The sequence below is a fragment of the Kitasatospora sp. NPDC033851 genome, from assembly GCF_055576085.1.
On the sequence record NZ_JBVIRL010000008.1, the window covers coordinates 134,620 to 356,000 of the forward strand.

At 72.2% G+C, this 221,381-nt stretch carries 193 protein-coding genes, 1 tRNA gene, 1 other RNA gene and 3 pseudogenes; 94 read left to right on the forward strand and 104 right to left on the reverse strand.

Features of this window, described 5'->3' with window-relative positions:
- Positions 1-198: 198 nt before the first annotated feature.
- From ACZ51D_RS17815 to ACZ51D_RS17830, 4 genes are all read right to left on the reverse strand, one after another.
- A complete protein-coding gene (locus ACZ51D_RS17815) occupies positions 199-447 on the reverse strand; it encodes an acyl carrier protein (protein WP_360493006.1) in 249 nt (82 codons plus the stop codon).
- Positions 448-526: 79 nt separating this feature from the next.
- Complete coding sequence (locus ACZ51D_RS17820) at positions 527-1,558, reverse strand: beta-ketoacyl-ACP synthase III (RefSeq protein WP_360493003.1); 1,032 nt, start codon at positions 1,556-1,558, stop codon at positions 527-529.
- Positions 1,555-2,505 (reverse strand): ACP S-malonyltransferase, encoded by a 951-nt coding sequence (locus ACZ51D_RS17825; protein WP_465620234.1) that lies wholly within the window; start codon positions 2,503-2,505, stop codon positions 1,555-1,557. Before ACZ51D_RS17825 ends, ACZ51D_RS17820 begins: the two co-directional genes overlap by 4 nt.
- 91 nt (positions 2,506-2,596) lie before the next feature.
- The gene (locus tag ACZ51D_RS17830; protein WP_360493031.1) at positions 2,597-3,793 is read right to left on the reverse strand and encodes a PucR family transcriptional regulator; all 1,197 of its coding nucleotides are present in this window, start codon (positions 3,791-3,793) and stop codon (positions 2,597-2,599) included.
- 206 nt (positions 3,794-3,999) lie between these two features.
- Between ACZ51D_RS17830 and ACZ51D_RS17835 the strand changes: the two genes are divergently transcribed.
- Positions 4,000-4,776: a pirin family protein gene (locus tag ACZ51D_RS17835; protein WP_465662746.1), complete on the forward strand. Its 777-nt coding sequence runs from the start codon at positions 4,000-4,002 to the stop codon at positions 4,774-4,776.
- Positions 4,777-4,811: 35 nt separating this feature from the next.
- On the opposite strand, the gene ACZ51D_RS17840 is transcribed toward ACZ51D_RS17835, so the two are convergent.
- Positions 4,812-5,642: a serine hydrolase domain-containing protein gene (locus tag ACZ51D_RS17840; protein ID WP_465620237.1), complete on the reverse strand. Its 831-nt coding sequence runs from the start codon at positions 5,640-5,642 to the stop codon at positions 4,812-4,814.
- Positions 5,643-5,800: 158 nt separating this feature from the next.
- Between ACZ51D_RS17840 and ACZ51D_RS17845 the strand changes: the two genes are divergently transcribed.
- Positions 5,801-6,304, forward strand: a complete 504-nt coding sequence (locus ACZ51D_RS17845; RefSeq protein ID WP_465620238.1) for a MerR family transcriptional regulator — start codon at positions 5,801-5,803, stop codon at positions 6,302-6,304.
- Positions 6,301-7,314, forward strand: a complete 1,014-nt coding sequence (locus ACZ51D_RS17850; RefSeq protein WP_465620240.1) for an aldo/keto reductase — start codon at positions 6,301-6,303, stop codon at positions 7,312-7,314. The genes ACZ51D_RS17845 and ACZ51D_RS17850 overlap by 4 nt, the downstream gene beginning before the upstream one ends.
- A gap of 94 nt (positions 7,315-7,408) precedes the next feature.
- On the opposite strand, the gene ACZ51D_RS17855 is transcribed toward ACZ51D_RS17850, so the two are convergent.
- On the reverse strand, positions 7,409-7,987 hold the full coding sequence (locus ACZ51D_RS17855) for a TIGR03086 family metal-binding protein (RefSeq protein ID WP_465620242.1): 579 nt from the start codon (positions 7,985-7,987) through the stop codon (positions 7,409-7,411).
- Positions 7,988-8,088: 101 nt separating this feature from the next.
- On the opposite strand from ACZ51D_RS17855, the gene ACZ51D_RS17860 reads away from it, so the two are divergent.
- Complete coding sequence (locus ACZ51D_RS17860) at positions 8,089-9,078, forward strand: helix-turn-helix transcriptional regulator (RefSeq protein ID WP_465662748.1); 990 nt, start codon at positions 8,089-8,091, stop codon at positions 9,076-9,078.
- An 82-nt stretch (positions 9,079-9,160) separates the two neighbouring features.
- Here the strand turns inward: ACZ51D_RS17860 and ACZ51D_RS17865 are convergent, their stop codons facing one another.
- From ACZ51D_RS17865 to ACZ51D_RS17905, 9 genes are all read right to left on the reverse strand, one after another.
- Positions 9,161-10,375 carry an alpha/beta hydrolase gene (locus tag ACZ51D_RS17865; protein ID WP_465620246.1) on the reverse strand — a complete coding sequence of 405 codons (1,215 nt, stop codon included), beginning with the start codon at positions 10,373-10,375 and terminating at the stop codon, positions 9,161-9,163.
- Between the two features lie 199 nt (positions 10,376-10,574).
- Positions 10,575-10,910: an MmcQ/YjbR family DNA-binding protein gene (locus tag ACZ51D_RS17870; protein WP_465620247.1), complete on the reverse strand. Its 336-nt coding sequence runs from the start codon at positions 10,908-10,910 to the stop codon at positions 10,575-10,577.
- Between the two features lie 101 nt (positions 10,911-11,011).
- Positions 11,012-13,402, reverse strand: coding sequence for a Dyp-type peroxidase (locus tag ACZ51D_RS17875; protein ID WP_465620248.1), 2,391 nt, complete (start codon positions 13,400-13,402; stop codon positions 11,012-11,014).
- 31 nt (positions 13,403-13,433) lie between these two features.
- Positions 13,434-15,371, reverse strand: coding sequence for a galactose oxidase-like domain-containing protein (locus ACZ51D_RS17880; RefSeq protein WP_465662750.1), 1,938 nt, complete (start codon positions 15,369-15,371; stop codon positions 13,434-13,436).
- 163 nt (positions 15,372-15,534) lie between these two features.
- Positions 15,535-16,764: an acyltransferase family protein gene (locus ACZ51D_RS17885; RefSeq protein WP_465662752.1), complete on the reverse strand. Its 1,230-nt coding sequence runs from the start codon at positions 16,762-16,764 to the stop codon at positions 15,535-15,537.
- 26 nt (positions 16,765-16,790) lie between these two features.
- Positions 16,791-17,915, reverse strand: a complete 1,125-nt coding sequence (locus ACZ51D_RS17890; RefSeq protein WP_465662754.1) for an alpha/beta hydrolase — start codon at positions 17,913-17,915, stop codon at positions 16,791-16,793.
- Between the two features lie 167 nt (positions 17,916-18,082).
- Positions 18,083-18,757, reverse strand: a complete 675-nt coding sequence (locus ACZ51D_RS17895) for a response regulator transcription factor (RefSeq protein ID WP_360492963.1) — start codon at positions 18,755-18,757, stop codon at positions 18,083-18,085.
- Positions 18,754-20,067, reverse strand: coding sequence for a histidine kinase (locus tag ACZ51D_RS17900; RefSeq protein WP_465662756.1), 1,314 nt, complete (start codon positions 20,065-20,067; stop codon positions 18,754-18,756). Before ACZ51D_RS17900 ends, ACZ51D_RS17895 begins: the two co-directional genes overlap by 4 nt.
- Before the next feature lie 117 nt (positions 20,068-20,184).
- Positions 20,185-20,883 (reverse strand): TetR/AcrR family transcriptional regulator, encoded by a 699-nt coding sequence (locus ACZ51D_RS17905; protein WP_465620258.1) that lies wholly within the window; start codon positions 20,881-20,883, stop codon positions 20,185-20,187.
- Positions 20,884-21,099: 216 nt separating this feature from the next.
- Between ACZ51D_RS17905 and ACZ51D_RS17910 the strand changes: the two genes are divergently transcribed.
- The gene (locus ACZ51D_RS17910) at positions 21,100-22,698 is read left to right on the forward strand and encodes an MFS transporter (protein ID WP_465662758.1); all 1,599 of its coding nucleotides are present in this window, start codon (positions 21,100-21,102) and stop codon (positions 22,696-22,698) included.
- Positions 22,699-22,869: 171 nt separating this feature from the next.
- On the opposite strand, the gene aceE is transcribed toward ACZ51D_RS17910, so the two are convergent.
- The gene (gene aceE, locus ACZ51D_RS17915; RefSeq protein ID WP_465620262.1) at positions 22,870-25,620 is read right to left on the reverse strand and encodes a pyruvate dehydrogenase (acetyl-transferring), homodimeric type; all 2,751 of its coding nucleotides are present in this window, start codon (positions 25,618-25,620) and stop codon (positions 22,870-22,872) included.
- A gap of 518 nt (positions 25,621-26,138) precedes the next feature.
- Here aceE and ACZ51D_RS17920 point away from each other — a divergent pair.
- The 5 genes from ACZ51D_RS17920 to ACZ51D_RS17940 all read left to right on the forward strand — a co-directional run bounded on the left by ACZ51D_RS17920 (position 26,139) and on the right by ACZ51D_RS17940 (position 30,286).
- Complete coding sequence (locus ACZ51D_RS17920) at positions 26,139-26,579, forward strand: DUF3052 domain-containing protein (RefSeq protein ID WP_360492949.1); 441 nt, start codon at positions 26,139-26,141, stop codon at positions 26,577-26,579.
- Positions 26,580-26,872: 293 nt separating this feature from the next.
- Positions 26,873-27,331, forward strand: a complete 459-nt coding sequence (locus tag ACZ51D_RS17925; RefSeq protein WP_465620264.1) for a peroxiredoxin — start codon at positions 26,873-26,875, stop codon at positions 27,329-27,331.
- A 218-nt stretch (positions 27,332-27,549) separates the two neighbouring features.
- Entirely contained in the window at positions 27,550-28,125 is a 576-nt protein-coding gene (locus tag ACZ51D_RS17930) for a TerD family protein (protein ID WP_465620266.1), read from the forward strand.
- A gap of 341 nt (positions 28,126-28,466) precedes the next feature.
- Entirely contained in the window at positions 28,467-29,045 is a 579-nt protein-coding gene (locus ACZ51D_RS17935) for a TerD family protein (RefSeq protein ID WP_360492940.1), read from the forward strand.
- A 146-nt stretch (positions 29,046-29,191) separates the two neighbouring features.
- Positions 29,192-30,286: a DUF475 domain-containing protein gene (locus tag ACZ51D_RS17940; RefSeq protein WP_360492937.1), complete on the forward strand. Its 1,095-nt coding sequence runs from the start codon at positions 29,192-29,194 to the stop codon at positions 30,284-30,286.
- Between the two features lie 149 nt (positions 30,287-30,435).
- On the opposite strand, the gene ACZ51D_RS17945 is transcribed toward ACZ51D_RS17940, so the two are convergent.
- Positions 30,436-31,662, reverse strand: coding sequence for a DUF2637 domain-containing protein (locus tag ACZ51D_RS17945; protein ID WP_465620268.1), 1,227 nt, complete (start codon positions 31,660-31,662; stop codon positions 30,436-30,438).
- Positions 31,663-32,023: 361 nt separating this feature from the next.
- On the opposite strand from ACZ51D_RS17945, the gene ACZ51D_RS17950 reads away from it, so the two are divergent.
- Positions 32,024-32,773 carry a Tellurium resistance gene (locus ACZ51D_RS17950; protein ID WP_360492932.1) on the forward strand — a complete coding sequence of 250 codons (750 nt, stop codon included), beginning with the start codon at positions 32,024-32,026 and terminating at the stop codon, positions 32,771-32,773.
- A 61-nt stretch (positions 32,774-32,834) separates the two neighbouring features.
- Here the strand turns inward: ACZ51D_RS17950 and ACZ51D_RS17955 are convergent, their stop codons facing one another.
- On the reverse strand, positions 32,835-34,055 hold the full coding sequence (locus ACZ51D_RS17955; RefSeq protein ID WP_465620271.1) for a TerD family protein: 1,221 nt from the start codon (positions 34,053-34,055) through the stop codon (positions 32,835-32,837).
- Between the two features lie 396 nt (positions 34,056-34,451).
- On the opposite strand from ACZ51D_RS17955, the gene ACZ51D_RS17960 reads away from it, so the two are divergent.
- From ACZ51D_RS17960 to ACZ51D_RS17970, 3 genes are all read left to right on the forward strand, one after another.
- Positions 34,452-35,660 (forward strand): HpcH/HpaI aldolase/citrate lyase family protein, encoded by a 1,209-nt coding sequence (locus tag ACZ51D_RS17960; protein ID WP_465620273.1) that lies wholly within the window; start codon positions 34,452-34,454, stop codon positions 35,658-35,660.
- Between the two features lie 172 nt (positions 35,661-35,832).
- Positions 35,833-38,559 (forward strand): phosphoribosyltransferase, encoded by a 2,727-nt coding sequence (locus tag ACZ51D_RS17965; RefSeq protein ID WP_465662760.1) that lies wholly within the window; start codon positions 35,833-35,835, stop codon positions 38,557-38,559.
- Positions 38,559-39,380, forward strand: a complete 822-nt coding sequence (locus ACZ51D_RS17970; protein ID WP_465620277.1) for an HAD family hydrolase — start codon at positions 38,559-38,561, stop codon at positions 39,378-39,380. The genes ACZ51D_RS17965 and ACZ51D_RS17970 overlap by 1 nt, the downstream gene beginning before the upstream one ends.
- A gap of 83 nt (positions 39,381-39,463) precedes the next feature.
- On the opposite strand, the gene ACZ51D_RS17975 is transcribed toward ACZ51D_RS17970, so the two are convergent.
- A complete protein-coding gene (locus ACZ51D_RS17975; protein WP_465620279.1) occupies positions 39,464-39,688 on the reverse strand; it encodes an FmdB family zinc ribbon protein in 225 nt (74 codons plus the stop codon).
- A gap of 47 nt (positions 39,689-39,735) precedes the next feature.
- Positions 39,736-41,145 (reverse strand): coiled-coil domain-containing protein, encoded by a 1,410-nt coding sequence (locus ACZ51D_RS17980; RefSeq protein WP_465662762.1) that lies wholly within the window; start codon positions 41,143-41,145, stop codon positions 39,736-39,738.
- 228 nt (positions 41,146-41,373) lie between these two features.
- Between ACZ51D_RS17980 and ACZ51D_RS17985 the strand changes: the two genes are divergently transcribed.
- Positions 41,374-41,445 (forward strand) — tRNA-Val (locus ACZ51D_RS17985).
- A gap of 388 nt (positions 41,446-41,833) precedes the next feature.
- Here ACZ51D_RS17985 and ACZ51D_RS17990 read toward each other — a convergent pair.
- From ACZ51D_RS17990 to ACZ51D_RS18000, 3 genes are all read right to left on the reverse strand, one after another.
- Complete coding sequence (locus ACZ51D_RS17990) at positions 41,834-42,673, reverse strand: SLATT domain-containing protein (RefSeq protein ID WP_465662764.1); 840 nt, start codon at positions 42,671-42,673, stop codon at positions 41,834-41,836.
- A gap of 245 nt (positions 42,674-42,918) precedes the next feature.
- Positions 42,919-44,154, reverse strand: a complete 1,236-nt coding sequence (locus ACZ51D_RS17995) for a hypothetical protein (protein ID WP_465662765.1) — start codon at positions 44,152-44,154, stop codon at positions 42,919-42,921.
- A complete protein-coding gene (locus tag ACZ51D_RS18000) occupies positions 44,151-45,059 on the reverse strand; it encodes a hypothetical protein (RefSeq protein WP_465662767.1) in 909 nt (302 codons plus the stop codon). The genes ACZ51D_RS17995 and ACZ51D_RS18000 overlap by 4 nt, the downstream gene beginning before the upstream one ends.
- Positions 45,060-45,870: 811 nt before the next feature.
- On the opposite strand from ACZ51D_RS18000, the gene ACZ51D_RS18005 reads away from it, so the two are divergent.
- The 8 genes from ACZ51D_RS18005 (at position 45,871) to ACZ51D_RS18040 (ending at position 55,977) form a co-directional block, all read left to right on the forward strand.
- Positions 45,871-46,509 carry an HAD family hydrolase gene (locus ACZ51D_RS18005; protein ID WP_465620283.1) on the forward strand — a complete coding sequence of 213 codons (639 nt, stop codon included), beginning with the start codon at positions 45,871-45,873 and terminating at the stop codon, positions 46,507-46,509.
- An 87-nt stretch (positions 46,510-46,596) separates the two neighbouring features.
- Complete coding sequence (locus ACZ51D_RS18010; RefSeq protein WP_465620285.1) at positions 46,597-47,301, forward strand: VIT1/CCC1 transporter family protein; 705 nt, start codon at positions 46,597-46,599, stop codon at positions 47,299-47,301.
- 148 nt (positions 47,302-47,449) lie between these two features.
- Positions 47,450-49,984 (forward strand): ATP-dependent Clp protease ATP-binding subunit, encoded by a 2,535-nt coding sequence (locus ACZ51D_RS18015; protein ID WP_465662881.1) that lies wholly within the window; start codon positions 47,450-47,452, stop codon positions 49,982-49,984.
- A gap of 161 nt (positions 49,985-50,145) precedes the next feature.
- Positions 50,146-51,402: a sensor histidine kinase gene (locus tag ACZ51D_RS18020; RefSeq protein ID WP_465623718.1), complete on the forward strand. Its 1,257-nt coding sequence runs from the start codon at positions 50,146-50,148 to the stop codon at positions 51,400-51,402.
- Positions 51,399-52,076, forward strand: coding sequence for a response regulator transcription factor (locus ACZ51D_RS18025; protein WP_360492898.1), 678 nt, complete (start codon positions 51,399-51,401; stop codon positions 52,074-52,076). Before ACZ51D_RS18020 ends, ACZ51D_RS18025 begins: the two co-directional genes overlap by 4 nt.
- Before the next feature lie 279 nt (positions 52,077-52,355).
- Entirely contained in the window at positions 52,356-52,643 is a 288-nt protein-coding gene (locus tag ACZ51D_RS18030) for an SHOCT domain-containing protein (RefSeq protein WP_360492895.1), read from the forward strand.
- On the forward strand, positions 52,640-53,395 hold the full coding sequence (locus tag ACZ51D_RS18035; protein ID WP_465623716.1) for an ABC transporter ATP-binding protein: 756 nt from the start codon (positions 52,640-52,642) through the stop codon (positions 53,393-53,395). Before ACZ51D_RS18030 ends, ACZ51D_RS18035 begins: the two co-directional genes overlap by 4 nt.
- Positions 53,396-53,403: 8 nt before the next feature.
- Positions 53,404-55,977, forward strand: coding sequence for an FtsX-like permease family protein (locus ACZ51D_RS18040; protein WP_465662769.1), 2,574 nt, complete (start codon positions 53,404-53,406; stop codon positions 55,975-55,977).
- A 94-nt stretch (positions 55,978-56,071) separates the two neighbouring features.
- On the opposite strand, the gene ACZ51D_RS18045 is transcribed toward ACZ51D_RS18040, so the two are convergent.
- The 3 genes from ACZ51D_RS18045 to ACZ51D_RS18055 form a co-directional block, all read right to left on the reverse strand.
- Positions 56,072-56,956: a metallophosphoesterase family protein gene (locus ACZ51D_RS18045; protein ID WP_465662771.1), complete on the reverse strand. Its 885-nt coding sequence runs from the start codon at positions 56,954-56,956 to the stop codon at positions 56,072-56,074.
- A gap of 172 nt (positions 56,957-57,128) precedes the next feature.
- Positions 57,129-57,407 (reverse strand): DUF4190 domain-containing protein, encoded by a 279-nt coding sequence (locus ACZ51D_RS18050; RefSeq protein WP_465662772.1) that lies wholly within the window; start codon positions 57,405-57,407, stop codon positions 57,129-57,131.
- Positions 57,408-57,487: 80 nt separating this feature from the next.
- Complete coding sequence (locus tag ACZ51D_RS18055) at positions 57,488-57,643, reverse strand: hypothetical protein (protein ID WP_189918519.1); 156 nt, start codon at positions 57,641-57,643, stop codon at positions 57,488-57,490.
- A gap of 119 nt (positions 57,644-57,762) precedes the next feature.
- On the opposite strand from ACZ51D_RS18055, the gene ACZ51D_RS18060 reads away from it, so the two are divergent.
- The 6 genes from ACZ51D_RS18060 to ACZ51D_RS18085 all read left to right on the forward strand — a co-directional run bounded on the left by ACZ51D_RS18060 (position 57,763) and on the right by ACZ51D_RS18085 (position 64,597).
- Entirely contained in the window at positions 57,763-58,392 is a 630-nt protein-coding gene (locus tag ACZ51D_RS18060) for a TetR family transcriptional regulator (RefSeq protein ID WP_465623710.1), read from the forward strand.
- A 166-nt stretch (positions 58,393-58,558) separates the two neighbouring features.
- Positions 58,559-59,383, forward strand: a complete 825-nt coding sequence (locus ACZ51D_RS18065; protein ID WP_465623708.1) for a S1 family peptidase — start codon at positions 58,559-58,561, stop codon at positions 59,381-59,383.
- 239 nt (positions 59,384-59,622) lie between these two features.
- The gene (locus tag ACZ51D_RS18070; RefSeq protein WP_465623705.1) at positions 59,623-61,116 is read left to right on the forward strand and encodes a S28 family serine protease; all 1,494 of its coding nucleotides are present in this window, start codon (positions 59,623-59,625) and stop codon (positions 61,114-61,116) included.
- Between the two features lie 199 nt (positions 61,117-61,315).
- The gene (locus ACZ51D_RS18075) at positions 61,316-62,071 is read left to right on the forward strand and encodes a TetR/AcrR family transcriptional regulator (RefSeq protein ID WP_465662774.1); all 756 of its coding nucleotides are present in this window, start codon (positions 61,316-61,318) and stop codon (positions 62,069-62,071) included.
- Positions 62,055-63,689, forward strand: a complete 1,635-nt coding sequence (locus tag ACZ51D_RS18080) for an acyl-CoA dehydrogenase family protein (RefSeq protein ID WP_465662776.1) — start codon at positions 62,055-62,057, stop codon at positions 63,687-63,689. Before ACZ51D_RS18075 ends, ACZ51D_RS18080 begins: the two co-directional genes overlap by 17 nt.
- Positions 63,690-63,700: 11 nt before the next feature.
- Positions 63,701-64,597, forward strand: coding sequence for an amidohydrolase family protein (locus tag ACZ51D_RS18085; protein ID WP_465662778.1), 897 nt, complete (start codon positions 63,701-63,703; stop codon positions 64,595-64,597).
- 59 nt (positions 64,598-64,656) lie between these two features.
- On the opposite strand, the gene ACZ51D_RS18090 is transcribed toward ACZ51D_RS18085, so the two are convergent.
- A complete protein-coding gene (locus ACZ51D_RS18090; RefSeq protein WP_465662780.1) occupies positions 64,657-65,460 on the reverse strand; it encodes an inositol monophosphatase family protein in 804 nt (267 codons plus the stop codon).
- 116 nt (positions 65,461-65,576) lie between these two features.
- Here ACZ51D_RS18090 and ACZ51D_RS18095 point away from each other — a divergent pair, with 116 nt between their 5' ends.
- Together ACZ51D_RS18095 and ACZ51D_RS18100 are read left to right on the forward strand one after the other, a co-directional pair.
- Entirely contained in the window at positions 65,577-66,569 is a 993-nt protein-coding gene (locus tag ACZ51D_RS18095) for an Lrp/AsnC family transcriptional regulator (RefSeq protein ID WP_465623697.1), read from the forward strand.
- Between the two features lie 192 nt (positions 66,570-66,761).
- Positions 66,762-67,265 carry a hypothetical protein gene (locus ACZ51D_RS18100; protein ID WP_465662782.1) on the forward strand — a complete coding sequence of 168 codons (504 nt, stop codon included), beginning with the start codon at positions 66,762-66,764 and terminating at the stop codon, positions 67,263-67,265.
- Here ACZ51D_RS18100 and ACZ51D_RS18105 read toward each other — a convergent pair.
- From ACZ51D_RS18105 to ACZ51D_RS18115, 3 genes are all read right to left on the reverse strand, one after another.
- Entirely contained in the window at positions 67,256-68,086 is an 831-nt protein-coding gene (locus tag ACZ51D_RS18105; RefSeq protein WP_465662784.1) for a helix-turn-helix domain-containing protein, read from the reverse strand. The two genes, ACZ51D_RS18100 and ACZ51D_RS18105, sit on opposite strands and share 10 nt — an antisense overlap.
- A 152-nt stretch (positions 68,087-68,238) precedes the next feature.
- Positions 68,239-68,724 (reverse strand): hypothetical protein, encoded by a 486-nt coding sequence (locus ACZ51D_RS18110; RefSeq protein ID WP_465662786.1) that lies wholly within the window; start codon positions 68,722-68,724, stop codon positions 68,239-68,241.
- 139 nt (positions 68,725-68,863) lie between these two features.
- On the reverse strand, positions 68,864-69,571 hold the full coding sequence (locus tag ACZ51D_RS18115; RefSeq protein WP_360492854.1) for a 4'-phosphopantetheinyl transferase family protein: 708 nt from the start codon (positions 69,569-69,571) through the stop codon (positions 68,864-68,866).
- A 252-nt stretch (positions 69,572-69,823) separates the two neighbouring features.
- On the opposite strand from ACZ51D_RS18115, the gene ACZ51D_RS18120 reads away from it, so the two are divergent.
- On the forward strand, positions 69,824-71,260 hold the full coding sequence (locus ACZ51D_RS18120; protein WP_465662788.1) for a choice-of-anchor A family protein: 1,437 nt from the start codon (positions 69,824-69,826) through the stop codon (positions 71,258-71,260).
- A gap of 199 nt (positions 71,261-71,459) precedes the next feature.
- Here ACZ51D_RS18120 and ACZ51D_RS18125 read toward each other — a convergent pair whose 3' ends face one another.
- Positions 71,460-72,089, reverse strand: coding sequence for a TetR family transcriptional regulator (locus tag ACZ51D_RS18125; RefSeq protein ID WP_465623692.1), 630 nt, complete (start codon positions 72,087-72,089; stop codon positions 71,460-71,462).
- Between the two features lie 76 nt (positions 72,090-72,165).
- On the opposite strand from ACZ51D_RS18125, the gene ACZ51D_RS18130 reads away from it, so the two are divergent.
- Complete coding sequence (locus ACZ51D_RS18130) at positions 72,166-73,110, forward strand: hypothetical protein (protein WP_465662790.1); 945 nt, start codon at positions 72,166-72,168, stop codon at positions 73,108-73,110.
- Positions 73,111-73,115: 5 nt separating this feature from the next.
- Here ACZ51D_RS18130 and ACZ51D_RS18135 read toward each other — a convergent pair whose 3' ends face one another.
- The 3 genes from ACZ51D_RS18135 to ACZ51D_RS18145 form a co-directional block, all read right to left on the reverse strand.
- Positions 73,116-73,601, reverse strand: coding sequence for a F0F1 ATP synthase subunit B family protein (locus tag ACZ51D_RS18135; protein ID WP_465623689.1), 486 nt, complete (start codon positions 73,599-73,601; stop codon positions 73,116-73,118).
- A 179-nt stretch (positions 73,602-73,780) separates the two neighbouring features.
- Positions 73,781-75,007 (reverse strand): kynureninase, encoded by a 1,227-nt coding sequence (kynU, locus tag ACZ51D_RS18140; RefSeq protein WP_360492845.1) that lies wholly within the window; start codon positions 75,005-75,007, stop codon positions 73,781-73,783.
- Between the two features lie 98 nt (positions 75,008-75,105).
- Complete coding sequence (locus ACZ51D_RS18145) at positions 75,106-75,936, reverse strand: tryptophan 2,3-dioxygenase (RefSeq protein WP_465623688.1); 831 nt, start codon at positions 75,934-75,936, stop codon at positions 75,106-75,108.
- A gap of 230 nt (positions 75,937-76,166) precedes the next feature.
- On the opposite strand from ACZ51D_RS18145, the gene ACZ51D_RS18150 reads away from it, so the two are divergent.
- Together ACZ51D_RS18150 and ACZ51D_RS18155 are read left to right on the forward strand one after the other, a co-directional pair.
- Entirely contained in the window at positions 76,167-76,601 is a 435-nt protein-coding gene (locus tag ACZ51D_RS18150; protein ID WP_360492841.1) for an Lrp/AsnC family transcriptional regulator, read from the forward strand.
- Between the two features lie 113 nt (positions 76,602-76,714).
- Positions 76,715-77,254, forward strand: coding sequence for an NADPH-dependent FMN reductase (locus ACZ51D_RS18155; RefSeq protein WP_465623687.1), 540 nt, complete (start codon positions 76,715-76,717; stop codon positions 77,252-77,254).
- Positions 77,255-77,284: 30 nt separating this feature from the next.
- On the opposite strand, the gene ACZ51D_RS18160 is transcribed toward ACZ51D_RS18155, so the two are convergent.
- Positions 77,285-77,917, reverse strand: a complete 633-nt coding sequence (locus tag ACZ51D_RS18160) for a MarC family protein (protein ID WP_360492835.1) — start codon at positions 77,915-77,917, stop codon at positions 77,285-77,287.
- Positions 77,918-78,175: 258 nt separating this feature from the next.
- Between ACZ51D_RS18160 and ACZ51D_RS18165 the strand changes: the two genes are divergently transcribed.
- The 3 genes from ACZ51D_RS18165 (at position 78,176) to ACZ51D_RS18175 (ending at position 81,717) form a co-directional block, all read left to right on the forward strand.
- Positions 78,176-78,736: a DoxX family protein gene (locus ACZ51D_RS18165; RefSeq protein WP_465623686.1), complete on the forward strand. Its 561-nt coding sequence runs from the start codon at positions 78,176-78,178 to the stop codon at positions 78,734-78,736.
- Between the two features lie 194 nt (positions 78,737-78,930).
- Positions 78,931-79,587: a hypothetical protein gene (locus ACZ51D_RS18170; protein WP_465623685.1), complete on the forward strand. Its 657-nt coding sequence runs from the start codon at positions 78,931-78,933 to the stop codon at positions 79,585-79,587.
- Positions 79,588-79,917: 330 nt separating this feature from the next.
- On the forward strand, positions 79,918-81,717 hold the full coding sequence (locus ACZ51D_RS18175; RefSeq protein ID WP_465662792.1) for a glycosyl hydrolase family 18 protein: 1,800 nt from the start codon (positions 79,918-79,920) through the stop codon (positions 81,715-81,717).
- 317 nt (positions 81,718-82,034) lie between these two features.
- Here the strand turns inward: ACZ51D_RS18175 and ACZ51D_RS18180 are convergent, their stop codons facing one another.
- Positions 82,035-82,616: a MarR family winged helix-turn-helix transcriptional regulator gene (locus tag ACZ51D_RS18180; RefSeq protein ID WP_360492825.1), complete on the reverse strand. Its 582-nt coding sequence runs from the start codon at positions 82,614-82,616 to the stop codon at positions 82,035-82,037.
- 156 nt (positions 82,617-82,772) lie between these two features.
- Here ACZ51D_RS18180 and ACZ51D_RS18185 point away from each other — a divergent pair, with 156 nt between their 5' ends.
- The 4 genes from ACZ51D_RS18185 (at position 82,773) to ACZ51D_RS18200 (ending at position 87,526) form a co-directional block, all read left to right on the forward strand.
- The gene (locus tag ACZ51D_RS18185; RefSeq protein WP_360492822.1) at positions 82,773-84,065 is read left to right on the forward strand and encodes an MFS transporter; all 1,293 of its coding nucleotides are present in this window, start codon (positions 82,773-82,775) and stop codon (positions 84,063-84,065) included.
- Between the two features lie 170 nt (positions 84,066-84,235).
- Positions 84,236-85,849 (forward strand): dolichyl-phosphate-mannose--protein mannosyltransferase, encoded by a 1,614-nt coding sequence (locus tag ACZ51D_RS18190; protein WP_465623682.1) that lies wholly within the window; start codon positions 84,236-84,238, stop codon positions 85,847-85,849.
- Positions 85,849-86,661 (forward strand): ABC transporter permease, encoded by an 813-nt coding sequence (locus ACZ51D_RS18195; protein ID WP_465623680.1) that lies wholly within the window; start codon positions 85,849-85,851, stop codon positions 86,659-86,661. The genes ACZ51D_RS18190 and ACZ51D_RS18195 overlap by 1 nt, the downstream gene beginning before the upstream one ends.
- 280 nt (positions 86,662-86,941) lie before the next feature.
- Positions 86,942-87,526 carry a TMEM165/GDT1 family protein gene (locus ACZ51D_RS18200; protein ID WP_465623678.1) on the forward strand — a complete coding sequence of 195 codons (585 nt, stop codon included), beginning with the start codon at positions 86,942-86,944 and terminating at the stop codon, positions 87,524-87,526.
- Positions 87,527-87,636: 110 nt separating this feature from the next.
- Here ACZ51D_RS18200 and ACZ51D_RS18205 read toward each other — a convergent pair whose 3' ends face one another.
- Positions 87,637-88,866 (reverse strand): peptidoglycan-binding domain-containing protein, encoded by a 1,230-nt coding sequence (locus ACZ51D_RS18205; RefSeq protein WP_465623677.1) that lies wholly within the window; start codon positions 88,864-88,866, stop codon positions 87,637-87,639.
- A 335-nt stretch (positions 88,867-89,201) separates the two neighbouring features.
- On the opposite strand from ACZ51D_RS18205, the gene ACZ51D_RS18210 reads away from it, so the two are divergent.
- Both ACZ51D_RS18210 and ACZ51D_RS18215 read left to right on the forward strand, forming a co-directional pair.
- Positions 89,202-91,274, forward strand: a complete 2,073-nt coding sequence (locus ACZ51D_RS18210) for an MDR family MFS transporter (RefSeq protein WP_465623675.1) — start codon at positions 89,202-89,204, stop codon at positions 91,272-91,274.
- A 234-nt stretch (positions 91,275-91,508) separates the two neighbouring features.
- The gene (locus ACZ51D_RS18215) at positions 91,509-91,985 is read left to right on the forward strand and encodes a CYTH domain-containing protein (RefSeq protein ID WP_360492805.1); all 477 of its coding nucleotides are present in this window, start codon (positions 91,509-91,511) and stop codon (positions 91,983-91,985) included.
- 21 nt (positions 91,986-92,006) lie between these two features.
- Here the strand turns inward: ACZ51D_RS18215 and ACZ51D_RS18220 are convergent.
- Positions 92,007-92,132 (reverse strand): annotated as a pseudogene (locus ACZ51D_RS18220) (helix-turn-helix transcriptional regulator); the annotation flags it as partial.
- 58 nt (positions 92,133-92,190) lie between these two features.
- Complete coding sequence (locus tag ACZ51D_RS18225; RefSeq protein ID WP_465623674.1) at positions 92,191-92,667, reverse strand: MarR family winged helix-turn-helix transcriptional regulator; 477 nt, start codon at positions 92,665-92,667, stop codon at positions 92,191-92,193.
- Positions 92,668-92,696: 29 nt separating this feature from the next.
- Between ACZ51D_RS18225 and ACZ51D_RS18230 the strand changes: the two genes are divergently transcribed.
- The gene (locus tag ACZ51D_RS18230) at positions 92,697-93,140 is read left to right on the forward strand and encodes a cupin domain-containing protein (RefSeq protein WP_465623672.1); all 444 of its coding nucleotides are present in this window, start codon (positions 92,697-92,699) and stop codon (positions 93,138-93,140) included.
- Between the two features lie 102 nt (positions 93,141-93,242).
- Positions 93,243-93,566, forward strand: coding sequence for an antibiotic biosynthesis monooxygenase family protein (locus ACZ51D_RS18235; protein WP_360492796.1), 324 nt, complete (start codon positions 93,243-93,245; stop codon positions 93,564-93,566).
- Between the two features lie 98 nt (positions 93,567-93,664).
- On the opposite strand, the gene ACZ51D_RS18240 is transcribed toward ACZ51D_RS18235, so the two are convergent.
- A complete protein-coding gene (locus ACZ51D_RS18240) occupies positions 93,665-94,543 on the reverse strand; it encodes a LysR family transcriptional regulator (protein ID WP_396287793.1) in 879 nt (292 codons plus the stop codon).
- Positions 94,544-94,734: 191 nt separating this feature from the next.
- On the opposite strand from ACZ51D_RS18240, the gene ACZ51D_RS18245 reads away from it, so the two are divergent.
- Entirely contained in the window at positions 94,735-96,132 is a 1,398-nt protein-coding gene (locus tag ACZ51D_RS18245) for an MFS transporter (protein ID WP_465623669.1), read from the forward strand.
- A gap of 26 nt (positions 96,133-96,158) precedes the next feature.
- Here ACZ51D_RS18245 and ACZ51D_RS18250 read toward each other — a convergent pair whose 3' ends face one another.
- Together ACZ51D_RS18250 and ACZ51D_RS18255 are read right to left on the reverse strand one after the other, a co-directional pair.
- A complete protein-coding gene (locus ACZ51D_RS18250) occupies positions 96,159-96,554 on the reverse strand; it encodes a VOC family protein (protein ID WP_465623667.1) in 396 nt (131 codons plus the stop codon).
- A 91-nt stretch (positions 96,555-96,645) separates the two neighbouring features.
- Positions 96,646-97,197, reverse strand: coding sequence for a hypothetical protein (locus ACZ51D_RS18255; protein ID WP_465662795.1), 552 nt, complete (start codon positions 97,195-97,197; stop codon positions 96,646-96,648).
- Between the two features lie 296 nt (positions 97,198-97,493).
- Between ACZ51D_RS18255 and ACZ51D_RS18260 the strand changes: the two genes are divergently transcribed.
- Positions 97,494-98,342: a helix-turn-helix domain-containing protein gene (locus ACZ51D_RS18260; protein ID WP_465662797.1), complete on the forward strand. Its 849-nt coding sequence runs from the start codon at positions 97,494-97,496 to the stop codon at positions 98,340-98,342.
- On the opposite strand, the gene ACZ51D_RS18265 is transcribed toward ACZ51D_RS18260, so the two are convergent.
- From ACZ51D_RS18265 to ACZ51D_RS18300, 8 genes are all read right to left on the reverse strand, one after another.
- A complete protein-coding gene (locus ACZ51D_RS18265; protein WP_465662799.1) occupies positions 98,283-98,873 on the reverse strand; it encodes a hypothetical protein in 591 nt (196 codons plus the stop codon). The two genes, ACZ51D_RS18260 and ACZ51D_RS18265, sit on opposite strands and share 60 nt — an antisense overlap.
- Before the next feature lie 44 nt (positions 98,874-98,917).
- Positions 98,918-99,904, reverse strand: coding sequence for an RICIN domain-containing protein (locus ACZ51D_RS18270; RefSeq protein ID WP_465623660.1), 987 nt, complete (start codon positions 99,902-99,904; stop codon positions 98,918-98,920).
- Positions 99,905-99,968: 64 nt separating this feature from the next.
- On the reverse strand, positions 99,969-100,802 hold the full coding sequence (locus ACZ51D_RS18275; RefSeq protein ID WP_465662801.1) for an ECF transporter S component: 834 nt from the start codon (positions 100,800-100,802) through the stop codon (positions 99,969-99,971).
- Positions 100,799-102,415, reverse strand: coding sequence for an ABC transporter ATP-binding protein (locus tag ACZ51D_RS18280; RefSeq protein ID WP_465662803.1), 1,617 nt, complete (start codon positions 102,413-102,415; stop codon positions 100,799-100,801). The genes ACZ51D_RS18275 and ACZ51D_RS18280 overlap by 4 nt, the downstream gene beginning before the upstream one ends.
- Positions 102,412-103,518 carry an energy-coupling factor transporter transmembrane component T gene (locus ACZ51D_RS18285; protein WP_465662805.1) on the reverse strand — a complete coding sequence of 369 codons (1,107 nt, stop codon included), beginning with the start codon at positions 103,516-103,518 and terminating at the stop codon, positions 102,412-102,414. The genes ACZ51D_RS18280 and ACZ51D_RS18285 overlap by 4 nt, the downstream gene beginning before the upstream one ends.
- Positions 103,519-103,564: 46 nt before the next feature.
- Entirely contained in the window at positions 103,565-104,329 is a 765-nt protein-coding gene (locus ACZ51D_RS18290; protein WP_465662807.1) for an SCO2322 family protein, read from the reverse strand.
- A complete protein-coding gene (locus ACZ51D_RS18295; RefSeq protein ID WP_465623651.1) occupies positions 104,329-105,582 on the reverse strand; it encodes a prenyltransferase/squalene oxidase repeat-containing protein in 1,254 nt (417 codons plus the stop codon). Before ACZ51D_RS18295 ends, ACZ51D_RS18290 begins: the two co-directional genes overlap by 1 nt.
- A 347-nt stretch (positions 105,583-105,929) precedes the next feature.
- A complete protein-coding gene (locus ACZ51D_RS18300; protein WP_465623650.1) occupies positions 105,930-106,556 on the reverse strand; it encodes a TetR family transcriptional regulator in 627 nt (208 codons plus the stop codon).
- A 290-nt stretch (positions 106,557-106,846) separates the two neighbouring features.
- Between ACZ51D_RS18300 and ACZ51D_RS18305 the strand changes: the two genes are divergently transcribed.
- From ACZ51D_RS18305 to ACZ51D_RS18315, 3 genes are all read left to right on the forward strand, one after another.
- Positions 106,847-108,157 carry a glycosyltransferase family 4 protein gene (locus ACZ51D_RS18305; protein ID WP_465623648.1) on the forward strand — a complete coding sequence of 437 codons (1,311 nt, stop codon included), beginning with the start codon at positions 106,847-106,849 and terminating at the stop codon, positions 108,155-108,157.
- A 154-nt stretch (positions 108,158-108,311) separates the two neighbouring features.
- Positions 108,312-109,055, forward strand: coding sequence for a class I SAM-dependent methyltransferase (locus ACZ51D_RS18310; protein WP_465662809.1), 744 nt, complete (start codon positions 108,312-108,314; stop codon positions 109,053-109,055).
- The gene (locus ACZ51D_RS18315) at positions 109,052-110,113 is read left to right on the forward strand and encodes a prenyltransferase/squalene oxidase repeat-containing protein (protein WP_360492749.1); all 1,062 of its coding nucleotides are present in this window, start codon (positions 109,052-109,054) and stop codon (positions 110,111-110,113) included. Before ACZ51D_RS18310 ends, ACZ51D_RS18315 begins: the two co-directional genes overlap by 4 nt.
- Before the next feature lie 98 nt (positions 110,114-110,211).
- On the opposite strand, the gene ACZ51D_RS18320 is transcribed toward ACZ51D_RS18315, so the two are convergent.
- The 4 genes from ACZ51D_RS18320 to ACZ51D_RS18335 form a co-directional block, all read right to left on the reverse strand.
- Positions 110,212-111,114 (reverse strand): hypothetical protein, encoded by a 903-nt coding sequence (locus ACZ51D_RS18320; RefSeq protein ID WP_465623645.1) that lies wholly within the window; start codon positions 111,112-111,114, stop codon positions 110,212-110,214.
- Between the two features lie 215 nt (positions 111,115-111,329).
- Positions 111,330-112,358: an N-acetylmuramoyl-L-alanine amidase gene (locus ACZ51D_RS18325; protein ID WP_465623644.1), complete on the reverse strand. Its 1,029-nt coding sequence runs from the start codon at positions 112,356-112,358 to the stop codon at positions 111,330-111,332.
- A 7-nt stretch (positions 112,359-112,365) separates the two neighbouring features.
- Complete coding sequence (locus tag ACZ51D_RS18330; protein WP_465662811.1) at positions 112,366-113,658, reverse strand: hypothetical protein; 1,293 nt, start codon at positions 113,656-113,658, stop codon at positions 112,366-112,368.
- Positions 113,659-113,837: 179 nt separating this feature from the next.
- The gene (locus ACZ51D_RS18335; RefSeq protein ID WP_465623640.1) at positions 113,838-114,491 is read right to left on the reverse strand and encodes a class I SAM-dependent methyltransferase; all 654 of its coding nucleotides are present in this window, start codon (positions 114,489-114,491) and stop codon (positions 113,838-113,840) included.
- Positions 114,492-114,778: 287 nt separating this feature from the next.
- Between ACZ51D_RS18335 and ACZ51D_RS18340 the strand changes: the two genes are divergently transcribed.
- Positions 114,779-115,861, forward strand: coding sequence for an alcohol dehydrogenase catalytic domain-containing protein (locus tag ACZ51D_RS18340; protein ID WP_465623639.1), 1,083 nt, complete (start codon positions 114,779-114,781; stop codon positions 115,859-115,861).
- 177 nt (positions 115,862-116,038) lie between these two features.
- Here the strand turns inward: ACZ51D_RS18340 and ACZ51D_RS18345 are convergent, their stop codons facing one another.
- From ACZ51D_RS18345 to lanL, 5 genes are all read right to left on the reverse strand, one after another.
- On the reverse strand, positions 116,039-116,209 hold the full coding sequence (locus ACZ51D_RS18345) for a hypothetical protein (RefSeq protein WP_360492731.1): 171 nt from the start codon (positions 116,207-116,209) through the stop codon (positions 116,039-116,041).
- Positions 116,210-116,959: 750 nt separating this feature from the next.
- Complete coding sequence (locus tag ACZ51D_RS18350; RefSeq protein WP_465662813.1) at positions 116,960-118,060, reverse strand: ATP-binding cassette domain-containing protein; 1,101 nt, start codon at positions 118,058-118,060, stop codon at positions 116,960-116,962.
- Positions 118,061-118,209: 149 nt separating this feature from the next.
- Positions 118,210-118,353 (reverse strand): VenA family class IV lanthipeptide, encoded by a 144-nt coding sequence (locus tag ACZ51D_RS18355; protein WP_465623635.1) that lies wholly within the window; start codon positions 118,351-118,353, stop codon positions 118,210-118,212.
- Between the two features lie 140 nt (positions 118,354-118,493).
- Complete coding sequence (locus ACZ51D_RS18360) at positions 118,494-120,482, reverse strand: alpha/beta hydrolase family protein (protein WP_465623634.1); 1,989 nt, start codon at positions 120,480-120,482, stop codon at positions 118,494-118,496.
- Positions 120,479-123,466, reverse strand: a complete 2,988-nt coding sequence (gene lanL, locus ACZ51D_RS18365) for a class IV lanthionine synthetase LanL (RefSeq protein WP_465662815.1) — start codon at positions 123,464-123,466, stop codon at positions 120,479-120,481. Before lanL ends, ACZ51D_RS18360 begins: the two co-directional genes overlap by 4 nt.
- A 435-nt stretch (positions 123,467-123,901) precedes the next feature.
- Between lanL and ACZ51D_RS18370 the strand changes: the two genes are divergently transcribed.
- From ACZ51D_RS18370 to ACZ51D_RS18380, 3 genes are read left to right on the forward strand one after another with little or no spacing between them, the layout of a single operon-like run.
- Positions 123,902-124,738 (forward strand): Nif3-like dinuclear metal center hexameric protein, encoded by an 837-nt coding sequence (locus tag ACZ51D_RS18370; protein WP_465623630.1) that lies wholly within the window; start codon positions 123,902-123,904, stop codon positions 124,736-124,738.
- 23 nt (positions 124,739-124,761) lie between these two features.
- Positions 124,762-125,505, forward strand: a complete 744-nt coding sequence (locus tag ACZ51D_RS18375) for a zinc ribbon domain-containing protein (RefSeq protein ID WP_360492719.1) — start codon at positions 124,762-124,764, stop codon at positions 125,503-125,505.
- A gap of 4 nt (positions 125,506-125,509) precedes the next feature.
- Positions 125,510-126,646, forward strand: a complete 1,137-nt coding sequence (locus ACZ51D_RS18380) for a bifunctional RNase H/acid phosphatase (protein WP_465623628.1) — start codon at positions 125,510-125,512, stop codon at positions 126,644-126,646.
- An 87-nt stretch (positions 126,647-126,733) separates the two neighbouring features.
- Here the strand turns inward: ACZ51D_RS18380 and yaaA are convergent, their stop codons facing one another.
- Entirely contained in the window at positions 126,734-127,519 is a 786-nt protein-coding gene (gene yaaA, locus ACZ51D_RS18385) for a peroxide stress protein YaaA (protein ID WP_465662817.1), read from the reverse strand.
- A 10-nt stretch (positions 127,520-127,529) separates the two neighbouring features.
- A complete protein-coding gene (locus tag ACZ51D_RS18390; RefSeq protein WP_465623625.1) occupies positions 127,530-127,982 on the reverse strand; it encodes a DUF3995 domain-containing protein in 453 nt (150 codons plus the stop codon).
- Positions 127,983-128,148: 166 nt separating this feature from the next.
- Here ACZ51D_RS18390 and ACZ51D_RS18395 point away from each other — a divergent pair, with 166 nt between their 5' ends.
- From ACZ51D_RS18395 to rnpB, 5 genes are all read left to right on the forward strand, one after another.
- Positions 128,149-128,487, forward strand: coding sequence for a hypothetical protein (locus ACZ51D_RS18395; RefSeq protein WP_360492707.1), 339 nt, complete (start codon positions 128,149-128,151; stop codon positions 128,485-128,487).
- Complete coding sequence (locus tag ACZ51D_RS18400; RefSeq protein WP_465662819.1) at positions 128,484-128,864, forward strand: type II toxin-antitoxin system death-on-curing family toxin; 381 nt, start codon at positions 128,484-128,486, stop codon at positions 128,862-128,864. Before ACZ51D_RS18395 ends, ACZ51D_RS18400 begins: the two co-directional genes overlap by 4 nt.
- Before the next feature lie 41 nt (positions 128,865-128,905).
- Positions 128,906-130,402 carry an RNB domain-containing ribonuclease gene (locus tag ACZ51D_RS18405; RefSeq protein WP_465662821.1) on the forward strand — a complete coding sequence of 499 codons (1,497 nt, stop codon included), beginning with the start codon at positions 128,906-128,908 and terminating at the stop codon, positions 130,400-130,402.
- A gap of 73 nt (positions 130,403-130,475) precedes the next feature.
- Complete coding sequence (locus ACZ51D_RS18410; RefSeq protein WP_360492699.1) at positions 130,476-131,981, forward strand: MFS transporter; 1,506 nt, start codon at positions 130,476-130,478, stop codon at positions 131,979-131,981.
- Between the two features lie 13 nt (positions 131,982-131,994).
- Positions 131,995-132,392, forward strand: an RNA gene (gene rnpB / locus ACZ51D_RS18415) — RNase P RNA component class A.
- Positions 132,393-132,587: 195 nt separating this feature from the next.
- Here rnpB and ACZ51D_RS18420 read toward each other — a convergent pair.
- Positions 132,588-133,850: a transcriptional regulator gene (locus tag ACZ51D_RS18420; protein WP_465662825.1), complete on the reverse strand. Its 1,263-nt coding sequence runs from the start codon at positions 133,848-133,850 to the stop codon at positions 132,588-132,590.
- A gap of 203 nt (positions 133,851-134,053) precedes the next feature.
- Here ACZ51D_RS18420 and ACZ51D_RS18425 point away from each other — a divergent pair, with 203 nt between their 5' ends.
- The 4 genes from ACZ51D_RS18425 to ACZ51D_RS18440 all read left to right on the forward strand — a co-directional run bounded on the left by ACZ51D_RS18425 (position 134,054) and on the right by ACZ51D_RS18440 (position 136,856).
- Entirely contained in the window at positions 134,054-134,518 is a 465-nt protein-coding gene (locus ACZ51D_RS18425) for an ATP-binding protein (RefSeq protein ID WP_465662826.1), read from the forward strand.
- Positions 134,519-134,596: 78 nt separating this feature from the next.
- Positions 134,597-135,715, forward strand: coding sequence for a radical SAM protein (locus ACZ51D_RS18430; RefSeq protein ID WP_465662828.1), 1,119 nt, complete (start codon positions 134,597-134,599; stop codon positions 135,713-135,715).
- 1 nt (position 135,716) lies between these two features.
- The gene (locus tag ACZ51D_RS18435; protein ID WP_465623616.1) at positions 135,717-135,914 is read left to right on the forward strand and encodes a hypothetical protein; all 198 of its coding nucleotides are present in this window, start codon (positions 135,717-135,719) and stop codon (positions 135,912-135,914) included.
- 96 nt (positions 135,915-136,010) lie between these two features.
- Positions 136,011-136,856 (forward strand): GNAT family N-acetyltransferase, encoded by an 846-nt coding sequence (locus tag ACZ51D_RS18440; protein ID WP_465662830.1) that lies wholly within the window; start codon positions 136,011-136,013, stop codon positions 136,854-136,856.
- Positions 136,857-137,219: 363 nt separating this feature from the next.
- Here ACZ51D_RS18440 and ACZ51D_RS18445 read toward each other — a convergent pair whose 3' ends face one another.
- Entirely contained in the window at positions 137,220-137,477 is a 258-nt protein-coding gene (locus tag ACZ51D_RS18445; protein ID WP_360492696.1) for a Prokaryotic metallothionein, read from the reverse strand.
- Positions 137,478-137,601: 124 nt separating this feature from the next.
- The gene (locus ACZ51D_RS18450; RefSeq protein WP_360492694.1) at positions 137,602-137,994 is read right to left on the reverse strand and encodes an ACT domain-containing protein; all 393 of its coding nucleotides are present in this window, start codon (positions 137,992-137,994) and stop codon (positions 137,602-137,604) included.
- A gap of 202 nt (positions 137,995-138,196) precedes the next feature.
- Between ACZ51D_RS18450 and ACZ51D_RS18455 the strand changes: the two genes are divergently transcribed.
- Positions 138,197-138,874, forward strand: a complete 678-nt coding sequence (locus ACZ51D_RS18455) for a PadR family transcriptional regulator (RefSeq protein ID WP_396287791.1) — start codon at positions 138,197-138,199, stop codon at positions 138,872-138,874.
- 67 nt (positions 138,875-138,941) lie between these two features.
- On the opposite strand, the gene ACZ51D_RS18460 is transcribed toward ACZ51D_RS18455, so the two are convergent.
- Both ACZ51D_RS18460 and ACZ51D_RS18465 read right to left on the reverse strand, forming a co-directional pair.
- A complete protein-coding gene (locus tag ACZ51D_RS18460; RefSeq protein ID WP_465621649.1) occupies positions 138,942-139,142 on the reverse strand; it encodes a hypothetical protein in 201 nt (66 codons plus the stop codon).
- A 55-nt stretch (positions 139,143-139,197) separates the two neighbouring features.
- Entirely contained in the window at positions 139,198-139,428 is a 231-nt protein-coding gene (locus tag ACZ51D_RS18465) for a hypothetical protein (protein WP_465621648.1), read from the reverse strand.
- Between the two features lie 473 nt (positions 139,429-139,901).
- On the opposite strand from ACZ51D_RS18465, the gene ACZ51D_RS18470 reads away from it, so the two are divergent.
- The gene (locus ACZ51D_RS18470; RefSeq protein ID WP_360492683.1) at positions 139,902-140,603 is read left to right on the forward strand and encodes a bifunctional DNA primase/polymerase; all 702 of its coding nucleotides are present in this window, start codon (positions 139,902-139,904) and stop codon (positions 140,601-140,603) included.
- A 323-nt stretch (positions 140,604-140,926) separates the two neighbouring features.
- On the opposite strand, the gene map is transcribed toward ACZ51D_RS18470, so the two are convergent.
- Entirely contained in the window at positions 140,927-141,772 is an 846-nt protein-coding gene (map, locus tag ACZ51D_RS18475) for a type I methionyl aminopeptidase (protein WP_360492680.1), read from the reverse strand.
- 119 nt (positions 141,773-141,891) lie between these two features.
- On the opposite strand from map, the gene ACZ51D_RS18480 reads away from it, so the two are divergent.
- Positions 141,892-142,119 carry a hypothetical protein gene (locus ACZ51D_RS18480; protein WP_360492677.1) on the forward strand — a complete coding sequence of 76 codons (228 nt, stop codon included), beginning with the start codon at positions 141,892-141,894 and terminating at the stop codon, positions 142,117-142,119.
- Positions 142,120-142,164: 45 nt separating this feature from the next.
- Here ACZ51D_RS18480 and ACZ51D_RS18485 read toward each other — a convergent pair whose 3' ends face one another.
- Both ACZ51D_RS18485 and ACZ51D_RS18490 read right to left on the reverse strand, forming a co-directional pair.
- A complete protein-coding gene (locus tag ACZ51D_RS18485; protein ID WP_360492674.1) occupies positions 142,165-142,923 on the reverse strand; it encodes a hypothetical protein in 759 nt (252 codons plus the stop codon).
- Between the two features lie 91 nt (positions 142,924-143,014).
- Positions 143,015-143,620, reverse strand: a complete 606-nt coding sequence (locus ACZ51D_RS18490) for a hypothetical protein (RefSeq protein WP_465662833.1) — start codon at positions 143,618-143,620, stop codon at positions 143,015-143,017.
- 47 nt (positions 143,621-143,667) lie between these two features.
- Between ACZ51D_RS18490 and npdG the strand changes: the two genes are divergently transcribed.
- On the forward strand, positions 143,668-144,360 hold the full coding sequence (npdG, locus tag ACZ51D_RS18495; RefSeq protein ID WP_465662835.1) for an NADPH-dependent F420 reductase: 693 nt from the start codon (positions 143,668-143,670) through the stop codon (positions 144,358-144,360).
- A 131-nt stretch (positions 144,361-144,491) separates the two neighbouring features.
- The gene (locus ACZ51D_RS18500) at positions 144,492-144,686 is read left to right on the forward strand and encodes a hypothetical protein (protein WP_360492665.1); all 195 of its coding nucleotides are present in this window, start codon (positions 144,492-144,494) and stop codon (positions 144,684-144,686) included.
- 38 nt (positions 144,687-144,724) lie between these two features.
- Here ACZ51D_RS18500 and ACZ51D_RS18505 read toward each other — a convergent pair whose 3' ends face one another.
- The gene (locus tag ACZ51D_RS18505; protein ID WP_465621640.1) at positions 144,725-145,540 is read right to left on the reverse strand and encodes a site-2 protease family protein; all 816 of its coding nucleotides are present in this window, start codon (positions 145,538-145,540) and stop codon (positions 144,725-144,727) included.
- A 229-nt stretch (positions 145,541-145,769) separates the two neighbouring features.
- Here ACZ51D_RS18505 and ACZ51D_RS18510 point away from each other — a divergent pair, with 229 nt between their 5' ends.
- Positions 145,770-149,156, forward strand: coding sequence for an AfsR/SARP family transcriptional regulator (locus ACZ51D_RS18510; RefSeq protein ID WP_465662837.1), 3,387 nt, complete (start codon positions 145,770-145,772; stop codon positions 149,154-149,156).
- Positions 149,157-149,329: 173 nt separating this feature from the next.
- Here the strand turns inward: ACZ51D_RS18510 and ACZ51D_RS18515 are convergent, their stop codons facing one another.
- The 3 genes from ACZ51D_RS18515 to panB all read right to left on the reverse strand — a co-directional run bounded on the left by ACZ51D_RS18515 (position 149,330) and on the right by panB (position 152,212).
- Entirely contained in the window at positions 149,330-150,142 is an 813-nt protein-coding gene (locus ACZ51D_RS18515; protein ID WP_465621637.1) for an ABC transporter permease, read from the reverse strand.
- The gene (locus ACZ51D_RS18520; protein WP_465662839.1) at positions 150,139-151,158 is read right to left on the reverse strand and encodes an ATP-binding cassette domain-containing protein; all 1,020 of its coding nucleotides are present in this window, start codon (positions 151,156-151,158) and stop codon (positions 150,139-150,141) included. Before ACZ51D_RS18520 ends, ACZ51D_RS18515 begins: the two co-directional genes overlap by 4 nt.
- A 184-nt stretch (positions 151,159-151,342) precedes the next feature.
- Positions 151,343-152,212, reverse strand: coding sequence for a 3-methyl-2-oxobutanoate hydroxymethyltransferase (gene panB, locus ACZ51D_RS18525; protein ID WP_465621633.1), 870 nt, complete (start codon positions 152,210-152,212; stop codon positions 151,343-151,345).
- Between the two features lie 288 nt (positions 152,213-152,500).
- On the opposite strand from panB, the gene ACZ51D_RS18530 reads away from it, so the two are divergent.
- The 3 genes from ACZ51D_RS18530 to ACZ51D_RS18540 all read left to right on the forward strand — a co-directional run bounded on the left by ACZ51D_RS18530 (position 152,501) and on the right by ACZ51D_RS18540 (position 156,311).
- Positions 152,501-154,117, forward strand: coding sequence for an MFS transporter (locus tag ACZ51D_RS18530; RefSeq protein WP_465621631.1), 1,617 nt, complete (start codon positions 152,501-152,503; stop codon positions 154,115-154,117).
- A 215-nt stretch (positions 154,118-154,332) separates the two neighbouring features.
- On the forward strand, positions 154,333-154,998 hold the full coding sequence (locus ACZ51D_RS18535) for a TetR/AcrR family transcriptional regulator (protein ID WP_465621629.1): 666 nt from the start codon (positions 154,333-154,335) through the stop codon (positions 154,996-154,998).
- A gap of 260 nt (positions 154,999-155,258) precedes the next feature.
- Positions 155,259-156,311 (forward strand): endonuclease/exonuclease/phosphatase family protein, encoded by a 1,053-nt coding sequence (locus ACZ51D_RS18540; protein ID WP_465621627.1) that lies wholly within the window; start codon positions 155,259-155,261, stop codon positions 156,309-156,311.
- An 8-nt stretch (positions 156,312-156,319) separates the two neighbouring features.
- Here ACZ51D_RS18540 and ACZ51D_RS18545 read toward each other — a convergent pair whose 3' ends face one another.
- Positions 156,320-158,074: an NAD+ synthase gene (locus ACZ51D_RS18545; protein WP_465621625.1), complete on the reverse strand. Its 1,755-nt coding sequence runs from the start codon at positions 158,072-158,074 to the stop codon at positions 156,320-156,322.
- Between the two features lie 253 nt (positions 158,075-158,327).
- Between ACZ51D_RS18545 and glnA the strand changes: the two genes are divergently transcribed.
- Both glnA and ACZ51D_RS18555 read left to right on the forward strand, forming a co-directional pair.
- On the forward strand, positions 158,328-159,689 hold the full coding sequence (glnA, locus tag ACZ51D_RS18550) for a type I glutamate--ammonia ligase (RefSeq protein WP_465621622.1): 1,362 nt from the start codon (positions 158,328-158,330) through the stop codon (positions 159,687-159,689).
- 268 nt (positions 159,690-159,957) lie between these two features.
- On the forward strand, positions 159,958-161,058 hold the full coding sequence (locus ACZ51D_RS18555; protein WP_465621620.1) for a hypothetical protein: 1,101 nt from the start codon (positions 159,958-159,960) through the stop codon (positions 161,056-161,058).
- A 188-nt stretch (positions 161,059-161,246) separates the two neighbouring features.
- Here the strand turns inward: ACZ51D_RS18555 and ACZ51D_RS18560 are convergent, their stop codons facing one another.
- Positions 161,247-161,993, reverse strand: coding sequence for a class E sortase (locus ACZ51D_RS18560; protein WP_465621618.1), 747 nt, complete (start codon positions 161,991-161,993; stop codon positions 161,247-161,249).
- A 262-nt stretch (positions 161,994-162,255) separates the two neighbouring features.
- Here ACZ51D_RS18560 and ACZ51D_RS18565 point away from each other — a divergent pair, with 262 nt between their 5' ends.
- Complete coding sequence (locus tag ACZ51D_RS18565; protein ID WP_465621663.1) at positions 162,256-165,279, forward strand: bifunctional [glutamine synthetase] adenylyltransferase/[glutamine synthetase]-adenylyl-L-tyrosine phosphorylase; 3,024 nt, start codon at positions 162,256-162,258, stop codon at positions 165,277-165,279.
- Positions 165,280-165,412: 133 nt separating this feature from the next.
- Here the strand turns inward: ACZ51D_RS18565 and ACZ51D_RS18570 are convergent, their stop codons facing one another.
- Positions 165,413-166,381 carry a phosphatase PAP2 family protein gene (locus ACZ51D_RS18570; RefSeq protein ID WP_465621616.1) on the reverse strand — a complete coding sequence of 323 codons (969 nt, stop codon included), beginning with the start codon at positions 166,379-166,381 and terminating at the stop codon, positions 165,413-165,415.
- A 317-nt stretch (positions 166,382-166,698) separates the two neighbouring features.
- Here ACZ51D_RS18570 and pulA point away from each other — a divergent pair, with 317 nt between their 5' ends.
- From pulA to ACZ51D_RS18590, 4 genes are all read left to right on the forward strand, one after another.
- Positions 166,699-172,221 carry a pullulanase-type alpha-1,6-glucosidase gene (gene pulA, locus ACZ51D_RS18575; RefSeq protein WP_465662841.1) on the forward strand — a complete coding sequence of 1,841 codons (5,523 nt, stop codon included), beginning with the start codon at positions 166,699-166,701 and terminating at the stop codon, positions 172,219-172,221.
- 635 nt (positions 172,222-172,856) lie between these two features.
- Positions 172,857-175,190 carry a M4 family metallopeptidase gene (locus ACZ51D_RS18580; RefSeq protein WP_465621612.1) on the forward strand — a complete coding sequence of 778 codons (2,334 nt, stop codon included), beginning with the start codon at positions 172,857-172,859 and terminating at the stop codon, positions 175,188-175,190.
- A 302-nt stretch (positions 175,191-175,492) separates the two neighbouring features.
- A complete protein-coding gene (locus ACZ51D_RS18585; RefSeq protein ID WP_465662843.1) occupies positions 175,493-177,229 on the forward strand; it encodes a carbohydrate-binding module family 20 domain-containing protein in 1,737 nt (578 codons plus the stop codon).
- Between the two features lie 113 nt (positions 177,230-177,342).
- A complete protein-coding gene (locus ACZ51D_RS18590) occupies positions 177,343-177,564 on the forward strand; it encodes a hypothetical protein (RefSeq protein ID WP_465662845.1) in 222 nt (73 codons plus the stop codon).
- Positions 177,565-177,619: 55 nt separating this feature from the next.
- Here ACZ51D_RS18590 and ACZ51D_RS18595 read toward each other — a convergent pair whose 3' ends face one another.
- Positions 177,620-178,363, reverse strand: coding sequence for an SDR family oxidoreductase (locus ACZ51D_RS18595; RefSeq protein WP_465621606.1), 744 nt, complete (start codon positions 178,361-178,363; stop codon positions 177,620-177,622).
- Positions 178,364-178,797: 434 nt separating this feature from the next.
- Between ACZ51D_RS18595 and ACZ51D_RS18600 the strand changes: the two genes are divergently transcribed.
- Complete coding sequence (locus ACZ51D_RS18600) at positions 178,798-179,841, forward strand: alpha/beta hydrolase (protein WP_360492610.1); 1,044 nt, start codon at positions 178,798-178,800, stop codon at positions 179,839-179,841.
- Between the two features lie 64 nt (positions 179,842-179,905).
- On the opposite strand, the gene ACZ51D_RS18605 is transcribed toward ACZ51D_RS18600, so the two are convergent.
- Positions 179,906-180,916: a hypothetical protein gene (locus ACZ51D_RS18605; RefSeq protein ID WP_465662847.1), complete on the reverse strand. Its 1,011-nt coding sequence runs from the start codon at positions 180,914-180,916 to the stop codon at positions 179,906-179,908.
- Positions 180,917-181,042: 126 nt separating this feature from the next.
- Positions 181,043-181,564, reverse strand: a complete 522-nt coding sequence (locus ACZ51D_RS18610) for a SigE family RNA polymerase sigma factor (protein WP_465621602.1) — start codon at positions 181,562-181,564, stop codon at positions 181,043-181,045.
- A gap of 222 nt (positions 181,565-181,786) precedes the next feature.
- On the opposite strand from ACZ51D_RS18610, the gene ACZ51D_RS18615 reads away from it, so the two are divergent.
- The 3 genes from ACZ51D_RS18615 (at position 181,787) to ACZ51D_RS18625 (ending at position 184,317) form a co-directional block, all read left to right on the forward strand.
- Entirely contained in the window at positions 181,787-182,578 is a 792-nt protein-coding gene (locus ACZ51D_RS18615; protein WP_465621600.1) for a hemerythrin domain-containing protein, read from the forward strand.
- A gap of 224 nt (positions 182,579-182,802) precedes the next feature.
- Positions 182,803-183,204 carry a hypothetical protein gene (locus tag ACZ51D_RS18620; protein ID WP_360492599.1) on the forward strand — a complete coding sequence of 134 codons (402 nt, stop codon included), beginning with the start codon at positions 182,803-182,805 and terminating at the stop codon, positions 183,202-183,204.
- 150 nt (positions 183,205-183,354) lie between these two features.
- On the forward strand, positions 183,355-184,317 hold the full coding sequence (locus ACZ51D_RS18625; protein ID WP_360492596.1) for a DUF1152 domain-containing protein: 963 nt from the start codon (positions 183,355-183,357) through the stop codon (positions 184,315-184,317).
- A 140-nt stretch (positions 184,318-184,457) separates the two neighbouring features.
- Here ACZ51D_RS18625 and ACZ51D_RS18630 read toward each other — a convergent pair whose 3' ends face one another.
- Both ACZ51D_RS18630 and ACZ51D_RS18635 read right to left on the reverse strand, forming a co-directional pair.
- Positions 184,458-185,003, reverse strand: coding sequence for a DUF1707 and FHA domain-containing protein (locus ACZ51D_RS18630; RefSeq protein WP_360492593.1), 546 nt, complete (start codon positions 185,001-185,003; stop codon positions 184,458-184,460).
- A gap of 136 nt (positions 185,004-185,139) precedes the next feature.
- Positions 185,140-185,712, reverse strand: coding sequence for a DUF1697 domain-containing protein (locus ACZ51D_RS18635; protein WP_465621595.1), 573 nt, complete (start codon positions 185,710-185,712; stop codon positions 185,140-185,142).
- Positions 185,713-185,852: 140 nt separating this feature from the next.
- Here ACZ51D_RS18635 and ACZ51D_RS18640 point away from each other — a divergent pair, with 140 nt between their 5' ends.
- The gene (locus tag ACZ51D_RS18640) at positions 185,853-186,323 is read left to right on the forward strand and encodes a pyridoxamine 5'-phosphate oxidase family protein (RefSeq protein ID WP_465621593.1); all 471 of its coding nucleotides are present in this window, start codon (positions 185,853-185,855) and stop codon (positions 186,321-186,323) included.
- 29 nt (positions 186,324-186,352) lie between these two features.
- Here the strand turns inward: ACZ51D_RS18640 and ACZ51D_RS18645 are convergent, their stop codons facing one another.
- Positions 186,353-186,709 (reverse strand): arsenate reductase family protein, encoded by a 357-nt coding sequence (locus tag ACZ51D_RS18645; protein WP_465621591.1) that lies wholly within the window; start codon positions 186,707-186,709, stop codon positions 186,353-186,355.
- A gap of 197 nt (positions 186,710-186,906) precedes the next feature.
- On the opposite strand from ACZ51D_RS18645, the gene ACZ51D_RS18650 reads away from it, so the two are divergent.
- Entirely contained in the window at positions 186,907-187,998 is a 1,092-nt protein-coding gene (locus ACZ51D_RS18650; RefSeq protein ID WP_465621589.1) for a PP2C family protein-serine/threonine phosphatase, read from the forward strand.
- A 42-nt stretch (positions 187,999-188,040) separates the two neighbouring features.
- Here ACZ51D_RS18650 and ACZ51D_RS18655 read toward each other — a convergent pair whose 3' ends face one another.
- The 9 genes from ACZ51D_RS18655 to ACZ51D_RS18695 all read right to left on the reverse strand — a co-directional run bounded on the left by ACZ51D_RS18655 (position 188,041) and on the right by ACZ51D_RS18695 (position 196,111).
- Positions 188,041-188,811, reverse strand: a complete 771-nt coding sequence (locus ACZ51D_RS18655; protein ID WP_465662849.1) for an FAD-binding oxidoreductase — start codon at positions 188,809-188,811, stop codon at positions 188,041-188,043.
- A gap of 37 nt (positions 188,812-188,848) precedes the next feature.
- Positions 188,849-190,090 (reverse strand): MFS transporter, encoded by a 1,242-nt coding sequence (locus ACZ51D_RS18660; RefSeq protein ID WP_465621587.1) that lies wholly within the window; start codon positions 190,088-190,090, stop codon positions 188,849-188,851.
- A gap of 100 nt (positions 190,091-190,190) precedes the next feature.
- A complete protein-coding gene (locus tag ACZ51D_RS18665) occupies positions 190,191-191,441 on the reverse strand; it encodes a hypothetical protein (RefSeq protein WP_465621585.1) in 1,251 nt (416 codons plus the stop codon).
- Entirely contained in the window at positions 191,438-192,604 is a 1,167-nt protein-coding gene (locus ACZ51D_RS18670) for an ATP-grasp domain-containing protein (protein WP_465621583.1), read from the reverse strand. The genes ACZ51D_RS18665 and ACZ51D_RS18670 overlap by 4 nt, the downstream gene beginning before the upstream one ends.
- Entirely contained in the window at positions 192,601-193,857 is a 1,257-nt protein-coding gene (locus ACZ51D_RS18675; RefSeq protein ID WP_465621581.1) for an ATP-grasp domain-containing protein, read from the reverse strand. Before ACZ51D_RS18675 ends, ACZ51D_RS18670 begins: the two co-directional genes overlap by 4 nt.
- An 88-nt stretch (positions 193,858-193,945) precedes the next feature.
- The gene (locus ACZ51D_RS18680) at positions 193,946-194,701 is read right to left on the reverse strand and encodes an iron-containing redox enzyme family protein (RefSeq protein WP_465621579.1); all 756 of its coding nucleotides are present in this window, start codon (positions 194,699-194,701) and stop codon (positions 193,946-193,948) included.
- A 30-nt stretch (positions 194,702-194,731) separates the two neighbouring features.
- A complete protein-coding gene (locus tag ACZ51D_RS18685) occupies positions 194,732-195,004 on the reverse strand; it encodes a 2Fe-2S iron-sulfur cluster-binding protein (protein ID WP_465621577.1) in 273 nt (90 codons plus the stop codon).
- A gap of 13 nt (positions 195,005-195,017) precedes the next feature.
- Positions 195,018-195,956, reverse strand: a complete 939-nt coding sequence (locus ACZ51D_RS18690; protein WP_465662851.1) for a 2-dehydropantoate 2-reductase — start codon at positions 195,954-195,956, stop codon at positions 195,018-195,020.
- Positions 195,957-195,973: 17 nt separating this feature from the next.
- Positions 195,974-196,111 (reverse strand): hypothetical protein, encoded by a 138-nt coding sequence (locus tag ACZ51D_RS18695; RefSeq protein ID WP_465621573.1) that lies wholly within the window; start codon positions 196,109-196,111, stop codon positions 195,974-195,976.
- Positions 196,112-196,472: 361 nt separating this feature from the next.
- Between ACZ51D_RS18695 and ACZ51D_RS18700 the strand changes: the two genes are divergently transcribed.
- The gene (locus ACZ51D_RS18700; RefSeq protein WP_465621571.1) at positions 196,473-197,354 is read left to right on the forward strand and encodes a LuxR C-terminal-related transcriptional regulator; all 882 of its coding nucleotides are present in this window, start codon (positions 196,473-196,475) and stop codon (positions 197,352-197,354) included.
- A 15-nt stretch (positions 197,355-197,369) separates the two neighbouring features.
- On the opposite strand, the gene ACZ51D_RS18705 is transcribed toward ACZ51D_RS18700, so the two are convergent.
- The 3 genes from ACZ51D_RS18705 to ACZ51D_RS18715 all read right to left on the reverse strand — a co-directional run bounded on the left by ACZ51D_RS18705 (position 197,370) and on the right by ACZ51D_RS18715 (position 199,382).
- Positions 197,370-197,978, reverse strand: coding sequence for a TetR/AcrR family transcriptional regulator (locus ACZ51D_RS18705; RefSeq protein ID WP_465662853.1), 609 nt, complete (start codon positions 197,976-197,978; stop codon positions 197,370-197,372).
- A gap of 142 nt (positions 197,979-198,120) precedes the next feature.
- Positions 198,121-198,960 carry an NmrA family NAD(P)-binding protein gene (locus ACZ51D_RS18710; RefSeq protein WP_465662855.1) on the reverse strand — a complete coding sequence of 280 codons (840 nt, stop codon included), beginning with the start codon at positions 198,958-198,960 and terminating at the stop codon, positions 198,121-198,123.
- The gene (locus ACZ51D_RS18715; protein WP_465662857.1) at positions 198,957-199,382 is read right to left on the reverse strand and encodes a nuclear transport factor 2 family protein; all 426 of its coding nucleotides are present in this window, start codon (positions 199,380-199,382) and stop codon (positions 198,957-198,959) included. The genes ACZ51D_RS18710 and ACZ51D_RS18715 overlap by 4 nt, the downstream gene beginning before the upstream one ends.
- Before the next feature lie 240 nt (positions 199,383-199,622).
- Here ACZ51D_RS18715 and ACZ51D_RS18720 point away from each other — a divergent pair, with 240 nt between their 5' ends.
- Positions 199,623-200,204: a TetR/AcrR family transcriptional regulator gene (locus tag ACZ51D_RS18720; RefSeq protein WP_360492567.1), complete on the forward strand. Its 582-nt coding sequence runs from the start codon at positions 199,623-199,625 to the stop codon at positions 200,202-200,204.
- On the forward strand, positions 200,201-200,728 hold the full coding sequence (locus tag ACZ51D_RS18725) for a dihydrofolate reductase family protein (RefSeq protein WP_465662859.1): 528 nt from the start codon (positions 200,201-200,203) through the stop codon (positions 200,726-200,728). Before ACZ51D_RS18720 ends, ACZ51D_RS18725 begins: the two co-directional genes overlap by 4 nt.
- 525 nt (positions 200,729-201,253) lie before the next feature.
- Here ACZ51D_RS18725 and ACZ51D_RS18730 read toward each other — a convergent pair.
- The 6 genes from ACZ51D_RS18730 to ACZ51D_RS18755 all read right to left on the reverse strand — a co-directional run bounded on the left by ACZ51D_RS18730 (position 201,254) and on the right by ACZ51D_RS18755 (position 207,401).
- Positions 201,254-201,562: a hypothetical protein gene (locus ACZ51D_RS18730; protein WP_465662861.1), complete on the reverse strand. Its 309-nt coding sequence runs from the start codon at positions 201,560-201,562 to the stop codon at positions 201,254-201,256.
- Positions 201,517-202,467, reverse strand: a complete 951-nt coding sequence (locus ACZ51D_RS18735; protein ID WP_465662863.1) for a hypothetical protein — start codon at positions 202,465-202,467, stop codon at positions 201,517-201,519. Before ACZ51D_RS18735 ends, ACZ51D_RS18730 begins: the two co-directional genes overlap by 46 nt.
- Before the next feature lie 487 nt (positions 202,468-202,954).
- Positions 202,955-203,494, reverse strand: coding sequence for a hypothetical protein (locus ACZ51D_RS18740; RefSeq protein WP_401052345.1), 540 nt, complete (start codon positions 203,492-203,494; stop codon positions 202,955-202,957).
- A 20-nt stretch (positions 203,495-203,514) separates the two neighbouring features.
- Positions 203,515-205,497 (reverse strand): hypothetical protein, encoded by a 1,983-nt coding sequence (locus tag ACZ51D_RS18745; RefSeq protein ID WP_465662864.1) that lies wholly within the window; start codon positions 205,495-205,497, stop codon positions 203,515-203,517.
- Positions 205,494-206,657, reverse strand: coding sequence for a 5'-methylthioadenosine/S-adenosylhomocysteine nucleosidase family protein (locus tag ACZ51D_RS18750; RefSeq protein WP_465662865.1), 1,164 nt, complete (start codon positions 206,655-206,657; stop codon positions 205,494-205,496). The genes ACZ51D_RS18745 and ACZ51D_RS18750 overlap by 4 nt, the downstream gene beginning before the upstream one ends.
- The gene (locus ACZ51D_RS18755; RefSeq protein WP_465662866.1) at positions 206,658-207,401 is read right to left on the reverse strand and encodes an NUDIX hydrolase; all 744 of its coding nucleotides are present in this window, start codon (positions 207,399-207,401) and stop codon (positions 206,658-206,660) included. It abuts the gene before it with no gap.
- A 196-nt stretch (positions 207,402-207,597) separates the two neighbouring features.
- Between ACZ51D_RS18755 and ACZ51D_RS18760 the strand changes: the two are divergent.
- The 3 genes and pseudogenes from ACZ51D_RS18760 to ACZ51D_RS18770 form a co-directional block, all read left to right on the forward strand.
- Positions 207,598-207,744: pseudogene (locus ACZ51D_RS18760) on the forward strand (DUF255 domain-containing protein); the annotation flags it as partial.
- 543 nt (positions 207,745-208,287) lie between these two features.
- On the forward strand, positions 208,288-209,052 hold the full coding sequence (locus tag ACZ51D_RS18765) for a DUF3800 domain-containing protein (protein WP_465662868.1): 765 nt from the start codon (positions 208,288-208,290) through the stop codon (positions 209,050-209,052).
- A gap of 586 nt (positions 209,053-209,638) precedes the next feature.
- On the forward strand, positions 209,639-212,989 hold the full coding sequence (locus tag ACZ51D_RS18770; protein WP_465662869.1) for an AAA domain-containing protein: 3,351 nt from the start codon (positions 209,639-209,641) through the stop codon (positions 212,987-212,989).
- Between the two features lie 113 nt (positions 212,990-213,102).
- Here ACZ51D_RS18770 and ACZ51D_RS18775 read toward each other — a convergent pair whose 3' ends face one another.
- The 3 genes from ACZ51D_RS18775 to ACZ51D_RS18785 all read right to left on the reverse strand — a co-directional run bounded on the left by ACZ51D_RS18775 (position 213,103) and on the right by ACZ51D_RS18785 (position 217,049).
- Positions 213,103-213,963, reverse strand: a complete 861-nt coding sequence (locus ACZ51D_RS18775; protein WP_465662871.1) for a hypothetical protein — start codon at positions 213,961-213,963, stop codon at positions 213,103-213,105.
- Between the two features lie 63 nt (positions 213,964-214,026).
- Positions 214,027-214,917, reverse strand: a complete 891-nt coding sequence (locus ACZ51D_RS18780; RefSeq protein WP_465662873.1) for a UvrD-helicase domain-containing protein — start codon at positions 214,915-214,917, stop codon at positions 214,027-214,029.
- Entirely contained in the window at positions 214,914-217,049 is a 2,136-nt protein-coding gene (locus ACZ51D_RS18785) for an ATP-dependent nuclease (RefSeq protein ID WP_465662875.1), read from the reverse strand. Before ACZ51D_RS18785 ends, ACZ51D_RS18780 begins: the two co-directional genes overlap by 4 nt.
- A gap of 306 nt (positions 217,050-217,355) precedes the next feature.
- Between ACZ51D_RS18785 and ACZ51D_RS18790 the strand changes: the two are divergent.
- A pseudogene (locus ACZ51D_RS18790) lies at positions 217,356-217,523 on the forward strand (DUF255 domain-containing protein); the annotation flags it as partial.
- 1,094 nt (positions 217,524-218,617) lie between these two features.
- Here the strand turns inward: ACZ51D_RS18790 and ACZ51D_RS18795 are convergent.
- Complete coding sequence (locus ACZ51D_RS18795; RefSeq protein ID WP_465662877.1) at positions 218,618-220,030, reverse strand: hypothetical protein; 1,413 nt, start codon at positions 220,028-220,030, stop codon at positions 218,618-218,620.
- Positions 220,031-220,221: 191 nt separating this feature from the next.
- Here ACZ51D_RS18795 and ACZ51D_RS18800 point away from each other — a divergent pair, with 191 nt between their 5' ends.
- Positions 220,222-221,175 (forward strand): hypothetical protein, encoded by a 954-nt coding sequence (locus ACZ51D_RS18800; protein WP_465662879.1) that lies wholly within the window; start codon positions 220,222-220,224, stop codon positions 221,173-221,175.
- Positions 221,176-221,381: the final 206 nt, after the last annotated feature.

Genomic DNA, 221,381 nt, shown 5'->3' on the forward strand with positions numbered 1-221,381 from the left:
TTTCCCGGGCCCGGGGTTTTTTACTGCCCCCCGGGGGGGGGGGGGGGGGGGGCCGCCGGGGCGGGCCCCGGGGGGCCCCCCGGGGGGGGGGCCCGGGCGGGGGGGGGGGGCGGGCGGGGCGCCCCGCCCCGACGGGTCAGCCGTCCGAGGTGCTCAGGGCACCTCGGACGGGCTGGCCGAAGCGAACGAGTCGATCGCTCAGGCGCTGGCGTTGGCCAGGATGTAGTCCACGGCGTCGCCGACGGTCTTCAGGTTCTTGACCTCGTCGTCCGGGATCTTGACGTCGAAGCGCTCCTCGGCGGCCACGACGACCTCGACCATGGACAGCGAGTCGACGTCCAGGTCGTCGGTGAACGACTTGTCGACCTCAACGTCCTCGACCGGGATGCCGGCGATCTCGTTGACGATGTCGGCGAGACCGGACAGGACCTCGTCCTTGGTAGCCATACTGGCTGCTCCTCTACGGTGTTGAACGTGTCCGGCCGGCGGCCGGACACAGGCTTGTGGATGAGTGGGCGAAACGCGCCTAGGGGAGCGTAACGACTGCCGCGGCGTACACGAGACCCGCCCCGAAGCCGATGATCAGCGCCAGGTCGCCGCTGTGGGCCTCGCCGGTCTCCAGCATGCGCTCCATCGCGAGCGGAATGGAGGCCGCGGAGGTGTTGCCGGTCTCCGCGATGTCACGGGCAACCGGCACCGACTCCGGCAGCTTGAGCGCCTTGATCATGGCGTCGGTGATCCGCATGTTGGCCTGGTGCGGGATGAACGCGCCGAGCTGGTCGGCGGTCACCCCGGCGGCGTCCAGCGCCTGCTGGGCGACCTTGGCCATCTCCCAGACCGCCCAGCGGAAGACCGGCTGGCCGTCCATCCGCAGGAACGGCCACTTGGTGTCCTCGCCCGGCCCGTTGATCGCGTCGGGCTTGGCGAAGGCGGTGTCCCAGGCCTCGGTCTGGGTGATCACGTCGGCCTGCGAGCCGTCCGAACCCCAGATCAGCTTGCCGATGCCCGGAGTGTCGGACGGGCCGACGATCGCGGCGCCGGCGCCGTCGCCGAAGATGAAGGCGGTCGAGCGGTCCGACTTGTCGGTCAGGTCACTGAGCCGCTCGACGCCGATCACCAGCACGTACTCGGCGTTGCCGCCGCGGATCATGCCGTCGGCCAGGCCCAGGCCGTAGCCGAAGCCGGCGCAGGCGGCCGAAATGTCGAAGGCCGGGGCGGTGCCGCAGCCGAGCCGCTCGGCGATCTCGGTGGCGATCGCCGGGGTCTGCTTGAAGTGCGAGACGGTCGCGACGATCACGCCGCCGATCTGCTCCGGGGAGATCCCGGCCTGGGCGATGGCCTTGCCGGCGGCCTGCACCGACATCTCGGAGACGGTCTCCTCCGGGCCCGCCCAGCGGCGCTCGGTGATCCCGCTGCGGGTGCGGATCCACTCGTCCGAGGAGTCGATCCACTCCAGGACCTCGGCGTTGGGAATCACCCGGACCGGGCGGTAGCCGCCGACGCCGTGGATGCGCGAGTACTGCGCACCGCCGGCGGGGCGGATCTGGGGCTTGGTCATGCGGTGGTCTCCTGCTCCTGACCGCCGTGCTCCGCGATGAGCTCGCGGGCCTTGTCCAGATCGGCGGGGGTCTTGAGGGCGAGCGTGGCCACACCCTTGAGGTTGCGCTTGAGCAGCCCCGTGAGGGTGCCCGCGGGGGACAGCTCGATCACGGCCGTCGCACCCAGCTGCCCGAGGGTCTCCATGCACAGGTCCCAGCGGACCGGGTTGGAGACCTGCGACACCAGGCGCGCGAGCACCTCGGCGCCGGAGTCCACGACCCCGCCGTCCCGGTTGGAGACGTAGCGGACCTGCGGGTCGGCCGCGGTCAGGGTCGGGGCCAGCCCGGCCAGCCGCTCGACGCCGGGCGCCATGTGCTCGGTGTGGAACGCGCCGGCCACCTTCAGGGCGATCAGCTTGGCGCCGGCCGGCGGGTCCGCCTTCAGCGCCTCCAGCTGGGCCAGCGTGCCGGCGGCGACGATCTGGCCGCCGCCGTTGTTGTTGGCCGCGGTCAGGCCGTGCTTGTCCAGCGCCGCCGCGACGACCTCGGGGTCGCCGCCGAGCACGGCGGTCATGCCGGTCTCGGTGACAGTGGCGGCCGCGGCCATGGCCCGGCCGCGCTCGCGGACAAAAGTCAGGGCGTCATGGGCGCTGAGCACCCCGGCGCCGGCGGCGGCGGTGATCTCGCCGACGCTGTGGCCGGCGACGGCGCCGACCAGCTTGCGGGCGGCGTCCTCGTCCGGGAACAGCTCCCGGGCGGTCACCAGACCGGCCGCGACCAGCAGCGGCTGGGCGACGGCGGTGTCCTTGATCTCCTCGGCGGACGCCTCGGTGCCGGCGTGCACCAGGTCGAGCCCGGCGACGTCCGACCAGCCGCGCAGGCGGTCGGCGACACCGTCCAGCTCCAGCCAGGGGCTGAGGAAACCGGGGGACTGGGCACCCTGTCCAGGGGCGACGATTACGAGCACGGTTCAACCCTCTCTCGCCAGGCGCCCGGGGGCGGGTAGGCGACGGTAACGAAGAAAACCATCCGGGATTGTATGGTCCCTACACTCCGGCTCAGCTGGGCTCGCCCACGGCGGTCAGCCGGCCGAGGGCCAGTGCGATCCGCAGAGTGAACGCCGAACGTACGTCGGAGGGGGCGTACCCCGTGACGTCGGTCACACGTCGTAGCCGGTAGCGCACCGTGTTGGGGTGGACGAAGAGCATCCGGGCCGCGCCCTCCAGGGAGGAGGCCTGCTCCAGGTAGACACTGAGCGTCTCCAGCAGTGCCGAGCCCGCCTCATCCAGGGGTGTGTAGATCTCCTCCACCAACTGGTGGCGCGCAGCCTGGTCGCCGGCCAGCGCCCGCTCGGGCAGCAGGTCGTCCGCCAGCACCGGGCGGGGAGCGTCCGGCCAGGCGGCGCAGGCGCGCAGCCCGGCCGCGGCGGCGTGCGCCGAGCGGGTCGCGGACAGCAGGTCCGGCACGGTCGGGCCGACCACCACCGGGCCCGGCGCGAACTGGCCGATCAGCGCCTTGGCCGCCTGCACCGGCTCCTTGTTGCCGCCGACCACCACCACCAGGCGCCTGCCCAGCACCCCGGTCAGCACGTGCAGCTTGGCGTACCGGGCGGCCCGGCGGATCGCCTCCACCACCAGCTCGCTGTCGCCGTCCGGCGCGCTGCCCATCACCACCCGGATCTGGCTGGGCTGGCCCCAGCCGAGCGCGGCGGCGCGGGAGAGCACGCCCTCGTCGGCGTCGCCGGACATCAGGGAGTTGACCACCAGCGCCTCCAGCCGGGCGTCCCAGGCGCCGCGCGCCTCGGCCGCCTGGGCGTACACCTGGGCGGTCGCGAAGGCGATCTCCCGGGCGTAGACCAGCACCGACTCGCGCATGTCCGCCTCGTCGCCGGGGGCGGCCACCTCCTCGATGGCCTCCTCCATCACCTCGATCGTGGTGCGGATCAGCTCGACGGTCTGGCGCAGGGTGATCGCCCTGGTCAGCTCGCGCGGGGCGGTGCCGAAGACGTCGGTGGAGATCGCCTTCGCGGCCTCGGGATGGCGGTACCACTCGGTGAAGGCGGCGATACCGGCCTGGGCGACCAGGCCGATCCACGACCGGTGCTCCGGCGGCATCCGCCGGTACCAGCCGAGCTGGTCGTCCATCCGCGAGATCGCGGCGGTGGCCAGCTTGCCCGAGGACTTCTCCAGCCGCTTGAGCGTCGCCGCCCGGCGCTCGGCGCGCTCGGCGGCGTTTCTGCGCTCCTGCGCCGTCAGGCGGGGCGCGGCACGGCCGGGACGGTCGCGCCCGGACCGGGGAGCCGGGCTCTTCCCGGTCGGTTCGGGTACGGGACTGGGTTCGCTCTTGGAGTTCGCGGAAGCGGCTGGCACAAGGACAAGACTGCCTCACGTGAGTGACTGCTCGTGCACACCCCCCGGCACAGCGGCGCCGTGGCCAGGGGCACAACCATTACGGTGGGCGCGTGACCGACGCCGCTGACCGCCCCCGCGCCGACCTGCGCCGCACCGCCGAGCGCTACCGCTCCGCTCCTGCCGAGGGCATCGAGACCCGCCACGCGTTCTCCTTCTCCGGCCACTACGACCCGAAGAACACGCACTTCGGCGCGCTGCTCGCCTGCAACGAGGAACTCCTCGCCCCCGGCGCCGGGTTCGAGGAGCACAAGCACCGGGACACCGAGATCCTCACCTGGGTGCTGGAGGGCGCGCTCGCCCACCGGGACTCCCACGGCCACGGCGGGGTGGTCCGCCCCGGAATGGTCCAGCACCTCAGCGTAGGCTCCGGCGTCACCCACACCGAACGCAACATCGGCGGCGCCACCGGCCCGGTCCGCTTCGTCCAGATGTGGCTCCAGCCGGACGAGTTCGACGCGGCCCCGGCGTACGGGCTGCGCAAGGTGGAACCGGCGGACGGCGGGTTGACACTGCTCGCCTCCGGCCTGGAGCGCGACGCCGGAACGGAGGCCCTGCGGCTGCGCCGCAGCGACGCCGCGCTCTGGCTGGCGACCGCCGGGCCGTGGCAGCCGCTGCCGGAGCTGCCCGCCGCCCCCTGGCGGTACGTCCACCTGACGGCGGGCTCGCTGGGCTACCGGACGATCCCGGGGCCCAAGGGCGGCGGCCGCTCGATGGCCCCGGGCGACAGCGTGCGGATCACCGGCGAGGCCTTCGCCGACCCGGCCGCGGGCGAGACCGGCGCGGAACTCCTGCTGTGGGAGATGCACTCGCCGGTCTCGTACGGCTGAGACCTTCTCGGAAAGGCCTCGGTGGAGCTCGGCCCTCAGCGGAGCTCGGCGAGGACCGCGTCCGAGAAGGCCGGCCAGGCCTCGACCGCCCACGGGCCGAAGTCCCGGTCGGTGAGCGCGACGCAGGCCACGCCCGCCTGCGGGTCGACCCACAGGAAGGTGCCGGACTGGCCGAAGTGGCCGAAGGTGGCCGGGGAGTTGGCCGTGCCGGTCCAGTGCGGGCTCTTGCCGTCGCGGATCTCGAAGCCGAGGCCCCAGTCGTTCGGGCGGCGGTGGCCGTAGCCGGGCAGCACGCCGCTGGTGCCGGGGAAGGCGACCTCGCGGGTGGCCCGCAGGACGGTGGACGGGTCCAGCAGCTTGGGCGACTGCAGCTCGGCGGCGAACCGGGCGAGGTCGGCGACGGTGGACAGGCCGCCGGCGCCGGCCGGGGACTTGTGCGCGGTGTGGATCAGGGTGTCGGCCATGCCGAGCGGCTCGAACACCGCCTCGGCGAGGTAGCGGGAGAACTCGATCCCGGCGGCCCCGGACAGCGCCGACGCCAGCGCGTCGAAGCCCGCGTTGGAGTAGAGCCGGCGGTTGCCGGGCTCGGCGAACACCCGGTCCTCGTCGAAGCCCAGGCCGGAGGTGTGGGCGAGCAGGTGGCGGACGGTCGCACCGGGCGGCCCGGCCGGGTCGTCCAGCTCGAACACGCCCTCCTCGACCGCGATCAGCGCCGCGTACGAGGTGAGCAGCTTGGTCACCGAGGCCAGCGGGAACAGGTGTTGCTGCGGCCCGTGCGCCCCCAGCACCGCGCCGTCCGCCCCCCGGACCACCGCCGCCGCGGCGTGGGGCACCGGCCAGTTCTCGATCACACGCAAGCTCTCCATGGATCCCGACTGTAGCCGGGGCGGGCGAGGGGCGGCGGGGCACCCTGCGGTCAGCCGGGTGGCGGGGGCACCCGGCTGTCGGGCCGGTCGGGCTTGCTTGGAGTGCACTCCAACTCGGTAGCGTCGTTCCCGTCGCACAGGACAGGGGGAAACGTTCGATGGCCACACCCGCACGAATCGAGATCGACCTGCGCAGCTGCTCCGAGGTGTTCGGCCGCCCGGTCGGCGATCCGGACCGGACCCCGCGGCACACCATCAGCGAGGTCGCCGCGGCGAGCGGGCTCACCGCCCACACCCTGCGCTGGTACGAGCGGATCGGCCTGCTGGACCCCGTCGACCGCGCGGCCGGCGGCCAGCGCCGCTACTGCGACGCCGACCTGCACCGGTTGGCCTTCCTGGGCCGGCTGCGACTGACCGGCATGTCCGTGGCGGACATGCTCAAGTACGTGGACATGGCCCGACAGGGCGAGCAGACCTACGAGGGGCGGCGCCTGCTGCTGGAGGCCCAGCGCGAGGAGGTCCGGCAGAGGATCGTCGACCTCCAGGCCACCCTCGTCGTCCTCGACTACAAGATCGATCTCTATGCCGGGAAGATCGCCGACGCCGCCGGCACCCCGGCCCAATGCCAGTACTACCGCGTAGAGGAAGAGCAGAGCGCATGACTCACCCCGTCCTTCCCACCGCCGAACTCGGCACCGACGGCCCGCTGGTGGGCGTCCAGGGCCTCGGCTGCATGGGCATGAGCGAGTTCTACGGCCCGGCCGACGCCGGCGAGTCGCTCGCTACCCTGGACGCCGCGCTGGAGGCCGGTGTCACCTTCTTCGACACCGCTGACGCCTACGGCTACGGCCGCAACGAGGAGTTCATCGGCCCGTTCGTCCGGGCCAACCGGGACAAGGTGGTGCTCGCCACCAAGTTCGCCCTCGTCCGCAAGGAGGAGGACCCGGGCTACCGCGGCATCAGCAACGACCCCGCGTACATCCGGGCCGCCGTGGACGCCTCGCTGCGCCGCCTCGGCGTGGACGAGATCGACCTCTACTACATGCACCGCCGCGACCCGGCCGTGCCGCTGGCCGACTCGGTCGGCACCATGGCCGAGCTGGTCAAGGCCGGCAAGGTGCGCCACCTCGGCCTGTCCGAGGTGACCGGGGCCGAGCTGCGCGAGGCGCACGCGATCCACCCGATCGCGGCGCTGCAGTCCGAGTGGTCGGTGTTCGCCCGCGACGTCGAGCGCTCGGCGGTGCCGGTCGCGGCCGAGCTGGGCGTCGCCTTCGTGCCGTACTCGCCGCTCGGGCGGGGCTTCCTGACCGGTTCCTTCCAGGCCGCCGAGCAGCTCGCGGCGGACGACGTGCGGCGCACCCAGCCGCGCTTCACCGGTGCCAACGCGGCGGCCAACGCCGAACTGCTGGCGCCGATCCGGGAGATCGCGACGGCCCGCGGGGTGACCCTCGCGCAGATCGCGCTGGCCTGGGTGCACCAGCGGGCCGAGGTGCACGGGCTGACCGTCGTGCCGATCCCGGGCACCCGCAAGCGCAGCCGCCTCGCCGAGAACGCCGCTGCGGCGACGCTGCGGCTCACCGCGGCGGAGCTGGCGCTGCTGGAGCCGGTGGCCGGCCAGGTGGCGGGGGAGCGCTACGCGGACATGAAGTTCACCTCGGTCGGCCGGGAGTAGCCGGCAACAGCCGGCCGGGCCCGGGAAGTCGCCGACTTCCCGGGCCCGACCGGCTGCCGTGCTCATCCGGCCGGCTTCAGCCGTGCGGCCCGGCTCAGGCTGTGCGGCCCAGCCAGGCGGCCAGCTTCGCGTGCACGTCGGCGTCCTCGGCGACCGGCTGGACCGCGGCGAACGGGACGCCCTCGACGCGGCTCTCGGGCGGCAGGACGGTCTCGGCGATGCCCAACGCGGTCCGCGCCAGCGCGTCGTCCAGCGCGAAGCCGTTGCCGAGGCTGGTGGCGATGTCCCCGGTGTGGGTGACCGCCTCCATCAGGTAGCCGCCGACCGCGGCCCCGCCGGGGACCTCGCCCCAGGGTGCGAAGGTCGGGCGGCCGAGCTTGGCGTCGTCCGCCCAGGCGGCGGTCACCCGGGCGCGGGCCCGGCCCAGCGCGGCCGGCCAGCCCTCGTCCGACGGGTCCTCGATGGCGGGCACGATGTCCTCGAAGCGGCCGCCCTCCCCGAGGTACGCGAGGCGGTGGATGCCGCCGACCACGTGGTTCAGCAGCCGGCGCAGCGTGAACTCGGTGCAGGGGGTGGGCCGGTCGAGGTCAGCCGGGGTGATCGTGGCGAACAGCTTCTCCAGCTGGTCGAGGGCGAGCAGGTACTGCGGGCGGGCGTCCTGGACGGCGTTCATGTGCGGTCAACTCCCCGTGGTCGGGCGGGCTTTCGGGCTCGGAACGCAATCTCCCAGTAAAACCTGACAGGTTCCGTCAGGATTACTGGGATTCTTGGCCCATGAAGGCCGACCGCCTGCTCTCCGTCCTCCTGCTGCTGCAGACCCGCGGCCGGGTGTCCGCCACCGAACTCGCCGCGCGGCTGGAGGTGTCCGTGCGCACCATCTACCGCGACGTGGAGTCGCTCTCCGCCGCCGGGGTGCCGGTGTTCACCGAGCGCGGGCGGCACGGCGGCATCGGCCTGCTGCCCGGCTACCGCACCGACGTCACCGGCCTGACCGCGGACGAGGCCAGGGCGCTGTTCGTCCTCTCCGCCCAGGGCGCGCACAGCGACCTCGGGCTGGACGGCGCGCTCGGCTCGGCGCTGCGCAAGGTGATGGCGGCGCTGCCGGCCCCGCACCGGCCGGCCGCCGAGCGGATCAGCGAGCGGATCCTGGTCGACCCGGCCCGCTGGATGCAGGGCGGCCCGCCCGCGGCCGCGCCGGGCCCGGACCTGGGCGAGCTGCAGTACGCGGTCTTCGCCGACCGGCGGCTGCGGCTGCGCTACCGGCACAGCGGCACGCCCGCGCCGGTGGAGTACACCGTCGACCCGTACGGGCTGGTGAGCAAGGCCGCGGTCTGGTACCTGGTGGCCGATCTGCACGGCGAGCCGCGGCTGTTCCGGGCCGACCGGGTGTTGGCCGCCGAGACCACCGAGGAGACGGTGCGCCGCCGAGCCGGGGTGGGGCTCGGTGACGTGTGGGCGGCGCTGCGCGAGCAGGTGGAGCGGCTGCCGAAGGAGCTGCCGGTGCGGGTGCGGATCCGGCGCGGGCGGCTGGACCAGTTCCTGCGCATCCACGGCGGCCGGGTCACCGCGCCGCCGCCGGAGGCGGGCATCGGGCCGGCCGAGGACTGGGTCGAGGTGGCGATGGCCTTCCCGGCTCCGGCGGCGGTCCGGTCGCTGCTGGCCTTCGGCGCGGAGGTCGAGGTGCTGGCCCCGCCGGCCGCCCGGCGCGAGCTGGCCCGGGCGGCGGCGGACGCCCTACGGCTGTACCAGGACCAGCCGTCGTAGCCGCACCGGCGTGGCCCGGTCGGGAGTCGGGCCGGTCGGGTGTTGCCCCGGTCGGGAGTCCGGCCGGGCGGGAGTCGGGCCGTCAGGAATTGGGCTCGGTCCGGACCACGTCCCGGTAGTGGCCGAGCGAGATCGCCGCGAAGTTGTGCAGGCTGTCGGTGCCGTCGGTGAGGTAGCCGGTGTGGCCGACCGCGCGGGCCGAGGAGATCTGCTCGGCGCCGAAGCCGCCACCGGTCGGGTCGGCGCCGTGGCCGAGCTTGCCGACCTCCAGGAACGGGACGTTGCCGATCCAGTCACCGGGGTTGCGGGCGGCCCAGACGTGCACGCCACCGCCCAGCTCGGCGGCGTTCTGCACGCCCATGCCGGGGGAGCCGAACACCACCATGTCGGTGATGCCCGAGGTGTCGGACGGCGAGGCGGCCGCGCGGAGGATCTTCGGGGCGGCGGTGCCGCAGACCACCGAGCCGTACGAGTGGCAGAGCAGCGACGGGGGCGCGTCCGGCCGGGTCGTCTCCTTGAGGCCGGCGAGCAGTCGCTCCAGCCGGGGCGCGGCGACGTCGGCGAGCCGGGAGGTGGCCGCGTCCGGGCCGAGGCCGGAGGGGGTGACGTAGCCGGTCCAGGAGACCACGGCGGTCCGGGTGCCCGGGGCCTGGCGCTGCTCCTCGGCGTAGAGGGCGCGGGCCATGCCGGCCGGGGAGCGCAGCGGCTCGGCGGTCTGGTCGAAGTGGCCGAGGTCGGCGTCCGAGCCCGGGACGAGGACGGAGATCCGCTCGGCGTCGGCGAGGTCGCCCCACACCTCGGTGACCAGGCCGCGGCCGCGCGGGTCGAAGGCCAGGATCTGTCGGCCGGGGGCGAGCAGGTGCTCGACGTCGTTGGCGCGGGAGACGGCCAGCGCGCGGGTGTCGGAGTCGAGCCTGTGGTCCTCGGCGCGGGCCCGGGCCGTGTCGCGTTCGACGGCCAGGGCGATCCGGTTGGCGCGGTAGCGCAGGTCCAGCGGGGCGCCGTCGTAGTTGCCGACGACCAGCGGGTAGTCCCGGATCAGTCGGTCCAGCTCGGTGGGCGCGAGCGAGGCGAAGAACTCGGCGGCGGCGGCCGGGGAGGTGGTGGCCGGGTCGGGCAGGGTGCGGCCGAAGGAGTGGTCCTGGATCCAGGCGGCGCTGCCGGCCGGGGGCGTGGAGATCGCCAGCTGCTCGGAGGAGACCGCGGCCGCGGCCGCCGAGGCGCCGGCGTCGGCGAGCACGGCGCAACCCGCGAACGCCCCGATCAGTACACGCTTCCAGCGTCGACGGTTGCGCACCGCACCAACTCCCTTGGGGCCCGTCACCGTTTCGCGGGCGGTGCCCGGAGGGTGCATTAGAACTGCTGATTCCCTGCGCAAGCCTAGGGGGCCCGACGGGGTGGCGGGCGTGCCTAAACTGTGGGATGGATCACATGGACCGGGGGTGTCCTGCCGACGTCTCCCCGTGGTGCGGGCCGTGACCCGCAGGGCCGTTCGCTCAGGCGTCGAACTCCCGGACCAGCCGCTTCGGCGCCGTCCGCCGCCAGGCCTCGGTGACCAGGTCGCGCAGTTCGTCCGGGTCCACCAGGTCCAGCCGGACGCTCACCCAGCCGTGCCGCCCGACGTAGGGGGCGGAGGAGAACACCTCGGGCTCGGCGGCGAGCAGCTCGGCCTGGTCCTCGGGGGAGGCCTTGACGGTGACCCGGTCGCCGTCGGGCGAGCCCATCGTGAAGATCCGGCCGCGGACCCGCAGCGTCTCGATGTCCCAGGTCGGCTCCTGGGCGGTCTCCGGCAGGGCCAGCGCCATCGCGCGGAACTCATCGAACGTCACCATGGCGGCAGGTTAGAGCAGGGCGCTGACAACGCGCCCCCGGCGCGCGCGATGGCGCAGCGGGGGCGCGTGGGTGCCAGGTCTGCCCGGTCAGGCGGGCCCGGTCAGGAGAGCGAGGACCAGCCGTCGCAGGAGCGGTCGGCGGAGACCAGCCGGTCCGGGTGGCCGCTGCCGTCGGAGATCGAGATCCTGCGGTACTTCTGGCCGCTGAACACCCAGTACTCGCTGTTCCCGCCGACCCGCTGCTGGTCCGGGACGGGCAGGAAGCAGTCCACCCGGTCCAGGCCGCTCAGCGAGCCCCACTGGGAGAGTTCGCGGTCGGTGCGCTCGCGCACGTCGGTGTGCGAGGAGCCGTCGGCGATCGAGATCAGCCGGTACTGCTGGCGCCCGGCGGTGGTGTGGAAACACCAGTACCAGCTCTTGCCGCCGACCCGCTGCTGGTCCGGGACGGGCAGCCAGCAGTCCACCTGGCCGACGCCGCTGAGCGAGCCCCATAGGGTGAGGTCGCGGTCGGAGCGTTCGAGCGCCGTGGTGTACCGGCCTCCGCCGCAGGTGATGGAGACCAGCCGGTACTGCTGGCGCCCGGCGGTGCTGTGGAAGACCCAGTACCAGCTCTTGCCGGCCGGGTCCTGCTGGTCCGGTACGGGCAGGACGCAGTCGACCCGGCCGACGCCCTGCAGACAGGACCAGGTGGTCAGCCAGGTGTCGTCCTCGACCTTGCGGTCGGTGTGGGCGGATCCGTCGGCCACCGAGATCAGCCGGCAGCGGTCGCCGTGGAACGCCCAGTACTGGCTCTGCCCGCCTCGGCGGAACTGGTCCGGGACGCCGATGAACTCGTCGCACGGGTACGCCTTCACCGGCTGCGGCTTGGGCTGCGGCTGTCCGCCGGTGCCGGGCTGCGTGGTGGTGCCCTGGCCGTTGCCGCCCGGCTGCGTGGTGGTGCCCTGGCCGCCGACCGGGGTGAGCCGGCCCTCGCAGAGCCCGCGCAGGATGCTCAGGGAGGGCATGAAGGCGTACACCGAGCCGGTGGTCTGGACGAACTGCCGGAAGCTCACCGGGGTGTGCGTGATCAGGCCGCTCGCGTCCCGGCTCTCGAAGTCGACGTCGGGGGCCTCCTGGGTGACCGGGTCCTTGCCGGGTACCGGCCTGGGGTTGGCGTGCCCGGGCGGGACGCTCCCGCCGCTGTCCCGGTTCGGCGGGAAGTTCGGCTGGTCCATCCAGTCGGCCTGGATGAACTCGAACTGCCGCTGGATGTCCGCCTGGTAGCAGATGAACAGCAGGCCGCGCGGGTCGTCGGGGCCGCCCGGGCCTTCCGAGGCCGGGTCGAACGGGGCGCCGTACGGGGTGCCGCGGCGCATGATCCGTCGGCCGTTGAGGTCCTTGGCGGGGAACGGGTCCTTGTCCGGGCTCTCCTGCAGGCCGGCCCGCGGCTCGGTCTTGCGCAGGTGCGACCAGAGCGGGGTGACCAGGCCCTCCGGGTCGTCCCGGAAGTCGAAGTCGTTGTCCGAGGCGGCGCTCGGGTTGTTCGGGACGTCGTTGAGCTGGTGCTTGCAGACCGGGGCGCCGGAGCGCCACCGGCCGACCATCCGGGCGGCCAGCCACTCGGTGGTGGCGGTGTCCGGGACGGCCTTGGCCTGCTTGAGCTCCCTCAGCTTCACCGCGACCTGTGACCACCAGCCGGGGACGTCCTGGGCGAGCCGGCGGACCACCTGGAAGGAGCCGTTGCGCGCCCACACGGGGTACTGGTCCTTGGGGAAGCTGAACTGGTCGTTCTCCAGGCCGCAGACGAACTCGCCGGCCGGGATGAGCCGGGTGCCCGGGTGGCCGTCGACCTCGTCCGGCCTGGCCGGGTTCGGCCGGTCGAAGCCCTTGATGCCGGGCTCGCTGATGCCGTCCTTGAAGCCGAAGTGCTCCTTGCCGCGGCGGCTGCCCAGCAGGGTCTGGGCGTTCTGCTGGTAGGCGATCAGGACCCGGCACTCGGCGGCGGCGATCCGCTGCGCCTCGACGGCCGCCTGGAGATCCCGCTCGGTGTCCGCGGAGATCTTCAGCACGGCGTGGACCGACTGGGTCCGGCCGTTGCCGAAGAGCCAGTTCTCCGGGGAGTTGTCGCCGGTGTCGCCGAGCGCGCCGGCCCGTTTGGCCGAGCCCTCCTTGAAGGCCTCCAGGCCGCTGCCGACCGGCGGGGCGGTCGCGAACGGGTCGGTGGCGGAGAGCATACGCAGGCCCTCGTAGGTGAAGCTGATGCCGAGCCAGGTGGCGGTCAGCGACTTGGGGTCGTCGCCGCCGGAGGCCTGTCTGGCGTCGCTGAACGCCTCGTTGAACTGGGCGACCTGGCGGGTGGTGGAGATCTGCGGGGTCAGCTTGCGGAGCCAGTCGCGGGCCCGGGCGGCGTCCTCGAACTTGAGGAACAGGAGGCTGACGTTGTCCTTCTTGAATCCGGCGAGGATGTCGCCCTGGATCTCGTCGCTGTCGCGCAGGCTCAGATCCGTTGCCATGGGAGGTCCTTTTCTGGGGTGGGGTGGGGGATCAGGCCGAGGAACTGAGCTGGACCCACTGAGCGACGCTGGGCACGCCCTTGTCGCTGAGCAGGAAGAGCATGTACCAGCCGGGCGGGGCGGCCTTGGCGTCCGGCGGGGCCTGGAACTCCAGCCGGTTGCCGGCCCGGCCGGTGAGCCGCAGGTCGATGTGGCGCTGGCTGGTGTTGACCGAGTGGGTGGAGGTGGTCGGCGCCAGCAGGACGGCCTTGGCGGCGAGGCCCGGGGTGGTGCTGGTGACGGTGAACCTCTTGTCGTAACCGACCGGTGTGGTGGGCGGGTTGGCCAGCGCGGGCCGGTCACCCTGGTGCAGGTAGGACGGCTCGTAGATCTCGATGGTGCCGTTCATGGTGACCGGCCCGGAAGTGCCCGGGATGCCGCTGACCGTGCCGTTGATGTCCGTGTTGTTGGCCATCTGCTGGAGCTCGTCGCCGGTCACCAGGACGCGTCCGTCCGGCAGCACGACGGCGTTGGAGTGGTAGCCGCGCGGCAGTCGCTGGACCGGGCCGAGCTGCCAGTTGCCCTGGTCGTCGCGCAGCTCGATCTGGCGGTACTTGAGGTCGGCGTTGGGGTTGTACGGGCCGTTGCCGTAGTCGCGGATGTCGTAGGCGCCGTTGACGGTCAGTAGCCGGCCGGTGGGCAGCAGGACGGTGTCGTCCTGGGTGCGGCCGAAGGCGCGGGACTTCTCGGCGGTCCAACTGCCGTTGGAGAAGCGCATCGTGCTCGGGTTGTCCCGGTCGCCGCCGAGGACCAGCGCGGAGTCCGGGCCGTTGACGCCGTTGGGGAGCATGACGGCGGAGCCGTAGTTGCGCCTGCGGCCGTCCGGGCGGGCCGCCAGGTCGGTGCGGGTCTCGGCGGCCGGGTCGAACTTCCACTGCTCGCCGGGCTGGCGGCCGAAGCCGTAGACGCTGCCGTCGTTGAGCGAGAACAGGTGCGGGTAGTCGGTGCTGAACGGGGCGTCCACCTTGAACCGCTCCACCGGGGTGTCCTTGGGGACGTCGGTCTTCTTCACCGGCACCGGGAAGGACTTGGCGGGGAAGCGCTCGACCACCAGGGTGGGGGTGCCGTAGCCGAGTTCGGACTGGCCGGACATGATCAGCTGGCGGCCGTCGGCGCCGGTCACCACCGAGGGGTACCAGCGGCCGACCGACATGTCGGGGTTGCGGGTCCAGGTCTCGGTCCACGGGTCGAAGACCAGCGAGAGCTTGGCGCCCGTCCCGCCGTTGCCGCCCAGGTTGCCGCCGAAGACGCCGAGCATCCCGTTGGGCAGGAACGAGTGGCCGGAGCAGAAGAACGGGACCGGGCGGGGCTCGCCCAGGCCGTCCGGCATGTCCGAGACCGGCGGGTTGACCTGCTTGAAGGCGTTTGGGCCGGTGCCCCTGGCCGGGTCCCAGAGGAAGGCGCGGCCGGCGTTCTCCTTGCCGATGGTCTGGGTGGGGGCGGGCTCCTTCTCCGGGTTGGTCTCGATCCGCTCGAAGGAGAACAGCAGCACCTTGCCGGTCGGCAGCAGCGCGACGTGGTCGCCGAAGTCGGGGGAGGGGAAGTACTGGTTGAACGCGCCGAAAGTTGCCGGGTCGAAGGCCTTGTTGTGATCGGCCTGGGAGGCCGTCAGCGCGTTGTACCGGTTGGTGCGGGTGGTCTGCGGGTAGTCGCCGATGCCGCGGACGGCGGCGCGCATCCGGGCGTGCTCCTCGGCGTGCTCCTGGCCGAGCGCCGCGACCTCGTCCTCCCGCAGCTCGGCCATCACCCGGGGCGAGTCGACGTGCGGGGTGAGGCCGTCCGCCCCGGGGGCGGCCGGTCCGCCGTGGGCGACGGCCGGGGCGACGGCGCCCAGCAGGGTGCCGGCGGTCACCGCGAGGACCACGGCGGTGCCCGGCAGCCGTCGGCGGGCCCGTCGCCGCGGCTGGGGACGGGGTGGGGACAGGGACATGGCACTCCTCGGGAGCGTGGGGTGGTGGGGAGGAGCGGCGAATGCGGACGGACGGGCCGTGGGCGGGCGCGGTCCTGCGATGGTCGCCGACCGTCACAGGACATCACGGCGCGTGGTGGTTCGCATGCGGGTGCATCCCCTCGGGCGCAGCCTCCCGGGAGGGTCACACCACGCCCAGCGCGTACGCCGCGAACAGCGCCGCCGCGGCGCCGGCCGCCGCCTTCCCGGCCCGGGAGAAGGACGTCCACGGCCCGTCGAACCGTCGGGTGAACCACCCGATCGCCACCAGGACGGCTCCGAACAGCGGAAGCAGCGCCAGCCGGGCGGCCACCCAGCCGAGCGAGTCCGGCGCGGTGGTCAGGCCCGGCACGGCGCCCAGGCCGGCCGCGCCGGGCACCGCCACCGCGAGCATCGCGCTCTGGTGCCAGCAGAAGATCGTCATCGCCGACAGGTTGACCGCCACCACCGGCAGCCACAGCAGCGGACGGCGCGTCAGCAGCCGGCCCAGCCGCTCCCGCAGCAGCACCGCGGCGCCGCACTGGAACGCCGCCAGGGCGAGCACCAGCAGGGACGGCGGGTGGGAGTTGGTGCGCTCGGCCCCGGGCACGCCGACCATGCTGGCCGGGTAGTGGAACACCAGCAGCAGGACGGCGAACAGCGCCCCGCCGCCGAGCAGCAGCACCCGGGCCGCCGGGCGGCCCAGCCGGCCCTGCGCCCAGAGCACGCCCAGCTGGTAGCCGAACAGCCAGCCCGGCAGGATGTTCAGCAGCGCGACCCAGGACGGCACCGCCTGCGCCCACGGCCCGTACCGCAGCAGGTCCACCGTGGCGACCGAGGCCACCAGCAGGCCCGCCGACCAGCCGCCCAGTCGGCGCCCGGCGGCCACGCAGAGCGGGGTCAGCGCGGTCAGCCCCAGGTAGACCCCGATGTACCAGAGCGGCTGCACCACCAGTGTCGCGCCGGTGCGGACGGTGTCGGCGGGGACGCCGAGCGCGGGCAGCAGCGGGAGCAGCAGGGCCCACACGGCCGTGACCCCGAGCACCGGGCGCAGCAGCCGGACCGTACGGGCGCGCAGCCAGCCGCCGTACGACTCGCCCCGGGCGCGGGCCCGGTCCAGCGAACGGACCGAGGAGTGGCCGCCGACCAGGAAGAACACCCCGAGCATCTGGAGCCCCCAGCTGATCGGGGCGAAGAAGCCGAGCGAGGAGAGCGGGCTGGCGTTGTGCAGCACGCCGTCGGGGGAGCGGGTGAAGCCGCCGAGCATCCAGTGCCCGACCGGCACGGCGAGCAGGGCGAGGGCGCGCAGCCCGTCCAGGGCGCGGTCGCGGGTGGCGGGGGTCTTGGCGTCGACCCGGCGGGCGGCGTGGCGCAGGGCGGTGAGGGGGTGGGCCATGGTGGTGCTCCTTCCGGTGCGGGCGGTCAGGCGCGGCCGAGGGCGACGGCGGCGTAGGCGGCGAGCGAGGCGGTGCCGGGGGCGAAGTAGCCGGTGTGGCCGTGGGATCCGGTGGCGGGCAGCGGGCGGGCGCCGAAGCCGGACGCGGTCGGGTCGGCGCCGTGGCCGAGGCCGAGCAGCCGGACGTTGGGCACGTCGCCGATCCAGTCGGAGCCGTTGCGGGTGGTGGCCCAGAGCGGGACGCGCCGGTCGAGGTCGGCGGCCGAGTCGACGCCCATGCCGGGGGAGCCGAGCACCACCACACCGGAGGCCTGGGCGGGGGTGGGGCGGGCCAGGCCGCAGACCACCGAGCCGTAGCTGTGGCAGAACACGGTGGCGGGGGCCTGCGGGCTGGTGCTGACGGCGAGTCCGTCGAGCAGTCGGGTGAGGCGGGTGGCGCCGACCCGGGCGAGGTCCTCGGTGGCGGCGTCCAGGCCGAGGCCGACCGGGGTGGTGTAGCCGGCCCAGGCGATCACGGCGGTCTGCCGGTCGGTGGCCTGGTGCAGCGCGCGGGCCATGCCGGCGGGGGTGCCGTACGGGTCGGAGGCACGGTCGAAGCCGGACAGGTCGATGTCCGAGCCGGGGACGATCACGGCGGTGCGGCGGGCGCCGGCGAGGTCGCCGTACACCTCGGCGACCTGCCCGCGGCCGCGCGGGTCGAAGGCGAGGATCTGCCGGCCGCCGTCCAGCAGGGTGCGGTAGCGCTCGGCGCGGGTGCGGGCGGCCTCGTGGTCCTGCGGGGCGAGGGCGGGGTCGGCGGCCCGGGCGAGTTCGCGGGTGCGTTCGGCGGCCAGGGCCAGGGCGTTGGCGCGGTACCGGAGGGCGACCGGGGCGCCGTCCAGGTTGCCGACCACCAGGGGGTGCCGGACGGCCAGCGCGTCCTGCGTGCTCGGCGCCAACCCGGCGAAGAAGGCGGCGACTTGGGCCGGGGCGGCGGTGGCCGGGTCGGGCAGCCGCAGGCCGAGCGAGGTGTCGGCCGTCCAGGCGGCACTGCCGGGCGGCGGGCCGGTGACGGGGGTCTGGGTGTCGGCGGCCCAGCCGCCGGCGCCGAGCACCGCTGCCAGTGCCACCGCGGCGGCGGCGAGCGCCCGTCCGGCCCGAAACTTGCGCATGTCCCTGATCTCCCTCGTCCGTTCGGCTTGCGACAGAGAGGAAGGTAGGAACGCGACGGCCCCGCGGACGTCACACCGCGGGGCCAACTCCCGGGTGCTACCGGGGTATCAGGCCCGCTCCGAGCGGAGGCGAGCGGACGCGTAGCGAGCGGGGGAGTAACAGCCCGCTACTGACCGGGGGTCACCAGGCCCGACTCGTAGGCCAGCACCACCGCCTGGGCGCGGTCGCGCAGGTCGAGCTTGGCGAGGATGCGCCCGATGTGGGTCTTCACGGTCTGTTCGGCGAGCACCAGCTTCGCGGCTATCTCCTGGTTGGACAGGCCGCGGGCGATCAGCTCCAGCACCTCGGTCTCGCGCGGGGTCAGGCCGTTGAGCCGCACCTTGGGGTCGTGGCGCTTGGCCGGACGGGTGCGGGCGAAGTCCTCGATCAGCCGGCGGGTCACCGAGGGGGCGAGCAGTGCCTCGCCGGCCGCGACCACGCGGACCGCGGCGATCAGGTCGGCCGGCGGGGCGTCCTTGAGCAGGAAGCCGCTGGCCCCGGCGCGCAGCGCCTCGTACACGTAGTCGTCCACGTCGAAGGTGGTCAGCATCAGCACCTTGGGTGTGTGCGCGCCCGGCACGGCGGGGTCGAGCAGCCGCCGGGCGGCTTCCAGGCCGTCCATCACGGGCATCCGGACGTCCATCAGCACCACGTCCGGGTGGGTGCGGCCGACGACCTCCAGGGCCTGGGCGCCGTCCGCCGCGTCCCCCACCACGTCGATGTCGCTCTGGACGCCCAGCAGGGCGGCGAAGCCCGCGCGGACCATGGCCTGGTCGTCGACGATGATCACGCGGATGGTCATGCGGTGGTCTCCCGAGGGGTGCTGAAGGTGCCGAGGGGCAGGACGGCGGCCACCTTGAAGCCGCCGTCCGGCAGCGGGCCGGTGTCCAGCTTGCCATCGACCAGCCGGACGCGTTCGCGCATTCCGACCAGGCCGTGCCCGGTGCCCTCGACCGAGGCCTCCAGCGACTCGGTGCGCTCCGGCGGGGGCGCGTTGACCACGGTCACCAGCAGTGCCGGGCCGTCCGAGGAGAGCGACACCCAGGTCTGCGCGCCGGGGGCGTGCCGCACCACGTTGGCGAGCGCCTCCTGGACGATCCGGTACGCGGAGAGGCCGACGGCCTGCGGCACCGTCTCCACCAGCCCGTGGTCCACCGCCAGCTCGGCCGGGACCCCGGCCCGCCCCACCGTCTGGACCAGCTGGGCGAGTTGGCCGACCCCGGGCTGCGGGGCCTTCTCCCCGCCGGACTCCTCGCTGCGCAGCACGCCCAGCAGCCGGCGCATCTCGGTGAGCGACTCGCGCGCGGTGCCGGCGATCGCGGTGAACTCCTCGGCGGCCGCGGCCGGCATCTCGGGGATCCGGTACGGCGCGCTGGCGGCCTGCACCGCGATCACCGACATGTGGTGGGCCACCACGTCGTGCAACTCCCGTGCGATCCGGGCGCGTTCCTCCAGCAGGGTGCGCCGTTCGCGTTCGACCTCGCTGATGTGCTCCTGCTCGGTGAGCAGCCGGCGCGCCTCGGCGCGGTCCCGGACGGCCCAGCCGAGCAGCAGCACGGCGCCGCTGAGCGCGATCAGCAGCACGGTGGTGCCGTCGCCGGAGCGGGGCAGGCCGAGCGCGGTGGTGAGCACGGTGAGCAGGACGGTGGCGAGCCAGACCGCGACCAGGGTGGGCCGGCTCTCCCGCAGTGCGAGGGCGATCAGCAGGAAGAGGTACGCGAGGATCATCGGCGCGGTCCACGGCCAGGTACCGCCGTGCAGGTCGTAGTGCGCGGAGATGGTGGCGGTGGCGACGAGGGTGGCGGCGCTGATCCACCAGGCGGCCAGCGGCCGGGTGATGGCGAGCAGCAGCGGCGCGGTCTGGGCGACGGTGAGCGCGCCGGCCACCGGCAGTACCAGGCCGTAGGAGTCGACCAGCACGGCGATCCCGGAGGGGATCAGCGAGGACAGCAGGATCAGGGCGACGGCGTACGGCAGCCGTCGCAGCCAGGACCTGGGCGACTCCCCGAGCAGCGGGGTGTGGCCGCCGGTCGGGGTGATGAGGTGGTGGTGAAGGGAGCGCAGCAGGCGGCCGGCGTACCTGCGGAGGTCGGCGGGGGTGAGGTTCTTCATCGTGGGCCAGCCTAGGAGGCCGGGGCCCGCCGGGGCGTCGCACCGGAGCGCGAACTTCCGGGTGCTGCCGGGGTGTCGGGTGCTACCCCGGTATGACCCGGGGGTGCTACCCGGGCGTTACTCGGGGCGCTGTGCGGGGGTGCGCCAGTGGCCGGCCAGGGCCGGGCCGAGCTGGTCGAAGTGGCTCTCGATCAGGGCGATCATGCCCTCCGGGCCGTCGGGTTCGCGGTCGGCCGTCCAGGACAGGTGGGCGGCGCGCAGCACGCTGCCGAAGACGGCGGCGAGCACGGTGGGGCGCAGGTCCTCGCGCGGGTCCAGCCCCTCGCGTTCGGCGAGCACCCGGACGACGATCCGCTCCTGCTCGGTGACCCGGCGCAGGTGGGCGGCGAGCAGGGTGGGCGCGTCCTCGATCATCCGCATGAGTTCGAGGGCGCTGGTGATCGAGCCGGGGCCGGAGGCCTTGGCGTTCCCGAGGTCGCGCCAGGCCTTGACGATCGAGGCGCGCAGGGCCTGCAGCGGGGTCTCCTCGGCGGGGCGGTGGCGCAGGCACTCGATGAAGTAGTCCTCGGCTTCGGCCATGACGGCGAGCGCGACCTCGTCCTTGTTGGCGAAGTAGCGGAAGAAGGTGCGCTGGGAGACGTCGACGGCGGAGGCGATCTCGTCGACGGTGGTGCGGGCGAAGCCCTGGCTGAGGAAGAGCATGTGGGCGGCCTGGACCAGGGCGTACCGGGTCTGCTGCTTCTTTCGCTCACGCAGCCCGGGCGTCCGCCCGAGGTCCTCCGGGGTGTCGGCGGGGCGGGGGGTGTGAGCGGCCATGGCGGGGGCCTTCCGGGGCTCTGGTGTGGCGGGTGGGAGCACAACCTTAGCGTTCTGACAAATGTCAGTAATGGCCAGAAGTCACTGTTTGCCGAATGTCAGCGACTGACATAATCTGCGGCGAGTGGCGCCCGTCGGGCCGGGGCACCTGTGGGGACGGGTGGGCCGGGGCGCCACGACCACGTTCCGAACGAGCCACGTCCCCGGAGGGCCCAGATGAGCCAGTCCGTCGTCAAGAACTCCGAGGCGGACGCCCCGCCGCTGCCACCGCCCGGGGGCGGCCTCAAGGGGCACCCCTGGCTGACCCTGCTGACCGTCGCGGTCGGCGTCATGATGGTCGCGCTGGACGGCACGATCGTCGCCATCGCCAACCCGGTGATCCAGGAGAAGCTGCACGCGGCGCCCTCCGAGATCCAGTGGGTCACCAGCGGCTACCTGCTCGCCCTGGCGGTCTTCCTGATCACCGCCGGCAAGATCGGCGACCGTTTCGGCCACAAGTCCACCTTCCTGGTCGGCGCCGTCGGCTTCGCCGCCACCTCGGCCGCGATCGGCTTCGCGGGCAACATCCAGACCGTGATCGCCTTCCGGGTGCTCCAGGGCCTGTTCGGCGCGCTGCTCCAGCCGGCCGCGCTCGGCCTGCTGCGCGGGGCCTTCCCGGCCGAGAAGCTCAACATGGCGATCGGCATCTGGGGCGGCGTGATCGGCGCCTCCACCGCGGCCGGCCCGATCGTCGGCGGCCTGCTGGTCGAGCACGTCAGCTGGGAGTCGGTGTTCTTCATCAACATCCCGGTCGGTCTGATCGCGCTGGCGCTCGGCCTGTGGGTCCTCAAGGACGTGCGGGCCGAGAACGCCGCCAAGTCCTTCGACGTGCCCGGCATCGTGCTGCTGTCGGTGGGGATGTTCGCGCTGGTCTTCGGCATCATCAAGGCCCCCGAGTGGGGCTGGGGCGACACGAGGACGCTGCTGTTCCTGGGCGGCGCGGTGGCGCTGATGGCGCTCTTCGCGTTCTGGCAGGGCAAGGCGCGCGAGCCGCTGATCCCGCTCAGCCTGTTCCGCTCGGTGCCGCTGTCGGCGGGCGTCCTGCTGATGGCGCTGATGGCCTTCGCGTTCTTCGGCGCGATCTTCTTCGTGACCTTCTACTTGCAGAACGTGCACGGGATGAAGCCGGTCGAGGCCGGCGTCCACCTGCTGCCGATGACCGGCATGATGATCGTCGGCTCGCCGGTGGCCGGCATCGCGATCGGCAAGCTCGGCCCGCGGATCCCGATCGTGGCCGGCATGCTGATCACCACCACCGCGATGTTCGGGATGTCCACCCTGGACACCGGCTCCGGCACCGGCGTGATGTCGCTCTGGTTCGTCCTGATGGGCCTCGGCATCAGCCCGGTCATGGTCGGCGCCACCGAGGTGATCGTCGGCAACGCCCCGCTGGAGCTGTCCGGCGTGGCCGGCGGCCTCCAGCAGTCCGCGATGCAGGTCGGCGGCAGCCTCGGCACCGCGGTACTGGGCGCGCTGATGGCCGCCAAGGTCGGCGACGTACTGCCCGGCAACTGGGCCAAGGCCGGCCTGCCGCCGGTCGAGGGCCCGCAGGCCGACGGCCTCAAGCAGGCCGCCCAGCTCGGCATCGCCCCGCCGGCCCCGCCCGGCACCCCGCAGCAGGCGGTGGACGCGATGGCCGGGGCCGTCCACGAATCCTTCGTCAGCGGAATGTCGCTCGCCTTCGCGGTCGCCTCCGTGGTGGCCTTCACCGCCGCCGTGCTCGGCCTGCTCACCCGCCGCGGCACCACCGACGCGGGCCCCGCCGTGCACATCTGACGCGCGCCCGTACGCGACGGCCCCGGACTCGGCGGAGTCCGGGGCCGTCGTGGTGTCCGGCGGCGCACGTCGTGGGCGCTCCTCACGCGTGGGTGAGGGCGACCAGCGGCGAACCGGACGACGAAGGGCCGGACTCCGGGGGAGTCCGGCCCTTCAGTGCCCAGCGGGTGATCAGGCGTCGCCGCCGGCGGCGCCCGGGTCGGCCGCGGTGACGTCCAGCAGCTGGTAGCGGTCGATCGCGTCCTTCAGCGCCGAGCGGTCGATCTTGCCCTGCTTGGCGAGCTCGGTGAGCACCCCCAGGACGACCGACTGCGCGTCGATGTGGAAGAAGCGACGGGCCGCGCCACGGGTGTCGGCGAAGCCGAAGCCGTCGGCGCCCAGCGACTGGTACTGGCCGGGCACCCAGCGGGAGATCTGGTCCGGCACCGCGCGCATCCAGTCGGACACCGCGACGACGGGGCCCTCGGCGCCCTGGAGCTTCTGGGTGACGTACGGCACGCGCTGCTGCTCCTCGGGGTGCAGCAGGTTGAACTCCTCGGCCTCCACCGCGTCGCGACGCAGCTCGTTCCAGGAGGTCGCGGACCAGACGTCGGCCTTGACGTTCCACTCCTCGGCGAGGATGCGCTGGGCCTCCAGGGCCCACGGCACGGCCACGCCGGAGGCGAGGATCTGGGCCGGGATCTGGCCGGCGGTGCCCGGAGCGTACTTGTGCAGACCCTTGAGGATGCCCTCGACGTCCACGTTCTCGGGCTCGGCCGGCATCTTGATCGGCTCGTTGTACACGGTGAGGTAGTAGAAGACGTCCTCGCCGTTCGGGTGCTCGGCGCTGGAGCCGTACATCCGGCGCAGACCGTCCTGGACGATGTGCGCGATCTCGAAGCCGTACGCCGGGTCGTACGCGACGACGCCCGGGTTGGTCGAGGCCAGCAGGTGCGAGTGGCCGTCGGCGTGCTGCAGGCCCTCACCGGTCAGGGTGGTGCGGCCGGCGGTGGCGCCGATCACGAAGCCGCGGGCCAGCTGGTCGGCCATCTGCCAGAACTGGTCGCCGGTGCGCTGGAACCCGAACATCGAGTAGAAGACGTACACCGGGATCAGCGGCTCGCCGTGGGTGGCGTAGGAGGAGCCGGCGGCGATCAGCGAGGCGGTGCAGCCCGCCTCGGAGATGCCGTCGTGCAGCATCTGGCCGGTCGGCGACTCCTTGTAGGCGAGGAGCAGGTCCCGGTCGACCGACTCGTAGGTCTGGCCGAGCGGGTTGTAGATCTTCGCCGACGGGAAGAGCGAGTCCATGCCGAAGGTGCGGTACTCGTCCGGCGCGATCGGCACGAAGCGGTTGCCGATGCCCTTGTCCCGCATGAGGTCCTTGAGCACCCGGACGAACGCCATGGTGGTGGCGATGGTCTGGTTGCCGGACCCCTTCTTGACCGCCTTGTACGCGTCGTCGCCGGGCAGCTCCAGCTTGCGCGGGCGCACCTTGCGGGTCGGCACGTAGCCGCCGAGCTCCTGCCGGCGGTCGTGCATGTACTGGATCTCTTCCGAGTCGCGGCCCGGGTGGTAGTAGGGCGGGTAGCCCTCGTCGAGCTGCTTGTCGGTGATCGGCAGGTGCAGCCGGTCGCGGAAGCGCTTCAGGTCCTCGACCGTCAGCTTCTTCATCTGGTGGGTGGCGTTGCGGCCCTCGAAGTTGGGGCCCAGCGTCCAGCCCTTGACCGTCTGGGCCAGGATGACCGTCGGCTGGCCCTTGTGCTCGCGGGCCGCCTTGAACGCCGCGTAGATCTTCTTGTGGTCGTGGCCGCCGCGACCCAGGTGCTGGATCTGCTGGTCGGTCATGCTCTCGACCATCTTGCGTAGACGCAGGTCGGAGCCGAAGAAGTGCTCGCGGATGTACTCGCCGGTCTCGGTGGCGTAGGTCTGGAACTGGCCGTCCACCGTGGTGTTCAGCTTGTTGACCAGCACGCCGTCGCGGTCCTGCGCGAGCAGCGGGTCCCAGCTGCGGTCCCAGACCAGCTTGATCACGTTCCAGCCGGCGCCCCGGAACTGGGACTCCAGCTCCTGGATGATCTTGCCGTTGCCACGGACCGGGCCGTCGAGGCGCTGCAGGTTGCAGTTCACCACGAAGGTGAGGTTGTCCAGGCTCTCGCGGGCCGCCAGGGACAGCTGGCCGAGCGACTCGGGCTCGTCCATCTCGCCGTCGCCGAGGAAGGCGTAGACCTGCGAGTCGGAGGTGTCCTTGATGCCGCGGTGCTCCAGGTACCGGTTCATCCGGGCCTGGTAGATCGCGCCGAGCGGACCGAGGCCCATCGAGACGGTCGGGAACTCCCAGAAGTCCGGCATCAGCCGCGGGTGCGGGTAGCTGGACAGGCCGTACGGGGCCTTCGACTTCTCCTGGCGGAACGCGTCGAGCTGCTGCTCGGTCAGTCGGTCCAGGAGGAAGGCGCGGGCGTAGATGCCGGGGGAGGCGTGACCCTGGAAGAAGATCTGGTCGCCGGACTCGCCCTCGGCGTCCTTGCCGCGGAAGAAGTAGTTGAAGCCGACGTCGTAGAGCGACGCGGAGGAGGCGAAGGTGGCGATGTGCCCACCGACGCCGATGCCCGGGCGCTGCGCCCGGGAGACCATGACGGCCGCGTTCCATCGCGTCGCGTTGAGGATCTTGCGCTCGATCTCCTCGTTGCCGGGGAAGAACGGCTCGTCCTTGGTGGCGATGGTGTTGACGTAGTCCGTGCTGCGCATCTCGGGCACGGCGACACGCTTCTCGCGGGCGCGCTCGATCAGCCGCAGCATCAGGTAACGGGCACGCTCACGCCCCCGCTCGTCGATGGCCGCATCGAGCGACTCCAGCCATTCCGCGGTCTCCTCGGGATCGAAGTCCGGGACCTGACTCGGAAGGCCGCCAATGATGATCGGGTTGCGATCGGATCCGGAAGCCACGCTGTTCCTTCACTGTCGGTCGAAACTGAGGTGTGTCGCGCCGCCTCCATCGTGCTACCGCGCTCGGAGATCCGTCATCTCTACCGATCGGTAACCGTTCCGCCTGGTGGGCGGGCCGGTCTGGTGGTGCGTGGCGCGGGCGTGTCCGTCCGCTCCGTACACCCCCGGGTGTTACGAAAAGAGGTGGTCCGACCTGGTGTCCCGTCCGCCCGATGGCGGGCGGCCGGGGTGAGGGCCAACAGGAGACTCTACGCCCGCGCACGCGCGGACCCCGAATGCCGTTCGCATCTCGGGCACACGTACGGCCTGTGGGCCGGGACCACCCGAAGCATCGTTGTCCTATGCAGAGAAGGGCAAATCGGTGTGATTCCCGACACGTCGGAACGGCGTGTTCCGGTGTGGCGCGTCAACCTTTGGAGGGGATCGGGGGTCGGGTACTTGCGCGAACCGCCGCGCCCGTGTGGACTACGGCCACAGCCTTGGCATGGATGCCGAGCCGAATACTGGAGGTTATTCCCGTGAGCGCGACCGCGGACCCCGCGGACAAGTCCAACCCGGCGACCCGTCTCGGCTTCGAAGAGGGCCAGATCATCCAGGAGCTGGGGTACGACGACGACACTGACCAGGAGCTCCGCGAAGGCATTGAGGAGCTCACCGGGACGGATCTCGTCGACGAGGACTACGACGACGTCGCCGACGCCGTCCTGCTCTGGCACCGCGACGAGGACGGGGATCTCACCGATGCCCTCGTCGACGCCCTGGAGTACCTGGCCGAGGGCGGCATCATCTGGCTGATGACGCCCAAGACCGGGCGGGACGGCCACGTCGAGGCCTCCGAGATCAATGACGCGGCCAAGACCGCCGGCCTCTCCCAGACCAGCTCGATCAACATCGCCAAGGACTGGGCGGCCACCCGGCTCGCGACCAAGTCCACGGCGAAGCCGGGCGGCAAGCGCTGAACGGGTTCTGAAGCCCCGCGCCGGGCCCCCTCGGAGTCACGCTCCGACGGGGCCCGGCGCCTTTTCGTGCTCTTCGGCGTCCGGAGGCGGCCTGGGGGCGGCGGCCCGGGGGGCCCGGAGGGGACTCTCCGGAACCCGGCCGAGGGGTGGTGGCGCGTTCGCCCAGGGCGAAAGGAGACGGGCGCCGGGCGGCCCCGCGTCATCCGTTCGGCCGAACGTGCGTCGACGAATGGCAGGATGTGGCCTGCCGCGCCCGCCGCGCGGCGCGGTCGCGCGTCAGAAAGGTCCTGTCCATGGCCATCGAGGTCGGCACCCGGGCTCCGGACTTCGAGCTCAACAACCAGCACGGGGAGACGGTCCGGCTCGCCGAATTCCGCGGCGAGAAGAACGTCGTGCTGGTCTTCTACCCGTTCGCCTTCACCGGCGTCTGCACCGGCGAGCTGGGCGCGATCCAGCGCGAACTCGCCGGGCTGCAGAACGACGACGTCCAGGTGCTCGGCCTCTCCTGCGACTCGCAGTTCTCCCAGCGCGTCCTCGCCGACCGCGAGGGCCTGGAGTTCCCGCTGCTCGCCGACTTCTGGCCGCACGGCGAGGTCACCCGGGCGTACGGCGTCCTCGACGAGGAGCGCGGCTGCCCCCTGCGCGGCACCTTCGTGATCGACAAGGCCGGCACGGTGCGCTGGAGCGTCGTCAACGGCCTCCCGGACGCCCGGGACGAGCAGGAGTACCTGAAGGCCCTCGCCGCGCTCTGAGCCGCCCCCGCCGCGCTCTGAGCCCCCGCCCCCGCCGCTCGGGTGCCCGACGGCCGTGTCCGACGGTCGTGTCCGAGCGGAACCGCGCTGCCGACGGGAACCGCGTACTACGCTCGGGCCGTTGGCGGAGTGGGGTGCGGGAGCAGGTGCGCTCCCGGAGCCCCGGACCGCACCACCGGGGGCACCACAGGGCGTGCCTCCCGATTCTTGGAGGACACGTGGGAGTCAGCCTCAGCAAGGGCGGCAACGTCTCGCTCACCAAGGAGGCCCCCGGGCTCACGGCCGTGGTCGTCGGCCTGGGCTGGGACGTCCGGACCACCACCGGGACGGACTTCGACCTGGACGCCAGCGCACTGCTCTGCAACGCCCAGGGCAAGGTCGCCTCGGACGGCAACTTCGTGTTCTTCAACAACCTGAAGAGCGCGGACGGCTCGGTCGAGCACACCGGCGACAACCGCACCGGTGAGGGCGAGGGCGACGACGAGGCGATCAAGGTCAACCTGGCCGGCGTCCCGGCGGACGTGGAGAAGATCGTCTTCCCGGTGTCGATCTACGACGCCGAGAACCGCGGCCAGAGCTTCGGCCAGGTGCGCAACGCCTTCATCCGCGTGGTGAACCAGGCCGACAGCACGGAGCTGGCCCGCTACGACCTCTCCGAGGACGCCTCCACCGAGACCGCGATGGTCTTCGGCGAGCTGTACCGCAACGGCGCCGAGTGGAAGTTCCGCGCCATCGGCCAGGGCTACGCCTCCGGCCTGCGCGGCATCGCCCAGGACTTCGGCGTCAACGTCTGAGTCCTCGTCGGCGCCCGGCGGCGCGCTTCACCCGGGGCGGCCCGGACCCGCGGAGGTCCGGGCCGCCCCGTTTCGTGCCGGCCGTTCGCGTGGCTTCCCGTGCGGCCTCTCGTACGGCCGTTCGCGCGGCGGTTCGTGTGGTGGTTCGCGCGGCGGTTCGGGGCGCCGTTCGCGCGGGCGGGCGCGGGCCGGTCGGGAGTTCGTCCGACCCGGTGCCGCGGTGGCCCGCCACGCTGCGAGGATGTGAGTTCAGGAAGTTCAGCCGACCAAAGCCGGTCGGCCGGGGCCGCGGGGGATACACCTGGAAGGCGCCCCGGGAGAAACAAGGGAGGAACAACGTCATGGTGGTCACGCTCGCCAAGGGCGGCAACGTCTCGCTCACCAAGGCCGCGCCGAACCTGACGCAGGTCCAGATCGGCCTCGGCTGGTCCGCCCGTTCGACCACGGGCGCCCCGTTCGACCTCGACGCGAGTGCCCTGCTCTGCGGTGGCGGACGCGTGCTCGGTGACGAGTACTTCGTCTTCTACAACAACCTCAAGAGCCCCGAGGGCTCGGTGGAGCACCAGGGAGACAACCTCACCGGCGGCGACGACACGGGTGACGACGAGGTGGTCCTGGTCAACCTGGACCTCGTCCCGGCGCAGGCGGAGAAGGTGGTCTTCGCGGTCTCGATCTACGAGGCCGAGGCGCGCCTGCAGAACTTCGGGCAGGTCCGCAACGCCTACATCCGGGTCGTCAACTCGGTCGACGGCCAGGAGATCGCCCGCTACGACCTGTCCGAGGACGCGTCCAACGAGACCGCGATGATCTTCGGCGAGCTGTACCGCTACGCGGGCGAGTGGAAGTTCCGCGCGGTGGGCCAGGGGTACGCCTCCGGCCTGCGCGGCATCGCACTCGACTTCGGCGTGAACGTACAGTAGGGGCGGAAATCGGACCATCGCACCCGACCCGATCATGAGAACTGAGGGCAGTGCGGGGGTGACCTGACCGGGCCCGGCCCGGTCAGGGCGTCTCGGGGACGAGGCCGCCCCCGGCACGGCCAGAACCCGAAAGGTAGCCAACTCCCGTGTTCCTCCGCACATTCGGCTGGTCGTTCGCGATCACCGCCATCGGCCTGGCTGCGGCCGGACTGCTCTGGGGAGCCCAAGGCTTCGGCATCGTGCTGATCCTCTCCATCCTGGAGATCTCCCTGTCGTTCGACAACGCGGTGGTCAATGCCACGGTGTTGAAGCGGATGAACCCGTACTGGCAGAAGATCTTCCTGACCGTCGGCGTGCTGATCGCCGTCTTCGGCATGCGCCTGGTCTTTCCGCTGCTGGTCGTCGGACTCACCGCGAAGCTCAACCCAGCGACGGTCATCGACCTCGCGCTGCACTCCGACAAGACCTACGACGGCCTGACCTACGGCCAGTACCTGGAGGCGGCCAACCCGGCGATCGCCGCCTTCGGTGGCGTCTTCCTGCTCATGATCTTCCTGGACTTCGTGTTCGAGGAGAAGGACTACAACTGGCTGTCCTGGATCGAGCGCCCGCTGGAGAAGGTCGGCAAGCTGGAGGCCTTCTCCACCGTCGTCGCCCTGGTCGCCCTGCTGCTGGCCTCCAACTTCTTCGCCGGGGAGCACGCCGAAACCGTTCTGCTCGCCGGTGTCCTCGGCCTGGTCACCTACCTCGTCGTCGGCGGCCTGTCCTCGATCTTCGAGTCCGGCCTGGAAGAGGAGTCCGAGCGCGAGGAGGAGGCGGAGAAGTCCGGCAAATCGGTCGTCCAGGTCGCCGGCAAGGCCGCGTTCTTCCTGTTCCTCTACCTGGAGGTCCTGGACGCGTCGTTCTCCTTCGACGGCGTGGTCGGCGCGTTCGCCATCTCCAGCGACATCTTCCAGATCACCCTGGGCCTCGGCATCGGCGCGATGTACATCCGCTCGCTGACCGTCTTCCTGGTCCGCAAGGGCACCCTGGACGACTACGTCTACCTGGAGCACGGCGCGCACTACGCGATCGGCGCGCTGTCCGTGATCCTGCTGGTCGGCATCAAGTACCACATCCCGGAGATCGTCACCGGCCTGATCGGCGTCGCCTTCATCGGCCTCGCGCTCGGCTCGTCGATCCTGCGCAACCGGCGCCAGGGCGCGGACGAGGAACCGGAGCTGGTCGGCTCCGACACGTAGCCGCCGCCGGCAGGACATGCGAAACGGCCGCCTCCGGGAAATCCCGGGGGCGGCCGTTTCGCGTTGTGCGTCGTGTGTTGTGCGTCGTGTGGTGCGCGTTTTGAGTTGTGCGTTCCGAGTTGTGCGTCGCGCGTCGTGCGGGGGTGGGGTCAGCCGAGCTGCTGCTCGATCGCGCGCAGCTTGCGCTCCAGCGAGTCCAGCTTCGGCATCGACAGGGTGTCGTCGTCGGCCGACAGGTCGATGGACGAGCCGCGACGGGACGAACCGAAGGTGTCGGCCGAGGAGCTCGAGGAGCTCGAGGAGGACGAATAGGCCGAGGACGACGAGTAGTCCGAGGACGACGAGTAGCCCGAGGAGGACGAGGCGGACGAGTACGTCGAGGGGGACGAGTACGAGGAGTACGAGGAGCCCACGGCGGCGCGGGGGCGGCGGCCGCTGTCCAGGGCGGCGGGCTCCGCCGAAGCGGTGGAGGTGTGCGAGGTCGAGGAGGTGGCGTCAGTCTCCGCGGCTAGGGCAGGCTCCGTAGCGCTCGGGCCGTCTCCGGCAGCCGTGAGGGCGGGCACCTGGCGGCCACCGCGGGCCCGGGCCAGCATGCCGCCGCCCTGGCGGGAGATGGCCTTCAGCTCGGCGCGCTCGCGGCGGTCGGCGGTGCGGGCGCGGACCTTGGCGTCCAGCTTCGCCTGGCGCTCCTCGCGCACCTCCTCGACCGCCTCGTCCAGGCTGCGGACGTTCTCCAGCAGCATCAGCGACCAGGCCGCGTAGGTCTCACGCGGGGCGCGCAGCCAGCGGACGATGCGGATCTGCGGCAGCGGGCGGGGCACCAGGCCCTGCTCGCGCAGCGCGGCCTTGCGGGTCTGCTTCAGCGCGCGGTCGAACAGGATTGCCGCCGAGATCGACATGCCGGAGAAGAACTGCGGGGCGCCGGCGTGGCCGAAGCCGCGCGGGGCGTGCACCCAGTTGAACCAGGCCGAGGCGATCGCGAACACCCAGACCAGCAGCCGGGAACCGAGCGCGGCGTCACCGTGGCTGGCCTCGCGGACGGCGAGCACCGAGCAGAACATCGCGGCGCCGTCCAGGCCGAACGGGACGAGGTACTCCCAGCCGCCGGCCAGGCCCAGGTTCTCCTTGCCGAAGCCGACCAGGCCGTGGAAGGACAGCGCGGCGGCGACACCGGCACAGCAGAACAGCAGCGTGTACGAGGAGATGCCGTAGATCATCTCCTTGCGGCGGCGACGCTCCTCGCTGCGCTCCCAGGAGTCGCCGGCCTCGTCCTTCTTCGTGTTCTTGAAACGCAGCGTCGCCATCAGGACGGAGACGAACAGCAGGGCTGCGCCGCCGACGACGGTCCAGACCAGCTGTATGGAGGTCAGGTTCATTGCGGGTCGGGCCTCGGGTTTCCGCAGGGGACAGGTTCACAGTGCGACACAGGCGGTCAGGTTCCGCCGCGCGGGCACTGCCTGACGGTTTGTTCGTCACCGCACGGCTGCCCCACCGCGCCCGCGCAGGGGCGGGCGGGACACCTGTGCGGCTAGACGATATCGCGTCCGAAGGGGCGGCATGTTACGGGAGGGCGGCTTGCTCCGGCCAATCGACCCGCCGGTTCGGCTGTGGTTCGCCCGTGGTTCGCCTGGCGGGGTAGGGGAGGGCGTGGACGGGGTATCCGTCGGCCGGGCCGATGCCCGATCATTGGTCGGCGGAACGTCAGATCGCCTGGCGGGAGCAGGGGGAGAGGACGGGATGGTCTCGATCTGGGAGTACCTGCGCGGGGACCGGAGCTACACCTTCGACAACCCGGGCGGTCAGCACAAGGTCATACTCACCAAGTCGGCCCCGCAGCACGCGATCACCGGGTCGGCCGCCACCACCGGCTACCTCTACGTCAACCTGCACTGGTCGATGCGCGCCGGCACCGGCCGTTCGAGCACCCGGGACACGGTCAAGCGGTTCTTCAGCCCGCGGATCCTCAGCCCGCGGGAGCCGGACTCCCCGCAGGGCAACGAGCCGATGAACGTCGACCTCGACCTGGCCTGCATGTACGAACTCTCCGACGGCTCCACGGGCGTGGTGCAGCCGCTCGGCGGCCTCTTCGGCGACCTCCAGAACGCGCCCTACGTCAAGCTCAGCGGCGACGACCAGTACGGGGCGCCGTCGGGCGAGACGATGTACGTCAACCTGGAGAAGAAGGACAAGTTCAAGCGGCTGCTGATCTTCGTCTACATCTACGACGGCACGCCGGCCTTCGAGCAGTCGCAGGCGGTGGTGACGATCGTGCCGCAGACCGGTCCTCGGATCGAGATCAAGCTGGAGGAGCGGGCCCGGGCGGCGCGCTCCTGCGCCGTGGTGCTGATCGAGAACGCCGGGGACAACCAGCTGACGGTGCGCCGCGAGGTGCGGTACGTCAACGGGTTCCAGTCGGACATCGACCGGCTGTACGGGTTCGGGATGCAGTGGCAGCGCGGCTACAAGAACCAGCCGGGCGGCGACTGACGGACGCCGCGCGTTCGGGGCGGGGCCGCCGGTGTCGGGCGGCCGCCGCCCCGGACGGGTGTCAGCGGGGCTGGAACTGCGGGCCCTGCGGGGGCAGCGCGAACTCCTCGCCGGTGGGTGCCGGGGACTGGCCGGCGGGAGGCTGGCCCGTCGGAGGCTGGGGCGGGACGGGCGGCTGCTGGCCGGTGCCGGGCGGCGGGTAGCCGTAGCCGCCCGGGTGCGGCTGCGGCGGGACGGGCTGGTTCGGCGGGGGGTAGCCGTAACCGGCGGCCGGCTGCTGCTGGTACGGCTGGGTGGGCTGCGGGTATCCGTAACCGGTCCCGGGCTGCGGGTAGCCGTACCCCGTGCCGGGCTGCGGCGGGGGGTAGCCGTAGCCGGTGCCGGGCTGGTGGCCCGGTGGCGGGGTGGGCGGCGCCGGCGGGACGGCCGGGGGCGCGGTGGGCGGGGCCGCCGGCGGGGGCGTCATGGTCGGTGGGGTCGAGGGCGGCGGCGGTGCGGTGAGCGGTGCGCCCGTCGGTGCGCCCGTCGGTGCGCCCGTGGTGGCGCCGACCGGGGTCGGGGAGGCCTGCGGCTGCGGCTGGGGGACGGCCGGGGCCAGGGTGAAGGTGCCCGGCTCGGGGGCGGCCGAGCGCCGGTCCGGCAGCGGGGTGCTGCGCGGGTCCACCGCGCCGGTGGGCGAGCCGGTGGAGACCGGCGCCGGGGTCGGCGCCGGACCGGGTGCGGCGCCCGCCGCCTCGTCCTCGACGGTGATGCCGAAGTCGGTGGCCAGGCCGATCAGCCCCGAGGTGTAGCCCTGGCCGATCGCCCGGAACTTCCACGACCCGGACCGCCGGTACAGCTCGCCCGCGACCAGCGCGGTGACGCTCTCGGCGTCGCTGATCCCGAACTCGGCCAGCGCGGGCGCGCCCTCCCCGGCCGTGGCGTCGAACAGCAGCAGCCGCAGGCCCGGCACCGCGCGGAAGGGTCCGCCCTCGGAGGAGCCGGCCAGCACCACGCGGTCCACCTCGGCGGGCAGCTTGCCGAGCTCGACCTCGATCGTGTCGATGATCTCGGCGCCGCCGGAGGTCTGCTGCTTGGGCAGGTGGCGGACCAGGCCGGAGGGGTGGCGCGGCTGGTTGTAGAAGACGAAGTCGGCGTCCGAACGGACCCTGCCGGTGGCGCCGAGCAGCAGCGCGGACGCGTCCACGTCCGGCGCACCGGGCGTGGCGCTCCAGCGCAGCACGGCGCGGACCGCCGCCGCCGGCAGTGCGATGTTGGCGCCCTTGGCCATCACGTGCGTCATAGCGGACCATCCTGCCTGTTCGCCACCCCTTCGGACAACGTGACCGGACCGGTCCCCGCCGGGTCGGACTTTGCCAAGACTTGCGCTTCCTGGGGTTTGGCGCCGCCGAACCCATGATCGTCCAAGTGGACCGGGATGTTCCGGGAGTTCAGTGCCGGGGAACCGGGGGCGGCCGGATCCCGTCCGTACGATGGGCGGTCGTAGGCCCCCCGGGGGGTTCGGCGGAGGGACGTCCACCGGTGGCGCGACCGGGGAACCATGGCACCCGGTCGGCCGGTTGACCAGGGTGTCGGCCGGTTGACGGCGGCCTCGGCCGGCCGGCGGCGACGCCGTCCGGTCGACAGGGGCGTCGTCGGCAAGGGGCCGAGGCCCGTCCACATTCTGGAGGAGAGCACCTTGCGCCATTTCGGCCACCTCGCCGAGGACGTACGCGGCCGGCTCTTCCTGGAGCAGCCCCGCGCGTTCACCGCGCAGAGCGAGCCCGAGGTGCTCGCCACCGCGCTCGGCGGCACCCTCTACAGCCCGGCCACCAGGCCCGCACTCGCCGCCGACATCCGCAAACAGGCTGCTCGGGGCGTGGTGTCGATGGTGCTCTGCCTCGAGGACGCGATCGCCGACCACGAGGTGGACGCCGGGGAGCGGAACCTGGTCGAGCAGTTGAATGACCTGGTCAAGGATTTCACCGACTGCGCACAGAGTCACCCACTGCTCTTCATCAGAGTCCGCGCTGCCGCCCAGATTCCCGACCTGGCCCAGCGGCTCGGTCCGGCCGTCGAGCTGCTCAGCGGCTTCGTGCTGCCCAAATTCACCCCGGAGAACGGCGGCGCCTACCTGGCCGCACTCGCCGCCGCCGAGGCCGCCACCGGGCGACGGCTCTTCGCCATGCCCGTCCTGGAATCGCCCGAGCTGGCCCACCTGGAGACCCGGCGCGAGCAGCTCTTCGGCATCGCCGAACTGCTCGCCGGACACCGGGAGCGGGTACTCGCCGTCCGCCTCGGCGTGACCGACCTCTGCTCCGCTTACGGCCTGCGACGCTCGCCCGACCTGACCGCGTACGACGTCGCGCTGGTCGCGGCGGTGATCGGGGACGTGGTCAACGTGCTCGGCCGGGCGGACGGCACGGGGCACACCGTCACCGGCCCGGTCTGGGAGTACTTCCCCGTGCAGGAGCGGATGTTCAAGCCGCAGCTGCGCCGCACCCCGTTCACCGAGGCCTCGTTCGGCGCCGCCGTCGGGACCGTCCGGGCCTCCGGCGAGGAGATCCGCCGCCGGATCATCGAGCACGACCTGGACGGGCTGATCCGGGAGGTCGAACTCGACCGGGCCAACGGCCTGCTCGGCAAGACCTGCATCCACCCCAGCCACGTGCCCGCCGTGCACGCACTCTCCGTGGTCACACACGAGGAGTACTGCGACGCCCGTGACATCCTCCGCCAGGAGCAGGACGGCGGCGGGGTACTGCGCTCGGCGTACACCAACAAGATGAACGAGGCCCGGCCGCACCGCGCCTGGGCGGAGCGGGTGCTCCTGCGGGCGGAGGTGTTCGGGGTGGCCCAGGAGGACGTGAGCTTCGCGGAGCTGCTGTCGGCCTGCTTGTGCGGCTGAGGCTGTTCGCGTGGCTGAGCGCGAGCCGTCGCCTCCCGTTTCCTTACGGCGGATAGGACGAGTTTCCGTACGGCGGACAGGACGAGCCGTGGATGACGGGCCGGGGACGACGGGCCATGGACGACGAGCCGTGGACGACGGGCCGTGGACGACGGGCTATGGACGACGGGCTATGGATGACGGGCCAGAAAATGACGAACGCACCATCGCACCACCGAAGGCAGGACCAGCAGTGACAGCAACACCGCAGACGTGGACCGGCCGTTGGGTCGCCGACCGGGCCGGGATCACGCTGACCGGCTCCGAGCGCCTCCCCGAACTCGTCGGCCTGGCCCTCCGGGAGAACCGCAAGCGCGCACACCTGCTGGTCTCCAACGTGCTCGGCAAGCACGTGCCACAGCGGCCCTCGGTGGTCCACGGTGCCGGACTCGAACTCGGCCGCCGGGTCCGCGAACTGCTCGGCGAGGAGACGGCCGCGCGGGCCGTCGTCCTCGGCTACGCGGAGACCGCCACCGGCCTCGGCCACAGCGTCGCCGACGGCCTGGACGCCCCCTACCTGCACTCCACCCGCCGCCCGGTGCCCGGGATCCCCCCGCTCGGCGGCTTCGAGGAGGAGCACTCGCACGCCACCTCGCACCTGCTGCTCCCGGCCGACCCCGACCTGTTCGCCGGGGACGGGCCGCTGGTGCTGGTGGACGACGAGTTCTCGACCGGCCGGACGGTGCTCAACACCATCCGCGAACTGCACGCCCGCCACCCGCGCGACCACTACGTCGTGGTCGCCCTGGTCGACCTGCGCTCCGCCGCCGACCGGGACCGGCTCACCGACGCCGCCGCCGAACTCGGCGTCCGGCTCGACCTGGTGGCCACCGCGAGCGGCGGCGTCGAGCTGCCCGAGGACATCCTGGAGCGGGCCGAACGGCTGATCGCGGCGGCGACGGCGGGCGAGGTGGCCCCGGGGGGTGAGGTGGCCCCGGGGGGTGATGCGCCTCCGGTGGGCGGCGTGCTTTCGGTGGCCGACCCCGCGCCGCTGGTCCGGGTCGAGCTGGACTGGCCCGCCGGACTCCCGGACGGTGGCCGGCACGGCTTCACCGTCCGCGACCGCGCCCGGCTGGACGCCGTACTGCCCCGGCTGGCCGGGCAACTGGCCGAGGCCCTGCCCGCCGAGGCGCAGCGGGTGCTGGTGCTCGGCTTCGAGGAGCTGATGTACGCGCCGCTGCGCCTGGCCGACACCCTGTCCGAGCAGCTCGGCGGCGACCGCGTCCGGTATTCCACCACCACCCGCTCGCCAGTCCTGGCGGTGGACGACCCCGGCTACGCCATCCGTACCCGGCTGGCCTTCCCGGCCCACGACGACCCGCAGGACGCCGCCTCGCGCGAGCGCTACGCGTACAACGTCGCCCCCGGCACCGACCCGGCGCGGCGCTTCGACGCCATCGTGCTGGTGGTGGACGACGTCGCCGACACCCCGGCGCTGCACCGGGGCGGGCGGGCACTGCTGGCCCGGCTGCGGGAGGTCACCGACCGGGTGGTGCTCGCGGTGTTGCCCTCGCACCGACCGGTGGCGTTGCCGGCCGGGGCGGGCGGGTCGGGCGGGTCGGGCGGCTCGGCGGGGTCAGACGGGTCGGGCGGGTCGGCTGCTGCTCTGCCGACGCCGCTGTACGGGCCGGAGTTCTCCTCGTACCGCGCCGAGGAGGTGGCCTGGCTGCTGAAGGACCTCACCGGGGTCGCCCTGGAAGCCCCCACCGAGGAGCGCGAGGAGGCCGTGCAGAACGGCGGCGCGCACTACGCCGAGTCGCTGCCGGTCGAGTACCAGCCCAGCCCCGAGTACCAGGAGCTGTTCCACCAGGCGCTGCACGGCTCCGCTCGCCGGATCGCGCTCGCCGTCGGCACCGTCGCCGAGACGCTGCTGCGCGAGCGCGGCCCCGGGCTGGTCCTCGCCTCGCTGGCCCGGGCCGGCACACCCGTCGGCATCCTGATCCGCCGCTGGCTGGCCTTCGCCCACGGCCTGTCCGTACCGCACTACGCCGTCTCGATCGTGCGGGGCCGCGGCATCGACCCCGTCGCGCTGCGGTACCTGGCCGCCCACCACCGGGCCGAGGACGTGGTGTTCGTGGACGGCTGGACCGGCAAGGGCGCGATCACCCGCGAACTCGCCGACGCGCTGGCCGGCACCCGCTTCGACCCGGACCTCGCGGTGCTCGCCGACCCCGGCCGCTGCGTGCGCACGTACGGCACCCGGGACGACTTCCTGATCCCGTCCGCGTGCCTCAACTCCACGGTGTCCGGGCTGGTTTCGCGCACCGTCCTGCGGGCCGGGCTGATCGGGCCGGACGACTTCCACGGGGCCAAGCACTACACCGGGCTGGCCGGCAGCGACGTCTCGGCGGCCTTCCTGGACGCCGTGGCCTCCTGCTTCGGCGACGTGCGCGCCTCGGCGGTCGAAGGTGCGGACCGGCTGTCCGCCGACCCGGACCGGGCGCCCGACTGGGCCGGCTGGGCCGCCGTCGAGCGGATCAGCACCGAGTACGGCATCGACAACGTCAACCTGGTCAAGCCCGGCGTCGGCGAGACCACCCGGGTGCTGCTGCGCCGCGTCCCCTGGCGGATCCTCGCCCGTCGCGGCGCCGGTGCGGACCTGGACCACGTCCGGCTGCTCGCCGCCCAGCGCGGCGTCGAGGTCGAGGAGGTGGACGGCCTGCCGTACACCTGCGTCGGCCTGATCCACCCCCGCTACAGCCGCGGGGCGACCGGGGCCGACGGGCGGTCCGTGGCGTCCGAGGTGCCCGAGGTGCCCGAGGTGCCCGAGGTGCCTGACGTGTCTGTGGTGTCTGTGGTGTCTGCGACGTTCGAGGTGTCCGAGGTGTCCGAGGTGTCCGCGACGGAGGGGAAGTCCTGATGGGTGTTCTGGTGGCCAGCGACCTCGACCGGACGCTGATCTACTCCGACCGGGCCCTCGCCCTGGACGTTCCCGACCGGCTCGCGCCGCGGCTGCTCTGCGTCGAGGTGTACCAGGGCCGGCCGCTGTCCTACATGACCGAACGGGCCGCCGGACTGCTCGCCGACCTCGCCCGGCAGGCCCGCTTCGTCCCCTCCACCACCCGGACGCCGGAGCAGTACGAGCGGGTCAAGTTGCCCGGCCCGACCGCGGGTTGGGTCCCCGAGTACGCGATCTGCGCCAACGGCGGGCAACTGCTGGTGGACGGCGTGCCGGACCGGGACTGGCGCACCGAGATCACCGCGCGGATCGCCGCCGGCTCGGCCCCGTTGGAGGAGGTCGTCCGGCGGCTCGCGCTGTGCGCCGACCCGGAGTGGACGCACAAGCGGCGTGTCGCCGACGAACTGTTCGCCTACCTGGTGGTCGAGCGCCCTGCGCTGCCGGCCGGCTGGCTGGAGGAGCTGACCGGCTGGTGCGCCGAGCGCGGCTGGGCGGTCTCGTTGCAGGGCCGCAAGGTGTACGCCGTCCCGGCGCCGCTCACCAAGAGCGCCGCCCTCGCCGAGGTCGTACGGCGCGGCGGCGCGACCACCGTGCTCGCGGCCGGGGACTCGCTGCTCGACGCGGACCTGCTGCTCGCGGCGGACGCGGGGTGGCGGCCTGGGCACGGCGAACTGGCGGACAGCGGCTGGACGGCCCCCGGCGTCACCGCCCTCGAAGAGGTGGGGGTGACGGCGGGGGAGGAGATCGTCCGACGGTTCCTGGCGGGGGCTACAGCGGGTTAGCCGTCCTGGGCAGCGCGCTCTGGCCAGTGCTGTGGCCGACGCTTTGGCCAGCGCCTTGGCCAGCGCCTTGGTCGGCGCCCTGGTCAGCCCCCGCAGCAGCCGCCGCCACAGCAGCCGCCCCCACCCCCGCCGCTGGGGGCGGGGGCCGGTCGGCCGGCGGCCGCGCCGGTGACGGCGACGGTGGACAGCAGCTTCACGGTGTCCTCGTGGCCCTGCGGGCAGACGGCGGGGTCGCCGGACTGCGCCATCGGACGGCGGAGCTCGAAGGTGGCGCCGCAGGAGCGGCAGCGGAAGTCGTAGCGTGGCATACCGGCAGGGTACCGAGGTGACCCCGCCGGTTTCCCGCGGTCACCGGCTAGTGGTGTCCGCCCAGGTCGCCGCGGATCAGCCCGATCACCTGCGCGGCCGTCTCCCGCACCGCCGCCAGCTCGGTGAGGAAGACCCAGTAGTCGGGGTGCCGGCCGGCCGCCTCCAGCGTGGCCACCGCGCGGTCCAGCCGGGCCACCGCCTCGTCCAGCGGGGCGGCGTGCCGTGGGTCCGGCGCGCTGCGCCCGGCCATCGCCAGCCGCTGCGCGTCCCGGATGGCGAAGCGGGCCCGCTCGATCTCCCGGTTGGGGTCGTGCTGCACCTCGTTCAGCTGCCGCAGCCGGTCGTTCACCGCGACCACCGAGCCGTCCGCGGCGTCCAGCAGCGCGCGAACCGTCCCGATCGCGGCCGTGGCGTCCGCCCAGCGCTGCTCGTCCCGGGCACGGGCGGCCTCGGCGAGCTTGCGCTCGGCGGCGCGCCCGGTCTCCGCGACCTGGTCCGGCACCCGCTGCAGATCCTGCCAGCAGGCGGTGCTGAACCGGCGGCGCAGCTCGCTCAGGGCGGGCTCGACCGTCGTGGCCTTGGTCTCCAGCGCCTGGATCCGGGTCCGCAGGCTCGCCACCCGCCGGTCGATCTCGCGCGCCCGCTCCGGCAGCTGCGCGGCGTCGGCGGCGATCGCCTCGGCGCGCTGCTTCACGTCGTCCGCGCGCTGCAGGGTGCCGGCCACCCCGTGCCGGGCCGGGCCCTCGTTCAGCCGCCCCAGCTCCGGAGCCAGCTCGGCCAGCCGGGCCGCCAGGTCGTCCGCCCGCAGGCCGGCGCCGCGCGCCTCGTCCAGCGCGTTGGAGGCCGTGAGCAGCGCGCGCTTGGCCTGCTCGACCGCCGGGGTGACCCGCATCAGCTGCTGCTCGGCGTGCTGGATGGTCGGCTGCAGACGGCGCAGGAAGTCGTTCAGTTCGGCGCGGGCGGAGCCGAGTTGGCCCTTCACGTCCTCCAGCTGGCGCCTGGCCTGCGCGGCCGCCCCCGCGTCCAGGGTCTCGCTGTCCAGGTTGTGGGCGTCGAGCGCGCCCAGGTAGTTCACGGTGACCTGGTCGACCCGGCCGGAGATCGCCGCCAGATCGGCCAGCGCGCGCTGCGTCGTCGGCCCGTCCTCCGCCGCACGGACCGTCTCCACCGCGAGCTGCACCTCGCGCTGGGTCTCCTCCAGCTCGTAGAACGCCTCCTGCGCCGCGGCCCGGGCCTCCCTGGCCCCCGCCCGTACGCCCTCCCCGCCGCCGCGCCGGCCCCACCAGCCGCCGGTCCCGGCCGACGCCAGGCCGACCGCCCCCAGCGCACCCGCCAGCACCACGGGCAACACCAGCGCGTCCGCCAGCGCACTCCCCGCCCGACGCCGCCCCCGCCCGCTCCCGCCGGCCACCGTCACTGCGCGCTCCCTGCTCCGACCCGCTGATCCGGCCCCCATTCTCCCCGATCACCCCACCGACCCGTCACCCCCTCCCACCCCTTTCGCCCCCGCCTCCCCGCCCGTGCCCCGCCCCCTCCGCACGCCACCCGGACTCCCCACCGCCGCCGCCACCACGGCCCCAGCCCCGTACCGCCCACCCCCACCCCACCCGGGCGCCTGGCCCCCACCACCCCCCGGGACCAGGTACCCTAGGCACTCGTCGTGCGCCCACCGGGCCACGACTGGGGGCGCGTAGCTCAGTGGTAGAGCGCTGCTCTTACAAAGCAGATGTCGGCGGTTCGAAACCGTCCGCGCCCACCTCGTGAACAGCTGAAATGCAAGCTGAGGCCCAGGTCAGGACCATGATCCCGACCTGGGCCTCAGTCGTTGCAGCAGTTTGACCACAGTCTTGAACAGTCTCGCCACAGGGCTTCTCCTCCTAAATTTCCCCCAAACGATCATGAGGAACCTGCAGGTCAGGATACGCGCAGACATGAAGGCGCCCCCAGCCGCAGGAGCAGCATGGGGGCGCCTTCGCGCTGGGGGAAGGAGGGGGCGTGGGTCGGTGAGCTTGCAGCCCAAAGGCGGCTAGCCAACGCTCAGGCAATGATGCATGCCGAGCAATTGCTGCCGAGCCAAATCCTTTTCGAGTCGCCACTCAAGGAGTTCGGCCAGGGCGCCTGGATGCCATCGCACCACGTGGCTTCTAAATTACCTCTTGCTGCCCCTGGAATGGCTGGTCGAGCTGTTGCTCCCGCATTCGCTGGTCGGCGCGTATGCCCTCCACCGTGGCTGCGAAATTCCCGAGATTCGTCGCCTCGTCCTGAGTATACGGACTGATGCCCAGATCAAGTGCGGTGGAGTGCTGCTCAATGCTGTCGGCAGTCTGTTGAAGATTGAAAGCCCGCTCGCGAGGCTTAAAGTAGCCAGTAGCGCCGGTGGCGACTGTGACAATGAAGCCCAGAGCGATTAGAACGCCTTTCCCAGGCTGAGGTGGGTCATACCATGCAGTGACGGCACTAACCGAAGCTGAGCTGATGAAGACTACCCACTGCGTTAGCAGGTGTATGCGTCGGTAGTGGCGTGACTCCTTGCGCAGACGAGCTACCTCGCCGGGGAGCCGTTCTTTATATGAGGCCTGGCGATTGAGCGTTTCTGGAGTTGAACTTCTAGCTTCGAGAACCCTGCGTTCCTCGGCAAGCTCTAGATCAAGCTTAAGTTTCCTTACTGAAACGCCGCGATCCGCCCAAATTGCGTAATTTTCGTGAAATTCGGCCGTCGCCTGGAGGGCGATTGCGCCAGCCAGTGCGGCCGAGACTCCGAAGAAAATGAAATGAACTTCACCTGGGGCCTTGGAGCTAAGCCAGAATATATTACTGATGAGCACCCAGGAAAGGACTGTGAGTGCAAGCAGGATTGCGGTTCCGTATAGGCCCGCAACCTGGAGTCGCCGATTCTTGATTCGCTGCTTTAGGTCTGCAACCTCTTGGCGATATTGAATCAACATCTCGGTCGTGCTTGTAGGGCTAGCCATGAACTGCGCCACTCCAGGCTTCATAAACGACACGCCTTCACTGCCCTCGAAGGCAGCGGCTTCCTCATCTTGCCAATGAAGCTACACCAGGGAAGAACGCCGTGGTGAGTCCCTGGAAATTACCGCGCGGAGCGACTGGCCGACGAGTGCTGACATCACTTTCCGATGGCGAGCTCACCCGCTCGGCCTGTGGAAAGTAGGCGCCGGCCGGCAGGATGCCGGCCGGCGCCATGGTCAACGAACGCTAGGTCCTGCGACTAGTACGACTCGTCCTCATTGCTGTCCGGGTCATCACTGTCGATGAAGCCGGCCTGGGTGTCGGGCTCGTTCTTCACGAGCGTGGCATACACCTGGAGCGCGGCATCCCGAGCCTTCGTCCACTCGTCGTGGGTACCGAAGGGGTGGGGCGGCGGCGGGACCGTGGACGCGCTGAGCTCGGCGGCGGCGTCCTTGGCGATCTCCAGGGCGTAGGCGAGGCGTTCCCGGTTGTCGCGGTCGCGGTCCTCGGGGCTATCGGCGATGTTCCGACCGCGGCGGCTCTCCTGCTGCTTGAGGAAGCCGGCCATCGCCTTGTCGCGGTTGGCGATCTCGAAGAGCCGGCCTTCGGTCAGCCGCACCGCCTGGAGGGTTTCGACGGCCTGCCCCTGGATGACGACGCCGCCATCCTCGTTGATGTTGGGGATGTTGTACTCGTGGGCGGGCTGCTCCGGGTCCCACCGCGACCATGCGGTGGCGAGCATCCGCAGGCCGTGGGGGTGGCTGGCGAGGTCTCCGAGGATCACCGGCGGGACACCGCGGTAGGGCGTGGTGCCCTCGAAGAACTTGGACTCGCGGTCCCGGGTGAGGTAGCCGTCCATGATCAGGGCGTAGCCGCCCCCGATCATCAGCGTGGTCCGGGCCGCGACGTCGCCGGCGAGCGCCATCTCCAGTAGCTCGGTGGGCTCCTTGTAGACCGGTGCCCAAGTACCGCCGGCCACGGCGTCGGTGAGGTAGCCGCCGTCCCCGAAGGCGTTGCGGGCGGTCTGGAGAGAGGCGGGCTTGTGGCTGCCCTTCTCCTTGCGGCTCTTGGACTTGCGAATGTCCCGGTCGACGATGACGCCGAGCATGAAGCTGAACTGCTTGGTCGTCACGGCACGGCGGGCCATGATGTTGCGGATCTCGGCCTTGGCCGCACGAAACGCTTTGGCGCCGCTGGTGAGGCGGTGGGTGGTGTAGATCGCGCGCCAGATGGGGGAGGCGTCGGGGCAGCCGATCAGGTCGGGGAGGTCGGCGAGCGGCGTGACCCCGGTGACGATGTCGCCCTGGGGCCGGGTCAGCATGCCGCGGGCGACGAGCCCATCGACTACCTGGTTGGCGATGTTGTGCCACATCGCGTCCTGGGTCCAGGGGTTCTTCTCGAGGTGCTCGCCGGCGACGAGGTTCTCCACCATCGTGACGAAGGAGAAGGTGCTCTCCGGGGCGAGCGGGTTCGCGGTCGTGGTCTGGTTGGTCACTGGCCGTCCTCCGGGGTGTTGCCGTTGTGGGCGCCGACGACCAGGCGGACGGGTACGGTCGTGGCCTGGCCGACGCGGACGACCTGGTCGGTCAGCCCGCGCTGGTAGGCGGTGTTGTAGGTGACGACTTCGTCCCGCACCGCGCGGCGCAGGCTGTTGGGGTCGCGCAGGAGGTCTTCGACCACGGCGTCGCCGGTGCCCTCGTTGCTCCGGGCGGTGCGGGTCTTCGCGGCGGAGGAGAGCCGGGAGATGCCGTCCACGACGACGGGCAGCACGCGGGAGGGCGAGCCGTCGGTGAAGGTGACCCGGACCAGGATGACCAGGAGCGGCTCGGACACGCCGCGCTGCATGATCGAGTCCGAGTAGTCGGACTTCGGGGTGTTCAGCGTGCTGACCACCGTCTCGCGGACCAGCTCGGCGAGCTCCTTCGGGGAGGAGAACACACACTGGGCCTGGGCGAGCGGGTGACCGTTCCCGTCCTGCTCGTCCAGCAGACGGGGCGCCGGCACCGACAGCGACAGGGCCGCGATGCGCGGCTGGTACAGCGGGAACAGCATCCGGGCCCAGGCCCGGCACTCGATTACGTCCAAGGCACCACCCGGAACGGCCACCTCGCTGAGCAGCGAGACGCCGTTGGGCTGCGCGGTGACCAGCAGGGCGGCCCGCTCGGGCTCGACCTGCAGGGCTGCGGCGGCCTTACGCGCGTCCTCGTCGAGATTGGTGCGCGGGTTCTTCTCCAGCCGCAAGGCGACCTTCCGCGACGCGGCGGTGGCCGGCATCTCCGGCAACGGCAGCGGCCGGCGGGTGATGCTGAGAGCCTCGAGGTCGTGACCCGCCTGAGCGGGAAGCTCGATGCGGGGCTGGAGGTCGTGCGGCTCACGGAAGAGCGGAATGTGCTCGGTCACTGGGTTTGCCCATCGTGACGCTGCTGTGCAGCCGAGTGCTGCGACAGCTTCAGCGGTGCGACGCCCGAAGGCGAGAATTTTCGTCCGCCCACGGAGGGAACTTCCGTCAACTGACGGTGCGTACTCCGTGGCGCCTGCCACGTCTGGCAGCAGTACGAACATTCACCGTCCGGATCGCCGGTCGGGTCGCAGTGCCCCTTGAGGGCCACCCGGATTTGGGGGTCCAGGTGTCGTACGCCGCGCCGACGCGGATCGACGCAGGAAGAGATTTACTTACGATCCGACGGTACGTCAAGTCGGATAATCGCGGGGTCGACTGACCGTCAGGTCGCACCCGGTTGGGTTGGGAGTCCCGGGCCCTCACTGACGGCAGACCCTGACGGCAATACCAGTGGACACAGACGGCAAGGAAGGCTGCCAGCGCCCGGCTACCGGGAGGGGCGTGCGGCTTCGCCAAGCCTGCCCGGGGCGTCGAACGAGCTTTCATAGCAGATGTCGGCGGTTCGAAACCGTCCGCGCCCACCAGCGCGCCGAGGGCCGGTCCGGGAGGTACTCACCTCCGGGGCCGGTCCTCGGGCGTTGTCGGTGGCGGGGGTTGCGGTCGGCCTGGTGCGGCCGGTTGCCGGGAGATCCAGCTCCGTAGGGCAACTGCCCCCCGGTCTTTCCGGGGTCCGGGGGAGACCCGGGCCCAACTGTCGGCCGGGGTTTGCCGAGGGCCAAGAGTGGGCCCCGTCAGCGCCGGCCGCACCCCGTACCCCCTACCCCGTACCCCGGTCTCGGGGTGCGGTGCTGCTGCTGGTAGGGAGGCGGGATGACTGCCAGGGCGTTTGATGCGGTGCTGTGTGACGTGGACGGTGTGATCCGGTTCTTCGACGGGGCCGGGGTGGCGGCGTTGGAGCGGGCGGCGGGGGTGGGGGAGGGGAGTACGGCGGGAGTCGGGTTCGCGCCGGAGAACGACCTGCCGCTGTTGCTGGGGCGGATCGGCAAGGCGGAGTGGGTGGAGTCGATCGCGCGCGGGCTGGTCGGGCGGGTGTCGGAGGCGCAGGCGCGGGGGCTGGCGGAGGCGTTCGCGAACTCGCCGTTCTGGGCGGACGAGGTTGCGGTGGGGCTGCTGCGGCAGGTGCGGGAGCACTGCCGGGTGGTGCTGGTGACCAATGCGACGGTGTGGCTGGACGAGGACCTGGCGCGGCTGGGGTTGACGGAGCTGGCGCACGAGGTGGTGAACAGTTCCCTGGTGGGCAGTGCCAAGCCGGAGCGGAGGATCTACGAGATCGCCGCGGAGCGGGCCGGGGTGGCGCCGGAGCGGTGCCTGTTCGTCGATGACCGGCAGGAGAACGTCGATGCGGCGGTGGCGCTGGGGATGACCGGGGTGCTCTACCGGGGACCGGAGGATCTACGGCAGGCGTTGGCGCCTGTGTTGGGCCGGCGGGTGGTGCGGCCCGGCCGTTGACGCGCGGTGTCCGGTCGGCGGGGTGGCGGGGCGGTGGGTGGTGGGTGAGGATCGGGGGGTCGGTCAGGTGTCGGGGAGTGGTGGGCGATGGCTGGGCAGGCCGGGGAGACACGGGCGGAGTTGTCGGCGCGCCTGAACTGGCTGCGGGCGGCGGTGCTGGGGGCCAATGACGGCGTGGTGTCGACGGCCGGCATCGTGACGGGTGTGGCGGGCGCGACCGGTTCGCGGACGGCGCTGCTCGCGGCGGGGGTGGCCGGGTTGTTGGCGGGGGCGATGTCGATGGCGGCCGGCGAGTACGTGTCGGTCAGCACCCAACGGGACACCGAGCGGGCCGCGTTGGCGAAGGAGCGGCGGGAGCTGGCGGACGACCCGGAGGGGGAGCTCGACGAACTCACCGACTACTACCGGGGCAGCGGGCTGACGGACGACCTGGCCCGGGACGTGGCGGTGGCGTTGACCGAGCGGGACGCGCTCGCGGCCCACGCGCAGACCGAACTCGGCATCGACCCGGAGGCGTTGACCAATCCGTGGCAGGCGGCGCTGGCCAGCGCGGCCGCGTTCACGCTGGGCGCGCTGGTGCCGCTGCTGGCGGTGCTGCTGCCGCCGCAGGCGTGGCGGCTGCCGGTGACGGTGGTGTCGGTGGTGGCCGCGCTCACGCTGTCGGGCTGGGCGAGTGCCCGGATGGGCGGGGCCGGTCCGGCCCGGGCGGTGGGGCGCAATGTCGCGGGCGGGCTGCTGGCGATGGCGGTGACGTACAGCGGCGGTGTGCTGCTGGATCGTTTCACCGGCTGACGGCTGACGGCTGACGGCTGACGGCGGGCCGTTGACGGTGGGCCGCTGACGGCGGCCGTGGGAGGCGCTGTCCGACTCGACAGGCGCGGTCGCACGGCCTGTGTTTGTGTGGCTGCAAACCGCTTGGGAAAGGTGAATCGCCGTGACCATGCCCCCGTTCGGATCGAACGATCCGTTCTCCGATCTCCTCAGCCGGTTCTTCGGAATGAGCCCGCTGGCTTCCCCGCCCGCCGTGCAGCGGGTGCCGATCGGGCGGCTGCTCAGCGAGTCCTCGCAGGAGTTGCTCGCACTGGCCGCGCGGCGCGCGTCCGAGGACGGTTCCAGTGACCTCGACACCGCCCACCTGGCCTGGGCGGCCGCCCAGGTGGACCCCTCGCGGCGGATGCTGGAGCGCGCGGGCATCGACCCGGACCAGCTGTCCGGCGATCTGGAGCACGCCCTGCCGGTCGGCAACCCCGACGCGGTGGACGGGCAGCCGGCGCTCACCCCTTCGGCCAAGCGCGCGCTGCTCGCCGCGCACGCCCGCTCGCAGGCGGCTGGTGCCTCGTACATCGGGCCGGAGCACATCCTCGGCGCGCTGCTGGACCAGGAGCGTTCGGGTGCGGGCGTGGCGCTGCGCAAATCGGCGCCCTCGCAGGAGGTGCTGAAGTCGGTGCTGGAGGGGCGCGGTACCGGTGGCGAGCGCAGCAGTACGGGCGCGCACCCGAGCGAGACGCCGACGCTGGACGAGTACGGGCGCGACCTCACCGCGGAGGCGCTCTCGGGCCGGCTGGACCCGGTGGTGGGGCGGGCCGAGGAGATCGAGCAGACCGTCGAGATCCTCTCCCGGCGGACCAAGAACAATCCGGTACTGATCGGTGAGCCGGGCGTCGGCAAGACCGCGATCGTCGAGGGCCTGGCCCAGCGGATCGTCTCCGGGGACGTGCCGCGGAGCCTCAAGGAGAAGCGGGTGGTCGCCCTCGACCTGACCGCGCTGGTGGCGGGCTCCAAGTACCGGGGAGAGTTCGAGGAGCGGCTGAAGAACGTGATCGACGAGGTCACGGCCGCCGAGAAGAGCGTGATCCTGTTCCTGGACGAGCTGCACACCGTGGTCGGCGCGGGCGGTGGCGGCGAGGGCTCGATGGATGCCGGCAACATCCTCAAACCGGCGCTCGCGCGCGGCGAGTTGAGCGTGGTCGGCGCGACGACGCTGGACGAGTACCGCAAGCACGTGGAGAAGGACGCCGCGCTGGAACGGCGCTTCCAGCCGGTGCTGGTGCCCGAGCCGAGCGTCGAGGAGACCATCGAGATCCTGCACGGGCTGCGCGACGCCTACGAGGCGCACCACCAGGTGCGGTTCACCGACGAGGCGTTGGACGCGGCGGCGGCGCTCTCCGACCGGTACGTCAGCGACCGTTTCCTGCCCGACAAGGCGATCGACCTGTTGGACCAGGCCGGCGCGCGGGTGCGGCTGCGCAGCCTGAGCGGGTCCACCGAGGCGACCGGGGTGCAGGACCGGATCACCAAGCTGAAGCGGGAGCTGGACGAGGCCGTCGCGGACGAGGAGTTCGTCCGGGCCGCCAACCTGAAGACCGAGCTGCGGCAGACCGAGGACGAGCTGGCGGCGGTCGCCGAGTCCCGCGAGGAGGTCGTCGACGTGACGGCCGACGACATCGCGCAGGTGCTGTCCTCCCGGACCGGCATCCCGGTCGCGGAGCTGAACGCGACCGAGAAGGAGCGGCTGCTCAAACTGGAGGAGCACCTGCACGAGAAGGTGATCGGCCAGGACGAGGCGGTCACCGCCGTCGCCCAGGCGGTGCGCCGCGGCCGGGCCGGGATGGGCGACCCGGAGCGGCCGACCGGTTCCTTCCTCTTCCTCGGCCCGACCGGCGTCGGCAAGACCGAGTTGGCGAAGGCGCTGGCGGCGCTGCTGTTCGGCGACCCGGACCGGATGATCCGCTTCGACATGAGCGAGTTCCAGGAGAAGCACACCGTTTCCCGGCTGGTCGGCTCCCCGCCCGGGTACGTCGGCTACGACGAGGCCGGGCAGCTGACCGAGGCGGTGCGCCGCAAGCCGTACAGCGTGCTGCTCTTCGACGAGGTGGAGAAGGCGCACCCGGACGTCTTCAACCTGCTGCTCCAGGTGCTGGACGACGGGCGGCTGACCGACTCCCAGGGGCGTACGGTCGACTTCCGCAACACCGTGGTGATCATGACCAGCAACATCGGCTCGCAGCGGATCCTGGACCACTCCGGGAACGTGGACCAGATCAGGGACGACCTGATGCGGGACCTGCGCGGGCACTTCCGGCCGGAGTTCCTCAACCGGATCGACGAGGTGATCGTCTTCCACGGGCTCACCCGGAAGGACCTGCTGTCGGTGGTGGACCTGCTGCTGGAGCGCAGCCGGCGGCGGCTGCGGGCACAGGACGTCCGGCTGGACGTCACCGAGGCGGCGAAGGAGTTCCTGGTCAACCGCGGGTACCAGCCGGAGTTCGGGGCCCGGCCGCTGCGCCGGACGATCCAGTCGGAGCTGGACAACCGGATCTCCAACCTGCTGCTGGACGGCTCCGTGCGGGAGGGGGACACGCTGATCGCGGACGTGAGCGACGGGGAGCTGGTGGTCACGCTGGCGCGGCCGGAGGCGTCGGCGACTTTCGAGAAGGCGGAGGAGGAGGCGCGGGCTGCCACCGAGGGCCGCTAGACCGCCAGACCGTTGAGACGGGCAGAGCGGGGGGAGCAGAGGGGGCAGAGTGGGGAGTAGGGCGCCTTCGGATGTACTCCAGCGGGAGTACGCCCGAACGCCACCCGTGGAGGACGCGTGGGGGCGGGGCGCGGGTCTAGCTTGTGGGCATGATGCCGCCCATGTCCCAGCCGCCGGAGCCGCCTGCGGAGGAACCGCCGGAGCCGTCCGCGGAGGATCCGGCCGCGCCGGAGCCGCCCGAGCCGTGGCGCCCGCCGTGGGTGCGCGCGGCCAAGGCGGGCCTGCCGCTGGGGCTGGCGGTGGCGGTCGCGGTGGTCCAGCTGGTCGGCTCGCGGTTCGCCGCGCACAACCAGCCCGGGCGGGCGCCGCTGGACGCGTTCGGCTACCTCCTGCTGCTGCTCGGGCCGGCCCTGCTGGTGCTGCGCTGCCGCCGTCCGGTCGCGGTGGTGGCCGGCACCTCGGTGGTCACCGCCGGGTACCTGGCCGCCGGGTACCCGTACGGGCCGGCGTTCCTGAGCTGGCTGATCGCCTGCTGCGCCGCGATCGCCGCCGGGCACCGCCGGGCGGCCTGGGCCGGCCTGGGCGGGGTCTACCTGGTGCACGTGCTCGTCACCTTCGTGCTGCCCGCGAACTGGCAGCGGGCCGCCCCGCCGTCCGGCACCGCCTGGCTGCAGGAACTCGGGCTGCTGGCCTGGCTGCTGCTGGTGCTGGCGATCGCCGAGATCGTCCGGTTCCGGCGCGAGCGGATCGCCGCCCACCGGGCCTTCCGCCAGCAGCTGGAGGAGCGCCGGGCCAACGAGGAACGGCTCAAGATGGCCCGGGAGTTGCACGACATCCTGGCGCACAGCCTGTCACTGATCAACATCCAGGCGGGGGTCGCGCTGGCACTGCTCGACCGGCGGCCGGAGGAGGCCCGCACCGCGCTGGTCACCATCAAGTCGACCAGCAAGGAGGCGCTCGGCGAGGTCCGCCAGGTGCTGGCGACGCTGCGCGGGCCCGGGGCGGCGCCGCGCGGCCCGGCCCCCGGGCTGGACCGGCTGGACGAACTCACCGAGCAGGCCGACCGGGTGGGACTGGAGGCCGAGGTGCACGAGCGCGGCGAGCGCCGCGCGCTGTCCGCCACCGTCGACCTCACCGCCTTCCGGATCGTCCAGGAGGGCCTCACCAACGTCATCCGGCACTCGGCGGCCCGGCAGGCGGTCGTGGTGTTGGACTGGACGGACCCCGCCCTGCTGGTGGTCCGGGTCGAGGACCCGGGGCCGACGGTGGTCTCCGACGCCGGCGGGTCCGGCAGCGGGCTGGTCGGGATGCGGGAACGCGCGGCCGCGTTCGGTGGCACCATCACGGCGGGGCCGCTGCCCGGCGGCGGCTTCCGGGTCCGGGCGGAGCTGCCGACACCGAAGGCGGGGAATGAGTGATTCGGGTACTGCTGGCGGATGACCAACTGCTGGTCAGGGCGGGCTTCCGGGCCCTGCTGGACCTGCAGGACGACCTCACGGTGGTCGGCGAGGCGGACGACGGGGAGGCGGCGCTGCAGCTCGCCCGCGAACTCGTGCCGGACGTCGTGCTGATGGACATCCGAATGCCGAGGATGGACGGGCTGGAGGCGACCAGGAGGATCGCCGAGGACCCTGCGCTGTCCTCCGTACGGGTGGTCGTGCTGACCACCTTCGAGCTGGACGAGTACGTCTTCGAGGCGCTGCGCTCGGGGGCGGCGGGCTTCCTGGTCAAGGACACCGAGCCGGCCGACCTGCTGCGGGCGATCCGGGTCGCGGTCGCGGGGGACGCGCTGCTCTCGCCGGGGGTGACCAGACGGCTGATCGGCGAGTTCGCCGCCCGGTCCAAGGCCCCCGAGGCGGCGCCGAAGGGGCTGACGGACATCTCGACGCTGACCGAGCGGGAGCGCGAGGTGCTGGCGCTGGTCGGGATGGGGCTGTCCAACGAGGAGATCGCCCGGCGGTTGGTGGTCAGCCCGCTGACGGCGAAGACGCACGTCAGCCGGGCGATGGTGAAGCTCGGGGCGCGGGACCGGGCGCAACTGGTGGTGCTGGCCTACGAGTCGGGGCTGGTGCGGCCGGGTTGGCTGGGCTGAGCGGCGGATTCCGTCCCGGCGCGGACGCTCCCGGTGTGGCTACTCCCTGCGTGCCTACGCCCGGGCGTGCCTACTCCCTGCGTGCCTACGCCCGGGCGCGGGCGTTCCCGGGTGCGGCTACTCCCGGCCCGGCGTGTCACCGGCCGCTCGTACTCTCCCGGGAGTATCCCGACTGCCGCTGCTGGTAGGACGCGTGATGAGACCCCTCGGCGGGACGCTTCGGACACCTCGGGAACCGCCCGAGGTCCTGAAGGCCCACGGCCGAGGAGATGAACCACCATGTACACGCAGCTCGCCGACTGGCACGGGCCCGGACCCTGGATCCTGCTGATCCCCCTGGTCTGGATCGCCGTGGTGTTCCTGGTGATCGTGGTGCTGCGCCGCACGGTCTGGCGGCGCCGCGGCTGCGGCTTCGGGTACGGGGCCGGATCCGCCGCGGAGCACCCGCTGGCCGTCTTGGGCCGCCGCTACGCCGAGGGCGACATCGACGCCGAGGAGTACCGCGCCAAGCGGGCCGTGCTCAGCGAACCGCCGCGAGACGACGCCCGGGGAGGTGGCGCCAAGTGACCACCCTCGACGTCGTACGCGGCACCGCCGCGCGGGTCGCCGACGCCGTGAAGATCCACGGCGTCGGCGGCACCGAGGTCCGGGCGCTGGACCACGTCACGGTGGAGTTCCCGTCCGGGCGCTTCACCGCGATCATGGGCCCCTCCGGCTCGGGCAAGTCCACCCTGATGCACTGCGCGGCCGGGCTGGACACGCTCACCGCCGGCAGCGCCTGGATCGGGGACACCGAACTCGGCTCGCTGAGCGACCGGCGGCTCACGCTGCTGCGCCGGGAGCGGATCGGCTTCGTGTTCCAGGCCTTCAACCTGGTGCCCACGCTCACCGTCCGGGAGAACATCACCCTCCCGCTCGACCTGGCCGGGGCCGCCCCCGACCGGGCCTGGCTGGAGGCGCTGATCGACGTCGTCGGCCTCGGCGACCGGCTGCAGCACCGTCCGAGCGAGCTCTCCGGCGGCCAGCAGCAGCGGGTCGCGGTGGCCCGGGCGCTGGCCGGGCGGCCGCAGGTGGTCTTCGCCGACGAGCCCACCGGCAACCTCGACTCCCGCACCGGCGGCGAGGTGCTCGGCCTGCTGCGCCGGGCGGTGGACGAGATGGGCCAGGCCGTGGTCATGGTCACCCACGACCCGACGGCCGCCGGCTGGGCCGACGAGGCGCTCTTTCTCGCCGACGGCCGGCTGGTCGACCGGATGGAGCGGCCCAGCGCCGGGCTGGTGCTGGACCGGATGAAGGCCTTCGAACGGGGGCAGGCATGAGCGGGCGCATGAACACCGCCACCCTCAGGCTCAGCCTGCGGTCGCTGCGCGCCCACAAGCGGCGGCTGACCGGCACCCTGCTGTCCATCCTGCTCGGGGTGAGCTTCCTGACCGGCACGATGGTGCTGGGTGACACCCTGCGGGCCAACTTCGACACCCTCTTCGCCGACGCCAACGCGGGCACCGACGTCGTGGTCCGCAGCGCCGACGTCCTGGACTCCCCGGGCACGGCCGGCGGGGTGCGGGCGCCGGTGGCGGTGTCGCTCGCCGACCGGCTGCGCACGATCCCCGGCGTGGCGGCCGTCGAGCCGTCCGTCCAGGGCGCGGGTCAACTCATCGGGAGCGACGGCAAACCGATCGGCGGTCAGGGCCCGCCCACGCTGGCGGGCAACTGGCTCACCGACGGCCGGCTCAACCCGTACCGGCTGGCCGAGGGCCGGGCGCCGGCCGCCCCGGGCGAGGTCGTGGTGAACCGGGGCGCGGCGAAGTCGGGCGGGCTGCACCTCGGCTCGACCACCGTGCTGCGCACCCCGGACCCGGTGCCGGTCACCATCGTCGGCATCGCGACCTTCGGGGCGAGCGCGGACGGCATGGGGCCGAGCACCTTCACCGCGATGACCTTCGCGGACGCCGAGCGCTACCTCACGCCCAAGGGGGCGGGGCAGGCCGGTTCGATCCAGGTCCGCGCGGCCGGCGGGGTGTCCCAGCGGGAGCTGGTCGACCGGATCGCCCCGCAACTGCCCTCCGGCGTCGAGGCGATCACCGGTACGGCGGCCACCCAGGAGTCCACCCAGCTGCTGTCCGGGCGGTTCCTGACCATGTTCACCACGCTGCTGCTGGTCTTCGCCGGGATCGCGCTGCTGGTGGCGACGTTCACCATCCACAACACCTTCGCCATCGTGGTCGCCCAGCGGAGCCGGGAGAACGCGCTGCTGCGGGCGCTCGGCGCGGTGCGCGCCCAGGTGCTCGGGGCGACGCTGGCGGAGGCACTGGCGGTGGGCCTGCTGGCCTCGCTCGGCGGGCTGCTGGGCGGGATCGGGGTGGCGACCGGACTCAAGGCGCTGTTCTCGGTGCTCGGCTTCGCCCTGCCGACCGGCGGCATGGTGATCAGCGCGGCCGCCGTCCTGCTGCCGCTGCTGGTCGGGACGCTGGTCGCGGTGGGTTCGGCGCTGCTGCCGGCCGTCCGGGCCGGGCGGACGGCTCCGCTGGCGGCGCTGCGGGAGACCGGTGTCGACCGGGCGGCGCAGGGGCGCTCGGGTACCGTCCGGGTGGCGCTCGGCGGACTGCTGCTGGCCGGGGGTGTCCCGGTGGCCGTCCTCGGCGCCACCGACGGTCCGTCCGTCCTGCTGACGGCGGCCGGGGCACTGGCGGTGCTGGCGGGCACGGTGGTGCTCGGGCCGGTCGCCGCGGCCTTCGCGGTCCGGACGCTGGGCGCGCCGCTGCCCAGGCTGCGCGGCGTCTCCGGGGTGCTGGCCCGGCGCAACGCGGCCCGCAACCCGCGCCGGACGGCGGCCACGGCGAGCGCGCTGATGATCGGGGTCGCGGTGGTCACGCTGTTCACGGTCTTCGGCGCGTCGATCAAGGCCACCCTGGACGACACGGTGAGCAAGTCCTTCGCGGGCGATCTCGCCGTCACCACCGCCTCGTTCGGGGCCGGCGGCAGCGGGATCAGCCCCAAGGTGGCGGACGCCCTGGCCGGGCTGCCCGAGGTGCGGCAGACGGTCGGGCTCGGCCGGGGCGTCGCCCGGATCGACGGGCACGGGCGGACGCTGGACGTCACCGACCCGGCCCGGCTGTCCGGCATCGTCGACCTCGGCCGGGTCGACGGCTCGCTCGCCGCGCTCGGCACGGACGGGCTGGCGGTCTCCCGCACCGAGGCGCAGCAGCACGGCTGGCGGCTCGGACAGACCGTCACCGTGGGTTTCACCGACGGCGCGAGCGGCCCGTTCACCGTCCGTGCGCTCTACGAGGGCGGCGGGCTGGCCGGGGACTACCTGATGACCAGGCAGGCCTGGGCCCCGCACCGGGGGCAGGACGCCGACACCATGGTCGCGGTCGGGCTGCGCGACGGCGTCTCACCGGGCGCCGGCAAGGCGGCGGTCGAGAAGGCGCTGGTCCCGTTCGGCAGTCCGCAGGTGCAGGACCGGGCGGAGTACGCCAAGAGCGCGGCCTCCGGCGTCGACATGATGCTCTCGGTGGTCTACGCGCTGCTGGCGCTGGCGGTGCTGATCGCGCTGCTGGGCATCGCCAACACGCTGACGCTGGCGGTGCACGAGCGGACCAGGGAACTGGGGCTGCTGCGGGCGGTCGGCCAGACCAGGGCGCAGCTGCGCGGCATGGTGCGCTGGGAGTCGGTGCTGGTGGCGGCGTTCGGCACGGTCGGCGGGCTGGGGCTCGGCGCCTTCCTCGGCTGGGCCCTGGTCCGGGCCTCGGACAGCGCCGGGACGGGGTCCTTCGCGATACCGCCCGAGCAGTTGGCCGTGGTCCTGGCGGCCGGGCTGCTGGCGGGCGCGGTGGCCGGCCTGCGCCCGGCGGGCCGGGCGTCGCGGCTGGACGTCCTGCGGGCGATCGCCACGGAGTAGGAGCCGATCGCGACGGAGGAGAAGGCAGAGAAGGAGGAGACGGAGGAGGAAACGGTGGGGTGACGGCGCGAGGAGGAAGAGCCGGAGCAGGGAGTCAGTCCGCGGTCTGCGGGAACACCTCGCGCAGCAGCGGGTCCGGCAGGCCGCGCTTGCGCCACTCACGCGGGTAGCCCAGCGAGACCTCCTCGAAGGGCACGCCGTCGTAGCTGGTCTTACGGGGGATGTGCAGGTGGCCGTAGATCATCGCCGCGGTGTTGAAGCGGCGGTGCCAGTCGGCGGTCAGCTCGGTGCCGCACCACTGGGCGAACTCGGGGTACCAGAGGATCTCGGTGGGGTGGCGGACCAGCGGGTAGTGGTTGACGAAGACGAGCGGGACGTCCGGGTCGCAGGCCGCCAGCCGCGCCTCGGTCAGCCGGACGCGCTCTCGGCACCAGGAGTCGAGGTCCGGGAACGGGTCGGGGTGGAGCATCCGCTCGTCCGCGCAGACGACGCCGCTCTCGTACGCGGCCGCCAGGGACTCCTCCTTGGTGGTCGTGCCCGGCGCACGGAAGGAGTAGTCGTACAGGAGGAAGAGCGGGGCGATACGGACCGGCCCGCCCGCGCCCTCCCAGACCGGGTAGGGGTCCTCGGGGGTCACCACGCCGAGGCGGCGGCAGAGTTCCACCAGGTGTTCGTAGCGGGCCACACCGCGCAGCTGGACCGGGTCCTCGGGGTGGGTCCACAGCTCGTGGTTGCCGGGCACCCACACCACGCGGGCGAAGCGCTCGGCGAGCAGGCCGAGGGCCCACTCGATGCTGGTGGTGAGTTCGGCGACGTCGCCGGCGACGAGCAGCCAGTCGGCGGGGTGGGTGGGCTGGATCTTCTCCACCAGGTCGCGGTTCTCCTGGTAGGAGATGTGCAGATCGCTCACCGCGAGGAGTCGTCCGCCCGTCGGGGTGGGCCGCGCCGGCTGTGCGTCGCTGCGGTTCTCCGTGGTCACTCCTGCCCCCTGAGGTCGTCCGGCCGATGTGGCCCACCCTATGTGCCGGGCCGGGGGAGCGGGGCGGATTGAAGGGATCAGTTGTTCGACTGTCGGACGGATCGACTGTCTGGCGGTTCGATGGCCCGACGGGTCGACTGTCCGGCGGATCGGCCGAGGAGCTGAGGACGGCTCAGGAGCTGAAGTCCATGAGCACGCCGTGGGAGGTGGCGGTGGTGACGGCGAGGATCGCCAGCGAGGCGGTGCCGAACGCGAGGCCGAGGACGGCGCGGCCGCGGCGGCTGGTGCCACGGAGCAGGGCCAGGGTGGCGAGGGTGATGGCGATCGGGCCCAGGACGATGTTGAAGAGCAGCAGGCCCGGCAGGCCGAGCAGGAAGGAGGCGACGGCCAGGTTGTCGGCCTCGGCGGTCTCCCGGCGGCCGGCGTTCTGCGGGGTGGTGACGGTGCTCATGGCTGTGCGGGTCCTCTCTGGGAGTGGTCGCGGGAGTGGACGCGGGAGTGGACGCGGGAGTGGTCCGGGGAGGGTCCGGGTCAGCGGTGGCGCAGGCGGGCGATGCCCTCGCGGGCGCCGAAGGCGAGCAGCCAGGCGGTGATGGCGGCGGAGGCGGCGAGGAACACCGGGAGCGAGGTGTGGGCGGCGGTACCGATCAGGACGGCCATGGCGACGAGGGCGGAGAACAGGATCACGGCTGACTCCTTCGACGGCGGCTGTGGTGGCGCCGGTTTCGGTTGACAAGTGTTTACTGACTTCGGCACCACTGTACCCCGGCTGGCCAAGTTCGGCAAACAACTGTTTACTGAATGACGTGAGTCACACCGTAGGGGCCAGACAGGCCCAGAAGCAGCAGAGTCGGCGGGCGTTGCTGGACGCGGGGTTGCACCTGCTGGCCGATCAGAACCTGGCGAGCCTCGGCGTTCGCGAGGTCACCCGGGAGGCCGGGCTCTCCCCGGCCGCGTTCTATCGGCACTTCCCGGACCTCGCCGCACTCGGGGTCGCGCTGGTCGAGGAGTCGCTGGCCAGCCTGCACGTCATGATCCGCTCGGTGCTCGCCGAGGCCGGCGGCGCCGAGGAGCTGATCGACCGCGCGGTGGACGTGATCGAGCGGCACGTCCGCGAACACCGCGCGCACGTCCGCTTCCTGTCGCGCGAGCGGCACGGCGGGGTCCGGCAGGTGCGCGAGGCGATCGACGCCGAACTCGGCCGCTTTGCCGCCGAGGTGGGTGCCGCGCTCGCGCTGCAGCCGGTGTCGCGGGGGTGGAGCGAGCGGGACCTGCGGATGCTCGCCGAGTTGTACGTGGACCACATGGTGTCCACGGCCTCCGCCTTCCTGGAGGCGCAGGAGGCGGACCCGGCCCGGGAGCGGCGGATCGCCGCCACCGCGCGCCTGCAACTGCGCCTGATCAGCCTGGGTCGGCGCCACTGGCAGGGAAGTTGACCCGCGGGGCAGGGGGCGCGAAGGCGCCCCGGCCCCGACGGCGGTGCCAACCGGGCATGGCGGATCGGGATGGCCTCTTTGTCGCGCTTTGACTCTTGACAGGACGTCATGTCCGCGACAGCTTTGGTGGACCCCCACGTGGACCCCCCACACCGAGAGGTCTCTCATGAAGAAGCCGCTCATAGGCATGCTCGCCACGCTCCTGGCCGCCGGAGCCACCCTCGCCGGAGCCTCCCAGGTCCAGGCCGCCCCCTCGGCCACCGTCAACTTCGCCGGAGCGGTCGCACTCAGCAACTGCTCCGGCTCGCTGGTACGGATGCCCGGCTCGGCCGCGAGCGACCCCGCGCTCGTGCTCTCCAACGGCCACTGCCTGGAGTCCGGCATGCCCGGCCCCGGCCAGGTGGTCCTCGACCAGCCCTCCAGCCGGAGCTTCACCCTGCTCAGCGCCACCGGCGGACGCCTCGCCACGCTGCGCGCGACCAAGGTGGTCTACGGCGCGATGACCGACACCGACGTGTCGATCTACCAGCTGAACACCAGTTACTCCTCGATCCAGTCCCGGTACGGGATCGCCCCGCTGACCGTCGCCACCACCCACCCCGTCCAGGGCGCCTCGATCCGGGTCGTCTCCGGCTACTGGAAGAAGATCTACTCCTGCTCGGTCGACGGCTTCGCCTACCGGTTGAAGGAAGCCGACTGGACCTTCAAGGACTCCGTCCGCTACACCTCGAGCTGCGACGTGATCGGCGGCACCTCCGGCTCGCCGGTGGTCGACGCCTCGTCCGGCCAGCTGGTCGCCGTCAACAACACGATCAACGAGAGCGGCGAGCGCTGCACCCTGGACAACCCCTGCGAGGTCGACCAGAGCGGCACCGTGACGGTGCGCCAAGGCATCGGCTACGCCCAGGAGACGTACGGGATCCCGGCCTGCTTCGCCACCGGAAACCGGTTCGACCTCACCCTCCCGGGCTGCGCCCTGCCCCGCCCGTAGGGCACCCGCCCCGCCCATAGGCGGCCGCCCTGCCTTAGGCACCGCCCGCGCGTGGGCGACCCAGCGACCCGGCGACCCAACGGCCCAACGGCCCAACGACCAGCGCCCTTGCCCCGATGGGCCACCCGCCGACGGCGGATGGCCCATTCGGCCGTCCACCGGGCGGCCGCCGTACCACCCGCACCGCAGAGTTGTGTCCACAAGGCGGCAGTCATGTCCGTTGACCAGATGGAGAGTTGATGACCACCACGCTGAGAAGACTGTTGGTTTCCACCCTGCTGATACCGCTGCTCGCGTTCGGCGGGCTGGCGTCCCCTGCGCTGGCCGCCGACGCCCAGGGCGCCCGGACGGCCGGGTCGGCCCACGGCCGGAGCCCCGCCGACGACCCGAACGCCGACATCAAGGACCGGCTGGCTGCGATCCCCGGGGTGACCATCACCGAGGAGAAGCCGACCGACGCGGACCACCGCTACTTCCTCGCCACCTACACCCAGCCGATCGACCAGTTCCGCCCCTGGCTGGGCACCTTCCAGCAGCGCTTCAGCCTGCTGCACCGCGGCTACGACCGCCCGACCGTCTTCTACACCAACGGCTACACCCTGGGCACCACCCCGTCCCGCACCGAGCCGACCCGGCTGGTGGACGGCAACCAGGTCTCCATCGAGTACCGCTTCTTCACCCCCTCGCGCCCCGACCCGGCGGACTGGTCCAAGGCCGGCATCCGCCAGGGGGCCGCCGACTCGCACCGGCTGGTGACCGCGCTCAAGCGGATCTACCAGCAGGAGTGGCTGTCCACCGGCGCCAGCAAGGGCGGCATGTCCTCCACCTTCTACCGCCGCTTCTACCCGGACGACGTGGCCGGCACGATCGCCTACGTCGCGCCGAACAACACCGACGTCAACGACTACGCGGCCTACAGCGAGTTCTTCCGCACCGTCGGCACCCCCGAGTGCCGGGACCGGCTGAACGCCGCCCAGCGCGAGCTGCTGGTGCGCCGCGACCGCCTGGAGACCCGCTACGTCGCTGACAACAAGGCGGCCGGCTCCACCTTCAACACCCTCGGCACCCCGGACCGCGCGTACGAGGCGGGCGTGCTGGACGTGGTCTGGGCGTTCTGGCAGTACAGCCTGGAGGCGGACTGCGCCAAGGTCCCGGTGGCCGCCACCGCGACCGACGACGAGCTGTACGCCTGGTTCGACGCGCAGTCGGGCATCACCGGCAACAGCGACCAGTCGCTGGCGAAGTACACCGCGTACTACTACCAGGCCGCCACCGAGCTGGGCGCACCGTTCTTCGACGTCTCGCGCCTGAAGGACCTGCTGCACTACGACTACAAGGAGCTCTACTCGGCCCGCACCTACGTGCCGAAGGAGATCCCGACCGTCTTCAACCGGAACGCGATGCCCGACATCGACCGCTGGGTGAAGCGCGAGGGCGAGCGGATCATGTACGTCTACGGCGGCAACGACCCGTGGGGCGCCAAGCCGTTCCACCTCGGCCGGGGCAGTGAGGACAGCTACGTCTACACCGTGCCCGGCGGCAACCACGGCTCCAACATCGGCAAGCTGCCCGCCGAGCAGTCGGCGGAGGCCACCGCCAAGGTGCTGGAGTGGGCCGGCCTGGGCGACCAGGACGCCGCCCGCTCCCTGGCCAAGTCGCCGCAGCTGATCCCGGCCTTCGGCCCGCTGGACGTCGAGGGCCAGCGGCAGGAGCAGGAGCGCCGCCCGCTGTAGCGCGTCGGCGATCACCACGAACTGAGGAGGCTGCCCCGCTGCCCGGGGTGGCCTCCTCGCGTCGTCCGGGGAGACCCGACCCTGGGAGCCCCCACCCCGGCAGCCCGGACCCCGGAAGCCCGGCCCCCGGCCCCTGGCAACCCGGACCCCGGCGGCCCGGCCCCTCCCCGAAGCGCTGAATCAGTGCTTCAATGCTTCCGTGGCCTACCGACGCACGCCCGCCGTACAAGCCCGTCTGGACGCCCAGCGCGAGGCGGTGCTGCAGTCGGCCGTCCTCCTGCTCGCCGAACGCGGTTACGGCGGCTGCACGATGGCCGCCGTGGCGGACCGCGCCGGGATCGCCACCGGCAGCCTCTACCAGCACTTCGCCAACAAGGCCGAGCTGTCGGTGCAGCTGTTCCGCCGGGTGGTCACCCGCGAGATCGACGCGGTCAACGCGGCCGCCGCCCAGTGGGACACCCCGCAGCGGCGGATCGCCGCCGTCGTCGAGACCTTCGCCACCCGCGCCCTGCGCGCGCGCCGGCTGGCGTACGCGTTGCTGGTCGAACCCGCCGACGCGGTGGTGGACGGTGAGCGCCTGGTGTTCCGGCGGGCGTTCCGCGATGTGATCGCCACCGAGATCGCCGCCGCCGTGGCGAGCGGCGAACTGCCCGAGCAGGATCCGGTGCTGACCGCCGCGGCCCTGGTCGGCGCGGTCGGCGAGGCGCTGGCCGGCCCGCTCGCCGGCGAATCCGCCGAGCCTGCGGGGCCCACCGGGCCCACGCCCACCGGGCCCACGCCCGCCGAGCCCACCGATCCCGCCGAGCCTGCCGGGCCCACCGATCCCGCCGGCCCTGCCCGGCCCACCGGGCCCGCCACGCCCACCGATCCCCGGAGGGCCGCCGCCGAGGTGGTCCCCGCCCTGGTCTCCTTCACCCTGCGTGCCCTGGGAGGACGCGATGACAGCGACGCATGAGGTCACCAACCAGGTGCCCCTGCCGTACGGACACGACACCGCCGCCGACCCCGCGCTGCTCGCCGCCCTGCGGCGGGCCGGCGCGGGCTGGGCCGAGCCCGAGCTGCGCGAGCTGGGCCGGCTGGCCGGCTCCGAGCAGGCCGCCGAGTGGGGCCGGCTGGCCAACGAGAACCCGCCGGTGCTGCGCACCCACGACCGCTTCGGTCACCGGATCGACGAGGTCGAGTTCCACCCGTACTGGCACGAACTGATGCGCACCGCCGTCTCGTACGGCCTGCACGCCGCGCCCTGGCGGGACGAGCGCCCCGGCGCCCACGCCGCCCGCGCCGCCAAGTTCTTCGTCTGGAGTCAGGTCGAGGCCGGCCACACCTGCCCGATCTCGATGACCTACGCCGCCGTCCCGGCGCTGCGTGCGACCCCCGCCCTGGCCGAGGAGTGGGAGCCCCTGCTGGCCGCGAAGGAGTACGACTTCGGGCTGCGCGAGCCGCGCACCAAGCGCGGGCTGATCGCCGGCATGTCGATGACCGAGAAGCAGGGCGGCTCGGACGTCCGCACCAACACCACCACCGCGGTCCCGCAGCCGGACGGCACCTACCGGATCACCGGCCACAAGTGGTTCACCTCGGCGCCGATGTCCGACCTGTTCCTGACGCTCGCCCAGGCCCCGGGCGGGCTCAGCTGCTTCGCGCTGCCGCGCGTCCTGCCGGACGGCAGCCGCAACCGCCTGCACCTGATGCGGCTCAAGGACAAGCTCGGCAACAAGTCCAACGCCTCCGCCGAGCTGGAGTACGACGGCGCGGCCGGCTGGCTGGTCGGCGAGGAGGGCCGCGGGGTGCCGACCATCATCGAGATGGTCAACATGACCCGCCTGGACTGCACCATCGGCGCCGCCTCCGGCATGCGCTACGGCGCCACCCGTGCCGTCCACCACGCCCTGCACCGGCGGGCGTTCGGCAAGGCGCTGGTCGACCAGCCGCTGATGCGCAACGTGCTGGCCGACCTGGTGGTGGAGTCCGAGGCGGCCACCACGGTCGCGATGCGGCTCGCCCAGTCCACCGACCTCGCCCTGGCCGGGGACGAAACCGAGTCGCTGGTACGGCGGTTGGGCCTGGCGGTGACCAAGTACTGGGTGTGCAAGCGCGGTCCGGCGCACGCCGCCGAGGCGCTGGAGTGCCTGGGCGGCAACGGCTACGTGGAGGAGTCCGGGATGCCCCGGCTCTACCGCGAGGCGCCGCTGGTGTCGATCTGGGAGGGCTCCGGCAACGTCGCCGCCCTGGACGCGCTGCGCGCCATGGCCAAGCGCCCGGAGAGCGTGGAGGCCTTCCTCGGCGAACTCGACGCCGCCGCGGGCGCGGACCGCCGGCTGGACGCGGCCGTCGCCGCGCTGCGCAAGGAACTCACCGACCTGACCGACCTGGAGTACCGCACCCGCCGGCTGGTGGAGTCGATGGCGCTGGCCTTCCAGGGCTCGCTGCTGGTCCGGTACGGCGACCCGGCGGTGGCCGACGCGTTCTGCGCCGGCCGGTTGGGCGGCGACCACGGCGCGGCCTTCGGCACGCTGCCGGCGGGGGTCGACACCGAGGCGATCATCGACCGCGCCCGCCCGGTGCCCGCGTGAGCGGCCGGGAAGTGAGCGCCCGAGAGGCGGGCTGCCAGGGGGTGGCGGAGGTCCGCGCGTTCTGGCAGGCCCTCGGGCTGCCCGGCCTGATCGACGTGCACACCCACTTCATGCCGAAGAACGTCCTCGACAAGGTGTGGGCGTACTTCGACGCGGCGGGGCCGCTCATCAACCGCCCCTGGCCGATCACCTACCGCGAGGCCGAGGACGAACGCGTCCGGCGGCTAAGGGAGTTCGGCGTACGGGCGTTCACGTCCATGCTGTACCCGCACAAGCCCGGGATGGCCGCCTGGCTGAACGCCTGGTCCGCCGACTTCGCCGCCCGCACCCCGGACTGCCTGCACACCGCGACCTTCTTCGCCGAACCCGAGGCGCCCGGCTACGTGGCCCGGGCGCTCGAGGACGGCGCCCGGGTGTTCAAGGCACACCTGCAGGTCGGCGGCTACGACCCGACGGACCGTTCGCTGGACGAGGTCTGGGGACTGCTCGCCGAGACCGGCACCCCGGTGGTCAGTCACTGCGGATCCGGGCCGGTGGCGGGCAAGTTCACCGGTCCCGGCCCGATCGGCGCGGTGCTGGACCGGCACCCCGGGCTGGTCCTGGTGGTCGCCCACCTCGGCATGTCCGACTACCGCGAATTCCTCGACCTGGCCGAGCGCCACCCGGCCGTCCGGCTGGACACCACCATGGCGTTCACCGACTTCGTCGAGGCCGACGACCCGTTCCCGCGCGACGAACTGCCGCGCCTGCGCGGGCTGCAGGACCGGATCCTGCTCGGCAGCGACTTCCCCAACATCCCGTACCGGTACGTCCACCAGCTGGACGCGCTGGCCGGGTTGGGGCTGGGGGAGGAGTGGCTGCGGGCGGTCTGCCACGACAACGCGGCCGCCCTGTTCAAGCTCAGCTGACCTCAAGCTCAGCTGACCTCAAGCTCAGCTGACCTCAAGCTCAGCTGACGACCTCAAGCTCAGCTGACCGCCCCCAGCACCCCCAGCGCGTCCGCGTGCAGCCCGGGCGCGGCGGCGAGGAAGCTGTCGGCGTCGGCCGTCCAGGCCGCCCCGGCGGCGTCCGTCACCGCCGCGCCCGCCTCGCTCGCGATCAGCGCGCCGGGCAGCAGGTTGCCCGCGTCCAGGCCGTACTCCCAGAACAGCGCCAGGTGCCCGGAGCCGACCTGCGCCACCTGCAGTGCGGTCGGGCCGAGGTTGCGCACCGCCAGCACCGCGCCCGCCATCGCGGACAGCGACGCGCCCGCCCGGCGCAGTGCCACCGGGTCCCCGGCCACCCGCGGCGGCTGGCTGGTGGCGGCGACGGTGGCCGCCAGCTCGCGCTCCAGCGGGGTGATGGCGCGACCGTCCAGCTCGGCTCCGCCGCCCAGCACCGCACGGTAGGTCCGTCCGCCGTTCAGCTCCGGGGCGTGCACCACGGCGAGCACGGCGGCGCCGTCCCGGACCAGCGTGGCGGTGACCGCCCAGTGCGGCTGGCCGAGCAGGTACTGCACCGCGCCGTCGGTCGCGTCGCAGAGCCACCACTCGCCCTCGGCGGGCACCGAGTCGTCCGACTCCTCCGGCACCCAGCCGGCCTGCGGGCGCAGCGCGGTCAGCCGCTGCTGCAGCTCGGCGGCGGCCGGCCCGTCCAGTTCGGCGAAGCGGGCCCCGGCCTCCTCGAGCGTCCGCGCCGTGACGGGTTCGGTGGACCGGCGGGCCGCCAGCTTCGCGCCGACCTCGCGCACCGCGGCCTCCACACCCTGCGCCAGCGTCCACAGCTCGTTCATCACGGTCTTCCTCACCTGCTCACGGCCGGTTCGCTCCGGCCTCCCGAGACAAGTAGTACCGTCGGGGTTGCCGAACGGGACGCTCAAGCCGCCGAGAATGACGGGAATCGGACACCATGGACCTCTCCGCTGCCGATCCGGACGCCGTACTGGACGCGCTCGACCGCCGCCTGATCTGCGCCCTCCAGGTGGACGGACGGGCCGAGCCCGGCCGGATCGCCGAGGTGCTGGGCGTCTCCGCCCGTACGGTCACCCGCCGCCTGGCCCGGATGCGGCAGGCCGGGGTGCTGCGGGTGGTCCGGATGCCCGACGTCGAGGACGCAGCCGTGGGTGCGCTGCTGTTGCGGGTCCGGGTGCTCAGCGGCCGGGTGGACACCATCGCGCAGGCGCTGGCCGACCGCTCCGACGTCCCCTTCGTCGACGTGATGCTCGGCGGCCACGAGATCGGCGCCGTCATGATGACCGACGCCGGCGCCCGCGACCGGCTGCTGTACGGGCAGTTGCCCGCGACCGGCGCCGTCACCGAGACCACCACCCACGCCGTGCTGCACGCCTTCGCCGACGCCGGGCAGTGGTGGGCCGGCCACCTGACCGAGGCGGAGGCCGCCGCGCTCGCCCGTCCCGCCGTCCCGCGCCCCGCCGCACCCCCACCGCTGGACGGCCTCGACCGTGCGCTGCTGGATCGGTTGGGCGAGGACGCCCGGCAGTCCCACGCCGTCCTGGCCGCGGCCGTCGGCGCCCCCGAGTCGACCGTGCGCCGCCGACTGCACCGGCTGGACGAGCTCGGACTGCTGCGCACCCACGCCACCGTCGACCCGCGGCTGCTCGGCATGGCCGTCGACGCCAACCTCTGGCTGGACGTGCCGCCCGGCCGGCTCGCCGAGGTCGGTGCGGCCCTGGCCCGCCACCCGCAGGTGCACGGCGTGTTCGCCACCAGCGGCCCGACCAACCTGCTGGCGACGCTGTTCTGCGCGGACCACGGCGAGCTGTACCGCTTCCTCACCGACACCCTCGGCCCGCTCGGGGCCGCCCGCGTCGAGACCACGATCACCGCCCGCGCGGTGAAGCGGGCGGGGGTCCTGCTCCGGCAGCCGCCCCGGCGGCCGTAGCGACCGTACCCGCCCCGGAGTCGGTAGCGACCGTACGGCCCCGGCGGCCGTAGCGACCGTACGGCCCCGGCGCCCGGAGTGGCCGTTACCTGCGGGGTAATCGACGCCCGCCGTCGGGCCGGGCAGGGTGGGGGCAACCCGGTGAGGCCGTCAAGGCCCCGGGATCCCACCCCCGACAGGAGGCGATCCGTCATGTCCGCCCACGCGAACACCCTCACCCCCGCCCGGCCGGGTTCCGCGTTCTCGCCGTGGACGGTGCGCGGCGTCCTCGCCCTGGACGCCCTGGTCACCGGCGGCAACGGCCTGGCCTACCTGGCCTTCCCGGGCCCGCTCGGTGAGCTGCTCGGCCTCGGCCGCGCCACCCTGTTCGGCCTCGGGGCCCTCCTCGCCGTCTACGCGGTCGCGGTCGGCGCGCTGGCGGCCCGTCGGCAGCCGCCGCCGCTGGGCGTGCGGACGGTGATCGACCTCAACCTGGCCTGGGTGGTGCTCAGCCTGGTGGCGATGGAGGCGTGGCTGGAGCCGACCACCGCCGGCTTCGTCTGGATCCCGGTGCAGGCCGCGGCGGTCGGCCTGTTCGCCGTCCTGCAGTTCACCGCCCTGCGCCGGAGCGGGCGCAGCGGCGGGAACGACGGCAAGGGCGGGAACGACGGCAAGGGCGGGAACAGCCGCAACGGTGGGAGCGCCCGCTACAGCTGACGCTCCGGCCCCACCGCGGACTGCAGGAACCGCACCGTCGCCGCGTCGGCCGGGAGGAAGGTCTCCATGGCCAGCTCGGAGACGGTCACGTCCAGCGGGGTGTTGAAGGTCGCGACGGTGGAGAGGAAGGACAGTACCCGCCCGTCGTGGCGGATCCGGACCGGTAGCGCGAACGGGAAGCCGTCCCCGGCCGCGTCCTGCGCCGGGTCGTCGGCCGGCTCGGGGTAGCCGCGGACCTCCTCGTACAGCCGCCGCAGCGGTTCGGCGCGGACCAGCTCCAGCTGGCGCTCCATCCGCTCCAGCAGGTGGTGGCGCCACTGCCGCAGGTTGACGATGCGCGGCGCCAGCCCGTCCGGGTGCAGGGTGACCCGGATCGCGTTGAGCGGCGGCTCCAGCAGGTGCGGGGCGACCCCGTCCAGGAGCAGTCCGAGCGAGCGGTTGGCCGCCAGTACCCGGAAGCTCCCGTCGACGACGACCGCCGGGTACGGGTCGTGGGCGGCCAGCAGCCGCTCCACGCCGCCGCGCAGCGCGTCCATCGAGGGGTCGTCCAGCGGTGTCTCGGGGTAGTGCGGGGCGTAGCCGGCCGCGAGCAGCAGGGTGTTGCGCTCACGCACCGGGACGTCCAACTGCTCGGCCAGCCTCAGCAGGAGCTCCCGGCTCGGGCGGGAGCGGCCGTTCTCCACGAAGCTGAGGTGCCGGGCCGAGGAGTCCGCCCGCAGCGCCAGTTGCAGTTGGCTGAGCTGTCGTCGTTCCCGCCAGCCGCGCAGCAGCGGGCCGACGCCGGTTCCCGTCGGGCTGCCCATGCCCGCCATGATCGTCATGGCCCAGGACGGTACTCGAACAAGCCCGGTCGGCGGGAGGGGGCGAGGGGCGAGGGGGGACGGACGGACCGGACGGGGCCGGGTGAGGCCGGGTGGGCAGGGCGGGGCAGGGGGACGGCGGGGATCCGGGGGATCCGGGGGATCCGGAGGGATCAGACGCCGGTGCTGGAGCCCGGCCGGATGACCATGAGGACCACGACCACGGCCCACAGCAGGTTGAACACCCCGGCCGTCATCGGCAGCAGGCGCAGGCCGTTGACGGCCTTGGCGCGCTGCTCGTCCGCCGGGTCGAGGCCGAGCGCCTCCACGGCGGCCTGCTGGCCGGGCAGCACGAACAGCAGCAGCGAGAGCGCGGCGATCGCGGTCAGCACCATCGAGACGATCACCCAGGACTGGCCCATCACGTCCATCACCTGGGCCAGGCCGATGCCCAGCACCGGCACCGCGACCCCCAGCAGCGCGTAGACCTGGGTGATCCGGTGCAGGACGCGCAGCACGCCGCCCGCGTCGGAGGCCTGGTCCGGCCCGCCGGCCAGCGCGGCCTTCGCCCGGCGCGGGAACATGCTGACGGCGACCGCGACCGGGCCTATGAACAGGACCGACACGAGGACGTGCAGGCTCAGCAGGAACTTGGCCATGGCGGGGCACCCTTTGGATCCGGTGGGCAGCTGGGAAGCGGGCGCGCGCGGTCGGCGCGCCCACGAGCAGGCACGCTAACACCGCTTATCCACGGGCCCGCCGCTCGGGTCGGCGGTGGCGAGAGCCCGGGCCCGCGGTTCAGCCCGCGGCCGTCAGCTCCACGATCCGCGGTGCGGCGGTGCTGACCGCCGCGACGGCGGCGCCGTGCTCCGGGTCGGTCCAGTCGATCAGGTGCAGGTCCTCGTACCGGCTGCGCACCGGCGCCCCCGGCGGTACGGCCAACGGCAGGGCGGAGAGGTCGATCCGGCCGAGGGTGTCCAGGGTGGCCCGCCCGATCTTGATCAGCGACTCCTTGCGCACCCACAGCCGCAGGAACGCCCGGTCCGGCTCCGGGTCCGCCTCGACCAGGGCGAGCTCCGCCGGGGCCAGTACCCGGCGGGCGACCGCCCGCAGCGAGCCGCCGCGGCCGGACAGTTCGACGTCCACGCCGATCGGCCGGTAGCCGGCGCCCGCCGCGACCACGCCCCGGGTGTGCGACAGGCTCACGTGCACCCCGGGGTGGTCCGGCAGGTACGGCTTGCCGTGGTCGGCGAGCCCGCAGTCCGGGCACTGCTGGGCGAGCACCAGGCCCGCCGCCGGGACACCGAGCAGCCGCGCGGCGCAGAGCCGGACCAGCAGGTGCCCGGCGGTGAAGTCGACCCGCCCCGACTCGTGCCGGAAACGCGCGGCGCGTTCCCGTTCGAGAGCGGTCAGCAGGTGCTCGCCCGCCTCGGGGTGCCGCAGCACGGCGTCGGCGGACGCGACGGCGACGAGCGGCGCGCTCTGGTCCTGGGCCTCGGTGGTCATGACTCCAACCTAGAGCTTCGCGGGCAGGGGAGCGCACCCGGGAGATCGCTGGGCCGTTCGTAAGAATTCCGGATCGGACCTGAGGGTCCATAGGGTGCGAATAGTCCGATATAGGGTTGGATATCCCGGATTTGTGGGACCGCCAGCAGATCACACGGACCATGGCAGGTCATCCGAACCTGCCCTTTTCTCTGCGCGGAGGAACAGTCGATGGGGCAGGCCACCGGTTCGCCGGATCACCGAACGACCGCCGTGAGAACACCCGCCACCCGCAGCCGCCGGGCCGTCCGCGTCGCGGTGGCGACAGCCGTCGCCGCGCTGCCGCCGGCCGCCGTGCTGACGGTCGGTTCGGCCGCTCCGCTGGCCCCGCCGCTGGGCGCCTGCACCGGACCCGACTGCCCCGGCACCTGGCCGCCGTCGAACAACGGCGACTTCACCGGACGGGACGCCACCATCAACGTCTTCACCGGCGGCAACTACATTGTGAACGGCCGCGCCGCCGAGGCCGAGGGCAAGATCGTCACGCTGGGAAACCTGGCCGTCGACAAGAACGGCGGCGGCGTCTACAACATGGGCGTCGTCGGCGTCGGTTCACGCGTCGTCCCGCCCAACGGCAGCGACTTCGTCACCACCGGCGGGAACGCCGACGTCAGGACCGGCAACACCGTCCTCATCGGTGGCAGCGACTCCCACGGCCAGGCGTTCGGCAACCTGCGCCACGCCGGCAGCGTGACCGGCACCGTCAACATCGATCCCACCGGCCAGTCGATCCAGGACTCCAACGCCGCCGCGCCGTACCGGACCGTGCTCACCCGGATCGAAGAGGTCTCCGACTGCGTGGGGCGGGCCACCGCGACCGGCACCGTCGACATCTCCTCCAGCACGGCGACCTTCACCGGCGACGGGACCAGCGCGAAGCAGGTCTTCAACGTCACCCGGAACCTCGCCTCGCCGGCCGGGCGGCAGATCGGCCTGGTCTTCAACCGCATCCCGGCCGGCGCCACCGTCGTGGTGAACATGCTCGGCGACAGCCCGATCATCAACACCTACACGGGCACCGGCCTGGCAGGGGACCAGACCACCGAGCTGCGCTCGAAGGTGATGTACAACTTCCCCACCGCGACCACGGCCCAGATCCTCGGTGGCGCCCAGTTCCAGGGCTCGGTCCTGGCCGGCAACCCGGGCGGCACCACCATCATCGCCCAGCCGGGCATGAACGGTCGGGTGTACCTGGCGGGCAACCTGATCCACACGGGGACCGGCGGCTACGAGATCCACAGCTACCCGTTCGACGGGGACCTGCCGGAGTGCACGGTGACGCCGAGCCCGTCGCCGACCTCGCCGTCTCCGTCACCGACCTCGCCGTCGCCGACGTCCCCGTCCCCGACGCCTCCCTCGCCGACGTCTCCGAGCCCGACCTCGCCGATGCCCACCTCCCCGAGCCCGAGTCACCACTCGCCGTCGGCCAGCGCTTCGACATCGAGCGCGCACCCGGCCCCGACCAGCCACCATCCGACCGGCCACCACCCGACCGGTCACCCGACCAGCCACCACCCCGGTGGGGGCGGTGAGCTGCCCTCCACCGGTGCGGGCAACGCCCCGGTGGTCTTCGGCCTGGCGGGCGTCGGCCTGCTCGGCCTCGGCGGTCTGGCCGTGATGGCCGCCCGCCGCCGTGGCCGCCACGGCTGACGGCCCGTACGGGACGGCTGAACGGCTGAGCACCTGAAGAGCAGAACGGCTGACCGGCCGAAGAGCAGAACGGCTGAACACCTGAAGAGCTGACCATCGGCCCAGGTCGCCCGCGTCGATCCGACCGGGCGGCCTGCGCCGTCCCGGGCTCCGGCGCGGAGCAGCCGGGGGCGGGCCGACGGGAGGCCGAAGGCGGGGTCTACCGCTGCGCCGGGTAGTCCGCGAGCCCCGAGGCGAGCAGGTCGAATGCCTGCTCCGCCGCCGCCCGGACTCGCGTCCGGACGGCGGCGGCCGGTTCGCCGGCCACCATGGCCCGCCGGATCTCGCCGAGCACCGCGCGGTGGGCCCCCGCGATGGCTCCGGCCACCACGTGGGGGAGCGGGTCGTCCTCGGCGGCTCCCGACTGCTCGGCCAGGACGGCTGCCAGTGCCGCCTCGGCCTGCTCGCCGAGTTCCAGCAGCCGGGCCCGGAGTGCCGGGCTGTCCGCGACGATCCGCCAGAACGCCGCCATCCCAGGGTTCAGTCCGACCGTCGGTTCCCCGTCCTCGAGGGCGGCCAGCAGGTCGGCCCGGACGGCGGCCACGGCGGAGCTGCCGGCCGGGCGGCGCCGGACCACCTCGGCCAAGTGGGCGACCACGGCGTCCTGCCGGTCGAAGAACAGGTCTTCCTTGGTCGGGAAGTAGTTGAAGACCGTGTTGGGCGAGACCCCGGCGGCCCGGGCCACCTCGACCACCGTGACCTGGTCGAACCCGCGCTCGGCGAACAGGCCCATGGCGGTGTCGGCGAGGAGCTCCCGGGTCTGTTGCTTCTTGAGTTCGCGAAGTCCCATGGCGGGATCCTATGCCAGAATCATGGTGTCGCAGCAAACTTGCAGTGACACCAAAAATATCGGGTATGGTCGCGGCATGACCTTCACCTTCGGCATCTATCCCGGCGGACTGCTCGGTGACGACACCGGCGTGCTCGCTCCCGTCCGCCCCGACGACCCGGCGCTGATCACTGCGGCGCTGCGCGAACTCCAGGGCGACGCACCAGAGTTCCTGGTCCGCGCCTACCGCTCGTACGCGGACTCGGCGCACGCCCCCGATCGGCCCGAGCAGTACGCCGTGGACGGCCGGAGGCTCGACCTGGTGCTCCAGTACCGTGACCGCAGCGGGGAATTGGCGGGCTGGCTGGACTTCGTCCGGAGCACGGTCCGGGCCGAGGGCCACCGCGTCGCCCTGCTCCAGATCTGCGAGGAGCCCAACCTCGACCTGCCGCCCGTGGACGGCAGCATCCCGAACGTCCGCCGGGCGCTGGTGGCCGGCGTGGTCGCGGCCAAGGAGGAGGCGTTGGCCCGCGGTTACGACCACCTGGCCGTCGGCTTCAACGCGGTGCCGTCCTTCGATCCCGCGGACACCTTCTGGCCCGAGCTCGGAAAGCTCGCCGACGAGCGCTTCCACCGCGCCCTGGACTACGTCGGCCTGGACTTCTACCCGGACGTCTTCGGGCCCGTCCCGCCCGGCGGACTCGCCGACGCGGTACGGGCGGTGGTCACCGGATTCCGTCGCGACTTGCTGCCCAGGGCCGGTATCGGGTCCGCCGTACCGGTGCGGATCTGCGAGAACGGGTGGCCCACCGGCCCCGGGCGGAGCGAGGCGCGGCAGGCCGAGGTGGTCGAGGAGCTGGTCCGGACGGTCGCCGGGCTGGCCGCCGAACTCACCGTCACCGGTTACGCGTTCTTCGCCCTGCGGGACGCCGACAGCGCGGGTGCGGGGCTGTTCCACCACTTCGGCCTGCTGCGCGACGACTACTCGCGCAAGCCGGCCTTCGACACCTACCGGAAGCTGGTGGCCGAACTGACCGGCTGAAAAGGCTAGTTCGCCTCGAAGAAGCGGTCCACCGTGCGGCGCCGGGCGGCGACGGCGTGCACCGGCTCGCCGATCACCCGCCCGGCCAGGGCGACGGCCAGTTCGCCGACGTCCCGGCGGAGCCGGTCGGTGGCCGCGGCCCGGTCGGCGGCGATCCGCGGGTGGGCGGTGGCGAGCAGTTCGTCCCGGTCGCGGAGGCCCTCCGCGCGGGCCGCGGCGATCGCCGCCGCGCCGCGCTCGGCGTAGTCCTCCCGGATCCGGGCTGCCTCGTGCCGGGCCTCGGCCAGTTCCCGCAGGTGGGCGTCCCGGACGGCCGCGGCCTCGGCGTGCAGGGTCTCGGCGCGTCCCGTCCGGCTTTCGGTGATCTCCCGACGCTCGGCCTGCACCCGCTCGATGCGGGGGAGCAGGTGCCGGCCGAGTATCCACAGGATCAGGAAGAACTGAGCCAGGCCGAGGAGCACGACCGGTTCGGGCTTGAGTTCGAGGTTCACGCGACCCCCCTGAGTCCGACGTTCCGTCAATCAGGGGTCTCCCCGGGGCCGATCGCGCTGGAACTCCACCCGGACATGACGTCCGTCACGGTGCCGATGCCCCGAACGGCATTGCCCTGTCCGGAACTTGACGATCAGTCCGGTGGTTCGGAAGCCGCTCGGGTACGCCGGGTCGACCGCTACGTCACCTCGCCCCGGCGGGAGAAGCGCTCTGCCCGCCACTCGCCGCTCTCCAGTACCTCCGCCAGCTGGCGGGCGGCGTCCCAGACCTCGGTGTACGAGAGGTAGAGCGGGGTGAAGCCGAAGCGCATCAGGTCCGGCGCGCGGAAGTCGCCGATCACCCCGCGCTCGATCAGCGCCTGCACCACCGGGTAGCCGTCGGCGTGCCGCAGGGCGACCTGGCTGCCGCGCCGGGCGTGCTCGCGCGGGGTCACCACCTCGATCCCGTCCAGGCCCTCGGTCAGTGAGATGAACAGATCGGTCAGCGCCAGGCTCTTCGCCCGAACCGCCGCGAGGTCGGCCCGCTCCCAGATGTCCAGGGAGGCTTCGAGGGCCGCCTGGCCGAGCAGCGAGGGCGAGCTGGTCAGGAAACGGCCGATGCCCGGTTTGGGGTCGTACCCGGGCTCGAAGGCGAACGGGCGGGCGTGTCCGAACCAGCCGCTCAGCGGCTGCAGCGGACCGGCCGCCAGGTGCCGCTCGGCGACGTACAGGAAGGCCGGCGAACCGGGGCCGCCGTTCAGGTACTTGTAGGTGCAGCCGATCGCGAAGTCCACGTTCGCGGCGCCGAGTTCGACCGGCAGCGCGCCCACCGCGTGGCACACGTCCCAGATCATCAGTGCGCCCGCGGCCTGCACCCGGGCGGTGATCCCGGGCATGTCCAGCAGCTCGCCGGTGCGGTAGTCGACGTGCGACAGGACGACCGCGGCGACGTCCCCGTCCAGGTGCCGGTCCAGGTCCTCCGGCCGGATCAGCACGCTGCGCGCGCCGTCGACCAGGCCGGTCACGCCCTCGGCGATGTACAGGTCGGTCGGGAAGGCCTCGGCGTCGCCGAGCACCGTGCCCCGGCCCGGGCGCAGCCGCAGCGCGGCCGACAGCACCTTGAACAGGTTCACCGAGGTGGTGTCGCAGACGACCACCTCCGCCGGATCGGCCCCGATCAGCGGCGCGATCCGCCGGCCCAGCCGGTACGGCTGCTCGAACCAGCCGGCGTCGTTCCAGCTGCGGATCAGCTCCCGGCCCCACTCCTCCTCGACGACCTGGCGCACCCGCTCGGGCGTGCGCACGGGCAGTGCGCCCAGCGAGTTGCCGTCCAGGTAGATCACCCCGTCCGGCAGGGCGAACTCCTTGCGGAACGCCGCCAGCGGGTCGACGGCGTCCAGCGCCGCGCAGTCCTCGCGCGTGGTCATGCCCATTCCCTCGTTCCCCTCGCTCACTGCTCTTCCCGTCACTGCTCTTCCCGTCACTGCACTTCCCGTCACTTCTCGCGCCGTGACGGACCGTCCCGTCACAGCTCGTTCCGGATCGTCCACAGCTCCGGGAACACGTCCTGCTCGGCCGACTTGCGCAGCCAGGTCAGCCCGCTCGAGCCGCCCGAGCCGGGCTTGCCGCCCATGGTCCGCTTCACCGCCGAGAGGTGCCGCTGGCGCCAGCGGGTGACCCGCTCGGCGACGTCCAGCAGGGCCTCGCCGAGCGGCTGCAGCGCGGCGAACTCCGGCTCGGTGTACACCCGGCGCCAGGCCGCCGCGACCTCCTCGGACGGGTGGTAGCGCTGCTCGGACGACTCCGGGTGCAGCTCCAGGCCGCGCCGCGCCAGCAGCGCCAGCACCTCGTCGTACAGGCCGGGGGAGCGCAGCGCCTCGACCAGCTCGTCCTGGGTGTGCGGCATGCCGTCGTACATCTTCAGCAGCGCGGCGTTCTTGTTGCCGAGCAGGAACTCCAGGTGCAGGAAGGCCGCGGACTGGAAGCCGGAGGCCTCGCCGAACAGCGAGCGGAAGGAGTTGAACTCGTGCGGCGTCATGGTGGCCAGCAGGTCCCAGGAGTCCACCAGCACGTTCTGTGCGTGGGTGCCCCGGCGCAGCGCCGCGAGCGCGGTGGGGAGGTCGTCCTCGCGCAGTGCCTGCCGGGCGATCGTCCACTCGTGCCGCAGCAGGTCGAAGAGCAGCTCCATCACCTGGGTGGTGACGATGAACGACAGCTCGGCGGGTTCCTTGCTGCGCGGGTGCTGCAGGCTGTGCAGCTCGTCCAGGCGGGCGTACTGGGCGTACGGGGTGCTCCGAACCGGCGCCCCGCCCCGACCGAACGACAGGTTGGGTGTCTCCACCGTGTCGTGCCCCATCCCGATGCCTCCTGCTCCGTCCGGGCCACGTCGCCCGCTCCCGTGAACCAGACGGACTGCCTGGTTCCACCGGGATGCCCATTGTGCGGCGGTGGTGGCTCCCGCTTGAATGGTCGACGGACACCGCAACCGCCGTTGCAGCTGTCATTCGCGAGGCGTTCAGCCGATTCGCTTTACGAATGAAATTCCCTTGATCCCGACCACTGATCCCGACCACCCGGGGAGCCGCCATGGACGCCGTCGACCGCCGCCTGCTGGCCGAGCTGCAGGCCGATGCCCGGCTCTCGTACAACGAACTCTCCCGCCGGGTGAGCCTGTCCGCACCCGCGGTGGCCGAACGGGTCCGCCGCCTGGAGTCCGAGGGGGTGATCAGCGGCTACCACGCCCATGTGGACCCGACCCGGGCCGGGCTGCCGATCACCGCCCTGGTGCAGATCCAGTGCTACGGCCCGCGCTGCGTACTGCGCGACCCCGACGTGCCGACCTGGCCGGAGGTGCTCCAACTGCACCGGGTCACCGGCGGGGCCTGCTGCGTGCTGCTGGTCGCGGTGCCGACGATGGCCGAGTTCGAGGCGCTCTGCGACCGGCTCGGCGGCTACGGCCAGCCGTCCAGCTCGATGATCCTCTCCAGCCCGGTGCCGTGGCGGCCGCTGGCGCCGCGCTGACCGGGAGCGCGGGCCCGGAGCACGGGCCGCAAGCGCCGGCTGGGAGCGCGGGCCGGGAGCGCAGGCCGAGGCCGTTGGCCTTGACGTGGACGTCAAGGAGTAGGTTCCCCCGCATGTCGAACGAGCGCCACATCCTGCTGCTGCCGGGGAGCCTGCGGGCCGGGTCCACCAACGAGACCGTGCTGCGCACCGCGGCTGCCGTGGCCGCCGCCGCCCCGGGCCTGCGGACCACGTACTACGCCGGGCTGGCCGGGCTGCCGCACTTCAACCCGGACCACGACACCGACCCGCTGCCGGAGCCGGTGGTCGCGCTGCGGGCCGCGATCGAGGCGGCCGACGCGCTGCTGGTCTGCACGCCCGAGTACGCGGGGACGCTCCCGGGCTCCTTCAAGAACCTCCTGGACTGGACGGTCGGCGGGGTCGAGATCTCGGACAAGCCCACCGCCTGGATCAACGCCGCCGGACCGGGCCGCGGCAGCGGCGCCGAGGCCACCCTGCGCACCGTCCTCGGCTACACCGGCGCGGCCGTGGTGGACGAGGCCTGCGTCCGGATCCCGCTGGAGCGCGGGGCGGTCGGCCCGGACGGGCTGATCGCCGACCCGCTGGTGCGCGAGCGGATCGGCGAGGTGCTGGCGAGGCTGGCCGCGGCCTGACCCGATGCCCGGCCCTGTGTGGGTCCGGGCTCAACGCGCCTCGGGCAGGTGCACCCCGAGCCCGGACAGGCCCTCCAGGAAGAGCTCCACGCCGACCGCCGCCAGCAGCAGCCCGAGCAGCCGGGAGAGCACCTCCAGCGAGGTCCGGTGGGAGCGCTGCAGCAGCGGCGCGAGCAGGGCCACGCAGACGTAGTTGATCATGGTGACGGCCACGTACGCCCCGGCGACGGCGGTCTTCCAGCCCCAGTCGTCGTGGTTGAGCGAGGCGACCAGGACGGCGGTCACCGCGAGCGGGCTGGCGATGTACGGCAGGAGCAGCTCGCGGATGCCGTCCACCAGCGGGTTCGGCAGGTGATCGCCTTCCTCGCCGTCGCCGCCGAGGTGGACGCCGAAGACCAGCGCGACCGCGTAGATGAAGAAGATCAGCCCGCCCGCGAGCTGCAGCGACTGGTCGCTGATGTGGAACAGGGTGCTGACCTCGTCCGCCGTGAATCCGAGCACCAGGCCGATCACCGCCGAGATGACCGTGCTCCACGCCGCCAGCCGCCGCAGCTCCCGGGTGCTGCGGGTGGTGGCCAGCCGGGCGAAGGACAGCAGGGTCTTCGGCGGGCCGACCACGGCGAAGAAGGTGATGAACGCGCTGCTCAGGTTGAAGACGAACATGCGCCCAGCATGACCGTGGCGTCCGGGGCGGCCGGTCCGCCACGCCCCGCGACCGGGCGTGGCGTGGGTCTCCCCGGCCGGCGGTCCATTCCCTGTCCGCGGTTCATTCCCGGTCGGCGGTGAATTCGCCCGGATGGCGGCCCCAGCTCGAACGCGTGGGCGCTCTCGGTTGCTATGGAGGCAGGACCGCCATGCCGGCGGGTCCCGCCGGGACGACCACCGGCCGGGACCACTCCGCCGCGGAATCGAGGATGCGACATGTGCCTGAACCGTAAGGACCTGGGCCTGCTGGCCCTGCGCAGCGCGGTCGGCGGGGTGCTGATCGCGCACGGCACCCAGAAGCTGTTCGGCTGGTTCGGGGGTGGCGGCCTGGAGGGCACCACCCAGGCGATGGACCACATGGGCTTCCATCCGGCTCGGGAGAGCGCGATCGCGGCCGGCCTCGGCGAGGCGGGCGGCGGGGCGCTGCTGGTGGCCGGACTGGCCACGCCGGCGGCCGGCGCGGTGGTGGCCGGGACGATGGCGGGCGCGGTGGCGGTGCACGCCCCGGCCGGCTTCTTCGCCATGTCCGGCGGCTACGAGTACCCGGCCTTCCTCGGCGCGACCGGGCTGGCGATCGGCCTGTCCGGCGCCGGGCGGTACTCGCTGGACCACCTGACCGGGCACGTCTTCGACCGGCCCGGGGTCGGCGTGCTGTCCTTCGTGGCGAGCGCGGCCGGCGCGTACGGCGTGGTGGCGCGGCGCCGGCACGTGGTGCGGCTGCGCGAGGAGCGGGCCGCGGTGGAGGCGGACGAGCAGGAGGGCTCCGGGCTGTCCTGACGGGCCGCGCGGCCCGTCCGGTGCTCCACGCGCGGTCACCCGGAGGCAGCAGCCCTGCTGGCGGCTGCCTCCGGGCCCTCGGATGGTGGGCGGGGAGGCGTGCCGGGCAGCCCGGCGCCGACCGGAACCGGACGGTGACCGGAACCGACCGGAACCGGCAGACCGGAACCGGCCCACCGGAAACGAGGGACCGCATGGACCGCATCGATCGCATCGACCACCTGGACCACCTGGGCCGCCGGCCGCTCACCCGGGCCGCCTCCCCGAGCCCGAGGGTCACCGTGCAGGACCTGGATGCTCCCCCGCTGCGCCGTCAACGGCTGGCGGTGGCCGGGATGTTGGCCGCCGCCGTGCTCGGTGCGGCGGCGTTGGCGGGCTGCTCCTCGAGCAAGAGCGCGAGCAGTGTGGCCTCCGAGGCGGCGTCCGCGGTGGAGAAGGGCGCGAGCGCCGCCGCCTCCGCCGCCTCGGCGCTGGCCTCGGCGGCCGGCGGGGCCGGCGCGGTGATCGCCTCGGCGGAGGCGCAGGCCTCGGCGGCGGTGTCGGCCGCCTCCTCGGCGGTGGCCGGGATCAAGGGCGGGCTGGACGCCAAGGCGGACGTGACCGCCGGGGAGGTGACCACCGGCTCGGACGGCAAGGCGCAGGTGCAGCTGACCGTCACCAACCACGGCCAGCAGTCGTACCGGTACGTGATCCAGCTGAACTTCACCGACGGGTCCGGCAAGGTGCTCGACGCGACCGCGGTGACCGTCCAGGAGGTGGCCGCCGGGCAGAGCGCCCAGGCCACCGGGCGCAGCAACCGGGACCTCTCCGGCACGGTCAAGGCCGAGGTGGCCAACGCCGTCCGGTACTGACGCCCGGTAGTGACGCCTGGTAATGGCGCCTGGCGCTGACGCTCGGCTCGGCGCGCGGGCGGTGGAACCTTAAGCGGGACTCAAGGCCCAACGGGACCCCTTGACGGGCGAGTTGGTCTAGTCCATTTTTATTGCCCAGGTGCAGGGAGCCCCTGAACCGGCGCCGACGGCCTTGTGCCGTCGGCGCCGGTTCGGCGCATCCCGGCGTCCGTCATGGCCTGATCCCGCACGATTCCCCACCCATTCCTGTCATGTCCCGGTCGTCCGGCCCCACCCCGGACGCGCGCCCCCGGCGCGGCGGGAACCCCCACAACCAGGAGTCACGCACCCATGCTGCGCTCACACATCGAAAGGGCCGGGACCCCGGCTCCGCAGGGCGGTCGCCGACGCCGCCCGAAGAGCCTGGCCGCCATCGCGGCCGGCACCACCGCCTCCCTCCTGCTCGGCGCGGGCCTCGCGCTGTCCGGCGGCGGCGCGGCCAACGCCGCGACCACCAACAGCAGCGGCGCGCCCGCCACCAGCGGCGGCATCAAGGTCGCCTACTTCGACCAGTGGTCGATCTACGCGAACGGCTACTACCCCAAGACGATCCAGGACACCGGCGTGGCCGGGAAGCTGGACTACCTGATCTACGACTTCGCCAACATCCACCCGAGCGACCTCGGGTGTTTCGAGGCCACCAAGGCCGCCGACACGAACGACAACAACCCCAACGCGGGCGACGGTGCGGGCGACGCGTTCGCCGACTACCAGAAGAGCTTCGGCGCGGACATCTCGGTCGACGGCGTCGGTGACGTCTGGAACCAGCCGATCGCCGGCAACTTCAACCAGCTGAAGAAGCTGAAGGCGAAGAACCCCAACCTCAAGATCCTGATCTCGCTGGGCGGTTGGACCTACTCCAAGTACTTCTCGTCGGCGGCCGCCACGGACGCCTCGCGCAAGCACCTGGTGTCGTCCTGCCTCGACATGTTCGTCAAGGGCAACCTCCCGACCGACGCCGGCTACGGCGGCGCGGGCTCGGCGGCCGGCATCTTCGACGGCGTCGACATCGACTGGGAGTACCCGGGCGGCGGCGGTCACGCCGGCAACATCTCCAGCCCGGCCGACAAGCAGAACTTCACGGCGCTGCTGAAGGAGTTCCGCACCCAGCTGGACGCGCAGGGCAAGGCCGACGGCAAGACCTACGCCCTGTCGGCGGCGGTCGGCGCCGGCCAGGACAAGATCATGAACGTCGAGACCGACAAGATCGGTCAGTACCTGACCTTCCTCGACGTCATGACCTACGACATGCACGGCGGTTGGGACCCGCAGGGTCCGACCAACCACCAGGCGCCGCTCTACTCCGGCCCGAACGACCCGTCGACCCCGGCCAAGCCGGGCAACGGCAAGTACTCGATCGACAACGCCATCAAGGCGTGGACGGTCGGCGACGCGCAGTACGGCATCCCCGGCGGCTTCCCGGCCAACAAGATCAACATGGGTGTGCCGTTCTACTACCGGGGCTGGACCGGCGTCCAGAACAACGGCAAGAACGGCCTCTTCCAGCCCGCCACCAGCCCGGCGGCCGGTGCGGCGATGTCCGGCAACGTCCCCGGCATCCAGATGTTCAAGGAGCTCGCGGGCTTCGTCGACAACCCGTCCAAGACCTTCTGGGACGACGACGCCAAGTCCACGTACTTCTACGACGGCACCACCTTCTGGAGCGGTGAGGACGCCCGGTCGATCCAGGCCAAGATCGACTACGCGCACTGCAGCGGCCTCGGCGGCTCCTTCGCCTTCTCGCTGTACGACCTGGGCACCAAGACCGCCCTGTTCGACAAGATGGTGAGCGCCACCAACGGCTCCGCCGCCGGCTGCCCGGCCCCGCCGACCGGCACGCCGACCCCGACCCAGACGCCGACCCCGACCGGCACCCCCACCGGCACGCCGACGGGCACCCCCACCGGCACCCCGACCCCGCCGGCCACCTGCGCGGCCGCCCCGAGCTGGGACCCGAACGCCACCTACGCGGCCGGCGGCACCAAGGTCTCGTGGAAGGGCCACTACTACACCAACAAGTGGTGGACCAAGGGCGAGGACCCGAGCCTGAGCGGCCAGTGGGGCGTCTGGGCCGACAACGGCCCCTGCTGACACACGCACGCACGCACCACCGAGCGGGCGAGGGGCCTGACGGACCCTCGCGGCGAACGCGGGCGGCCCCGGACGAGCATGAACTCGTCCGGGGCCGCCCGTCGTGTCCGGCCGCTCAGATCTTGGCGTAGGTGACCGTGATCGTGGTCGACGAGCCGGTGATCAGCAGGTTGTTCTCGCCCTTCTCGGCGAGGCCCGAACCGTCGCCCGTGGAGGTCACCTCGAAGCCGGCCGCCTCGAGCGCCGAATGCCAACGAAAATCCGCCGGCCCGGCCCTCTCGTCCGGCGGCCCTCTCACCCGCCGGCCCCCTTGCCCGCTAGCCCAGGTCGGCGGTGCGGCCGAGGGCGTCCGGCTGGCTCTCCTCGATCCGGCGCAGCATCCGGGCCAGCAGGCCGGAGAGCGCGGTGCGCTCCTCGCCCACGACGTCCTGGAGCAGCTCCTCCTCGAACACCGCCGCCATCCGCATCGACTCCAGCCACTTGTCGCGGCCGGTCTCGGTCAGCTCGATGATCACCCGCACCCGGTTGGACTCGTCCCGCTCCCGGGTGACCAGGCCGTCGGCGACCATCCGGTCGATCCGGTGCGTCATCGCCGCCGGGGTGAGCCCGAGCCGCTTGGCCAGCTCGCCCGGTCCCAGCCGGTACGGGCTGCCGGAGACCACCAGGGCCTTGAGCACCTCCCACTCCGCGGAGGTGATTCCGAGCACAGTCAGCTGCCGGTCGTACGCCACGCCCATCCGCCGGGAGACCCGGTTGAGGGTCTGCACGATGGTCTCCACCTGGGGGTCCACGGTGGGGAATTCCCGCTGGTAGAGGGCGACCTGCTCGGCGATGCCGAACTCCAGGGGGGTGGCCGGGGCGGGCTTGTCGGCAGCCGGCGCCGGCTTGTCCGTAGTCATGCGGACCAGTGTCGCACGAGCGTGCACTCCTTAAGCCTTTGACTCCGCAGCCTTCTGGTGCTAAGACTTTATCTCGTCAAACTTTAGCTCTGAAATCTTCTGGACTTAAGAGTATCCAGTTGAAGCCAGGAAGGGATGTGCACGGTGGTCGGCACGGTGAAGCAGCAGAGGCAGCAGCGAGGCGGGGCGGGCGGCCCGCTGCGCCGCGTCCAGATCGGCAACGCGCTCAGTGCGTTCGGCAGCGGATTCACGATGCCCTACATGTTCGTGTACGTGGACCAGGTGCGCGGGCTGGGCTCGCTGGCGGCCGGGATGGTGTTCACCGTCTTCGCGCTGGCGGCCCTCGCCGTCCTGCCGTTCACCGGGCGCGGCATCGACAGGTACGGCCCCCGTCCGGTGCTGCTGGCCGGTACGGCCCTCGCCGCCACCGGCGCGTTCGCCTTCGGCCACGCCACCGGCACCCCGGCCCTGCTGGTCTCCTCCTTCCTGTTCGGCGCGGGTGTCACCACCTGCCAGCCGGCGCTCGCCACGATGATCGTCCGCTGCTCGACGCCGGCGACGCGCTCGCACGCCTTCGCGCTGCAGTTCACCCTGGTCAACCTGGGCATGGGCATCGGCGCGCTGGTCGGCGGGCAGATCGTGAACGTGGCCGACCCGGCCAGCCTCACCCGGCTGTTCACCATCGAGGCGGTGACGTTCCTCGGCCTGGCCCTGGTCACCGGCACCGCCCGGATGCCGCGGATCCAGCTGACCGCCGTCCACGGGAAGAACGACGGCCCGACCGGCCTGCGCGCGCTGGTCGCCGACAAGGCGATGCTGCGGCTCTGCGTGCTCGCCGGGCTGATCTTCTTCACCTGCTACGGCCAGTTCGAGTCCGGCGTCGCGGCCTTCGCCACCGACACCGTCGGCACCGCGCCCTCCACGCTGGGCTTCGCGATCGGCGCCAACGCGCTGACCATCGTGGTGCTGCAGATGTTCATGGTGCGGATCACCGCGCGCCGCCGCCGCACCACCGCGATGGCCGCGGCCGGCCTGGTCTGGCTCGGTGCCTGGGCGATGGCCCTGGTGGCCGGTCTGATCCGGACCGAGACCATGGCCGCCACGGTCGCCATCGTCTCGATCTACGCCCTCTTCGGCGTCGGCGAGTCGCTGCTCGCGCCCACCATGGGCCCGATCGTGGCCGACCTCGCCCCGGCCCGGCTGCTGGGCACCTACAACGCCGGGTACTCCCTGGTGAAGCAGATCGCGATCGCGGTCGGCCCGGCCGTCGGCGTGCTGCTGGTCGGCTCCGGCACCTGGCCGCTCTACCTGGCGGCGATGGCGGGTTCGACGCTGCTGATCGTGGCCCTGGCGCTGCGGCTGCGCCCGTACCTCACGCCGGAGCAGGACAACGCCGCCCCGGCCGTGGTCCGCACCGTCCCGGTCCGGGAGCTGCAGACCGCCGCGTAGCGGAAGGGCGCGCACGAGCGTTCGAAACGGGCGCCGACCAGGTCACCTGGTCGGCGCCCGTCGCGCTTGGCTTCGCGACCACCGCCACATAGTGTCAGTGGCTGTTGACCGCCCGGATCCGGCCACTGCGCCGGGGTCCGGGCAGAGCAGACAGGCGAATCGGCGAGGCTATGACGCAAGCGGCGCTCACGCACCCCCCGGCGGCCCCGGCCCCAGCCGCCCCAGCACCGGCCCCGCGCGGGGGCCTGGTCCGCTGGGCGGCCGACCGCTCCGGCTGGCTCGGGCCGATCGCTGTCGCGCTCTTCGCCGGCCTGCTGCGGTTCTGGCACCTCGGCTACCCCAACTCCTTCGTCTTCGACGAGACGTACTACCCCAAGGACGCCTGGTCGCTGCTCCGACAGGGCTACGAGGGCACCTGGCCCGACCACGCCAACGCCGACATCCTGGCCGTCCCGCAGTCCATCCCGCTCGGCTCCGCGCCCGAGTTCATCGCACACCCTCCGCTCGGCAAATGGGTGATGGCGATCGGCGAGCAGCTGTTCGGTCTGCACCCCTTCGGCTGGCGGTTCATGACCGCCCTGCTCGGCACCGTCACCGTGCTGATGCTCGCCCGGATCGGCCGCCGCCTCTTCGGCTCCACGCTGGTCGGCTGCACCGCCGCGCTGCTGATGTCGGTGGACGGCCTGCAACTGGTGATGAGCCGGGTCGGCCTGCTCGACGGCATCCAGATGTTCTTCGTGCTCGCCTCCTTCGGCAGCCTGCTGATCGACCGCGACCACGCCCGCGCCCGGCTGGCGGCGGCCTCCGACGGCGACCTGGTGCGGCTCGGGTGGCGCCCCTGGCGGATCGCCGCCGGGGTGTTCGTCGGCGCCGCCTGCGCGGTCAAGTGGAACGGCGCCCCGATCCTCGCCGCCTTCGGCGTCCTGACCGTCCTGTGGGACCAGTCCGGCCGCCGCGGGGCGGGAGCCCGCCACCCCTGGCGCTCCATGCTCCGCCGGGACTCCGGACCCGCCGTCCTCGCCATGGTCGGCTCCGCCCTGGTGGTCTACGTCGGCGCCTGGGGCGGCTGGCTGGCGAGCGGAGGCAACGGCGAGGGCGGGTACGACCGGCACTGGGCCGACGGCCGCGCCGGGCTCTCCCCGGACAGCTTCCTCGGCATCCCGCTGCCGCAGGTGTCGATGAGCTGGGTGCCCGCGCCCCTGCGCAGCCTGTGGCACTACCACTCGCAGATGTACGACTTCAACACCGGCCTGAGCACCCCGCACACCTACCAGTCCAACCCCTTCGCCTGGCTGGTCGACGGCCGTCCGGTCTCCATGTACTGGGAGCAGGTCCCGAACGGCACCCGCGGCTGCACCTCCTCCGGCGGCTGCGCGGCGCAGATCCTGGGCCTGGGCACGCCGTTCCTGTGGTGGGCGGCCTGCCTCGCGCTGGTCTACCTGCTGTGGCGCTGGTTCTTCCGGCGGGACTGGCGCTCGGGCGCGGTGCTGTGCGCGGTCGCCGGGATCTACCTGCCCTGGTTCCGGTACCAGGAGCGGACGATCTTCTCCTTCTACATGGTCGTGCTGGTGCCGTTCCTGTGCCTGGCCGTCGCCCAGATGCTCGGCGCGATCCTCGGCCCGGCCGGCTGCAGCCGCGAGCGCCGCCGGATCGGCGCGATCGGGGCCGGGGCGGTCGTGCTGGCGATCGTCGGCTGCTTCGCCTTCTTCTACCCGCTGTACACGGCGGAGGTGATCCCGATGTCGTCCTGGCAGGACCGGATGTGGTTCACCAGCTGGATCTGATGCCCCTTGCGGCGTCCGGCGGCGAGCCGGATGGTTCGGGCCTCGCGGCGTCCGGCGGCCAGCTGCTGCCGGTCACCCCGGTGCTCGGGGTGGTCACCGCCGTCCTGCTGCTGGCCGCCGTCGCGGTGGCCGGGCGGGGGCTGCTCGGCCACGGGCACGCGGTGCTGCGGGCCGGGCTGCGGGCGGTGGTGCAGCTGGCGGCCGTCGCCGTGGTGATCACCTGGGTGGTCGGCTCGCTCTGGTGGTCGGCGCTGTTCGTGCTGCTGATGTTCACGGTCGCGGTGCGCACCGCCGGGCGACGGATGACCCCCGGGCCGGACTGGGTCTGGGCGGCCGCCCCGATCGGGGCCGGGGTGCTGCCGGTGCTCGCCCTGCTGCTGGGCGTCGGGCTGCTGCCGGCCAAGGGCCTGTCCGTCATCCCGGTCGCGGGCATCCTGATCGGCGGCGCGCTCACCGCGACCTCGCTGGCCGGGCGGCGCGCCCTGGACGAGCTGCGGCAGCGGCGCGGCGAGGTGGAGGCGGCACTGGCGCTCGGCTTCGAGGAGCGCGAGGCGCGGCTGGAGATCTGTCGTACGGCCGCGGCGACCTCGCTCGTCCCGGCGCTGGACCAGACCCGCACGGTCGGCCTGGTCACCCTGCCCGGGGCCTTCGTCGGGATGCTGCTCGGCGGGGCCTCGCCCGCCCAGGCGGGGACGGTGCAGCTGTTCGTCCTGGTCGGGTTGCTGGCGGTGGAGTCGGTGGCGATCGTGGTGGTGCTGGAACTGGTCGGCCGAGGCCTGGTGGCGGTCGGGCCGGTCGACGCCGTCCGGTAGGCTTGGGCGCGTTGAAGGGGAGTAGCCCTCCACCGGACCGTCGACATACTGGCCCCCAGGGGCCCGGCGCCCGGGGCACCGCTCGCAGAGCGTTGCCGGCGAGACCTTCGGCCGCAGTGCTGTGACCATGACCAGTGCTGTCGGGCCGAGGCGTCCCCTGACGGAGCTGCGGAGGCCGGGCAGCCCGACCGAGGAACTCCCTGATGAGTGAGCGAAGCGAACGAGCCATCAAAAGGCGCGTCTGGGCGAATGCCCCTGCCGAGCGCAGCGAGGCGGGCGCATGAGTCTGACCGTTGCCGCGTTGACCTTCGGCATCATCTTCCTGGCCGAACTGCCGGACAAGACCGCGCTGGCCAGTCTGGTGCTCGGCACCAAGTACCGCGCGAGCTACGTCTTCGCGGGCATCGCCGCCGCCTTCGCCCTCCAGGTGGGCATCGCGCTCGTCGCAGGGCACCTGCTGTCGCTGCTGCCGCACCGCTGGGTGGAGGGCGTCACCGGCGCGCTGTTCCTGGCCGGCGCGGCGATGCTGCTGTTCCACGGCGGCGGGGACGAGGACGAGCACGCGGCCAAGGAGCCGTCCTCGGACAGCTTCTGGCGGGTGGCCGGGGCCAGTTTTGTGGTCGTCGCGATCGCCGAGTTCGGCGACCTGACCCAGATCATGACCGCCAACCTGGCCGCCAAGTACGCCGATCCGCTGGCCGTGGGCGTCGGCTCCTGGCTGGCGCTGTGCGCGGTCGGCGGGGTAGCGATCGTGGGCGGGCAGAAGCTGCTCAAGTACGTGCCGATGAAGCTGATCATCCGCGTGGCGGCGGCGATCATGGTGGTGCTGGCGGGCGTCAGCATCTTTGGGGCGATCACCGGCTGACCGGGGCACCCCCGGCGTGACCGACGGGCGGCGTCTGCTGATCGGCAGGCGCCGCCCGTTCGCGTGCCCGGGGCGCGGCAGTCGGGGAGCAGTAGCCAGGTGGCTGGGGGTCAGCAGCCCGGGTCGGCAGTGAGGACGGCCTGGGTCTTCGGGCCGTAGACGTCGTTCTCGCCCTTGATGCGGTTCTCGCGCTGGTAGTCGTTGAGCACCGTTCGGGTCCAGGAGTCGAAGGTGCCGGTGATGATCGACTTGTCGACGTATCCGCACTCGGCGGCGTAGAGGCGCCGCTGCATGTCCATGACGTCGGACCCGCTCATCCCCATCTTCAGCACACGCGCCGTGGGCGTGGGGGTGGGGGTGGGCGTCGGTGTCGGGGTGGGCGTCGGCGTGGGGGTCGGGGTGGGCGTCGGTGTCGGGGTGGGGGTCGGCGTCGGGGTGGCCGTCTTCGTCGGCGTCGGCTTGCGGGTGGGCGTCGCCGACGGGCTCGGCGTCTCGCTGGTCGGCGCCGGCGTGGTCGGCACCGCAGCCGGAGTCGGCTCCACCGGCGCGGGCGCCAGGGTGGTGGTCGGCAGCGGCTGCGCCTGCTTGGCGCCCGGCTCGGCGGAGGGCGTCACCGCGTACGCGACGCCGATGGTGAGCGCCACCAGCGCGGCGCCGATCCCGACGAGCAGCCCCTTGCGCTCGGCCAGCGGGTTCCTGGCGGCCTGCTCGGCCGCCCGGCGTGCGGCCCGGCCGCTGCCGACGGCCTCCGGCTCAGGCCCGGGCTCGGGGGAGGCCGAGGCGTTGTCGAAGGGGAAGAGGCCGATCTCGTTGCCGTGGCCGCCGTGGCCGCCGTGGCCGCCGCTGTTGCCGCCGCCGTTGCCAGTGCCGCTCCCGTACCCGTACCCGGTCCCGGCGGGGGGCCGCGGCGGCCCCGGCGCGTACGCCCCCGGCCCGGAGGGCGGCACCGGCGGCATCACGGTGGTGGCGGAGGCGTCGGCGTCCGGTCCGAGCGGGGGCCGGCCCGGGAGGACGGGCGGCAGCACGGTGGTGGCGTAGGCGTCCGCGTCCGGTCCGAGCGGGGGAGTGACCGGCCCGCCCGGAGCGAACGACTGCCCCGCAGCGAACGGCTGCCCCGGGGCGACCGGCGGCAGCACGGTGGTCGCGAACGGGTCGACGACCGGGGCGTGCGCCGACGACTCCTCGGCCACCTGGTCGGCGGTCTGCGGGACGTACGGGCGGACCAGCGGCGGGCCCTCGAGGTGGGGGAGGACGGCGGTCTCGGTGAGGCTCGGGTCCGGGACGCAGCCGCACCCGGTTGAGCGTGCGGTGCCGCACGTCGGGCAGTGCTGGTCCGGCATCGGCCGGTCCTCCTCGGTTTCGGGGCGTTCTCGGAGCGGTTTCGGCGGCTCCGGGGCGGGGCCCGGGCGCACGATCGCGCCTGATTATGCAGGACGGCCCGGAGGGTGGACAGGGGCGTCCGGCCTCCGGCGGGGGTGTTGTGCCGGTTGGTGCCGGTTGGCTCCTCCGAGAACGCCCCGAAGGCCGCGGAAGTCCCCGGTGCTTACGTTCGGCTCAACCCGGCGGAACAAACCGGGACGAATCTGCCAGCATGGTGAGCTGGGAGTGATCATCCGCACGGGCCCGGCAGCCGGGGCCCGCGACCCTACGGAGACGCCTTGCCCACGGAGACGCCATGACGGATCCGCTCGCCGCGCCCGACCGGAGCCCGGCGAGCGAGCCCGGCCCGCCGGAGGCCGCCGTCCCCAACCTCTGGGTGCCGATCGGCGCCCTGCTGCTCGCGATGCTGCTCGCCGCCCTCGACCAGACCATCGTCTCCACCGCGCTGCCCACCATCGTCAGCGACCTCGGCGGCCTCGAACACCTCTCCTGGGTGGTCACCGCCTACATGCTGGCCGCCACCGCCGCGACCCCGCTCTGGGGCAAGCTCGGCGACATGTACGGCCGGAAGCGCTTCTTCCAGGCCTCCATCGTGATCTTCCTGCTCGGCTCGGTGCTGTGCGGGATCGCCCAGAACATGGGCGAGCTGATCGCCTTCCGTGCCCTGCAGGGCCTGGGCGGCGGCGGGCTGATGGTGCTCTCCCAGGCGATCGTCGGCGACCTCGTCCCGCCCCGGGACCGGGGCCGCTACCAGGGCCTGTTCGGCGCCGTGTTCGGCGTCACCAGCGTGCTCGGGCCACTGCTCGGCGGGCTGTTCGTCGACCACCTCAGCTGGCGCTGGGTCTTCTACATCAACCTGCCGGTCGGCGTCGTCGCCCTGGTCGTGATCGCCGCGGTGCTGCACGGGCGGGAGGTGCGGCGCGAGCACCGGATCGACTACCTCGGCACTGTCCTGATCGCCGCCGTCGCCACCTGCCTGGTGCTGATGACCTCGCTCGGCGGCACCACCTGGGACTGGAACTCCTGGCAGATCACCGGCCTCGGCGTGCTCGGGGTGGTGCTGCTGCTCGCGTTCGTCCTGGTCGAGCGGACGGCGGCGGAACCGGTCCTGCCGCTGCGGCTGTTCCGCTCGCGGACCTTCAGCCTGGTCGCCGTGATCTCCTTCGTCATCGGCTTCGCGATGTTCGGCGCGCTCACCTACCTGCCGACCTTCCTCCAGGTGGTCATGCGGGTCTCGCCCACCATGTCCGGCATCCACATGCTGCCGATGGTGCTGGGGATGCTCGTCACCTCGATCGGCTCCGGCCAGATCGTCGCCCGCACCGGCCGCTACCGGATCTTCCCGATCGCCGGGACCGCCGTGACGACCGTCGGGCTGCTGCTGCTCTCCCGGCTGGACGAGCACAGCAGCACCGCCGAGATGAGCGGCTACTTCCTGGTCTTCGGGCTCGGGCTGGGCCTGGTGATGCAGGTGCTGGTGCTGATCGTGCAGAACTCGGTCGGCTACGAGGACCTCGGCGTGGCCACCGCGGGCGCGACCTTCTTCCGTTCCATCGGGGCCTCTTTCGGTGTCTCCATCTTCGGGACGATCTTCGCCAGCGGGCTGCGGGACCGGCTCGCCGACGCCCTGGCGGGGGTGCCGCTGCCACCCGGGTTCCGGCCCGAGGCCATCACCGCCGACCCGAGGGTCATCCCCCGGCTGCCGGCCGCCGTCCAGGCGGACGTCTACCACGCGTACGCGGAGTCGATCACCCGCGTCTTCCTGTACGCGGTGCCCGTCGCGGCGGTCGCCTTCGTCCTGTCGCTCTTCCTGCGCGAGCAGAAGCTGCGCTCCACCGTCACCGCGCCGGACCTGAGCGAGTCCATCGGGCTCAACCCGGTGGAACGCACCTCCCTGGACGAAATCGCCCGCGCTCTGTCGGTACTGAGCACCCGCGAGGCCCGGCGCGACCTCTTCCGGCGGATCACCGCCACCGCCGGGCTGGACCTGCTGCCCGCCTCCAGCTGGCTGCTCCTGCAGATGTACCAGCACGGCTCGGTCGAGCCGGCGGAGCTGGCCGAACGGCGGATCGTCCCGGTCGCCGTCATCGAGGAGGCCGCCCGGGAAGTGGAGGGCCGGGGCCTGGCCGCGCGGGCCGGCGGGCTGCCGCTGCGGCTCACCGAGCCGGGGGAGCAAGCGGCACTGCGGCTGGTCGCCGCCCGGCGCGCCCAACTCGCCGACCTGCTGGGGGACTGGGACGAGCAGCAGTACGCCGACCTCGCCGAGCTGCTGACCAGGCTCAGCTCCACCCTGTGCGCCGACCTGCGGGACCGGCCCGACCCGGTCGGACCGGAGCCGCCGTACCGGGGCGAGGGGAGATCGTTCTGAGTGCGGTCGTGTGGCCGTGTGGCCGTGTGGCCGTGTGGCCGTGCGGTCGTGCGGTCGTGTGGCCGTGCGGTCGTGGGGTCATGCGGTCGTGCGGTGTGTGGCCGTGCGGCCTGTGGGTCCGTGGGGCCGTGGAGGTGGTCCGGTGGAGCGGCGAGGCGTGATCGGGTGACGTATCGTCGCCTACCGGTCCCGGTCGTGTCGGCTGCCGGGGGAATTCCGTCGAGAGGGTGCGGCATGCCACTCGAGATCGAGCGCAAGTTCCTGCTGGGCTCCTTCGAGCCGCCGGAGACCGCGGTGCGGCAGCACATCGAGCAGGGCTACATCGCGATCAAGGACGACGGGACGGAGGTGCGGCTGCGCCGGATCGGCGGCAGCTGCGTCCTCGGCGTCAAGCGCGGGAAGGCCGGCTCTCCGGTGCGGGTCGAGGTGGAACGCGAGCTCGGAGAGGAGGAGTTCACCGAGCTCTGGCCGGCCACCGCCGGTGCCCAGCTGGTCAAGGACCGGTACACCTTCGAGTCGGCCGGCGTCACGGTTCACGCCGACGTCTACCAGGGCGAGTTGGCCGGGCTGCGGACCGCCGAGGTGGAGTTCGGCTCGGAGGCCGAGGCGGAGGCCTTCAGCCCGCCGGACTGGTTCGGCGCCGAGATCACGGGCGTCAAGGCGTACAAGAACCAGACCCTCGCGACGCGCGGGCTGCCCTCGGAGGCCTGACCGCTCTATCCGGGAGGCCGGTCAGGCCTCCGAGGGCAGCCGGCCACGCTGGACCGCCCGCACGCCGAACTCGAACCGGCTGCGGGCGCCCAGCCGCTCCATCAGCTCCGTCGCCGACCGGCGGGCCGTGCGCACCTCGCCGCCCAGCCCGGCCAGCCAGCGGACGTACGCCACCGTGGGCCGGTTGTTGCGCGTACCCGCGATCTCATGGCGCGCCGAACCAGCGGGGGGTGTCGAGGCGGAACGGGTCGCCGGGGGCGAGCCGGCGCAGGCCGTCCTCGACCTGGCGGAGCTGCTCCTCACCCAGGGTGGCGGACCACTCGGTGCGCAGCTCTTCGAAGATCCGGGCCGAGCGGACCAGGCAGTCCACGCCCCGGTCGGTGAGCCGGACCACCTTGCGGCGGGCGTCGGCCGGGTCGCTGCCGCGCTCGACGTAGCCGAGCTGCTCCAGGTTGTCGATGGTCTTGCCCGCCGCCTGCTTGGAGACGCCGAGGCGGCGGCCGAGTTCGACGGCGGTGGTGCCGTGCGGGCCGATCGCCTGGAAGACGAAGCCGTGCATCGGCCGCAGGTCCGGGTGCCCTTCGCGGGCGATGCGCTCGTGCAGTTCGTCGATGATCGTCCGGAAGGCGAGGAGCAGCCGCAGCGGCAGCTCGAAGCCGGGCGGGGCCGGTTCACTTGACACGATAGACAACCTCATTGACCATATAGACAATGTCATTGACCATCTTAGGGGAGTCCATCACCATGTCCGTGATCCGCCGAACCGATGCCCGCCAGACCGAGACCCCGAACGCCGCCATGACCACCTTCGCCTCACCCACCCAGGGCTCGACCACCCTGGCCCTGTGGCAGGTCGAGATGCGGCCCGACAGCCAGGGCCCGCTGCACGCCATGGAAGCCGAACAGATCTGGACCTTCCTCGCCGGCTCCGCCACGGCGGACCTGGCGGGCGAGCACCACACCCTCACCGCCGGCGACACCCTCGTCCTCCCCGCCGACACCGCCCGCCGCATCACCACCACCGAGGGCTTCACCGCCATCGTCGCCTCCACCTCCCCCTCCCGCGCCTACAACCCCGACGCCATCACCCCCGAAGGCGCCTGCGCCGCCGCCCCCCGCGACGCCGAACGCATCCTCCCGGCGTGGATCGCCTGAACCACGGCACACGGGCCCGCCCGGCGTGAGGTGTAGCAGACTGCTGGCAGTGACCGAGCCGGCGGCCGCACCCGAGGCCCCGGCGGACCAGTAAGGAGCGGCATGTCCGTCGTCAAGATCAACGTTCTGACGGTGCCCGCCGAGCAGCGCGAGGTGCTGGAACAGCGCTTCGCCTCCCGCGCCGGCGCAGTGGAGAACTCGGACGGCTTCGAGTGGTTCGAACTCCTCCGCCCGGTCGAGGGCACCGACGAGTACCTCGTCTACACCCGCTGGCGCAGCGAGGAGGACTTCCAGGCCTGGATGGAGGGCCCGATGAAGTCGGCCCACCAGGGCGGTGGCGAGGGCGAGGCCCCCAAGCGCCCCGCCGCCTCCGGCTCCACCCTGTGGTCCTTCGAGGTCGTCCAGTCGGCCGGGCCCAAGGGCTGACATTCGTACGGCAGTTGCGCGCCCCGGGGGCTCGACGGGCCCCGGGGCGCGAGGCTGTCCGGGCGACCTCGGCGACCCCGGGCGCTGCTGAGGCGGGTTCACGCCGAGGCGGCGTAGAGGACTTCGCGCAGGCCCGGGACGGATTCGCGGTCGGCGCGCCAGACGAGGCGGAGGTGGAGTGGCGGGGGATCGAGGGGGAGGCGGATCAGGGTGCCGGCGGCGAGTTGCTCGTGGACGGCGAACTCGGGCAGGAGGGCGATGCCGAGGCCCTGTTCGGCGCAGGCGCGGGTGACGGCGACGCCGCCGGTGCGGACGCGGTCGACGTCGTGGCCGAGCAGGCGTTCCCCGGCGAGGAAGAAGGAGCAGGCCGGGGTGTTGACGAGGAGGCGCCGGCCGCGCAGGTTCTCCCGGGTGAGAGCGGTGGCGCCGGCCAGCGGGTCGGTGGGGGCGGCGACCAGGACGAGCGGGACGTCCTGCAGGTCGACGTGGTCGAGCGGGGCCGGCGGCAGGTAGAAACCGAGTTCGCCGAGCGCGCCGGCCGTGTCCAGGATCAGCGCCGCCTCCAGCGCACCGGCCGCGACCCCGCCGAGCAGGCCGTCCCGGGCGCTGTCGGTGTGCAGGGATATCTCCAGGTCGGGCCGGCGCTCGGCGAGGCGGGCCAGAACGGTGGGCACGTGGGTGGCCGCGATGGTCTCCAGCGCGCCGAGCCGCAGCCGGGCTCGGGCGGTGACCACCTCCCGGCGCGCCTGCTCGGCCTGGTCGAGCAGCCGCCGGGACCACGGCAGCAGCCGCTCCCCGGCCGGGGTGAGGGTCATGCCACGCGGGGCCCGCTCGAACAGGTCGGTGCCGAGACTGCGCTCCAGCGTGCGGATCTGCTCCGAGACGGAGGACGGGGCGAGGCCGAGCGCCACGGCCGCGCCGGTGACGGTGCGGTGGGCGACGACGGCCTCGAAGACGCGCAACTGACGTAGTTCCACTGGTATCCCCGACTCCCGAACGTCCTCGCGTGTCCCGTCCGTGTTGCGGGACAGCGTACGGGTGCGGGCACGGAGCCGTACCGGGGCGTTCGGAAAATCCGAACGGTGCGTGAGGCTCCGGCGGTCGAACGGACGGCGGTGGCGCGGCCAGAGTGGGCGGCCGTTCCACCCGTCGATCAGGAGACCTCTCGATGACTGCCCCCGCCGTCCCGCCCGCCGTCCCGCCCGTCCTACCAGCCCTGACCGCCCCACCCGCACCCGCCCGATCGCGGGCCCTGCTCGGCATCGCCCTCGGCTACTTCATGGTGCTGCTCGACACCACCGTGCTCTCCGTCGCCGAACCCGATCTGGCGGCCTCACTGGGCAGTTCGACCGCCGGACTGCAGTGGGCCGTCACCGGCTACAGCGTCACCTTCGGGGCGCTGCTGCTGTCGGCCGGTGCCGCCGCCGACCGCTACGGCGCCCACCGGGCCTTCCGCTTCGGCATCGCCGCCTTCGGAGTGGGCTCGCTGCTCAGCGCGCTCGCGCCGGACATCCGGACACTGGTGCTGCTGCGCGCCGTGCTGGGCGTCGCGGCGGCGGCCTGCGTCCCGGCGAGCATGGCGCTGATCACCCGCCTCCACCCGGAGCCGGGGGCACGGGCCCGGGCAGTCGCCGTGTGGGCGGCGGTCAGCGGCTGCGCGATGGCCTTCGGGCCGATGGTCGGCGGCGCGCTGGTCGACCTCGCCGGGTGGCGGGCGGTGTTCCTGGTCAACGTCCCGCTGGCGGCGCTGGTCCTCGCCCTGGTCGCCGGACGGGCGGTGCACTGCCCGCGCGGCGAGCGGCGCATCGACTGGCCGGCCCAGCTGGCCGCCTGCGCGACCCTCGCACTGTTCACCGACGCGCTGATCGCGCTCGGCGACACCGCGTGGTCGCACGCGGCCTGGTCGGGGGCGGGCGCGGCGGCGGCCGGCATCGCCTTCGCCCGGCGCGAGCGGCGCAGCCCCGCGCCCGCCATCCCGACCGACGTGCTGCGGGCACGCGGCATGGGTGCGGTGCTGCTGGCGGGCGGGGCCGTGAACTTCGCCATGCTGGGCGTGCTGTTCGTGCTGCCGCTACTGCTGCAAGGGGAGCTGAGGCTGTCGCCGACGCTGGCCGGGGTGGCGTTCCTGCCGATGACGCTGCCGCCGGGCTTCAACCCACTGCTCACCGGACGGATCGTCGCCAAGGTCGGCCCGTGGCGGCCGGTGCTCGGCGGGCTGGCGCTGCTGTCGACGGGCTGCGCGGTGTTCGCGGGGGCGGTGCTGCTCGGCACGCCGTACTGGCTGCTCGCCGTGGGCCTGCTGGCGGCCGGATTCGGGGTCTCCTTCGCGCTGCCCGCGCTGGTCACCGCCGTCGTCACCACCGCGCCCGAGGGCAGCGCGGGTACGGCGGGCGGCCTGCTCAACGCCGTACGGCAGGTCGGCGCGACGCTGGGGGTGGCGGTGACGGGCGCGTTCGTCGGTGGCGGAGCTGCCGTCGGCGGTGGCGGCGCGCTCGCGGCAGCGATGCTGCTCCCGGCGGCGGTGTGCGCGGCGGCGGCGCTCACGGTGCTGCGCAGCCGCCGGTGACCGATGCACTGGCGGCTGACCAGGAATCACGCGAGAGGCGTGAGGAAGATCCACACGTGGCCGAACGGGTCGCGGAGCATCGACTGCCGGGCACCGTACGGCATGTCGGCCGGGGGAGTGAGGAGTTCGGCGCCCGCCGCAACGGCCTGGGCGGTCAGCCCGTCCACGTCCGGGACGTAGACGTGCAGGATGACGGACGGAGCGCCGGCGCCGGGCGGTGCGAACGGGGCCTCCGCGTCACCGAGCATGAGCGTGGCGCCCTGCACCTTGATCTCGGCGTGCACGATCCGCCCACCCTCACCCTCGAGCCGGAACAGCTCGGACGCCCCGAACGCGGCGCCGTAGAAGTCGATCGCCTCGGCAGCCCCGTCGACCAAGATGTGCGGGATGACGCCGTACTTGTACTGCTCGGGAATCTCCATGCGGATCACGGTAGGCCGGTGCCGCCCAGTCAAGGATCAGGCGTAGGACCCACCGGCCCTACGCCGCTCGGCGGAGGGCTCCAGGACCTGTTCAGCGAGGCGGGGAACTCCCTGTCCGGCACGAAGCAGTTGAACTCCTGGACAGCGCCCCGTTGTCCGCCAGGGGCGCGACATTGGAGAGATGGCCGCCGGCGAGATCGGGCAGGGTGTCGCTGATCCGGCCGAAGGTGCGGCGGCTGGTCACGGTGACGTACTCGCTCTGACCGGGCCCAGGTCCGCGCCGGGCAGCGCGGGCCCGGTCGGCGGGACTGTGTTCCGCGCGCCCCCACCGGGTCACCCTCTGCTCTTCGTCCTCTCGGGGGTGCTTTAGCGCCCATCGGCTGGCGAGCCTGTATGTGGCGCTGCTGAATGCCCAGTACAGCAGTTCGGCGGGGTCGCGGGTCGCCTGTTCATGGACCAGTTGCCCCCGCTCGACGGCGAGGTAGCGCAGTGCGCCGTCCTCGGCGACGACCATGAACGGCCGGGCACCGTCACGCTGCACGACGTCAGGCACATCGGAGCCCTTGATTCCGATGACCGCGCTCAGTCGGGCGATCTCGGCTTCCAGGTACTGCCGCATCAGGGCACCCTGGTCCTTGCTCATGGTCACCACCATGTCATGAGGCGCACGGCCCAGGAGGAGGGCCCGTTCTCATCAGCCCACCAGGCTCTTCGAGCCGGTGCAGCGGTATCTGGATGGCGCTCTCGCGGGCTGACCGAGCGTCGGCTTGGGGCTCTGGATGTTCGCGCCGGGTGGTGTGCGCCTGCGCCGCCCGAATGAGTGACGCGAGTCAAGGATTGACGTTCTGTCAGGGCGATACGGTGAACACTGCGCAAGAGAAAGCCCCGGCGGTGCTACCAACACCCCGGGGTATGGCACCAGGAGCAGGAGACTCCCGAATGCAGATTCATCGTATCCCCAAGCATGACCCCGGGTACACGATCCTCGACAACGGCCACGTCGTCCGTAAGCACTCGCTGAGTTGGGCGGCGCGCGGGCTGCTCGTTTACCTCCTCAGCCTGCCGGATGGGGCGCGGGAGGACGTTCGCACGCTCGCGGCGAAGAGCCTGGAGGGGCGGGCGACCGTGGCCCGGGCGCTGCGGGAGCTGGAGGCGGCCGGGCACTACGTCCGGCGGACGCAGCGGGATCCCGTCACCGGGCAGGTGCGGACGGACGTTTCGGTCCACGAGCAGCCGGTGGTGGGGAAGGCGGTTCACGCCGTGCCGCCGCTTCCCGTTCCCCCGGCCGCCGGGGTGCCTGGAGCTGGGGCGGCAGGCGGCGGGAACGCGGGAAGCCCTTCCAAGGAACCGAAGGTCAAGGACGTGAAAGAACCTTCCGTCCGTCCCTCCGAGAAGTTGACAGCCGGCATGGCGCTGCTGCTGGACCTCGGGCGCCGGGAGCCCCGGATGGCGTTGGCGGGGAAGCCGCTGTCCGACCAGGCCGCGCGGGTGGAGGGGCTGCTCGCGGGTGGCTGGACGAGAGAAGCGCTGGCGGGGATTCTGGCCGCGCCCCTGCCGCAGACGGTCACGCACAGCGTGGGGGCGATCCTGGCGGGGCGGTTGGCGAAAGTGCCGGCTGTTCCGGCGGCACCGATGACGGCGGACGGGCCGCGCCGACACGAGTGCTCCGGGCGGGGCGGGATGTGCGGGCGGCCCGTCGCGAGTGCCGGGCAGAGGTGCGGCCGGTGTTCACCAGGTCAGGAAGCCCGGCAGCTCGGTGACGGGCGGGAGCGGTGCGTCCGCCGGTAGCGGGCGGATCTGGACGTAGGCGTGCTCGAACTGTGAGTAGGAGAAGCCGTCGAGGCCCGGCGCGACGACCAGGATGCTGCCTCCCCGGCGCCAGATCCGGTATCGCCAGCGGTAGCCTTCGTGCGTCACGTCCTCATCGGGCGGGCCGAGCAGTGCGGTGAACTGCTCGGCCACGGCGTCCAGTCGGGTGCCAAACGTACCGGCCGGCGGATCGACGAGGCTCCGCCAGCCGGGCTGCTCCGCCCAGAAGTCCTCCGTCCACGCCCCGTCGGGGTGAATCCAGTACTCGTACGCGAACGGCATGGCGAGGCGGTCGTCGCCGTACACGAGGTGTCCGGCGGGCGTGTACGCCTTCTCGTTGAACTCGCCGAGGTAGTCGCCGGTCGAGCGCCAGCCGGCGCTCACCATGGCCTTCTCGGTGATCTCGGGGTCCTCCCAGTCGAGTTCCACCATCTCGGCGATCTGCTCGGCCAGTTCGAGCGTGACCGGGCAGACTGCGACGGTCCAGGGCGACTCTTCCTCGTCGGACACGCGGGGGACTCCGTTCTGCGGTGGCGTACAGGCGTTCACCCTACTCAGAGCGTGTCGCGGACCTCGATGGAGCCGCGGTCCACCACGAACCTCTGGTTGGGGTTGGTGACGTCGCAGCCGTACAGGAAGACGTTGTCGCCGTTGGTGCGGGACGACCCGACGTCGACGCACATCTCCTCGCCGCTGCCGACCGTCCGCTGCAGGACGAGCGCGCCGCGACGCAGCAGCCAGGTCTGGTTGGCGCTGGCGGCCTGGCTGTACTCGCACGCCCAGATGCGGACGACGTCGCCGTTCACACCGGTGTAGTCGGCGTCGAGGCACATCTCCTGCGCCGTACCGACGGTGTCGGCGACCTTCACCCTCCCGTCGTCCAGGACGAAGCGCTGGTTGGTGTGGTCGAGGCAGTCCCACACCCGGACGTTGTCGGCGTTGTAGCGGGTGCTGCCGACGTCCAGGCACTTGCCGGTCGTCACCCGGGGTGGGGTGGCGACGGTGAGGGTGCCGTCGGTGATGGTGTACTCGGTGGTGCTGCCGGGGTTGGTATAGCGGAAGGTGCCGTTGCCGCGCGGGAGCGTGGTGTCCGACGGCGCGGACGGGTTGACGGTCACCAGCGGGGAGAAGCGGAAGTAGCCGTTGGACGGCCAGCCGCTGTTGCCGCCGTTGAGGCCGTAGCCCTCGCAGGTGAGGGTGCGGTTGCCGTTGCTCTGCGCGCATCCCCGCAGGCCGACGTTGTTGGAGGCCCACGAGGACCCGTCGCTGCTGTACTGCGTGGGGACGGTGGACTGCGCCGGGAAGGTGGTGTTCCCCGGGGCGGTGAAGACGGCGGTCATGCCGGACGGCGGGAGCAGCCCCGCGCCGCCGGTGTTCTGGTACGTCCACGGCACGGCGCCGGTCCGGCCGGGCGCGATGGTGGCGGTGGTGGGGACGTCGCGGCCGATGAAGGTGACGGCCGCGGCGGGGGAGGCGAGGGCGGCGGCGAGGGTGAGGGTCGTCGCGGCGATGGTCGTCGTACGGGCGAGGGTTCGGATCACGCTCGCGATGATCGTGGACGAACGGGGGCGCCACGGGCGCACGGCACGCCAGGGGAGCGGCGGTTCACCCTTCCGGCGGCCGGAACACGACGGGCGCGTCGAAGGCGGCCCGCCGGGTCGCCCGGCGCAGGGCGCGCAGCACCGGGGTGCCGAGGGCGAGGCACAGGACGACGGTCAGCACGGCGCGCGGCAGGTCCCAACCCAGCGAGGTGGTGAGGCAGTAGGCGGCGAAGCGGACCAGGTTGGCGGGCAGAGAGTCGCCGGGGACGAAGGAGATGGAGCCGGCCAGGCCGCCGATGTACGGCCAGCCCTGCAGGTTCATGATGGTGCCGTACAGCACGGCCGACACCGCCCCGTACCCGGCGAGCAGCAGCAGTTCGCGGCGGCCGCGCAACGAAGCGGCGCCCGGCAGCAGCCCCGCGCCGAGGCAGACCCAGCCCATCGCCAGCATCTGGAACGGCAGCCACGGCCCGACCCCGCCCGTCAGCAGCGCGGAGGCGAACATCGACAACGAGCCCAGGACGAAGCCGAATCCGGGGCCGAGCACCCGCCCGGAGAGCACCATCAGGAAGAACATCGGCTCCAGCCCGGCCGTGCCCGCGCCGAGCGGGCGCAGGGCCGCGCCCGCCGCGGCCAGGACGCCGAGCAGCGCGACGGACTTGGCGTCCAGCCCGGGCGCGCCGCCGCCCGCCGAGCGGCCCTCGGAGATCTGCGCGATGACGACGGCGAGCAGCAGGGGCAGGAGCAGCGCGAACAGCCATGGCGCGTCGGTGGAGTGGCCGACCAGCGCCGACTTGGTGGAGGCGAGCAGCGGCCAGCCGAAGGCGGCGACGCCGACCAGCGAGGTCAACGACAGTGCCGCGACGGACCGGCGGCCGAGAGGGACCGGACGGTTCATGCGCCGATCGCCTCCGCGCCGATCGCCGCCGCGACCTGCCCCACGGTGAGCCACGGCCCCGGCGCCAGCACCTTGGCGACCTGCGGGGCGAAGGCGGGGGAGGAGACCACGACCTCCGCCGTCGGCCCGTCGGCGACGATCTCGCCCTCGGCCAGGATCACCGTGCGGTGGGCTAGTTCGGCGGCCAGTTCGACGTCGTGCGTCGCCAGCAGGGCCGCGTGGCCCTCGACGGCGAGGCCGCGCAGGATCTCCACCAGCCGGGCCTTGGCGGCGTAGTCGAGGCCGCGGGTCGGCTCGTCCAGGAGTAGCAGCGGGGGTCGGGCGGTGAGGACGACGGCGAGGGCGAGGGTGAGCCGCTGGCCCTCGGAGAGGTCGCGCGGGTGGGCGGCGTCGGCGATGCCGGGCAGCAGGCGCTCGACGAGGGCGCGGCAGGTGCCGGGCTCGGCGCCCGCGTCGGCGTCGGCCGCCGCGCACTCGGCGGCGACCGACTCGCCGTACAGCAGATCGCGCGGGTCCTGCGGGACGAGGCCGACCTGGCGGATCAGTTCGGCGGGCCGGGTGCGGTGCGGGGTGCGGCCGCCGACCCGGACGCTGCCGGAGGCGGGGGCGTGCAGGCCGACCAGGGCGCCCAGCAGGGTGGACTTGCCGGCGCCGTTGCGGCCCATCAGGGCGGTGATCTCGCCGGGGTGGAGGGAGAGGTCCACGCCGCGCAGGGCCTGGACGGGGCCGCGTCGCACGGCGAGACGGTCCGAAACGGCAAGGGGGGAGCCGGTGGTGACACCGGCAGCGGACGGCGCGCGGCCGTCGAGGCGCTCTCGCAGCGCCGCCGCCTTGCGCCGTGCGTCGCGCACCGACAGCGGCAGTGGGCGCCAGCCGGCGAGCCGGCCGAGGCCGACGACGGGCGGGTGCACCGGCGAGTGCGCCATCACCTCGGCGGGCTCGCCCAGTACCGGGGGCGCGCCCGGGGTCAGCAGCAGTACCTGGTCGGCGTACTGGACGACCCGTTCCAGCCGGTGTTCGGCCATCAGGACGGTGGTGCCGAGGTCGTGGACCAGCCGCTGCAGGACGGCCAGGACTTCCTCGGCCGCGCCGGGGTCGAGGGCCGAGGTGGGCTCGTCCAGGACCAGCACCCGCGGGTGCACGGTGAGTACGGAGCCGATCGCGACGCGCTGCTGCTGGCCGCCGGAGAGGGAGCCCAGCGCCCGGTCGCGCAGGTCGGCGAGGCCGAGCAGGTCGAGGGTCTCCTCGACCCGGCGGCGCATCACGTCGCCCGGCAGGCCCAACGACTCCATGCCGTAGGCGAGTTCGTCCTCCACGGTGTCGGTGACGAAGTGCGCCAGCGGGTCCTGCCCCACCGTGCCGACCAGGTCGGCGAGTTCGCGCGGCCGGTGCTCGCGGGTGTCCCGGCCGCCGACGGTGACCCGGCCGTGCAGGACACCGCCGGTGAAGTGCGGCACCAGGCCGCTGACCGTCCCCAGCAGGGTGGACTTGCCGGAGCCCGACGGGCCCACCAGCAGGCAGAGTTCGCCCTCGGGGACGGTGAGGTCGACGCCGTCCAGGGCGGGCGCGGCGGAGTCCTCGTACCGGACGGAGACCTGCTCGAAGGTGATCACGATGCCCTCCGGGGCGGGGTCGGGGCGGCGAACGCCGGCACCAGGCCGAGCAGGACGGCCAGGACGGCGGCCAGCGGCAGTGGGGGAACGGTCGGCGGGACGACGATGGGGGTGAAGGCGACGGGGTCATGCGCGGCCAGGTAGGTGGTGAGGGCGGCCACGGCGGCGCCCGAACCGGCGGTCAGCCACTCGGGCAGCGCCCAAGGGTCCGGCCGGTAACGGGTTCTGACAGATCGTCGGCTACCGAGCAGCAACCCGGCGAAGGCGGCGGCCAGGCCGAGCAGCAGCACGGGCGGCGCCCAGCCGGCACCTCCGGCGGTCAGCAGCCCGTACGCGGCCAGGCAGATCCCGAGCAGCCCGGCGAGGGTGAGCGCCGCCGTGGTCCGGGCGAGCCGGCGCGGGACGTCGGCGGTGCGGCCGAACCCCCGGGTGTCCATCGCGGCTGCCAGCGCGACGGACCGCTCCAACGCGCCCTCCAGCACCGGCAGTCCGACACTCAGCACGGCCGCGACGCCCCGGTCCGTACGGCCGCGCAGCCGCCGCGCGGCGCGCAGGCGGCGGACGTCCGCGACCAGGTTCGGCGCGAAGGTCATCGCCACCACCACCGCCACGCCCGCCTCGTAGAGCGCGCCGGGCAGGGTGCGCAGCAGCCGGGCCGGGCTGGCCAGGGAGTTGGCGGCGCCGACGCAGACCAGCATGGTGGCCAGGCGCAGCCCGTCGTACAGCGCCGCGAGCAGGCCCTCGACGGTCACCGGGCCGCCGATCCGCACACCCTGCGCCCAGGTGGGCAGCGGCACTTCGGGCAGCGTGAACAGCACATGGGTGCCGGGGATCGGCGAGCCGAGGAAGACGGCGAACACCAGCCGGATGCCGAGCACCAGCAGGCCCAGCCGCAGGAAGGCCCCGTACGACCGCGACCAGGGCGCGTCGCCGCGCCGGGCCGCGACCACGTACCCGGCGACGGTGGCGAGCAGCAGAAGGATCGCCGGGTTGGTGGTGCGGGTCGCCGCCGCGCCCAGTCCGAGCGCCCACAACCACCAGGCCCCGGGGTGCAGTTGGCGGGGGCCGGTGGGCGGTCGGGTGCTGCGGGGGGTGCTGCTCACGGGGACTTCCTGGAGGGGTGCGGTCTTCCTGGCGGGGTGGCTCGGGTCAGGACTGACGGCGGCGGCGGCGCGCCTGCCGGACGGCGTCGCCGACGAGGCCGGCGACCAGCACGCCACCGGCGATCAGCCCGATGTCCGGGCCGCTGTCGCTGTCGCCGCCACTGGCGCCGCCGTGGCCGGCGGACGTGCCGCCGCTGCCCGGCTGCGCGGCGCCCGCCGCGCCGACCTGGTCGGCGCAGCCCGCCGTCGGGTACCCGGCGATGGCGCACAGCAGGCCGTTGGTGTCGTACCGCAGCGGCGGAGCGACGGCGGCCAGCACTTCGGCGGAGGTGGCGCGCGGCGCGACACTGGCGCACACCGTGCGCGGCTCGGGCACCGATCCGGCAGCTGATCCGGTGCCCGATCCAGCAGGTGATCCGACGTCCTCGGCGGTCCCGAAGTCCAGCACGACGGCCACCCGCTTGCGCCCCTCCTGCGCGGGCGTCTGCGCACAGATGTCCGCGAAGCTCCCGGCCGTGCGCGGCTTCGCGGCGTCCTGCCCGCTGTCCGGACTCACCGCGAACCGCCACCCGTCCACGGAGGCGTCCGGCGGCACCGCGATCGCCGGGCCCTGCTGCTGGTACGCCCAGCCTCCGCCCTCGGCGCCGCGCCAGAACGACCAGTACCGGTACCCCGCCGCCTCCGCGGGCGCGGCACCGGCGAACAGCAGCGCCCCGACCAGCGGCAGCAGCAGCGCGGCGAGGCCCCGCCCGGATGGACGGGCGGCGCGGACGGCGGGGCGGACGGCGCGGCGGCGGGGTGCGCGGCGCATCAGAGGTTCGGGTTGCGCTTGCGCTGGAGGCTGAGGAGGAGGCCGCCGCCGAGGCCGATGAGGAGGCCGACGCCGATGACCCAGTACTGACCGATGCCGTCGTGCTTCTTCTTCGCCGGGGTGGCCTCGTCCGAGGTGGCGGCGGTGGCCTTGGGGGCGGGGCCGAGGGCGGTGAGCTTGCCGGTGAGGTCGGAGGTAGCGCGGTGGTCGGCCTGGGCGACCAGGAGGAGGGTGGCGGTGGCGCCGGCGTCGGTGCCGTTCTTGGTCCAGGTGGCTTCCTGCTGCTCGAGCCAGTCGGCGGCGTCGGAGGCCTGGTCGGGGTGGCCGCTCTGGATGAGGGCGAGGGCGGCCCAGGCGGTCGCGGTGTAGTCGGGGGTCGGGGCGGCGCCCGGGGTGGTGAGGGTGAGGTGGTTGCCGCCGGCCGTGAGCTGGGCGGAGAGGTAGGCGCCGGCGGCCTCGCCCGACTCGGCGTGCGGGACGGTGGCGGGCGCGGAGCCGTCGGAGCACGCGAGGGGCTTGGGCTCGGTGTCGGCGCGCACCGAGCCGGCGACCGGCAGGTGTCCGCCCGCGGCGGCGAGGGAGGCCTGGCCGCTGGCCAGGGCGTTGGGGGCGAGGGCGCCGGTGGCGGCGTCCGGCTGGTAGGCGAAGGCGCCGCGCTGGTCGGCGGGGGCGCTGCAGCCGAGCTGGAAGGCGGCGAGGCCGTCGAACGCGTTCTTCCCCGCACCGGAGCCGGGCTTGGCGACGCTCGCCGGGTCGGTCCGGGCGGCGAACAGCGCGTTGACGGCGAGTCCGGTGGAGTTGGCGTCGCCCGGGCTGCCCGGGTTGTAGGCCCAGCTGCCGTCGGCGTTCTGGTTGGCCTTGAGCCAGGCGACGCCCTTGTCGACGGCCGGCTGGTGTCCGCCGAGGGCGACGAGGGCCTGGATGGCGACGGCGGTGGCGTTGCTGTCCTCGGTCTTGGGGTCGCAGGCCGCGCCGGCCGCGCGGTAGGAGGGCCAGCCGCCGTCCTCGCACTGCTGGCCGGTGAGCCAGCCGACCGCCGAGTCGGCCGGGGTGACCTTGGCCGTGGTCAGCGCGGTGAGCGCCAGCGACTGCCGCCACACACCGTCGTACGTCGGGTCGCTCTTCCCGTACAGGCCGTCGGGGACGGCGACCGGGGTCGGCGAGGGGCTGTCGGCCAGGGCCGGTCCGGCGGCGACGCCGGCGAGCAGCGCGGCGGACAGGGCGGCGGCGCCCAGGCGGGCGGCGGTGAGCATGGTGCTGGTGTGCCTTTCGGTGAGCGGTGGTGGCCCTGGCGGGGGCCGTTCCGTAGTCCTCGACGGTGCCGGGCGCGTGCGTCCGGGCCGGCCGCTCGCCCCGCCCCGGGCGCTCCGACTCGTCCGGTGACCAAGGGGGACCGGGCTCACGGTTGCGGGGTCAGCGCCGGATTCGCACCGGCTTTCCCCGGGGGAGGAGCGGGATGGAGTTGTGCTGCCCGTCGACTCTAGCCGCCGGGCCGCGCCGGGTGTCCCCTCCGTGGCAGGAACAGGTTCCAGTCGGGGGCCGTTCACGGCCGGGCGATCGAAGGGCGATCGAAGGCGATCCCAGGGCGGTCAGGGACTGTTCACGGGAGAGTGAGCAGTCGGGCCGCGGTGTGCAGGTCGGCCCGGACCTCGGCGATCGAGGCGCGTCCGGAGAGCCAGGCGACGAGCGCCGAGTGCCAGGTGTGCTCGATCACCCGCACCGCCGCGCGCTGGCTCTCGCTGGGCGGGCCGGACTGGCCGATGGCGTCCAGGATGAGCTGTCCGGTGGCCACGCTGACCTGGTCCACCTCGGCGCCGACCGAGCGGTCCGCGAAGGACAGGGCCCGGACCATCGCCTCGGCGAGCAGCGGCTCGCGCTGCAACGCGTGGAAGGCCCGGGTGAGGGTGTCGGCGACCCGCAGGGCGGGCTCCGCCTCGATCGGCGGGTGCCGCCGGATGTGTTCGCGCAGGCCTTGCAACTGCTCCAGCATCACCGCGACCAGCAGGTGCACCTTGGACGGGAAGTACCGGTACAGCGTGCCCAGCGCGACCTGGGCGCTCTCCGCGACCTCCCGCATCTGCACCGCCTCGTACCCGCCGCGGGCGGCCAGCGCGGTGGCGGCCCGCAGGATCCGCCGGCGGCGCTCGGCCTGCCGGGTGGTCAGCGGCAGCTCACCGGGCCGGGGCGCCACGGGGCTCGGGGTGAGGTGCTCGGTCGACGGCGGCAAGGGTGCTCCCGGGCGGGCGAGAGTGGCGGTGTGCTCCACTGGTCGGCAAGAGTTCGGCAAAGGGCGCCGACAGGGTCGTCGGCAGGGTTCGTCGGCAGGGTCATCGGCAGGGTTCGGCGGGCGTCGGCGTGGCGGGAATCACCAGCCCTGGCTCCTGAGGAAAAGCTACGGGCCGGTATCTTCGAGGTCTCTCATTGTTCACGTGGTCGACGACGAGTTCCCCAGCCACTGAAACCTGATCTACTTTAGCGACCGGCAGCACAGATAGCAGCTAGAGATGAGGGCCCAGGATGACCGCGCAGCCGCTGCGGATTGCCCTGCTGTCGTACCGCGGGGACCCCTTCTGCGGCGGTCAGGGCGTGTACGTACGGCACCTCTCCCGTGAGCTGGCCAGGCTCGGCCACCACGTGGACGTGATCGGCGCCCAGCCCTACCCGGTGCTGGACGAGGTCGAGGGCCCCGGTTCGGTGCGTCTGGTGGAGCTGCCCAGCCTGGACCTCTACCGGGCCGACGACCCGTTCCGCACCCCCGCCCGCGGCGAGTTCCGCGGCCCGGTGGACGCCCTGGAGTTCGCCACCATGCGCACCGGCGGCTTCCCCGAGCCGCTGACCTTCTCGCTGCGCGCCCGCCGGTACCTGGCCGCCCACAAGGGCCGCTACGACGTGGTGCACGACAACCAGACCCTCGGCTACGGCCTGCTGGGCCTGGCCCGGTACGGCTTCCCGCTGGTCACCACGATCCACCACCCGATCACCGTGGACCGGCAGCTGGAGCTGGACGCGGCCGGCACCCGGCTCAAGCGGCTGTCGCTGCGCCGCTGGTACGCCTTCACCCGGATGCAGCGCCGGGTCGCCGCCCGGCTGGACCGCGTGATCACCGTCTCCGGCACCTCGCAGCGCGAGATCGCCGAGCACCTGGGCGCCGCGCCCGGCGCGATCTCGGTGGTGCCGATCGGCGCCGACACCCGGCTCTGGTCGCCCTCGGACGCGGTCGAGCAGGTGCCTGGCCGGATCGTCACCACCTCCAGCGCCGACGTGCCGCTGAAGGGCCTGGTCTTCCTGGTCGAGGCGCTCGCCAAGGTCCGTACCGAGCGGGACGCCCACCTGGTGGTCGTCGGCAAGCCGCAGAAGGAGGACGGGCCGGTGGCCGAGGCGGTGCGCCGCTTCGGGCTGGAGGAGTGCATCGAGTTCCGCAGCGGCCTGACCGACGGCGAGCTGGTCGACCTGTACCGCTCGGCCGAGGTGGCCTGCGTCCCGTCGCTGTACGAGGGCTTCTCGCTGCCCGCCGCGGAGGCGATGGCCACCGGCACCCCGCTGGTCGCCACCACGGGCGGGGCGATCCCCGAGGTCGCCGGACCGGACGGGGAGACCTGCCTGGCCGTGCCGCCGGGCGAGGCGGACTCGCTGGCCGCCGCGCTCGGCCGACTGCTGGACGACCCGGAGCTGCGCGCCGAGTTGGGCGCGGCCGGTCGCGAGCGGGTGCTGGCCCGGTTCACCTGGGAGCGGGCCGCCGAGCTGACCGCCGAGGCCTACCGCGCGGCGATCGCCACCGGTGTCGGCGCCCGGGCCCGCTCCGGGCCCGGCTGGCGGTACGTGGCCTAGCTCGGCGGTACCTGGCCCAGCCCGGCGGTGCGCGGCCGCCCGATACCCAGCCGGGCCGCCGCCCCGAGGCGGTGCGCGCGTCGCCCGCCCGAGCGTGATGAAGCATGACGAAGCGTCAAGGACGCTTGGTAGCAATAGGAATGGGAGTCCTGCAGTGCTGACCGTCGATTTCTCGCGCTTCCCGCTCGCCCCCGGCGACCGGGTGCTCGACCTGGGCTGCGGCGGGGGCCGGCACGCGTTCGAGTGCTACCGCCGCGGCGCCAATGTGATCGCCCTCGACCAGAACACCGAGGAGATCGCCGAGGTCACGAAGTGGTTCGCGGCGATGGAGCAGGCCGGTGAGGCTCCCGAGGGCGCGTCGGCGGTCGCGATGGAGGGCAACGCGCTGGCGCTGCCGTTCGAGGACGAGTACTTCGACAAGATCATCATCTCCGAGGTGATGGAGCACATCCCCGACGACAAGGGTGTGCTCAACGAGATGTTCCGCGTCCTCAAGCCGGGCGGCCTGCTCGCCGTCACGGTGCCGCGCTGGCTGCCCGAGAAGATCTGCTGGGCGCTGTCCGACGAGTACCACGAGGTCGAGGGCGGCCACATCCGCATCTACCGGGGCGACGAGCTGCTCGGCAAGCTCAAGGACGCCGGCCTGGAGCCGTACGGCACCCACCACGCGCACGCGCTGCACTCGCCGTACTGGTGGATCAAGTGCGCGGTCGGCGTGAACAACGACAAGGCGCTGCCGGTCAAGGCCTACCACCAGCTGCTGGTCTGGGACATCGTCGGCACCCCGGTCATCAGCAGCCTCACCAAGGCCGCCGAGCGGGCGCTCAACCCGGTCATCGGCAAGAGCTTCGTCGCTTACGCCTCCAAGCCCAACCGCACCCCGGGCGGCACGGCGTGACCGCCGCCGTCCCCGAGGTGCTGCTCCTGGACGGGGTGCTCGACGCCGAGCAGGCCGCCGACACCGTGCGCAGCATCCTCGCCGAGCAGCGCCCCGACGGCGCCATACCGTGGTTCGCCGGCCACCACCTGGACCCCTGGGACCACACCGAGGCCGCGATGGCCCTCGACACGGCCGGCGAGCACGCCGCCGCCGAGGCCGCCTACCGCTGGCTCGCCGCCAGCCAGAACCCGGACGGCTCCTGGTACGCCGCCTACACCGACGGCGTGGTCACCGACCGGGCCAAGGAGAGCAACTTCTGCGCCTACGTGGCGGTCGGGGTCTGGCACCACCACCTCAGCAGCGGCGACGACGCCTTCCTGGAGTGGATCTGGCCGGTCGTCCGGCGCGCCCTGGACTTCATCGTCTCGCTGCGGCTGCCCGGCGGCCCGATCGCCTGGCGGGTCGACGACGACGGCACCGCCACCGACGAGGCGCTGCTCACCGGCTCGTCCAGCATCCTGCACGCGCTGCGCTGCGGCCTGGCCATCGCCGACTACCTGGAGGAGCCGCAGCCCGACTGGGAGCTCGCGGCCGGCCGGCTGCGGCACGCCATCGCCCACCACCCGGAGCGGTTCCTGGACAAGGGCCGCTACTCGATGGACTGGTACTACCCGGTGCTCGGCACCGGCCTGCGCGGCGACGCGGCGCTGGCCCGGATCGAGCGGGACTGGGAGCGCTTCGTCGTCCCCGGCCTCGGCGTGCGCTGCGTCAGCGACCGCCCCTGGGTGACCGGCGGCGAGAGCGCCGAACTGGCCCTCGCGCTCTGGGCGATCGGGCAGTCCGACCGCGCGGTGGACATCCTGCGCTGGATCCAGCAGCACCTGCGGCACGAGGACGGCTCGTACTGGACCGGGTACGTGTTCGAGGACGACGCGATCTGGCCGGAGGAGCGCACCACCTGGACGGCCGGGGCGCTGCTGCTCGCGGTGGCCGCGCTCGGCGGGGACCCGGCGACGGTCGCGGTCTTCGGCGGGGACCAACTGCCCGCCGGGCTGGTGGTCCAGGACTGCTGCTGAGCGCACGCAGGCACGCAAGCCGCGGCTCAGCGCACGCACACGGAAGGGGCGGGACCGGAGAACCGGTCCCGCCCCTTCCGTGTGCGCGTCCGAGGACGTCAGCCGCGCTGGAGGCCCGTGGTGTCGGTCAGCACACCCTGGGTGCCGTCCGCCAGCTGCGCGACCAGCGCGGCACCGCGCTGCTCGACGGCCAGGTACCAGGTACCGGGCACGACCTCGCCGATCGGGGCGCCGGCCGGGTTGTCCTTCGGGGCCAGCTGGCGCGGGGACGGGACGGCGAACCAGAACGGCTGGAAGTCCGCCGCCGGGGCGGCCTGCGCGGCCGGGGTCGGCTGCGGGGCCGGCACGCCGGCGTCCTGCGGCTGACCGAGCTGACCGGGCTGCGGCTGGCCGGCGGCCGGGAAGCCGTAGCCGCCCTGGGCGCCGAACGCCGGGTCGTGGCCCTGGGCCGGGTAGCCGTACTGGCCGGGCTGACCGGGCGCACCCGGGTGGCCGGGCTGGCCCGGGGCCGGGTAGCCGCCCTGGTACGGGACGGCCGGGCGGTCGGAGACCAGCGGGGCCTTCAGCGCGGGCACCAGCGGGCTCGCCGCGGCCGCGCCGGCGAGCACGATCAGCGCGATGAAGCCGAGCCAGGCGCCGAAGCCGTGGCTGATGCTGCCGCCGGACGGGCCGCCGCCGAGCGACCAGATCGAGGTCCACAGCGCCGCGACGGCGAACGCGATGCCCCACTGGTCCAGCCGCAGGCCGAGCACCTGACGGTTGGCCGCGTCCTTGCCCTGGAAGCGCTGCACCAGGATCAGCACTGCGGCGGCGATGCCCAGCAGGTAGATCGAGGGCAGGATGGGGAACAGCTCCGTGCTCCACGCGTTCTGCGAGGCGTCGGGTCCGCAGTACCGGCCGGCGCAGCTCACGGTCCAGTAAGGCAGGAAGGAGGCGATGAAGAGCAGGACGGCCGCGCCTGCGACGGCGGCGTCTCCCCTGGTGAGAGCGCGCAGATTCACTAACGTTCCCCTCGTTGACGTGTCGTGGACGGTGGTTCGTGCGGTCAGGCTGACCGGCCGAAACTCCCGAACGGACCAGAAGCCTAGGCCCAACCGTCCTGCCGGTGCACGGCGGGACCGGGAATGGGGCGAAGTCGTTGCAAACCACGCGGGCCGGGCGGAGCACCGTCCGCCGGGGTGTGCGGCTCAACTTCCCTACTGGGACTTCGAGTCTTCTATTGAGTCGTCAGGAACGCGGTCAGCGCGTCGGCGATACCCTGGGCGGCCTGCTGGCGCCACTGAGGGTCCGTCATCCGCTTCGCGTCCGTCGAGTTGCGCATGTTACCGCACTCGATGAACACCTTGGGGACGGTGGACAGGTTGAGGCCGCCCAGGTCGGAGCGGGTGTCCAGGCCCTGGCTCGCGATGTAGTCGGCGTACGGCTCGCCGGTCGCGGTGTGGAAGTGGTCGCGCAACAGCAGCCCGAGCCGGTGCGAGGGTTCGACGATCGACGAGTTGTCCGCTTTCCCGGCCACCACCTTGGCGGGCATGATCACGTGGAAGCCGCTGCCGCTCGCCGGGCCGCCGTCCCCGTGCACCGAGACCGCGACGTCGGCGTGCGCGTCGGCGCCGGCCCGGGCGCGCTCGTCGATGCACGGGCCCCAGGGGCGGTCGCCGTCCTGCACCAGCACCACCTTGGCGCCCCGGGCGGTCAGGATCGCGCGGGCCCGGCGGGAGACGTCCAGGGTGTACTCGGCCTCGGTGTAGCCGGCGTTGGTCTCGGTCCCGGTGGTGTCGCACTCCTTGCGGGCGTTGCCGATGTCCACCTGACGGTTGATCTCGGCGGAGTGCGCGACGTTGCCGGGGTTGTGACCGGGGTCGAGGAGGACGGTGCGACCGGCGAGGCTGTTCGCCTCGGCAGGGGTGCCGGTCGGCGCGGCGGCCGGCGGCTGCGACGGCGTCGCGGCGGGCGCGTCGGCCGCCGGGGCGTCGGAGGTCGGGGCGTCGGAGGTCGGCGGCGGCGCCACGGGTGGGGTGAGGGGCGCCGTGGCGGGGTCGGCGGCGCCCGCCGGCGCGCCGGTGCCCTGCGGGTCGGCCGGGTCGGCCGGGGCGGAGGCGGCGGCTGTGGCGCCCGCCGGGCCGGAGTGGTCGAGGGCCTGCCAGCCCAGCCAGCCCGCCGTGCAGAGCGGAACGGCCGCGGCCACCACGGTGGTGACGCGCAGCAGGGTGGAACGGCGGGGCGGTCGGGGGGCGGTGCCGGTCACGGGTCGGTCAGATCCTGTCCTGGGTTCGCGGGGTCAGGCCGTAGCTGATCGCGATCGGGTTCCACTTGGTCATGAAGTCCGTCTTCGCCTGGGTGGCCTGCGGGTTGAGCTCGTCCGCGTGCTTCTTGTCCTGGGTGGTCGGGGCCCTGCCGGAGCAGCCCTGGGCGGCGACGGCGCGCGCCCAGGTCGCGTACGCCTTGTCGATGTCGGCGGACAACTGCCAGGCGGACTTCAGCGAGTTCAGCGCGTCCGTGCCGCCCGGCACGTCCGTGAGGGTCAGCTTGCCGAGCTTGGTCAGCAGGGCGGTGCGCTGGTTGGCGCCGCCGTCGAAGACCTGGGCCGCGCTCTCGATGTCGGCCTTCGACGGGCAGCTGATCACCTTGGCGACGGCGCTGCCGATCGGGGCCTTGGCGCTCTCGCCCTCGCTGAGCAGGCCGTCCAGCGCCTGCGCCTGGGCCTGGGCGTTGGGCCCGGCGCCGGTCGCGGTCGGGGACGGCGCGGCGGTCGGCGAGGCCGGGGTGCTCGCGGCGCCGCTCGGCGCGGCGTCCGTGCCGGTGGGCGCGGAGGCGGGCGGCGGATTGCCGGAGCCGGCCGTGGGGGCGGCCGTCGGGGCCGGTGCGGCCTGGCCGTCCTTGTCGCTGCCCCGGGCGGCGAACAGCAGGCCGCCGCCGATGGCCAGCACCAGGAGCAGGGCGAAGCCGATCAGCAGCGGGGCCTTGCGGTTGGCCGGGCGGTCCCCGTCGTCGTCCGGGTAGGCGGTCGGGTAGTCGGCCTCGTGAGGGGCCGGGTAGCCGGGCTGGGCGCCGTACGGGGGCTGCGGCGGGGCGGCGGGGGGCTGGGGGTAGCCGTAGCCCTGCGGGGGCTGCTGCTGCGCGGTCGCGTGGGAGGGGAACGGCGAGGCCGCGGGAGGGGCGGCCGGGGGCGGCGCGGCGGCGGCGCGGGGGATCGGGGCGGTCGGCGGGTCGTAGCCGGGCGCGGTGGCCAGGTACGGGCGGGCGCCCAGCGGCGGGCCCTGGTCGCCGACGGCGCCGGGCACGGGCGGCGGGACGGCCCGGTCGGCCCGGTCGGCCCGGTCGAGGCGGGGGTCGGCGGGGGACTGCGGCGTCGCCGCCGGCTGCGGTGCGGTGGGTGCGGTGGTGTGCGGGGTGGTGGGTGCGGCGGTGTACGCGGTGCCCGGCGCGGGGGCCTCGGGGGCGGGCTCGGTGCCGGCAGGGCGCTGCGGGCCGCGTACCCAGCCGCCGGCACCGCCGCGCGCCGTCGGGTCCCAGACCGCCGGAGCGGTGTTCTGCTGGTCCGTCATGTCGCTGCTGGCCCCCACCGTCCGCCGATGCTCTGCCTGGTGCTGCGCGGCCACCGTACCGTTCGAATCCGCGCCGGACAGCCCCGGCACGACGTTAGAGCATCGGTGCGGGGCCGTGGGGCGGCTCGGGGGATCCGAGGGGAGTGTGCGGGGGTCTGCGGGCTGTCGAGGGGCCCGGGTCAGCGGGCGGAGCGGCGCAGGACGCGCAGGGAACCGGTCACCGAGACCTCCTCGAAGCCCTCGGCGAGCGCCCGCAGGTACACCCGGTACGGGGCCTGGCCGCCGTCCGCCGGGTCCGGGAAGACGTCGTGCACCACCAGCAGGCCCTCCGGCGCCAGGTGCGGCACCCAGCCCTCGTAGTCACCGGTCGCGTGCTCGTCGGTGTGCCCGCCGTCGATGAACACCAGGCCCAGCGGGCGTCCCCAGAGCGCGGCGATCCGCGGCGAGCGGCCGACCAGCGCCACCACGTGCTCCTCCAGCCCGGCGGCGTGCAGGGCGCGGCGGAACCGGGGCAGGGTGTCCATCAGCCCGACCTCGGGGTCGACCAGGGTCGGGTCGTGGTACTCCCAGCCGGGCTGCTGCTCCTCCGAGCCGCGGTGGTGGTCCACGGTCAGCGCCACCGTCCCGGCCTCCCGGGCCGCCGCCGCCAGCAGGATCGCCGAGCGGCCGCAGTAGGTGCCGATCTCCAGCACGGGCAGGCCGGTGTCGCGGGCCACCGCCACCGCCGCCGCGTACAGCGCGAGCCCCTCGTCCACCGGCATGAACCCGGTGGCCGCCTCGAACGCCGCCAGCACCTCGGGCGCCGGGCGGGCGCTCTGCAGCAGGTCGGACATGCGATGCTCCTCGGGTCGGGACGGGGACGGACGTGGTCGGACCCTACTGGACGGTAGCGGTGGCGGTGTCGGCGGGCCCGGACGCGGGCCTGGGTGTGGGCCCGGACGCGGGCCTGGGCGCAGGCCTGGACGCGGGCCTTGGCGGGGTCGGAAACGGCGAGCCCGGGCTTTCGGCTCTTTGCCCGCCCTTTTGAAACCTGTTCTCCTGATATTGCGGAGGCCATGTCAGAATCGGCCCCGTCCCAGGATCCACTCCGCGTCACGCGATGCACACAGGGAGCAGCCCCATGCGCGCAGCCGTCCTGCACAAGACCGGCCAGGACACCCTCGACGTCCGCGAGGACGTGACCGCGGTCGGCTTCAGAAAAGGCAGCGTCCGGGTCCGGATGCGTGCCGCCAGCCTGTGTCACTCCGACCTCTCCGCGATGAGCGGCGTCCTGCCGCAGCCCGCGCCGTTCGTCCCCGGGCACGAGGGCGCCGGAGACGTGCTGGAGGTCGGCGAGGGCGTGACCGGCCTCGCCGTCGGCGACCGCGTGGTGCTCTGCTGGATGGCCCCCTGCGGCCGCTGTGACCACTGCGCGCAGGATCGCGGCCACCTCTGCGTCACCAGCCTGCGCCGGCTCGGCGCCCCGGGCTTCCGGATCGAGGAAGGCGGCCTGATCGCCTCCGGCTTCTACGGCACCGGTGCCTTCGCCGACGAGGTCGTGGTCTCCGCCGACGCCCTCATCAAGGTGCCCGCCGACCTCCCGTACGAGGTCGCCGCGCTGATCGGCTGCGGGGTGACGACCGGCATAGGCGCGGCGGTGAACACCGCCAAGGTCGAGCCCGGCGCGTCCGTCGCGGTGATCGGGGCGGGCGGCGTCGGCGTGGCCACCGTGCAGGGCGCCCGGGTCTGCGGCGCCGGCCGGATCACCGTCGTCGACCCGGTCGCCTCCCGCCGCGAGCGCGCCCTCTCCTTCGGCGCCACCGAGGCGATCGCCCCCGAGGAGCTGAAGGCGGTGGCCAAGAAGCTGCCGGGCGGCGGCTTCGACTACGTCTTCGAGGCGGTCGGCCGCGCGGCCACCGTCCGGGCCGGCTACGACGCGGCCCGGCGCGGCGGCGCGGTGGTCGTCATCGGCGCGGGCGCCCAGGACGACCTCGCGCAGTTCACCATGGGCGAGCTGTTCTTCAACGAGAAGCGCCTGCTGCCCTCGCTCTACGGCGGGGCGACGGTCCGGCGCACCATCGCGCTGGTCGTGGACCTCTGGCGGGCCGGACGGATCGACCTCGACGGCATGATCACCCACCGGGTCGGCCTGGCGGACGTCAACGAGGCGATCGCGCAGATGCGCAGCGGCGAGGCGCTGCGGACCGTCGTGACGATGGACTGACGTACGGCCCGCCGCGCGGACTGGCACGTGGACTGACGCAGGAACTGACGCACGGACCTGACGCATGGACTGACGTACGGACTGATGCTCCGACGGACGAGGGCCCGCCGGGGAGCGTTGCTCCCCCGGCGGGCCCGGTGCGCGTCGCGTGCTGCCCGGTGCGTGACGCGGGTGGGATCAGCCCCGCGCCGCGGCCGCGCGGTGGCGGCCGTGCGGGTCGGACTCCGAGCTGTCGTCGGCGGCGGAGCGGCCGCGGTGACGGCCGTGCGCGGAGTCCCCGGCCGTCTTCTCGTCGGCGTCGGTCCCGTTGAACGCGTGGCCGGTGATGTCGGTGAGGGTGTCGGACATGAGAAATCGTCTTCCGTGCGGAGGGTGCTGGTCATCGGCGCCCGGCCGACGCCGGTGGCGCGCGGTCGGGTCCCCGATCGGGCACTCGGTACGCGCCCGTAGCCGGTGATCGCGGCCCGGCCACCATAACGGCCGGAACGGGCGAGATCCTATCGAGATCACGACGCGAGACCCGCCCTGGTCCGGGGCCCGGAACCGAGCCAGTGACCGACCAGCTCGCGGTAGAGCGGGGACAGCACCTGAAGATCGCCGTGCCGGGCCGACAACCCCCGCCCGCCGTCCAGGCCGCCCGGCCAGGAACCCCTGGTCGACGGCGGCCGCGACGAACAACCCGGACACCAGCGGCGGCAGCGCCTCCACCCCGGACCACGCGAGCATCCGCACCAGCGGCCCCCGGGTGACCGCCAACTGCCGGAACAGCAAGCCCCACCCGGGCGCAGCGCCGAACGCGGAACGTCGGCCCCGTCGACTTCCCGCGCGGGGGCGGGCGGGCGCCTTCGGGGCCGGGCCGTGCGTGCGGCGGCGCCTGTGCGGCGCGGTCTAGGGCCCCCGCGCGGGAAGTCGATGTCGCCGACTTCCTGCGCGGTTCGGCGGAGCGGGGCCGTCGGTCGGCGGTGGTGTGGGCTGCATGAGGGGTCGGCTGGGCCGGCTTTCTGTGAGGGGTGGCCGCCCTTCGGGCGCGGGCGGGATCGGACGGCGGAGGGCTCTGCCGCGCAGGAAGTCGACCCCGCCGACTTCCTGCGCGGGCCGTCATCCGGTGGCAGCGGCCTGGAGGGCGGCGTCGGCGAGGGTGGCGCGGTAGTCGGGGTGGGCGAGGAGGGTGGTGTGGGGGGCCAGGGCGCGGAGCCGGCCGGTGTCGAGCCAGGCGACGAGGTCGGCGCGGGCGGCGACGGCGGCTCGGTGGGCGACGACCAGGCGGGTGCGGCCGTGGGTGGCACGGTCGAGGGCTTCGGTGACCAGGTACTCGGTGGCGAGGTCCAGGCCCGAGGTGGCGTCGTCCAGGATCACGATCCGGGCCGGCCGGGCCAGCGGCCGGGCGAGGCCGAGGCGCTGCAACTCCCCGCCGGATAGGTGGAGTTCGTCGAGCGGGGTGTCCCAGCCGTGCGGCAGTCGCCGCAGGAAGCCGTCCGCGCGGGCGGCCGCCGCCTCGGCCGGGCCCGCGCCGGCCAGCGCGTCGCGGACGGTACGGCCGACCAGCGCGGGCCGGGCGAAGGCGTAGCCGACCGCGTGCCGCAGTTCGCTCGGCGCGAGCGCGCCGACCGGGACGCCGTCGATCAGTACGGTGCCCTCGTCGGGGTCGCACAGTCGGCCCGGCAGCGCGGCCAGCAGGGACTTGCCGGAGCCGGAGCGTCCGACCAGGGCGACCGTACGGCCGCCGGGGATGGTGAGGTCGAGTGGGCCGAGCAGCACCCGGTCGCCGTCGCGCACCACCACGCCCCGCAGTTCGACCTGCCCGGGGCCGCCCGCCGGGAGTGCGGCCGTACCGGAGGAGGCGGGCGTGAACGCCAGCACCTCGTCCACCCGGGCCCGTCCGGCGCCCGCGTGCGCGACCCCGACCAGCGCCTCGACCTGCTCGAACAGTCCCGCGCCCAGTGCCGCCCAGCCGGCCGCCGCGGCGAGCGCGCCGGGGGCGAGGGCGCCGTCGGCGAGCAGGGCGCCGGCGGTGGTGAGCACCGCGACCTCGACCAGGGCGATCAGCAGGGTCGCCTGCCAGGCGGTGCGCCGCTGCGCCGCCCAGAGTGCGTGTCCGGCCATCGAAAGCTCCGGCAGTGGTGCCAACACCCGTGCCGCCTCGCGCGGTTGGGCGCCCGCCGCGTGGATGCTGCGCAGCCCGGTGGGGCGGCGGGGCAACCGGGAGCTCCCGTCGGAGAGTCGGAACGTACGGGGACGTGTCGGAACGCAGAGGGAAGGAGAAGACGGGTGCCGTCCCTGCCTGTCCGGACAGGCAGGGACGGCACCCGGTGACTACCGCCCGATCAGCGGTCGGCCGAGCCGGTGGCTCAGCTGACGGTGAAGAGCAGACAGGTCAGGACGAGGCAGGTGTACTGGCAGCCGTTGCCGTGGCCGGTCAGCTCGACGGACTCGGTCTCCGGCAGATCCTGCAGCGCCGCGAGGTCGGTCTCGAAGTCCACCATGTTCTCCATGATCGGTTCCTCCCCTTGAGGTCACGCCCGCCGCGCTCTGCGTGCGGGCGTCGGGTGTCGCACCCCGGGCGGTCTCCATCCACCGCGTCGGGGTGTGCCCGGGCCTCGGCGGGCCCGGGAGTCTGTGGGATGCGGGCGGCTCAGCCCGGTCTGCCGGTCCGCAGGAACGCGGCCAGCAGCTCGTGCAGGACGGCGGCGCCCTCCTCGGCGAGCACCTCGTGCCCGGACCCAGCCGCCTCGACGTACCGGAAGTCCTCGCCCTCGACCCGGCCGATCCGCAGCAACTCGTGCCGCAGTGACCGCGATTGGCTGACCGGTACCACCTCGTCCCGGCTGCCGTGCACCACCAGCAGCGGTGCGCTCAGCCGGTGCGCGAGCTGCAGCACGTCGCGCGGGCCGCGGGCGTCGGCGATCGGCTCGCCGCCGCCCAGTCGAGTGGTCAACGCCCGTACGGGGGGCGCCGCTTCGGCCAGCAGTCGGGCGCCGGACAGGAACGGGGCGACCACCGCGCAGCGGGAGACCTGCCCGGCCGGGGCGTGCGCGGCCGCCAGCAGCGCCAGGAACGCGCCGTAGCTGACCCCGAACAGCGCGGGCGGCTCCAGGCCGAGTGCCGCGCGCTGCCCGGCGATGCCGTCCAGCAGGTACAGCACGTCGTCCAGGTCGGACCCGCCCCAGGCGCCCCGGATGGCCAGCGCGTGCGCGACGCCGTAGCCCGTGGAACCGCGCTGGTTGGGTGCGACCACCGCCAGGCCCTCGGCGGCCATCCGCTGCAGTGCCGGGTCGAACTCCAGCCGCCAGGCGTCGGCCGGGCCGCCGTGCAGCGCCAGCACCAGGTGCGGGCTGCTCAGCCAGGTGTCGCCGCCGTACACCACGGCCTCCAACGGACCGGCCGGGCCCGCCAGTTCGAGGCTCTGCGCGGGATGCCAGCGGCCGCCCTCGCCGGGCGGGGTGCTGCCGTCCAGCCGCCAGCCGGGCGGTGGGGTCCGGACGCCGGGCGCCACGCCGGGCTGCCAGGGCAGAACGGTGCCCCGCCACGGGCCCGGCAATCCCGAGGTCAGCGGCGCGAGTTGCAGGGGCAGCGGCATCGGGCCACTGGTCGGCGCCGGGCCGTGCGCCAGCAGCGCGTCCACGTCCAGGGTGGCCAGCGCCGCCGGGTGGTCGGGGGAGGAGTACGGCAGCCGCAGCCCCGCCGCGTCCCAGTGCCCGACCGCGCCGAGCCGCCCGGGCGGCACCGGCAACGGGTCCAGCCGCCCGGCGGACGGCCGCCACAGGGCGAGCGCCGACCCGGCACCGTGGTCGATCTGCACCGCGACCCGGGGGCCGTCCGCCCCCCGCCGCAGTGCCACCGGCCGCAGGAACATGCCCGCGACGTGCAGGCACTCCGGGAACCGCAGCGGCGCGCCGCCGCCGAGGACGCCCCAGCCGAGCCGGTCGGTGCCGGGGGCGTCGCTGCGCACGATCGCGAACCGGCTGTCCGGGTCGAACAGCACCAGGCGGTCGTTGCTGCGCTCGCCGATCTCCAGCAGCGGGGTGGTGGTGCCGCTGCGCAGGTCGAGCACCACGCTGCGGACCAGGCCGCCGTTCACCCGGTCCAGCGCGAGCATCGCGCCGGTGTGGTCCAGCCAGGCGCCGCCGCCGTGCAATCCCGGGATCTCGGCGACCCGTTCGGGCTCGCTGCCGTCCGTCCGGACCAGCCAGGCGGTGGTCGCCGGTCGGGTGTCGGTGCCGAGGGCGACCGCCACCGGCGTCCGGGGGTCGGCGCCGGCCGTCACGGGGAGCGGCAGCAGACGCAGCCCGGCCATCCGGAGGGAGGCCAACGGCTGCTCCACGGTGGCGGTTTCGCCGTAGTGAAGGCGGACCAGGTCGTGCCGCTCGCCGTCGTGCCGGCAGACCAGCACCGAGCCGTCCGGCAGCGCGACCAGCTGCGAGCGCAGGCTCTCCGAGCGGTTGCCGGACAGCGGCAGCGCGAGCGGCGCGGCCGGCGTGCCGTCCTGTGGCAGTCGCCAACTCTCCACGTACCAGCCGCTGTCGGCGGAAGCGGCCAGGCAGGCGGCGTGACTGCCGTCGGCGGCGAAGGTGAAGCTCAGCCGGCGCAGGGCCTGTGTCATGGTCCGGATGGCCACGTTCATGCTCCACTCACCTCGCATCCAGCGGACGGGAGTTGGTGTATGGCGGGCGGCACCGGGTCCAGCCAGAGCCGGGGGCCGCCGTGGCGCAGTCGCAGCAGGAAGGCCAACGGGCCTGCCGTGCCGGTCCCGTAGGCGGTGGCGCAGCCGGTGCCGGTCTCGTCCGGGAGGACCAGCAGACCGTCGCGCAGGGCCGCCCTGGCGGCGACAAGGGTGGCCAACTGCTCGGCGCCGGTACGGAATCCGGGCTCGCCGGTGGCCTCGGCGAGGTCCAGCAGGAACTCGCCGTCACCGGCCAGCCCGTGGCAGGCGCTCACCCCGCTGTGCCAGCGGGCGGCCAGCACGGCACGGCCGGCGGCGCGGGCCAGGCCGAGCGCTTCGGCGTCGCCGGTGGCGCGCCAGAGCCGCAGCAGGAAGCTGCCCGCGCCGGAGGAGCCGCTGCACCAGTGCGCGAGCCGGATGTGCTCCGGATCGGCCGCGCTCTGCGGCCACCAGGCGGTCCCCTGCCCGTCGACCTGCGCGGTGCCCCGCTCGCTGTTCTGCTGCTCGCCGTTCTGCCGATCGCTCCACCGTACGGTCGCGGCGAGCGTCCGCCCGGCCTCGGCGGCACCGGTGAGCAGGGCCTGGTCGCCGGTCGCCTCGGCGGCGGCCAGGAGGAAGGCGCCCACGCCGGCCACGCCGTGGGCGAAGCCGAGATGGGTGATCCCGGCGAGCGCCGAGTCGAAGTCCCTCGGTACCGGCCAGACCGTCCCGTACGGCTCGCGGCGGGCGGCGGCGAGCAGGGCGCGGGCGCCGCGAGTAGCCCGGTCGAGGAAGTCCGGAGTATCGAAGTCTTCTGCGGCGAACCGTAGTTGGGTGAATCCGGCGCCGGCAGCGCCGTGACAGACATCGGGGTTGGGCCACTCGACGGCGATCCGGCGAACGAGCCCGGCGGCGCGGTCGGCCAGCGCGGTGTCGCCCAGCACGCGGGCGGCGTCCAGCAGCGCCCAGGCCGTCCCCGACCGCCCGAAGTGCAGCCCTGGCAGTACCACCGGCTCGGCCGCGATGCGCCGCTCGATCCAGCTCACGGCGGTCCGGGCCGTCCGCGCCGCCTCCGCCCGTACCGCGCCCGGCAGCGCTTCGGCGGCGACCGCCCGCGCCAGCACGGCCAGCACCCCGGCGGCGCCGTGCTGCACATTGCACGGATCGGTGCGTTCACCGGCGGGCACCACGGGCCACAGCCGGTCCCGCCGCTCCGGCGTGGCGGTGGCGGCGAGGTGCCGCAGGCCGTCGTGCAGGAGGCGGTCGAGCAGGAGGCGGTCGGGCGGCGGGGCGTCGTCAGCGGTGGCCCCGGGAGCGGCGGCGGCCCGAGCGGCGCCCTGCCGGGCGGACGCGTGCCGGGTGGAGGCGTGCCACAGCGGTGTGACGGCGGCGGGTCGCGCGGCGCGGCCCCCCGGGCCCGCGTCCTCGCGCAGCGACTCCCGCACCCGCGCGACACTCCACCGCTGCTCCGGTTCCTCGGCCCGCAGCCCGAGGATCGCCGGAGCCAGGCGGCGCGCGGTCGTTCCCGTCCGCGCCGCGAGGGCGAGCCAGCGGCCGAGGCGTTCGGCGACCGGGCGGGCCTGCGGGAGGTCGTCCGGCAGGAGCGGGTCGTGGCCGGTGGCCAGGAGGAAGAGCAGCCCGCCGAGGGCGTACAGGTCGACGGCCGGGTCGGCGACGCAGCTGCCGGCGGGGGCGAGCCGGCCGGGCCCGTGCTCGGGGGCGCGGTAGCCGGGGGTGCCGGCCGATCCGGCGGCCCGGCCGGCCTCGGCGGCCAGTTCGAGGTCGACCAGCCGCAGCGTGCCGTCCGGGCGGACCATGACGTTGCCGGGGGAGAGGTCGCGCAGCACCAGGCCCTGGGCGTGCACCCGCTCGACGAGGTCGAGGAGGGCGTGCGCGACCGGCCCGGCCTCGGCCCAGTCGACGTCGGGGCTGCCGTCGCGTCGCAGCCGGGCGGTGACCCAGCTGCCCAGCGGCTGTCCGGCGATTCGTTCCTGCACCAGGAAGACGGAGTCGTCCTGCTCGATCAGTTCGACCGCGCGCGGCGCCAGGTCCTGCCCGTCCAGGCGGTCGAGCAGCGCGGCCTCGTGACGCAGCGCGTCGCGGGCGTCGGTGCCCGCGCGGTCGACCTCGATGTGCGCCCGGGCCTGCTTCACCACGACCTCGGCGCCGCTCGACGCCTCCCGGCCGAGGAACACCCCGCCCTTGGCACCGTGCCGCACGGCGGCGGTCACCGCGTACCGCCCGGCCAGCAGCACGCCGCCCTTCCGCCTGCCCGAAGCCGCACCCGCACCCGAAGCCCCGGCCGAACCGGCCTCGGCGCGCAGCGGATCCCGCGCCCACCCCGGCGCCCGGTACGACCCCCCGCGCACGTCCTCGGTCCGCTCCCCGCCCGGCCCGCGCAGCACCGACCGGTACTCCCCGTCGTTGCCCAGCTCCGCCGGCAGCGCGAACGCGCCGTACCGGTAGTGCACCCGGCTCCCGGGCCGGTACGGGCGGTCGGAGAGCACCACCGGCCCCGGCAGCCCGGCGGTGGCCCGGTCGAGCTCGGCCGCCAGCCGTTGGAACTGCGCGTCGTCCGCCGGATAGACGGTGATGAACTTTCCCGCCGAACCCCGGTCGCTGTTACGGGAGTTGAGCTGGCTCAGCCGCTCCTGCGCGGCGGCGAACTTGAAGCTGCACGGGTCCTCGGCGAGCACCCGGACGACCGCCGAGAGCACCTCCTCGCCCACCACCGACGCCGCGCTCACATGGAGCTTCCACCCCTGTTCGGGCAGGGGTGAGGACGCGGACGGCCTGGCCGTGCACCAGAAGCCGCCGACGGTGACGTTCCAGCCGCCGTCGCCTCCCCGGCCGCCGGCACCGGCCAGCGCCGTCCGCGTCGTCTCCGGCCACGAACCGGCCGCATCCGGTCCGCGCCCCGCCGACCCCTGGCCCCCGGCAGTACGCAGCGATGTGCCCGCGCTCATTCGCCACCACATCCCTTCGTCTGTTGCCGCCCCTCCGGGGGCGATGAGGCCGCGCCTCTTGATCGGCGGGGCCCAGGCCCGCGCCGCCGGGGTGCCCGCCCCGCCCGTCAGCCGGGGTGACTGGGGCAACTCCCGTTCGCAGGACTGAAGTTAGTTTCGAGAAAACCGGCGGTTCAACGCCGAGCCGGTCACTTCACTCGTAAGGGTGGTCCAAAGGCGGTTTCGAATTCGTACGAGAGCCCCGATGTGAGCAGTGGGCGCCGGGCGCACCGGCGCGCACGGCCCGCGCGGGGCGGCCCGCGCGCCTCCGCCGCAGGTTGACGCGCATCCGTACGCCGGCGGCACCCCCGTCCGAACAGCCGCGACAGGGCGCGCCGACCGGTGCGGCGAACGGCCGAGGCCCGACCGCCCCCGCGCGCACGGTAGTCTCGACAGGTGCCGAAACTGTCCGACGTCATCACCGCGCTCGAAGAGGTCTACCCGCCGCAGTGGGCGGAGTCCTGGGACGCCGTCGGCCTGGTCTGCGGAGACCCTCAGGCCGAGGTCAACCGCGTCCTGTTCGCCGTCGACCCCGTCCAGGCGGTCGTCGACGAGGCCGTGGAGTGGGGCGCCGACCTGGTGGTCACCCACCACCCCCTCTACCTGCGCGGCACCACCAGCGTCGCCGCCACCACCTTCAAGGGCCGGGTGGTGCACACGCTGATCACCAACGGCATCGCCCTGCACGTCGCCCACACCAACGCCGACCACGCCGACCCGGGCGTCTCGGACGCACTCGCCGAGGCGGTGGGCCTGCGGGTGACCGGCCCGCTGGTGCCGGACCCGACCGACCCGCTGGGCCGTCGCGGCACCGGCCGGATCGGCCTGCTGGAGCCCCCGCTGCCCCTGTCCGCGTTCGCCGCGCAGGTCGCCAAGGGCCTGCCCGCCACCGCCGCCGGCGTCCGCGTCGCGGGCGACCCGAACCGGCTGGTCAGCCGGGTCGCGGTGTGCGGCGGCTCGGGCGACAGCCTCTTCGCCGACGTACGGGCGGCCGGTGTCGACGCCTACGTGACCGCCGACCTGCGCCACCACCCGGCCTCCGAGGCCGCCGAGGCGGCGCCCGTCGCGCTGGTCGACGCCGCCCACTGGGCCACCGAGTGGCCCTGGCTCGGCCTGGCCGAGCGCGCCCTGCAGTCCGCCGCCGACAAGGGCGGCTGGGCCGTGGAGACCAAGGTCTCCCACCGGGTCACCGACCCGTGGACCGCGCACGCCCCCATGTCCTTCACCGCCTGACCCGATTCACAGGAGCTCTCCGCTTGAACGCCGCGCCCGCCGACCAGACCCGCCTGCTCGACCTCCAGGCCTTCGACTCGAAGCTCGACCAGCTGGCCCACCGGCGCCGGACGCTGCCCGAGCACGCCGAGATCGACAAGGCCTCCGCCGACCACACCGCGCTCAAGGACCTCGTCGTCGCCGCCGAGGCCCAGAAGGGCGACACCGCCCGCGAGCTGACCAAGGCCGAGCAGGACGTCGAGCAGGTCCGCACCCGCGCCGCCCGCAACCAGCAGCGCCTGGACTCCGGCGCGATCACCTCGCCGAGGGACCTGGAGAACCTCCAGCACGAGATCGGCTCGCTCGCCAAGCGCCAGGGCGACCTCGAGGAGGTCGTGCTGGAGATCATGGAGCGCCAGGAGAGTGCCCAGACCCGGGTCGAGGAGCTGTCCGCCCGCCTGGAGCACTCCACCGTCGTCCTCACCGAGGCCGAGGGCCGCCGCGACGCCTCCTTCGCCGAGATCGACGCCGAGGCCGACAAGGTCAAGCGCGACCGCGAGACCATCGCTGCCGTCATCCCGGCCGACCTGCTCAAGCTGTACACCAAGCTGCGCGAGACGCAGGGCGGCGTCGGCGCGGCCCGCCTCTACCAGCGCCGCTGCGAGGGCTGCCGCACCGAGTTCTCGATCACCGAGCTGAACGCCATCAAGGCCGAGCCGGCCGACAAGGTCGTCCGCTGCGAGAACTGCTCGCGGATCCTGGTCCGCACCGCCGACTCGGGCGTCTGATTCGGTGGCGGCGCGCTTCATCGTCGAGGCGGACGGCGGGTCCCGGGGCAACCCGGGGCCGGCCGGCTACGGCGCGGTGGTCCGTGACGGGGACACCGGGCAGATCGTCGCGGAGGCCGCCGAGTTCATCGGCCACGCCACCAACAACGTGGCCGAGTACAAGGGCCTGATCGCCGGGCTCAAGACGGCCCGCGAGCTCGACCCGGACGCCTCGGTGGACGTCCGGATGGACTCCAAGCTCGTCGTCGAGCAGATGTCCGGGCGCTGGAAGATCAAGCACCCCGACATGCAGCCGCTGGCCGCCGAGGCCCGGACCGTCCTCCCGCGCGGCCGGGTCACGTACACCTGGATCCCCCGCGAGCGGAACAAGGACGCCGACCGGCTGGCCAACGAGGCGATGGACGCGGGCAAGGCCGGGCGCCAGTGGGAGCCCAGGCCGAAGGCCCCGGCCGTCGCCGACGAGCCGCCCCTGGAGACCGCCGCCCCCAAGGCCGGCTGGGCCGCCCCCGCCGACCTCGGCACCCCGACCACCTTCGTCCTGCTGCGCCACGGCGAGACCCCGCTCACCCCGGAGAAGCGCTTCTCCGGCAGCGGCGGCAGCGACCCGGAGCTCTCCGACAAGGGCCGCTGGCAGGCCGAGCGGGCCGCCGAGGCGCTCGCCGCGCGCGGCAGCATCCAGGCCGTCGTCGCCTCCCCGATGCGCCGCACCCGGCAGACCGCCGAGACCGTCGCCGCCCGGCTCGGCCTGGAGGTCCGGTACGAGGACGGGCTGCGCGAGGTCGACTTCGGCGACTGGGAGGGCCTGACCTTCGCCGAGGTGCAGGAGCGCCACCCGGAGGACCTGGCGGCCTGGCTCGGCTCCGCCAAGGCCAAGCCGACCGGCAGCACCGAGAGCTTCACCACCCTCACCCACCGGGCCGGCGTCGCCCGGGACAAGATCATCGCCCGGTACGCGGGGAAGACCGTGCTGGTGGTCTCGCACGTCAGCCCGATCAAGACGCTGGTCCGGCTGGCGCTCGGCGCACCGCCGGACTCGATGTACCGGATGGAGCTGAGTGCCGCCTCGCTCTGCGCCGTCCAGTACTACGCGGACGGCAACGCCTCGCTGCGGCTGCTCAACGACACCTCGCACCTGCGCTGATCACCGCGCACCTGCGCTGACCGCCGCGCTCCTGCCCCGGCTGGCCGCGCACCCGCGTCGGCCCGGGGTGCACCGGGTCGGCGCCGCTCAGTGCACCTCGGTGACCACCACGTCCAGCTGCCACGGCTTGCGGACCGTGCCCTCCGCCGCGAGCTCCACCCGGTGGCCCAGCTCCTGCAGCGCGTCCATCAGCTCGCCGGGCGTCTTCGGCTCGGCCCCGGCGACCAGCAGGTCCCGGACGAGTCGGCCCTTGGTCGCCTTGTTGAAGTGGCTGACCACGGTGCGCTTGCCGCCCCGCTCCTGCAGCACCCGGACGGTCGCGGTCCGGGCGGCCACCTCGCCGGCCGGCTTCCAGGCCGCCGCGTACGCGGAGCTGCGCAGGTCCAGCACCAGCCCGTCCGCCACCTCCGGGAGCGCGGCGGCCATCGGGCCCCGCCAGTGCGCCCCGAGCGCCCCCGGCCCGGGGAGTTTCACGCCCATCGAGCAGCGGTAGGACGGGATCCGGTCGGAGATCCGCACCGCGCCCCAGAGGCCGGAGAAGACCAGCAGCGAGCGCTCGGCCCGGTCGTACGCGGCGGAGTCCAGGGTGGCCAGGCCGAGGTTGTCGAACAGCACCCCGGTGTACACCTCGCCCGCCGGGCGGGCCCCCGCCGTCGGCAGGCCGGCGTTCTTGGCGATCTCGCCGCGCAGGCCGGGGGAGAGGCCCAGCACCTCGGCGGCGGTGGACTCGTCACCCCGGCAGAGCTCCACCAGCGCGTCCAGCACGGCCCCGCGCGCCGCCGTCAGCCCGGGCAGCGACAGCCGGTCCAGCGCCACCGGCCCGCCGTCCCCGGACCCGGCCTTGCCCTCCGAGGGCGGCAACAGCACCAGCACAGCGGACTCCTCAACAGTTTGTGGCGGACGAACCCCGCCACCCTACTGCGGCCGCTCCGGCTCCCAAGGCCACGCACAGGGGCGAGTAGTACCGGCGGTTCAGCCGCGTGAACCGCTCCGAGCGCTCGATCACGGTGCCGAACAGCGCCACCCCGCCGATCCCGCGCGCCAGCATCACCCCGGCCACCGTCCGCACCCCGGCCCGCCGCAACCGCCGCGACCCCGCCTCCGGCAGCACCCCGGCCTCCGCCCCCACCAGGTACGCGGCCGCCCCCAGCAGCCCCGCCACCGCGACACAGGCCGCCGCCGGCGGCACCCCCTCACCCGCGCCCACCACGGTGTCCGCGAACTCCTCCGGCGTCCGCAACGGCCACGGCGTGACCGCCCACACCGCGTGCAACGCCCCCGTCACCGCCAACGCCCCCGACACCGCGACCCCGGTCGCTCTCACCACACCGCTCATCGCCCGAACCCCCTTCGCGCAATTCCCTGTGCGCCCACCGTACGAGCCTTTACACCGGGCCCCACCCGCCCCGCCGCCACCCCTGAAGGAGACGGTGGCGGCGGGGCAAACCGGTGGGAACATCCCGCGCCCGCCACTACCGTGAGCAGCGAGGAGAGTGATCGAGATGACCCTGCGACCCCTGGACCTGGTACCCGACGACGGCGATGCCGTGGAGGAGTCCCTGTCCGTGCGGCTGCCCGCGGGCCTGCCGGAGGAGACGCGGCGGGCGCTGGAGTTCGCGCTGCGGGCGACGGCGCAGGCGGTGATGGCCGGGCGGGTGCGGGTGACGGAGGCGCCGGGCGGGTCGGACACCGCCGAGCTGGCCTTCGAGGTCCGCCAGTCCGAGGTGCCGGAGGCGCTCACCGAGCAGGCCCGGCCGAGCAAGGACGAGCGCCGGGCGGCCATGGTGGCCCGGATCCGCGCCGCCAACGCGGAGACGCTGGAGAGGCTCAGGGACCTGTGACGACGCACACCGAGTACCTGGACCCGGAGGACGTCACCTACCTCGCCGGCGGTCCGGAGAACATTCGCGACCTCGGCGGCCTGCTCTCGGCGATCGCCCGTCCCCAGGCGAGCCTGTTCGGCGGCGACGCCTACCCGGACCTGTGGTCCAAGGCGGCCGCCCTCGGGCAGAGCCTGGCCCGCAACCACCCCCTGATCGACCGCAACAAGCGCACCGCCTTCGAGGCGATGCTGCTGTTCCTGGACTACAACGGCGAGCCGTACACGGACCCGCACCCGGACGACGCCGTGGCGTTCATGCTGCGGCTGGCCACCGGCGGGTACGACGACGCGGTCGCGCTCGCGGCGAAGGACCTGAAGTCCCTGCTGGGACGCTGAGCCTCCGTCCGGAATCACCCGATTCGCCCTACGCTGCCTCCATGCCTCGCCGAAAACTGCGCGTCAAGGCCGCCGACTCCGCCCGGATCAACACCGAGCTGACCGAACTCCGCACCCGCCTGGAGATCCACACCGAGTGGCCGGAGGCGGTGCTGGCCGAGGCGGAGGAGGCGGCCGAGCGCCCCCGGCTGCCCGAGTACGACGCCACCGACCTGCCGCTGTTCACCGTCGACCCGCCCGGCTCCCGCGACCTCGACCAGGCCATGCACCTCACCCACCGCGCCGGCGGCGGCTACCGGGTGTACTACGCGATCGCCGACGTCTCCGCCTTCGTGCGCCCCGGCGGCGCGATCGACGCCGAGGCCCGTCGCCGGGTCGAGACGCTCTACTTCCCCGACCACCGGATCCCCCTGCACCCCACCCGGATCTCCGAGGACGCCGCCAGCCTGCTGCCCGGCGAGCCCCGGCCCGCCCTGCTCTGGCAACTGGACCTGGACGCCGACGGCGCCGTCGTCCTCGCCGACCTGCGCCGCGCCCTGGTCCGCTCGCACCGCCGCCTGGACTACGCCGCCGTCGAGCGCGCGGTGGACCTCGGCGGAGCCGACGAGCAGCTCGCCCTGCTCGCCACCGTCGGCCGGCTGCGCGAGGAACAGGAACGCGCCCGGGGCGGGATCAGCCTGCCGGTGCCCGAACAGGAGGTCGAGGAGACCCTGCACGGCTACGTCCTCGGCTACCGCGCGCCCGGCCCCGCCGACGGCTGGAACGCCCAGATCTCGCTGCTCACCGGCATGGCTGCGGCCGAGCTGATGCTGGACGCGGGCGTCGGCCTGCTGCGCACCCTGCCCGCCGCGCCCGCCGCCGGGTACGAGCGGCTGCGCCGGATCGCCGCCGCGCTGGACGTGGACTGGCCGCAGGCGCTCCCGTACCCGGAGCTGATCCGCTCCCTGGACCAGGACGTGCCGCTGAACGCCGCCTTCCTGAACGCCTGTACGAGCCTGCTGCGCGGCGCCGGCTACCACGCCTTCGACGAGTCCCGCGGCCTGCCCGCGCCCGCCGAGCCGGGCCACGCCGCGCTCGCCGCCCCGTACGCGCACTGCACCGCGCCGCTGCGCCGGCTCGGCGACCGCTTCGCGCAGGAGGTGTGCGCGGCGGTGGCAGCGGGGGAGGACGTGCCGGAGTGGACGCGAGAGGCGCTGCCGTCCGTGCCGGCGCTGATGGCGAGCGGGGACCGCCGCGCGGGCGAGGTCGAACGCGCCTGCGTGGACCTGGTGGAGGCGGAGCTGCTGGCGGGCCGGGAGGGCGAGGACTTCTCCGCGGTGGTCATCGACGTGGACGAGAAGCGGCCCGCCGTCGGCACCGTGCAGCTGCGTGACCCCGCCGTCCGGGCCCGCTGCGACGCCCCGGGCGCGGAGGCGGGCCCGGGCACAGCCGAGGGCCCGCACGGCGCCGTCGGCCGGCTGCCGCTCGGCCGGGTGATCGACGTCCGGCTGACGAAGGCCGACCCGACCACCCGGACCGTCCGCTTCGCAGCGGTATGACCGGGTTGTTGTCCGCCACCCGTACGGTCCGTCCCGCCACCCCGCCCCCGGGTCGGGGTGGGAGGATCGGTGCGTGCTTGATGCCCCCCAGTCCTCCACCCTCGCGCCCGCGCCCGCGTCCGGGCGCCGCCGCCGTCTGCTCGTCCTGGCGATCTGCTGTCTGAGCCTGTTCATCGTGGGCCTGGACAACACGGTGGTGAACATCGCCCTGCCCGCGATCCAGCGGGACCTGAACGCCCCGGCGTCCGGGCTGCAGTGGATCATCGACGCCTACACCCTGGTGCTGGCCTCGCTGCTGATGCTGTTCGGCTCGGTGGCCGACCGGTTCGGCCGCCGCCGGGTGTTCCAGACCGGGCTGGTGTGCTTCGCGCTCGGCTCGCTGCTGTGCAGCCTGGCGCCGAGCCTGGAGTGGCTGGTGGCGTTCCGGGCGCTGCAGGCGGTGGGCGGCTCGATGCTCAACCCGGTGGCGATGTCGATCATCACCAACACCTTCACCGATCCGAAGGAGCGGGCCCAGGCGATCGGCGTCTGGGGCGGCGTGGTCGGGATCTCGATGGCGCTCGGCCCGCTGCTCGGCGGCTTCCTGGTGGACGGCGCGGGCTGGCCGTCGATCTTCCTGATCAACGTCCCGGTCGCGCTGGCCGCCATCGTGCTGACGGCCCGCTACGTCCCGGAGTCCCGCTCGCCCCGGCCGCGCCGACTCGACCCGGTGGGGCAGCTGCTGATGGTCGTGCTGCTCGGCTGCGGCACCGCCGCGATCATCGAGGGCCCGGGCAACGGCTGGACCTCCCCGCTGATCCTCGCGCTCGCCGCGGCCGCCGTGGCCGCGCTGGTCGCCTTCCCGCTGTGGGAGCGGCGGGTGGCCGAGCCGCTGGTGGACCCGCGGTTCTTCGCCAGCGCGCCGTTCGCCGGGGCGACCGTCACCGCGGTCTGCGCCTTCGCCGCCCTCGGCGGCTTCCTCTTCCTCAACACCCTCTACCTGCAGAACGTCCGGCACTACGGCCCGGTCGAGGCCGGCCTGTGGACGCTGCCGATGGCCGGGCTGATGCTGGTCTGCGCGCCGCTGTCCGGACGGATCGTCGGCAGCCGGGGCCCGCGGCTGCCGCTGGTCGCGGCCGGGCTCGGCCTCGCCGCGAGCGGGGTGCTGCTCACCCGGCTCTCCGCCGACTCCCCGGCGGCGCTGCTGCTGGTCGCCTACGCGCTGTTCGGCTTCGGCTTCGGCATGGTCAACGCGCCGATCACCAACGCCGCCGTCTCCGGCATGCCGCGCGCCCAGGCGGGCGTGGCGGCCGCGGTCGCCTCGACCAGCCGTCAGATCGGCCAGTCCCTGGGCGTCGCGGTGATCGGCACGGTCGTCACCTCGGCCGTGGTCGGCCCGGTCGCGACCGGCTTCGCCCCGGCCAGCCACGCCGGCTGGTGGATCCTGGTCGGCCTCGGCGGCGCGATCCTCCTCCTCGGCCTGGCCACCACCACCGCCTGGGCGAGCGCGACGGCCGCCCGGGTGGCCGCACGCCTCGGCGGCGAGCCCCCGGCCGTCCGGTCCGATGTACGGGAGGCGCCGCCCGAGCGGCTACGATGACCACTACGGCGGAAGAGTCGGCCGGGCGGTCGCGACGGGTCACCAGACCCGCCGAGGAACGTCCGGGCTCCACAGAGCAGGGTGGTGGGTAACGCCCACCCGGGGTGACCCGCGGGACAGTGCCACAGAAAACAGACCGCCCACCGCTTTCGTGGTGGGTAAGGGTGAAACGGTGGTGTAAGAGACCACCAGCGACCGGGGTGACCCGGCCGGCTAGGTAAACCCCACCTGGAGCAAGGTCAGGATCGGCGCCCTCGGGCGCCGTGCGCGGACGATTGAAGGCTGCTCGCCCGAGTCCGCGGGTAGACCGCACGAGGCTGTCGGCAACGGCAGCCCTAGATGGATGGCCGCCTCCCCGGGCCGCGCAAGCAACCCGGGAGACAGAACCCGGCGTACAGGCCGACTCTTCCGTCGCCGGTTTGAGAAGGGCCCCCTGATCTGCAACTTCACAGGTCAGGGGGCCTTTTCATGTCTCGAAGAGCTGTAGCCGCTTGCTGACTCTTCGTGCCTATTGCGGCCTGTGTTTCTGGGTGCTGTGTGGGCGATCGTGTGGCGGCGGGAACGGTCGAAGCAGCCGTCCAAGAGCCCCCGGTGACCTCGTTGTAGCTAGCTGGCCAGCGCCTCCCCGAGCAGCGCGTACGGCCGACCGGTGAGCTGGCGATGCAGCGTCTCGGTGCGGGATCGGATCAGACCCTCACGGTAGGCGGCCGGCAGCCGCTCCCACACCCCGGACGCCATCTCGGCCGCACCGGTCGGGTCGCCGTCGACGCGGAGGCATGCGGCGGTGTCCACTGCCAGGAGGGCTCGCGCCATTACCGACGGAGAGTCCGTGAGCGCCAGGGCGTCCTCCTGTGCCTGGAAAGCGCTGCCCGTGTCGCCCAGCAGTGTGTACGCCTGCGACAGGTGCAGGTGGTGCTTCTGCTCGGGGTAGCCGAACCAGGTGTCGGCCGCCTCGGCGCCGTCCAGGCGCTCCGCCAGATTCCGCGTGTCGTCCACCGCCCGCCGGGCCCCTTCGAGGTCGCCGGAGGCTGCCAGAGCCCTCGCGGTGACGGCCGCAGCGAGCGCTCCGGCCGCCGTCGGGCCGTTCCCCGCCTCCCGCCGGGCCTGCTCGGCGATCCGAGCGGCCGCCCCAGGAGCGCCGTAGTTGAGCGGGACCATGGCGCGCCGGGCCAGCACCCACGCGATCATCCGCTGATCACCGGACTCCCGCGCGGCCTGCTCGGCGGTGCCGAACCAGCGGTAGGCGTCGCGCTGGTCACCGCGGTCGTGCTGGACGATGGCCACCAAGCCCGCGATGCCTGCCGCCGTCCGGGCGAGGTCCTCACGGGTGCGCGCCGGGTGAGGTCGGTTCAGCACCTCTCCCAGCAGATCGAGATCACCCATCATCTCGGCCAGCACCGCCTCCGGTGCCCGGCCACGGTAGCCGCCCCGGTGCCGCTCGAACGCCGACTCCAGGTAGGCGAGATCACCCTCTCCGGATGGCCTGAGCGCTGCGGTGATCCCCTCGTGGGCCTGTGCGATGCCGGGCAGCGCGACGAGGCCGGTGGCTGCTCCTATCCCTGCTCCAATGAACTTCCGCCTGTCCACGCTGTTGCCCTTCGTGCTGCGCTCACTCCGGTACCGCCGGGAGGCGGCGGCGGCCTCGGCCACCTGGCCCACGGTCAGACCGTAGGCGTCGGCGATCCCCTGGTACGAGGGTTTCTGCGGAATTCGCTTCTCGGTTTCCCACCGCTTGATGGTCTCCCAATCGCACCACTCGCCACTTGCGGCGGCGACTAACTCTGCCTGCTCGGCGCGTGTCTTCTTCGGATACGCCTCGCGGATCTCCCGCAGCAGTCGGCCGATCCCGTCCGGGCTGACACTGCTCACAAGTGGCCTCTCGATCGAAGCTGACAGAGCATCAATTCTGGCCCCGCTGGCGGCCCCTGCTGGAAAATGCACCCCTTCGTGGCCCCTCTCCTACGGCATGCCCGCGCCGTTCAATAACTAACAGCCGCCCGGCGCGAGGAATCACCGATCCCCCTCGGCTCCATGGAAGAGCGCCGGGCGGCCCCTGACTACCGGAGGCCGCCGTGACGACGAGGATGACGCTGCTGCGCACAAAGCACGGCCCGACCCAGGCCGACACCGCCTTGGTGGCCACCGCACTTGACGCGCCCGCCATGCAGCGCCGCCGCTGCATGCGGCACATGCCCTGCGCCCCCGAGTCGGCGAGGAGTGCCCGACGCCTGGTCCAGGAGAAGCTGACCGATTGGGGCCGTCTCGATCTGCTGGAAGATGCTCGGCTGATCGTCTCGGAACTGGTCGGCAACGCAGCCCGGCATACCGGTTGCACCCGGCTGTGTGTCGCACTCGGCCTGGACGGTGACCGGCTTCGACTGGCGGTCCGCGATTCGTCACGCACCCTGCCCGTGGTCATCAAGACCGGGCTCACCGAGACGTCCGGGCGCGGCATGGGCCTCGTCGACAGCACCGCCAACCGCTGGGGCGTCGACGAAGCCCCATTCGGCAAATGGGTTTGGGCCGAGATCGGTTGACCCCACCAAACGCACTGCGGCAGGTGGGCCAGCACGGCATCACAGCTACCGAATACCGCTCAGCGAAGGAGGGAACACGTGCATGACCTGATCGCCAGTCCGTTCCTGGACGAATACCTGTTGGTGCGCCCCGGTGGCCGGGGTGGTCTCCGGCTCCCGCAGGCCAGCTACGAGGATCTGCGCGCCCACAACCCCGCTCAGGCCGCTCCCTCGTGGCTCGCGGACGCGGTGCGCGCCCAGTGGGCCGACCTGGACCTGACCGGTCGTCCTGCGGGTGACGTCCTGCTGGTCCGCGAGCCCTCCGCCTGGGGCTATTCGCGGGCCAGTTGGGAGATCAACCTCGGCCGCAACTACAAGTGCAAGCACTGCTATCTCGGGCTCAAGGTCAACTCGGGCATGCCGCTCGCGGACAAGCTCACCTGCCTGGGCATCATGGCCGAGGCCGGTGTCCTCTGGCTCCAGATCACCGGGGGCGAGCCCACCGTGGACCGGGACTTCATGCCCTCGTATCGCCGCGCGTTCGAGCTGGGCATGATGATCACCGTCTCCACCAATGCCTCGTTGCTGTGGCGGGAGAACCTGCTGGAGATGTTCCGCGAGTGCCCGCCCTACCGGGTCACGGTGTCGATGTACGGGGCGACCAAGGCCAGCTACGACGAGCTGACCCAGCGGCAGGGCGCCTGGGACCTGTTCATCCAGGGCATGAATGCCGGCCGCCGGGCCAAGCTGCCGCTGCGGATGAGCATCATCGTCACCGAGGACAACGCCACCGAGGAACAGGCGATGATCGACCTGTGTGAAGGCTGGGGGCTGGAGTACAACGTCTTCACCAACATGACCCCGACGATCTACGGCGGGGCGGAGTCGCTGACCGCGCAGTCCAAGGAGCACCTGCGGATGCGCAAGCCGTTCGGCGGCTGCAACGCCGGACACAACTTCTTCCACACCGACCCACACGGGCTGGTGTCCATCTGCAAGATCGGCCGTGACGACCAGATCAGCCTCCCCGCCGAGGGGATCAACGGCCTCGCCCGGCTCGGCGCCATCGCCGACCGCCTCATGCTTCGCACCGGTGGATGCTCCGGCTGCCAGCTCTCCGGCGCGTGCACCGTGTGCCGGCCGCTGGCCAAGCACTACCAGGAGGCGAAGGCACCACTCGCAAGTTACTGCCAGCACGGGATCAAGAAAGCAGGGTGACATGACCGCTGTAGCTGTCGAATTCTCCCCGAGGCGTCCGTTCCCGGACGACGGCCCGGCCCAGCGCCTGCCGTACCTCACGCGGCCGATCGCGGCCCCGACCCCGCCCGTCACCGAGATCATCGCCGTCGGCGACCTGGACGAGGTCATGGACAGCGTGAAGTGCTCGTGCAACGCGGGCGACGACAACCCCCACTGAACCACCTGCTGATCGCACCTGATCAGTAACGCTCAGGCCCCGGCGCTCTCCGCGTCGGGGCCTGAGCCGTGCGGGGCTGGCGAGTAGGGTGCGGGTATGGATCTGCGCTGGGACTTGCTGCGCCCCGTGATGTGCGTCCCATATTTTCCGACGCTCGGGCCGCTCCACCCCGAAGCTGTTTCCGCTGAACTTCTGGCCGACGTGTTCGCCGTCGCTGGCACCGGAGAATTCCTGCCACACGACAAGGACCGGCGGTGGTCCGACCACAAGGACGAGCATGTCCTGGTGGATGCCGTCGTTCAGGACCAGGCCCGCACGCTGATCCCCACCATCAGCGGTCGCGGCATTCTGCGCGTTCATCTCTACGGCGCCCGCGAGCACCGGCAGGAGGCCGAGGAGTTGGCCGCCAAGCTCGCCGCCGGGCGCGACGCGCCTAAAGCCCGTGTGGTGTGGTTCCAGGACGCCGCCGACCCAGTGGCCGCCACTACCCGCGTACAGCTGCGTACCTTCGACCAGGCCGCACCAGCCGTCGACGGGATCGAGGACCTCGGCCAACAGCCGGAAGCCATCCGGACCACCTTCCCCGAGTTCGCCGAGAAGCTGGCCGGCGAGGGCTTCGTGTTCCTGCACTCCCGAATCGACAGCGTCGGCCCCGTGCTGGTCGCTGTCCAGGACGAGCGCGTAGTAGGCGCAATCGGCCCCATGGAGACCATGGCCGACCCCATCGGCAGGCGACGACTCCTCCCGCAGTACTTCGGTGTTCTGCCGGAATACCGCAGCCTCGGCCTCGGGCGGCTCCTGTGGCGCGCGGCGATGCACTGGGGCAAGGCGCACGGCGCCGACTACCAGCTCTTGCAGACAGCTGCCGGAGGCGCATCCGACCGGCTGTGCCAGAGCGAGGGCCTGGCCGACCTCGGATTCGTCTGCACCACCACCGTCTGACGAGACCCTCACGACGGCCGAGGAGCCGCTGGAGAAGTTGCAGGTTGCCTCCGTCCGAGCAGAACAGTCGGGTCTCACCCTGCCTTGACGCTGCAGCGCAAAACCGGAAGGCGCTCGAAGCCGTCCTCTTTGATGAGACCGCAGACGTCCAGGTCCCCGCTGCAGTTCGAGGATGACGCTGAAGAGGCCAAGTGAGTGGCGGTCGCCGAAGGTGTGGCGATCACGTGGGCGATCGGACCGCCGGGAACGACGTTTCCGTAGGTTGCTGCTCGTAAAGAGACTGTTCCCGGCGTACAGGCCGACTCTTCCGCCCGCTCCCCGCCCCTTCGAGGGGCCCGCCTCCTGGGCGGGAACGCCCCGCGACTACGCGGGATGCGCGCCCACGGCGTCGCGGATCTGCTCGCCGAGGCCGCCGTTGACCCGGGCGCAGTTGGCGCAGCAGAAGAACATCCCGGCCACTTCGACGCCGTGGCCCACGATCCGGACGTTGCAGTGCTCGCAGCGCGGCGCGAGCTTCTCCATCGCGCACTCGAAGCTGTCGAACGTGTAGGTGTCGCCGGTGACCGTCTTGATCTCGAAGGCCAGCCAGTAGTCGTTGCCGCAGGTCACGCAGATGGCCATGGCGGCCGTCTCCTTCCGGTGGGGCCGTCCCCGGCGGGGCGGCTGTTCCCAGTGTCGAAGGCCCGGTCGGTGGCGGCCACCCGGCGGGACTGTCGGGCGGACGGCGGGAGTCCCAGGAAGGGCTCTAGCGTTCGGCGAGCTCCGTCAGGGCCTGGACGGCGCGTTCCGCGTCGTCGGCGGCGACGAACAGGTGGTCGTGGTGGAAGCCGGCCACCACGTTGCAGCTGATCCCGTCCTCGGCGAGCCGCCCGGCCACGGCCGCGGTCAGGCCGACGGCCTCCAGGGCCGAGTGGATCTGCAGGGTGATCCAGGCCGCCACGTACTCGTAGCGCAGCCCGAGCGCGTCCGCCTCCTCCTGGGTGACCACCACCGTCACCCCCTCGGGCTCGGCGACGGTCACCACCGGCCGCATGCCTGCGGGCACCTTCGCGGGGAGCGTGCAGTAGACGTACCGCCCCGGGTTGAGCTGCGGGCGCATTCCGCGCAGCAGCGTCGCAAGATCTCGTTCTCCGGCCATGCCCGCCACCGTAGCGGCTGGGTGGTGGACGCGCCCGGGGCGTGGCGGCCGTGTCGGGAACGGCGCAAGGGGCTGTCGGGGAATCGTCGGGGGAACTGTCGGCGGGCTATCGGCCAGTCGTTGACGAGCGACAGTCACCGATATATCGTCGAACTATCGAGACAGTAACTCGACTGTTTCGGCGAACCAGGAGGTGGGCGCCATGCGCTCAGGAATGCGATTTCGTGGAGAGGGCCCGCGCGGCGGCGGTCGCCGGCGTGGGCCGGGGCCCGAGTTCCGGGAGATGCCCGGGGAGGGCTTCGAAGGCCGGGAGGCGTTCGGCGGGTTCGGTCCGCCGTTCGGCGGCGGCGGCCCCGGGCGGCCGATGGGCGGCCCCTTCGGGCACGGCTTCGGCGGACACGGCGGCCGGCGGGGCGGCCCGCACGGGCGGCGTGGCGGCCGGGCGCGACGCGGCGACGTCCGCGCCTCGCTGCTCGCGCTGCTCAAGGAACGGCCGATGCACGGCTACGAGATGATCGCCGAGATCACCGAGCGGACCGGCGGGGCCTGGCGGCCCAGCCCGGGCTCGATCTACCCCAACCTCCAGCTGCTGGAGGAGGAGGGCCTGATCACCGCCGAGGAGGTCGGCGGCAAGCGGCTGGTCTCGCTCACCGATTCGGGCCGGGCCGTGGCCGAGGCCGGACCGGCGGAGCCGTGGGCGGAAGCCGGCCGGGAGGTCGACTGGGAGGCCGTCCAGGAGGTCGGCCAGGCGCTCGCCGCGGTCGACCAGGCGGTCCAGCAGGTCATGCGGACCGGCACCGAGGCGCAGCGCGCCAAGGGCCTCGCCGTACTGACCGAGGCCCGCAAGAAGCTGTACCTCATCCTCGCCGAGGATGACTGACCGGCGCGGGGGGAACCGGGCCGGCGTGACGGGCGGTGCCGCTGCTCACGGGCGGACCACGAGCTGCCTACGGGCGGACCACGAACAGGGCCACGCAGACCAGCAGCAGCACCGCCCAACCGAACCAGAGCCAGCCGTTGGGCCCGATCGTCACCGTGTAGAGGCTCACCGCCAGCAGCAGCACCCCGGTGACCCCGGCGACCTGCCGGTTGTGGTGCGCGACCGCCGCCCGGGAGTCACTGCGCGGGTGTCGTACCGTCCTGGCCATGCCGACCTCCCGGGAAGGCGATGGGGAGCGGGCGGCCCGCCGGCCGGAGGCTCCGTCAGCCGGAAGCCTTGGCGGAGGCCGCCTCGTCGTACTCGTAACGCCAGAACCAGCTCAGGCCCCGAACCTGCTTGGCCCGGACGTACACCAGTGTGCGCGCGGCGACCCCACCGTGCGCGGGGACCGGGACCTTGTACTTCTTGGGCACGCCGAGCATCGGCCCCAGCGGGATCGGGAGGATCTTCCCGTCCAGGGGGCCGCCGACGAATGCGGTGTCCGCGCTCTTCACCCCTCCAGGGTCTCACCTCCGCGCGGGTGACCGGGGTCCCCCCGAGGTGACCGGGAACACCCCGGTGGGAGGGGGAACGGGAGGCCTCGTGAGGGCGGAGTGCCGGGAGTGTGCCCGGGGTGCGTGCGGGAGTGTGACCGGAGAGGCACCGCCCCCGGTCATCCGGAGGGCCCGCGCACCCCTATCCTTTCCTGTACGCCCTCGGGGTTCACCCGGGTCAGCGGGCCCCGTACGGGCCGGGCGAGGCGCGAATCCGCGTGCTCTCCGGCCGATCCGGCGCGGACAGCGTGCTGCCGCGACTTCGTACCGTGACCCGGGCGTCGGCCGTCCGGTGACCCCGGGCCGCGGTCGACAGGGCGCGGACGGCAAGGTCGAGCACCCCCGGGAAGCAGCGGGGGGCGCCGTGCGTTGCGTCGAGTGGTACGTCGAACGCTGTGCCGCACCAGGCACGGCAGTTGCGCGGAAGGGGCCCGATGGAAGCCGGCGGCAGGTGGACGACCTGGTGGCAGAAGCGTGAGCGTCAGCGGGCTCGGGCGGGGGACCCGGACGGCCCGGCCGTAGGACTCGATCAACTGCTCGGCGCGGCACGCGCCGGATTCCCGCTCGCCCCGGCCGCCCACCCGGCCGGCTACCGCTGTTCCTGTGACCGGGTGGCCTGTCCGGCCCCGGCCCAGCACCCGGTCTCCTTCGCCTGGCAGACCCAGGCCACCACCGACCCCGAACAGCTCTCCCGCTGGCTCGCCCGCGACCCGCAGGCCAACTTCATCACCGCCACCGGCCGGGTGCACGACGTCCTGGACGTCCCGGCCGAGGCCGGACGGCTGGCGCTGGAACGACTCACCGCGGCGGGCGTCGAAGGCCCGGTCGCCGCCGTCGGCGAGGACCGCTACCTGTTCTTCACCGCCACCCGCGGCACCCCGCAGGACGAGGACGAGTGGTGGCCGAGCGCGCTCGACTCCACCCCGGACACCATGTCCGAACACCCCGGCCTGCGCTGGCACTGCCGCGGCTCGTACACCCTGCTCCCGCCGGCCGCACTGCCGGACGGCTCCCAGGTGCGGTGGCTGCGCGGGCCCGAGCAGCCACTGCCGGACCCGCTGCGCGTCCTGGACGTGCTGACCGACGCCTGCACCGAGGTGGGCGCCGTCGCCGAGGAGCAGTGGCTCATCGGCTGACGGGCGCTGTGACTCGCCCGCTCGCCTCCGGGGCGCTCTGACCCGGTGCCGACGGTCGGCGCTCCAAGACCCCTCGTTCCTCGGGGCCTCTTCGCTTCTTCCTTTCGGCGCCGGCGCGCCCCTTCGGCTCGGGGCGGGGGCTCGCCCGCTCGCCTCCGGGGCGCTCTGACCCGGTGCCGACGGTCGGCGCTCCAAGACCCCTCGTTCGTCGGGGCCTCTTCGCTTCTTCCTTTCGGCGCCGGCGCGCCCCTTCGGCTCGGGGCGGGGGCTCGCCCGCTCGCCTCCGGGCCGAAGGGGCTCGGGGCGGCTGCCCCGACGCGGGGTCACGGCAGGGTGAGGATCTCCGCGCCGTCCGCCGTGACCACCAGGGTGTGCTCGAACTGGGCGGTCCGCTTGCGGTCCTTGGTGACGACCGTCCAGCCGTCCGGCCACATCTCGTAGTCGTAGGTGCCCAGGGTCAGCATCGGCTCGATGGTGAAGGTCATGCCCGGCTTGATCACCTCGGTGGCCCGCTCGCTGTCGTAGTGCGGGATGATCAGGCCGGAGTGGAACGACGTGTTGATGCCGTGTCCGGTGAAGTCCCGCACCACGCCGTAGTCGAAGCGCTTGGCGTAGGACTCGATGACCCGGCCGATGACGTTGATCTGACGGCCCGGCTTGACCGCCTTGATCGCCCGGTTGAGGGATTCCCGGGTGCGCTCGACCAGCAGCCGGGACTCCTCGTCCACGTCGCCGACCAGGTAGGTGGCGTTGAGGTCGCCGTGCACCCCGTGGATGTACGCGGTGGCGTCGATGTTGATGATGTCGCCGTCCTGCAGCACGGTCGAGTCCGGGATGCCGTGGCAGATCACCTCGTTGATCGAGGTGCACACCGACTTGGGGAAGCCCCGGTAGCCGAGGTCGGACGGGTAGGCGCCGTGGTCGCACATGTACGCGTGGGCGACGGCGTCCAGCGCGTCCGTGGTGACGCCGGGGGCGATCAGCTTGGCCGCCTCCTCCATCGCCCGGGCCGCGATCCCGCCCGCGATCCGCATCTTCTCGATCGTCTCGGCGGTCTGCACCTCGGGCCCGGTGTACGGCGTCGGGGCGGGCCGCCCGACGTACTCGGGGCGCGCGATGTGTGCCGGGACCTTGCGGGTGGGGGACTGGATGCCGGGTACGAGAGCCATGGCCGCGAGTCTAGTCGCCGGGCCCCGGCCGGACGGGCGGTGTGCGGAGCCCCCCGGGCCGGGGAATGATCGGTATCGACCCCAGCTGTGAACGCCGACCGACTGAACGGGAGAACACCATGCCCCTCGGATTCCACCGCAAGCCGACCGGGAAGCCCGGCGAGTGGTTCTACTGCATCAAGCACGCCAAGGTCGAGGAGGGCCCGGAGTGCCCGGCCAAGGACCGCCTGGGGCCGTACGACAGCCCTGCGGAGGCCGCTCAGGCGCTGCAGATCGCGGACGAGCGCAACCGGGAGTGGCGCAACGACCCGCGGTGGACCGACAAGCCGAAGGACGGGGCCGAGTAGGCCGACACCGGGCAGGTCGGTGCCGGGTGACCGACGCCGGGCAGGTCAGCGCGGCTCGGGGGCGGTGAAGTACTCCTCGTCCACGCTCAGCACGACGAGGCGCCGCCCGCCCGCGAGCGCCTGGGCGGCGGCCTGGTCCACGGGCATCGCGGGCCTGGACTCCCGGTCGGCCCAGGCCTTCGTGGCGGCGTTCGGCGCGGAGAGCGTCCAGGGGAAGCCCACACCCGGGGTCGGGGGGCCGCCCGCGTCCTTCCGTTCGTCGAAGGCCAGGCTCACCCCGAGCAGGTCGTGCTCGCCGTCGCTGCGCGGGAAGCCGTACCAGAGTCCCTCGCCCGGCCGGGGCGAGGCGTTGGAGTCGACGGTCAGGGCGCCCTGGGCGGTCATCGCCTGCTCCCAGCGCGATCGGGCCTGCTGCGGATCGCCGCTCACCGCGAGGTACTTGACCACCTGTCGACGGCACTTCGGGGCCGGCCAGTGCGCCCCGAACCCGTCCGACCGGCTGGGATCGACCCCGCAGCCGTCCTGGACGCCCTCGCCGATCACCTGGGCGCCGGAGAGCGCCGGGAGCAGCGTGGCCAGCCGCCGGTCGATCTCGGCGGTGAGGGCCTGGTCGGCGGCGGCCACCTCGGAGGAGGCGGCCAGGGCCGCGACGTCCGGCACCGGCGAGTCGAGCGTGGTGCCGACCGCGGGACGGGCCTGGTCCGCCACCTTGTTTCCTCGCGACAGCGCCCAGCCGAGCGAGCCGACCACGGAGGTCACGACGACCACCACTGCCGCCCACTGCTTCCAGCCCCCGGTCTTCATGCCCGGCAGTCTAGGGCGCGGCCGTCGCCCGCGTGGCTGCCGAGCTCCAAGCACCTGAACACCGTCCCCGCCGCCGGATTCGGCGACGGGCCTACCAGCGGCTGATCGTGGGGGCCGCGGTGAGTCGGGCGGCCAGGTCGGCGAGGCGGTCGAGGGTGGTGCGGCGGCCGGAGGGCTGTGCGGCGGCGGTGCTGACCAGGTGTTGGGCGAGGTCGAAGGGTTCCTCGGCGGCGGTGCCGACGGCCAGTCGCTCGTGGGCGAGCCCGTCGAGGTCGCTCGGGGTGGTGGGGGCGGCGCCGTCGACGGCGAGGACGGTCGCGCCGTGCCGTCGGGCGTCGTGCACCCGCTCCAGCAGCGGGGTGCCGGCCGCCTTCGGGGCGACCACCAGGACGGTGGCGCCGCGTCCGGCGTCGGTGAGCCGCCGCAGGCCGTGCGCGAGGTGGGGTGGGGCGCCGGCCGGTGGGCGGTGCCGCAGCAGGGTGGGTGCCAGCCGGGGGACGGCCGACCAGGCCGCCTCGTCCTCGAGGTGGGCGGCCAGGTGCCAGGGCTCGTACGCCTCGGTGCCGACGAGCAGCAGCCCGCCGGCCCCGCGCCGTTCCACCGAGTGCCGCAGTGACGCGGCGAAGTCCCCGACCGTCTCCCACCAGCCCGTGCCGGACAGCCGTTCACGGAGTGCCGAAACTCTCACCGCGTCCATGCGGGCCAGGATGTCGCGCCGGGCCGGGGATTTGGCAGGATCGGCCCATGACTTCCCTCGATTCAGCGACAAACCCGGCCCATGAGCTGCCGGACGTCTCGCAGCTGGTGGTCGGTGTCCTCGGCGGCACCGGTGACCAGGGGCGTGGTTTGGCCCTGCGGCTGGCCAAGGCCGGCCAGCAGGTGATCATCGGTTCCCGGGACGCCACCCGGGCCGAGGCCTCGGCCGCCGAGCTGGGCCTCGGCGTGCGCGGTGCCGACAACGCCACCGTCGCCCGGGAGAGCGACGTGGTGATCATCGCGGTTCCGTGGGACGGCCACGCCGCGACGCTGACCGCGCTGCGCGAGGACCTGTCCGGCAAGATCGTCGTCGACTGCGTGAACCCGCTCGGCTTCGACAAGCAGGGCGCGTACGCGCTGAAGCCGGAGGAGGGCAGCGCCGCCCAGCAGGCCGCTGCGCTGCTGCCGGACTCCCGGGTCACCGCCGCCTTCCACCACCTCTCGGCGGTGCTGCTGCAGGACGAGTCGGTGGAGTCGATCGACACCGACGTCATGGTGCTGGGCGAGGACCGGGCCGCCACCGACATCGTGCGCGCCCTGGCCGCCCGGATCCCCGGCATGCGCGGCATCTACGCGGGCCGGCTGCGCAACGCCCACCAGGTCGAGGCGCTGGTGGCCAACCTGATCTCGGTCAACCGCCGCTACAAGGCCCACGCGGGCCTGCGGATCACCGACGTGTGACCGATGGACGCCGTGTCGACCTCACCCCTGGACCCGCTCCGGAGGTGAGGTCGGCGACAATGGGTGGCGGCCGCAACCCGGCCCGGCCGCACCCGTTTCGTCGGCCGCACCCGTTCTAGGAGCCTTCCGCCATGCCCCGCACGTCCCTGCTCGCCCTGATCGTCGTCGTCCTCGCGCTGGCGGCCGCCGTCTTCTCGCTGACCCAGGGCCTGTGGCTGGGCCTGATCTGGGTGCCGCTGGCCGGCGTGGCCAGCAACGTGCTGTGGCTGAACCGCCGCCGGGCGAAGATCGCCGAGGCCGCCGCCTCGGCCGCCGAGCGGGGCTAGCAGGAGCTGGCTCCGGGCTGGTTCGGGCTGGTTCCGGGCTAGTTCTTCCAGAAGCTGAACAGGTACCGGCCGAGCGTCGCGTAGTCCTGGTCCACGCCGAAGAGGTTCATCAGGTCGTGGACGATCCCGAAGAAGAACGAGTTCACCGAGGGCTGCCACAGCAGCGCGAAGATCGCGAGCATCCCGTACGGCGCGAACGGCTCGACGGCGCGTCGCGTCTTGTACGACAGCCAGGGCTCGACGATGCCGTATCCGTCCAGGCCGGGCACCGGCAGCAGGTTCAGCACCGCCGCGCTGAGCTGGAGGAAGCCGAGGAAGCCGAGCGCGCCGGAGAACGGCGAGATGGTCAGCTCGTAGCCGTTCCAGAACGCGTGCACCGTCGGGTCGTCCAGCCAGCCCGCGCCGATCGGGATCAGCAGCGCCCCCGCGATCACCAGGTTGACCAGCGGCCCGGCCGCCGAGATCAGGCTGTGCTTGAGCCGGCCCTGGATGCGGTGCCGCTCGATCCACACCGAGCCGCCGGGCAGGCCGATGCCGCCGAGGATCACGAAGACGATCGGCAGCACGAAGCTGAGCAGCACGTTGGCGTACTTCAGCGGGTTGAGCGTGAGGTAGCCCTTGGCGCCGACGGTGATGTCGCCGCCGTGCAGCGCGGTGCGCGCGTGGGCGTACTCGTGCAGGCAGAGCGAGACCATCCAGCCCGCGACCACGAACAGGAACACCCCGAACGAGGCGTTGCCGTAGCCCGAGTACACCGCCCAGCCGGAGGTGCCGAATATGGCGAGGAGTACCCAGAACACCGGGCTGATCCGGCGGTCCTCGCTGCGGGAGCGCGGCGTGGCGGCGAAGGTCATGGTGTGGATGCTCCGTGGGCAGGGGGAGGGCGGGATACGGGCCGGGGTCGATCATGCCGGGCGGGCCGGTGACCGGACAAGCCGCTCCGGGTGAACGTCCGAACACCCGGCCGCGTTCCGTCGCGGGCAGGGGACGCCGGGCAGCGGGCATGGGGCAGCGGGCAGGGGGCGCCGGGGCCGCCAGCACAATTGTGCGGCTGTACCCCCGCCGATCGACCAGAATGGTCCGGTGCACTACGGCATCCTCGGGACGACCACGGCCCACCACGACGACGGAACCCCGGTGCCGCTCGGCGGCGCCCGGCTCCGGGCGCTGCTCACCGCACTGGCCCTGCGGCAGGGCCGCCCGGTGCCGGCCGACCTGTTGGTGGACGAGGTGTGGGACGCCGACCCGCCGCAGGACTCCTCCGCCGCGCTGCAGACCCTGGTCGGCCGGCTGCGCCGCACCATCGGCCGGGACGAGATCGGCTCCGGCCCGGCCGGGTACTGGCTGACCGGCCCCGGCACCGACCTCGCCGACTTCCAGCGGCTGAGCGCCGAGGGCCGCCGCGCCCTGGACGCCGGGGACCACGCGGCCGCCGCCGAGCGGCTGCGCGCCGCCCTGGCGCTGTGGCGCGGCCACGCCCTCGCCGACCTGCCGGACCGCACCGGGCCGGCCGCCCGGCTGGAGGCCCAGCGCGAGGAGGCCCGCCGGCACCGGATCACCGCCGATCTCGGGCTCGGCCGGGCCGCCGACCTGGTCGCCGAACTCGCCGAGCTGTGCGAGCGGCAGCCGCTGGACGAACCACTGCAGCTGTTGATGATCCGGGCGCTGCGCGAGAGCGGCCGGACGGCCGACGCGCTGCGCCACTACGAGCGGACCAGGCGCGCCCTGGCCGACGAGCTCGGCGTCGACCCGGGCCGACAACTCCAGTCCGTGTACGCCGAGTTGCTCGCCCCCGCCGCGGAGAAGGAATCGACGCCGGCGCCGGAGCCGACCAGGGCCGCCGCGACGCCCCAACCTCCGCGCGCCGGCGGCAACCTGCGCAGCCGGCTGACCAGCTTCGTCGGCCGGGAGGCGGATCTCGCCGCGCTGCGCGACCTGCTGACGGAGCGTCGGCTGGTGACGCTGACCGGCCCCGGCGGCTCCGGCAAGACCAGTCTCTCGGTCGAGGCCGGTCGGGCCGAACAGTCCGCCGGGGCCTGGCCGGACGGCGTCTGGGTGGCCGAACTCGCCCCGCTGGAGAGCCCGGACGCGGTGCCCGCCGCCGTGGTCTCCGCGCTCGGCCTGCGCGAGATCGTGCTGCACAGCACCAGCATGGTCGCCGAGGTGATCGAGAAGCGGGTCGAGAACCCGGTGCGCCGGCTGGTCGAGCACTGCGGCCACCGCCGGATGCTGCTCGTCCTGGACAACTGCGAGCACCTGATCCAGGCCGCCGCCGACCTCGCCGACGTGCTGCTCGCCGAGTGCCCCGGGCTGACCGTGCTCGCCACCAGCCGCGAGCCGCTCGGCGTGCCCGGCGAGACGGTGCTGCCGGTCGAGCCGCTGCCCGACCCGGTCGCGCTGCGGCTGTTCGCCGAGCGCGCCGCCACCGCCCGTCCCGGCTTCGACCCGCAGGGCGACCCGGCGGCCTGCGCCGAGATCTGCCGCCGACTGGACGGGCTGCCGCTGGCCATCGAGCTGGCCGCCGCCCGGCTGCGGGTGATGACGGCCCGCCAGATAGCCGACCGGCTGGACGGCCGGTTCGCGCTGCTCACCGCGGGCAGCCGCACCCTGCTGCCGCGCCAGCAGACCCTGCGCGCGGTGGTCGACTGGAGCTGGGACCTGCTGGGCAAGCGGGAGCGCGCGGTGCTGCGCCGGCTCTCGGTGTTCTCCGGCGGCTGGCAGCTGGAGGACGCCGAGGCGGTCTGCGCCGACGGCCTCGACGTGGCCCCCGGGGAGGTCGCCGACCTGCTGTTGTCGCTGGTCGACAAGTCGCTGCTGGTCGCCGACCTGGACGGCGCCAGCCTGCCGCGCTACCGGATGCTGGAGACCATCCACGAGTACGCGGACGAGCGGCTCGCCGGGTCCGCCGCCGAGCGCGCCGCCACCGAGGCCCGCCACCTGGCGCACTTCCGTGCCCTGGTCGCGGAGGCCGACCGGTACATCCACGGCCCCCAGCAGCTGCACTGGCTGACGGTGCTGGATCGCGAGCAGGACAACATCCGGGCCGTGCTGCGCCGCGCGGTCGACCTGCGGGACGAGGAGCAGGCGCTGGTCCTGTGCCTCGGCATGAGCTGGTACTGGTCGCTGCGCGGCTACAGCATGGAGGCCCGTAACTGGTACAACGCGGTCGCCGCCCTGGGACCGGACCCGCTCGCTCCGGACGTCCCGCCGCCGGTGCCGCTGGAGCGCGGCGTGCTCGCGTACGGCGTGCCGATGCCCGACGGCGTGGTGGAGGAGGCCCGTCGGCTGCTCGCGATGTACCAGCTGATCGGGCTGTTCGAGGGGAACCTGGACGTGATCGGCGACCAGGACGCGGCCGCCGTCGCCCAGGGGCTGCTGGACGTCTACACCCCGGAGCTGCCGCAGGGCTACCGGTTCCCGGCGCTGATGCGAGTGTTCGGCGCCTTCCTGTCCGGCCGGCCGGAACTGATGAAGGACCTGCTGGACGACGCCGTGCGCGGCTGCGAACAGTACGGCGGGTCGAGCGACCTGGCGTTCATCCTGCAGGTCCGGGCCCGGATGCTGAACGACTGGCCGAGCGGTGCGGATCAGAGCGTCGCGGACGGCGAGCGCTCGCTGGAGCTGTACGAGCGGGCCGGCAACCTCTGGGGGGTCTCCCAGGCGCTGGCCGCCCACGGCGAGAGCCTGGCCAACCGGGGCGAGTCCGAGGCCGCCGCGGCCGCGTACGCGCGGGCGATCGAGCTGGCCGAGGAGCTGGGGGCGCCGCAGGAGATCCCGATCCTGCAGGTGCACCTCGGCACCGCCCTGCTGGAGTACGACATGGAGCGCGGCGAGCGGGTGATCCGGGAGGCGCTGGCCTCCATCGTCTCCCCGGGCACCGACCAGTCCACCACCGGCGCCCTGATGTTCGGCCACCTGACGCTCAGCGGCATCCACGCCCAGCGCGGCGAGTACGGGCCGGCCCTGGCCGAGCTGGACAGGCTCGAGGTGGTCAACGTGGGCGGCTTCGCGCCGAGCGTCGTGGCCGGGCTGTTGACCAGCGCCCGGGGCTGGATCACGGCCCGGGCCGGCGACCCGGACCGGGGCCTCGCCATGCTGCGCGAGGGCCGGCGGCTGCTGCGCTCGCTCACGGCCGCGAGCGGCTTCGCCGAGCACATGACGGTGATGGTGGTTCCCGCCGTCATCGCGGTGCTGTGCACCTTCGCCGAGCGCGACGGGGACCTGGCGCGGGCCGAGGTGGCGGCCGTGCTGACCGGTGCGTACGGCGGGCTGCACGGCCCGAAGGGCGGCTACCTCGACCGGGTCGAGCGTGAGCGTTCCGTCGGCATCCTGCGGGAGCTGCTCGGCACCGAGGCGTTCGAGGAGGCCCGCGCCCGCGGTGACGAGATGACCCAGCAGCAGACCCACGAGCTGCTGGAGGAGTTGATCGGCGAGCAGTCGGGCGAGCTGGGGGACGAGCAGTCGGGCTAGCGGCGGGCGAGCGGCCGGGCGAGCGGTGAGGGCCCGGCCGGCCGGTGACCGTCCCCTGGTCACCGGCCCGCCGGGCCCGGACGACGGCCGGCGCCTGTCCCGGGCAGCCGGCCGCCCTGCCCGCCGCCCCTCCTTCCGCGGAGGGCCGGCGGAGGCCTTTTCCTCGAAGAGGGTCAGGTCCGCTTGCGGAACCGGGCCACCGCGAGCGGGGCGAAGACCGCGGTGATGGCGGCGGACCAGATCATCACGATCATCACCGGGTGGGCCACCGGGCCCTGGCCGTTGAGCAGCGCCCGGGAGGCGTCGGCCAGTGCGGACAGCGGGTTGACCTTGGTGAAGGACTGCAGCCAGCCCGGCATGGTGCTGGTCGGGGCGAAGATCGAGCTGCCGAACTGCATCGGCATCAGGACCAGCATGGACACGCCCTGGACGGCCTGGGCGCTGCGCAGCGCCATGCCCAGCAGCATCGATATCCAGACGATCGACATGCCGAACACCAGGGCCAGGCCGATCGTGGCCAGTACCTCCAGGAGGCCGGTCTTCACCTCGAAGCCGATGCACATCGAGAAGCCGATCAGGATCGCGAAGGAGAGCAGCCCGCGGAGGGTCTCGGCGGCGATCTTGGAGAGCAGGACGGAGGCCCGGCCGATCGGCAGGGTCCGGAAGCGGTCCATCACGCCGGTCTGGAAGTCGCTGTTGAGGCCGGTGCCGACGGCCATCGCAAGGGTGAGGCCGGTCTGCCCGAGCAGGCCGGGGACCAGGTACTGCCGGTAGGTTTCCTGGTCGCCGGCCATCGCCCCGCCGAAGACGTAGACGAACAGCACGGTGAAGATCACCGGCATCAGCACGGCGTCGAACATCGACTCCGGGTCGGCCTTGATCCGCATCAGGTTGCGCCGGGTCAGCGCGCCGACGTGGCGCAGCGTCCCGGACAGGCCGATCCGGGAGTCCTCGACCCGGGCGGGGGCGAGCGTGGCGGTGGTCATGCGACGGGCTCCTTGGCGAGGCTGGGGGCGGGTGCCGCGTCGGCGGGCTTGCCGGTGATGGCGAGGAAGACCTCGTCGAGGCTGGGCACCTTGGTGTCGATGCCGGCGATCGCGAAGCCGCGGCCGCCGAGCACGCCGATCACCGCGGTCAGCTGCTCGTCGCCGGTGATCGGCACCGCGAGCAGGCCGGTGTCGGCGGAGTAGGTGGCGGTGCTGACGCCGTTGTCGCGCAGGCAGCGGGCCATCTCGGGCAGATCGGCCGGGTCGGCCGGGCGGACCTGGAGGGTCTGGCCGCCGACCTTGGCCTTGAGTTCGGACACCAGGCCGTTGGCGATGACCCTGCCGCGGTCGATGACGGTCAGCTCGTTCGCGAGCTGCTCCGCCTCCTCCATGTACTGGGTGGTCAGCAGCACGGTGGTGCCCTCGGCGACCATCCGCTGCACCTCGTCCCAGACCTCGTTGCGGGTGCGCGGGTCCAGGCCGGTGGTGGGCTCGTCCAGGTAGAGCACCCGGGGGCGGCCGATCATGCTGGCGGCCAGGTCGAGGCGGCGGCGCATGCCGCCGGAGTAGGTCTTGGCGGTCCGCTTGGCGGCCTCGGTGAGCGAGAACCGCTCCAGCAGCTCGTTCGCGCGGGTCCTGGCCTCACGGCGGGAGAGGTCGAGCAGCCGGCCGATCAGGTAGAGGTTCTCGTACCCGGAGAGGAGCTCGTCGACGGAGGCGTACTGGCCGGTGAGGCCGATCGTGCGGCGCAGCTGCTTGGGCTGGCGCAGGACGTCGTAGCCGCCGACGTGGGCGGTGCCGGCGTCCGGCTTGATCAGGGTGGAGAGGACCCGGACCAGGGTGGTCTTGCCCGCGCCGTTGGGGCCGAGCACGCCGAGGACGGTGCCCTCCCGCACGGTGAGGTCGACCCCGTCGAGGGCCTTGGTGGTGCCGTACTGCTTGACGATGCCGCGGACCTCGACGGCGTTGCCGGCGGCGGCTCCCCGGTCGTTCGGGGCGGTGGCGATTCGTGTCATGCCACCAGGTTGTCCGCCCCGGCTGTCAGCCCCCTGTCAGCGCGGCGGCGGCCGCGGCGGTCCGCTGCCAGGCGGCTGTCACGCCGCTGTCAGCGCCGTCCGGGCATGACAGCGGCCCCGCTCCGAGCCCTTCGGTTCGGAGCAGGGCCGGACGCTTCGGTTCGGAGCGGGGCCGAACGGCCGGTCAGTGGAAGCTGTGCTCCTCCGCGGGGAAGGCACCGCCGCGGACGTCCTCGTCGAAGGCCCGGGCGGCGTCGCCCAGGACGGCCCGCAGGTTGGCGTACTGCTTGACGAACTTCGGCACCCGGCCGGCCGTCATGCCGGCCATGTCGGTCCAGACCAGCACCTGGGCGTCGGTGCCGGGGCCGCCGCCGATGCCGACGGTCGGGATCGCGAGCTGCTCGGTGACCTGGGCGGCCAGTTCGGCCGGCACGGCCTCCAGCACCACCGAGAAGGCGCCCGCCTGCTGGACCGCCTTGGCGTCGCGCAGCAGCTGGTGCGCCGCCTCGTCGCCGCGGCCCTGGACCGGGTAGCCGCCGAAGGCGTGCACGGACTGCGGGGTGAGGCCGATGTGCGCCATCACCGGGATGCCGGCCTCGACCAGCAGCTCGATCGAGCGGGCGCTGCGCTCGCCGCCCTCCAGCTTGACCGCGCCGACCCCGGCCTCCTTCATCAGCCGGGCCGCGTTGTGCATGGCCTGCGCGGGGGACTCCTGGTACGAGCCGAACGGCAGGTCGGCGACGATCATCGACCGCTTGGTGCCGCGGACGACGGCGGCGGAGAGCATCACCATCTGATCCATGGTCACCGGGACGGTGGTCTCGTAGCCGAGGTGGCAGTTGCCCGCCGAGTCGCCGACCAGCAGCACCGGGATGCCGGCCTCGTCGAACACGCCTGCGGTCAGGGCGTCGTAGGCGGTGAGCATCGACCACTTCTCGCCGCGCTGCTTGGCGGAGGCGAGGTCGCGGACGGTGATGCGGCGGCTGGTGACCCCGCCGTAGAGGGTGGCGGTCGACGCCTGGTTCTGGGCAGGCGAAGGCGAAGAAGCGTTCATGGAACGGACTCCTGAAGGGTTGTCGTCTCGTGGCGCCGTACGGCGTCCCCGGATCACCTCCATGCTTGCACGCCCCGGCGCGCGCGCAAAGAGGGGTGCGTTCGTCCCGGTGCGATCCGTGACACACCCGGGCCCGTCGCCTCGGACGGCGGCCTCGGACTTTGCCTCGTTTTTACGAAACGGGGTCGTCTCGTATCGTATTCCCCGCTACTCTGGTGCGGGGGGTTACGAGACGTTTCCGACTCGGAATTGCCCGCCAGTGCCACGCCAACACGGACGGGAAGACCAATGACCACCGCAGCCGCGCCACCCCGCGTGCCGGAAGCCATCCACCGTCGGCGCTGGGCGATCCTCTGCACCCTCGTGCTCGCCCTGCTCGTCGTCGTGCTCGACAACTCGATCCTCAACGTCGCGATGAAGACCATCGCGACCCCCGCTCCGGTCGGCCTCGGCGCCACCCAGAGCGACCTGGAATGGTCGATCAACTCCTACACCCTGGTGTTCGCCGGGCTGCTCTTCACCTCGGGACTGCTCGGCGACCGCTTCGGCCGCAAGCTCGCCCTGCTGGCCGGCATGGTGGTCTTCGGCATCGCCTCGCTGCTGTCCGCGATGGCCGGCTCGCCCGGTGAACTCATCGGCTTCCGCGGCCTGATGGGCGTCGGCGCCGCGCTCGCGATGCCCGCCACGCTGGCGATCATCATGAACGTCTTCGAACGCTCCGAGCAGCCCAAGGCGATCGGCATCTGGGCGGGCGCGGTCGGCCTGGCCATCGCCATCGGCCCGATCACCGGCGGCCTGCTGATCGAGCACTTCTGGTGGGGCTCGGTCTTCCTGATCAACGTCCCGATCGTGATCGTCGCGGTGATCGCGATGGTGATCCTGGTGCCCGAGTCCAAGGACCCCAACCCGGGCAAGCTCGACCCGGTCGGCGTGCTGCTGTCGATCATCGGCCTGGTCGCGCTGATCTACGGCATCATCAAGGGCGGCGAGCTGGCCGACTTCACCGCCGTCGAGGCCTGGGCACCGACCCTGACCGGTGTGGTCGCGCTGGTCGCCTTCGTCTGGTTCGAGCGCCGCACCGCGTTCCCCGCGCTGGACGTCTCCTGGTTCCGCAACAAGGTGTTCAGCGCCTCCGTGGTGGTCGTCGGCGTGATCTTCTTCGCGCTGATGGGCGTCTCCTTCTTCGGCGTCTTCTACATCCAGAGCGTGCGCGGCTACAGCGCGCTGCAGGCCGGTCTGCTGATGCTGCCGCTGGCCGTCGCCCAGCTGCTGTTCGCGCCGCGGGCCCGGCTGGTGGTCGACCGCTTCGGTGTCGCCGCCACCGCCGCGACCGGCATGGTGCTGGTCGCGCTCGGCTTCGTCGGCTACATCGTGCTGACCGCCACCACCCCGATCTGGGTGCTGATCGTGCTCGGCCTGGTGATGGGCGCCGGCATGGCGCACGTCATGCCGCCGGTCACCGTCGCGATCATGGGCTCGCTGCCCCGCGAGAAGGCCGGCGCCGGTTCGGCCGTCAACAACACCTTCCGTCAGGTCGGCGGCTCGCTGGGCGTCGCCGTGCTCGGCGCGGTGCTCTCCACCGTCTACCGCGACGGGATGTCCGACACGCTGAACCAGCTGCCCGAGAATCTGCGCGACAAGGCCGGCGAGTCGCTGGAGGCCACCCTGGCCATCGCCGACCGGATCCCCGGCGGCAAGGCCCTGATCGCCCCGGCGAACGACTCCTTCATCCACGCCATGCACGTGGTCGCCTCGCTCTCGGTGGGCATCTCGCTGGTCGGCGCGCTGGTCGCCTGGTTCCTGCTGCCGCGCCGCACCGCCGCCCCCGGCGCTCCGGCCGCCCCGGCCGGTCCGGCGGGCGAGCAGGCGGACGCGAGCCGGGAGACCGCGGCCGCGGAGGCCTGACCGGCGGCCGGGTCGCAGGACGGCTCGGGCCGCAGGACGGCTCGGGCCGGACCACGGCTCGGGCCGCAGGACAGCCGAGAGACAATGGCCCTGCCGACCGGTGCACCCGGTCGGCAGGGCCTCGGCCCGGCGGCGGGCCCCCGCCCGCCGTACGGACCGCCCATGACACGGACGGCGCCCGCGCGCCCCGGGGACAGCGAGGGAGAACAGCGGGGATGAAGACGGACACCCCGACCGCCGACACCGAGCAGGACTGCGCCGCCGACGCTGACGCCGACGCCGGCCAGGCCTGCGCCGCCGCACGCCGCGGCCGGCCGCGCAGCGAGGCCGCCGAACAGGCCATCTTCACCGCGGTGGTGGACCTCATGGCGAGCGGCACCACGATGTCCGAGCTCACCATCGAGGGCATCGCCACCGCCGCCGGCGTCGGCAAGGCCACCATCTACCGGCGCTGGCCCAACAAGGAGGCTCTGCTCGTCGACGTGGTCGGCAAGCTGGAGGCCCCGATGCCGGAGCCGAGCGGCGGCGGCGCGCGGGCCGACCTGATCGAGATGGTCGACTACATGCGCCGGCGCGGCCTCGCCAAGCGCACCCGCTGGGTGCTCAAGGCCGCCATGGGCCAGATGCAGAGCCTGCCCGAGCTGCACAACGTGTACCGCGAGCGGGTGGTCAAGCCGCGCCGTGACGCGGGGCTGGACCTGATCCGCCGCGCCATGGACGAGGGCGTGCTCCGCTCCGACCTCGACCTGGACCTGCTCGGCGACCTGCTGATGGGCCCGATCCTCTACCGCAGCATCCTGTGGGACGACTCCGACCTGGAGGACCCGGACCTGGCCCGCAAGATGGTCGACGCGCTGCTCCAGGGCCTCGCGCCGCGCTGACCCCGGGCCGTCGTCGAGCCGTCCTCCAGCAGCCGTCGGGCCGTCGTCGGGCCGCACCGCACCGCCACCGGAGCGTCCTGACGGGACGTGGCCTAACTCACCAAACCGGGCCACGCCGGAACCCGCTCCGGGAGCGTGACGTCTGTCCCGGCATAGGCTGAGCCGGGTATCCGATCGAACCGGCACCGGTCCGGTGCCGCGCCCGTCCCCACGGGCCGGATCCGGGCCGGCGGACGGCACGAGCGAACGGGAGCCACGGAATGGCGCAGGCGGACAGGACCGAACGGATCGCGGCCCCCGGAGGTGCCGACGACTCGGCCCCGGCGGTCCGGTTCGGCGGCCTCCTCGGCCTGCGGGACTGGGGCCGGGACGCCCGCGGCGCCACCACCTGGCGGCGCGGCCTGGTGGTCGCCGTCCTGGCCGGGCTCACCGCCGCGCTGCTCGCCTTCCACGCCGAGGTGCCCAACAGCGTCGGCAACCTCGGGAGCCTGCTGGAGACCTTCCTGCCCTGGCTGGGCCTGGCCGTCCCGGTGCTGCTGGTGCCCGCGCTGCTGCGCCGCTCCGCCACCGCGCTGCTCGCCCTGCTGCTGCCCGTCGTGCTCTGGGTCAACCTGTTCGGCGGCCTGCTGACCGACAAGAGCGGCGGCAAGGGCGACTGGACGGTGGTCAGCCACAACGTGGCCGCCGCCAACACCGACGTGCCGGGCACCATCCGGGGGCTGGTCGCCTCCGGCGCCCAGGTCGTCGCCCTGCAGGAACTGGCGGGCAGGGCGATGCGCTCGTACGAGACCGGGCTCGCCGAGGCCTACCCGTACCACACGGTGGAGGGCACGGTCGGGCTCTGGTCGAAGTACCCGATCAGCGGGGTCGCGCCGGTGGACCTCAAGATGGGCTGGACCAGGGCGTTCCGGGCCCAGGTCGGCACCCCGCAGGGCCCGGTCGCGGTGTACGTCGCGCACCTGCCCTCGGTGCGGCTGAAGGCCGAGGGCGGCTTCACCGTCAACCAGCGGGACGCCAGCGCGCAGGCGCTCGGCGACGCGATCGAGGCCGAGCCGCTCAAGAAGGTGCTGCTGCTCGGCGACCTCAACGGCACCATGAACGACCGCAGCCTGGCGCCGGTCACCTCGCAGATGCGCTCGGCCCAGGGCGCCGCCGGGGACGGCTTCGGCTTCAGCTGGCCGGCGTCCTTCCCGATGGCCCGGATCGACCAGATCATGAGCAAGGGCGGGCTCGAACCGGTCGACTCCCGCACCCTGCCCCGGGACGGCAGCGACCACCTCCCGGTGGTCGCCACCTACCGGTACGACGCGTAGCGCTCGTCTCAGCCGTGCCGCCAGCGGTTGGTGATCGGCAGTCGGCGGTCCCGGCCGAAGTTCTTGACCGAGATCTTCGGGCCCGGCGGGTACTGGCGCCGCTTGTACTCGGCGGTGTCGACGAGCCGCACCACCCGGTCCACCACGGCCGGGTCGAAGCCGGCCGCCACGATCGCGTCCCGGCCCTCGTCGCCCTCGATGTAGCGCGCCAGCACGCTGTCCAGCAGGTCGTAGTCGGGCAGCGAGTCGCTGTCCACCTGGTCCGGCCGCAGCTCGGCGGACGGCGGCTTGACGATGGTGTTCTCCGGGATCGGCGCCACCTCGCCGCGCCGCTCGGCCTCCTCGTTGCGCCAGCGGGCCAGCCGGAAGATCAGGGACTTGTACACGTCCTTGATCGGCCCGAACGCGCCCACCGAGTCGCCGTACAGGGTCGAGTAGCCGACGGCCAGCTCGCTCTTGTTGCCGGGCGCGAGCACGATGTGCCCCTCCTGGTTGGAGATCGCCATCAGCAGGGTGCCGCGCAGCCGGGACTGCAGGTTCTCCTCGGCCAGGCCGGTCAGCTCGGTGGCGGCCAGGTAGGCGTCGAACATCGGGGCGATGGAGACGGTCCGGAAGTGCAGCCCGGTGCGGCGGGCCAGCTCGGCCGCGTCGTCCTTGGAGTGCTCGGAGGAGTAGCGGCTGGGCATCGAGACGCAGTGGACGTTCTCGGCGCCGATCGCGTCCACCGCGATCGAGGCCACCAGCGCCGAGTCGATGCCGCCGGACAGGCCGATCAGCACCGACCTGAAGCCGTTCTTGGCGACGTACGCCCGGGTGCCGGAGACCAGCGCGGCCCAGATCTCGGCCTCGTCGGACAGCCGCGGCGCGACCTCGGCGGTCAGCTGCTCGGTGGGCACTGGCTGCGGCTCGCCGTCCAGCTCGGTGCGGACCAGGTGCAGCCCGTCGCTCAGCAGCAGGCCGTCGGTGTGGTCGCTGCTGGCGGCCGGCAGGTCGAGGTCCAGCACCAGCAGGTGCTCCTCGAACTGCGGGGAGCGGGCGAGGACTTCGCCGTCCGCGCCGACCACGATCGAGTCGCCGTCGAAGACCAGCTCGTCCTGGCCGCCGACCATGTTGACGTACGCCAGGGCGCAGCCCGCCTCGGCGGCCCGGCGCCGGACCAGCTCCAGCCGCTGGTCGTCCTTGTTCCGCTCGTACGGCGAGCCGTTGATCACCAGCAGCAGCCCGGCCTCGGCCTCGCGGGCCGCGGTGACCCGGCCGCCGTCCTGCCAGATGTCCTCGCAGACGGCCAGCGCGACGTCCACCCCGTGCACCCGGACCACCGGCAGCTGGTCGCCCGGGACGAACCAGCGGAACTCGTCGAACACGCCGTAGTTGGGCAGGTGGTGCTTGGCGAAGCGGGTCACGACCTCGCCCCGGTGCAGCACGGCGGCGCAGTTCTGCGGCGACCCGGCCGGGCGGTTGAAGCGCGGCGAGGCGTGCTCGGAGCGCCCGAGGTAGCCGACCACCACCGGCACCTCGCCCAGCCCGTCGGCCGCCAGCCGGCCGGCCAGCTCGACCAGCGCGCCGCGGGAGGCCTCGACGAAGGAGCGCCGCAGGGCGAGGTCCTCGACCGGGTACCCGGTGAGGGCCATCTCGGGGAAGGCGACCAGCTGCGCGCCGGCCTCGACGGCCTGCCTGGTCCAGCGCACCACCTCATCGCTGTTGCGGGCGAGGTCACCGACCCAGGGGTCGATCTGGCTCAGGGCGAGACGGAGATTGGGCATGCCCCCGAGTGTAATCGTCTATCTGACGCAATGTCCCGCGAGGGGGGTCGGTCCAGGGTCGGTCCGAAGCCGGCCCGGGGTTGTTCCGCGGTTGTTCCGGGGCTGTTCCCGGGCCGATCCAGGGCCGATCCAGGGGGTCGGCACTGCCGGACCGGGCGGTGATCGGCCATGATGGGGGCATTCGCCGCCAGGGGTCTTCCGGAGGCCGCCCGGGCGTAACACGAGCGTAAAGAGCAGAGGTGAGACTGTCCCCATGGGCAAGCAGCAGCAGTTCGTGCTTCGGACGCTCGAAGAGCGTGACATCCGGTTCGTCCGGCTGTGGTTCACCGACGTGCTCGGGTTCCTCAAGTCGGTCGCGGTGGCGCCGGCCGAACTGGAGCAGGCCTTCGAGGAAGGCATCGGGTTCGACGGCTCCGCGATCGAGGGCTTCGCCCGGGTGTACGAGTCCGACATGATCGCCAAGCCGGATCCGACCACCTTCCAGATCCTGCCGTGGCGCTCGGAGACCCCGGGCACCGCCCGGATGTTCTGCGACATCCTGATGCCGGACGGCTCACCGTCCTACGCCGACCCCCGGTTCGTGCTCAAGCGCACCCTGGAGAAGGCCTCCCAGCAGGGCTTCACGTTCTACACCCACCCGGAGATCGAGTTCTTCCTGCTGAAGAACCTGCCCGGCGACGGCACCGCGCCGATCCCCGCCGACCAGTCCGGCTACTTCGACCACACCCCGCGCGGGGTCGGCCACGACTTCCGCCGCCAGGCGATCACCATGCTCGAGTCGATGGGCATCTCGGTCGAGTTCTCGCACCACGAGGGCGCCCCCGGCCAGCAGGAGATCGACCTGCGCTACGCCGACGCGCTGTCCACCGCCGACAACATCATGACCTTCCGGCTGGTCATGAAGGAGGTCGCGCTGGAGCAGGGCGTGCACGCGAGCTTCATGCCCAAGCCCTTCTCCGAGCACCCCGGCAGCGGCATGCACACCCACCTCTCGCTGTTCGAGGGCGACCGCAACGCCTTCCACGAGTCCGGCGCCGAGTACCAGCTCTCCAAGGTCGGCAGATCCTTCATCGCCGGCCTGCTGAAGCACGCCGCCGAGACCGCCGCCGTCACCAACCAGTGGGTGAACTCCTACAAGCGGATCTGGGGCGGCTCCCAGCGCACCGCCGGGGCCGGCGGCGAGGCGCCGTCCTACATCTGCTGGGGCCACAACAACCGCTCGGCGCTGATCCGGGTGCCGATGTACAAGCCGGGCAAGCAGGGCTCCACCCGGATCGAGGTCCGCTCCCTCGACACCGGCTGCAACCCCTACCTCGCCTACGCCGTCACCCTCGCGGCCGGCCTGAAGGGCATCGAGGAGGGCTACGAGCTCCCGCCCGGTGCCGACGACGACGTGTGGGCGCTGTCCGACTCCGAGCGCCGCGCCCTCGGCATCCAGCCGATGCCGCAGAACCTCGGCGAGGCCATCGACCTGATGCAGCGCAGCGAACTCGTCGCCGAGACGCTGGGCGAGCACGTGTTCGACTTCTTCCTGCGCAACAAGCGCCAGGAGTGGGAGGAGTACCGCTCCGAGGTCACCCCGTTCGAGCTGCGGAAGAACCTCCAGGTGCTCTGACGGATCCGTCGGTCATCGCGTGGGCCTGGTCCGGTCGGACCAGGCCCACGCCGCTCGTGTGGCCGACCGGACCGCGGTCGGATCCGCGCCTCGGCCGCCTTGAGCGAACCGTCAGGCGGTCCTACGTTGTTGGTGGGTTGGACGGGCGGCATCCCCCGCGCACGTTAATCCGTTGGGCCAATGCGGTTACTCTGCAGCGATGCGAGCCGTGACCGGGTGACGGAGAGGCGTATCCAGAAGGTCCGTTTGCGGATCATCCTGGAGTGTCATGCGTATTCGAATCACCACCCTGGTCCTGTCCGGACTGACCTCGGCCGCCCTCGTGTGGGGTGCCGGCTCCGCGGCCTACGCCTCGCCCGTCGTCGACCACAGCGCGTCCTCCGAATCGGCTGGGGCCCAGGGCGAATGGGTCGACAGCCTCCTTCGTCAGGCCGAGAGGGACAACGGCGACGCCACCGGCACCTTGGCCTTCAGCGGCCGTGGTGCCCTCAAGTCCGGGCCGGTGTTCAGCCAGACCTACCGAACCGACGGTGGCACCGAGATCGACGGAACCTCGGCCGACATTCCGGCGGCGGACAGCGCGAAGCCAGTCGACGTTCCGGCGGTGGACGGCGCGAAGCCGGTCGACGTTCCGGCGGTGGACGGCGCGAAGCCGGTCGACGTTCCGGCGGTGGACGGCGCGAAGCCGGCCGACGCCCCCGAGCGGGACAAGGCGGGCGAGCCGGGCGAGGAAGGAACCAAGCAGGACGAAGTGGGTCAGCCGAGCGAGGAAGGAGCCGAGCGCGGTCGGCCCGTGGCCCAGCCGTCGACGCTCGCGCTCCCCGAGGGCCTGTCGGCCGGTAGCGGCAAGCGCTGCGACGAAGGCAAGCACGGCCACGGCGTCCACCACGGCCCCGGCTGCTCCTGCCGCCCCTGCGAGCACGTCAGCCATGGTGAGCACGGTGAGCATGGTGAGCACGGTGAGCATGGTGAGCACGGTGAGCACGGTGAGCACGGCGGGCAGGAGCAGGGGCAGCACGGCGAGCAGAACCAGTCCCAGGGCCAAGGCCAGCACGTCGACGTGACCGTCACCGTGCAGAACAACCTCAACAACAGCGCCAGCAACTCGAACAAGCAGGCCTCGCACAACGTGAACAAGGTCAAGTTCGTCGCGGAGGAGCGAGCGCCGTACAAGACGGTCCACCTGGGCGGCCACGAGCACGAGGCGAAGGGCGGGCACCACAACGCGGGCGAGCAGCGCCCGGCCGGGCACAGCCACGAGGAGCTGGCCCAGACGGGGAGCCAGGAGGCGCCGGTGCTGATCGGCCTCTCGGCGGCGTTCCTCGCGGCGGGCGCGGCAGCCATGCGGGTCAGCCGACGGCGTGCATGACCGGGACCGTCCCCCGGGGTGCCGGGTAGCGCCCCGCCCGGCCGGTCAACGGCCGGGCAAGACGGCGAACCAGGGGCTGGTGCGCCGGCGGTTGCCGAGTATCGAGTGACGGACGGGCGGTGCGCTGTGGGCGCACCGCCCGTCGGTCGTGCGTCGGTGTCACCGCCTGCGCCCCTTCGAGGGCCCCGCTAGCGCAGCTCGGGGGGCGGCGTACGGCCCGGGTCCACCGGCTGTTCCCGGACCAGGCTGCCCCAGACGGCCATCCGGTACAGCGACGTGTAGACCGGCGTGCAGGTCGTCAGGGTGATGTAGCGGCCCGGCTCGGTGTACGGGGAGCCGGTGGGCACGGGGGCGATGACCCCGGTGTCGTACTTGGAGGTCTGGGGCAGCGTGGCATCGACGCGGTAGACGTACCAGCGGTCGCGGGTCTCCACGACCAGCGGGTCGCCCGGCTTCAGCCGGTCCAGGTCGTGGAACTTGGCGCCGTGCCCGTCGCGGTGGGCGGCGAGGGCGAAGTTGCCTTGGGCTTCCCAGGGCATGGCCGAGGGGTAAGGCTCCGTGTAGGCGCCGGCGACCCCGTCCGCGAGGGTGTCCTCGTCGGCACCGACCTTGATCAGCACCTGGTAGCCGGCTCCGAGGGCCGGCACGTGAAGGAAACCGATGCCCCCGCCCGCGTCGAACGGGGGCGGCGCGGCGGTGCCCGCGGCGCCGGTCGGTGCGGGCGTCGGGGCCGTCGCCGACCAGGACTTGCGCAGCTGCTCGGCGGCGAGGCCGGCGTGCCGGGCGGCCGTGAGGTTCGTCCACCACAGGGAGTAGACGACCAGCAGGGCCAGCAGCACACCGATGGTGAACAGCACGTCGCCGAGCACGCCGACCACACCCCGGAGGGGGCGTCGGCGTGCGGTCGGCTCCCCGGCCGGGTGCTCGGTCGCCATGGGTCGTCCCTTCGGATGGGGGAGCGCAGGGGCGGACCCGGGCGGGGAGGCACCCGGCGCGGGAGCCGCCGCCGGGGGCGTCCCGGCTGGTCATGCGCGTACTCCACCGCGCCCGCGAGTCGGCGGGCAAGCCGACACGCCACGCCGGCGGCCGGGGCCCCTCCGCCCGGCCGACCGGTGACGGGCGGGCTCGACCTGTGGGCCGTCCGGCGGTGGGCCGCGCAGGCGCGTAACCTGCTGGAGCGGACGGATGGAGGGGCCGATGGCGGTGGACGAGCAGCGGGCCGGGAGCCGGGTCAGCAAGCCGGAGAACCGGCTGGTCCGGCGCGGGTTCGGCGACCCGGCGCGGGCGGTGCGGCTGTTGGAGGGCCCCGGGCTGGAAGGCCTGGCCGACGACCCCGTGCTGCTGGACGCGCTCGGCGCCACCGCCGACCCCGACCTCGCGCTGCTCGGCCTGGCCCGGCTGATGGAAGCCGCCGACGAGGCCGACCGGCACACCCTGCGCGACACCCTCACCACCTCCAAGCCGCTGCGCGACCGGCTGCTCGGCGTGCTCGGCGTCTCCACCGCGCTCGGCGACCACCTGGCCCGGCACCCGCACGACTGGCACACCCTGGTCACCTTCGAGCTGCGCGACATGCACCCCGGCCCGGAGGACTTCCGCCGCGCCCTGTCCGAGGGCGTCCGCGGCGGCGGCCCCGGCCCGGCGGACGCGCTGCGGATCGCCTACCGCCGCTGCCTGCTCGCCATCGCCGCCCGCGACCTGACCGGCACCAGCGACCTCGCCCGGACCGCCGCCGAACTCGCCGACCTGGCCGGCGCCACCCTGCAGACCGCCCTCGACCTCGCCGCCGAGCATGACCCGGAAGCCGCCGCGGCCTGCCGGCTCGCGGTGATCGGCATGGGCAAGTGCGGCGGCCGCGAACTCAACTACGTCTCGGACGTGGACGTCATCTTCGTCGCCGAGCCGCGCGAGGGCGTGGAGGAGCACGAGGCGGTCCGGGCCGCGACCCGACTGGCCGCCGCCCTCACCCGGCTCTGCGCGGACACCACCGGCGAGGGCACCATCTGGCCGGTGGACGCCAACCTGCGCCCCGAGGGCCGCAACGGCCCGCTGGTGCGCACCCTGGCCAGCCACCTCGCCTACTACCAGCGCTGGGCCAAGACCTGGGAGTTCCAGGCGCTGCTCAAGGCCCGCCCGGTCGCCGGGGACGCCGAACTCGGCGCCGCGTACATCGAGGCGCTCGCCCCGCTGGTCTGGCAGGCCGCCGCCCGGGACAACTTCGTCACCGACGTCCAGCAGATGCGCCGCCGGGTGATCGACTCCATCCCGGTCACCGAGCTGGACCGCCAGCTCAAGCTCGGCCCGGGCGGGCTGCGCGACGTCGAGTTCTCCGTCCAGCTGCTCCAGCTGGTGCACGGCCGCACCGACCCGGCGCTGCGCAGCGGCAACACCCTGGAGGCGCTGGCCGCGCTCTCCCGGGGCGGGTACGTCGGCCGGGCGGACGCCGCCTCGCTGGACACCGCGTACCGCTTCCTGCGCTCGCTGGAGCACCGGATCCAGCTGTACCGGCTGCGCCGCACCCACCTGATGCCCACCGGGGCCGAGGACCGGCGCCGGCTGGCCCGCTCGCTGGCCACCCTGATCAACGACGACACCCGCGCCGACCCGGTGGCCGCGCTGGAGCGGGAGTGGAAGCGCCACGCGGTGGAGGTCCGGCGGCTGCACGAGAAGCTGTTCTACCGGCCGCTGCTCGACGCCGTCGCCGAACTGCCGCCGGGCGCCGCCGGGCTGACCCCGGACGCCGCGCGGGCCCGGCTGGAGGCGCTCGGCTACACCGACCCGGCGGCCGCGCTGCGCCACATCAGCGCGCTGGCCTCCGGGGTGAGCCGCAAGGCCGCGATCCAGCGCACCCTGCTGCCGGTGCTGCTCGGCTGGTTCGCCGACTCGGCCGACCCGGACGCCGGGCTGCTCAACTTCCGCCAGGTCTCCGACGCGCTCGGCCGCACCCCCTGGTACCTGCGGCTGCTCCGGGACGAGAGCGCCGCCGCCGAACAGCTGGCCCGGGTGCTCTCGGCCGGCCGGCTCGCGCCCGACCTGCTGCTGCGCGCCCCCGAGGCGGTGGCCATGCTCGGCGACCCGAACGGGCTGGAACCGCGCGGACGGGCGGCGCTGCAGTCGGAGATACTGGCCGCCGTCGGCCGGGCCGGGTCCACCACCGCCGCGGTGGCCGCCGCCCGCTCGGTGCGCCGCCGGGAGCTGTTCCGGACGGCCGCCGCGGACGTCCTCGGCCGGCTCGGGGAGGACCCCGCCGAGGCGCTGGACACCGCCGGGGAGGCGCTCACCGCGCTCAACGCCGCCACCCTGCAGGGCGCGCTGCGGGCCTGCGTCGCGGGCTGGGAGGCCGAGAACGGGGACCTGCCGACCCGGATCTCGGTGGTCGCGATGGGCCGCTTCGGCGGCCACGAGCTGGGCTACGGCTCGGACGCGGACGTGCTCTTCGTCCACGAGCCGCTGCTCGGCTCGCTGGAGCAGGAGGCCGCCCGGGCCGCCCAGGCGGTCTGCCACGAGCTGCGCGCCCAGCTGGGCGCGCCGTCCACCGAGCCGCCGCTGCTGGTCGACGCCGACCTGCGGCCGGAGGGGCGCAGCGGACCGCTGGTGCGCAGCCTCGCCTCGTACGCGGCGTACTACCGGCGCTGGTCGCACGCCTGGGAGAGCCAGGCGCTGCTGCGGGCCGAGCCGGTCGCCGGGGACGAGGAGCTGGGCACGCGGTTCCGGCAGCTGATCGACCCGCTGCGCTACCCGGGCAACGGGGTGCCGGAGCGGGACCTGGTGGAGATCCGCCGGATCAAGGCCCGGATCGAGGCCGAGCGGCTGCCGCGCGGGGCCGACCCGACCACCCACACCAAGATCGGCCGGGGCGGGCTGGCGGACGTGGAGTGGACGGTGCAGCTGCTCCAGCTGCGGCACGGCCACGAGCTGCCGGCCCTGCGCACCACCCGGACCAGGGCGGCGCTGGCGGCCGCGGTCGCGGCCGGGCTGGTGGAGCCGGAGGACGCGGAGGTGCTGGAAGCGGCCTGGGTGCTGGCCTCCCGGGTGCGGGCGGCGGTGATGCTGGTGCGCGGCCGGCCCGGGGACAGCTTCCCGGGGGAGGCCCGGGAGCTGGCCGGGGTGGCCCGCTACCTCGGGTACGGCGCCGGGCACAGCGGGGAGCTGCTGGACGACTACCGGCGGACCACCCGGCGGGCCCGGGCCGTGGTGGACCGGCTGTTCTACGGCCTCTGACGGCCGCTGACCGCCGCTGGCCGCCGCTGACGGCCTCCGCCCGTCTCCGGCCGTCTCCGGGCGCGTGACTTCCGGGTACGCGAAAGGGGCCCCTGTGCGGGGCCCCTTCGTCGTGGTCCGTTCGCGGCTGCCGCTACCGGCGCGCGCTGCTGGCCGCGGGCTCGCTCCACTGCTCCGGGACGGTGATCGGCTGCTCGGCCGCTGCCTCCCGGGCGGGCACCTGCGGCAGCTTGTAGACCCACTCGTGGTACAGCCAGCGGGCGGTGAGGAAGCCCAGGCTCAGGCAGATCTCGCCGCCGACGGCGTCCATCCAGAAGTGGTTGGCGGTCGAGACGATGACCACCAGGGTGGCGGCCGGGTACATCAGGCCGAGTGCCCTGACCCACTTCCGGCGGGCCAGGAAGAAGATCGCCAGACCGCACCACATCGACCAGCCGATGTGCATCGAGGGCATCGCGGCGTACAGGTTGGAGACGTGTGCGGCGGGCCCGGAGGCGAACGAGCCCCAGGTGCCGTGGGTCTTCACGGTGTCGATGAAGCCGCCGTCGGTCATCAGCCGGGGCGGGGCCAGCGGGAAGGCGTAGAAGCCGACCAGGGCGATCAGGGTGGTGACGAACAGCACGGTACGGGCCGCGACATAGCGGCCGGGGTGGCTGCGGTAGAGCCAGACCAGGACGCCGATCGTGATCACGAAGTGCAGGGTGGCGTAGTAGTAGTTCATCCCGGTGATGAGCCACCCGACGCCGTCCACGGCGTGGTTGACCGAGCGCTCGACGGCGATGCCGAGGTGCTGCTCGAGCTCCCAGATCCAGCGCGTGTGCTTCTGGGCTATCGATTCCTGCTGCGGGACCGCGTTGCGGACGATCGAGTAGATCCAGTAGCTGATCCCGATCAGGGCCAGCTCGATCCAGATCCGCGGTCGGGCCGGTGAACGGCGCTGCTCGCGGAAACGGTGGCGCAGGGCCGCGGTACGGGACTGCGCGGCGCGGGTGGCTCCGTCGGGCACGCGGCCGGGGACGGCCGTCGCTGCCTCGGAACCGCCACCGCTGGCCGCGTCGGCGCGCCGGGCGTCGCCTCGCTGGATCTCGGTCGGTTCCCCCATGGTCGAGAAGTCTGCCAGACCGCTCGTAGCCGTCTGCTCATCCTCTGGAAGTGGATTCTTCACCGGCTGTCCCCCTTGAGGGCTAGGGGCCGGCTCCCACCGGGGGAGGGGGTGCGCAGGGTTCTGGGGCATACCGGTGGGACGGACATACGTCCCATTGTCACGCCCGTCGCTCCGGGGGAGTAATCGGGGTGGCCGGAGACGGCCGCCGGCCTGGATTTTCCCGGCACGAAACGGTTTCTGCATCTTGCTGAAACATATTGCAGGCCGCTAGCTTCCTGGAAACTCGATCGCCCCTTCCCCTAAGGGAGCCCTCAGTGGCCGATGTCCCGCTCCGCCCCCGACGGAGCAGAACAACCCCCCGCAGGCCAGGCCGCACGGCCGTCCTGCTGGCCGCCGCGCTGACCGCCGCCACCCTCGGCAGCGTCCCCGCGGCCCACGCCGCCGCCCCGCCGGCCCCGCCCTCGGACACCGCGCTCGCCGCCACCGCCGGGCGGCACGACCTCACCCGCGAGCAGTTCTACTTCGTCCTGCCCGACCGCTTCGCCGACGGCGACCAGGCCAACGACACCGGCGGCATCACCGGCGGGCGGCTGGAGAACGGCTTCGACCCCGCCGACAAGGGCTTCTACCACGGCGGCGACCTGGCCGGCCTGATCCAGAAGCTCGACTACATCCAGGACCTCGGCACCACCGCGATCTGGATGGCGCCGATCTTCAAGAACAAGCCGGTGCAGGGCAGCGGCGCGGACGCCTCGGCCGGCTACCACGGCTACTGGATCACCGACTTCACCCAGGTCGACCCGCACTTCGGCACCAACGAGCAGCTCAAGGACCTGATAGCCAAGGCGCACGCCCGGGGCATCAAGGTCTTCTTCGACGTCATCACCAACCACACCGCCGACGTCATCGACGACGCCGAGCAGCAGCACGGCTACCGCTCGGCGGGCGCCTACCCGACGCTCGACGCGGACGGGAACCCGGTGGACGAGACCGCCGTCGCCGACGCGGGCACCCCCTGGCCGCGGACCACCAAGGACTCCTTCCCCTACACCCCGGTCTTCCGCAACCCCGGCGACGCGAACGCCAAGACCCCGCCCTGGCTCAACGACCCCTCGCTCTACCACAACCGGGGCGACTCGACCTTCGTCGGCGAGTCCGCCACCGAGGGCGACTTCAGCGGCCTGGACGACCTCGACACCCAGAACCCCCGGGTGGTGAAGGGCTTCGAGAAGGTCTACCAGCAGTGGGTCCAGGACGCCGGCGTGGACGGCTTCCGGATCGACACCGTCAAGCACGTCAACATGGCGTTCTGGCAGCAGTGGGCGCCCGCGCTCAAGGACTTCGCCGCCCGGCAGGGCAACAAGAAGTTCTTCATGTTCGGCGAGGTCTACTCCGGCGACCCGGCGATCACCTCGCCCTACGTCACCAAGGGCAAGCTGCAGGCGACCCTGGACTTCCCGTTCCAGGGCGCGGCCCGCTCGTACGTCTCCCAGGGCGGCTCGGCGAAGACCCTCGCCGACGTCTACGGCCAGGACTACCGCTACACCGGCGCCGACACCGACGCGTACGAGCTGCCGACCTTCCTCGGCAACCACGACATGGGCCGCTTCGGCTCCTTCCTGCTCGCCGACAACCCGGGCGCCGACGAGGCGACCCTGCTGAAGAAGGACCGGCTCGGCAACGAGCTGCAGTTCCTCACCCGCGGCCAGCCCGTCGTCTACTACGGCGACGAGCAGGGCTTCACCGGCGCCGGCGGCGACAAGGACGCCCGGCAGGACCTGTTCGCCTCCAGGACGCCCTCCTACAACAGCGACCGGGTGCTCGGCGGCACCTCAGGCCCGGCCGACCGGTACGGGCAGGGCGGCGAGCTCTACCAGGGCATCGCGGGGCTCGCCAAGCTGCGCCGCGACAACCCGGCGCTGGCCGACGGCGCCCAGATCGAGCGGTACGCCGCCGACGGCGCCGGCGTCTACGCCTTCTCCCGGATCGACGCGGGCCAGCAGGTCGAGTACCTGGTGGCGGTCAACAACGCCACCGAGACGAAGACCGTCACGCTGGACACCTTCTCCGCGGGGATGGGCTTCGACCGGATCCACCCGGCGGCCGGGGACCGCGTCACCAGCGGCCCCGACCGCAAGGTGACCGTCACCGTGCCGGCGCTCTCCTCCGTCGTGTTCAAGGCGGGCGGCAGGCTCGCGGCCGTCGGCGCGGCGCCGCAGATCGCGGTGCAGCCGCCCGCGGACGGCTCCACCGGGCTCGTCACGGTGGGCGCCCACGTCGACGGCGGCGGCTTCGACCGGGTCACCTTCGCCGCCCAGATCGGCAACGGGGCCTGGCAGACGCTGGGCACCGCCGACACCGGGAAGTACCTCGTCACCCAGGACCTGAGCGCCGTCGCCCCCGGCACGGTCGTGCGGTACAAGGCCGTCGTCCAGGACTCCAGCGGTCACCTGCGCTCCGCCACCGGCAGCTTCACCACCGGCACCCCCGCGCCCAAGCCGGTGCCCACCGCCGGCGCCCGCCCCTACGCCGTCGTCCACTACAACCGGCCGGACGGCGACTACGACGGCTGGAACCTCTACGCCTGGGGCGACCTCGCCGACGGCGAGGCCACCCCGTGGCCGGCCGGGCACGGCTTCACCGGGCGCGACGCGTACGGCGCCTTCGCGTACGTGCGGCTGAAGCCCGGCGCCTCGGACGTCGGGTTCATCGTGGAGAAGAACGGCGTCAAGGACGTGGACGCCGACCGGCACATCGACCTCGGCAGCACCGGCGAGGTGTGGCTCAAGCAGGGCGACCCCGCGGTGCGCACCGCCGACCCCGGCCCGGGCAACACACAGCCGGCGAACACCGCCGTCATCCACTACAACCGGGCCGACGGCGACTACGACGGCTGGGGCCTGCACGACTGGACCGGCGCCGCCACCCCCACCGACTGGGGCAAGCCCCTGACGCCGGTGCGCCGCGACGCCTTCGGCGCCGTCTTCGAGGTGCCGCTGGCCCCCGGCGCGACCAGCCTCAGCTACATCCTGCACAAGGGCAACGACAAGGACCTGCCCGCCGACCAGTCGCTCGACTTCGCGGTCGACGGCAAGGAGGTCTGGATCCTCGGCGGCCGCGAGGGCCACCTGCTGCCGCAGAACCCGGCCGCCTCCTCGCAGCTGGACCTCGGCACCGCCAAGGCGCAGTGGATCGACGCGAAGACCGTCGTCGTCCCGGCGAACTACGGCGCGGGCGACGACGCCCTGGCCGGCGGCACCAGCGCCCAGCTGGTGTACGACCCGGCGGGCGGCATCCGGGCCGACAAGGGCGTGCTGACCAAGCCCGGCCAGTGGCTGCGGCTCACCCCGGTCAAGGGCGGACTGACCGACGCGCAGAAGGCCGAGTTCCCGCACCTGGCGGGCTACCGGGCCTTCACCGTGGACGCCCGGGACACCGCCAGGATCCCGGCCGCGCTGCGCGGCCAGCTGCTGTTCACCGAACACCTGCCCAGCGGCGCGGTGTCGGCCGCGACCGGGGTCCAACTCCCGGGCGTGCTGGACGACCTGTACGCCGCCAAGACCGCCAAGGTCGACTTCGGCCCGGCGTACTACGACGGCAAGGTGGCGCTGTCCCTCTGGGCGCCGACCGCGCAGGAGGTGTCCGTCCAGGTCTTCGACGGCCCGGCCGGGGGCACCCCGAGGACGCTGCCGCTGAAGCAGGACGACGAGACCGGCGTGTGGGAGGTCGTCCGCGACAAGAAGGAGCTGGACGGCAAGTACTACCTGTACCAGGTGAAGGTCTGGGCGCCCTCGGTGCAGCAGGTGGTGGTCAACACCGTCACCGACCCGTACTCGGTGGCACTGTCGGCCGACTCCGGGCGCAGCCTGGTCGCCGACCTCGACGCCAAGGCGCTCAAGCCCGCGGGCTGGGACGACCACGCCCGTCCGCAGGCCGTCCCGCCCGGGCAGCAGCAGATCCAGGAGCTGCACGTCCGGGACTTCTCGGTCGAGGACCCCACCGTTCCGGACGCCGAGCGCGGCACCTACCTGGCGTTCACCGAGTCGCAGTCGGCCGGCATGCAGCACCTGCGGGACCTGGCCAAGGCCGGGGTGACCACGATCCACCTGCTGCCGACCTTCGACATCGCCACCATCCGGGAGAACCGGGCCGACCAGAAGCTGCCCGCGTGCGACCTCAAGTCCCTTCCCGCGGACGGCCCGAAGCAGCAGGAGTGCGTGGCGGCCGTCGCCGCCGACGACGCCTACAACTGGGGCTACGACCCGCTGCACTACAACGTGCCGGAGGGCTCGTACGCCACGGATCCGGCCGGCACGGCCCGTACCGTGCAGTTCCGGCAGATGGTGCAGGCGATGCACGCGGCCGGGCTGCGGGTGGTGCTCGACGTCGTCTACAACCACACCGCCGCCGCCGGGCAGGCCGAGCACTCGGTGCTGGACAAGGTCGTCCCCGGCTACTACCAGCGGCTGGACGCCAACGGCAAGGTGACCGCCGACAGTTGCTGCGCCGACACCGCGCCCGAGCACGCCATGATGAACCGGCTGGTGGTCGACTCGGTGACCCTGTGGGCCCGCGAGTACAAGGTGGACGGCTTCCGCTTCGACCTGATGGGCCTGGACCCGAAGTCCACCATGCTGGACGTGCAGGCCGCGCTGCGGAAGATGACGCCGGACTCGGACGGCGTGGACGGGAAGAACGTCCTCCTGTACGGCGAGGGCTGGAACTTCGGCGCCGTCGCGAACAACGCCCGGTTCGAGCAGGCCACCCAGCTCAACATGGCCGGCACCGGCATCGCCACCTTCGACGACCGGATGCGCGACGCCGCGCGGGGCGGCAACTTCATGCTCGACTCCGCGCCGCAGCAGGGCTTCGCCTCGGGCCTGTTCACCGACCCGAACGGCTCACCCGCGAACGGCACCCCGGAGCAGCAGAAGGCCCGACTGCTGCACCAGATGGACCAGTTGAAGGTGGGGCTGACCGGCAACCTGGCCGGGTACTCCTTCACCGACAGCTCCGGGAAGGCCGTCACCGGCGCCCAGGTCGACTACAACGGTTCCCCGACGGGATACGCGGCCAAGCCGGGCGAGGCGGTGGAGTACGTGGACGCCCACGACAACACCGACCTCTTCGACGCGCTCGCGTACAAGCTGCCGACCGGCACCGAACCCGCCGACCGGGCCCGGATGCAGGCGCTCGGGCTCTCGCTCACCGCGCTCACCCAGGGCGCGGGCTTCGCCCAGGCCGGCAGCGACCTGCTGCGCTCCAAGTCGCTCGACTCCAACTCCTACGACTCGGGGGACTGGTTCAACGCGATCCACTGGCCCGATCCGGCGACGGGGGCGGTGGCCGGCAACGGCTGGGGCCGCGGCCTGCCGCCGGCGGCCGACAACAAGGGGATGTGGCCGACCGCCCAGTCCCTGCTGGCGAACCCGAAGCTGACCGTCGGCGCGACCGACATGCGGGCGGCCTCGGCGCAGTACCAGGAGTTCCTGCGGATCAAGCAGTCCTCGCCGCTGTTCTCCCTGCCCACCCTGGCCGCCGTCCAGCAGCGGCTCTCGTACCCGCTCTCCGGCACCGCCGACGAGACGCCCGGGGTCATCACCCTGCACCTGGACGGCACCGGGCTGAAGGGGGCGGAGAAGGGCATCACGGTGGTCTTCAACGCCACGCCCACCGCGCAGGCGCAGACCGTCGCGGCGCTGCGGGGGACGGGCCAGGCGCTGCACCCCGTCCAGGCGGGCGGGGCGGACCAGGTGGTGAAGCAGTCCGGCTTCGACGCCGCGACCGGCACGTTCACCGTGCCGGGGCGCACCGTGGCGGTGTTCGTCCAGCGCTGAGTCCGGTACCGGACGGGTGACGAGCCGGCGCCCGGTACGGCACCCGACTCGCCATCCGAGCCGGCACGGATGCGGTACTGGTCCGTATACCTGTGCAACTGTCAGGCCCCGCACCGCCGTTCAGGTGGAGCGGGGCCTGGTTCCGTTCCGGTCGCAGTGTGGCCGGAAACCGCTTCTGGCACGGCCGGAACTGTGACGTGCCGCGCTCGCCCGGCGCTGTCCGCTACTCGGCGGTACGGGCGGTGGTTCTGAGTGCTGGTCAGTGACCGCCGGTGGTGATCGAACTTTGTCCGGAGCATGAAAACCGTGTTCATGAGTTTGCAATCACTTAGCACAACTGACGAACCACCATGCATACGGTTTCGGTAATGAATCGGCCAATCAGTGGCATGCATCTGTCATCGGCGGCCGGTTTGCTGCCACGATTCGTCCGGCTGCAGACGAGGGGGCCCCACCTCCCGGTGCAGCTGTTCTGCCAAGGTGCAGCGCGTCCTGACCCTGCAACGGGTTGTGAGCACCGCAACCCGCTACCGCACCTCCGTCGCACCCGGCGGGGGCCCCCACTGCGCCGCAACCCCGCGGCCCAGGTTTCTCTCCACCGGCGCGACCCAGCGCCGGTCGGAAAAGGAGTCCGCATGTCCCGTTACGCTCACGCCCGGAAGGCGGCGGTCGTCATGGCCGCCTCCACCGCGCTGCTGGTCACCGGCATACCGGTCATCGCCCAGGCCGCCACCGCGGACGCGCCGGCCGCCGTCGCCGCCCAGCAGACCACCCGGGCCGCGCTGATCGCCTCGGCGAACCAGCAGACCGCCTCCCTCGCCCAGGCCCTCGGCCTGAGCGGCCAGGAGAAGCTGGTCACCAAGGACGTCGTCCAGGACGCCAACGGTGGTCGCCACCTGCGCTACGAGCGCACCTACGCCGGACTCCCGGTCCTCGGCGGCGACCTGATCGTCCACCAGGACGCGGCCGGCGCCACCAAGAGCGTGACCAAGGCCAGCCAGGCCGACCTCGCGGGCGTCGAGACCACCCCGGCCCTGGCCGCGCCGAAGGCCCAGGCCGCCGCGCTGGCCGCCGAGGCGGGCTCCGTAGACACCGCGCCGCGGCTGGTCGTCTGGGCCGCCGACGGCACCCCCAAGCTCGCCTGGGAGACGGTCATCGCCGGCCGCGAGTCCGACGGCACCCCGAGCAAGCTGCACGTCGTCACCGACGCCAAGACCGGTGACGTGCTCAGCAAGGCCGACGGCATCCAGCGCGGCTCCGGCACCGGCGTCTTCGTCGGCAACGTGCCGCTGACCACCACCCAGAGCGGCTCGACCTACTCGCTCAAGGACGCCACCCGTGGTGGCCAGTACTCCACGGACATGAAGAACGGCACCTCCGGCAACGGCACGCTGTTCTCCAAGTCCTCGGACACCTGGGGCAACGGCCAGGCCAGCAACCGCGAGTCGGCCGCCGTCGACGCCCAGTTCGGTGCCGCCGCCACCTGGGACTTCTACAAGAACACCTTCGGCCGCAACGGCATCCGCAACGACGGCGTCGGCGCCATGAGCCGGGTCCACTACGACACCGGCTACGTCAACGCCTTCTGGGACGACAGCTGCTTCTGCATGACCTACGGCGACGGCTCGGGCGACACCCACCCGCTGACCGAGCTCGACGTCGCGGGCCACGAGATGAGCCACGGCGTCACCGCGGCCACTGCCAACCTGAACTACTCGGGCGAGTCCGGCGGCCTCAACGAGGCCACCTCGGACATCTTCGGCAACATGGTCGAGTTCTACGCCAACCTGCCCGCCGACAACCCGGACTACCTGGTCGGCGAACTCATCGACATCAACGGCAACGGCACGCCGCTGCGCTACATGGACAAGCCCTCCAAGGATGGCACCTCGGCCGACTCCTGGTACTCGGGCGTCGGCAACCTGGACGTGCACTACTCGTCCGGTGTCGCCAACCACTTCTTCTACCTGCTGGCCGAGGGCAGCGGCGCCAAGGTGATCAACGGCGTCAGCTACAACAGCCCGACGGTCAACAACATCACCGTCACCGGCATCGGCCGGGACAAGGCAGCGCAGGTCTGGTACAAGGCGCTGACCGCCTACATGACCTCCACCACCAACTATGCGGCCGCCCGTACCGCGACCCTGAGCGCGGCCACCGACCTGTACGGCGCGAACAGCGCCGAGTACAACGCGGTCGCCACCGCCTGGGCCGCCGTGAACGTCGGGGGGCTGCCCAACCCGGGCGGCGTCACCGTCACCAACCCGGGCAACCAGTCCACCGCCGTCGGCACCGCGGTCAACCTGGCCATCAAGGCCTCGGGCGGCACCGCTCCGCTGTCGTACTCGGCGGCCGGCCTGCCCGCGGGCCTGGCCATCAACGCCTCGACCGGCGCGATCACCGGCACCCCGACCGCCGCGGGCACCTCGAACGTCACCGTGACGGTCAAGGACTCGGCCGGCAAGTCCGGCACGACCAGCTTCACCTGGACCGTGACCAGCGGTGGTGGCGGCGGCTGCACCCCGGCGCAGCTGCTCGGCAACCCGGGCTTCGAGACCGGTTCGGCGGCGCCGTGGACGGCGAGCTCCGGAGTGGTCGACAACAGCTCCAGCCAGGCCGCGCACGGCGGTTCCTGGAAGGCGTGGATGGACGGCTACGGCTCCTCCCACACCGACACGGTGTCGCAGACCGTGAGCATCCCGGCGGGCTGCAAGGCGACGCTGAGCTTCTGGCTGCACGTCGACACCGCGGAGTCGGGCACCACCGCGTACGACAAGCTGACCGTGTCGGTGAACGGCACCGCGCTGAAGACGTACTCCAACGTCGACGCCGCGGCGGGCTACCAGCAGCGCACCTTCGACCTGTCGGCCTACGCGGGCCAGACGGTCACCGTGAAGTTCAACGCGGTCGAGGACTCCTCGCTGCAGACGAGCTTCGTGATCGACGACACCTCCGTCCAGACCGGCTGAACCCGGACCGGTTCCCCCTGAGGGGCCGGTGAGCCAGGACAGGTGAGGGGCCCGGCGGCTACGGCTGCCGGGCCCTTGTCGTGTGTCCCGTTCCAGCTTGTCCCGCTGCGGTCGATACAGAAGCGCGGCGATGCGGAACGTGGTGATGCGGAACGTGGTGATGCAGAAACGTATCTTCCAGGGACCTTGACGGAGCCTCCCGGTGACTCTAGGTTCAGCGCTGCAAGTTTCCGGCAAGTTACAGAAACTTCCTGCAGGATTCACCACCGGCTGCCCCACCCCAGCCACCCCCAGGAGACGACGTGGTCACCACCGCCCCCACCCGCCGGCCCGCCCGCGCGGCCGGCGCGCTCGCCGCCTCGGCGGCGCTCGCGCTCTCGTTCGGCACCATCCTCGGTGCCCCCGCCGCCCAGGCCTCCCCGCCCGCGAACAACGGCAAGGACGTCACCGCCACCCTCTTCGAGTGGCGCTTCGACTCGGTCGCCCAGGCCTGCACCTCGACGCTCGGCCCCAAGGGCTACGGCTTCGTCGAGGTCTCCCCGCCGCAGGAACACATCCAGGGCCCGCAGTGGTGGACCTCCTACCAGCCGGTCAGCTACCGGATCGCCGGTCGGCTCGGCGACCGCACGTCCTTCAAGAACATGGTCGACACCTGCCACGCGGCCGGGGTCAAGGTGATCGCCGACGCGGTGGTCAACCACATGTCGGCCGGCTCCGGCACCGGCACCGGCGGCACCGCGTACACCAAGTACAGCTACCCCGGCACCTACCAGGACCAGGACTTCCACTCCTGCCGCCAGCCGATCTCCGACTACCAGAACCGCGCCAACATCCAGAACTGCGAGCTGGTGAACCTCGCCGACCTGGACACCGGAAGCGCGTACGTCCAGACCACCATCGCGCACTACCTGGACGACCTCGGCTCGCTCGGCGTGGACGGCTACCGGATCGACGCCGCCAAGCACATCGCCGCCGCCGACCTCGCCGCGATCAAGGCGAAGACGGCCAACCCCAAGGCCTACTGGGCCCAGGAGGTCATCTACGGCGCCGGCGAGCCGATCCAGCCCACCGAGTACACCGGCACCGGCGACGTGGACGAGTTCCGGGTCGGCACCGACCTCAAGCGCATGTTCACCGCCGACAAGCTCGCCAACCTCAACGGCTGGGGCGCCTCCTGGGGCTACCTGCCGAGCGACCAGGCGCGCAGCTTCATCGACAACTGGGACACCGAGCGCAACGGCTCCACCCTCAACTACACCTACGGCAACACCTACACGCTGGCCAACGTCTTCCTTCTGGCCTCGCCGTACGGCGCCCCCAACGTCTACTCCGGCTACTCCTTCACCAACAAGGACGACGGCCCGCCGAACGGCGGCACCGTCAACGCCTGCTACCAGGACGGCTGGAACTGCACCCACGCCTGGCGGCAGATCGCCAACATGGTCGGCTTCCGCAACGCCGTGGCGGGCACCGGGGTGACCGACTGGTGGTCCGACGGCAACAACGCGATCGCCTTCGGCCGCGGCAACAAGGGCTACGTCGCGATCAACCACGAGAGCGGCGCGATCACCCAGACCTTCCAGACCGGGCTGCCGGCCGGCACCTACTGCGACGTCCAGCACGGCGACCCGCAGGCGGGCGGCGGCTGCACCGGCCCGACCTACCAGGTGGGCGCCAACGGGCAGTTCACCGCGACGGTCGGCGCGGGCGACGCGGTCGCGCTGTACGTCCAGCCGGGTACGACCGTCTCCGGCGCCTCCTTCAACGTCAACGCGACCACCGGGTACGGGCAGAACGTCTACGTGGTCGGCGACGCCGCGGCGCTCGGCGGCTGGGACCCGGCGAAGGCGCTGCCGCTCTCGTCCGCCGGCTACCCGGTCTGGTCGCTCGCGCTCTCGCTGCCGGCCGGCACCTCCGTCCAGTACAAGTACGTCCGCAAGGACGCCAACGGCGCGGTGACCTGGGAGTCCGGCGCCAACCGGACGGCGACCGTGCCCGCCGGCGGGGTCGTCACGCTGAACGACACCTGGCGGCCGTAGCCTCCTCGCCGTCCCCGGGAACCCCGTCAGCATGCTCTGACGGGGTTCCCTCGTACGGGTGGCCGCGCGGTTTCAAACCCCGGTGGGCGAAGGGGCGCTGACACCATCGCGGGATGAGAACCACCCCCCTCGTCCTGGACCTCGAACTGTGCGGCGGCCGCTGGGACGGCCACCGCAAGCGCGTCAACGCCGACGCCCCGCCGCCCGCCCTGCGGATGGTGCTCCGCGCCGAACTGCCCGCCGCCGAGAGCGGCGAGTACTGGCCGACCACCAGCGTCTACCGGCTGGACGAGGACGGCGAGGCGCTGCGCTACCGGCACTCGCACGACGAGTGAGCGCGCCCCGACGTACGGCGTTCCGCCGGCCGCGCCCCAGGCACGAGGCGGGTGCTCAGCCGCGCCCGATGTACGGCATGGCGGTCGCCATCACGGTGGCGAACTGCACATTGGCCTCCAGCGGCAGCGCGGCCATGTGCCGTACGGTCCGTGCGACGTCGGCCACGTCCATGGTCGGCTCGGGGGCGATCCGGCCGTCCGCCTGCCGGACGCCCGCGCTCATCGCCGCCGTCATGTCGGTCGCCGCGTTGCCGATGTCAATCTGCCCGCAGGCGATCCGGTAGGGGCGGCCGTCCAGGGACAGCGACTTGGTCAGGCCGGTGACCGCGTGCTTGGTCGCCGTGTAGGCGATCGAGTGCGGGCGCGGGACGTGCGCCGAGATCGAGCCGTTGTTGATGATCCGGCCGCCCTGCGGGTCCTGGGCCCTCATCTGCCGGAACGCCGCCCGGGCGCAGAGGAAGGCGCCGGTCAGGTTGAGGTCGACCACCGCCCGCCAGGCCTCGACCTCCAGCTCCTCCACCGGGACGGCCGGGCCGAAGCTGCCGGCGTTGTTGAACAGCAGGTCCACCCGGCCGTGCCGCTCGGCGGCCGCGGCGAACAGCGCGTCCACGGCTGCCGGGTCGGTGACGTCGGTCGGCACCACGTCGGCCGGGGCGCCGCAGAGCCGGGCGGTCTCGTGCAGCGGCTCGGCCCGCCGGCCGGCCAGCACGGGCAGCCAGCCGGCCGCGGCCAGTTCCACCGCCACGGCCCGGCCGACGCCGCTCCCTGCTCCGGTGACGACGGCGATCTGCTGGGGCATGGCGCTCTCCTCGGTGGCGGTGCACGCAGTGACGGTGGCAGTGGCAGTGGCAGTGGCAGTGGCGGTGTCCCGGTCGGTCCTCGAGGAGATCGTTCCGGATCCGCGGGCCGCCGTCACTGGTCGAAAACACCCAAAATCCGCCGACCGGACGAGCGCGCGGCTGTGACCCCCGCCGTCCGGCCCCCGCCACCCGACGGGAGTGGTGAAGGGTTTTACCCGATCGCGAACAAACATTGGATTTCCGGTGGCCGACGCGCAACCGGCCCATCCCGGGCCACGTCATAAGATCGCAGGAAGGCGCGCCCCCGCGAGGGACGGCACGCCATCACTCCGGGGGCCGTACCAGCGTCGTGTCCCCGGGTCTGTCCGGCCCCACCGGGGGGCCGCCGCCCGGTCGACGGACCGGGCGCGACATCGGTCGGAGAGTCCTCACCGTGCTTAGGCAGTCGTCCCGTTCCCGTGCCGTCCTGTCCGGCGCCGCCCTGCTCGCCCTGGCCGCCTCGCTCGCGGCTTGCGGGAGTTCCGGTGGTGGGAAGGGCGACAGCGCCAAGCCGGACGCCGGGCCCGCCTCGACCGGCAGCGCCGAGGGAACCCCGACCGGCGCCGGCTCGGGCACGGCGATCTCGGCCGGCACCGGCAAGGTGCTGATGCCGACCGGCCCGAACGCCAACCTCAGCAAGGTCCGGGACACCGCCGCCGGCCCGATCTTCCTGACCACCGTGACCGGCGCGAAGTCCGGTGTCGCCGGCAAGGTCTGGGTCTGGCTGCCGCCCGAGTACAACGACCCCAAGTTCGCCAAGACCGGCTTCCCGGTGCTCACCCTCTTCGCGGGCGGCCAGAGCAACGGCTACAACACCTGGACCGACAACCAGTTGCCGATCCAGGAGGAGAACGAGCGGCTGGTCAAGGAGGGCAAGTCCCACCCGTTCATCATGGTCATGCCGGTGCAGAACTTCAACGGCGACGAGAAGAACGCGCTGGACTGCTCCGACATCCCGGGCCAGCCCAAGATGGCCACCTGGATGGCCCAGGACATCCCGGACTTCGTCCGCGCCAACTTCCGCACCGTGCGCGGCCGCGACGGCTGGGGCGTGATGGGCGCCTCCACCGGCGGCTTCTGCAGCGCCAAGCTCGCCCTGCAGTACCCCGACGTCTACAAGGCCGCGGTGCCGATCGACGGCTACTTCATCCCGGACTCGCTGCTGTGGAAGGGCCACGACGCCGAGCGCGCGGCCAACAACCCCGACGTGCTGGTCACCGAGGGCAAGGCCGACGTGAAGATGCTGGTCACCGCGGGCGGGGCCAACCCGTACGAGACCAAGGTGGTCAAGTCCTGGGTGGCCAAGGCCGCCCCGCCGGTGGGCATCACGTACTTCGAGCAGCCCGGCGGCAAGCACCTGACCTCGGACTTCAAGAAGATGATCCCGGACACCCTGGAGTGGCTGACCAAGAACCTGGCCGGGCCGGCGGCCGACTGAGGCCGGTCCGTCGCGCACCGCGGCTGCCGTGCCCGGTGCCCCGTGCCTCGGCGGCCGCGGGCGGTCAGTGAGTCGGGGACAGGGCCGAGGACGGGGACGGGGTGGAGGTCTTGGGCGGTCCTGGGGTCTTGGGCGGTCCGGGGGTCGTGGACGGTCCTGGGGTCTTGGGCGGTCCGGGAGGTGTGGTCGGTCCGAAGATCGGGTCCCCCCAGCCGTCCCGGACCGCCGCCACGAACCCCGGCTGCCCGGACAGCACCAGCAGCTGCGGCAGCGGCACGGTCGGGTCGCCCGGCTGCGGTCGGGCGCCGGCCCGGACGAACAGCAGGACGTACGCCAGGTCGTCCGGGGTGACGATACGGAGCTGGGCCTCCCGGCCGCGGTGGGCGGCCGACAGCGGGTGCAGCGCCCAGACCGTCGAGCCGTCCGGGAGCTTCATGCCCACGCAGTCCTCGCCCTCCGGATTCATCGGGCCCCAGGCGTTCGAGCGCGGCCCGCACGGCGAGTCGGTGCCGCCGGACGGGCCGGCGGGACCGTCCAGGTGTCGGCTCACGGTGACCGTGCCGCCGTCGGTCCTGGTCAGCAGGAAGTCGTTCGCCGTGGCGCCCCGGAAGACCTGCACGATGTCCTCGGGCGGGTGGGCGCGCAGCAGGGCGAGCAGGCTCAGGCTGCCGTCCGCGGCCGGGCCGCCGGTGGTCGGCCTGCCCGGGGTCGTGCTGCCTGGTGCCGTGCCGCCCGTCGCGGTGCCGCCCGTCCCGGTGACCGCCGGGGACGGCGGGACGGACGGGCTCGGCATGGCGGACGTCAGGCCGGGCGCGCTCGCCGCCGGGACGAACTCCCGGCCGGACCCTTCCACCGGGGTCCGCCCGCGCACCGCCCAGCCCGCCGTGGCCAGCAGACCCACGGCGGCCGCGGTCGCGACCGTCGCCAGCAGATGGCGCCGGCGGCGCAGCCGTGCGCCCGATCGGCGGACCTCCGGCAGCAGTGCCGGGGGAGTGGCCGGCTCCGGCTGGTCCAGGACCGTGCGGAACAGTGCGCCCATGTCGTCGGCGTCGAACGCCGGATCGTCCCCGTTCAAGACCGCTTTCCTCTCGTCTCTCGCTCGTCCCGGGCGGCCCGTTCCGCCCCTGTGTCCGGTTTTCGGCGCCCCGGCCCGCGCGTCCGGCCGAGGCTCGCCCGGCTCGGCCCGCCGGTCCGGACCGGCTCAGCTCGCCGCGATCTCCCGCAGCGAGTCGCCGAGGATCACCCGTAGCTGGGCCAGCCCCCGGCTGGTGTTGGACTTCACCGTGCCGGTGCTCTGCCGCAGGGCCGCCGCCGTCGCCTCGACCGACTGGTCCTCCCAGAACCGCAGGACCAGCGCCGCCCGGTAGGCCGGGGTGACCTGCGCGAGCGCCGCCAGCAGGGCCAGCCGGCGCTCCGGGTCCGCCGGGGCCGCGGCCCGGGGACCGGTTGCCGGTGGCTCCGGCAGGTCCGGTGCGGGCACCTCGTGCGAGCGGCGCAGGCGCCGGGCGTCGATGTAGGTGCGGACCAGTGTGGTCCGGGCGTAGCCGGCCGCCGCATCCGGGTCGCGCAGCCGGGTCCAGCGCGAGTACAGCTTCACCAGCGTGGTCTGCGCAAGGTCCTCGGCGAGGTGCCAGTCGCCGCAGAGCAGGTAGCCGGTGCGGCGCAGCGCGGCGTACCGACCCGCGACGAACTCGTCGAACGACTGCTCCTGCTCCGGTGACATGCGGCCTCGCTGTTCCCCTGGACTCCCCGGCGCGTGTGGTGCGCACCCTCACCCGGGTACACGGGGCAGGCGCCGCGAAGCGTTGCGTCCGCTCCCATAAACGCCCTGACCTGCGCGTCAATCGGACATTGATTCGCTTCTGATCGACTGCGGGCACCTTGGCTGGGGTGGTCCTCACCGGCCGCCACCACCCGTCCTGCCCCAAGCCGTGAAGAGAGTGCCATGCCCATCCACCTGCTGCCCCAGCCCGCCCCCGCCGTGCCCGCGCAGGGGCAGTCCGGCGCCGACCCCCTGGGCGCGGACGCGCACGGGCGGACCGCGGACGACGACCTGACCACCGTGCGGTTCGCCGGGCTGCGGCTGGTGCACGCCGCACTGCGCCGGGACCTCGCCCGGCTGCCCAACGCGCTGCGGCTGCTCCAGCCCGACGAGGAGGACAAGGGCGAGGCGCTGCTGCGGCACTGGACCTTCATGACCGCGATGCTGACCTGCCACCACGAGCAGCAGGACACCAGGATCTGGCCGATCGTGCGCCGCTTCGCGCCCGAGCTGCGGCTCCTGCTCAACTGGCTGGAGGCCGACCACCACAACCTGGACCACTCGTTCACCCGGGTCACCACGCTGGTCCGGATCGCCAGCCGGGACACCGGCAGCGCCTGGCCGGTGGCGTACGCGATGGAGGACCTGGCGGCCCGCCTGGAGACCCATCTGCGGATCGAGGAGCGCCAGTTGCTGCCCCGGATGGACCGGGTGGTCGCCGACGGCTCCCGGCTCGGCGGCCTCGGGGAGCTGCTGGACCTGCTGCGTGCGGCGGACGGACCGGGAGCGGCGGACGCGCTGGCCTGGCTGCTGGACGGCGTCGAGCCGGCCGCGGTGGAGCGGCTGCTGGCCGAGTGCGACGACGACGTGGCCCGCAACTGGCCGCACTGGCAGGCGACCTACCAGCGCTGCACCGCGCCGCTGTGGGGGCCGGTCGGCGAGTCGGAGGGCGACCTGGGGATCATGGTCGACTGACCGTCGGGCGTTTTCGCGGGCCGTCGATCTACGCGCGTGGCATGAGCCTGCGGCATATGCTGAGGAGTGTCGGCCACCGGTCCGTCGGTCAACTCCCGGCGCCCCCTAGGGGATTCGACCCAGCACTCTCAGGGTTCGGCCACCCGGCCGATCCGGGCCGCACCAGGGCAGGCCTCCCGCCGACGGCCGATGGCTGGCTGTGTCCGGGCCACTACCGTCGAGACATGACCACAGCGAGCAGCACTCCCAAGGCCCACCGCACCAGCCTCCGGACCCGCTTCCGCATCGGCTCGGCGATCCTCGCCACGGGTGCCGTCCTGACACTCGGCGCCGGACTGGCCGCCTGTGAGGGCGGAGTGGCGCTCTGCCTGGACGACCACAAGTGCACCGTCGGCATCAAGACCGACGGCGCCGACGCCTCCAAGACCGTCAAGGTCTTCGGCGGCGACAACCCGATGAAGATGACGATCGGCCACATCACCGACAGCTCGGCCGAGGTGACGATCGGCGACACCAGGAAGACCGTCGACAAGGACTCCGAGACCGCCGTCGGCAACGTCCGGGTCACCATCCGCAAGGCGGACAAGGGCGACCACTTCGCCGAGGTGCACGTCGAGCGCGACTGACCCTTCCCCGGCGCTCACCCCGCCCCCCTCCACTCTCCTCGGTTCCTCCGACCTTCCCCCTCCCTTCGGCTTTCCCCCCTCCCTTCGGCTTTCCCCGGTTCCCCTGGGCCGCCCGGGCCGCCTGGGGCCCCCGGTGCTACCGTCCCGCCGGTGACCTCTCTGCTGCAACCCCCGCTGATCACCCGGCTGCTGGCCGCCGAACGCATCCTGATCGCCGGAGCCGGCGGCGGATTCGACGTGTACGCCGGGCTGCCGATCGCCCTCGCCCTGCGCGCCGCGGGCAAGGAGGTCCACCTCGCCAACCTCTCCTTCACCCACCTCTACGGCCTGCCGCTCGACGTCTGGGCGGAGCCCGACGTGGCCATGATCCGGCCGGACACCCCCGCCCCCGAGGGCTACTTCCCGGAGCGCACGCTGGCCCGCTGGCTGCACCTGCACAGGATGCCCGACACCGTCTGGGCCTTCCCGTCGGCGGGCGTGCAGCCGCTGCGCGACGGCTACCGGGCGCTCGTCACCCGGCTGGGCATCGACGCCGTCCTGCTGGTGGACGGCGGCACCGACATCCTGATGCGCGGCGACGAGGTCGGACTCGGCACCCCCGAGGAGGACATGGCCAGCCTGGCGGCGGTGGCCGGCCTCACCGAGGTGCCCGAGCGGCTGGTCGCCTGCCTGGGCTTCGGCATCGACGCCTTCCACGGCGTCAACCACACGCTGGTGCTGGAGAACCTCGCCGCGCTGGACCGGGCCGGCGGCTACCTCGGCGCCTTCTCCATCCCGCGCGACAGCCGGGAGGGGGCGCTCTACCTGGACGCCGTCGAGCACGCCCGGGCCGCCTTCCCCGAGCACCCCAGCATCGTCAACGGCTCGGTGGCGGCGGCCCTGCGCGGCGAGTTCGGCGACGTCCGGTTCACCGAGCGGACCAAGGGCAGCGACCTGTTCGTCAATCCGCTGATGGCGATGTACTTCGGCGTCACGGTGGAGGCGCTGGCCGCCGAGCACCGCTACCTGGACCGGCTGGAGCGCACCGTGGTGACCCGCCAGATCGCCACCGTCATCGCGGAGTTCCAGGACGAGCTGCCCCGACAGCGGCCGCCCCGGCAGTTCCCGCACTGAGACCGTACGGGCGGCCACCGGCCACCGGCCACCGGCCACCGGCCACCGGCCACCGGCCACCGGCCAACGGCCGGCGGTCACCGGCCACCGGCCACCGGCCACCGGCCAACGGCCACCGGCCACCGGCCAACGGCCGGCGGTCAGGAAGCGGCGAGCCGGAACTCCAGGTTGCCGAACCGCACCTGGTCGCCCGGCCGGACCCGGACGCCGCCCGCGATCCGGCGCCCGTTGACGTGCGTGCCGTTGGTCGAGCCGAGGTCGTACAGCACCCAGCCGCCGTCCTCGTGCCGGAGTTCGGCGTGGTTCCGGGAGACCGAGGCGTCGTGCAGCCGCAGTCCCGAGCCGGGGAGCCGGCCGATCGTCAGCAGCCCGGCCCCGGTCTGCGGCAGGCTCAGCCCGGGCAGCCGCTCGGTGCGCCAGGCCCGGTTCAGCCGGTCGCCGAAGGAGGAGACCCGGCCGACCGTGCGCAGCACGAAGCGCTCGACCGGCCCGCCGGTCGGCAGCCCGGCCACCGCCGCGTCCAACTCGCCGCGGCTGGTGGCCTGCAGGACGATGTCCATCCGGCCGAGGAAGGTCTCGTGCGAGAGCCGTCCGCTGCCCGCGCCGTCCTTCAGTACCCCGAGCGCCTGGTCCCGTTCGGCGTCGGAGGGCCGGACCCGGCCGGTGGGGAGCTCAGGAGGCGTCATGGCCGAATTGTCGGCTCGGCCGGCTCGGGCTGTCCAGATCACGCCGTGCGCGGGCGCGTGGTTCGTACGTCACGGCAGTCCAGACGCCCTGTCCGGCCGCGCGGTTCCGCGCCGTTCCCGCAGGCCGTACGGGCCGTCAGGCCTTGCGGGCGGCGGCCAGGATCTTCTCGGTGGTGTGCAGGAACCGGGAGGTGACCGAACCCCCGTAGGCCTTGCCGAACATGTCCTTGGTGACCCACTTGCCGTCCCGCAGGTGGATCACGAGGTACGCGGCCCCCGGGTCGGCGCCGAGAACCTCGACGTCGCCCTTGGGCGTGCGGTGCGGTGCGGCGAGCTCGGCGGGCAGCGGCTCGGAGAGGAAGGCGATGACCAGCCGGACGTCCGGTGTCACCTCGACGCCCCGGAACGGCTCGGCGGCGAGCAGTTCGGCGACCTCGTCCACCGTCCGCAGCATCACCGGCACCGGGTAGCCGAGCGACCGCTCCAGGTGCTCCTCGATCCGCCGGGTCAGCGCGGCACGGCCGGACGCGGTGGCGGACCCGCCGTCGGACCCGCCGGTGGTGAAGAAGACGTTGCCGCTCTGGATGTACGAGCGGACGTTCTCCAGACCCAGCTCGGCGAAGAGCGCCCGCAGCCGCTCCATCTTCACCGTCCGGCCGCCGACGTTGATGGCCCGCAGGAAGGCGATGTACGTGGTCGTGGTGGTCACCCCGCCAGTGTGGCACCGGCCTGCGACAACGACGTGTGACAACGACGTGTGGCAACTGTGTGTGACGACGGCCCGGCCGGTGCTGCGCGGCCCCGCTGCGACGAACGGTGGTCGTCAGCACCGGGTGCCAGACTGGCGCCATGGCTACCTGGCAGGATTTCGAGCAGGAGGCTCCCGATCTGGCGCCCCTGGTGCGGGCCCGGTTCGAGGCCAACAAACACCACGTCCTGGCAACGCTGCGCAAGGACGGTTCGCCCCGGGTGAGCGGGACGGAGGTCGAGTTCGTCGGCGACGACCTGTGGCTCGGGTCGATGTACGGCGCGGTCAAGGCGCGCGACCTCCAGCGCGACGCCCGCTTCGCCCTGCACGCGCACCCGGGGGACGAGACCATGGCCGGCGGGGACTCCAAGGTCTCCGGCCGGGCCGTCGAGATCACCGACGAGGCCGAACTCGCCGCGTTCGCCGCCGATCTGCCCGAGCCGCCGCCCACCCCGTTCCACGCCTTCCGGCTGGAGCTCGAGCAGGTGGTGCACACCGCCGTCGAGGGTGAGCACCTGCTGGTCCACAACTGGCACCCGGGCCGGCCGGTGGAGCGGATCCAGCTCCACTGACCGGCCGGGTCCCGGGCTCGGTCCGGGCCCTACGGCAGCACGGACCTGAGGGCCTCGGGGGTGCGGGCCACGACGGCGTGCCCGTCGTCCGCGGTGATGATCGGGCGCTGGATCAGGATCGGGTGCTCGGCCATCGCCGCGATCCAGCGGGTCCGCTCGCCCGGCTCCCGGGGCCAGTCCTTCATCCCCAGGTCCTTCGCGGCCTGCTCGTCGGTGCGGGTGATGTCCCACGGCTCCAGGCCCAGGCGCCCCAGCACCTGCTCCAGCTCGGCCGCGGTCGGCGGCTCCTCCAGGTAGCGCCGCACGGTGTACTCGACCCCGGCGTCGTTCAGCTCGCCGAGCGCCGCCCGGCACTTGCCGCAGCGCGGGTTGATCCAGATCTCCATACCGGCCAGCCTACCGAGCCGCCGGCACCGGTCCGGGTGACCGTGCGCCGACGCTCGGGAGCGACGTCGGGCCCGGCTCCGCAGGACGGGACGTTCGGCCGTTCGTGGCTGGGCCGTCCGTGGGAGAGCATGGAGGGACGAAACCGACCATTCCGGACTTATCCTCCCGGAACGGCCGCCAGCCAGGAGGTCCCGCCGTGCCCACAGCGCCCCGCCCGTCGCGCCCCGCCGCGCCGGAGTCCCGGGTGCCGCGCTGGGTCCCGTGGCTCCCGGTCGTCCTGCTGGTGCTGGACCTGACCGCCGAGGCCGTCGTCCCGGACGCGGTCGCCGCCGGCTTCCTGCTGACCGCGCTGCCCGTGGTGGCCGCGTTCAGCTACGGCCCGGTGCTGACCGCCGCCGCCACCGGCGGCTCCCTGGCGCTCCAACTGGTCCTGGCCCTGCGCGCGGGCCACATCAACGAGCAGCACCACGTCTGGGTCTACATCGCCACCCTGCTCTCCGGCGTGATGGGCACCGTCCTGTCGTGGCAGCGCACCCGGCAGAACCGCAATCTGCTGCAGGCCCGTACGGTCGCCGAGACCCTGCAGCGCATCGTGCTGCGGCCGGTGCCCGAGCGGGCCGGCGGACTGCGGGTGGCCGGCCTCTACCGCTCGGCCCAGGCCGAGGTGCTGGTCGGCGGGGACCTGTACGAGGTGTGCGACACCCGTTTCGGCGTGCGGGTGCTGCTCGGTGACGTCCGAGGCAAGGGCCTCGGCGCGGTCCGTACGGTCGCCGACGTCCTCGGCGCGTTCCGGGCGGCCGCGTACGACACCCCGGGGCTGGTCGAGCTCGCCGACCAGCTGGACCGCGCGGTGCTGCGCGACGCCGCCGACCGCGGCGACGACGAGCTGTTCGCCACGGCCGTCCTGCTGCAGTACCGGCCGGGCTCCGACTGCGTGGAGATCGTCAACCGCGGCCACACCACCCCGCTGCTGCTGACCGGCGGCACGATATCCCCGGTGCCCTGCGCGGACGAGCTCCCCCTGGGCCTGGGCCACCTCGGACCCGCCGAGGAGCGCGGCAAGCCGACCATCGTCGCCCTGCCTCCCGGCCACACCGTGCTGCTCTACACCGACGGCGTCAGCGAGGCCCGCGACGCCGCGGGCGCCTTCTACCCGCTGGCCCCGCGCCTCGCCGCCCTCGGTACCACCGTGCCCGACCGGCTGGTCTCCTTCCTGGCCGAGGACGTCCACCGGTACGCCGGCCTGCTCGCCGACGACCTCGCCGTCCTCGCCCTCACGCCGGAATGACCCCGGCCCGCACCGGGGGCGGTGCGGGCCGGGGTCAGCGCGTCACAGCCCCGCGAGGGCCGCCACCACGAAGCGTTCGCAGTGGATGCGGCGCCGTTCGATCCCGGCGTCCGCGAGGAACGAACCGACCGTGGCGACCAGGCCCGCCGGTCCGCACAGGTAGTACTGCAGCTCCGGGTCGGTGGTGGCGCAGCCGGCCGCCGCGATGAGTTCCGGCAGCCGCTCGGGGTCGATCCGTCCGGTGCGCAGCGGGTCGGGCCCCTGCTCGCGGGAGAGGACGTGCAGCACCGTGAACCGCTCGGCGAAGCGGTGCCGGAGCTCGGCCAGCTCGTCGGCGAACAGCACGCTCGCCGACGTGCGGTTGCCGAGGATCAGCGCGAACTCGTCGCCGCGCCGCAGCGCCGCCTCGGCCATCGCGAGCACCGGGGTGATGCCGGAGCCCGCGGCGACCGCGAGGTGACGGCGGCCGGGGCGCAGGCGGAACCGGCCGGTCGGCGGCAGGACGTCGACGGTGTCGCCCGGGCGCAGCCGGGCGTGGGCGAACTCGGCGAAGCCGCCGGGGCCGAGCAGCTTGACCGCGATCCGCAGCGAGGCCGGGGCGCCGTCGTCGGCCGGCGGGGCCTGGCAGATCGAGTAGGAGCGGCAGGTCTCCTCGCCGTCCGCGTCGATGCGTCGGACCATGACGTACTGGCCCGGCTGGTACCGGAATTCGTCCCGGACGGCGGCGGGGACGGCGAAGGTGACGGTGACCGCGTCCTCGACCGGCCGGCTGATGTCCTGGACGGTGAGCGGGTGGAAATCCTGGCTACTCATCGGTCTTCCTCGGTTGCTGGTTCGGGTCGGGAGGACTTCAGGCCGCGGCGGCGGCTTCGGCCGGGCGGGCGGTGACGGCCTGCCCCTGCAGGGGACGGAACAGCAGCAGGTACGCGACGACGGCCAGTGCCGCGACCGCGAGGAAGAGCGTCTGCACCGGCAGCCACCCCCCGACCACCGCGACCAGCAGCCCGGAGAGCGGCATGGTGCTCTGGTTGAGCAGCACGATCAGGCTGATCACCCGGCCGCGTTCGGCTTCCTTGATCCAGTGCAGGCGTTCGATCCGGATGAAGACGTTGAAGAGCCCGCACAGCCCGATGCACAGGCCGTAGCCGAGCACGTAGAGCGGGAAGAGCGGGGCCACGGTGATCAGCGTGCCGCCGACGGCGATCCCCACGAACGACACGATGCCGATCCGGTAGACCGAGACCCTGCGCAGCAGCCACGGCATCAGGAAGAAGGTGGCCAGCGAGAGCGATCCGACCGTCATCTGGAGTGAGGCGAAGACGCTGTCGCTCTGCCCGAAGTGCCCGACGGTCAGGGCCGCGCCGGTCGCCGTGGCGATGCCGACCATCAGGTTGACCGTCATCGTCAGCCCGACCAGGGAGAGCAGGACCGGCTCGGCCCGCAGGCTGCGCACGCCGACCCGCAGGTCGTGCAGCACACTGCGCCGCTCGGCGGCAGCCGTGGCCGAGCTCGTGCCCGCGGCATGCGCACCGAGCCCGCGCAGTGCGAGGACCCCGCAGGCGCTGACGGCGAAGACCGCCGCGGCCGCCCAGAGCAGGTCGGCCGGACGGATCCAGATGAGCAGGGCCCCGCCCGCCGCCGGCCCGAGCACGCCGGAACCGCTGTTGATCATCTGGAGCAGGCTCTGGGCCTTGGCCAGGTCCTCCTTCGGCACCAGCTGCGGCACGGTCGACTCCAGGGCGATGAACGCCTGGGCGTAGCAGAAGGCGCACAGCGCCATCAGTGCGGCGGTGAGCTTGAAGGTCTCCCCGGGCCACTGGCCCAGAGCCAGCACGGTGAGCAGGCAGGCCGTGGCCCGCAGGATGTCGGCGGTGGTGTAGAGCCGGCGGCCGCCGACCCGGTCGGCCAGCAGTCCGGCGAGGGGGAGCGAGGTCAGCCGGGGCAGCCATTCGATCAGGAAGGCCAGTCCGGACATCGTCACACTGCCGGTGGCGTCGTAGACGATGAGCGGCACCGCGAACTGCAGCAACTGGTCGCCCAGCGTGGAGAAGACGCGCGAGCCCAGGAAGACCCCGATGCGCCAGGTGTACATTCCGCCTCCTCGGGACGGTTGCGGTGCGCCCTGACGGTGCGTCACCGGATGATGGTCGGTCACCGCCTTCGGAGGTCGGTCACCGCTCCTGGAGCGACGGTCACCGCTCCTGGAGCGTGATCCGCGCCTCGATCGCGGCGGCGAGCCCGTCGAGCCGGTCCACCAGGGTCTTGGCGTGGTCCGCGACCAGGACGATGTGGCCGACGAAGCCCGCGTTGTCGGTGATGCCGGCGCTCACCCGGTCCGAGGGCGACGCGGCGAACGCCGACCGGTGGAGCGGGATGTCGAGCGAGTCGGCGAGCTTGAGGACGTCGGGCAGCGAGGCCAGGACGCCGTCGCCGGGAGCCCGCAGCATGCGGATCCCGCTGAACGCGCGCGGCTCCGGACGGCCGGGCCGGAACTCGCCGGTCACCGCCCAGTGCAGCCATTCCCGCCAGGGGTCGAAGTCCTCGAAGGACAGCCTGGCGAGGTCCCAGATGTGCATGCCGGCCGGGCGCATGTTGGTCTCCACCGCCGAGACGCCCTCCTCGCGCAGGAACAGCTCGTTGTGGAACGCGCCGTTGCCCGGCGAGACCAGCTGCCGGACGTGCTCGCCGGCCCGGTCCAGGGCGGCGGCCTGGTCCGGCTCCAGCGGGGCCGGCACGATCTGCTGGATCTCCGCGCGGAAGCGGTCCTGGGTGGTGTGCTTCTCGGTGAGCCACCGGGTGCCGCCGACGAAGTCCCAGCTGTACTCCTGGGCGTCGCGCACCAGCGTCTCGACCAGCACGCCGGAGTCGTGGTACGGCGCCAGCGCCGCCCAGATCTCCGGGCACCGGGTGAGGTCCGAAACCACCTGGCAGCCACGGCTGTTGCCCTCGTTCGCCGGCTTGACGAACGCCGTGCCGCCGAGCCGGGCGACCGCTGCCTCGAACTCGCCGAGGGAGTGGGCCGGCAGGCTCAGCAGCGGCTGGAACCCGTCCGGGTGCGTCGTGGTGGCGGCCTCGAGCCCGCGGTAGTGCCGCTTGTCCAGGCCGGCCGCGGCCTCCTGCGGTTCGGCGCCGGGCAGCGCGAAGTGCCGGGCCAGCCACGCGCCGAGCGGGACGCCGCGGTCCGAGAAGGGCAGGATGCCGATCGGCCGCAGGCCGAGCCGGCGCAGTTCCTCGGCGATCGGCCGGGCGGCGTCGGCCGACTCGACCGCGCCGAGCGGGGCGACCAGGACCACGTCGGCGGCGGCGTGGTCCTGCGGCTTCGCCTGCTCCGTGATCAGCACGATCTTCGCCCGGTAGGTGCCGTGGCAGAGGTCGCGCAGTTTGGCGACGTCGTAGATCCGGGTGTTGTTGTATCCCGTCACCACGAAGCACGGGTTGCTCATCGCTGCTCCATGACTGCCTGCTGGGTGAGGATCTCGCCGAGGGTGTGTCGCACCTCGGCCGCACTGCCCTGCACGAATCCGGACAGCGGCGTCGCCGCGGTGGCGTAACTGATCCGGCCCGCGTGCGCGGCGGGGCGGGTGTTGCGGACGAAGGAGTGCAGCCGCTTCCCGTACCGGTCCGGGTCGAATTCGATGGCCGCCTGCTCGGTCCGGTGGTGGCCGGGGAAGACGAACCAGCCGTAGTGGTCCTGCGCCGGGCGCGGCTCGATCTGCCCGGTGTCGCCCCAGAGTTGGTAGCGCAGGTCGGCCTGGTAGAGGTCGATGCCGGTGCGCAGTTCGAAGGTCTCCGCGACCCCGGCCCCGCCGATCCGGCTGGCGGTCTCCAGGAAGAGGAACCGGCCGTCCGGCTCGCGGATGGCCTCGAAGTGGAAGCAGCCGTTGCGCTGCCCGAGAACGGCCAGGGTGCGGCGCAGCAGCTCGACGGCTTCCGGCTCGTCGGGCGTCTGGGCGGAGCCGAGCGGGCTGCCGTGCGCGTAGGCGAGGCAGTCGCCCACGTAGACGCTGCTGACCAGGGCCGCGATCTCCCCGTCGCGCAGGCAGCCGTCGAGGTGCCAGATCTCGCCGGGGACGAACTCCTCGACGAAGACCTCCTCGGGATCCGGGCAGGCGTCGAGCCGGTCGAGGATCCGGTCGGCGCCGCCCAGTTCGATGCCGGTGCTGGACGCCTCCAGCCGGGGCTTGATCAGGAACCTGCCTTCGCGCGGCGGGTTGCGGCGGAACGCCTCGACGCTGCGGAACGCGGGCTGCGGGACTCCGGCCTCCTCGGCGAGGGTGCGCATCAGCCACTTGTCGCGGACCGGGAGCACGGCGTCCGGCTGGTCGCCCGGGATGGCGAACTTCTCCCGCAGCAGGGCGGCCGGCAGCAGGTCGTACTCGGAGCGGGCGATCAGCCGGTCGGCGTCGGCGAGCCAGTCGCCGTGGCGCTCGATCATGGCCTGGATGTCGTGCGTGGGGACGCCGAGCAGGCGGCGTTGCGCGTCGGCGGGCAGGTCGTCGAAGCCGTCGGGGGCGCTGAGGTAGCGAACGGTGTGCTGCCGGTGGTCGATCGCCAGGTCGTAGCGGATCTTCCGGAAGGGGATCCGGTGCAGGATGACGATGTTCACGCGCTGTACTCGATTCTGAGGTGCGACTCGCTCTCGCGGAGGAACTCGTCGAGGGCGTCCGGGCTCAGCGAGGTGACGTCCCACAGGGCTTGGCCGACGAAGATCTCCCGGTCCACCTCCGGCAGTTGCTCGCCCTCCTGGACGAACAGCCTGTCCTCCACCAGGTCGACGGGTACGGATCCCCGTGCCACCCGCGCGACCCGCCGGCCCGGCTCACCGAAGAAGACCCGGAAGAAGGTGCGGCGTTCCTCGCTCGCCACCGGCTCGACGGTCCGCCCGAGCAGCTGGTCGATCCAGAGCTCCAGGACGTCGACGCCGCAGTGCCGCAGCGTGCTGGCCACGATGTACGCGCCGCCGATCCGCGGGTTGACCTCGACGATCTCCCAGCCGCGGCCGCGCTGGAACCTGGCCTCCACGTGGTAGACGCCGGTGTCCACGCCCAGGGCCAGCAGGCAGCGCTCGACGTGCTCGACGCCCAGCCGCACCTCGGCCTGGTCGAGGGACCGGGGCGGGCAGACGCAGGCGTTCTCCAGCGTCGTGCGGCCGGACTGGCGCATGTCGACCTTCTCGTGCACGGCGTGCACGGTCATCACGCCGTCGCTGACGCTGGTCTCGAAGCTGCACTCGACACCGTCGATGAACTCCTCGACGATGAACGACGGTTCACCCTCGAAGACGCCGGCGTAGGCGCGGTCCGCGCAGGCCTGCTGCCAGAGGGTGTCGAGTTCACCGATGTCGGTGAGCCGGTCGGCGCGGAAGGCGCCCATCGAGGCGAGCCCCTCGCGCGGCTTGATGAAGTAGCGCGACCTGTCCTCCAACGCGTCGAAGCGCGCCTCGGTGAGGGGCCAGGCGGCCACCTGCGACAGCTCCTGGACGCGCAGGAAGGTGCGCATCGCCAGCTTGTCGCGCAGTCCCCGGACGGTCTCCTCCGACAGGTCGGGGGTGCCGAGCCGGCGGTTCGCGTACGCCATCAGCACCCGGTAGGCGTCCCAGACGGTCAGGCAGCCGAGCAGCCGCACGCCGTCCGCCGAGAGCTCCGCCAGGAACCGGTCGATGTCCGAGCTGCGCAGGGCGGGGTCGTCGGTGATCCGCACCAGCTCGACCTCGTCCTGCCAGGCCGCCTCCACCTCGCGGGTCGGGCTCGATGACAGCACGTACGTCCTGATCCCGCGGCGCTTGAGCGCGGCGGCCAGCGGCGGCACCATCGACATCAACTGGTGCGAGAGGATCAGGAATCCAGTTTTCTCAGCCACGTGAACGAATCCTCTTCTCGACCGCCCGGCCGCCCGCGGTGCAGCGGGCGGCCGGGCAGGGTTACCGAGTGGTCCGGGACGGCGGGGTTCAGGCGGCCTGGGCCGACTCGTCGCCGAAGCGCTCGTACAGGTCGACGAAGAACATCTTCAGCAGCTCCTGGATCTCGGCCAGGTAGCGCTTGATGTCGACGATGTCCTGCTCGCTCTCGATGAAGAGGCTGAGGATGTCCCACATGTCCTGGGTGTGGTCCTCGACCAGGTCGGTGTTCAGGTGGGAGGCCTGACCGACGATCATGTCCTTGCCGAGGGACTCGGACATCGCCTTGATCTGCTTCGGGGTGATCTTCTGGGTGGTGTACTCGACCAGGTAGCTGTAGCAGATCACGCCGAGCGGCTTCTCGTGCTCCGCGACGAAGTAGAGGTAGCCGGCCAGCAGCCGGGTGTTGAAGTTCGGCTCGGTGGCGAAGATCTCCTCCGCGGAGATGCCGACCTTCTCGGCGTCCTTCACGAACAGGGTGTCGTGCAGCATCTCCTCGTCCTGGTAGGCGGCGTAGAGCTGGGCCGCCTCGGCGTTGATGCGGGTGATCTTGTGCAGCGCGTTGGCCTGCGCGGTGCGCATCAGCCGGATGCGCCAGGCGTGCTCGACCAGCGTCTGCTTGTAGTAGCCGAGGTTGACGTCGCTGCCTTCCAGGTGGCGCGCGTAGGGAACGGTGGCGTTCCACTCCTCGATCTTCCCGTCCAGGAAGGTGTCGATCTCCTGCTTCGCCCGCTTGCTGTCCTCGGTGGACAGGAAGGGCTTGCGACGCAGCAGCGCGGAGTCGGTCAGGCGGTTCTTGTTCTCCATGATGGAATCCCTCCAGGGGGTTATTGACTGCTAGTTGATTTCGAAGAGGACGGCGTCGCCGTGGGCCCGGCTCTGGCAGGCGAGCCGCACCGCCGGGTCGTCCATTTCGATGAGCTCGAAGAGGCGCTCTTCATTGGGAGTTCGGGGCGACAGGTTGTCGCCGCCGCTCACCACGCGAACGGCGCAGATCCCGCACTTTCCGGACCGGCAACCGAAGGTGATGTAATCTCCCATCTCCTTCAGGTCGACGTGGCCCTCGAAATCCACACTCTCTTCGGCGTTGACAAATTTCAGATTCGGCACGATGAACCTCGGGTTACGGCCAGTCGGTGGTCAGCGCGGCCTGGGCCGCGCGCAGACTCAGCACCTCGTACAGGAAGCTGTTGACCGGGGTCGCCGTCGCCGTCCTGGCGCCGAGGCAGACCGCTGCTCCGGTCCAGGCTTCGAGCTCGGACGGCTTGCCCGATCGGATGTCGCGGTGCAGCGAGGAGATGCCGGCCGGGGGCTGCCGGTCCAGGAACGCCATGGTGGTGCCGACGATGTCCGCCGGCAGGCGGACGCCCATCGCCTCGGCGACCTGGTGGATCTCGGTCATGGCGTCGCCGAGCAGCCGCCGGGTGCCCGGCCGCGAGCGCAGCGCGCCGACCGGTGCGTCGGTCACCGCGCCGAGGCCCCCCAACGGCACGACGAAGAGGAACTTCGCCCAGAGGTCCGCCCAGATGTCCTCGGCGATCACCGGGGCCACCCCGGCCTCGCCCAGCGCGTCCCGGAGCCGCTCCACCCGCCGGGTGACGCGGTTGTCCCATTCGCCGAAGGTCAACGACCCGGCCGAACCGACGTGGTGGATCCGGCCGGGACTGTCGAGGTACGTGATGACCTTCGCGACGCCGGGCAGGACCGCGTCACGGCCGACGACCTGCGCGACCTCCTCGGGCGTCCGGACGCCGTTCTGTAAGGTCAGCACCGCCGTGTCGGGGCCGATCAACGGCCCCAACCCGGCTGATGCGGACGCTACTTGCCACGTTCTGACGCCGAGGAGAACGTAGTCGACCCGGCCGATCTCCCGGGTGTCGGCGGTAGCCCGCACCGACCCCACGGAGAAACCCTCGGTCGGGCTCTGCACGGTGAGCCCGTGGCGGCGAAGTGCCTCCAGGTGCGCACCGCGCGCGACGAAATGCACGTCCTGCCCGGCCGCTGCGAGGCGGCCGCCGAGGTATCCACCGAGGCCTCCGCTGCCCACGACCGCGATTCTCACAGCGCCTCCTCGTGGAGTTACGCGACGGGCGCGCCGCCCCACTGCGAATCGGCCACCACGACCGCGGCGCCCGAACGCCCGCCGTGCTCCTGACCGGCGGCGGCGAAGCCGATGACGGTCAGGGCGCAGACGGTCGCTGCGATCGCTGCGGCCAAACGGCGAACAGTGGACTTCGGCATAGCGGCCCCCGCACTTTCGAGTCAGCGGGGAGTCGTTTTCCCCGTTGCACCCATCCTGTCGAGATCCGACCCGCGGTGGCCAGCGGATTCGTCTGCACAAATGCGCGCTGCACTGTTGTGAGGCCCCCCCGAGCATCTTCACGAAGCCCACCTATGATGCACAATCATGCGCTGCACTTCTGTGAACCAGGGCCAAGCCTGCCCGAATACGGACAACCCGGATTACTCGGGTGGCACTGGATTGTGCGAAGCCGCGCTGCAGTTTTACCGAACTGCCGTGGCAGAGCACGCCGTTCCCCGCACGGACACGCCCGACTGCCTGATCACCCTACGGCTCATGGCGGAAAGCCGGGAAAACCCGGAGCTGGCCCACGCGCTGCCGCCGTCCACGGCCTCCGCCTTCGTCATCCGGCCGATGGAGCACAGGATCGCCGCGCTGGAGGAGACCGCCCGGTCCACCCGCGCCGCCTTCTCCGCCCTGGAGACCGTCTACGCGGACGCCAGACGGCGCGAGAAGCCCGGATACGCGCTGCTGCAGGGGTCCGAGACCATCAGCGAGGTGCTCGGCGCGGCGGTCGACGCCTGCCGGACCGAACTGCTCACCGCCCAGCCCGGCGGCGCCCGGCCGCACGAGCTGCTGGAGCGCGCCCTCGAGCACGAGATCCCCAGACTCCGGGCCGGAATGGTCCAGCGGACCCTCTACCAGCACGCGGTGCGCTCGGATTCGCCCACCATGTCGTACATCGAGCGGATCACCGAGGCGGGCGCCCAGGTCCGGACGACCGCCGAGGTCCTCGACCGCCTGGTGGTGGTGGACCGCGAGGTCGCCTTCATCCCCGTCCAGGACGAGCGGAGCACCGCCGCCCTGGAGATCCGCCAGCCCGCGATCGTCCGCTACCTGGTCCGGGTCTTCGAGCACGCCTGGGACCGGGCCATCGTCATCGACGGCTCCCTGCGCCGCAGCGCACCGATCACCTCCGACGTCCAGCGCGCCATCCTGCACGGGATCATCTCCGGCGAGACCGACGAGAGCGTCGCCCGCCGGGTCGGCATGAGCCGGCGCAGCGTCGCGGAACACGTCCGCAAGATCTCCGAGCGCCTCGGCAGCAACAGCCGCGCCCAGCTCGGCTACCTCATCGCCATCAACGGGCTCCTCGACAGCCTCGGCGACGCCCCCGCCCCACCCCGCCCCCACTCGTACGAGGCCGCGCCCCACTAGGGCGTTTCTTTCCGATCAGCGGATCGCTGGTCTGGTCGTGCCGTTGGCTGACGCGCAGCCGAGGACGTCGCCGAGGTGGGCCGCGAACGACGCCCGGACGGCGTCGGGCGTCATCTTCCGATCGTCGGTCAGGTGCGCCACCAGGTCGGCGCGGATCGCCGCCAGCAGCGCGTGCGCGGTGAAGTCCGGGTCGTGGACGCCGGGCACCCGCTCCAGCGCCGTACGCAGGACGTCGTGCCACCAGCCGTAGTGCGCGGCCCGATAGGGGCTGCCGAGCCCGGCCTCCTCCGCGGCCGCCATCAGGTGCCGATTGTCGATCTTGAACTGCAGTACGGCGTCGAGGAGGTCGAGTACCTGCTGCCGCGGTGAGGCCCCGGCCGCGTCCCGCGCCTCGCGTACGGACTCCTGAAGGGGCTCCATCCGGGAGGCGATCACGGCGGCGATCAGACCGGTCCGATCGCCGAAGCGGCGGAAGAGGGTGCCCTTGCCCACGCCCGCCGCCGCGGCGATGTCGTCCATGGACACCGCGTGAGGGGCGTTGGTGGCGGCGAACAGAGCGTCGGCGGCGGCCAGGACGGCTTCCCGGTTGCGTTGGGCGTCCGCGCGTTCGGTCCGCTGGGTCACGGGTGTCCTCCCTGGTCTTCGACGGGTGGGGTGGGCGGGCGGTGAGGCGGGCAGTCGCGTCATCCGGCCAGTCGACGATACGTGCTGCCGAGCAGCAGACGTCGCCGGGGTCGGGGAGTCGCAACACCGGGTCGCTGCGGCGTCAGCTGTCGAGGGCCAGGTCACGTTCGACGAAGGCGCGGAGGCTTGCCGGTGCGCGCCCGGTGAGCCGCTCGACCGTGTCCGAGACCCGGTCTTCGGCGCCCTCCGCGATGGCGCGGTCCATGCCTGCCAGCATGGTGGCGAACTCCATCGGTATCTCGGCCGCCCAGCGGTCGCGCAGTTCCTCGAAGGTCAGCTGCCGGTGTACGACGGGTCGGCCGGTGACCTCGGCGACGGTCGCGGCGACCTCGTCGTAGCTCAGTGCCTGCGGGCCGGTGAGGATGAGGTCGGCATTCGGGGCCGGCTCGTCGACCAGGGCCCGTACGGCGACGGCGGCGATGTCGGCCGCGTCGATGAAGCCGACCCGGCCGTTCCCCGAGGCCGTCCGGATGACGCCCTCCTCCCGGATGCTGCGGGCGTGGGGCATGGAGCCGGTGAAGTTCTGCATGAACCAGGAAGGCCGGAGTGCCGCCCACTCGTCGAACAGGCCGGGCAGCGCCGCGTGCACCTGTCCTACGGCCGGGCCGCCCGCGGGGATCGCCGACGAGCTGAGCAGCACCGCGCGCCGCACGCCCACCGCGCGGGCCCGGCGCAGGAAGGGCAGCATGACGGTGGCCGGCTCCGAGGAGCCGATGGGCGGGACGAGGTAGGCGCGGTCGACGTCGGCGAGGGCCTCGTCCCAGGTGGTGGACTCGTGCCAGTCGAAGCGGACGGCCTGTGCGCCGTCCACCGGGGTGGCGGTCCGTCCGGCGGCCTTCACCCGATGGCCTTCGGCGACCAGTCCGGCGGTCACCCGGCGGCCGGTGGTGCCGGTGGCCCCGATGACCAGAGCGGCGCTCACCGGCCCGCTCCCGCGAAGTCGGCGCCGGGCTGTGAGACGGCGAGCGGGTTCCAGTAGTCGCGGTACGAGGTGATTCGCCCGCGCTCGACGGTGACCACGGCGATGTAGGTCATGTCGAAGGGGCTGTCGGTCTTCACCAGGCGGCCGACGCCGCGCATCTCCACCACGATGCGCTCGGGCGCGGTGGTCTGGTGGATCGTCACCTCGGGGAAGTCGCGGAGGTCGACGTGGTCGGGGTAGTGGCGCATGTACGCGCCGACCGCGGCCTTGCCCTCCAGTCTCGTGGGCCAGCCCTCCGGCGCGAAGGGGAACTCCAGGACGCCGTCCTCGTCCCACAGGTCCACCCAGGCGGGGATGTCCTTCTCCAGCAGCAGTCGCAGGCTGTGGCGGTACAGCTCTGCGGCCTCCGTCGGTACGGCCATGATCGTGGATTCCGTTCTGAGGAAGGTGGTCGCGACCGAGCCCGCAGCGGCCGGCGGCGCGAAAGCGGACCGTCGGTCCGCATGAGTGGAAGCATACGGACCGGCGGTCCGCTTAACAAGGCCGAGCGTCGGCGGACGACCTCCCTCACCGGCGCTCCCGTGGGCGCCTGACCTGGGGGCGCGTTTATAACTGAAGCATCATTTATAAACGTGTTACGCTGGACGCGAAGGAGGAAACACATGCCACGACCACGCACCACCAGCGACGCGGAGATCCTCGCGGCCACCGCGCGCGCCATCGGCGCGCACGGGCCGGGGAGGATGACCCTGGCCCATGTCGGGGCGGAGGCAGGCGTGTCGCCTGCGACTCTGTCGCAACGCTTCGGGTCCAAGCGGTCGCTACTGCTGGCGTTCGCGGCCGACGCCGCGAAGAACGCCGCCGAGCCCTACCGGCGGGCCCGGGCGGTACACGACTCGCCGCTCAAGGCCCTGCATGCGGCGGCGACCGAGTTCGCCGGGTACATGGCCACGCCGCAGGAGATGTCCAACCACCTCGGGATGCTCCAACTCGACCTCACCGACCCCGACTTCCGCACCCTGGCCGCCGCGCACACCCATGCGGTGGACGAGGCGCTGCGGGAACTGCTTGCCGAGGCCGTCAAGCGCGGCGAACTCGCCCCGGGCACGGACGTGCCGCGCCTGGCGCGCGCCGTGAAGATCACCACCGACGGGTCGCTGCTGCGCTGGGCCCTCACCGGCGAGGGGGAGCCCGCGGCCCTGCTCCACGACGACCTCGACCATCTTCTGGGGAGGACCCCATGACCTTCAGCGCCACCGTCTTCGTCGGCACCAGCCTCGACGGGTACATCGCCCGCCCGGACGGCGACATCGACTGGCTCGACGAGCGCGGCCGGAAGGCCGGCGACCTCGGCTACACCGACTTCCTCGACACCGTCGACGCGGTCGTCATGGGCCGCAACACCTACGAGAAGGTCCTCGGCTTCGGCGAGGACGCCTGGCACTACGGCGACCGCCACGTCGTCGTGCTCAGCACGACCCTCCCCGAGGACGCCGACCCGCGGATCACCGTCCACCGCGACCTCGGCGCCCTGATCGCCGACCTCGACGAGCGCGGCATCAGGCACGTCTACCCCGACGGCGGCCGCCTGGTGCAGAGCTTCGTCCGCGCGGGCCGTGTCGACGCGTTCATCATCAGCGTTGCCCCCGTGCTCATCGGTTCCGGCTTCCAACTGTTCGGCGAGCTGACCGAGGACGTCCCCCTGCGCCTGGAGTCAGCCACCAGCGCCGGCGGGTTCGCCCAACTGCGCTACGCGGTCGAGAAGTAGCCGCACCCGCCTCGGCTGACCCACGCGGACACGTGGCGCCGTCGACCTCGTTCGCTGCCATTTCACATCGCGAGCCGTCGGACGGCCTATGGCGGGTCCGAAGACTGCGTTCCGCAGGTCGGAGGTGCTCTTACAGGTCGTAGTTCTGATCGAACATGCCTCTGACCTGTGGAAACATGGCCCCAAGGGAAGATCATTTCACAACCAGTGCACACGCGGCGGCTTTGGCGATGAGACATGCTGAGAAGCGCCGAGCGGTGATGAGCGCACCGTGGCGACTGCTCCTGTCAGCCGCTACGCAGGGTTGCCCGGGGAGAGCCGTGGTTGCTCGTGCGGACGGAGCTCAGCGTCTACGGCGAGGAGGGCGCTGGCGCCTCTGACTCCGCACGTGCGGCAGGGGGATCGGTGCGGTGGGCGCTGCTGCCGCCGGATCCGCCCACGGCACTGGTTGGGTGTCCCCGGCCCACCCTCCGAGTTGCACCTGCCTCTGGTAGGAGCCGCGATAGCCGATGCGGTGGAGAATCATCAGGGGCGCGTAGTGCAGGGAGAGCCTCCAGACTTCGGCCGCCAGTCCTTCGTGTGCGTAGAGGTCGTCGGCGAGGATTCGGGGTGGACCAGCCGGTTCCGGATGCGGGTGACGGCTGTGGGGCCGTCGATTCGGTTATCCGCCGCGTACTTGGCCAGAACGGGGAGGGCGATTGGGTCGATCGCGGTCGGCTCGCCGGCGGAGGTCAGCAGATAGCGCAGCTTGTCCTCGGCGTAGCAGTTCTTGTAGTCCTCCCGTGTCATCAGATCGCCCAGGACCAGCTTCGTCCAGGCCAGGTTCTCCAGCACGGGTGCGGCGGAGAGGATCCGCTGTTCGACGAAACCTGTGGCCACCGCTTCCGTGGCCATCTGCATCTGAAAGCGCGTGGTGCCTTTGAGGGAGGGATCGGGAACGCCTGCAGCGCGCAGGAGACGAGTTCGGCGCAGTCATCGGGACTGCCGTCGTAGAGCCATCCTGATCCGATGGTCTGTGCCCGGTCGACGAGAGGGGAGAACCACTGCTCCCAGACGATCTCCCCATTGGTGTCGTAGCCGATGGGGAGCATGGGGACGACCTTGCGGCCGAACCCGAACGACAGGCTGACTCGGAGGCATTCCAGCACTTCTCGTCCCTCGGCGAGCGAGAACTCCTCCCCGTTCGTGCGTTTGAGTTCCATGACGTGGGTCAGGACGGAGGTGCGCTGATCGCTGGCGGTCCGCAGAACGTCCGAGAGGTCAGGGCGCTGGTCGATGGTCACCGCCCATCCGTCGACATTGACGGACCATCGCCCCCTCCAGGGCCGGGTGTGCTCGCCCTTCTCCTCCAGAAGTGTGTTGACAGCTGACAGTGGCAGGTTCACCCACTGCGCCACCAGCCGTTTCAGGAGGATGGCCTGATCTCCCGTGTGAGTGGAGTTGATCCATCCGGCGTAGTTGCGGCGCGTGTTGGCGGTGAACGTGATGGCCAGCGTGCGGTCCACCGTCGTGATCTCGGAGCCGTTGTCGTCCAGCCCCCAGTAGTCCTCCTCGCGCGGTTCGACCGCCCACTCCAGGCTGGGCTTGGCTCCGAAGGTGAGTTCGACCCGGCCTTGCCGCGGCCCCTGCTTGAACCCGGCGAGTTCACCGTCATACAGGACCATCGATTCCCCGGGAGCGTTCCATCCGTGGGGCGGGGTGAGGGGGGTGCGGGAGGTGAACAGCTTGTCGGGGCTCATCGGTGAGCGCGCCTCCGTCCAGCGGGGATGCCGCCCATGTGGACAGCGGATCGGGATATCGGACATGTTGGCAAACTCGCTCACGCGGACGGCGAGGTGCTCTGCTGTCTGCGGAACGCTGAACCGCCCAACTATGCGAAGGCGCTGAGCGCCTCGGCCAGCGCGCCTTCTCGGTCGGGGTGGTGCTCAGGCCGAGAGGGTGCTCGATGACCCTCCACGCCCAGATGCGCGAGCACCGGTAGTCAGGCGTGGAGGGACACTTGATAGGGCACCTTCTCGCGTTCGGTGCGACGGTTGGCGTGCGTACAGGTACAGCTCGGATAAGCTGCCCATCGAGCCGACCGATGAACTCGCCTACACCCTCGACCTGGACGAACTGCCCCGGCCCGAGCCGGACGCCTGATGACCGTATAGCGGAGCCCGGCCCGCGCCTCCGCGCACCGGAGGCGTCAGACGGGTGTGTGGAGCGGGTCCGGCGGGGCTGGTGCTACTGGTCCGCGCGGCGCAGGAACCGCCAGCCCAGTACGGCCAGGGCGAGTGTCAGTGCGACAGAAGTGAGCACGAGCAGGGGCTGAACGATGGGAGAGCACCAGAACGCGGTCGTGCAGACCATCGGCAGGACCAGGTATGCGAACAGGTCCACTGCGGTCTGAAGCCGCTTGCGCATGGCGCGGCCCGCAACATTGCGGTGGTAGACCTCCCAGCCGAACACCGTGCCGTGGGCGGAGGCGAGTTCCCCCAGGCGTGGTCCCAATTGGTCGCGGACGTAGCAGCCGATCGCCGAGATCTTCTCGTCGTTGACCAGGTAGGTCCAGCCCAGGATCAGGCAGATCGCGGGGACGGAGAGCAGCAGTCGGTACTGTCCGCTCTGGACGGTGATCGCCATGACCGCTGTGGCCGCGGCGAGCGTGAAGTAGAGCAGGTTGTCGCGGAACCCTATGCGGGTCTTCTGTTCCTCTTTGAGGCAGTCGTACTCGGCCAGCAGGATTTTGCTCTCGGTGACATCGTCCGTGGAGGTCACAGGCATTCCCATGCTCGAGTTCAGGATCAACCGGCGATCTGGAAGGGCGTCAGGTTGTTGGGGCTGTGCCGTTCGATCCAGCCCTTCCCGTCCGCCGCGATCCCCTCCAGGAGACGGAAGGTGTGGGTGGAGCCCGCCGCACTGAGGTTGATCTCAGAGATTTCCTGAGAGTTCTCGTCCGGCGCCAGTTGGTGGGCATCGGCGTCCTTGACGCGGATCTTCCTGGCTGGCCCGTTGGTGAGGACGAGCTCCAGGTCGTAGCCGACGTCGACATTCTCCGTCACCTGCACGGAGGACAGCGCGTCGAACCGATAGTTGCTCCGCTGCTCGTTCTTGCGCGTTGCGTCGGAGAAGTTGAACTCGGAGCTGATCTCGCGGATGCCGTCCTGGGTGAACAGGAACAGGCGGAAGACGTAGTGCGAGTACCGCCAGGGGCCGCCCCTGACCCGGCCTCGTTTGTAGGAAGCAGCTGGGGCTACCAGGATGGTGTGAGTGATCAGGTCGCGCCAGGTGAGCCGGTGGTGTCGGAGCGCTTCATCGACGAACGAAGTCTTGTCACAGGTAAGCCAGGTCTCCATCTCCAGCTCGCTCGGGCGCGTGGCGTCCAGGAACGACTGCCAGTGCTGGTAGGCGGTCTGTCGTGCGGTCAACTGTTCATGGTACTTCTGGGTCTCCCGGGCAAGCCGGTGCTCTTCACGTCGGACCTTCAGCCATAGGGAGGCGGCCGCGTGCCCGGACCAGGCCGCACCGAGTACGGCCAGGAACGCCCACAGCGGCCTCGGCGAGGCGGCACCCGAGACTGCCGTTCCGAACGCGGTCAGAGCCGCGATGCCGAGAACGGCCAGGGCCACCACGGTCAGGGCCTTCGTTCTGACCGGAGTCCGGTCCTGGCGGTGATCATCGAACAGGGTGCCGTTGTTGTAGCGGTTCCGGGCGTCCTCAGCGAGGTACCGGATCAACCACGCGACCCGGTCCACACTGATCCGGCTCTCCCGGTAGAGGTCCGCGATCTCGGAGGCGAGGCTGCCGCGGACCTGAGCGGTGTGGGCGAGCCAGGCGTCCGGGGTGAACCCATAGGGCGTGCGAACGCTGAAGTAGTGATCGAACGAATGGCGGACGCGGTTGGTGAACCCGTTCTCGGCGGAGGCGGGATCGCGCGGGTGAGGGACTCGGGGCCCGGCCGTGAGGTCCGACCGGGGTTCCTGGCCCCACCACCGGACGCCGAAGCGGGCCGCGGTCAGACCCGCGACGAGCGCCACCAGTAACTCGACGATCGCCTCGGCCGGATCCGTGACCAGTGCCAGGGACCAGAGGAGCACGCTGCTGACGGCGAACAGGACCGCCCGGACGGGGAGGGCCGCCTTGGCGGCGGCAGCGGTGCTCGGGCGGGGCGGAACGGCCCGCGCCCCGATGGGGGCGGGTTCGAAGTAGGCCCAGACTCGCCGGACCCGGTCGTTGCCGAAGCGCTCCGCCCTGGCCCGTTCGCAGGTCTCCGCCCACAGGTCGTCCTTCAGCCCTCCGGTGAGCATGAGGTCGAGGTGGCGGAGGATCGCGGTGTGCTGGCGGAGCGGCAGGTCTTGCAGCTGCTTCAGCACGGGTCCGGTCTCGCCGCTGGCGTTGCTGAGCACCGCCAGCAGGTCGAAAGTGACGCGCAGGGCCTCCTTCCACCCGTCCTCGGCGTAGATCCGTACGAGCCCGGAGGTGTAGTGCAGCCGTTGGACCTCTTCGGTGCTGAGGTCGTCGTAGGTGCGTGCGCTGAGTACGGCGAGTACCCAGTGGAAACGAACCTCCGCGCCGTCGTATCCGTGGGCCATCGCATCGGTGATCATTTCGCGGGCGCGGCTGGGGACGCCGTCCTCCAGGAACCGCACGCCCAGCCGGTACTTCTCCTGCGGCGAGGCGTCCGGGTGGACGAAGTAGACGTTGGAGTTGTGTACGGTCTCGGCCTGGATCCCGACGGTGGAGTCGTAGGCAGCCGAGCTGTACGCGGCACCGTTGTTGTGGCTCATGCCAGGTCACCGGCCGCGGCGACCAGGGGGGCCAGCTCGGCCACCAGTGCGGGGCACTCCGCGACCAGTCCGCGCAGCCTCCTGAGCGACATGACCGTCCGCTTCGACGATTCAGGGCTGCTTCCCCCGGCCGACCGGAGGGCGGAGTCCAGATCGGTCAGGGCCTCCCGGTAGGTGTCCTCGTCGAGGGCACCCTCGGCGCGGTGCCGCCCCAGCTGCTCTCGGAAACGGTTCAGTTCCGCGGTCAGGTCCGCCGGGCCGGATGCCTTCGGGGCCGCGTTCATGTGGACGCTGCTGCCCGTGACCGAGCCGGCCATGATGCCGACGGTGCTGTTGTGGGCGGTGTTGCTGACGTTTCGGTCGAACCGGTCGGCCGAACGGACCCTGTTGTCCCGGGGCATCGCGGTCTCCTCCTGTTCCCCCACCAGTTCCACTGCCAACCGGGTGGCGAACGCCGCCGCGTTCGCTGCGGCCCTCGGTTGCCAGTTGCGGTCATCCGCACTGTTCTTCGTGCCGTCTGCCCGGTCGCTGATTCCCCGGATGATGGCCACCGGTGCCCCGTTGAGATGGCCGGCCTGTGCCACGCCAGCCGCCTCCATCTCGATGGCGAGTGCGTCGTTGTAGTGCTGTCGGATCCACTTCGCCTCGGCTGAGATCCTCGAGTTCTGGACGACCTCGCCGGCGGCGATCGCCCCGAAGCGCACCTGCGGCGCGTCCTCGCGACCGGGTACGGGGTCCGCCCAGTCGTTCAAGCGGGCCAGGTGCGAGGCGAGCTGGCTGATGCCGTGCGGTGCTTCCCACACCCGGGGGCGGGCTTTGAGCCCGTCGTCCTCGCTGGTCCCGCCGTGGTAGGCGTACACGTGTGACGCCATCACCACGTCGCCCAGCCTGGTGGCGTCCCACAGGGCGCCGGCGACCCCGACGAACAGCACGGCCACCGGCGAGAACTCCTGGATCGCGCGTTCAGCGATCACTGCGGCGGAATGGTTTCCCTTGCTCGTCAGACCGAGTGCGACACGGCATGAGGTGCCCTGCACGGTTCCCACCTCGAACCGGGTACCACGCTCATGGCGATGCACCTGCGGACCCGCCAGCCTCTGGCGCACAGCCTGGTATTCAAGATTGAGGGCAGTGAGAACCACCACCGGGCCGTTCGACATCTATTCCTCTTCCCCTCTCGTGTTCTCTTCCATCGCGGATGGCACGGGTCGGATCAGCGGTGGAAACAGCACGGTCTTCGGACCGGCTCGGTACAGTCGTGCGGGCCGTCCTCCCGTGGTCCTGCGATCCGTGCCGGCGGGGACGATGAATCCCTTCGCCGCTTGGACCTTCCGGTAGAAATTGCGGGTGTCGAGTTCGGTGCCCCAGACGGCCTCGTACACCTCTTGCAGCTCTGCGATGGTGAAGTTCTCCCTGCAGAATGCTGTGGCCAGCGCCGAGAACTCGAGCTTGGTGCGCGCGTGTTCGATCCCGTCCGTAGCGATTCGACGGTGGTCGAAGCCGAGCTCCACCTCGCCGGATAGGACGGCTTCCGCGGGAACCCACGCGGCATCGGTGGCATCCGTTCCCGCGACCGGGTCGGGCAGCCCCGGCGCGATCGCCAGGTGGGCCACGGAGACGACTCGGCCTCGCGGATCGCGGCCCGAGTCTCCGTACACGGCCAGCTGTTCAAGGTGCACCCAGCCGGCCGCCAGTGCCGTTTCCTCGCTCAGTTCGCGGTGGGCGGCATCCAGAATCTCCTCACCGTCGTGGCTCAGGAATCCTCCAGGCAGGGCGGGCATGCCCCGGAAGGGATCTTCGCCCCGCTCCACCAGGAGGACGTGCAGGCGACTCCCTCGCAGCGTCAGGATCACGAGATCGACCGTCAGCAGTACAGAAGGTGGTGACCACACGTCATCTTGCATGTCCTGCAAGGTACTTCAGTTACTGTCACTTGCACAATAAGGGAGTAGTGGGAATCGCTGCGCCGCTCGACTCCGCAGCCGCAGCGCGTGCGGCGGGACCACACGGATCGACCGGCTGGCACCGGCCCCACCAGTCCGTTCCGGTTTCGAGGTTCCCGCGGCCGGTGTCGCGATACTGTCCACATGGTGAACCGCTCTGGCCGATGCCACCTCCCCGTACCTGTTGCAGCACGCCGACAATCCCGTGGACTGGTGGGAGTGGGGGCCGGAGGCGTTTGCGGAGGCCGAGCGGCGCGGGGTGTCGGCGCTGCTCACCGTGGGGTACGCCGCCTGTCGCTGGTGCCAATGACTTAACACAACCAGGTAGCCTTGACCTGGGGTGTTTCCGAAAAGTTTCTACACGGATGCGCATAGTGAGCGGCTGAGGCAGGACGTAGACGCCTGGATCGAAGACCAGTTGGCTTGCCTTGCCTGAGCGGACGCCCGAGGCAGTACATCAGCGTTTGTCAGTACTTGGAGGGTGATCACCTCCACTGCCGTTGGCATCGAGCAGGGGGCGCGAGATCGCGGAGCGCACCACGCCGGCTGGTCGGGAGATCGACATGGCCGGGGCCGTATCGGAGTCCGCCGACCTGGTCCGATGGTGATCGTTTCGGCATGTCTTCCCTGGTGATCGGCTGGAAGGCGTGGCGTCCGCTGGCCTGCCCGCTCTTCCGCCCCTGCTCCGGTTGGTCTTGGCACGTGACGGCTATCGGGCTCCGAGCGTAGGCCGGTGATGCGGGCCTTATCGAACAGATTGACGAATGCCTGTTGCCAGGGCCTGCGGTCCAGCAGGTGGAGCGTCAGGCGGCGGGCCGAGCAGGCGTAAGCGCGTACTATCCGTCCCGTGTATCTCTGCTACGTCGATGACTCGGGGACCGGCGATGTTCGGACCATGACGGGTCTGCTGATTCCCGCCACTGGCTGGAACGATCTTCTTCACTGCTGGCTGGAGGGCCGCCGTGAGGTCGAGAGGACCTGGGGGGTGCCGAAGAATGCAGAGCTTCACGCGGTCAAGCTGGTCAAAGGCCGGGGCACCTTCTGCAGCACAGCCGAACAGGAGAAGCAGTTCAGCAAGCCTGCCCGGATCCGGGCACACGAGATGATGCTTCAGCGCCTGGCGCGGTGCGAGCAGTTGGTTGTGACCACGGTTGCATGCCGTACGAAGGTTCACACGGATGTCTATCGATGCTTTGTCGAACACATAGAACGGTGGGCGGCCGAGCGTGACACCCACGTGTTGATCGTCCTTGACGGAAACCCGGGACCGGAGGACAGTGACAGGCTTTCCGTTGAGGCTGCGGCTGAGGCATGGAGGCAGGCCGTACGCAGTGCGGCGCCGTACCGGGACACTCACCGTGGGCTGCCCCTAGCGTCGCGGCGGGTGCTGGAAGACCCGGTTATGCAGGACAGCGCCTACAGCCAGCTCATACAGGCCGCCGACATGGTGGCCTACGCGGCGTTTCATCATCTCGCCCTGGCGGATGCGACACTGTGGCCGAAGCTCAGTCCGGTTGGCCCCATGTCGCGCTCCTACAAGCGTCTCAGCACGCGATGGATGGGGGATCCCGAGCTGGAAGGGTTTGTCTGGGGAGATGTAGAGGCCACTTGAGGGCCTGGCTCTCGGGCTGCCAGGCCCGGGAACGCAGAAACCCCCGGGAGAACCGGGGGCCTACGAGGGCAAGATCCCCTGGGCACTCTCAATCGAATGCATGGGACCTTGCATCAATGATTATTGCTTGAGGTTGCTACTCAGGCAAGTGGGCACGAGCATCGGTTCTGAGGCTACCCGACCAGGTAGGCCGCATGAGGAGCTCCGCATCTGGCCGCTGACCTGCCCTGATGGGTCTCGGGAGGCGCCTAGCTCTCGCTGATTCAAATCATCCGCTGCTGAAGAGCCGACCGCATCAGAGAGACACGACCCCTAGGGCTAGGAGCCGGCAAGGTCTTGGTGAGGACTCCTACGGACCTGCCGGTCGGCGTACCCGCGCGTGGCGATTTGTGTAACAAATGCATACAGGGAGTGATCGGCGTGGGATAGTTGTTCGGCAGCGGCGTTGTTGTGTCCAGGTGGGCCAGGTGGGGGAACGTTGGCGCAGTGGATGGAGCAGCTGGTCCGGGCAGTGGACGAGGTGCTGGCCGGTGAGGGCCGCAGAGGCGGTCGTGCGGAATCTCCGAGGCACACGCGGGTCGGAGACGTGCACTACTTGGAGGACGGTTGGTACGGGTTGCCCACTTATGCCAGCCGGATCGACCCTGATGATCTCCAGGACATGCGGTTGGCGACTGGGGCCGGCCCCGATGATCGGCAAGGTCGGTCGTTCACCGTCCTCGGCTGGCGGGTCGAGTCGGAGCGGGTCCGCCTTCAGGTGGCGGCCCACGCGCCCCGGAGCGGATTGGCGCTGTGGGCGGTGCGGCGCCCGCCCGATTTCCTGCTTCGCTCACTGCGCGAAGCGCTGGCGGCTTTGCCGGACACCGGACTCACGGAGCGGCTGGTCAGTGGCCGGATCGACGCGGTCGCACCATCGGATGCCTCGGCCTGCGGTGGTGTCCTGAAGGGCGGCCAGGCGCAGGCGTACCTTGCCTGCACCTCGCCGGGCCTGCGGTTGGTCTGGGGGCCGCCCGGTACCGGGAAGACGACCGTGCTGACCAGGGCGCTGAGTGACCTGGCCTTGCGGGGCAAGCGGGTCCTGCTGGTCTCCGGCACCAATGTGGCGGTGGACAACGCATTGGAGGGGGTGCTCAAGGAGCGCTCTTCGCTGCAACCCGGTCTGATGGTTCGGGTCGGCTCTCCCGCGCTCCGCCACGTGGCCGAGGACCCGCGGGTATCGCTGCCCCTGCTGGTACGGGCGAAGGTGGCGGAGGCCGAGCAGGCAGTGGAAGGCGTCGCCGAGCAACTCTCCGCCCTGGCAAGCGAACCGGCATTGACCGAACTGCGCGAGACGGAGGCCCGACTCGCCGGTTTCGATCCCGACACGTACGAGCAGGCCAAGGAACGCCTTGCCCACGGCCGCCTGGTGGAGCGCCTCGCGACCGAACTGGAAGCGGGCGAAGCGGGCGAGGACGACGCCAGGGCCCGGAGCGAGCAGGCCGCCATCGAGCACCGGGAGGCGCTGGGGCGCTGGGAAAGTTGGGCACCTCAGCGGTCCCTGCTGGAGCAGGTGGCGCAGTGGCGGGCCGAGATCGGGAAGGGTGAGCAGAGTCAGCAGCAGTTGAGGGCAGCCCTGCTTGACGCCGAGGCCGCTCTGGCCGCTCTGGACGCGGAGGAACGCGAACTCGACGGGCGGAGCCGTCTGCGGACCAGACGGCGGCGTGGCGAGATCCAGCACGAACGAGCTGAGCAGAGCCGGCGCCGCGATGCCCTCCAACAGCAGGTCGCCCAGGCCGCCGAGATCTACTCCGCCCACCACGAGGTATTGCGCCAGCACATCACCCATGCACGGGCAGCGGCCCATCCCGTCGATGACACCGCGCTGCGCCTGCAACTAGCGCTGATCGATTCGACCGCTGCCGACCAGGCCAAGGTGGACCAGGACCTCGCCCTCGCCCGGCAGACGGCACAGACCGCCGGACACCGGTTGCGTGCAGCCCAGCAGGATCACCATCCTCAGCCCGGGGACGCCGATCTGGTGGCCGCCTCCGACAACGCCGGCCTCCCCCAGCTGGCTGTCCGGCTTCGGGATCTGCAGGCCTCCTGCGCTGGACTGCTGGCCAGGCAAGGCAAGTTGGAGCGCGAACACGAGCGGCTCGTGCGGGAGCTGGCGCGCCGACGCTCCCAGGCCGAGCCCGAGCTGATCCGCGGGGCGAGCGTGGTGGCCACCACGCTCGCCCGGCTGCGGCTCAACCGGACCGTGGCAGAAGGGCCTTACGACGTCGTCCTAGTCGACGAGGCCGGCGCCGCGCTGCTGCCCGAATTGATCGTCGCGGTCGCCAAGGCCAAGGAGACCGTCGTTCTGTTCGGCGACTTCTGCCAGCTCGGCCCGGTCATGCCCAAGCGCGTGCCGAAGCAGCCGGAGCTGGAACGGTGGATTCGCACGGACTGCTTCGAGCTCGTGGGCATCCGCACGCCCGCCGACGCGTTGGCGCACCCTGGCTGCGCGGCGCTGCTCACCACGCACCGGTTCGGACCCGACACCACCGATCTGGTCAACCGGATCGTCTACGGCGGCATGCTCAGGTCGGCCCGCCCGGTGCGGGACCGGGCTCTCGACCCGGAGATCATCCTGGTCACGACCGACGGGCTCGGTGAGGAAGACGACGGAATCGCTTCCGCCAGGCGGGTGCTGGGTGAGAAGGGCCGCTGGTGGGTGGCCGGCAGTCTGCTGGCCACCGCGCTGGCCGAACGCCACCACGATGAGGGCGAGAGCGTCGGTATCGTCACGCCGTACAAACTGCAGGCCCAGGTAACGCACGACTGGCTCCACGACCAGGGCCGCCTCTTCCGGACCCCCGAGGTGGAGGTGGGCACCGCGCACCGGTTCCAGGGCCGGGAGTTCGACGTGGTCATCCTGGATCTGGTGGAGGACGGTGTGCTTGCGGGATGGACTGCTGTTGGCGACTTCAAGGACGCGCGGTCGTACCCGAGGGATGGGGCCAGGCTCTTCAACGTGGGTGCGACGCGGGCTCGTCAGCGTGTCTACGTGCTCGCGGCCTGGGACGCCGTCGCCAGAGCGGCGAACGGGACGGTTCTGGCCCAGCTACGGGACATGGCAAGAGCGGAGCCCGAGGCATTGGTGCGCGGAGTCCGTTCCGATCACCTCCTCGGCCTGCCGGTTGCTGAGTCGCCGGGGTTGAACGCGCTGCAGCAGGAGATCTGGCGGGCCTTCGAAGGCCATGTCCGGTACACCGCCATCCACGACGAGGACACTTACTACCCCGACGCCCTTGACGCCATTGACCAGGCCCGCCACAGCATTTGGCTCTGGTCACCTTGGTACACCAAGCGCATGTGGGAGGTCCTCCCACACCTTCACGACGCGCGCCGCCGCGGTGTGCGGATTCACCTCTTCGTCACCAACGAGAGCGACAGCCTGCTGCAGGGCCAGCTGGCGAAGCCGGACACCGCGGCCGACGCCGCCCGCCGACTTCCGGAACTCAAGGCGGTGGCCGACACGGTGGTAGAGATTAAGGACATGCACCAGAAGATCCTGGTGATCGACGAGCAACTCTGTTTTCTCGGCAGTCTCAACACCTTGTCCCACGCGCCCGGCGGGCAGGGTCGGCGCGAGATCATGGTCCCGTTTCGGGGGCGCCGCTTCGCCCGCCACATCCTTGACCACGAGAACGCCGAGCTCTTGCTCCACCCGCCCGTCTGCCCCGACCACGGAGACCAGGCTGAGCTGCGCAAGTACACGATCCCGTCCAAGCAGCGCCCTGCAAGGTCTCCGCACACGACCAACCACCCGGCCCAGCGTTACTTCGTTTGGGCCTGTCCCGCACGCATCGCCGTCGTCAAACCCGACGGCACCACCGGCACGGTCGGTTGCAACAGACGGAAGGCGCTGCGCCCGGAGGAGACCGGGTACCTGGGAAAGCAGCCATCGCTGTAGGCGTCAAACTTGTGCTCGCCCTCGGTGGGCTCTCTTCCCGGACACGCCGTCTGGGGCTGTGGTTCCCGTCGCCTGTCGGCTGCAGCGGCCTTCCCGCTTCGGGAAGAAGGCTTTCATTGGGAGGCTCCTGAACTGGCATCGCCCGGACGGTCGATCCGAGGAGCGCCGTCAGGGGAGTAGCCGACCGCAACGATGCAGGTCGGACCGACCCATTCCTCCATGGTCTTGAGAGCTTCCTCGGGGAGCTCCGTGGTGAAGAGCAGGGCGAGGTTCTCTTGAGCGCGCGAGCACGCGACGTAGAAGAGATTTCGCGACCGCTCGAACCTCTTGCGATCCTCATCGTCGAGCAAGTGACGGCGAGAGAAGTCAGCCAGCATTTTCGGAAAGTTGTACAGGGACCAGCCACCGAACACAGCCAGTACGGATGGGTATTCCTCGCCCTTGACGCCATGCTGGGTGGAGAACGGTGTCTTTTCGTCCACGTACTCGCGGAGAGCTATGATCTGGCGATACTGGACTTCTCGGAGATTTCCGTACTCGACGATCCGCCGCGGCTCTGACGGCGCCTGTCCGGGCTCCAGAACGCTCAGCGCTTCAGCCCACTTCCGCTGACGGTCGTGAATGGCCCGAGGAGGGGAGAAGTAGCTCTGCTGCAGCACGATATCCAGGACATCTCCGACCGTACCGCTGTTGCGGGCCTCGTCGAGTCGATGGAAAAGTTCTGCCCCGCCGGTTTTGTCGCCGCGATGTTTCATGCGGGGGCGAGAGCGCTTAAGAGTTTCGAATACCAGGCCGTACCGTTTATTGCGAAAATACTCGCAGGCTGGCTCCAGAGTTTCCAGCAGGAAAGCCACGATCTCGTCCTGTTTGCGGACGTAGTCGTCATTGTATCGGAAAACCTCATTTATATTGCCGAATCCTAGCTCGCCAGCGATCGACGAATGGGTGAGCATCAGGGTCTTCAGTGGTTTCATCCCGGGGGATCAGATTTCGCAGCCGAGCGTCCTCTGTGACGAGGCGAAGAGTTTCCTTTAGGGTTACGTCAGGGATCTGCCCCTTCTTCGAGCGCGACTCTCTGGGGCCGGTCCAGGAATTCGTGTGATGACCACGACAGAGCCGGCCTTGCGATCAGGGACCGGAGCTTGGGGAAGTTCGGGCCGCATGTGGTTAAGCAGGCTCACGACGGCCGGACTGGAGCGCCAGTTCGCCCGTTTGTCGATCGCAGTCACCGGAAGGTGATCTATCGTTCCGCAGGTTCGATCGTAGATCTGCTGCCAGTGGTCCCCGAAGAATCCGTAAGTTGACCCGGTGGACTGGGGCGCAGTATCGCCGATCATGGCTTCCGCCAATCCGGCGGGAGTGTCCTGATATTCGTCGATGAAGATGATGGGAAACCTGTCGGCGACAAGCGACCGGAATTTCTTCCGCTCGAAGAGCCTGATGGCGAGCGCCGGGACATCGTCGTGATGGAGCCGGACGATGCCGTCCCTGATACGGCGAAAGCCCAGATCATAGCTGACCGAGAAGCCGTCTATGGGGCCTTCTTCGGCCAACAATCGATCCCAACCGGGAAGCGTGCTGATCTCTTGCACGAGTTTTTTTTGAAAACCGGAAATAATCTCCCATAGAAAACCGTGGATCGTTCCAGCGAAGACAAGGGAACTGGCGTCGGTACGGCTTATGATCTCATCGCGGGCGACGTTGGTGTACGTGACGCACGCTACCTGCTGGCCATCTCGTGGCAAGTATTCCGAACTGTTTTCTAGGATGTGCCGAAGCGTGTCGATGAGCGAGTGGGTCTTGCCTGCGCCAGCGCCGGCCTCCAATTTGAAGTTGCGGCGACTGTCCAGGGAAGCGAGAATCTCCCGCAGTGCATTCCGGCTTTCTTGGTCCGCAGTGGCGCCGTCTTGGAAGGTCGAGGTCTTCATCTCACTGCCACCTGGCTTTCCGGCGGTGTTTCACTGTGTTCGACGTTGGGCTCCGGAACGTTCGCATCGGTCAGCGTCGGTGTTTGGCGAAGCAGCCATTCGAGACCGCGTCTGATGTAGCGTGGGGTATTCCAATTCTCCTCCATGACGGCAATGCGGAGGGCGAAGTTGCTTTTCTTCTGCCTCTTCGCCAGGTCTCTGGCCTGCTGCTCCTGCTCCGCAACGCTCCTGGTTGTGAAATCCTCTAGGTTGAAGATTTCTGGGTTGGCCAGGATGAACGCATCCTCGAATGTTCGCCCGCACGCGCCGCCGGGAATTTCCGGCACCTGGTAGGCGAGCCCGCGTCTCTCGATCACGGGCATCTCTTTAGCCGCGAACTTTTCCAGGTCGGTGAGGGTAATTTCCTCATTGTTGAACCATTTTTTGATCCCCTCGTTTGAGGTTGTGGTTCCTTCGGCCGCGCAGCAGCTTTTGAGCTTCTTGGAGGAGTCGGGCTTTACCGCGTCGAGGTCGGTGATGACGAGCGTCGGAAGCCCCAAGAAATCCAGGAATGGGTAGAAGAGGTGGGCGTACGCGCCGCCGACCTCCATGACGGTGACGTACTGGCTCGCCAGGCTCCCTCCCTCTTCCCCGCCAGCTTGGTCGAACCTCGCAATTGCGGCGGGAATGAAGAGGCGTTCGCTCGTTCCCTCGATCAGGATGGCCTTGTCGGCGAAGAAGAGGTCGGCCCTCGTCAAGGTCAGGTACTTGTGCAGAAACTCCTTGCTCACTCCCGGGGCATCGGCAAGATTCAGAACTTGTGAGCTCGTGGCGCCATCCGCCTCGCTGAGCTCGCCCAGTCGGAAGTATCGAACGGCGGAAAATCCCACCCTGTTGGCAATATGAGCAGAGTGAGTAGTTACGAGGAATTGCGCGTTCCAGGAATTCGACTTCTGGTCCGTGGCGGGAAAGTTCTTCTTGAATGCCCCGAGCTGGTGAATGAAGATCTCCTGCATCTGAGGGTGGAGGTGTGCTTCGGGTTCCTCAATGAAGATCAAGTGGATGCAGGACTGGTTGCGTTGGGCTGCGTAATCCCGATAGTAACTGAAGAGCGTGAGTAGGATGAGGAGGAGATTTCGAGACCCCAGGCCGCTGTACGACTCGGGTAGTTCGATTCCGGCTGATCCTGGGTACCTGATGCTCGTAAAGTTCGCCAGAAGACGTTTCGCGTCGAGGGTTGTCCGGGTGGAGAAATTCCGGTTCCCCAGGCCTGGATATCCGAAGTCGGAGACGGTGGGCGCCATCTTGTCGTACATGTCCTGGATTTTTCCGTCCAGGTTGGAAAAGATCTCTCCCAGAGCGGCTTCCGCATCATCGGCGAAGTCCCTGAGGGGAGAGTTTTCATCTGCCTTCGATGCTCCGATAAAAAGCGATTCGAAGACCTTGCCGATCGGCTCCTTGGGTCGCTCCGTTTCGTCGTCGAGGCCGCGCTGTGCTTTCACGAAATCGACCTTGATTGCTCTGGCGATCTCGCTCATCGAAACCTGGCGGAAGTTCGTCGGATCGGCTGGGTCCACGGCCATGGCGGATCGCTCGAAGAGGTAAGGGATGCGAGGGCCTATCAGGGAGAGGAGGAGCGAATCACCCCAACCCTCCGCCAAGTCGTTTGGCCCGTCGCGAAAGAACTCTTTCATTGCACCGGGCTTCAGCGCGTAGCGGACAGTCACAACCACTTCGGTGCAGTCCGGATCGAGGTCGACGATGAGCGAGCCGAGAGGGCCGTACTCGGCGGTCTCCTTGTCGTAGCTGATGAAGACAGTCAGCGAGATCTCCGGGAGCAGCTTTCGCGCGGCTTCCTCGTCTCCAGTGGTGAACGTCTTGTATGCCTGGGAAAACTCTGAGTAGGCCTCTGTAGAGAAGTCCTCTACACGGAGCCTGATGTCGCCAGGGCGGAGGAATCTGCTCAGTACCTCCGCCAGCGACGTCTTCCCGGTGTTGTTCCGGCCCACACAGACTGTGACGTCCTTGTCGAAGGCGATGCTGACGTCCCGCAGAAGACGGAAGTTCTTGACGTCCGTCCTCGTGACCCTGGGCGGGCTCACCTTCGGTACGGACTGCGGCTGTTCGGAAGACTCTGGCTGACCTGCGCTCACGATCGCTCCTGTCAGGGCGCGCACTTGGGCCAAGACAGTAGCCTCGAAGCGGTCGCCGTGTGACCGTTTGGGTCGATTTCCCAGCCCTGGCTGACTTGCAGAGCGGACTACCTGACAGCCTCATGGTACTGACGGGCTGCGGCCGGTGCCTGCTTGGCTTAGGGAGCGATGCTGCAGTGGCGGAGACCAATCGATGCTCTGAAGCTGTGCTGCTGCGAAGCGTCGGCTCAGGTCGTGAGGGGCAGATCCTCGGCGTGTTGGCTGATCGGTCCGCGCGGTGGGTGGAGTGTCTAGGATACTGCGGGCATGGTGAATCGACTGGTGCATGCCCAGTCGCCGTATCTCCAGCAGCACGCCACCAATCCTGTGGACTGGTGGGAGTGGGGAGAGGAGGCGATGTCAGAAGCAGCAAGGCGGGACGTACCCATCCTCCTCTCGGTAGGGTACGCATCCTGCCATTGGTTACAGCTTCTGACGATCAATCAACTGGTGCCACGTGATGGCACACAAGTTGCACCGCTCGGGGTTCGCGGGCCGAGGCCGATCGGGCCGGTTGGAGTTGGTTCTCCGACGGGCTGCCGAGTGCGGGTTGATGCGTGCGGTCTGGCGTGCAGGCGGAGTCTCCGGGGCGCAGATGGTCGGCTCCGGGACGGCTGGTGGCGGGCGCTGAGGAACTTGATTGCGGCTTCGCAAAAGCACTCGACTGGGAGACTCCGGGTCAAGCCCGCAGCAGCAGCCGGGACATTGGCGCTCAGCTGACGACTAATCATCATTACGTGATCAATAGTGTTTTGTTGCGCTTCAGGCCAGGAGAGGTCCTGTGCCGAGATTGAACTCAGTTCACTAGCATTTCACACCGCGAGCCCAAGGGCCTTCGGTCCAGGCCGACCTAATGGCGTTTCCGCAGGTCAGAGCGTCGCCGACCTGCGGAAACGATGAGAGATCGACCAGTGCACACGAGGCGGCCATGACGATGAGATGGGCTGGGAAGTGCCGAGCGCAGGCGCCTGGGTTGCTTCGATGACGCACGATGTGGCGCCGGGCAGTGTTACTGATAGTGAAGGGTGCAATGTCGGTGGGACTCGGTGGTCTTGAGGGCCGACTGCAGGCGGCCGGGGTGCCGTCCACCGCTCGCCTCAGCCCCCGCTCCGTCGTGCCACCGTTCCCCTCTCCTCCTCCCCACCCTCCTCCGCGGCTTCCTCCGCGTCTGGCCGGTCGGCAGCCGAACGGTCATGGTCGCCGCGGCGCAGCTCGTTTTGGACCCGCCTCCATGCACGGATTATTGGAGGCACTTTCGACAGCACCTCACTGATCTGCGTCAGCAGCAAGGTGAGGCAGCCGAACGAGGCGAGCACGAACAGAGTCACCCGATCCCAGCTCACCGTGCGACCCCCGCTCCCCGGGCACCCGACTCGCCTCGGCGTGACGTGATCAGAACTGCGGCCGCCTCTTCGCCACAGGGGCGCGGCTGGATGGGGCCGAGGATTCCGGTCAAGGCCCTGAGTATGTCGATACTCCGCGCCTCGTGCCGACATGACTCCTTGCGCGGCCGGTGAGGCCGCCCACCGCTAACCGAGGACGGCATGACGGACGAGCCACCCGAGGGCGTTCACTCCCAACCGGTCCGGCTCCTGGAGCAGCGCGGCCTCCACGGCACCGAGATCGGCGAGCTCCGGAGGTGCGGACAGCCGGTCCAGCGCGGCGAAGCGCTTCATCGCGGCGTCGACCACGGCGGGCCACCCGGGCATACCGAAGTGGTGTGTGGCCTTGAAGACAGCTGTGAACGCCCGGTGCAGAAGGGCGTCGCGCCAGCCCTGCCGGCGCATCAACTCCTCGGTGATCCAGACCTGTTCCTCGATGTTCCGGACGAAGTCGGCGGCGGGCCCGGACGCAGCGCGCAGCGTGAAACGGGAGCCGCCTGCCCACGGGAGGTCCAGGTCCGAGGCGACGGCCGTGAACGCGCCGAGTCGTTCAGGCCCGCCGTCACGGGCGGCGACGAGCGCCTTGCGGGCCCGACGGTACAAGTCGACGCCCTGCGCGAAGACATCGCCGGCGTCCGGCCCACCGGGTGCTGCGCGGAGCGCGTCGAGCGGTTCGTTCAGCAGGGCTTCGGCGACCAGCCCCGCAGCCGCCGCGCTCAGCAAGACCTCCGGGTCGCCGGGATCGATTCCGAGACGAGGGAGCGCGGCCGCGGCCTGCTCCTCCAGCCCCGGGAAGAACGGGGGCGGCTCCTCGAGCTGTGGTGCGAAGAGTGCGGCGAGCTGCGGGGGCAGGGGGGCCGGGCCGGGTTCCTCGATGGAGACGCCGTACTCCAGGAGGTCCCCGAAAATGGCGTCCGGTCCGCAGTCGATGTGCGACGTGTCATGCCGCCCCGAGCAGTCCTCGGGGCACTCCAGCTGCTCGCAGATCTCCGGTTCCTCGGGCTGCACCTCATTGACCAGGTGGTAGACGAGCCTGTCGGCCACGGCCCCGCGGGCCGTGATCATGGCGCGACCCATCAACATCTCCGCGTTCGTCAGAAGGTGGTCCTCCCGGTCGACCGAGGACGGAGACTCCGGGGCGTCGGGGATCCAGGTGTGGGCCGACTCCAGCGATATCGACAGCCAGGCGACCCGCAACGCCGGGATCTCCTCGTTCCCGGCCAGCTCGGCGACTTCCTCCGCGGCCTGCCGGACTGCGTCGAGCCGGGCCAAGTAGTGGTCGCGGACCGATTCCCAGGCCTCGGAATCCTTGCGGATCTGCTCGGCGTTCCGTGCCAGGCCGGCGTCCCGGTTCTCCCGTGCCCGGGTGACCAGTCGGCTCAGACATGGGCGGCACCCGGACAGACCGGCCTCCGGAGCGGGGCCGAGCGGTATCGCCCCGAGATCCCGGCCGAACGGGGCGCCGCACACGCAGCAGTCCAGGCTCGCCATCTGCCGGCCCGTCGGTATGGCGGGTAGGGCGGCACGGATCGTGCCGTGTGCGTAGGCAGGGATGTGCACGGGGCGAACTCCTCGGGTGTCGTGCTCCGCTGGTGTCCTCACCATGCTCACCTGGGCGTTCAGTCGTTAGTCACCAAGCGGAGGATTGGGCGTCGAACTTGACGGAAGCTGACTGCGTCATACGCCGCGGCAGCGAAACTTGACACCCCCGGCCGGAGCCCGTTCACCGGCCCTGAATCAGGAGGATCCGAGTGGTACACACCCCGGACGAGTCCCGGCCGGAGGGCTGGCACCAGGAACTGGTCGACGCGTTGCAGGAACTGCACCGGGCGGCGGGTCAGCTGAGTTTCCGAAAGGTGAGCACGCTGATCCGCGAGCGGGAGGACCCGTTGTCTGGACCCAGCCACGAGACCGTGCGGTCCGCGATCAACAGAAAGCAGATGCCGCGCTGGGAGACGGTGCACGACATTGTCATGGTGCTGGCGGGCCTGTGCAGCCCCCCTCGGGACGAGGACGCCGAGGTCAGGAGGTTCCTGCTGCTGTGGCGGGCGGCCCGCGAAGGAGAGAAAGGCGCCCGGAAGTCGTTCCAGGAACTGGCCAACAGCGGCTGGGGCGGTGAGGACGGCAAGTGGACAGCCGACATGGTCATGGGCCTCCTAGTCAACCCGTTCAGCGCCATCCAGATCGCCCCCGGGCTCGCCGCCCCGCACGAACCGATCATCTCCGAGGACATGTGGGTCCGGGCGATGGAGAAGTTCATCGAGGAGGACGGGGCCGAGCACGCGCTGAGGGTCCTACTGCACACGCTGAAGGGCGACTACATCGGAGCCACCGAAGGCACGCCGTACGGCTACCAGAACATGGACCGGGAGGCGATGGACGCATTCGCGGCCTTCCACTACGGCTGCCGGGAAGTGCGCCGCCGCTTGAGGGCGGAGCCTAACCTTCTCGCAGAGTCGATCCGCGCGATGCGGGCCGACGAGACGATGGACCGGGACGATCGAGCGGAGATGCTTGAGAACGAGTCGGACCTGAGCCTGATGAGAGAGGTCATGATCGTGACCCCGGACACCTGGGACGACGTGTCCGAGGACGCCCACCACATGGTCTTCGGCTATCTGATCAAGCAGATAGGCCCGCTCAGCCTGCCGGACGTGGATCGCTTCCCCATTCTCTGGCGCATTCCCGAACCTTCAGCGGAGTAATCCAGACCCGTACCTGCCCGGGCCGGCGGCACAGGCCCGGGCGGGGTGGCGAGGAAGCGCCTGGCGGTGAAGAAGACGCCGCGACCCGCAGAACACACCTCCTCGACCGCATACTGACATCTGCTCTTTGGGGTGATGGATCTGCCGTTTTACTGACGGACGGTCACCTGCCGCTGTAGACCGTCTCGCATGCGATATGCGGATGG

Coding starts and splice junctions, on each gene's coding strand:
- ACZ51D_RS18255 (WP_465662795.1), bottom strand. CDS start 97,197: ATGAGCAAGGACCAGGGTGCCCTGATGCGGCAGTACCTGGAAGCCGAG.
- ACZ51D_RS18535 (WP_465621629.1), top strand. CDS start 154,333: ATGAAGACGGACACCCCGACCGCCGACACCGAGCAGGACTGCGCCGCC.
- panB (WP_465621633.1), bottom strand. CDS start 152,212: ATGAACGCTTCTTCGCCTTCGCCTGCCCAGAACCAGGCGTCGACCGCC.
- ACZ51D_RS17945 (WP_465620268.1), bottom strand. CDS start 31,662: ATGAACCTGACCTCCATACAGCTGGTCTGGACCGTCGTCGGCGGCGCA.
- ACZ51D_RS18735 (WP_465662863.1), bottom strand. CDS start 202,467: ATGAGCCCCGACAAGCTGTTCACCTCCCGCACCCCCCTCACCCCGCCC.
- ACZ51D_RS17880 (WP_465662750.1), bottom strand. CDS start 15,371: ATGTCCCTGTCCCCACCCCGTCCCCAGCCGCGGCGACGGGCCCGCCGA.
- ACZ51D_RS18395 (WP_360492707.1), top strand. CDS start 128,149: ATGACCCTGCGACCCCTGGACCTGGTACCCGACGACGGCGATGCCGTG.
- ACZ51D_RS17980 (WP_465662762.1), bottom strand. CDS start 41,145: ATGGGGGCCGGATCAGCGGGTCGGAGCAGGGAGCGCGCAGTGACGGTG.
- ACZ51D_RS18345 (WP_360492731.1), bottom strand. CDS start 116,209: ATGTCCGACACCCTCACCGACATCACCGGCCACGCGTTCAACGGGACC.
- ACZ51D_RS18100 (WP_465662782.1), top strand. CDS start 66,762: ATGTCCGCCCACGCGAACACCCTCACCCCCGCCCGGCCGGGTTCCGCG.
- ACZ51D_RS18155 (WP_465623687.1), top strand. CDS start 76,715: ATGTCGAACGAGCGCCACATCCTGCTGCTGCCGGGGAGCCTGCGGGCC.
- ACZ51D_RS18455 (WP_396287791.1), top strand. CDS start 138,197: ATGCGCTCAGGAATGCGATTTCGTGGAGAGGGCCCGCGCGGCGGCGGT.
- ACZ51D_RS18540 (WP_465621627.1), top strand. CDS start 155,259: ATGGCGCAGGCGGACAGGACCGAACGGATCGCGGCCCCCGGAGGTGCC.
- ACZ51D_RS18210 (WP_465623675.1), top strand. CDS start 89,202: ATGACGGATCCGCTCGCCGCGCCCGACCGGAGCCCGGCGAGCGAGCCC.
- ACZ51D_RS18610 (WP_465621602.1), bottom strand. CDS start 181,564: ATGTCACCGGAGCAGGAGCAGTCGTTCGACGAGTTCGTCGCGGGTCGG.
- ACZ51D_RS18250 (WP_465623667.1), bottom strand. CDS start 96,554: ATGGAGATTCCCGAGCAGTACAAGTACGGCGTCATCCCGCACATCTTG.
- ACZ51D_RS17815 (WP_360493006.1), bottom strand. CDS start 447: ATGGCTACCAAGGACGAGGTCCTGTCCGGTCTCGCCGACATCGTCAAC.
- ACZ51D_RS18595 (WP_465621606.1), bottom strand. CDS start 178,363: ATGCCCCAGCAGATCGCCGTCGTCACCGGAGCAGGGAGCGGCGTCGGC.
- ACZ51D_RS18480 (WP_360492677.1), top strand. CDS start 141,892: ATGCCCCTCGGATTCCACCGCAAGCCGACCGGGAAGCCCGGCGAGTGG.
- ACZ51D_RS18095 (WP_465623697.1), top strand. CDS start 65,577: ATGGACCTCTCCGCTGCCGATCCGGACGCCGTACTGGACGCGCTCGAC.
- ACZ51D_RS17890 (WP_465662754.1), bottom strand. CDS start 17,915: ATGCGCAAGTTTCGGGCCGGACGGGCGCTCGCCGCCGCCGCGGTGGCA.
- ACZ51D_RS18040 (WP_465662769.1), top strand. CDS start 53,404: ATGAACACCGCCACCCTCAGGCTCAGCCTGCGGTCGCTGCGCGCCCAC.
- ACZ51D_RS17895 (WP_360492963.1), bottom strand. CDS start 18,757: ATGACCATCCGCGTGATCATCGTCGACGACCAGGCCATGGTCCGCGCG.
- ACZ51D_RS18360 (WP_465623634.1), bottom strand. CDS start 120,482: ATGAACGTGGCCATCCGGACCATGACACAGGCCCTGCGCCGGCTGAGC.
- ACZ51D_RS17935 (WP_360492940.1), top strand. CDS start 28,467: ATGGTGGTCACGCTCGCCAAGGGCGGCAACGTCTCGCTCACCAAGGCC.
- ACZ51D_RS18195 (WP_465623680.1), top strand. CDS start 85,849: ATGCCCCTTGCGGCGTCCGGCGGCGAGCCGGATGGTTCGGGCCTCGCG.
- ACZ51D_RS18715 (WP_465662857.1), bottom strand. CDS start 199,382: ATGGCCGTACCGACGGAGGCCGCAGAGCTGTACCGCCACAGCCTGCGA.
- ACZ51D_RS17870 (WP_465620247.1), bottom strand. CDS start 10,910: ATGGTGACGTTCGATGAGTTCCGCGCGATGGCGCTGGCCCTGCCGGAG.
- ACZ51D_RS17860 (WP_465662748.1), top strand. CDS start 8,089: ATGAAGGCCGACCGCCTGCTCTCCGTCCTCCTGCTGCTGCAGACCCGC.
- npdG (WP_465662835.1), top strand. CDS start 143,668: ATGACTTCCCTCGATTCAGCGACAAACCCGGCCCATGAGCTGCCGGAC.
- ACZ51D_RS18565 (WP_465621663.1), top strand. CDS start 162,256: ATGGCGGTGGACGAGCAGCGGGCCGGGAGCCGGGTCAGCAAGCCGGAG.
- ACZ51D_RS18630 (WP_360492593.1), bottom strand. CDS start 185,003: ATGACGCCTCCTGAGCTCCCCACCGGCCGGGTCCGGCCCTCCGACGCC.
- ACZ51D_RS17910 (WP_465662758.1), top strand. CDS start 21,100: ATGAGCCAGTCCGTCGTCAAGAACTCCGAGGCGGACGCCCCGCCGCTG.
- ACZ51D_RS18555 (WP_465621620.1), top strand. CDS start 159,958: ATGCGTATTCGAATCACCACCCTGGTCCTGTCCGGACTGACCTCGGCC.
- ACZ51D_RS18110 (WP_465662786.1), bottom strand. CDS start 68,724: ATGGCCAAGTTCCTGCTGAGCCTGCACGTCCTCGTGTCGGTCCTGTTC.
- ACZ51D_RS18580 (WP_465621612.1), top strand. CDS start 172,857: ATGTCCCGTTACGCTCACGCCCGGAAGGCGGCGGTCGTCATGGCCGCC.
- kynU (WP_360492845.1), bottom strand. CDS start 75,007: ATGACCACGCGCGAGGACTGCGCGGCGCTGGACGCCGTCGACCCGCTG.
- ACZ51D_RS17845 (WP_465620238.1), top strand. CDS start 5,801: ATGGCCACACCCGCACGAATCGAGATCGACCTGCGCAGCTGCTCCGAG.
- ACZ51D_RS17955 (WP_465620271.1), bottom strand. CDS start 34,055: ATGACGCACGTGATGGCCAAGGGCGCCAACATCGCACTGCCGGCGGCG.
- ACZ51D_RS18460 (WP_465621649.1), bottom strand. CDS start 139,142: ATGGCCAGGACGGTACGACACCCGCGCAGTGACTCCCGGGCGGCGGTC.
- ACZ51D_RS18010 (WP_465620285.1), top strand. CDS start 46,597: ATGGCTGGGCAGGCCGGGGAGACACGGGCGGAGTTGTCGGCGCGCCTG.
- ACZ51D_RS18305 (WP_465623648.1), top strand. CDS start 106,847: ATGACCGCGCAGCCGCTGCGGATTGCCCTGCTGTCGTACCGCGGGGAC.
- ACZ51D_RS17965 (WP_465662760.1), top strand. CDS start 35,833: ATGGATGACGGGCCAGAAAATGACGAACGCACCATCGCACCACCGAAG.
- ACZ51D_RS17855 (WP_465620242.1), bottom strand. CDS start 7,987: ATGAACGCCGTCCAGGACGCCCGCCCGCAGTACCTGCTCGCCCTCGAC.
- ACZ51D_RS18235 (WP_360492796.1), top strand. CDS start 93,243: ATGTCCGTCGTCAAGATCAACGTTCTGACGGTGCCCGCCGAGCAGCGC.
- ACZ51D_RS18215 (WP_360492805.1), top strand. CDS start 91,509: ATGCCACTCGAGATCGAGCGCAAGTTCCTGCTGGGCTCCTTCGAGCCG.
- ACZ51D_RS18205 (WP_465623677.1), bottom strand. CDS start 88,866: ATGCCGGACCAGCACTGCCCGACGTGCGGCACCGCACGCTCAACCGGG.
- ACZ51D_RS18405 (WP_465662821.1), top strand. CDS start 128,906: ATGCCTCGCCGAAAACTGCGCGTCAAGGCCGCCGACTCCGCCCGGATC.
- ACZ51D_RS18335 (WP_465623640.1), bottom strand. CDS start 114,491: ATGTCCGACCTGCTGCAGAGCGCCCGCCCGGCGCCCGAGGTGCTGGCG.
- ACZ51D_RS18015 (WP_465662881.1), top strand. CDS start 47,450: ATGCCCCCGTTCGGATCGAACGATCCGTTCTCCGATCTCCTCAGCCGG.
- ACZ51D_RS17840 (WP_465620237.1), bottom strand. CDS start 5,642: ATGGAGAGCTTGCGTGTGATCGAGAACTGGCCGGTGCCCCACGCCGCG.
- ACZ51D_RS17950 (WP_360492932.1), top strand. CDS start 32,024: ATGGTCTCGATCTGGGAGTACCTGCGCGGGGACCGGAGCTACACCTTC.
- ACZ51D_RS17900 (WP_465662756.1), bottom strand. CDS start 20,067: ATGAAGAACCTCACCCCCGCCGACCTCCGCAGGTACGCCGGCCGCCTG.
- ACZ51D_RS18530 (WP_465621631.1), top strand. CDS start 152,501: ATGACCACCGCAGCCGCGCCACCCCGCGTGCCGGAAGCCATCCACCGT.
- ACZ51D_RS18500 (WP_360492665.1), top strand. CDS start 144,492: ATGCCCCGCACGTCCCTGCTCGCCCTGATCGTCGTCGTCCTCGCGCTG.
- ACZ51D_RS18295 (WP_465623651.1), bottom strand. CDS start 105,582: ATGCTCACCGCCGCCCGCCTGGGCGCCGCCGCCCTGTCCGCCGCGCTG.
- ACZ51D_RS18450 (WP_360492694.1), bottom strand. CDS start 137,994: ATGGCCGGAGAACGAGATCTTGCGACGCTGCTGCGCGGAATGCGCCCG.
- ACZ51D_RS18740 (WP_401052345.1), bottom strand. CDS start 203,494: ATGCCTGTGACCTCCACGGACGATGTCACCGAGAGCAAAATCCTGCTG.
- ACZ51D_RS18115 (WP_360492854.1), bottom strand. CDS start 69,571: ATGACCACCGAGGCCCAGGACCAGAGCGCGCCGCTCGTCGCCGTCGCG.
- glnA (WP_465621622.1), top strand. CDS start 158,328: ATGGGCAAGCAGCAGCAGTTCGTGCTTCGGACGCTCGAAGAGCGTGAC.
- ACZ51D_RS18080 (WP_465662776.1), top strand. CDS start 62,055: ATGACAGCGACGCATGAGGTCACCAACCAGGTGCCCCTGCCGTACGGA.
- ACZ51D_RS17885 (WP_465662752.1), bottom strand. CDS start 16,764: ATGGCCCACCCCCTCACCGCCCTGCGCCACGCCGCCCGCCGGGTCGAC.
- ACZ51D_RS18020 (WP_465623718.1), top strand. CDS start 50,146: ATGTCCCAGCCGCCGGAGCCGCCTGCGGAGGAACCGCCGGAGCCGTCC.
- ACZ51D_RS18745 (WP_465662864.1), bottom strand. CDS start 205,497: ATGAGCCACAACAACGGTGCCGCGTACAGCTCGGCTGCCTACGACTCC.
- ACZ51D_RS18070 (WP_465623705.1), top strand. CDS start 59,623: ATGACCACCACGCTGAGAAGACTGTTGGTTTCCACCCTGCTGATACCG.
- ACZ51D_RS18165 (WP_465623686.1), top strand. CDS start 78,176: ATGTGCCTGAACCGTAAGGACCTGGGCCTGCTGGCCCTGCGCAGCGCG.
- ACZ51D_RS18290 (WP_465662807.1), bottom strand. CDS start 104,329: ATGCGCCGCGCACCCCGCCGCCGCGCCGTCCGCCCCGCCGTCCGCGCC.
- ACZ51D_RS18640 (WP_465621593.1), top strand. CDS start 185,853: ATGGCTACCTGGCAGGATTTCGAGCAGGAGGCTCCCGATCTGGCGCCC.
- ACZ51D_RS18260 (WP_465662797.1), top strand. CDS start 97,494: ATGCAGATTCATCGTATCCCCAAGCATGACCCCGGGTACACGATCCTC.
- ACZ51D_RS18340 (WP_465623639.1), top strand. CDS start 114,779: ATGCGCGCAGCCGTCCTGCACAAGACCGGCCAGGACACCCTCGACGTC.
- ACZ51D_RS17850 (WP_465620240.1), top strand. CDS start 6,301: ATGACTCACCCCGTCCTTCCCACCGCCGAACTCGGCACCGACGGCCCG.
- ACZ51D_RS18755 (WP_465662866.1), bottom strand. CDS start 207,401: ATGCAAGATGACGTGTGGTCACCACCTTCTGTACTGCTGACGGTCGAT.
- ACZ51D_RS18175 (WP_465662792.1), top strand. CDS start 79,918: ATGCTGCGCTCACACATCGAAAGGGCCGGGACCCCGGCTCCGCAGGGC.
- ACZ51D_RS18125 (WP_465623692.1), bottom strand. CDS start 72,089: ATGGGACTTCGCGAACTCAAGAAGCAACAGACCCGGGAGCTCCTCGCC.
- ACZ51D_RS17975 (WP_465620279.1), bottom strand. CDS start 39,688: ATGCCACGCTACGACTTCCGCTGCCGCTCCTGCGGCGCCACCTTCGAG.
- ACZ51D_RS18105 (WP_465662784.1), bottom strand. CDS start 68,086: ATGACGATCATGGCGGGCATGGGCAGCCCGACGGGAACCGGCGTCGGC.
- ACZ51D_RS18445 (WP_360492696.1), bottom strand. CDS start 137,477: ATGGCCATCTGCGTGACCTGCGGCAACGACTACTGGCTGGCCTTCGAG.
- ACZ51D_RS18655 (WP_465662849.1), bottom strand. CDS start 188,811: ATGAGTAGCCAGGATTTCCACCCGCTCACCGTCCAGGACATCAGCCGG.
- ACZ51D_RS18775 (WP_465662871.1), bottom strand. CDS start 213,963: ATGAAACCACTGAAGACCCTGATGCTCACCCATTCGTCGATCGCTGGC.
- ACZ51D_RS18545 (WP_465621625.1), bottom strand. CDS start 158,074: ATGCCCAATCTCCGTCTCGCCCTGAGCCAGATCGACCCCTGGGTCGGT.
- ACZ51D_RS18660 (WP_465621587.1), bottom strand. CDS start 190,090: ATGTACACCTGGCGCATCGGGGTCTTCCTGGGCTCGCGCGTCTTCTCC.
- ACZ51D_RS18750 (WP_465662865.1), bottom strand. CDS start 206,657: ATGTCGAACGGCCCGGTGGTGGTTCTCACTGCCCTCAATCTTGAATAC.
- ACZ51D_RS18145 (WP_465623688.1), bottom strand. CDS start 75,936: ATGGGGCACGACACGGTGGAGACACCCAACCTGTCGTTCGGTCGGGGC.
- ACZ51D_RS18275 (WP_465662801.1), bottom strand. CDS start 100,802: ATGAACCGTCCGGTCCCTCTCGGCCGCCGGTCCGTCGCGGCACTGTCG.
- ACZ51D_RS17820 (WP_360493003.1), bottom strand. CDS start 1,558: ATGACCAAGCCCCAGATCCGCCCCGCCGGCGGTGCGCAGTACTCGCGC.
- ACZ51D_RS18615 (WP_465621600.1), top strand. CDS start 181,787: ATGCCCATCCACCTGCTGCCCCAGCCCGCCCCCGCCGTGCCCGCGCAG.
- lanL (WP_465662815.1), bottom strand. CDS start 123,466: ATGAGCGCGGGCACATCGCTGCGTACTGCCGGGGGCCAGGGGTCGGCG.
- ACZ51D_RS18130 (WP_465662790.1), top strand. CDS start 72,166: ATGACCTTCACCTTCGGCATCTATCCCGGCGGACTGCTCGGTGACGAC.
- ACZ51D_RS17875 (WP_465620248.1), bottom strand. CDS start 13,402: ATGGCAACGGATCTGAGCCTGCGCGACAGCGACGAGATCCAGGGCGAC.
- ACZ51D_RS18665 (WP_465621585.1), bottom strand. CDS start 191,441: ATGAGCAACCCGTGCTTCGTGGTGACGGGATACAACAACACCCGGATC.
- map (WP_360492680.1), bottom strand. CDS start 141,772: ATGGCTCTCGTACCCGGCATCCAGTCCCCCACCCGCAAGGTCCCGGCA.
- ACZ51D_RS18590 (WP_465662845.1), top strand. CDS start 177,343: ATGAGAACCACCCCCCTCGTCCTGGACCTCGAACTGTGCGGCGGCCGC.
- ACZ51D_RS18355 (WP_465623635.1), bottom strand. CDS start 118,353: ATGGAGAACATGGTGGACTTCGAGACCGACCTCGCGGCGCTGCAGGAT.
- ACZ51D_RS18560 (WP_465621618.1), bottom strand. CDS start 161,993: ATGGCGACCGAGCACCCGGCCGGGGAGCCGACCGCACGCCGACGCCCC.
- ACZ51D_RS18520 (WP_465662839.1), bottom strand. CDS start 151,158: ATGACACGAATCGCCACCGCCCCGAACGACCGGGGAGCCGCCGCCGGC.
- ACZ51D_RS18440 (WP_465662830.1), top strand. CDS start 136,011: ATGGATCTGCGCTGGGACTTGCTGCGCCCCGTGATGTGCGTCCCATAT.
- ACZ51D_RS17925 (WP_465620264.1), top strand. CDS start 26,873: ATGGCCATCGAGGTCGGCACCCGGGCTCCGGACTTCGAGCTCAACAAC.
- ACZ51D_RS18515 (WP_465621637.1), bottom strand. CDS start 150,142: ATGACCACCGCCACGCTCGCCCCCGCCCGGGTCGAGGACTCCCGGATC.
- ACZ51D_RS17970 (WP_465620277.1), top strand. CDS start 38,559: ATGGGTGTTCTGGTGGCCAGCGACCTCGACCGGACGCTGATCTACTCC.
- ACZ51D_RS18150 (WP_360492841.1), top strand. CDS start 76,167: ATGGACGCCGTCGACCGCCGCCTGCTGGCCGAGCTGCAGGCCGATGCC.
- ACZ51D_RS18570 (WP_465621616.1), bottom strand. CDS start 166,381: ATGGGGGAACCGACCGAGATCCAGCGAGGCGACGCCCGGCGCGCCGAC.
- ACZ51D_RS17905 (WP_465620258.1), bottom strand. CDS start 20,883: ATGGCCGCTCACACCCCCCGCCCCGCCGACACCCCGGAGGACCTCGGG.
- ACZ51D_RS18505 (WP_465621640.1), bottom strand. CDS start 145,540: ATGACCTTCGCCGCCACGCCGCGCTCCCGCAGCGAGGACCGCCGGATC.
- ACZ51D_RS18645 (WP_465621591.1), bottom strand. CDS start 186,709: ATGGAGATCTGGATCAACCCGCGCTGCGGCAAGTGCCGGGCGGCGCTC.
- ACZ51D_RS18330 (WP_465662811.1), bottom strand. CDS start 113,658: ATGACGGACCAGCAGAACACCGCTCCGGCGGTCTGGGACCCGACGGCG.
- ACZ51D_RS18680 (WP_465621579.1), bottom strand. CDS start 194,701: ATGGAGAACAAGAACCGCCTGACCGACTCCGCGCTGCTGCGTCGCAAG.
- ACZ51D_RS18620 (WP_360492599.1), top strand. CDS start 182,803: ATGACCACAGCGAGCAGCACTCCCAAGGCCCACCGCACCAGCCTCCGG.
- ACZ51D_RS18470 (WP_360492683.1), top strand. CDS start 139,902: ATGGAAGCCGGCGGCAGGTGGACGACCTGGTGGCAGAAGCGTGAGCGT.
- ACZ51D_RS18030 (WP_360492895.1), top strand. CDS start 52,356: ATGTACACGCAGCTCGCCGACTGGCACGGGCCCGGACCCTGGATCCTG.
- ACZ51D_RS18245 (WP_465623669.1), top strand. CDS start 94,735: ATGACTGCCCCCGCCGTCCCGCCCGCCGTCCCGCCCGTCCTACCAGCC.
- ACZ51D_RS18050 (WP_465662772.1), bottom strand. CDS start 57,407: ATGAGCACCGTCACCACCCCGCAGAACGCCGGCCGCCGGGAGACCGCC.
- ACZ51D_RS18230 (WP_465623672.1), top strand. CDS start 92,697: ATGTCATTGACCATCTTAGGGGAGTCCATCACCATGTCCGTGATCCGC.
- ACZ51D_RS18390 (WP_465623625.1), bottom strand. CDS start 127,982: ATGAGCGGTGTGGTGAGAGCGACCGGGGTCGCGGTGTCGGGGGCGTTG.
- ACZ51D_RS18720 (WP_360492567.1), top strand. CDS start 199,623: ATGCCACGACCACGCACCACCAGCGACGCGGAGATCCTCGCGGCCACC.
- ACZ51D_RS18190 (WP_465623682.1), top strand. CDS start 84,236: ATGACGCAAGCGGCGCTCACGCACCCCCCGGCGGCCCCGGCCCCAGCC.
- ACZ51D_RS18005 (WP_465620283.1), top strand. CDS start 45,871: ATGACTGCCAGGGCGTTTGATGCGGTGCTGTGTGACGTGGACGGTGTG.
- ACZ51D_RS18180 (WP_360492825.1), bottom strand. CDS start 82,616: ATGACTACGGACAAGCCGGCGCCGGCTGCCGACAAGCCCGCCCCGGCC.
- ACZ51D_RS18700 (WP_465621571.1), top strand. CDS start 196,473: ATGGCGGAAAGCCGGGAAAACCCGGAGCTGGCCCACGCGCTGCCGCCG.
- ACZ51D_RS18065 (WP_465623708.1), top strand. CDS start 58,559: ATGAAGAAGCCGCTCATAGGCATGCTCGCCACGCTCCTGGCCGCCGGA.
- ACZ51D_RS18200 (WP_465623678.1), top strand. CDS start 86,942: ATGAGTCTGACCGTTGCCGCGTTGACCTTCGGCATCATCTTCCTGGCC.
- ACZ51D_RS18490 (WP_465662833.1), bottom strand. CDS start 143,620: ATGGACGCGGTGAGAGTTTCGGCACTCCGTGAACGGCTGTCCGGCACG.
- ACZ51D_RS18780 (WP_465662873.1), bottom strand. CDS start 214,917: ATGAAGACCTCGACCTTCCAAGACGGCGCCACTGCGGACCAAGAAAGC.
- ACZ51D_RS18090 (WP_465662780.1), bottom strand. CDS start 65,460: ATGAACGAGCTGTGGACGCTGGCGCAGGGTGTGGAGGCCGCGGTGCGC.
- ACZ51D_RS18485 (WP_360492674.1), bottom strand. CDS start 142,923: ATGAAGACCGGGGGCTGGAAGCAGTGGGCGGCAGTGGTGGTCGTCGTG.
- ACZ51D_RS18435 (WP_465623616.1), top strand. CDS start 135,717: ATGACCGCTGTAGCTGTCGAATTCTCCCCGAGGCGTCCGTTCCCGGAC.
- ACZ51D_RS18170 (WP_465623685.1), top strand. CDS start 78,931: ATGGACCGCATCGATCGCATCGACCACCTGGACCACCTGGGCCGCCGG.
- ACZ51D_RS18160 (WP_360492835.1), bottom strand. CDS start 77,917: ATGTTCGTCTTCAACCTGAGCAGCGCGTTCATCACCTTCTTCGCCGTG.
- ACZ51D_RS18725 (WP_465662859.1), top strand. CDS start 200,201: ATGACCTTCAGCGCCACCGTCTTCGTCGGCACCAGCCTCGACGGGTAC.